Origin of the sequence: Rathayibacter sp. Leaf296, assembly GCF_001423045.1 — a bacterium.
In the GTDB taxonomy this organism is placed as follows: Bacteria; Actinomycetota; Actinomycetes; order Actinomycetales; family Microbacteriaceae; genus Rathayibacter; species Rathayibacter caricis.
In genome coordinates this window covers 860,048-1,063,945 of sequence record NZ_LMNR01000002.1, presented here as the reverse complement: position 1 = coordinate 1,063,945, position 203,898 = coordinate 860,048, and the positions used below count along the sequence as shown (strand labels likewise).

Below are 203,898 nucleotides of genomic sequence, written 5' to 3'. Positions count from 1 at the left end.
GGGCGGCGCCCACCCGGCGCCGCCCGCCTCCCCCCTTCCTCCCGCCGACATCGAAGGAGATGCACCATGGAGCAGCAGACCTCGCCGCGCTCGACCGAGCCGGGGCTCGTCGTCACCGGAGCGACCAAGATCTACCCCGGGACGACCGCCCTGGACGGGGTCGACCTCGAGATCCGGCCGGGAGAGGTCGTCGCGCTCCTGGGCGAGAACGGCGCGGGCAAGTCCACGCTCTCCTCGATCATCGCGGGCGTCACGGCGCCGACGAGCGGATCGATGACCTGGCGCGGCGAGCCGTACTCGCCGTCGAGCCCCGCCGACGCGATCGCCGTCGGCATCGGGCTGATCCACCAGGAGACCCGGCTGCTCGGCGACCTGACCGTCGCCGAGAACGTGGTCATCGGCCGCTGGCCCGGCAGGGCCGGCTTCGTGAACGCGAAGGCCATGCGCGAGCAGGCCGAGGTGCACCTGCGCCGCCTGGGCTTCCAGGGCCGGATGGACCAGCTCGTGCGCGAGCTGAGCGTCGCCGGCGCGCAGCAGGTCGAGATCGCCAAGGCTCTGATGCTGAACGCGCGCCTGCTCATCCTCGACGAGCCGACCGCCGCCCTCGGCCAGGCCGAGACGGACGCGCTGTTCGAGACCGTCCGCTCGCTCCGCGCCGAGGGCGTCTCGTTCGTCTACGTCAGCCACCGCCTCGCCGAGATCGCGCAGATCGCCGACCGCATCGTCGTGCTGCGCGACGGCCGCAAGATCGCCGAGCACGAGGACGGCCGCATCCACCCCGACCAGCTCGTCGAGCAGATGGTCGGCCGCTCGGTCGAGCGCCTGTTCCCCGAGATCGCGGCGCCCCGTCCCCGCGTGGTCCTCGGCATCGACGGCCTCACCGGCAGCAACGGCCGCTTCGAGGACGTCAGCTTCGAGGTCCGCGAGGGCGAGGTGTTCGGCATCGCCGGCATCGTCGGCGCAGGTCGCACCGAGCTGGTCCGCGCGATCGGAGGCGCCGACGGCGTCTCGGCCGGCACCATCACGATCCAGGGCAGGAACCTCCGCCCGCACCGCCCGAGCGACGCGATCCGCGAGGGCATCGTCCTCATCCCGGAGGACCGCAAGCAGCAGGGCCTCGTGCTCGAGCAGAGCATCACCGAGAACATCACCCTCCCCAACCTCGACAAGGTGAAGGACGGCGGCGGCTGGGTCTCCCCGAAGCGGATGCTGGCGATGGCCAGCGCCATCTCGCAGAAGATGGGAGTGAAGGGCCAGCTCGGCCAGGCCGCGTCGTCGATGTCCGGCGGCAACCAGCAGAAGGTCGTCATCGGCAAGTGGCTCGAGCGCAGCCCCAAGGTCGTGATCCTCGACGAGCCGACCCGCGGCATCGACGTCGGAGCGCGCGCCTCGATCTACGAGATCATCCGCGACCTCGCCGAGGGCGGCACGGCCGTCATCGTCGTCAGCTCCGACCTCGACGAGGTCCTCGGCCTCGCCCACCGCGTCATGGTCCTCGCGCGGGGCCGCAACCAGGGCATCCTCGACGGCGACTCCGCCTCGGCCGCCGCGGTCATGTCGCTCGCCACCGTCTGAACCCGTCCACCACCCCGATCAGGAGCATCATGCCCACTCTCTCCTTCCGCCTCGACGGCGACGTCGCCCTCGTCACCGGAGGCGCCAGCGGCATCGGCCGCGCGATCGCGCTCGGGATCGCCGAGAGCGGCGGCGCGGTCGGCCTCGTCGACCTGCCGCGCGCCGACTTCTCGGCGTCTGTCGCCGACATCGAGGCCGCCGGAGGGCGCGCCCTCGCGGTCCCGGCCGACGTCACCGATCCGGAGTCGATGGCCGCCGCGGTCGCGACGATCCAGTCCGAGCTGGGCCCGCTCACCCTCGCGGTCAACGCCGCGGGCATCGCCAACGCGGCTCCCGCCGAGGAGATGGAGCTGGACGTCTGGAAGCGGCTCTACGACGTCGACGTCACCGGCGTCTTCGTCTCGAGCCAGGCCGAGGCGCGCGCCATGCTCGAGAACGGGCGCGGCTCCATCGTCAACATCGCCTCGATGTCGGGCAGCATCGCGAACCGCGGACTGATGCAGGCGCACTACAACAGCGCGAAGGCCGCGGTCATCCACCTCTCGAAGTCGCTCGCCGCCGAGTGGGCGACCCGCGGCGTGCGGGTCAACTCGCTCAGCCCCGGCTACACGATGACGCCGATGAACTCCCGCCCCGAGGTGGCCGACCAGGTCGCCGTCTTCGCCACGGAGACGCCGATGCAGCGCACCGCGGAGCCGTACGAGATGGCCGGGCCCGCGGTGTTCCTCCTGTCGCCGGCCGCGTCGTTCGTGACCGGCCACGACCTGCTCGCCGACGGCGGCTTCACGATCTGGTGATCGGCGCGCCGCCGGGTCCCGACGGCGTCCGAGCAGCGCTCAGACCTCGGGCTCGGCGGCGAGCCTCCGCGCCGTGTCGACGTCCGTGATCATCACGTCGATCCAGCGGCCGCGCAGCGCCGCGCGCACCGCCTCGTACTTGCGGGCGCCGCCGGCGATGCCGACCCGCCGCGGCACCGCGCGCATCGCGGCGGCGTCGATCCCGACCGTCCGCTTCGAGAAGCCCGTCTCGATCAGGCGGCCCTGCGCGTCGAAGAAGTGCAGGCAGATGTCGCCCACGGCGCCCGCCTCGCTGAGCGCGTCGATCTCGGTCGCCGAGATCGCGTTGCCCGAGTCCTTCAGCATGGGGGAGGGGGCGACGCTGCCGATGCCGGCGATCAGCACCGTCAGCCGCGACCACTCGTCCAGCACCTCGCGGGCGAACTGGTCCTCGAGGATCGCGTCGCGCGCGCCTCGGCTCGCGACGATGCCGGGCGCCGAGAAGAAGACCGGGGAGGCGCCGGTGACGGCCGCCATCCGCTCGACCAGGTGCGTGGCCTTCATCTGCACCGACGCCGTGCCCAGCCCGCCGAGCACCTGCACGATCACGTCGGCCGTGCTGACCGTGCGCGGCGCCATCTTGTCGACCGTCGCGAGCAGGGTCGAGGACCACGACGAGATCCCGACCCGGTCGTGCCCGGTCAGCGTCGTCTCGAAGTAGGCCGCGCCCGCTCCGCTGAGCGCGGCGAGGATCGAGTACTCGTCGTCGCTGCTCGTGTCGGCGACGACCACGTCGGCGAGGCCGAAGCGGTCGCGCACCGTGTCCTCCAGCTCAGAGTGCACGCCCGCGGGCGGCACCACGATCGTGCGCACGATGCCGAGGGCGACCGCCTCCTTCAGCAGCCGCGAGACGCGCGACTGCGAGACGTGCAGGCGCGTCGCGATCTCGGGCTGGCGCAGCCCGTCCTCGTGGTACAGCCGGGCCACCTTGGTCACCAGCGAGAGCCGGTCGATCGAGAGCCGGCTCGGCGACACCGGCCCGGGCCTACTCATCGGCGCCGTCCGCGTCGAGCGCGTCCCTGCTCCCGCCGCGCTCGCGGAGGAACGCCTGCAGCAGCTCGATCGAGGTGACGAGGACGTCCTCGCGCTGGCCGATCTCGAGCAGCCGCGGCAGTCGCGCCATCTCGCCGTCGTCGTCCACGATCTCGGCGATGCCGGCGACGGGGTGCAGCCCCGCGAGCAGGAGCAGGTCGACGGCCGCCTCGGTGTGCCCGTCGCGCTCGAGCACCCCTCCGTCGACGGCGCGCAGCGGCAGGATGTGGCCGGGCCGGGTGAGGGCGGTGGGAGCGGCATCGGGGTCAGCGAGGACCCGGAGGGTGTGCGCGCGGTCGGCCGCGCTGATCCCGGTGCTCAGCCGGTCGGCCGCGTCGACCGTGACGGTGTACGCGGTGCCGCGCGGATCCTGGTTGACGGCGATCATCGGCGGGAGGTCGAGGCGGTCGGCGATCGCGTTCGTCAGCGGCGCGCAGAGGAACCCGGAGCTGTTGCGCACCGTCCACGCGATCGTCGCGGCGCTCGCGGTCTGCGCGGCCAGGACCACGTCGCCCTCGTTCTCGCGGTCCTCGTCGTCGACGACGATGACGGGGCGGCCCTTCCGGAGGGCGGCGACGGTGTCGGGGATGCTGGCGAGGGCCATGCCGTGCTCCAATGATCGAGTCAGGGCACAGCCTAGGGACTAGGCATTCACCCGTGCACGTCCATTCCCGGAGATGACGCCCCGAGCGCCGGTGCCATACTTCCGGGACCGCCGCCCGCCGCGCGGCCCGACCCCAGGAGGCGCCGTGCCGTCCGTGAGCGTCCGCGACGTCGCCGCCCGAGCGGGCGTCTCCGTCGGCACCGTCTCGAACGTGCTCAACCGGCCCGAGCGGGTCGGCGCCGAGTCGGTCCGCCGCGTGCAGGAGGCGATCGCCGAGCTGGGCTTCGTCCGCAACGACGCCGCGCGGCAGCTGCGCGCCGGTCGCAGCCGGAGCATCGGGCTCGTCGTCCTCGACGCCGGCAACCCCTTCTTCTCGGACCTCGCTCGCGGCGCCGAGGCGCGCGCGGCGGAGTCCGGACTGGCCGTCCTGCTCGGCAACACGGGCGACGACGCGCGCCGCGAGGCCGCCTACCTCGACCTCTTCGAGGAGCAGCGCGTGGGCGGCGTCCTCATCTCGCCGCTGGGGGAGGACTCGACGCGCCTCGACCGCCTCCGCTCGCACGGGATCCCCTGCGTGCTCGTCGACCGCCACTCGCTCGACCCCGCGCTCTCCTCGGTCGCCGTCGACGACGTGGCGGGCGGGCGCCTGGCCGTGGAGCACCTCCTGAGCCTCGGGCGCCGGCGCCTGGCCGTGGTGGGCGGTCCGGAGTCGATCCGCCAGGTCGCCGATCGGCTCGCGGGAGCGCGCGCGGCGGTGCGCGAGGTCGACGGGGCCTCGCTCGAGGAGATCGCGACCGACTCGCTGTCGGTGCTCGCCGGGCGCGAGGCGGGGCGCGGTCTCGCCGCGCGCGACCCCTCCGACCGCCCCGACGCCGTGTTCTGCGCGAACGACCTGCTCGCGGTCGGGGTGCTGCAGGCCCTGATGCTGCTGGGTGACGTCCGCGTGCCCGAGGACATCGCCCTCATCGGCTACGACGACATCGCGTTCGCGTCGGCGACCGTCGTGCCGCTATCGAGCATCCGCCAGCCGAGCGCCCTGATCGGCGCGACGGCGGTCGACCTGCTGCTCGACGCCGAGCCGCGCCAGGTGCTCTTCCAGCCCGAGCTGGTCGTGCGCGCGTCGACGGCCGGCTGAGCCTCGCGGAGCGGATCCGGGCGACCCGGCCCGCGGGCCTGCGCGTCCTGCTAGCGTTTCCTGGGCCGCGTCCAAGAAACCCGGCACTCCCGACCCCTCCACGAAAGACGTCATGCGCCGCTCTCTGATCCTCCCCGCCGCGCTCGCCGCCGGCGCCCTCCTGCTCAGCGGCTGCACCGCCGAGTCCGACGCGGGAGGCGACTCCGCGACCCCCGTCGCCGACGGAGTCCTCACCTACGCGTCCGGCGACGCCGAGCCCACCTGCCTCGACCCGCACGTCGGAGGCAACTACCCGCAGGCCCTGCTCGCGACGCAGGTGCTCGAGTCGCTCGTCTCGCGCGAGGCCGACGGCACGATCACGCCGTGGCTCGCGGAGTCGTGGACCGTCTCGGACGACGCGCTCAGCTACGACTTCACGCTGCGCGAGGGCGTCGAGTTCACCGACGGCACCCCGCTGGACGCGGAGGCGGTCGCCGCGAACATCGCGCACCTCCAGGACCCGGCCACCAAGTCCTCGACCGGCTACCTCGCCGTCGCCAAGGTCGAGTCGGTCACCGCCGTCTCGCCGACCGTCGCGCGCTTCACGCTCAGCGCCCCCGACAGCGCGCTGCTCGAGTCGCTCGCCCAGCCGTGGACGGCGATCCAGTCGCCCGCCGGCATCGCGCGCGGCGAGGCCGCCAACTGCGAGGCGCCCGTCGGCACCGGTCCGTTCACCGTGACGGAGTGGGTCAAGCAGGACCACGTGACCCTCACCCGCAACGACGCCTACGACGCCTCGTCCGGCCCGACCGGCGACGGCCACGAGGGCCCCGCGTACCTCTCGAGCATCGAGTGGCGCTTCCTGCCCGACTCGGCGACCCGCTACGCGGCGCTGCAGGCGGGCGAGGTCGACGTGATCGACAACGCGCAGCCCGACACGCTGCAGGCCGCCACCGACGCCTCCGACCTCGTCGAGCTCGACGCCCCGCGCCCCGGCTCGGTCAACCGCCTCGAGCTCAACAGCGGCCAGTCGCCGTTCGACGACGCCGGTGTGCGCGAGGCGTTCCTCCGCGCCGTCGGCGTGAACGACGCCATCGACTCCCTCTTCTTCGGCACCGCCGAGCGCTCCTACTCGCCGCTGTCGAGCAGCGAGGCGACCGCCTACTCCGACCCCTCGCTCTTCGAGGACGCCGGCTCCGACGACGAGATCGCCGCGGCGGAGGAGCTCCTCGAGACCGCGGGGTGGACCGACTCCGACGGCGACGGCATCCGCGAGAAGGACGGGCAGCCGCTCACGCTCCGCTTCCCGGTCAGCACGAACCAGTCGATCCCGGCCGAGCAGTCGCTCTTCGAGCAGATCCAGGCCTCGGCGAAGGCCGTCGGCTTCGACGTCGAGATCAGCCTGCTGGACCTCTCGAGCTGGTACGCGGCCCTCGCGGCGAACGAGTACGAGCTGGTCAGCGCGCCCTACACGAAGGTCGGGCCGGACGTCCTGCGGATCCTCTACTCCTCCTCGGGCATCACTCCGGCGCCCAGCGGCTACTTCGCCAACCACGCGCAGATCGCCGACCCGGCGCTCGACGCGCTGCTCGAGCAGGCGAGCGCGACGACGGATGCGGACGAGCGCGCCGAGCTGTACCGCCAGGCGCAGGAGATCGTGCTGTCCGGCTACTGGATCCTGCCGCTCTACGACCAGCAGAACCACTACCTGCTCCGCTCGTCGGTGCAGGGCGTGGAGGCGCTCGCCACGGTCTCGACGCCGTGGTTCGCCGACGCCTCGGTTTGACGCCGCCGCTGATCGAGTAGCTCGCGCAGCGGGCTCTCGCTGATCGAGTAGCCCGCGCAGAGGGCCGCCGCCCTGCTGATCGAGTAGCCCCGCAGGGGCGTATCGAGATCCACGTCCTCCCGAACGCCGGGTGATCGCGGATCTCGATACGTCGGCTGCGCCGACTACTCGATCAACAGGGTGCGCTCCGTGTCCGGTCAGCACGAGGCATCCTGGTCCTGTGACCCCCTTCGGAAGGAGCACCCCGCATGATCCGCCGCGTCCTCCTCCGCCTGGGCGGCGCCGTCGTCGTGCTCTGGGCCGTCGCGACGGCCGTCTTCTTCCTCATCCGCCTGATCCCCGGCGACCCGGCGCAGGCGATCCTCGGCGGACCCGGCTCGCAGGCGTCGGCCGAGGCGCTCGCCGCGGTCCGCGAGGAGTACGGACTCGACCAGCCGCTCCTCCTGCAGTACCTCACCCAGCTCGGCCGGCTCGCGCAGGGCGACCTCGGCACCTCCTACTCCCTGCGCGTCCCGGTCGTCGAGCTGCTCGGGCAGCAGCTGCCGGGCACGCTGCTGCTGGCCGTCCTCGCGCTCGCCCTCGCGTGGATCCTCGCCCTCGCGACCGCGCTCTGGTCGACCCGCGGCGGCCGGATCGCCGCCGCGCTCGGCGCCGGACTCGAGCTGACCGCCGCCGCCCTCCCGCACTTCTGGCTGGCCACCGTCCTCATCGCCGTCTTCGCGACGACCCTGCGCTGGCTGCCCCCGGTCAGCACCGGAGCGCCGAACGGACTCGTGCTGCCCGCGCTCACCCTCGCGATCCCGCTGGCCGGCTTCCTCGGCCAGGTGATGCGCCGCTCCCTCCTCGACGCCCTCGAGTCGCCCTTCGTGCTCGCCGCTCGCGCCCGAGGGGAGAGCGAGCTGGGGCTGCGTCTGCGCCATGCGCTGCGCCACGCCGTGCTCCCGGGCATCGCGCTCTCGGGCTGGGCGTTCGGCTACCTGATCGGCGGAGCGGTCGTCGTCGAGACGATCTTCGCGCGGCCGGGCCTGGGCCGGACCCTGCTCTCGGCGGTGACCGTGCGCGACGTGCCGGTCGTGACCGGCGTCGTCCTGGTCGCCGCCCTCGCCTACATCCTCGTGACGTTCGCGACGGATCTCGTGGCGCGCCTCGTCGATCCGCGGCTCGCACCCGCCCGCGTCGTTCGCGCCGTCGCGGAGCCGGCCGCATGAGCGAGCTCGAGCTGCGCACCTCCGCGGCCCCCGCGCGCCGACGAGACCGGCGCCGGCGCCTGCGCCTCGGCGAGATCGTCGCGCTCGCCTTCGTCCTGCTGCTGCTCCTCGCCGCGCTCGCCCCGGGGCTCCTCGCCCCCTCCGACCCCCTCGCGATCGCGCCGACCGAGGCGTTCTCGCCCCCGAGCGCGGCCCACCTGCTCGGCACCGACGAGTCCGGCCGCGACGTCCTCAGCCGCGTCATCGCGGGTGCCGGGGCGTCGCTCCTGATCGGGGTGAGTGCGACCGCGATCGGCCTGGCGCTCGGCGCCGTGCTCGGCGTGATCGCCGCGTTCGGCGGGCGGGTGGTGGACGGCGTGATCGGCCGCGTGCTCGAGGTGCTGTTCGCGTTCCCCGCCCTGCTCCTGGCGCTGCTCGTCATCGTCGTGACGGGCCCCGGAGTGGTCCCGGCCACCGTCGCGGTCGGCCTCTCGACCGCGCCCGGCTACGCCCGCATCCTGCGCACGCAGCTGCTCGGCATCCGCGACTCCGACTACGTCGAGGCCGCGCGCGTCCTGGGTCACGGCCCGATCCGCATCCTGCTCCGGCACGTGCTGCCCAACACCTTCGCGCCCCTGGCGGTGCTCGCGACGCTGGGCGTGGGCCAGGCGATCGTCTGGGCGTCGGCGCTCAGCTACCTCGGCCTCGGCGCCGAGCCGCCGGCTCCGGAGTGGGGCGCGATGCTGTCGGCGGGCCGCACGTACCTCGCGAGCGCGTGGTGGCTCACGGTGTTCCCGGGACTCGTCATCGTGCTGACGACGATCGCCACCACGGTGCTCGGCGGCCGGCTGCGGGGAGCGCGATGAGCGCCGTCGTGGTCGAGGATCTGCGTGTCGCGTTCGACGGTGTCGAGGTCGTGCACGGAGTGTCGTTCCGCGTCGAGCCGGGCGAGTGCGTGGCGATCGTGGGCGAGTCGGGCTCGGGCAAGAGCGTCACGGCGCGGGCGCTGCTGGGGCTGAGCGGAGGCGCGGTGACCGGCGGCATCCGCGCCGGCGGAGTCGAGGTGGTCGGTGCGCCCGAGCGGACGCTGAGGGGTCTCCGCGGCGCGGGTGTCGGCTTCGTGCCGCAGGACGCGCTGCTCTCGCTCGACCCTCTGCGCCCCATCGGTCGCGAGATCGGCGACGCGTGGCGCCTGCACGGCCGCCTCTCCGCGGCGGAGCGGTCGCGTCGGGCGGCCGCGGCGCTGACCAGCGTCGGCATGCCCGAGGCGGCCGAGCGGATGCGCGACCGCGCGGGCGAACTCTCGGGCGGACTTCGTCAGCGGGCGCTGCTGGCCTCCGCGATCGCCCTCGATCCTCCGCTGCTCGTCGCCGACGAGCCCACCACCGCGCTCGATGTGACGGTGCAGGCGCGCGTGCTCGAGCTGTTCGCCGAGCAGAAGGCGCGCGGACGCGCCCTGCTGCTGGTCTCGCACGACCTCGCCGTGGTCGCGGGCCTCGCGGACCGCATCCTGGTGCTCGCCGACGGCCGCGTGGTCGAGGACGGACCGGCCGCCGACGTGCTGCGCGCCCCGTCGAGCCCCGAGGCGCGCGCCCTGGTCGCCGCCGTGCCCGCCGGGCGGCCCCGCGGCACCCGTCTGTCGTCCGCCGAGATCCTGCCCCCGCCGATCCCGGGCGACGTGGTACTGCGGGCGTCGGGGCTGCGCACCACCTTCGCGCGCCCGGGTGGAGGCGTGCGGGTCGCCGTCGACGGCGTCGACCTCGAGCTGCGGCGCGGCGAGACCCTCGGGGTCGTCGGAGAATCCGGCTCGGGCAAGAGCACGGTGGCGCGGCTGCTGCTGGCGCTGCGGCGACCGGAGGAGGGGAGCGTCGAGTTCCTCGGCCGCCCGTGGTCGTCGGCGAGCGAGCGCGAGCGCCGCCCGCTCCGCCCGCGGATCGGAGCGGTCTACCAGGACAGCCTGTCGTCGTTCGACCCGCGCTGGAGCGTCGGCCGCCTGCTGCGCGACGCGGGCGCCGGCGACGTCGGCGAGCTCCTCGGGCGCGTGGGCCTCGCTCCGGCGCTGGCCCAGCGCTCGCCGCGGACCCTCTCGGGCGGGCAGCGTCAGCGGGTGTCGATCGCGCGCGCCCTGGCCACGCGCCCCGACGTGCTGATCTGCGACGAGCCGGTGTCGGCGCTCGACGTCTCGGTGCAGGCGCAGATCCTCGACCTGCTCGACGACCTGCAGCGGAGGCACGGGCTGGCGCTGCTGCTGATCTCGCACGATCTCGGGGTGATCGCGCACATGAGCGACCGCATCGCGGTGATGCGCGACGGACGCGTGGTGGAGTCGGGCGACGCCGCGGCGGTGCTGCGGGCGCCGGAGTCGGAGTACACGCGGCGGCTGCTGGCCGACGCTCCGCGGCTCGACCGGCGCTGAATCCGCGGGCCGCTGCGTCGGGCGTCCTCGAGTGGGCGCGAACCGGGCTGTGCGGGTCGGTCAGGCCCCGTCCCGGGTCCACTCGCGGGCATACGCGTCGACGACCGGGCGCTGACCGGGGTGAGCTGCCTGTCCAGGCCCCGTTCCGGCTCCACTCGCCGGCGCGATGTCCGCCCGGCAACGCCTCTCACTCCGCCAGGGCCCGCGTGCGCTGCACCGCCCACACCGTCAGCCCGAAGCCCAGCACCGTCGCGGCGACCAGCATCAGCGCCGTCCAGCCGCCCGCCTGCCACAGCACGCCCGCGAGCGCCGATCCAATGGCCCCTCCCGTGAAGTTGCCCACGATGTACACCGTGTTCAAGCGGCTGCGCGCCGACGGATCGATCGAGAGCATGCGCGTCTGCGCCAGCACCTGGACACCCTGCAGCCCGATCGAGAACACCGCCACCGCGATCAGCACGACCACGATCGAGGTCGCTCCCAGGCCCGCGATCACCACGCCGATCAGCGCCACGACGAGCCCCGCTCCGATCGCCGGCAGCGACAGGCCGCGGTCGTAGAGGCGCCCGACCCGCTGCGCCGAGATCGCGCCGGCGATGCCGACGAGGCTCACCAGTCCGATCGCGGTGGCCGAGTACGAGAACGGCTCGGCGCCCAGGAGGAAGGTCAGGCCCGTCCAGAAAAGCGTGAACGCGCACATGGCCGACGCTCCGATCAGCACGGTCACGCGCACGGCCCGACTGCCCGCGACCGTGCTCAGCACCGAGGCGAGCAGCGTCCCGTAGCGCACCTTCGCGCGCGGAGGCAGGCGCGGGAGACGGCGCGCCATCACGATCGCGAGGACCAGGACGAGCGCGGCGGCGAGGCCGAACACCGAGCGCCAGCCGAGCAGATCGGCCAGGATCCCGCTGATCGCGCGCGAGACCAGCAGCCCGAGCAGCAGCCCGGAGGCGACCGTGCCGAGCACGCGGCCCCGCTGCTCGTCCGTCGCCAGGTCGCCGGCGAGCGGAGTGAGCAGCTGTCCCGCCACCGTCGTCACGCCGATCAGGGCGAGCGTCACGAGCAGCACCGGGAACGCCGGTGCGAGCGCGGTCGTCGCCAGGAACACGGCCGCCAGCACCATCAGCGCGGGGATCAGCCGCCGGCGGTCGAGGGTGTCGCCCAGCGGCACCAGGAGGAACACCCCGATCGCGTAGCCGACCTGCGTCACCGTCACCAGCAGTCCCGCGGAGCCGGGGGAGACGTCGAAGGTCGCACCGATCACTCCGAGCAGCGGCTGCGCCCAGTAGAGGTTGCCGACCGCCGCGCCTCCAGCGATCGCGAAGAGCAGGGTGAGCCCGCGGGTCATGCCGGCGGGGCGATCGACGGTGCTCACGGGGCGGTGGGGGTCGTGGTGACGCGCATGGAGCGATCCTCTCGCGGCGCGGGATGCGGCGCACGTGACCAGACAACTCCTCCCCAGGGGGAGGGCGAGAGGTTCTGTCCAGAGGTGTTCCCGCAGGGCACCCCGCAGAGCGGAGGCGCGACGTAGCGTGAACCCATGCCCCACGATCCCGAGGTGAAGGACTTCCTCGTCTCCCGCCGCGCCCGCCTGTCGCCCGACCGCGTCGGGCTGCCCTCCGGAGGCGTCCGCCGGGTCCCGGGCCTGCGCCGCAGCGAGGTCGCGCAGCTGGCGGGCGTCAGCATCGAGTACTACTCGCGCCTCGAGCGCGGCGACCTCCGCGGAGCCTCCGAGTCGGTGCTCGAGGCGCTCGCCGCGGCGCTCCGGCTCGATGACGCCGAACGCGCCCACCTGTTCGATCTGGCCCGCGCGTCCGGAGGCACGCCGGTGCGCCGGCGCCCGAGGCGCGCGGTCGGAGTCCGGCCCTCGCTCCGCCTCGCGGTCGAGTCGATCACCACCGCGCCGGCCTTCGTCCGCAACGGCCGCCTCGACGTCCTCGCCGAGAACGAGCTGTTCCGCGCGCTCTACGCCGACGAGTACGGCGCCCGCGAGCAGCCCGAGCGCCCGGTCAACCTCGCCCGCTACACCTTCCTCCGCCGCGATCTCTCCGAGCGCTTCCACCCCGACTGGGCGACGGCAGCCGACATCAGCGTCGGCATCCTGCGCACCGAGGCCGGCCGCACGCCCGACGATGCCGGTCTGCAGGCCCTCGTCGGCGAGCTCTCGACCCGGAGCGACGAGTTCCGCCGGCGCTGGGGTGCCCACGACGTCCGCCACCACGCGAGCGGCGCCAAGTTCTTCCACCACCCGGTCGTCGGCGACCTGCACCTCAGCTACGAGGCGTTCGAGCCGATGGGCGATCCGGGCCTGAACTTCTTGATCTACAGCGCTGAGCCCGGCTCGCCGAGTGCCGACGCGCTGACGCTGCTGGCCTCCTGGTGGGCGACGAGGCAGCAGGAGGAGCCGTCTGCCGGTCGCGACCTCGCCGCGCCGCGCCTCGTCCCGCCCCCGACACCGAGGAGCTCCGAATGACCTGGAACCCGACGACCCTCGCGGCGATCGCCGCCTCCGACGATCTGCACGTCTCGCCCTTCCGCGCCGACGGAGCGACGTACGGCACCCCCACCTGGATCTGGTCGGTCGTCGTCGGAGACGATCTCGTCGTCCGCGCCTGGAACGGGCAGCGCTCGCGCTGGTACCGCGCCGCTGTCGAGCAGGGCGCCGGGCGCATCCGGGCGGCCGGCGCCGAGCACGAGGTCGCCTTCGAGCAGGCGGACCCCACGATGCGCGACGCGGTCGACGCCGCCTACCGCGAGAAGTACGCGGGCAGCCCCTACCTCGCGCCCATGCTCGAGCAGGGTCCGGCCTCGGCGACCGTGCGCCTGCTCCCGCTCCGATCACCGCACTGACCGCGCCACTGCCGAGAGGACCTCGTGAACATCGAACCCGCTGCACCCACCGTCAAGAACCCGCCCGAGCAGTTCGTCGGCGACGTCTGGCTCGACCTCCTCGCCGTACCGCACGATCCCGACCAGCGAGCGACGCTCGGACGCGTCCGCTTCGCTCCCGGCGCCCGCACGGCCTGGCACTCGCACGCCCGCGGCCAGTACCTGCACGTGACGCAGGGAGTCGCGCGCTTCGGCGCTCGCGACGGCACGATCGTCGAGGTCCACGCCGGGCAGACCCTCTACACCCCGCCCGGCGAAGAGCACTGGCACGCGAGCGCTCCCGGCGTCTTCATGGAGCACCTCGCCCTGTTCGAAAGCGCGGACGATCCGGCCGAGAGCACGGTCTGGGCCGAGCACATCACCGACGACGAGTACGAGGGGCGGTGACGCCTCCTCCGGCGCGCCGCGACCGTCGAGGGGCGGCGAGGTGGTCGGCTTCACCGGGGACGACGCGCAGGAGGACACCGTGACCGACAGCAGCACCGCCGAGGGCAGTACCGAGGGCCTGATCGCTGTGATCGCCGAGCTCGAGCAGCAGGAGCGCGATCTCGTGCTCGACTCCTTCGACCACGACACGGCGTGGCGGCTCGGCTCCCGCATCGCCGAACTCGCCCGGGAGGCCGGAGCGGCGGTCGCCGTCGACATCCGCCGCCCCGGGCTCGTCCTCTTCCGCGCCGCGCTGACCGGCAGCACTCCCGATCAGGAGTCGTGGATCGCCCGCAAGTCGGCGGTCGTCCTCCGCCTCGAGACCAGCAGCGCCCTCGCCGACGCCCGCTTCACCGCGGCGGGCGCCGATCCGTCGGCCCGCGGCTGGCTCGGTGCGGAGTACGCCGTCACCGGAGGCTCGGTCCCGATCCGCGTGCGCGGCGTCGGAGTGGTGGCTGCGGCCACCGTCTCGGGCCTCGCCTCCCTCGACGACCACGCCCTCGTCGTGCAGGCCCTCCGCGAACTGGTCGCCGCCCAGGGCTGAGCCCGCCCGCCGCGGATCGGCTCAACTCGGAACGGATCAGCTCGGATCAGATCAGCTCGAGGTTCGGCCCGCGGTGGACGGCCAGGTAAGCCCGGTTCCGCAGGATGTTCGCCTCCTCGTCCGTGAGCGTCCGGTCCAGCGGCCGGAGGATGATGCGGACGAGCGCGTTGACCTGCCCCTCTCGGATCCCGAGCCGCTCCCGAGCACGGTCGGGCAGGAGCTCACCGGCCGTCGTGGCGAGGACGTGCACGCTCTCGATCGCCGCGGCGTCGACCCCGAGAGCGGCGCGGATCCGATCGCCGAGGGTCTCCTCGTCGTCGTCGCGGTCCACGACGACCGAGATGTCCCGGCGCACCGCGGGCAGGGACGAGACCGGACGCCAGGGCTCGAGGTCGGCCATCTGCTCGAGGATGCGCGGATCGCTCGCGCGCAGGACCCGGATGTCGTCGATCCTCTTCCGCAGCATGAGCGCGCGGTCCAGACCCATCCCGAGGGCGAGCCCGGACCAGACGGCCGGGTCGAGCCCCGATCGCAGGAGGAGTCCGGGATCGATCAGCCCGCACTCGGCCAGCTCGAGCCAGTCGCCCCCGACCTGCACGTCGAGCTGGCAGCCGTCGGTCGTGTACGGGTGCTCGGCGGGAACCGCTCGCCATCGTGCGCCCGGAAGCACCGCGTCGACCACGGCGCCGAGCATGCCCTCGAGATCGGCCGTCGTCATCCGCGCCGTGTTCGTCACACGCCACAGGTCGACCTGGTGCGGTTCGCCGACGTGCGTGCGGTCGATGGAGTCGCGGCGGTACACGAGACCGGGCAGCACGTGGAGGCGGTCGTGATCGCCGCCCGACCCCGTGCCGGCGAGAGCCCGGAGCAGCGGCGGGATCATCGCGGACGTGTGGGTGCGGAGCATCACGGTGTCGCTGACGTACCGCGAGTACCGCTGGTCGCGGGTGACCGCGGAAACGTCGAAGCCGAGACGGTCGTAGTTGTCCTCGACGGCGACCAGGGGACTCGCGCGCACCGTCGTGGCGGGCACGCCCCACGTCTCGGCGAGCGCCTCCGTGACGGCGGCGAGGAGGAGTTGCAGGGCGTGCTCGCCCTGCGCGGGATCGCTCAGGTCCCGGAGAGCGAGCGAGGAGCCGAGATCATCGGCGGAGAGGTAGGAGGGCATGACAGTCCATTTCGAGTCGGAGTGAAGGGGGAGACCCCTCGACCGACCCGGCGCGCGGACTGATCTACGCGCGCACGCTCAGCCCTGCACGACCGGTGACCGGTCGAGGGCGGAGAAATAGCAGCGTCGCATGCATGTCCCCACTTTACGTCCGGCGCCCGCGGGGAGGCGAACGTCCTCCCCAGGCGCCGGCGGCACCCCGCCTGTCCTATCCGGGCGGCGGAGGTGAGGGAATGTCGGAGGTGTCTGATGGAATACGTGTATGACAGAACCAGACGAGGCCGCGCCGGTCGGGACCGACCCGGTTCGGGCCCTCTCCGATCTCGCCGCGCGCCTCGCGCGGTCGACCGCGCCGGTGCTCCTCGCGAGGGCGGTGGCGCTGCACGCGGCGCACCGAGCGGCGCTCGCGGTTCCGGAGTCGTACGCCCGCGGCGACCGCCTGTCCCGGAGCGAGGCGAGCGATCTCGTCGAGCGGTCCGTCCGGGCCGAGATCGCGGTCGCGCTCGGAGTCTCGGAGCGGGCGGCCTCCCGCCTGCTCGAGCAGGCCCAGCTCCTCGTCGAGGACCTCCCGCGCACCCGCGCCGCGCTGGCGGAGGCCCGGATCCTCTGGGAGTCGGGCGAGGTGATCTGCGCGGTCGCGAGCACGCTGCCCGCCGACTCCCGAGCCGAGTTCGACGAGCGCGCGGTCGAGTCGGCGCTCCTCTCGACGCCGACGCAGCTGCGGAGGGTCGTGGCCCGGCTGCGGGACGAGCTGCACGAGCAGCCGCTCGCCCAGCGGCACGCCCGCGCCCGCGAGGACCGCAGCGTCTGGATCAGCCCGGAGATCGACGGCATGGCGACCCTCTGCGCGCTGCTGCCCGCGACCGTGGCGTTCGGCGCCTACCACCGCCTCGACCGCATCGCCCGCTCCCTCCGCGGCGGTGCTGCCGGCGGTGCTCCCGACGGTGCTCCCGACGAGGCGGGCACCCGTATCGGCGACGAGCGGACCCTCGCGCAGCTCCGTGCGGACGCGTGCGCCGACCTGCTGTGCGACGGCGAGGTCACCGGTGCGGGCCCGCGCTCCGCGTCCGAGGGCGTCAGTCCGACGTTCGTTCCGGGAGTGCGCGCGGAGGTGCGCTTGACCCTCGCCGCGAGCACCGCGGCCGGGCACGACGACACGCCCGCGGAGCTCGACGGCTACGGTCTCGTCCCCGCCGAGCTCGCGGGGGAGCTGATGGTGGAGTCGGCCACCCTGACGCGCGTCCTGACCGATCCGGAGTCCGGCACCGTCCTCTCGGTCGGCCGCACGCACCGAGTGCCCCCGCCGCGGATGCGGCTCGCGCTCCAGCTGCGCGACCGGACCTGCCGGTTCCCCGGCTGCACCCGCTCGGCGGCGACCGCCGACGCCGACCACACCATCGAGTGGCGCAACGGAGGCGAGACGGCGCTCGACAACCTCGCCTCGCTCTGCGTGAGCCACCACCACGTCCGCCACGGCGATCGCTGGACCTACGTGCTCCAGCCCGACGGCCGAGCGGACTGGACCACTCCCACCGGCCGCCGCGTCACGACCCGACCACCCGCCCTCGTCGAGCCTCGAGGCTCCGCCGTCGACCGAGCGGGCCCCCGGTTCGGGGAGCCAGCCCCGTTCCGACGGGCGCCCGCCCGAGTCAGGGCCGAATGAGCACCTTCAGCGCCTCCCGCGAGTCCATCAGCCGGTAGGCCTCGGCGATCTCGGACAGCGGCAGCTCGCGGTCGAACACCCGCCCGGGGTCGATCGTGCCGTCGAGCACCTGCGGGATCGCGGCCTCGAGATACGCGCGGACCGTCGCCGGTCCTCCGGTGAGCGTCGCGTTCTTGCCGAACAGCGACGCGAATCCGATCGGAGCCTCCTCGTACTGCGGCACGCCCACCCGCGAGAGGACGCCACCGGGGCGGAGGACGCCGTACGCCTGCTCGTAGGCGGGCAGGTGCCCGACGGCCTCGAGGACCACGTGCGACCCCTCGCCCCCGGTGATCTCCAGCACCGCCGCCACACCCTCCTCGCCGCGCTCGGCGACGACGTGCGTCGCTCCGAACGACCGGCCCAGGTCGGTGCGGTCGGTGTGCCGGCCCATCAGGATGATCGTCTCGGCGCCCAGCTGCTTCGACGCGAGGACGGCCGACAGCCCGACCGCGCCGTCCCCGATGACCGTGACGGTCCTCCCCGGACCGACGCCCCCGCGCACCGCGGCGTGGTGGCCGGTCAGGTAGACGTCCGAGAGGGTCAGCAGCGAGGGCATGAGCGCCTCGTCCGTCCCCCCGGGGATCACCACGGCCGTGCCGTCGGCGAACGGGACGCGCAGCTTCTCGGCCTGGGTGGCCGACGCGGCGCCGTCGAAGAAGCCGCCGTGCACGCACGAGGTGGTCAGGCCGTCGCGGCAGAACGCGCACGTGCCGTCGGACCAGGCGAAGGGGACGATCACCGTGTCGCCCACCTTCAGGGAGGCGACGTCCGAGCCGATCCGCTCGACGACCCCGATGGCCTCGTGGCCCATGCGCCGTCCCTCGGGAGTGTCTTCGAGGTCGTGGTACGGGTGCAGATCGGATCCGCAGACGCACGCGTACGTGACGCGCAGGATCGCGTCGGTCGGCTCCAGGATCTCGGGGTCGGGGACCTCGACGACGCGGACGTCGCCGGATCCGTACATCAGGGTGGCGCGCATGGTGCTCCTCTTTCTCGGCGGTCCTCCGATCCGCGCGGCGGTCGGAGGGGGATGCTCCCAGTGAAGACGCGCGTCCGCAGCCGTGCCAGGGCTCTCCCGAGACGGGTTCCAGCAGACACTCCCACCCTCGCCCGGCACCCCCGTAGCGTTCCCGGCATGGACAACCGAGCCGAGATCCGCGAGTTCCTCGCCTCCCGCCGCGGGCGCATCAGCCCCGAGCAGGCCGGCGTGGAGCCGATCGGCGGCCGCCGCCGGGTGCCCGGGCTGCGTCGCGAGGAGGTCGCCCGCCTCGCCGGGGTGAGCGTCGACTACTACACCCGCCTCGAGCGCGGGAACCTGGAGGGCGTCTCCGACAGCGTTCTCGACGCGATCTCGAGGGCGCTGGCCCTCGACCCCGCCGAGCGCGACCACCTGTACGACCTCGCCCGCGCCGCCGCTCCGACCACCCGCCGCGCCCGCCCGGCGGTGGTCGCCGCGACCGTCCGCCCCGAGCTGCAGTACCTCCTCGACGCGATCACCGGCGCCCCCGCGTTCATCACGAACAACCGGATGGACATGCTGGCCGCCAACGCGCTCGGCTTCGCCCTCTACTCCGAGATGTACCGCGGGCCGCAGCGCCCTGCGAACCACTCGCGCTTCATCTTCCTCGACCCCCGCGCGCACGACTTCTACCCCGACTGGGAGCGCGCGGCGAACGTGAACGTCGCGATCCTGCGGCGTGATGCAGGCCGCAGCCCGCACGACAGGCAGCTCGCCGAGCTCGTGGGCGAGCTGTCGATGCGGAGCGAGGAGTTCCGGACCCGCTGGGCCGCGCACGACGTGCGGCGCCACTACGCCGGCCGCAAGCAGTTCCGGCACCCGGTCGTCGGGCTCCTCGAGCTGACCTTCCAGGCCATCGAGCTCGACCAGGATCCCGGGCACTCGATCACCGTCTACCCCGCCGTCCCCGGCAGCCCCTCCGACGAGGGGCTGCGCCTGCTCGCCAGCTGGGCCGCGACCGAGGGCGTCGTCGAGCGCGCCCGCGCGACCGCCGAGTGAGGACCCCGAGATGACCGCCACCGCCCCGACCGCCACCGTGCCCCGCGCCTCCGCCGAGCGCATGCCCTGGGCCGCCTTGATGATCCTCGCCGCGATGGGCTTCGTCCTCGTCGCCGCCGAGACGATGCCTGCAGGACTGCTCCCGGTGATCGCCGACGGCATGGGCACGAGCGAGGGGGTCGTCGGCCAGTTCGTCAGCGTGTGGGCGCTCGGCACCGTGATCGTCACCGTGCCGGCGATCAGCCTGACCCGCGGGTTCCGGAGGAAACCGCTGATCCTCGCCGCGATCGCCGGTCTCGTGCTCGCCAACACGGTCACCGCCCTGTCGAGCGACGTGACCCTGTCGCTCGTCTCGCGCTTCGTCGCCGGCGCCTTCACCGGCGTGATCTGGGGCATGCTCGCCGCCTACGGCCGCCGGATCAGCCCCGAGAGCCGCGGCGGCCTGTCCCTCGCCGTCGTCTCGACCGGCGCACCGCTCGGCTTCGCCCTCGGCACGCCGCTCGGCGCGTGGCTGGGCACCGCGTTCGACTGGCGCTGGTCGTTCGGCGGTCTCTCGCTCGTGGCCGTCCTGGTGCTCGTGCTGATCGTCCTGGTCGTCCCCGACGCGCCGGGCCAGGAGGCGTCCTCGCGCCTGCCGCTCGCCCGCGTCGTCGCGAAGCCGGGCATCGTGATCGTCCTCGCGGTCATCGCCGTCTGGATGCTCGCCCACAACACCATCTACACCTACATCGCGCCGTACCTGCGCGAGACCGGCTCGGGCCTCGGCGCCGACGTGACGCTCCTCGTCTACGGCATCGCCTCGGTCGTCGGAGTCGCGCTCACGGCGCTCCTGATCGACCGCTGGTCGCGCCCGCTGCTACACGGCAGCGTCGCCGTGTTCGTGCTCGCCGCCGTGCTCCTGCTGCTCGCCGGGGACTCGGGTGCCGCGATCGTCGCGGGCGCCGTGCTCTGGGGCGTCGGCTTCGGCGGCGCGTCCGCTCAGCTGCAGGCCGCGCTGACGAAGGCGGGCGGAGCCGACTCCGACGTCGCGAACGCGTTCCTGCCGGTCGCGTTCAACCTCGCGATCTTCGCCGCGGGGATCCTCGGCGCGGTGCTCCTGGGCGCGTTCGACGCGCTGGTGCTGCCGATGCTGATGGCGGTGCTCGGAGTGCTCGCCCTGCTGCTGACGGTCATCGGCCGCCGCACCGCCTTCACCGGGCGGGTGTGACGCCCGCCGCGCTCAGGCGGCCCGGGAGACCAGCAGGGCGTGCTCGTCGCCGAGGGCGGCGCGCACCTGCGCACCGAGGTGCGCCGCGAACCCGGGGTTCAGGGCGCCGGGCGTCTCGAGCGCGCCGAGCAGGTCGCGGAGGATGGTCAGGGTCTCGGTGGCAGCGTTTTCGGGCACGGCTGCGCCTCTTCTCGGGGTGTGGGGGCGGGTCCGACCGAAGATCCAGGGAGGCCGGTTGAGAGTTCGTGCGCCCTCCACGGCGCTTCGGATGCGCGGGGAGGGTGGGATGCGGACGAGGTCGGGTGACCCGTCGCGCGCGATCTAGTTTGATCATCAAGGAACCTACTCCGGCGCGGCCCGCTGAGCAAGTGCCCCGGACGAGGGCCGCGAGCCGTGGACCACGGCCCCGGCCCGGCCGACTTCCGCACACCTCCGCCACGCGCCACCGCCCGGGCGTAGCGTTGCCGACGTGATGCGCCCGACGATCCAGACCCTCGGCCAGCTCCGCGCCTCCGGGCACGTGCAGAAGAGCCTCCGCACCGAGATCCGCGACAACCTGCTCGACGCCCTGCGCGAGGGCCGCGATCCGTGGCCCGGGCTGCACGGATTCGCCGACACGGTGATCCCGCAGGTCGAGCGCGCGGTGATCGCCGGCCACGACATCGTGCTGCTGGGCGAGCGCGGCCAGGGCAAGACCCGGCTCCTGCGCACCCTCAACGGCCTCCTCGACGAGTGGTCGCCGGTCATCGCCGGCTCCGAGCTCGGCGAGCACCCCTTCGAGCCGATCACCACGGTGAGCATCCGCCGCGCCGAGGAGCTCGGCGACGACCTGCCCGTCGCCTGGCGCTCGCGCGAGGAGCGCTACGTCGAGAAGCTCGCCACCCCCGACACCAGCGTCGCCGACCTGATCGGCGACGTGGACCCCATGAAGGTGGCCGAGGGACGCAGCCTCGGCGACCCCGAGACCATCCACTTCGGCCTCATCCCGCGCAGCCACCGCGGGATCGTCGCGATCAACGAACTGCCCGACCTGGCCGAGCGCATCCAGGTCGCGATGCTCAACGTGATGGAGGAGCGCGACATCCAGATCCGCGGCTACGTCCTCCGCCTCCCGCTCGACGTGCTCGTCGTCGCCAGCGCGAACCCCGAGGACTACACGAACCGCGGCCGCATCATCACTCCGCTGAAGGACCGCTTCGGCGCCGAGATCCGCACGCACTACCCGACCGAGCTCGACGACGAGATCGCCGTGATCCGGCAGGAGGCGGACCTCGTCGCGACCGTGCCCGACGCGCTCATCGAGATCCTCGCCCGCTTCACCCGGGCCCTGCGCGAGTCGAGCTCCGTCGACCAGCGCAGCGGAGTGAGCGCCCGCTTCGCCATCGCCGGCGCCGAGACGATCGCCGCGGCCGCGCTGCACCGCGCCACCCGGCGGGGCGAGGCCGAGGCCGTCGCGCGGCCGATCGACCTCGAGACCGCGGTCGACGTGCTCGGCGGCAAGATCGAGTTCGAGTCGGGGGAGGAGGGGCGCGAGGAGGAGATCCTCGAGCACCTCCTGCGCCAGGCCACCGCCGAGACGGTGCGCGCGCACCTGCGCGGCATCGACCTCGGCCCGCTCGTCACCGCCGTCGAGGACGGCGCCATGATCACGACCGGCGAGCAGGTGACCGCGCGCGAGTTCCTCGCCGGCCTCCCGCTGCTGGGCGAGGCCACCGTCTACGAGGACCTGGCCGAGCGCCTGGGCGCGACGAACGAGGGGCAGCGGGCCGGAGCGGTCGAGCTGGCCCTCGAGGGCCTGTACCTCTCGCGCCGCCTGAGCAAGGAGACCGGCGGCGGCGAGGCCGTGTATGGCTGAGCCGGCGCGCCGGACGAACCGCCGCCTGCACCGCGACGCGCGCTACTCCGAGTACCGCGGCGGACCGGATCCGCTGGCCCCGCCCGTCGACCTCGCCGAGGCCCTCGAGGCGATCGGCCAGGACGTCATGGCCGGCACCTCGCCCGAGCGCGCCCTCCGCGAGTTCCTCCGTCGCGGTGGCCGCGACACCTTCGGTCTCGACGACCTGGGGCAGCGGGTCGCCGAGCGCCGGCGCGACCTCGCGCAGAAGCACAACCTCGACGGCACGCTCCGCGAGGTCCGCGAGCTGCTCGACAAGGCGGTCCTCGCCGAGCGCAAGCAGCTGGCCCGCGACACGCAGATGGACGACGGCGACCGGGCGCTCGCCGAGATCCAGCTCGACAGCCTGCCGCCGTCGGCCGCCGCGGCCGTCTCCGAGCTCGGCGACTACGCGTGGCGGAGCCCCGAGGCGCGGGCCGACTTCGAGCGGATCAAGCAGCTCCTCGGCGCCGAGATGCTCGAGCAGCGCTTCGCCGGCATGAAGCAGGCCCTCCAGAACGCGAGTGACGAGGACCGCGCCGCGATCGACGCCATGCTCCGCGACCTCAACGACCTGCTCGAGGCGCACGCCCGCGGCGAGGACACTCCGGAGCAGTTCGACGCGTTCCTGGCGCAGCACGGCGAGTACTTCCCCGAGAACCCCCGCACCGTCGACGAGCTGATCGACGCCCTCGCCGCCCGGGCGGCCGCGGCGCAGCGGATGCGCAACTCCATGACCCAGGAGCAGCGCGACGAGCTCGACGCCCTCGCGCAGCAGGCCTTCGGCACCCCCGAGCTGATGCGGTCGCTCGGCAAGCTCGACGAGACCCTGCGGGGCCTGCGCCCCGGCGAGGACTGGGGCGGTTCCGAGCGGATGGACGGCGAGCAGGGACTCGGCCTCGGCGACGGCACCGGGGTGTTCCAGGAGCTCGCCGACCTCGACGCGCTCGCCGAGCAGCTCGCGCAGTCGCAGAACGGCTCGCAGCTCGACGATCTCGACCTCGACCTGCTCGCCCGGCGCCTCGGCGACGACGCGGCGGTCGACGCGCAGACGCTGAAGCAGCTCGAGCGGGCGCTGCGCGACTCCGGCACCCTGCGCCGCGGCTCCGACGGCTCCCTCGCTCTCAGCCCGAAGGCGATGCGGCAGCTGGGCAAGTCCCTCCTGCGCGACATCGCCGACACGATGTCGGGCCGCCAGGGCGCGCGCGACGTGCGCCGGGCGGGCGCCGCGGGCGAGCGCTCCGGAGCGACGCGCGCCTGGGAGTTCGGCGACACCGAGGCCTGGGACCTCCCGCGCACGATCACCAACGCGCTCACCCGCACGGCCGGCGAGGGCCGCTCGACAGCATCCGGCGTGCGCATCGAGATCGGCGACGTCGAGGTGCAGGAGACGGAGGCGCGCACGCAGGCCTGCGTCGCGCTGCTCGTCGACACCTCCTTCTCGATGGCGATGGACGGCCGCTGGGTGCCGATGAAGCGCACCGCTCTCGCCCTGCACACGCTCATCACGAGCCGGTTCCGCGGCGACGAGCTGCAGATGATCGCGTTCGGACGCCAGGCCGAGGTGATGGGCATCGAGCAGCTCGTCGGCCTCGACGCGGAGTGGGAGAAGGGCACGAACCTGCACCACGCCCTGCTGCTGGCCAACCGGCACTTCCGCAAGCACCCGAACGCGCAGCCGGTGCTGCTGATCGTCACCGACGGCGAGCCGACCGCGCACCTCGAGCCCGCCGGCGACGTCTTCTTCGACTACCCGCCCGACGCGATGACCATCGCCGTCTCGGTGCGCGAGCTCGACGCCTCCGTGCGGCTCGGCGCGCACACCACGTTCTTCCGCCTCGGCGACGACCCCGGGCTCGCGCGGTTCCTCGACTCGCTTGCGCGGCGGGCCGGCGGCACGGTCGTGAACCCCGAGGCCGACGACCTGGGGGCGGCGGTGGTGAGCTCCTACCTCGGCTCGCGCGATCGCTCCGACGGCGGGCGCGCCACGGGCGACGAGATGTTCGGCCGCGGCTGGGCCTTCTAGGCGGGCGTCGCCGTCCGCCTCAGAACAGCGGCCACGGCACCGCGGGCATCCCGCCCCGCGGCGCAGGGAACCGACCGGAGGAGCGCAGCCGGTCGCAGCGCCGCCCCAGCACCTCGATCTCCTCGTCCAGCAGCAGCTCCGACAGCGCCGCGCCGAGCGGCCCGTCCACCGCGCTCCGGAGGCGTCCCACTGCGTCGATCTCGTCGGCCGTCAGCGGCTCGCCGATCCAGCCCCACAGCACCGTGCGCAGCTTGTGCTCGACGTGGAACGTCAGGCCGTGGTCGACGCCGTAGCGGTGCCCGTCGGGCATGGCGAGCACGTGCCCGCCCTTGCGGTCGGCGTTGTTGACGACCACGTCGAAGACCGCCATCCGCCGCAGCGCCGCCGAGTCCTCGTGCACGAGCGAGACGTCGCGGTCCTGCTCGTCGCTGCCGTCGAGCACGTGCCGCCAGCCCTCGGCGACCTCCTTCGACGGCACCAGGTCCACCGCGTCCTGCTCGGGGTCGATGTCCTGCCAGAGCTGCACCATGCCGGGGCCGAGCGGTCCGTCGCGGAGCCACGTGCGCGGCACCACGTTCCAGCCCAGCGCCTCGGAGGCGAGGTACGCGGCCGCCTCCCGGCCCGCGAGGTCGCCGTCGGGGAAGTCCCAGAGCGGCTTCTCGCCGGACACGGGCTTGTAGACCACCGACGTGTCGCCGATCCGCGCGAGGAACGTCGCGTTGGAGGCCGTGGTGATCCGCCCGGTGAGCTCGAGCGCGCCGTCCATGAGCCCGCCGTCGGTCGGCTCCGCGCCGTCGCTCATGCGAGCGGGCAGTCGTGCCCGTCGGGGTCCATCGGATCGCCGCAGCGCGGGCACAGCGCACGCCCGGCGCCCACGACCTCGAGGGTGCGCTTGGCGAAGGCGCGCGCGGTTCCCACGGGGATCCGCAGCACGACCATCTCCTCGGGCTCCGCCTCCTCGGCCGACTCGTCGGCCTCGGTCAGCGGGAACGCCTCGATCACGATCTGCGCGGTCGTCGGGTCCCAGCCGAGACTGAGCCCGCCGACCCGGAACTCCGGCTCCACCGGCTGGTCGAGCGGCTCGTTGTCGACGAGCTCGGCGGGGGTGCCGGCCGGGACGCTCGCCGGGTTGCCCTCGGCGGCCATCAGCTGGTCGAGGATCTCGTCGATCTTCTCGGCCAGGAGCGCCGACTGCTGCTTCTCGAGTCCGACGCTCACCACGCGGGGCCCGGTGCGGGCCTGGAGGTAGAAGGAGCGCGAACCGGGCGAGCCGACGGTGCCGACGACGATCCGGTCGGGCCAGTCGAACGCGTGGACGAGAGGCATGTCCCCAGTCTAGGAGCCGCTTCCCGCGCCTTGGCTGATCGGGATCCGAGGTCCCGGCCTACTCGTGGCCCGCCCCGCCGCCCACCGGCGCATCGGCCGCGGGGGCCGCCGCCGCCCGCAGCCAGCCGAGGTCGCCCGCCTCCGTGTTCATCGCGACGACCTCGGGCCGTCCCGCGCCGTAGCGGATGATCGACACCGACGCCGGTCCGACCGACAGCCGCTGGAAGAGGTCGAGGTGCATGCCCAGCGCGTCGGCCAGGATCGCCTTGATCGTGTCGCCGTGGCTGACCGCCGCCCACACCGCACCCGGTCCGTGCCGCTCCGCGACCGCCGCGTCGTGCCTCCGGATCGCGGCGACCGCGCGCGCCTGCATCGCCGCGAGCCCCTCTCCGCCCGGGAACACGACCGCGGACGGCTGGTTCTGCACCGTCGCCCACAGCGGCTCCTTCGCCAGGTCGCGCAGGTGCCGCCCCGACCACTGCCCGTAGTCGGCCTCGGTGACGCCCTTCTCGACGACGGGCTCCGGAGGCGCCTCCTGGCGATCGAGGATCGCGCGCGAGGTCTGCCGGCAGCGCTCGAGCGGGCTCGTCACGAGGGCCTTGAGCGGCACCGCCGCGAGGCGCTCGCCGGTGCGGACGGCCTGCGCGCGCCCCACGTCGTCGAGCCGGACCCCGGCGGTGCGGCCGGCCAGGATCCCGGAGGTGTTCGCGGTGGTGCGCCCGTGCCGGACGAGGAGGAGGGTGGGCATGGAGTCAGCGTAGGCGCGGCGGATCCCTCCGGCGCTGGATCCCTCCGGCGGCGGATGCCCCGCGCCGCTCTGCGTGGCTACCGTGGAGGGAGCGGCCGCCCACCGCGGCCCGCGGTCATGCACCGAAGGGACTCTCATGGACGGGACGAACGGGATCACGCCCGACGACCACGCGACCGACAGGCCCGCCGCCGCCCCCTCCTGGGCCGCCCCGGACGCGTCGGGCCGCTCCGGCGAGATCGCCCTGCGGATCCGCGGCCTCCGCAAGCGCTTCGGCGACAAGGAGGCGGTCAAGGGCATCGACCTCGACGTGCCCGCCGGCTCCTTCTTCGGCCTGGTCGGCCCCAACGGCGCCGGCAAGACGACGACGCTCTCGATGGCGACCGCGCTGCTCCGTCCCGACGAGGGCGTGGTCACGATCCACGACGTCGACGTCTGGACGCGGACGCTCGAGGCCAAGCGCCTCATCGGCGTGCTGGCCGACGGAGTGAAGCTGTTCGACCGCCTCACCGGACTCCAGCTCATCACCTACTACGGCCTGCTCTGCGGCATCGACCGCCCCACGGTCCTGCAGCGCGCCGACGACCTGCTCGAGCTGCTCGGCCTCGATCCGGCCGATCGCACCCTCGTCGTCGACTACTCCGCGGGCATGACCAAGAAGATCGCGCTCGCCTGCGCGCTCGTGCGCGCCCCGCGACTCCTGGTGCTCGACGAGCCGTTCGAGTCGGTCGACCCGGTGTCGGCGGCGAACATCCGCGACATCCTCACCGGCTTCGTCGCCTCCGGAGGCACCGTCATCGTCTCGAGCCACTCGATGGACCTGGTCGAGCGGATGTGCGACCGCGTCGCCGTCATCGCCGACGGCCGCGTCCTCGCCGCGGGCACTCTCGCCGAGGTGCGCGCGGGCTCGAGCCTCGAGGAGCGCTTCGTCGAGCTCGTCGGCGGCCGCACCCACCAGGAGGGACCGGCATGGTTGCGCATCTCCTGAGGCTGCGTCTGCTCCTGCTGCGCAACGCGCTCACGCGCAACGTGTGGCAGCTGATCGGGGTGATCTTCGGCGGCCTGTACGCGGTCTTCATCCTCGGCCTGGTCGTCGTCGCCCTCCTCGCGCTCGGCGGCACCGATCCCGCGCTCGTGAACGCCGCGATCGTGCTCGGCGGCTCCGCACTGCTGCTGGGCTGGGTGCTGGGCCCGATCTTCGTGTCGGGCTCGGATCAGAGCCTCGACCTCTCGACGCTCGCCACCTTCCCGATCCCGCTGAAGACCCTGATGCTGGGCCTCGCCGCGGCGGGCCTCGCGGGCATCCCCGGCATCGTCACCACCCTCGGCGCCCTCGCGACCGCTGCCGCCTGGTGGAGCGCGCCGATCGGCGTCCTGCCCGCGCTCGTCTGCGCCGCGATCGGAGTCGCCACCTGCGTCGTGGCGTCCCGCCTGATCGGCGCGCTCACCACCGGCCTCGGCTCGAGCCGCCGCTACCGCGAGGTGATCGGCGGCGTGGTGCTCGTCGTCATGATCCTGCTCGGACCCCTGCTCATCGGAGTGATGAACGTGGTCCGCGACGGCATCGACGTGCTGCCCGTGGTCGCCTCGGCCCTGGGCTGGTCGCCGCTCGGCGCGATCTGGGCGGTCCCCGGCTCGATCGTCGCGGGGGAGTGGCTCGCCGCGCTCGCCCGCTTCGCGATCGGGGTCGCCACCCTCGCCGTCGTCGTGTGGGCCTGGTCGCGGGCGCTGCGCCGCGCCCTGCGCGAGCCCGCCGCCTCCGCGTCCGGCACCGCCTCCGGATCGGCCGGCATCGGCCTGTTCGGCCGCTTCCCCGGCACCCCGACCGGCGCGATCGCCGCCCGCGCCCTCGGCTACTGGTGGCGCGACCCGCGCTACAGCCGCGGTCTGCTCGTCGTGCCGGCGATCGTCGTCCTCACGGTCTTCTACGGCGCGATCGGAGGCGGAGGGAGCACCATCGCGATCTTCTCGGCCGTCTTCATCGGCCTGATCTTCGGAGTGACCCTCTGCGCCGACGTCTCCTACGACGGCACCGCGTGGGCCGCGCACGTCAGCGCCGGAGTGACGGGGGCGGCCGACCGCGCCGGCCGCGTCATCGCCGCCGCGATCGTGGGCGTCCCCGCCGTGGTGATCGTCGCCGTCGGCACCTGCGTCTACGCGGGGCGTCCGGAGGCGATCCCCGCGATCCTGGGACTCTCGCTCGCCCTCGTGCTGAGCGGCTTCGGAGTGTCGAGCATCGCCTCCGCGCTGGTCGTCTACCCCGTGCCCGCGCCGGGCGACAGCCCGCTCAAGACGCCGCCGGGCTCGGGCATGATCTCGAGCGTCGTGATGCTCGCCAGCATGGGCGCGACCGCGCTGCTGTCTCTCCCGTCGATCGTCGTCGGCGCGATCGCGCTGGTCGGCGACGATGTCGCGCTCGGACTGGTGTCGCTGGCGCTCGCCGTCGTCGTCGGCGGCCTGCTCGCCGTGCTCGGCATCCGCCTCGGTGGCCGCATCGTCGACCGCCGCGCCCCGGAGCTCTTCGCCACCCTGGTGACGGTCGGCTGACGCGCCGCCCGGCCGCCGACTCCTCGAAAGTCGTCGTACTCGGACTCCACTACGACGACTCCTGCGCACTCGACGTCGTCGTCTGTCCTCGGGCCCGTCGATCCTCCAGAAGTTGCGGGAAGCGCGCGCCGTCACCGCAACTTCTGCGGAAGCAGGGCGGCGCAGAGGCGCCCGCCCCTCCCATCCCGCCGACTCCTCGAAATTCGTCGTACTCGAGCTCCACTACGACGACTCCTGCCGACTCGACGTCGTCGTCCGTCCTCGGGCCCGTCGATCCTCCAGAAGTTGCGGGAAGCGCGCGCCGTTACCGCAACTTCTGCGGAACGGCGAGCCCGAGCCCGCCTCCGCCCGCCGCGGCAGGATGGACGCATGCGCAGCGTCGAACTCCTGCTCGACCCCGAGTCCGAGTCGCGCGTCCGCGGTCAGTGGGAGGCGCTCGAGGCCGCCGAGATCCCGAGCCTCGCCCTGCACCGCTCCGACAGCAACCGCCCCCACATCACGCTCGTCGCCGGCCCCGAGCTGCCCTGCCCGGCCGCCGGCGCCCTCGGCGTGCTCCCCGCGGCCGTCGACCTCGGCGCCGTCCTCCTCTTCCCGCACGCGGGCCGCTTCGTGCTCGCCTGGGGCGTCGTCCGCTCGCCCGCCCTCGACGCGCTGCACCGGCGCACGGTCGCCGCGGTCCCGGGAGGCGTCCCCACCTCGCTCCCGGAGTCGTGGACACCGCACGTGAGCGTCTCGCGCCGCCTCCGCGCCGAGCAGCTCGCCGAGGCCGTCCCGCTGCTGGGCGAGCCGTTCACGGTCGGCCTCGCGGGCGTGCGCTTCTGGGACGGCGACACGAAGACCGTCACCGAGCTCTGAGTCCTCCCCCTCCGCGCGTTCCGCCCACTCTCCCCAGCCTCCGCCGGACCCGGAGTCGCGTCGGAGGCGGCGGGTAGAGTTCCCCGGGTGACAGAGCCCACCGCGACCGCCCTCCCGCTCGCCGAGCAGCCCGGTACTCAGACCCCCGCGCAGGCGATCCTCGAGCGCGTCTTCGGCTACTCCTCCTTCCGCGGCGAGCAGGAGCAGATCGTCGAGCAGGTCATCGGAGGCGGCGACGCGGTCGTCCTGATGCCCACAGGCGGCGGCAAGTCGCTGTGCTACCAGATCCCGTCGATCGTCCGCGAGGGCACCGGAGTGGTCGTCTCGCCCCTCATCGCCCTCATGCAGGACCAGGTCGACGCCCTGCGCGCCAACGGCGTCCGGGCCGAGTTCCTCAACTCCACCCAGGACCCGGGTGAGCGCGCCCGCGTCGAGCGCGCGTACCTCGACAGCGAGCTCGACCTGCTCTACGTGGCCCCCGAGCGCCTCGGCAACGAGGGCATGAAGCAGTTCCTCGCCCGCGGCCGCATCGCCCTCTTCGCGATCGACGAGGCGCACTGCGTGAGCCAGTGGGGCCACGACTTCCGGCCCGACTACCTCGCACTCGGCGAGCTGGCCGAGCGCTGGCCCGACGTCCCGCGCATCGCGCTCACCGCCACGGCCACCGAGGCGACGCACCGCGAGATCACCACGCGGCTGCACATGGGCGAGGCCCGGCACTTCGTCTCGAGCTTCGACCGGCCCAACATCCAGTACCGGATCGTCAACAAGGTCGAGCCGCGCAAGCAGCTGATCGACTTCCTCCGCCGCGAGCACGCCGACGACGCCGGCATCGTCTACGCGTTGTCGCGCAAGAGCGTCGAGGCCACGGCAGAGGCCCTGCGCACCGCCGGCTTCGACGCGGTCGCGTACCACGCCGGTCTCGACTCCCGCGTCCGCGCCGCCGCGCAGTCGCGCTTCCTCCGCGAGGAGGGAGTGATCGTCTGCGCCACCATCGCGTTCGGCATGGGCATCGATAAGCCCGACGTCCGCTTCGTCGCGCACATCGACCTGCCCAAGTCGGTCGAGGGCTACTACCAGGAGACGGGCCGCGCCGGCCGCGACGGCCTCCCGTCCACCGCGTGGCTCGCCTACGGCCTGCAGGACGTCGTGCAGCAGCGCCGCATGATCGACGAGTCGCCGGGCGATCTCGCCCACCGCCGACGGATGTCCGCCCACCTCGACGCGATGCTCGCGCTGTCCGAGACCGTGCAGTGCCGCCGTGTGAACCTGCTCGCCTACTTCGGCCAGGAGAGCACGGCCTGCGGCAACTGCGACACCTGCCTCGAGCCGCCCGCCTCGTGGGACGGCACGGTCGCCGCGCAGAAGTTCCTCTCGACCGTCGTGCGGCTCAAGCGCGAGCGCAACCAGCAGTTCGGCGCCGGCCACGTCATCGACATCCTCCGCGGCAAGACCACCCCGCGCACCACCCAGCACGGCCACGACGCGCTGTCGACCTGGGGCATCGGCGCCGACCTCAGCGACACCCAGTGGCGCGGAGTCGCGCGCCAGCTGCTCGCGCAGGGTCTGCTCGGCGTGAACGACGACGGCTTCGGCACGCTCGTCATCACTCCGGCGTCCGGCTCCGTCCTCAGCGGCGAGCGGAAGGTCGAGCTGCGGCAGGAGCCCGAGAAGCCCGCCCGCTCGAGCGGTTCCTCGCGCTCCGGGCGCTCGACCGTGTCCGATCTCCCGACCGAGGCGCAGCCGCTGTTCGAGCGCCTCCGCGAGTGGCGGGCGGCGCAGGCCCGTGCCCAGTCGGTGCCCGCCTACATCGTCTTCAACGACGCCACCCTCCGCGAGATCGCGACCGCCGAGCCCGCCACGATCGACGCGCTCAGCATCATCGGCGGCGTCGGCCAGAAGAAGCTCCTGACCTACGGAGCCGCGGTGCTCGCCGTCGTCGCCGGCGAGACCCCCGAGATCGCCGAGCCCGACGCGAACCAGGAGGAGCCCGCTCCCCGGCGACCCGCGCGCTCGGGTGCCGCCCGCTCCGGCGGTGCCGCGTCGAAGGGCGCGCGCCCCGCGTTCGGCGGCGCCTCCTCCGAGCGCACCTCGGGCCCGCCCGTCTCCTCCGCCCCGCCCGAGGATGACTGGGTGCCGCCGGACGAGCCCGACTGGGAGCCGGGCTGGGACAGCTACTGAGCGCCGGTCAGTCCGTGCTGACCGTCACCATCCAGATCCCTATCACGGTGGCGGCGAACGACAGCACCGTCCCGGCGATCGGCACCCAGAACGCGATCCGCCGCCGCAGCAGCAGCACGATCGACGCGACGACGGCGGCGAGCATCCCGATCCACACTCCGCCCGCCGCGATCAGGACGCCCCAGTTGAGCAGGGTGAAGTCGCAGTCGTCGCGCCCCATGCAGCCGTCGCTCGCCATGCCCGAGAACAGGCCGACGTAGGTCAGCAGCAGCGTCACGCAGACCTCTGCCAGGAGCAGCACGATCGTGAGGACGAGGTCCCACACCCGCACCGGGCGCCGAGAACCCCGAGCCGGCGGAGCCGTCACGCCGCTCACGTGCCCGTCCCGGCCATCGCCATCCCCGCGCCGGCGAACGTGGCGACGAACGAGAGCACCGTGCCGGCGATCGGCACCCAGAACGTGATCCTCCGCTGGATCAGCAGCACGATCGACACGACCAGTGCCACGAGCATCCCGATCCACACGCCGCCCGCGGCGACGAGCACTCCGCCGCCGATCAGCCCGGAGTCGCAGTCGTTCCCGCCCATGCACGCGTCGCTCGCCATCGCGAGGAACAGCCCGAAGTACGACAGCAGCGCGGTCAGCACGAACTCGCCCGCCAGCAGCACGATCGTGAGCACCAGGTCCCAGACCCGCACCGGCCGCCGGGCGCGCGCAGCGGTCCACGGCGTGCCCGGTCCCGCCGGGCGCTGATCGACCACTGCGGCGGGCACAGGGCGCTCCGGCTCGCGGCGCGGCGGCGGGGGCGGAGGAAGCGGCGGCTCGCTCATACCGCGAGCCTACTCACGGGCCCGCAGCACTCGTCGGCGCCCCGCCTGGCCGCTTCCGACAACGCGCCGCCGCCTCCGCCCGCCCCCTTTTGTCGCCCCGCGACGGAACCTTTCCGCCTTCCGCGAGAGCGACCTACCGTGCAGTGACCGCCTCCTGATCCACGACGCTTCGGGGGAGCGACCGGGCCCACCGCTCCGGTCGCACGCGGCCGGTCGAAGGGATCCTCCACTCATGGTCACCACTGCTCCCCGCCCCCGCTCCGCTGCGGACGCCGCCGAGAAGGCCGCGACCGGCACCTCCCGCAAGCGCCGCTCCCGCGCCGGCGCCATCGCGCCCACTCCTCCGATCGACGCACTCGGGACCGAGGTCGACGCCCGCCTCGACGAGGACGGCTCGCCCTCCGTCGACGTCGCCGCCCTCGGCGAGCTGCTGCTGGGCGAGTGGAAGGAGCAGCGACTCGCGTCCCGCGCGCTGACCGCCCGGCCCGAGCTCCACGGCGAGACCGGCCTCCCCATGGCCGAGCACCGCGCGCGGGTGACGCGGCAGATGCGCCTCCTCGCCGCCGAGAAGGGCGTGCTGCGCGCGTTCCCGGCCGACCTCGGCGGAGGCGCCGATCACGGCGGCAACATCGCCGGCTTCGAGGAGCTGGTCACCGCCGACCCCTCGCTGCAGATCAAGTCCGGCGTGCAGTGGGGCCTCTTCGGCGCGGCCGTCCTGCACCTGGGCACCCGCGAGCACCACGAGAAGTGGCTGCCCGGCATCATGAACCTCGAGATCCCGGGTGCGTTCGCGATGACCGAGACGGGTCACGGCTCCGACGTCGCCTCGATCGCGACCAGCGCCACCTTCGACGAGCAGACCGGCGACTTCGTGCTGACCACCCCGTTCCGCGCGGCGTGGAAGGACTACCTCGGCAACGCCGCGATCGACGGCCGTGCCGCCGTCGTCTTCGCCCAGCTCGTCACCCGCGGAGTCGGCCACGGCGTCCACGCGTTCTTCGTGCCCCTGCGCGACGAGACCGGCGCGTTCCTCCCCGGGATCGGCGGAGAGGACGACGGCCTGAAGGGCGGTCTGAACGGCATCGACAACGGCCGCCTGCACTTCGACCACGTCCGCGTGCCCCGCGAGAACCTGCTCAACCGCTACGGCTCCGTCGCGGCCGACGGCACCTACTCCTCGCCGATCGCGAGCCCCGGCCGCCGCTTCTTCACCATGCTCGGCACCCTGGTGCAGGGCCGCGTCTCGCTCGACGGAGCCGCGGTCGCCGCCTCCCGCATCGCCCTGGCGATCGCCGTGGCCTACGGCGACCAGCGCCGCCAGTTCACCGGGGGAGGGGAGCGCGAGGAGGTGCTCCTCGACTACCAGCGCCACCAGCGCCGGCTGCTCCCGCGCCTCGCCACGACCTACGCGGCCGGCTTCGCGCACGACAAGCTCCTGCGCGCCTTCGACGACGTCTTCTCGGGCGCGAACGACACCGACGAGTCGCGCCAGGACCTCGAGACCCTCGCCGCCGGGCTGAAGGCGCTCTCGACGTGGCACGCCCTCGACACCCTGCAGGAGGCGCGCGAGGCGTGCGGAGGAGCGGGCTTCCTCGCCGAGAACCGGCTCACGCAGCTGCGCGCCGACCTCGACGTCTACGTCACCTTCGAGGGCGACAACACGGTGCTCCTGCAGCTCGTCGCGAAGCGGCTGCTGACCGACGTCGGACGCCGCTTCAAGGACGCCCAGCCCACCGAGCTGGCGCGCTACGCCGTCGGGCAGGTGGCGGAGGCGACCGTCGACACCTCGGGGCTCCGCCGTCTCGCGCAGGTCGTCTCGGACCGCGGCTCCACCGCCCGTTCCGTCGGCCAGCTCCGCGAGGACCAGCGCGAGCTGCTCACCGGCCGCGTCGAGACCATGGTCTCGGGCATCGCGTCGCGGCTCCGATCGGCGTCGAAGCTCCCGGCCGACGAGGCGGCCCGCCTGTTCAACGCGCACCAGGACCAGCTGATCGAGGCGGCTCGCGCACACGCCCAGCTGCTCCAGTGGGAGGCGTTCACCGACGCGCTGTCCCGGATCGAGGACGAGGGCACTCGCACCGTCCTGACGTGGCTCCGCGACCTGTTCGGCCTCGGCCTGATCGAGGAGCACCTCGACTGGTACCTGCTGCACGGCCGGCTCTCGTCGCAGCGCGCCGTCGCGGTGACCTCCTACATCGACCGTCTGCTGGCCCGCCTCCGCCCGCACGCCGGCGCCCTCGTCGCGGCGTTCGGGTACGGCCCCGAGCACCTCCGTGCGGCGATCGCGACCGGCGCCGAGCAGACGCGGCAGGAGGAGGCGCGCGCCTGGTACGAGGCGGCCCGCGCCGACGGCACGCTCCCGCGTCCCGAGAAGGCGCCGCGACACTGAGCGCGCGGGCTCAGCGCTGCAGGTACGCCCGCGCCGCGTCGCGCTCGGCCCGCAGCTCCAGCACCGATTCGTCGATCTTGCGCCGCGAGTACTCGTCGATCTCGAGCCCCTCGACGATCCGCCACTCGCCGTCGACCGAGCGGACCGGGAACGACGAGATCAGCCCCTCCTCCACTCCGTAGGACCCGTCCGACTCGACGGCGGCCGACGTCCAGTCGGTCCCCGTCACCCAGTCGTGCACGTGGTCGATCGCGGCGGCCGCGGCCGACGCCGCCGAGGACGCGCCGCGCACCTCGATGATCTCGGCGCCGCGCTTCGCGACGCGCGGCTCGAACTCGTCGTGCAGCCACGCGGAGTCGACCAGCTCGGTCACAGGACGCCCGTCGACGCTCGCGTGCGTCGCGTCCGGGTACTGCGAGGCGGAGTGGTTGCCCCAGATCGCGACGCCGGCGACCGAGGCGACCGGCGCATCCAGCTTCGCGGCCAGCTGTGCGACGGCGCGGTTGTGGTCGAGCCGCGTCATCGCGGTGAAGCGGCCGTGCGGGATGTCCGGGGCGCTCGCGCGGGCGATCCAGGCGTTCGTGTTGGCCGGGTTGCCGACCACCAGCACCCGGATGTCGTCGGCGGCGTGCGCATTCAGCGCGGCGCCCTGCGGTCCGAAGATCCCCGCGTTCGCCGCGAGCAGGTCGGCGCGCTCCATCCCCGCCGAGCGCGGGCGGGCGCCGACCAGCAGCGCGACGTTCGCACCGTCGAAGGCCGCGGCGGCGTCGTCCGTCACCTCGATCCCGTCCAGGAGCGGGAAGGCTCCGTCCTGCAGCTCGAGGGCCGTCCCGGCGGCGGCGCGCAGCCCCGCCGGGATCTCGAGGAGGTTCAGCCGCACGGGGACGTCAGGCCCGAGCAGCTGACCCGAGGCGATGCGGAACAGCAGGGCGTAGCCGATGGCGCCCCCCGCTCCCGTGACCGTGACCTTCACCGGCGTGCGCTGCGTGCTCATGCCGCCGAGCGTAGGCGCGGGTCCTGCGTGCGCGGTAGGAGTCAGCGGGCGGACACGTCCTGCAGCACCTTCAGCACCCGCCGCACCGGGGCGTGCGCGAGCGCGTCGGGCCGGGCGAGCACGTCCACGTGCCGCGCGAGCGCGACCCCCTCGACCGGCCGCAGCACCATGCCGTCGACGGCGAGAGCCGCCGCCGTGACCCGGGGCATGACCGCGATCGCGGCGCCGGTGCGGACCACCTCGGCGGCGACGAAGAACTCGTTGATCCGGTGCTCGATGCGCGGGGCCCGTCCTGCCAGCGCGCCGAGGTGGTCGAGCACTCCCGCGAGGGGGAAGCCCTCGTGCGTCGAGATCCAGCGCTCGTCGCGCAGCTGCTCGGGGCGGATGCTCGATTGCGCGGCGAGCGGATGCGCGGCGTGCAGCGCGATGTCGAGCGGTTCGACGAGCAGCGGAGCGACGACGAGGCGCGCCGTCGGCCACTCCGGGTCGTGCGCGAGGCGGTGCGCGATCACGAGGTCGTGGTCGGCGGTCAGGCCGGCGAAGCGGTCCTGGGCGACGTCGGCGTCGGCGAGCGCGACCCGCTGGCCCTCGCCCAGGGCGCGCAGGAGCGGGCCGAAGAGGGTGAGCCCGGCGCTGTGGAACGCCGAGACGCGCACCGGCCGGTCGTCCTGCTCGAGGAACGAGCCGACGGCCGCGCGGGCATCGGCGAGCGCCTCCTCCACCCGCGCACCCGCGACGGCGAGCGCCTCGCCCGCCTCGGTGAGTACGAGACGGCGGCCGCTGCGCACGGTCAGCGGCACCGGGATCCCGGCCTGCAGGGCGCCGAGCTGCTGCGACACGGCCGAGGCGCTGACGTGCAGCGCCGCGGCGACGGCCGCGACGCTCCCGCGGTCGCCGAGCTCGCGGAGGAGTCGGAGTCGCGCCGGATCCATGAGCGTTCCCTTCATCGTCGATCAAGACGATGCCCGTTGCTCTTCATCGTCCAGCCCTCGACAGTAGCCCCATGCCTCTCCGCCGCTCCGCCGACACCGCCGCCGATCTGCTCCTGCTCGGCGTCGCCGCGGTCTGGGGCGCCAGCTTCCTCGCCGCCAAGGACCTGGCCGCCGAGACCGGCGTCCCCTCGGCCGTCGCCCTCCGCTTCCTCGTCGCCGCGGCGGCGACCGCTCTGCTCTGCGTCGCGCGCCGCGAGCGGCTCCCTCGCGGCCGGGGACTCGCGATCGCCGCGCTGCTGGGCTGCTCGCAGGCCGCGGTGATCGGCCTCGAGACCTGGGGTGTGCACCTCACCTCCGCCACCAACGCGGGCCTGCTGATCAGCCTCGCGCTGGTGATGACCCCGGTGCTCGAGGGCCTCGCGTCGCGCTCGTGGCTCCCGCGCTCGTTCTTCGTCGCCGCGGTCGCGGCCGTAGTCGGAGTCGCGCTGCTCGTCTCGGACGGCGGCCTCCGCGCGCCCGCCCCGGGCGACGCGCTGGTGATCGCCGCGGCGGTGGTCCGCGCCGTCCACGTCACGGCGAGCGGGCACCTGACCAGGGGGCGCTCCGACGGCACGCTCGGCGTGGTGCTCGTGCAGATGCTCGTCTGCGCCGTCGCGTTCTCGCTCATCGCCGGCCCCTCCCTCCCGGCCGCGGCAGCCGCTCTCGACGCGGCGGACTGGGGGAACGTGCTCTTCCTGGGTCTGCTCTGCTCGGTCTTCGCCTTCGTCGTGCAGCTCTGGGCGGTGCGGCGCACCTCCGCGTCGCGGGCGAGCATCCTGATGGGGACCGAGCCGGTCTGGGCGCTGCTGGTCGGCACGGTGCTCGCGGGCGAGGCGATCGGGCCTCTCGGTGCCCTCGGCGCCGCCCTGATCGTGGCCGCCGCCTACGCCGGTCAGGGGATCGAGCGGAGGCACCGCCGCGCCCGGTCGATCCCGCACCGCGCCGCCGAGATCGCCGAACGCGCCACTGCGACTCCGTAGAGTGCCGAGCATGCGCACCCTCTACCCCGAGATCGAGCCCTACGAATCGGGCATGCTCGACGTCGGCGACGGCCACTCCGTCTACTGGGAGGTCTCGGGCAACCCCGACGGCAAGCCCGTCGTGTTCCTGCACGGCGGCCCCGGCGCCGGCACCTCGCCCGCCCACCGCCGCCTCTTCGATCCCGCGAAGTACCGCATCGTCCTCTTCGACCAGCGGATGTGCGGACGCTCGACCCCGCACGCCAGCGAGCCCGGTGCGGACCTCTCGACGAACACCACCTGGTACCTCGTCGGCGACATCGAGCGCCTGCGCGAGCACCTCGGCATCGAGACCTGGCTCGTCCTCGGCGGCTCCTGGGGCTCGACCCTCGCCCTCGCGTACGCCGAGACGCACCCGGATCGGGTCAGCGAGATCGTGCTCCGCGGGATCTTCACCCTGCGCCGCGCCGAGCTCGAGTGGTTCTACGAGGGCGGCGCGGCGGCCGTCTACCCCGACCTCTGGGAGTCCTACACCGCGGTCGTCCCCGCCTCCGAGCGCGGCAGCTTCATCGAGGCGTACTACCGCCTCCTGCACGACGAGGACCCGGCCGTGCACGGCCCGGCCGGCGTCGCCTGGACCACCTGGGAGGCGTCGACCATCTCGCTCCTGCAGAAGCCCGAGATGATCGAGGCGTGGTCCGATCCCGCCTTCGCGCTCGCCTTCGCGCGGATCGAGAACCACTTCTTCGTGCACAAGGGCTGGTTCGAGGAGGGGCAGCTGATCCGCGACGCGGAGGTGCTGCGCCGCATCCCCGCGGTCATCGTCCAGGGCCGCTACGACATGTGCACCCCCGCGTTCACCGCCTGGGACCTGCACCGCGCGTGGCCCGAGGCCGACTTCCACCTCATCGCCGACGCAGGCCACGCGTTCGACGAGCCGGGCATCCTGGACGCGCTCATCGGGGCGACCGACCGTTTCGCGGAGTGAGCCGAGGGGGCCGGCGGCCGGGTCTATCCTGAGCGGATGCGCCCGGACGCCGCCTCGGAGATGGACAGCTGGCCCACGGGCCGGCTGCTGTCGACGGCGTCCCGGATGATCGAGCACGCCTGGCACGGCGCGCTCGCCGAGATCGGCCTGACCCACGCGGGCCTCATCGTCCTCCACCTGCTGCAGGGGGGTCCCGTGGCGCAGAAGGCGCTCGCCGCGTCGGCCCACGTCGAGGTGCAGACCATGTCGCGCACCATCGAGCGGCTGGAGCGCGAGGGCCACGTGGAGCGCAGGAGCGACCCCGCCGACCGCCGTCGCCAGCTCGTCTCGCTGACAGCCAAGGGCACCGAGGCGTGGCAGCGCGCGCACCGGCTCGAGGTCGACATGTTCCCGGGCAGCCTCGAGCACGGGCCTCTGCGCGACGCGCTCCTCGAGATCATCCGGGCCACGAGCGAGTCGCGCTGGGGCTGAGCCGCCCCTCCGCAAGCCCCGGCGGCGGTCGGCGCCGGAGCACTACCGTGACCGCATGACCTTCAACGACGACTCCCAGCTCAGCGGCGGCAAGGTCCGCCGGCGCGGACGCACCACGGGCATCGCCGTCGGTGGCGGCGCGGGCGTCGTCGTCGTGCTCGCGCTGCTGTCGCAGCTGCTGGGCGTGAACCTGAGCGGTCTCGGCGAGGTCCTCGGCGGCGGAGGCGGCACCTCGCCCGAGCAGATCACCAGCACCGCGGTCGCCTGCGACAGCGGCGCCGACGCCAACGCCGAGGTCGACTGCCGCCTCGAGGGCGCCGCCGAGTCGCTCGACCGCTACTGGGGCACCGCGACCGGCACGATCGGCGCGACCTACACGACTCCGGCCGGCGTGGAGCTCTTCGACACCCAGACGAGCACCGGATGCGGCGGCGCGACGGCCGCCGTCGGACCGTTCTACTGCCCGCCGGACCAGACCATCTACCTCGACACCGAGTTCTTCGACGAGCTGCGGACCCGGTTCGACACCTCGGGCGGATCGCTCGCGCAGATGTACATCCTCGCCCACGAGTGGGGCCACCACATCCAGAACCTGACCGGCGCGATGGAGTCGGCCGACCGCTCCGGCTCCGGCCCCGACTCCGACTCGGTCCGCCTCGAACTGCAGGCCGACTGCTTCGCCGGCGCGTGGGTCGGCGATGCGTCGACGGTCCCGGACGAGACCGGCACGCCCTACCTCAAGCCGGTCACTGCGCAGGAGTACCAGGACGCCCTGGGCGCGGCCGCGGCGGTCGGCGACGACCGGATCCAGGAGCAGGCGACCGGCACGGTCGACCCCGAGGGCTGGACCCACGGCTCGGCCGAACAGCGCCAGCGCTGGTTCGAGGCCGGCTTCGAGGGCGACGCCGTCGACTGCGACACCTTCGCCGTCCCGGGCGCCCAGCTCTGACGCCGCCTCTGCTGGTCGAGTAGCCGCGCAGCGGCGTATCGAGACCCCGCGCACCCGCGCCCCTACGACACCGAGTCCGCCGGCTCCTCCATGAACCACTCCGTGAACGAGCACGCCCGCCCGTCCGGGGCGAAGCGGATGATCCACAGGTTCAGATACGTCTCCGCTCCCGGGTACACGGTCCGCCCCTGCACCACCGCCGTCCCGTCCGTCAGCGCCACGAGGCCCCACGCGAAGGTCGGCTCGGCCGGCTCCGACTCCGCTCGCCACCACTCCACGATCGCGTCGCGCGGAGTGATCGCGTCGCGGTGCGGGGCCGTGAAGTACTCGGCGTCCTCGGTGAAGAGCGCGGCGATGTCGGCGGGGTCGTCGCTTGCCCACGCCGTCTCGTAGCCGGCGATCCAGTTCTCGATGTCGATCATGCGCACATCCTCGTCCCGCCCGCCGCGCACGGGAAGGGAGCCGATCGGGAAGGTTCCGAGCCCGCCCGCGGTTCGATGACGGAGCCGGCCGATGCAAAGCTGAGCAATACGTTTCCGCCGACCCGAAGGACCTGCGTGCCCGACTCCGACAGACGCTCCCTCACCCGTTCGCCCGATCCGCGTCTGATCACCGCCGTCCTCGCCTTCGCGGGCATGAGCGCCTCGTTCATGCAGACGCTGGTCGTGCCGATCCAGTCCGAGCTGCCGACGCTGCTCGACGCCGACCGCGGCGAGACCGCGTGGGTGATCACCGCGACGCTCCTCAGCGCGTGCATCCTCACTCCGGTGTCGGGCCGCCTCGGCGACCTCTACGGCAAGCGGAGGATGGCCGTCGCGGCGCTCGTGGTGCTCGTGCTCGGCTCCGTCGTCTGCGCGTTCGCCGGCGACGTGTGGACACTGGTCGTCGGTCGCGCGCTGCAGGGCGCGGTGATGGGCGTGATCCCGCTGGGCATCTCGATCCTGCGCGACACCCTGCACCGCGACCGCCTGCCCGGAGCCATCGCCCTGGTCAGCGCCACGCTGGGCATCGGCGGCGCGCTCGGACTCCCGCTCAGCGCCCTCATCGCGCAGAGCACCGACTGGCACGTCCTGTTCTGGATGTCCGCCGGTCTGGGCGTCCTCGACATCGTGCTGATCCTGCTCGTCGTCCCGGTGTCGACGCTGCGGTCGCCCGGCCGCTTCGACGTGGTCGGCGCGATCGGCCTCGCGATCGGCCTGAGCGGGGTGCTCATCGCGGTCTCGCGCGGCAACGACGCGGGCTGGACGAGCCCCGCGATCGTCGCGTCCGGTCTCGGCGGACTCGCGGTGCTCGTGCTCTGGGGCCGGTTCGAGCTCCGGCAGCAGAGCCCGCTCGTCGACCTCCGCGTCGCCGTCCGCCCGGCGGTCCTCTTCACCAACCTCGCGTCGGTGGCGGTCGGCTTCGCGTTCTTCGGCGCGCAGATCACCCTGCCGCAGATGCTCGAGCTGCCGACCGCCTCCGGAGCCGGCTTCGGCCTCAGCCTGATCGTCGCGAGCCTGGTGCTCGCCCCCTCCGGCCTCGCGATGATGGCGACGTCACCGGTCGCCGCGTCGCTCTCCTCGCGCTCCGGGCCGCGGGTCGTGCTGATCTCGGGTGCGGCGCTGATCGCGGTCTCGTATGTGCTGATCCTGCCGTTCGGCAGCGAGGTGTGGCAGATCCTCGTGGTCAACGCCCTGATCGGGGTCGGTCTCGGACTCGCCTACGCCGCGATGCCGACGCTGATCATGCACGCCGTCCCCGCCTCCGAGACCGCGGCGGCGAACGGATTGAACTCGCTGATGCGCACCCTCGGCACGACGCTGTCCTCGGCCGTCACCGCGGCCGTGCTGGCGCAGCTGACCGTATCGGTCGGCGCCGTCGAGGTGCCGAGCTCGGAGGGGTTCCGGCTGACCTTCGTGATCGGCGCGATCGGAGCCGTGATCGCGGTCGTGCTCGGCCTGCTGATCCCGCGGGCTCCGAAGCCGGACCCGCACCCCGCGCTGCCCTAGTCGAGCTTCTGCGGCGGAACCCCGTCGTCCTCCTCCTCGAGCAGCCGCACGATCTGCAGCTCGCGGAGTCGCGTCGTGGTCTGCAGGGTCTCGCGCGCGGCGATCGCCAGGCGGCACAGCAGCACCACCAGGACCACGGCGAGCACCGCGCCCACCACCACGAGGACGATGTACAGCGAGAAGAAGACGGTGGTCGGCAGAGTGGTCATCACTCCACGCTAGGCGGGCCGGCGCCCGGATCCCTCCCCCTCCCGACGGAGTGCTGCCGGACCGGCCTCAGGCGAACGCCCCCCGGTAGGCCCGCGCCGGATGGGTCGACGGCAGCTCGTCGGTGCCGAACAGCTTCCGCCGCAGCGTCCCCTCCGCGTACTCCGTCTGCGCGAGACCGCGCTCCTGCAGCACCGGCATCACCCGGTCGACGAACTCCTCGTAGCTGCCCGGCAGGATCCAGTTCACGACGTTGATCCCGTCGATCCCGGAGTGTCGCCACTCGGCCAGGTGGTCGGCGATCTGCTCCGGAGTGCCGATCACGCGACCGCGGAGCTTCGCCGAGAGCCGCGCGAGGTCGCGCACCGTGGGCTCGCGGTCGGGAGAGGCGTCGCGGATCCACTGCAGGTGGCTCTGGCCGGCGTACGTCTCGATCTTCGACAGCGGCAGGTCCGGGTCGAGCTTCTCACCCGTCTTCGGGTCGAACCCGAGGTTCGAGTGCAGGAGGAACGCGTCCGAGGACAGGTACTCGTCGATCTCGCGCTCGGCCCGGCGTGCCTCCTCCTCCGTGTCGCCCGTGATGAACGACAGGCCGAGGTAGAACGCCGGCACGTCGGCCTCGCGCCCCGCCTCCGCGGCCAGACGGCGGGTGTCGGCGATCAGCTCGCGGGTCTTCTCGGGCGACCCCGAGAAGACGAACTGCGCCTCCGCGTTGCGCGCCGCGAAGCGCCGACCGGCGGGGGAGGAGCCGGCCTGGAACAGCACCGGCGTGCGCTGCGGCGACGGAGCCGACAGGTGCGGACCCTGAACCCGGTAGCGCTTCCCGACGTGGTCGATGCGGTGGATGCGGGACGCGTCGGCGAACGCGCCCGACTTGTCGCGGAGCAGCGCGCCGTCGTCCCACGACCCCTCCCACAGCTTGTAGACGACGTCGAGGTACTCCTGCGCCCACGCGTAGCGCTCGTCGTGCTCCTCGAGCCGGTCGTAGCCGAAGTTGCGCGCGGCGCCGTCGAGCGCGCTCGTGACGATGTTCCAGCCGATCCGCCCCCTCGAGAGGTGGTCGAGGGTCGAGACCTTCCGCGCGAAGTCGAACGGATGCGACTGCAGCACCGAGCTGGTGAACGCGAAGCCCAGGTGCTCGGTGCTCACGGCGAGCGCCGAGAGCAGCACCGACGGATCGTTGCTCGGCAGCTGCAGCCCTTCGCGGGCGTTGACCTCCCAGTCGCCGTCCGCCGGACCGTAGAGCCCGGCGACGTCGGCGAAGAACATCGCGTCGAACCGGCCCCGCTCCAGCGTCCGGGCGAGGTCGATCCACAGCTGCACGTCGTCGAACTCGTGCTGCCGCGCGTCCGGATGCCGCCATAGCCCGTGCTGGATGTGGGAGGCGGTGTTCATGACGAACGCGCAGTAGCGCAGCGGACGCGGCTCGGAGCTCATCGCTCCAGGCTAGGACGCCTCACCGGCATCCCGCGGCGACCGCGATCGCGTCCTCGCCCGGGTCGCCGTACGGCTCGACGCCGGACCCGTCGGTGTACCCCAGCGAGAGCGCCCACGCCGTCGCCCACTTCTCGTCGTCGCCGTCGAACGGAGCCGCGCGGTACAGGTCGTAGCAGCTCTCCTTCGACGTGATGGAGTGGCCGACCTCGTGCGCGACCAGGCCCACCGTCCAGCTCGCGTCCCAGTAGCGCTGGATGCTCTCGGTGAGCTGGATCTGCGACGGCGCCCCCTCCTGCAGACTCCAGGTGGCGAGCCCCGCACCGGAGTCGCGGTCGCCGTAGGCCGTGCCGGCGATCTCGATGCTCTCGCGCCACTCGATGTCGATCGGGACGCCGCCCGAGATCGAGTCGGCGAAGTCGAGCACCTGCTGCTTCCGCGGCCAGTCCGGGGCGGCGCGCTCGACGAGTCCCTCCTCCTGCGACACCCGCATCACCTCGGCCTGCGCGAGGTAGGCCCGCAGAGCGGTGGGCTCCGAGAGGCGCACCGCCGCCCGCTCGGAGCCGTAGCCGTAGAGCGCCCGCTCGACGAGCCAGCGCGACTGGTGCGACGCTGCGGTGCTGCTCGCCACCAGCGCGTCGGCCTTCGCCGCGGTGCTCTCCGTGAACGCGGTGGCGGCGTCCGTCACAGCAGCGAGCAGGGGGCGGATGCGCTCCCGCTGCTCGTCCTGGCCGGCGGCCTCGGAGGCGAGCGCGTGGGAGTCGGCGTCGAGAGCGTCGGCCGCGGCGAAGCGCTCGTCCGCGCCCTCCGGGGCCTCCGGGGCATCCGCCGCAGCGGTCTCGGCGACCGGCACGTCGTCCGCCGCGTCGACAACGGCGTCGATGGCCGCTCGGTACGCGTCCCGGGCCGCGGGATCGACGGCCGCGTCGCCCGCTTCCTCGAGCGCCGGCCGGATCTCGGCCGTCTCGCCCTCCACCGAGTCCTCGAGCGCCTGCCACGAGGCCGCCGCCCGATCGTGCTCGGCGGCGGTCCGCTCGAACCGCTCCGCCGCCTCCTCGTACCTCTGCTCCGACAGTGCGTCGCGGACGAGCACCGCGGTCGTGCCCCCGCCGGCCAGCAGGAGGAGGGCCGCACCGCCCGCGACCACCCGGCGTCCCGTGCGGGAGAGCCGGCGCCGCGGCGGCCGCCCGGGCACCAGGGTGTCCGGGTCGGGCGGGGGATAGGCGGCAGCAGGCGCGGCGGCGGAGTCGGCGGTGCTCACGGCATTCAGTATCGCGGCCGCGGCCGTGAGGGGATCCATGCCGACCTCACACCGGCCCGGCGGGCGGGTCCGCGTAGGGTGTCCGACTGTGGATCCGCGCTCGCCCGACCCCTCGCCCGTCCCTCCGCTCTCGGACGCCGGGGCGCAGGCGCTCGACGCGGGCACCGTCGCCGAGATCCGGGCGCTGCGCGACGACTTCGCGCGGTTCATGCTCCAGTACAAGTTCGGCATGGACGAGATCGTCACCAAGGTGTCGATCCTGCAGGAGGAGTTCCGCGAGCTGCAGGAGTACAACCCGATCGAGCACGTCTCGAGCCGGCTGAAGTCGGCAGACAGCCTCATCGAGAAGATCGAGCGCAAGGGCTGCGACACCACCTTCGAGGGCATCGCGGGGGCGATCACCGACATCGCGGGTGTGCGGATCACCTGCAGCTTCGTCTCGGACGTCTACCGCGTCTTCGAGCTGCTCACCTCGCAGTCCGATGTGACCGTCCTCGAGGTGAAGGACTACATCGCATCGCCGAAGGAGAACGGCTACAAGAGCCTGCACGCGATCGTCGAGGTGCCGGTGTTCCTCTCCGGAGGCTCCGTCGACGTCTGCGTCGAGGTCCAGTTCCGCACCATCGCCATGGACTTCTGGGCCAGCCTCGAGCACAAGATCTACTACAAGTACGACCGCCAGGTGCCCTCCGAGCTGCTCGACGGCCTGGCCGACGCCGCCCGCACCGCCGCCGCCCTCGACGCCGACATGGAGCGCCTGCACAAGCAGGTCCGCGGCGAGCTCCCGATCGAGCGCCCGCCCCTGCGCGCCCTCGACGTCTGAGGTCGAGCAGCTCGCGCAGCGGCGCTCCCGCTCAGCCGAGCGCCGTCACCAGCACCAGCAGCAGCACCGCGCTGCCGTTGAGCGTCGCGTGCGAGATGATCGCCGCGCCCAGCCGCCCGGTCGCCGTCGCGATCCAGCCGTGGGCGAGACCGGCGACGACGGTCGTCACTCCGAGCGTCACGATGGTCGCCGGGTTCACCATCTGGTGCCCGTGCAGCAGCGCGAAGACGAGCGTCGACGCGACGATGCTGAAGACCGCCGCCCAGACGCGCCGTCCCCGTGTCGGAGGAGCGGCCTCGGCCTTCGTCCGCAGCATCCGGTTGCGCACCGCCCGCATCACGACGCCGCGGCACAGGATCTCCTCGACGATCGGCGCGACGACGACGGGGATCACCACCGAGCTCAGCACGAACCACACCGGGTCGGGCTCGAGTGCGAGGTTGCCCTGCGCCTCCTGGAGGAACGGCGAGAACCCGATCAGCACGAGGACGATCACGATCCGCACGGCGATCCCGAGTCCGATGCCGATCGGCACGTCGATCCAGCGGAACGTGAGCCCGTAGTCGCGGGCGAGCGACTTCAGCCCGCGCAGCCGCGAGGCGAGCACCGGTACGACGAGCCCGATGAGGTAGCTGCCGAACGCGCCGGCGAAGGCCAGCGCGGGGGAGTAGGGGAGCACGCCGAGCCCGAACAGCACGATCAGCACCGCGAGCGGCAGCACGATCCCGGCGATCGTCAGCACGGCCGTGGGCAGCCCCCAGCGCACCCGCGGATCGGGGAGGTAGAGGAGCGACGAGTACGGCGCCTCGACCGACGGCTGCAGATCGAGGGCCTGCTGCGGGGCCGGCCATCCGCCGGTCGAGACGACCGCGGGCTCCTCGGGAGCGACGGTCGAGGGATCGGGCGGCGGGAAGGCGGCGGGATTCATGGCCTCACCAGGCTACGCAGCGCCCCTGGGCGAACGGCGCGGCGGGCGAGCCCCGCGGACGTCCCGGGGGAACGAGAGAAACCCCCGCCATGTAGAAGCTAGGCGAGGGTTTCCGTGGCTCCGACGGGCGTCGATCCCGTGACCTCACGATTTTCAGTCGTGCGCTCTACCAACTGAGCTACAGAGCCGTTGCGACGAGGACGCCGCTGAAAAAGGCCCTTCCTCTCGGAAGGGCCCCTTTGCGACCCTGACGGGACTTGAACCCGCGACCTCCGCCGTGACAGGGCGGCACGCTAACCAGCTGCGCTACAGGGCCTCGTTGCGAAGACAAGCATACTGCCTTCGAGGCTATTCGATTTTCACCCCGGTCGTCACCGACCGGATCTTCTCGGTGTCGTCTTCGTGACCCCAACGGGATTCGAACCCGTGCTACCGCCGTGAAAGGGCGGCGTCCTAGGCCACTAAACGATGGGGCCGGAAGCTGCAGAGCTGACCCTGCGGCCGACCCCACCATGACTACCGACACGCAAGCATACGGATGATCGCCCCGGATGCAAAATCCGAACGTTCCGCACACGCCACGAACCCCGTCCGGGGTTGCCCGGTCCCTAGGCATACCGGTAGGGGCTTGGTTAGGGTTGGTCGGAATTGCCCTTCCCCCGGTGGCGGTCCCCTCCGCCTGTCCGGACTCCGGCTCCCCCTGCAACCCCGAGGTCCCATGCTCTCTCTCCCGCGCCGCCGCAGCCCCGCACCGTCGTCGGCCGCGCCACGGCTCGGGCGACTGCGCACCACGGCCCTCGCCTCGGCGACGCTCGCTCTCGTCGCCGGGCTCCTGGTCGCCACTCCGGCTCAGGCCGTCGAGTACCCGACGTGGGCCGATGTGGAGGCCGCCAAGGGCGACACCGCGGCCGCGGCCGCCCAGGTCGACAGCATCACCTCGCTGATCGCCGACCTCCAGGACGAGGTCGCCGCCGCTCAGCAGCTCGCCGAGGAGCGCGGTGCCGAGTACTTCGCCGCGCAGGAGAAGTTCGACGAGGCCGCCGACAAGGCCGCCGGACTCGACGCCCGCGCGACCGAGAGCGCCGACGAGGCCGACGCCGCCTCGCAGCAGGCCGGCCTCCTCGCCGCGCAGCTCTACCGCACGACCGGCACGGATCTGTCGGTCAACATCTTCCTCAACGGCGAGAGCGGCGGGTCGGAAGACCTGCTCGGCCGCATCGGCAACATGACCAAGCTCGTCGAGCGCTCGAACGCGATCTACGAGCAGGCGAGCACGGCCCGCAACACGGCGTCCTCGCTGGCCGACCAGGCCGAGGTCGCCCGCACCGAGCGCGAGCGCCTCCGGCAGTCGGCCGAGGCCGCGCTGGCCGAGGCCACTGCGGCCCAGCAGGCGTCGGAGTCGGTCCTCGCCGAGCAGCAGCAGCAGGGCATCGTGCTCGAGCAGCAGCTCGCCGCCCTCCGCGACACCGAGTCGCGCACCGTCGCCGAGTACCAGGCCGGAGTCGCGGCGCGGGAGGCCGAGCGCCAGCGCAAGCTCGCCGAGGAGGCCGCCGCTCGTCAGGCCGCCGCCGAGGCCCAGCGGATCGCCGCCGCAGCGGCCCGCGCAGCAGCCGCAGCAGCACCGCGCCCGAGCACGGGCGGCTCGAACTACACCGCACCGGCGCCCTCCGCGGGCGGCGGATCGACCGCGGTCAGCGACTCCGGCTGGGTGGAGCCCGTCAACGGACGGATCACCGGCACCTTCGGCCCGCGCGGCACGATCTCGACGGGCGGCGGCTCGACCAGCTCGTCCCACCGCGGCACCGATCTCGCGGCCCCGTGCGGCACCCCGATCTTCGCCGCGCACAGCGGCACGGTCACCTACGCCGGCGTCTTCGGCACGTACGGCAACTGGATCGAGATCAACCACGGCGAGGGCATCAGCACCGGCTACGCCCACATCATCGCGGGCGGCATCTACGTGCGCGTCGGCGAGCGGGTCGAGGCGGGTCAGCAGATCGCGTCCGTCGGCTCCACCGGCGCGTCGACGGGCTGCCACCTGCACTACGAGACCCGCGTGAACGGCACCGCCGTCAACGCCCAGCCCTTCATGGCCGCACGAGGAGTGACCCTTGGTTGACCCCCGCACCACCGCTCGGAGCTTCACCCCGGCACCGCGAGAGCGGGCCTGGAAGGGACGCCTCCCCATCGCGGTGTCGGCCGCCTTCGCCGTGACCGCGATCACGGCGTCCTTCGGGCTCACGCCCGCGACCGCCGACGATCCGAAGTACCCCTCGTGGGACGACGTGCAGAACGCCAAGCTCGACGAGGCCGCGAAGCAGGCCGAGATCGACTCGATCACCGGGCTCGTCGCTGGGCTCCAGACCGCGGTCGACGAGGCCTCCGTCGAGGCGATGCGCAAGGCCGAGACCTGGCGCCAGGCGACGGATGCGCTGGCCGCCGCCGCGCAGACCGTCACCGATCTCGAGGACCGCGCCGTCGAGGCGTCCACGAAGGCGCAGACGTCGCGGATGCGCGCGGGCCTGCTCGCCGCTCACCTCTCCCGCGCCGCAGGCGGGGACCTCTCGATGAGCCTCGTCGCGCGCGGCGAGGACGCCGGGGATCTGCTCTACCAGCTCGGCGCCATGTCGCAGCTGTCGGAGCAGTCGCAGAAGGTCTACGCCGACGCGCTCGCCGACAAGCAGCTCGCCGAGTCGCTCGCCGAGCAGGCCGACGTGGCGGTCGACGAGCACCGGAAGCTCTCGGACGAGGCGGACCGCGCCCGCGCGACGGCAGACTCCGCCGCCGAGTCCGCCCGGTCGGCGCTGGCCGTGCAGGAGGCGAAGTCCTCCGAGCTCATCGCGCAGCTCGCCCTGCTCAAGGACTCCACCGTCGAGGTCGAGACCGCGTTCCTCGCGGGCGAGCAGCAGAAGCGCGCCGAGGCCGCCGCAGCCGCCGCCGCGGCGCGCGCGCAGGCCGATGCCGAGGCCGCGGCGACGGAGGAGGACTCGCGTCCCGCTCCCCTCGTGACCGCTCCGGCGGGCACCACGCCGTCCCGTCCGGCGGCACCCCCGCAGCAGCCTCCGGTGCAGCAGCCCGTCCAGCCGGCGCCGCCCGTGCAGCCGGCGCCGCCCGTCCAGCCTCCGACGCCCGTGCAGCCGCCTGCGCCTTCTCAGCCCGCGCCGCCTCCGGTCGAGGCTCCCGCGCCGCCGCCCGTCCAGGCCCCGGCTCCCGTCCAGCCCGCTCCGGCGCCCGCACCCGCTCCGGCTCCCGCCCCCGTCGGGCCGCCGCAGACGAACGCCGTCGAGACCGCCATCTCGTACGCGTCCGCGCAGCTCGGCGAGCGCTACGTGCTCGGCGGCATGGGCCCCGACGTCTGGGACTGCTCGGGCCTGACCAAGCAGTCGTACGCCACCGCCGGCCAGTACATCGGCACGCACTCCGCGACCAACCAGTACAACACCATGGCCGGCGACGGGAAGCTGGTGCCCTACGGCGACCGTCAGCGCGGCGACCTGATCTTCTGGGGCTCGGCGGGCGACTACTACCACGTCGCCATCTACCTCGGGAACGGCCAGATCATCGAGGCGCCGAACCCGAACGCACCGGTGCGCATCCACTCCATCTGGGGAGTGCCGACCGGCATGGTAGGCCGCCCGACCGCCTAGCGCTCCCCGCGAACGACGGAACCCGCCCCCACCGGCGATCCAGCAGCGCTGGACTCGTGTGGGAGCGGGTTCTCGTCGTTCGAGAGGCGGCCCGAGGGGTCAGTGACCCTCTTCGGCCAGCTTCTTGATGCCGTCCTGGACGATCTGCTCGGCCTCGGCCGCGTCGCCCCACGCCTCGACCTTGACCCACTTGCCGGGCTCGAGGTCCTTGTAGCGCTCGAAGAAGTGCTTGATCTCGTTCTTGGTCTGCTCCGGCACGTCGCCGATGTCCTGGATGTGCTGCCAGCGCGGGTCCTTCGCGGGGACCACGACCACCTTGGCGTCGGAGCCGGCCTCGTCGCTCATGTTGAGCACGCCCACGGGGCGCACCGAGACGCCCACGCCCGGGAAGACCGGGTACTCGAGCAGCACGAGCGCGTCGACGGGGTCGCCGTCCAGGCCCAGCGTGTTCTCGAAGTAGCCGTAGTCCGTCGGGTAGACGAAGGAGGTGAAGAGCACCCGGTCGAGGTACACGCGACCGGTCTCGTGGTCGACCTCGTACTTGTTGCGGCTGCCCTTGGGGATCTCTACGACGACGTCGTATGCGGCCATGTTCGCTCCTTGAGTCGGTGGCGCCGCGGGCGGCGCATCGGCGGATCGGATCCGCCTCCCGAGCGCGTGCACACGGCAGCGCTCGCAGGCCGGATCGCTGGCCTAACGTTACTTGATGTGCCCGATCGCCCCCGTCTGACTCCCGCCGTCGCCGACCTGCGCCGAGCCGTCCGCGCAGGCCTCGACGGCCTCGAGCGCGGCTCCCTCGTCCTCGTCGCGCTCAGCGGAGGAGCCGACTCCCTCGCCCTCGCCGCAGCCGTCGCCTTCGAGGCGCCGCGTGCCGAGCTGCGCGCGGGCGTCGTGATCGTCGACCACGGCCTGCAGGAGGGGTCGGACGGAGTCGCCCGTCGCGCCGCCGAGCAGGCGCACGGACTCGGTCTCGCGCCCGTCCTCGTCGAGGTCGTCACGGTGCAGGAGGGGGAGGACGGCCCGGAGGCGGCGGCCCGCACCGCGCGGTACCGCGCCCTCGCCGATGCGCTCGAGGCGACCGGGGCGGCCGCGGTCCTCCTCGGGCACACGCTTGACGATCAGGCCGAGACGGTCCTCCTGGGTCTCGCCCGCGGAGCCGGCGCCGCGAGCCTGCACGGCATGGCGCCGGTGAGCGGACCGCTGCGGCGGCCGCTGCTCGGTCTCCGCCGAGCGACGACGCGGGCCGCGTGCGCCGACGCCGGCCTCGAACCGTGGGACGACCCGCACAACGTCGACGTCCGCTACTCCCGGGTGCGCGTGCGCCGTTCGGTGCTGCCCGTTCTCGAGGACGAGCTCGGACCCGGCGTGGCCGAGGCGCTGGCCCGCACGGCCGAGCAGCTGCGCGAGGACGGCGACGCGCTCGACGCGATGGCGCTCGACTGGGCGCTCGAGCTCGTCGGCCAGAACGACGACGGCCACGTGACGGTCGACGCCCGCGGTCTCGCGGCGGATCCGCCCGCGCTGCGGCAGCGCATCATCCGCCTCGTCGTGTCGAACGAGTTCGGAGTCTCGCTCTCGCGCGCGCAGACGCTCGCCGTCGCCGCGCTCGTCACCGACTGGCACGGCCAGAAGGGCGTCGACCTCCCCGGCGTCCTCGCGACCCGCTCCGGCCCCGACCTCGTCTTCGCCCCGGCCCGCCCGCGCTGACCGATCGCGGACCGGCCGTAGAGTGATCGGGTGGAAGCAGCCGACATCGCCGACGACATCACCGAGGTCCTCTACACCGAGGCCGAGATCCACGCGCGGATCCGCGACCTGGCCCGCGCGATCGAGCGCGACTACGCCGGGGAGAACCTGCTCATCGTGGGCGTCCTGCGCGGCGCCGTGATGGTCATGGCCGACCTCGCCCGCGAGCTCAAGATCGACATCGTCATGGACTGGATGGCCGTCTCCTCCTACGGCAGCAGCACCAAGTCCTCGGGCGTCGTGCGGATCCTGAAGGACCTCGACACCGACATCACCGACCGCAAAGTGCTGATCGTCGAGGACATCATCGACTCCGGTCTCACCCTCTCGTGGCTGCAGGGCAACCTGCGGAGCCGGGGCGCGGAGTCGGTCGAGATCTGCGCGCTGTTCCGCAAGCCCCGCGCCGCGAAGGTCGAGGTCGACGTCGCGTACGTCGGGTTCGACATCCCCAACGACTTCGTCATCGGCTACGGCCTCGACTACGCCGAGCGCTACCGCAACCTCCGCGATGTCGCGATCCTCGCACCTCACGTCTACGCCTGATCCGACTCCGCCCGCCGAGCGGGCCGACGTCGCGCAGCGCAGCCTCGACCGGCTGTTCCGGGCGCCCCTGATCGGGTACCACGCGAGCTATCCGACCTCGGTCGCCGCCGACGCGCCGTTCCACTACTGGTGGCTCGCGCACGCGATCGACGCCGCGGTCGACGCGTTCGAGCGCACCGGAGACGCGGCGCACCTCGACCGGGCGCGACGCGTGCACCGGGCGATCCGGCTCCGCAACGGCGGGCGCCTGGTCAACGGCTACTTCGACGACATGATGTGGCTCGGAGGCGCGCTCGCGCGTCTCGGAGCGGCGTCGGGCGAGCCGCGCTGGCTGGACCGCGCGGACCGGCTCTGGCGCTTCTCCGCCCGGACGGGCTGGAACCTCCGCCACGGAGCGAGCCTCGCCTGGCGCCGGAGTCAGCTCGACTACAAGAACGCCCCGGCGAACGGGCCGTTCGCGATCCTCGGCGCGCGGCTCGAGCTGCTGCGTCCCGACGGGCGCGAGGTGCTCGCCCGCGCGGCGTTCGACTGGATGCACGTGCGGCTGCGCGACGACGAGTCGGGCTTCGTCGCCGACGGCATCGGCCGCGAGGGCGGCTCGGTGCGCGACGACTGGGCCTTCAGCTACAACCACGGCGTCTACATCGGCTCGGCGCTCGCCCTGCACCGACTGCAGCCGGATGCGCGCCTCGTCGCCCACGCGTCCCGCACGGCCGAGGACCTGATCGACCGCCTCGCTCCCGACGGCGTCCTCGTGGACCAGGGCGCGGGCGACGGCGCCCTCTTCGGCGGCATCGCTTACCGCCACCTCGTCGATCTCGCGCTGACGGAGGGGGTCGCCCCCGCGACCGCCGAGCGCCTCCGCTCCTTCGTCCTCGGCAGCGTCGACGCGCTCTGGCGGTCCGGGGAGAGGAACGGCGTCCTGCTCGCCGGACCGCGCTGGGACGCCCCGCCGACCCTGCCCGCCACCCTCTCGGCCCAGCTCGGAGCGGTCCTCGCCACCGAGGCCGCCGCGCGCCTCCTCCCAACCCGCTGACGAGTCGGACCGCGCGACGCACGCCCACGGCGAACGCGCGGGGCGCGTTCAGAGTGCGGGAGGTAGCCTGACACTCACATTTCTCCGTCAGAAAGGTGCCGGGTCTCCACCCGCAACATTCATGAACGTCAAGCGCATCTTCCGGGGTCCCATTCTCTACGTCGTCCTCGCGATCGTCGCGGTGTGGATCGGGTCCTCTCTGATCACGATGTCCGGGTTCCGGCAGATCAGCACGCAGGAGGGCCTCCAGCTGCTGCAGGACGGCCGGGTCGAGTCGGCGAAGATCGTCGACGGGGAGCAGCGGGTCGACCTGACGCTCTCGCAGGCCGACGGCGACAACGGCACGCAGGTGCAGTTCTACTACGTGGCTCCGCGCGGCACCGAGGTCATCGACGCCGTGACCGCGGCCGACCCGTCGGACGGCTACGACGACGAGGTCCCGCAGACCAACTGGTTCCTGTCCGCGCTCGGCTTCCTGCTCCCGATCCTCCTGATCGGCGCGTTCTTCTGGCTGATGCTCTCGGGCATGCAGGGCGGCGGCAACCGCGTCATGCAGTTCGGCAAGTCGAAGGCGAAGCTGGTCTCGAAGGAGTCGCCGAAGGTCACGTTCCAGGACGTCGCCGGTGCCGACGAGGCCATCGAGGAGCTGCACGAGATCAAGGAGTTCCTGAAGGAGCCCGCGAAGTTCCAGGCGGTCGGTGCGCGGATCCCGAAGGGCGTGCTGCTGTACGGCCCTCCCGGAACCGGGAAGACCCTGCTCGCCCGCGCCGTCGCGGGAGAGGCGGGCGTGCCGTTCTACTCCATCTCGGGCTCCGACTTCGTCGAGATGTTCGTCGGAGTCGGCGCGAGCCGCGTGCGCGACCTGTTCCAGCAGGCGAAGGAGAACTCGCCGGCCATCATCTTCGTCGACGAGATCGACGCCGTCGGCCGTCACCGCGGTGCCGGCATGGGCGGTGGCCACGACGAGCGCGAGCAGACCCTGAACCAGCTCCTCGTCGAGATGGACGGCTTCGACGTCAAGACGAACGTCATCCTGATCGCGGCGACCAACCGCCCCGACATCCTCGACCCGGCGCTCCTGCGCCCCGGCCGCTTCGACCGCCAGATCGGCGTCGACGCTCCGGACCTGCTCGGCCGCAAGCGCATCCTCGAGGTGCACGGCCGCGGCAAGCCGCTCGCGGAGGGAGTCGACCTCGAGGTCGTCGCCCGCAAGACCCCCGGATTCACCGGTGCCGACCTCGCGAACGTCCTCAACGAGGCCGCGCTGCTCACCGCCCGCTCCAACGCTCAGCTGATCGACAACCGTGCGCTCGACGAGGCGATCGACCGCGTCATCGCCGGTCCGCAGCGCCGCACGCGCGTGATGCGCGACAAGGAGAAGCTGATCACGGCGTACCACGAGGGCGGGCACGCTCTCGCCGCCGCCGCGATGCGCCACACCGATCCCGTCACCAAGGTGACGATCCTGCCGCGCGGCCGCGCCCTCGGCTACACGATGGTGCTGCCGCTCGAGGACAAGTACTCGACCACCCGCAACGAGCTCCTCGACCAGCTGACCTACGCCATGGGCGGCCGCGTCGCCGAGGAGATCGTCTTCCACGACCCCACCACGGGAGCGTCGAACGACATCGAGAAGGCGACCGCGATCGCCCGCAAGATGGTCACCGAGTACGGCATGTCCTCGAACGTCGGAGCCGTCAAGCTGGGCCAGTCCTCGGGCGAGATGTTCCTCGGCCGCGACATGGGCCACCAGCGCGACTACTCCGAGCAGATCGCCGAGCGGGTCGACGCCGAGACCCGGCAGCTCATCGAGCAGGCGCACGACGAGGCGTGGCAGGTCATCAACGCCAACCGCGACATCCTCGACCGGCTCGCCGCCGACCTCCTCGAGAAGGAGACGCTCGACCACGACCAGCTGGCCGACATCTTCAAGGACGTCCGCCGCATCGACGAGCGCCCGCAGTGGCTCTCGAGCGACAAGCGCCCGCTGTCCGACCTCCCGCCCATCGCGATCCCGGCCGCCAAGGCCCCGATCGACGCGGGCGCGACCGACGGAGGAGTCGTCTCCGAGAGCACGGAGCAGACCGCGCCGCAGCGTCCGCCGCTGATCAACCCGCGTCCCGCGACGGCCTAGGCTCCCGTGGCCGTCGACAGGGCGCGCATCGAGGCCGCCGTCGTCGAGCTCCTCGCGGCCATCGGGGACGACCCCGGCCGTGAGGGGCTCGCCTCCACGCCGCGGCGCTTCGCCGAGGCGTACGAGGAGTTCTTCGGCGAGAGCGACGTCGATCCCGCCTCCCACCTCGACGAGACCTTCGCGGTCGTCGAGGGCGAGGCGACCGCGCACCCCGACGGGCAGACCGTGATCGTCCGCGATCTCGCGTTCCGCTCCGTCTGCGAGCACCACCTCCTGCCGTTCGTCGGCGTCGCGCACATCGCCTACCGCGCGGGGGAGCGGGTCGTCGGCCTCGGCCGCCTGCCGCGCGTCGTCGAGACCGTCGCCTCGCGCCTCCAGCTCCAGGAGCGGCTGACGGAGCAGATCGCGGACGTGATCCAGACGGGCCTCGCGCCCGAGGGCGTCGTGGTCGTGGTCGACGCCGAGCACGGCTGCGTCCGGATGCGCGGGCCGCGCCAGACCCGCAGCTCGACCGTCACGGTCGCCGCCCGCGGCACCCTCGCCGAGCCCGCCGCCCGCGCCGAGATCATCGCGCTGATCGGCGCCGCCCGGGGGGAGTGACGTGCCCCCCTCCGCCGCCGACCTCGCGCCGACCGGGCGCGCCGCCCTGCTCGGGATCCTCAACGTCACCCCCGACTCCTTCAGCGACGGCGGTCGCTGGTTCTCCGTCGACGACGCCGTGCGGCACGGCATCGGCATGACGCGCTCGAGCGGCGACGGGCCAGCGGCGTTCGGCGCCGACCTGATCGACGTCGGCGGCGAGTCCACCCGTCCCGGCGCCGCACGCGTCGACGCCGACGCGGAGCAGGCGCGCGTGCTCCCCGTGGTCCGCGCGCTCGCGACGGAGGGCGTGCAGGTCAGCATCGACACCATGAGCGCGGCGACGGCGGAGGCCGCCCTGGACGCGGGAGCGCTGGTCGTCAACGACGTCTCGGGCGGTCTCGCCGACCCCGCGATGCTGCCGCTCGTCGCCGAGCGCGGCGCCGTCTACATCGCCATGCACTGGCGCGGCCACAGCGCCGACATGAACGCGCTCGCCTCCTACGCCGACGTCGTGGGCGAGGTGCGGGGCGAGCTGGAGCGCCGGATCGACGCGGCGCGCGAGGCGGGCATCCGCGACGACCGCCTGATCCTGGACCCGGGACTCGGCTTCGCGAAGAACGGCGGCCACGACTGGGCCCTCCTCGCGCACCTCGACTCGATCGTGTCGCTCGGCTTCCCGGTGCTCGTCGGGCACTCGCGCAAGCGCTTCCTCGCTCCGTTCGCCGCCGAGGCCGCCGCTTCCGAGCGCGACGACGTGACCGCCATGCTCAGCCTCCTCGCCGCCGACCGTGGCGCCTGGGGGGTCCGGGTGCATGACGTCCGCTCGAGCGCGCGCGCCCTGGCGCTCTCCGCCCGCCTGCACGAGGAGCTCCCGTGACCGAGTCCGTCCCGTCCGCCGTCGACCCCGCCGCCCTCGCCCTGCGCGACTCGATCACCCTCACGGGGCTGCGCGTGCGGGCGCACCACGGCGTCTTCGACTTCGAGCGCGAGAACGGTCAGGACTTCGTGATCGACGCGACCGTCTGGCTCGACGTCGCGCCGGCCGCCGGCGCCGACGCCCTCGCCGAGACGGTCCACTACGGCGAGCTCGCCCTCGCGCTGGCGGACGCGGTGACCCGCGACCCGGTCGACCTCATCGAGACGGTCGCCGAGCGCCTCGCCGCCGTCGCGCTCGGCTTCGCGGCGGCCGACGTGGTGCGCATCACCGTCCACAAGCCCGACGCGCCCATCCCGCTGCCGTTCGACGACGTCGCCGTGCAGATCACCCGGATCCGCTCGTGAGGCCCCGGCAGGAGCGGATCCTCCCGGAGCGCCGGGTCGTCCTCGCGCTCGGCAGCAATCTCGGCGACCGCCTCGCGCACCTGGAGGAGGCGGTCCGCGCGCTCGCCACCACTCCGGGTCTGCGCGTGCACGCCGTCTCGAAGGTCGTCGAGACCCCCGCGTGGAAGCTCGACGGGGTCGACCACGACGCACCCGGCTACCTCAACGCGGTGGTCATCGGATCCACGACGCTGGATCCCGAGGACCTCCTCGCGGCGACCTCCGCGATCGAGCGCGCCGGTGGGCGACTCCGGGGCGAGGGCGAGGAGCGCTGGGGCGACCGCACGCTCGACATCGACCTGATCACGGTCGGAGCCGTCGTCCGCGACGACCCGCACCTCACCCTCCCGCACCCCCGCGCCGCCGAGCGCGCCTTCGTCCTCGAGCCGTGGCTCGACGTCGAGCCCGACGCGGTGCTGCCGGGGCACGGCTCCGTCGCGCGGCTGCGGGCCCTGGCGAGCGACCCGGTGCATCCGTGGCCCGGAGCGATAGCGTGGAGGGGCGCCCGCGCCGCGAGCGCACCGACGAGCACCGCCCCCGGAACACCCGACCCCGAGAGCAGCACTCCGTGACGCGCACCCGCCTCAGCACTCTGCTCGGCCTCGCCCTCGCGGGCGCCGTGGCGGGGTTCCTCCTCGACCTGGCGATCGCCTCCTCCGGTCGCCCCGTGCTGCTGCCGCCGTTGACGGTGCCGCTCACCCTGGTCGTGGTCGCGGTCGTGGTCCTCGCCTTCGCGATCCCGATCCACCGGGCCACCACGGGAACGCTGCGCCGACGGATCGATCCGTTCCGCGCGATGCGCGTCGTGGTGCTCGCGAAGGCCTCGAGCCTGGTCGGAGCGCTGCTGCTGGGAGCCTCGGGCGGGATCCTGGTCTACCTGCTGAGCCGCGCGGTGCCTTCGCTAGGCTCCGTGTGGCAGGACGTCGCCACGATCGCGGGATCGATCGTCCTGCTGGTGGCCGGACTGGTCGCCGAGCACCTCTGCACCATCCCGCCGAGCGATGACGACGACGACGCCGTGGTCGGCGAGGCGAACCGCGCCTGACGCCGGCCGCTGGAGGGTCGCCGACAGGAGTACGTGATCATGACGGACGAGCCGCAGCAGCCGCAGTCCCGCCGCGAGGCGCGGCTCGAGGAGGAGGCGCGCCGGGAGCGCGCGGAGCCGCAGCCGCTCCCGCAGGACGAGCCGCTCGCGACGCGGGCCGAGCCGCCGGCGGCGCAGGCCGCGCCGAGCGCCCTCGGGACCCGCCTCGAGCTCACCGGTGACTGGCGCCGCGTCTCGCCCCGCTACATCGCGGTCGAGATCGTGTCGGCCGTCGTCTCGAGTGTGGTGCTGCTCGCCGTGCCCGTCGTGCTGTGGCTCGTCGGAGTGGGCTGGGCGTGGATCGCCCTCCTCGCCGCCGCCGCGCTCGCGCTGACCCTCCTCATCGTGGCGCCGCGTCGCGCCCGGGCGTACGGCTACCTCCTCCGCGAGGACGACCTGCTCTTCCGCCGCGGCATCATGTTCCAGCGCTTCGTGTCCGTGCCCTACGGCAGGATGCAGCTCATCGACGTCAACCGCGGACCGCTCGCCCGGGCACTCGGCCTCGCCGACCTGCGCTTCGTGACCGCGGCCGCGGCGACCGGAGTGAGCATCCCCGGCCTGGCCGAGGCCGACGCGGAGCAGCTGCGCGACAGCCTCGTCGCGCTCGCCGAGTCGCGCCGGGCCGGGCTGTGAGCGACGCTCCCGAGCGAGCGGTCCGCGGCATCGAGACCGACCTCGCCGACGGGGAGTGGCACCGCCTCCACCCGGCGACGCCCGTCCTCAAGGGCGGCATCGGCCTGATCGTCGTGCTGGGCATCCTGATCACGAACCTGCGCGAGCGCCTCGTCGAGCTGTTCCTGCCCGGTGCCGGCGAGTACGAGAGCGGCGACCCCGTCGACCAGCTCGTGAACCGGGGACTGATCGGCTGGGCGCTCCTCGCGGTGGCGGTCGGACTCGGCGTCGCGGTCTTCGCCTTCTGGCTGTCGTGGCGGATGCACACCTTCCGCATCACCGAGGAGGTCGTGGAGGTGCGCTCGGGCGTGCTGTTCCGCACGAACCGCCGCGCGCGCCTGGACCGCATCCAGGGGATCGCCGTGCAGCGCCCGCTCGTCGCCCGGATCCTGGGCGCCGCGAAGCTCGAGGTCGGCGTCGCGGGTCAGGACGCCAACGTGCAGCTCTCGTACCTCGGCTCGCGCCTGGTGGATGCGCTCCGCCGCGACATCCTGCGGCTCGCCTCCGGTGTCCGCGAACGCGAGGCGGGCGCCCCGGGGGAGGCGCCGGCCGGCGGGTTCCTCGCGCGCCGTCTGGAGGAGTTCGGCGGGACGGACGACGACGGCACGCCCCCGGAGTCGATCGTGTCGATCCCGCCCGGCCGACTGCTGGGATCGCTCGTCTTCAGCGGGTTCACCCTGTTCCTGGCGGCGTCGATCGTGGCGGTGGTGCTCGTCGCGGTCTACGGCTCGCCCTACGTGCTGATCGCGATCCTGCCGGGCCTGCTCGGCTCCGGCAGCTACTACGTGCGCCAGTTCGTGCGCTCGCTGCGCTACTCGATCGCTGCCACCCCCGACGGCGTGCGCGTCGGCTACGGAGTCTTCTCGACCAGCAGTGACACCCTGCCGCCCGGCCGCGTCCACGCGGTCGAGATCACCCAGCCGCTGCTCTGGCGGCCCTTCGGCTGGTGGCAGGTGAAGATCGACCGCGCCGGCCACGCCGCGTCCCAGGGGGCGAACGGACAGCCGAACACGACGATCCTCCCGGTCGGTGCGCTGAGCGACGTCGAGAAGGTGCTCGGCCTGCTGCTGCCGGGCGCCGCGGAGGGCGCCGAGGCCACTCCCGTCGGCGACGCCCTGAGGCACCGCGACGCCGCCGGGTTCACCCGGGCGCCCCGCGCCGCGGCGTGGCTCCGCCCGTTCTCGTGGCGCCGCACCGGCTACCGGCTGACCGACGACGTGGTGATCCTGCGCAGCGGAGCCGTCTGGCGGCGCGTCGCCGTCGTGCCGCTCGCGCGCATGCAGAGCATCGGCGTCCAGCAGGGACCGGTCCAGCGCCTGCTGGGGCTCGCCTCGGCCCGCGTGCACACGGTCACCGGCCCCGTCACTCCGATGGTGCCCGTGATGGGAGCGGCCGACGGGCTCGCGTTCTTCGACGCTCTGGCTCACGCGGGAGTGCGCGCGGCCGACCGCGACGCCAGCCACCTGTGGGGGAGGCGCGCGGCCGCCGCGCCCGCCCCGTCGTGGCCCGCCCCCGAAGGAGACCCGTATGCCTGAGCCCCGCCGCGACGGACGCCTCGGCGTCGGGATCATCGGAGCCGGCCGCGTCGGCCCCGTGCTGGGCGCCGCCCTCGCCGGAGCCGGCCACGCGATCGTCGGAGTCGCGACCACGAGCGAGGCCGGCCGCGAGCGCGCCGACGCTCTGCTGCCCGGGGCGCCGATCCTCGCGATCCCCGAGCTCGTCGAGCGCAGCGAGCTCGTCGTGCTGGCGGTTCCGGGCGCCGAGCTCGGGCCGCTGGTCGCCGGGCTCGCCGCGGCGGGGGTCTGGCAGCCGGGCCAGCTCGTGCTGCACACGGCCCCCGAGCACGGGTTCGGGATCCTCGCCCCCGCTCTCGCGGCCGGAGTGATCCCGCTCGCCGTGCATCCCGCGATGGCCTTCAGCGGCACGAGCCTCGACCTCGCGCGACTCGTCGAGACCTACTTCGCGGTCACCGCACCGGGTCCCGTCCTCCCGATCGCGCAGGCCCTCGTCGTCGAGATGGGCGGCGAGCCGGTGACCGTGGCGGAGGCGGACCGCGCCGCCTACGCCGAGGCCGTCTCGACCGCCACCACGTTCTCGAGCGCCATCGTCGACCAGGCCGCCGGCCTGCTGGCGGGCATCGGCGTCGAGAAGCCGGGCTTCTTCCTCTCGAGCCTCGTCCGCTCCTCCGTCGACGACGCCCTCCGCCGCGCGGCCGGCTGACCGCCCCCCACCTCAGCGATGGTGGATCTCGATACGCCCGCTGCGCGGGCCACTCGATCAGCAGGAGGAGGCGGGGTGCCGAGAGCTTGCTGGTCGAGTAGCCCCGCAGGGGCGTATCGAGACCCACGTCCTCCGATGGTGATGTCCGGCTGTGGTGGATCTCGATACGCCCGCTGCGCGGGCTACTCGATCAGCAGGAGGAGGCGGGGTGCCGAGAGCTTGCTGGTCGAGTAGCCCCGTAGGGGCGTATCGAGACCCCCGTCCTCCGAGCGTGATGTCCGGGCGCGGGTGGATCTCGATACGCCCGCTGCGCGGGCTGCTCGATCAGCAAGCGGTCGCGGGCACCGCCGGTAGCATCGTCGGGTGATCAGCACCATCGAACGCATCGACGCGCTCCGGGAGCGGGTGGCGGAGGCGCGTCGCGCCGGATCCCGCGTCGCCCTCGTCCCCACGATGGGCGCCCTGCACGACGGCCATCTCGCGCTCGTCGACGCGGCGCGCGCGAGCGCCGACCTCGTCATCGTGTCCGTGTTCGTGAATCCGCTGCAGTTCGGCCCCACGGAGGACCTCGACCGCTACCCGCGCGACCTCGCCGCCGACACCGCGCTGCTCGAGGCCGAGGGCGTCGACGTCGTCTTCGCCCCGTCGGTCGCGGAGATGTACCCGGACGGACCCACGTCGACCCGCGTCGTCGCCGGGCACGTCGGCACCCTCTACGAGGGGCGCTCCCGCCCGGGCCACTTCGACGGCATGCTCACCGTGGTCGCGAAGCTGCTGCACATCGTGCAGCCCGACGTCGCGTTCTTCGGTCAGAAGGACGCGCAGCAGCTGTTCCTCGTGCGGCGCATGGTGCGCGACCTCGACGTGCCCGTCGCGATCGAGGCCGTCGAGACGGTCCGCGAGGACGACGGCCTCGCCCTCTCGAGCCGCAACCGCTACCTCGACGCCCGCGAGCGCCGCGCCGCGCGCACCGTCCCGCACGTGCTCGAGGCCGCCGCCTCCGCGGCCGACGGCGGGATCGACGCCGTGATCGCGGCCGCCCAGTCGGCGGCGATGGGCGAGGCGCTGGTTAAACTGGACTACCTCGTCGTCGTGAACCCGGCGACGCTCCTCCCGGTCGACGACGACCATCGCGGCCCGGCCCTCGTGCTCGTCGCCGCGATCGTCGGATCCACCCGGCTCCTCGACAACGGCCCGATCCTGCTCGCCTGATCGCGCCCCTCCGCCCCCGACCGAAAGCACCTGCGCCCCGACATGGCCGACACCCTCGTGAACCCCGATGAGCTCTCCCCCGAGGAGGCGTCCGAGCAGAAGGCCGTGCGCCTCGCCAAGCGCGAGCGACTGATCGAGCGCGCGGGCGACGACCTCGGCGGCGGCGCCTACCCGGTCGCGGTCGGAGTGACCGACACCATCGCCGCGGTCCGCGCGCGGCACGAGGGCATCGAGCCCGACGTCCGCACGGGCGAGCGGGTCGGCCTCGCCGGCCGCGTGGTCTTCCAGCGCAACACGGGCAAGCTCTGCTTCGCGACGCTGCAGTCCGGCGACGGTGCGCGCATCCAGGCCATGGTCTCGCTCGGCGACGTGGGCGAGGAGTCGCTGGCCGCGTGGAAGGAGCTCGTCGACCTGGGCGACCACCTGTTCGTCGAGGGCGAGGTGCTCTCGAGCAAGCGCGGCGAGCTGAGCGTCTGGGTGTCGAGCTGGACCATCGCCGCGAAGGCGATCCTCCCGCTGCCGAACCTGCACAACGAGCTCGGCGACGAGACCCGGATGCGCCAGCGCTACCTCGACCTGATCGTGCGTCCGCAGGCCCGCGAGACAGTCGTCACCCGCGCGGCGGTCAACGCCTCCCTCCGCAGCACCTTCTCGTCGCACGGCTTCCTCGAGGTCGAGACGCCGATGCTGCAGGTCATGCACGGCGGAGCGTCGGCCCGCCCGTTCGCGACGCACTCGAACGCGTTCGACACCGAGCTCTACCTGCGCATCGCCCCGGAGCTGTACCTCAAGCGGGCCGTCGTCGGAGGCATCGACCGCGTCTACGAGATCAACCGCAACTTCCGCAACGAGGGCGCCGACTCCACGCATTCGCCCGAGTTCGCGATGCTCGAGGCCTACCAGGCCTACGGCGACTACACCTCGATCGCCGATCTCACGCAGGAGCTGATCCAGAACGCGGCGCTCGCCGTGGCGGGATCGCACGTGGTCACCTGGGCCGACGGCACCGAGTTCGACCTCGGCGGCGAGTGGGACCGCATCTCGATGTACGAGAGCCTCTCGCAGGCCGCCGGCATCGCGATCACCCCCGAGACCCCGCTCGTCGAGCTCGAGACCCTCGCCGAGCGCGAGGGCGTCGAGGTGCACGTGCCCACGCACGGCAAGTACGTCGAGGAGCTGTGGGAGCACTTCGTGAAGGGCGGGCTGACCCGTCCCACCTTCGTGCTCGACTTCCCCGTCGACACCTCGCCGCTCGTGCGCGCGCACCGCACCGTCCCGGGCGTCGTCGAGAAGTGGGACCTCTACGTCCGCGGCTTCGAGCTCGCCACCGGCTACTCCGAGCTCGTCGACCCGGTCGTGCAGCGCGAGCGCTTCGTCGAGCAGGCGCGCCAGGCGGCCGCGGGCGACGACGAGGCGATGCGCCTGGACGAGGACTTCCTGCGCGCCCTCGAGCACGGCATGCCGCCGACGGGCGGCATGGGCATGGGCATCGACCGGCTCCTGATGGCGATCACCGGCCTCGGGATCCGCGAGACGATCCTGTTCCCGCTCGTCAAGTAGCCTGGACGAACGGCGGGTCCGCCCCCGCCGAGCACGACGGCGGCCCTCGCGGCCGGACGGGGGAGACGTGGTCCGGGCATCCAGCATCGTCGCGATCGCGGTCGCGAGCGTGCTCACCGTCGCGCAGTTCGGGGTGGGCACGGTGGTCGCCGCGTCCGTCCTCGCCGACTCCCGCGACCTCGGAGCGGCCGTCGCCGATCGCCAGGCGGCCGAGGCGTTCGAGCCCGACGCCGTGATCGCCGGATTCGCGGAGCGGACCGCCATGTCCACGCGCGGCCGAGCCCTCTACTACGCCTCGCACCCCTCGGTCGAGCCGACCACCGGCTTCAACGAGCTGTGCGGCTACGGCGCCTCGGACGAGATCGTGCTCGGCTGCTACACCGGCAGCGACATCTACATCTCGGACGTCGACAACCCCGATCTCGACGGCGTCCGCGACGTCACCGCGGCCCACGAGATGCTGCACGCGGCGTGGGACCGTCTGGACGACGACGAGAGGAGCGAGCTGGGCGCTCAGCTCGAGGCCGCCTACGAGACCCTGCCCGAGGGCGGCACCGTCGCCGAGCGGCTCGAGCTGTACCGCACCGGCGGGCTGGGCGAGCGCGTCAACGAGCTGCACTCCATCCTGGGCACCGAGGCGGCCGACCTGCCGCCGACGCTCGAGGCGCACTACGCCCAGTACTTCACGGACCGCTCGGTGGTCGTCGGGCTGAACGCGCGCTACGAGGCCGTCTTCACCGATCTCGAGAACCGCATCACCGACCTGGTCGCCCGGATCGAGGCGTCCTACGTCGACCTGACGGCGCGGGTCGAGGCGAACAACGCCGAGTACGACGCCCTGAACGCCGAGATCGACTCCTTCAACTCCCGCGCCGACAGCGGCGACTTCGCCTCGCAGTCCGCGTTCGACGCCGTCCGGGCCGATCTGCTGGCCCGCGGAGAGGCCATCGACGCCCGGCGCGACGCGATCGACGCGGACATCGCGGCGTACGACGCGCTCCGCACCGAGCTCGAGGGCCTGAACGCCGACGCGGCCGCCCTCAACAAGTCCGTCGAGAGCGGCTGACACTCGCGTCACGGCCATCCCCAGGCCCGCTCCGGTGCGCCCGGGTAGGATCGCCGCATGGACTGGGAGATCTGGAATCAGGGGCTGTGGGCTCTTCTGCCGACCGTCAGCATCGGTCTCCTCTTCTGGTTCATCATGCGCGCGCTCATCCGCTCCGACCGCAACGAGCGCCGGGCCTACGACCGCATCGAGGCGAAGGAGCGCGCCCGCCGCGGCCTGCCTCCGCGCGACGCCTCCTGACCGACCCGTCCTGACCGACCCCGGATCGGGGAGCGGCGCTCAGCCCGCGCCGTCGCCGACCCCCTGCACGCGAACGGCGAGGAGACGCGGTGCCGCAACCGGACTGGTCGCTCGTCCTCGCGATCGGCGCGATCGTCGTGGAGCTCGTGGTGCGCGTCGTCGCCGTCATCGTCGTGCCGCGCAACCGCCGCCCGACCACCGGCCTCGCCTGGCTGATGGCGATCTTCCTGATCCCCTACGTCGGCATCCTGCTCTTCCTCTTCATCGGGAGCTACCGTCTGCCGCGCAAGCGCCGGCGAAAGCAGGAGGAGATCAACCGGTTCATCCTCGAGTCGACGGAGGGAATCGACCGGGTCGCCCGCAACCACCCGTGGCCGCAGTGGCTCGAGTCGGTCGTGACCCTCAACCGCAACCTCGGCGCCATGCCGCTGGTCGGCGGCAACGACGCTCGGCTGCAAGGCGACTACGAGCAGACGATCCGGGCGATGGCCGCCGAGATCGACCGGGCGCGCCGCTACGTGCACTGCGAGTTCTACATCCTCGCCGCCGACGCGACCACCGAGCCCTTCTTCGACGCGCTCGACCGGGCCGTCGCCCGCGGCGTGCGGGTGCGGATCCTGCTCGACCACATCGCGTCGATCCGGGTGCCCGGCTACGCGGGGGGCACCTACCGCCGCCTGCGCCGCCTGCGCGACGCCGGCGCGCACTGGTCCTACATGCTCCCCGTGCGCCCGTGGCGCGGGCAGTACCAGCGCCCCGACCTCCGCAACCACCGCAAGCTCCTGATCGTCGACGGCAACGCGGCCTTCATGGGCTCGCAGAACGTCGTCGACTCCAGCTACAACAAGCGCGGCAACATCCGCCGCGGCCTGCACTGGCACGATCTGATGGTGCGGCTCGAGGGTCCGGTGGTGCAGGGCCTCAACGCCATCTTCATCACCGACTGGTACAGCGAGACCGACGAGCTGCTGCTGCGCGAGTCCGAGCCGATGGAGGCGCTCCAGCAGCGCGACACCATCGACTGCCAGGTCGTGCCGAGCGGGCCGGGGTTCGACGGAGAGAACAACCTGCGGCTGTTCCTCACCCTGCTCTACTCGGCGCAGAAGTCGATCATCATCACGAGCCCGTACTTCGTGCCGGACGAGGCCATGCTCTACGCCATCACGACGGCCACGCGCCGGGGGATCCACGTCGAGCTGTTCGTGTCCGAGATCGGGGACCAGGCGGTCGTCTACCACGCGCAGCGCTCGTACTACGAGACGCTGCTGACCGCCGGCGTGCGGATCTGGATGTACCGCGCTCCGACCATCCTGCACGCGAAGCACTTCACCATCGACGACGACGTCGCCGTGATCGGCTCGAGCAACATGGACATGCGCTCGTTCACGCTGAACCTCGAGGTGTCGCTGATGGTGCGCGGAGCCGAGTTCGTCGAGGACCTGCGCCAGGTCCAGCAGGACTACCGCGAGCACTCGCGCGAGCTGACCCTCCGCGAGTGGCGCCGGCAGCCGCTGCGCTCGACGATCCTCGACAACCTCGCGAGGCTGACCTCCGCGCTGCAGTGACACCCAGTGCCCCTTTCTGGGCGGAGACGAGCAAGTCTCACCTCTTCTAAGCTCCGAGAGACGGCGCCTCCGCGGCGGCCGTGCTCACGATCGGAGTCGCCACCGTGGTCCCACGCCCCGTCCTGCAGAATCCCGCCAGCATCCCGATCGGCGCCGGCGCCCGCACCGTCCGGCTGCGCGGCACCGACGGCGTCGCGGCGCTGCGCCGGGCGGCCGACATCGACGTCGACCTGCCCCTGGCCTTCCGGATGGATCTCGCCCTCGCCGGCGTCGACGGCGTGCGGGCGCTGCACATCGTCACCGGCCCGCTCGTGGTCCGCTGGCCGAGCGACCGCATCGTCGAGCCGTCGACCGTCCTGCTCCTGCCGATGGAGGGGGAGCTCGTCGTCGAGTCGTCAGCAGGCACGATCACGGTGTCGGAGGGGGTCCTCGCGCTGTCGTCGGACGTGCCGGTCGTCGTGTCCGCGCGCCGGCCCGTCCGGCTGCTCCTCCTGCGTCTCGCCGTGCCGACCGCCGAGCGCTCCCGGAGGCCGGAGCCGCCGCGGTACGTCCCGGCGTCGCCGCTCACCGACACGGCGCGCTCGCTGCTGCGCGTGTTCCTCGCCGACCTCGACATCGGCCACGGGGTGCAGGCCGAGTTCCTGAAGGACGCCGTGCAGCGCCTCGGCCGGGTCCTCGACTCCGAGCGGTCCGACCCGTCGCTCGAGCGGATGGGGATCCACGACATGGTCGAGGCGGCCGAGCGGGTCGTGCAGGCCGACCACACCGATCCGGGCCTCGATCCCGGCACCGTCGCCCGCCGCTGCCGGGTGAGCCTGCGCACGCTGCAGCGGGCGATCGCCGACGAGCGCGGCACGACGCTCCGGGAGCTCATCTCGACGGTGCGCACCGAGAGCGCGCTCCGCATCGTCGGCGGCCCCGAGGGGGAGGACCTGCCGCTCAGCGACATCGCCCGACGGGCGGGGTTCTCCTCGCCCGAGCGGCTGCGCCGGGCGATCGCCACGCAGACGGGGCTCTCGCCCAGCGAGTACCGCCGGCGCCTGCGCGACGAGGAGCGCGCGGTCGGCTGACCGGCGGCACTCTTGCCGCTCAGCCGCGCGGGCGCAAGGCCCTGTCCGCCGGAAGACCCTCGGCGTAGCGTCGGACACTCCTCCGCACCGCTGCACCCGGCCGCTCGTCGCGCCGGGTCCGAGAAGGGACCGACATGACGGCATCCGGAACCACGCGCATCCTCATCCTCGGCGGCGGCTACGTCGGCCTCTACACGGCGTGGGGGCTCGAGAAGCGCCGGGGTCTCGCTCCGATCGACGTCACGGTCGTCGAGCCCAACCCCTACATGACCTACCAGCCGCTGCTGCCCGAGGTGGCCGGCGGGCACGTGCAGCCGCGGCACGTGACCGTCCCGCTGATCTCCGCCCTCAAGCGCACCCGCGTGATCCGCGGATCGATCACCGGAGTGAGCCTCGAGGAGCGCAGCGCCGAGGTCGCCGCTCTCGACGGCTCGACGCGCACGATCGCCTTCGACCAGGTGGTGTTCGCCCTGGGCGCCGTCACGCGCACCTTCCCGACGCCCGGGCTCGCCGAGCACGGCATCGGCTTCAAGACCCTCGAGGAGGCCGCCCACCTGCGCGACCGCGTCATCGAGAACATCGCGCGGGCGGCGCTCACGACCGATGCGGCGGAGCGCCGGCGGCTGCTCACCTTCGTCTTCGTCGGCGGCGGCTACACGGGCGTCGAGGCGCTGAGCGAGCTGCTGGACCTCAGCCGCCGCACGCTCGCCGCGCAGCCCTCGCTCTCGATGGGCGACGTGACCTGGCACCTCGTCGAGGCGCTCGACCGGGTCGCCCCCGAGGTCGGCCCCGAGCTCTCGAAGTGGACGCTCGAGCACCTGCGCGCCCGCGGCGTGCACGTGCACCTGAAGACCACGATGCCCTCCTGCGAGGACGGCGTCGTCGAGCTCTCGAGCGGCGAGCGGATCCCGTCGGCGACCATCGTCTGGACCGCCGGGGTGAAGCCGAACCCGGTCCTCGACGCCACCGACGCGCCCCGGGGCCCCCGCGGCCACGTGATGGCGGATGCGCGGCTGCGCGTGATCCGCGAGGACGGCACTCCGGTGCCCGGCGCGTGGGCGGCCGGAGACGGAGCGCAGATCCCGGATCTCACCTCCGAGAAGCAGCCGGCGTACTACCCGCCGAACGCGCAGAACGCGGTCCGCCAGGCCAAGCTGCTCGCGGCGAACATCGTCGCCGACCTCACCGGCGGCACCGTCGAGGAGTACCGGCACGCGTCCGTCGGCACCGTCGCCGAGTACGGCATCGGCAAGGGCGCGGGAGTGATCAAGGGCGTCAAGCTGCGGGGTCCGCTCGCCTGGCTCGCCCACCGGGCGTACCACGGAGCGGCGATGCCGACCCTCGACCGCAAGTGGCGCGTCATCTCGGGCTGGGTGGTCGACGCGATCGGCTCGCGCGACCTCTCGCCGATGAGCGCGACGCAGGATCCGCGCCGTGCCTTCCGCGAGTCGGCGGAGGCGACCGACCGGGCGGCGGCCGAGAAGGCGGCGCAGAAGGAAGCGGAGAGCGCCGGCCGGGAGAGCGGCGAGCAGCGGAGCGGTGCCGACAAGGCGAGCGCTGCGACGGAGTCCTGAGCGTCCGGATCCTGAGCGTCCGGGTCCTGAGCGTCCGGCCCGGCGAGATCAGACCCGGCGGCGCGGCTTGAGCCGCACCGTCGGGAGGGTCGGCGCCGGGAGGGCGCGGCCGTCGTAGCCGGTGACGGTGCCGAACGGACCCGCGGGGTCTCCTCCGTCGATCACGTCGGCCTGCCAGCGCTCGCGCGCCGTCGCGATGTCGTCGTGACGGCGGCCGACGAAGTTCCACCACATCACGAGGTCCTCCTCGAAGGGCTCGCCGCCGATCAGGACCACTCGGCCGCCTGCGTCGCCCACTGACAGGCGCAGGGTCGCGGGTCCCGGCGCGACGTAGGCCAGATCCGCGCGAGCGACCTCGACCCTCTCGACGACGACCGGGCCGGAGTCGACCAGCACGCCGTGCTCCCAGCCGGAGTCGACGGGCAGGTCGACCGACGCCCCCGGCTCCAGGTCGATCTGCGCGGCGACGAGCGGAGTGAAGGTGCTCGCGGGCACGGACGCGCCCAGCATCCCTCCGACGAACACGCGGACCACCGCGCCCGGCAGGTCGACGCGGACACCGCGGTGGTGCTCGAAGAACGGATCGACGGCCCGGGCGCTCTCGGGGAGGGCGACCCACAGCTGCACGCCGTGCAGCACGGGAGCGCCTCCGGTCGAGACCTCGGAGTGCGAGATGCCGCTGCCGGCGGTCATCAGGTTGAGCTCGCCCGGCCGCACGAGCTGGTGGCTCCCGACGCTGTCGCGGTGGTCGATCTCGCCCTCGAACAGCCAGCTGACCGTCTGGAGTCCCGTGTGCGGGTGCGGGGGCACGTCCATCCCGGCCTCCTCGCCCAGCATCACCGGTCCGTAGTGGTCGGCGAAGCACCAGGCGCCGATGGTCGACCGCGAGCGCTGGGGGAGGGTGCGGCGCACCTCGATGGCGCGGGGGCCGCCGAGGGGCACGAGCCGCGCCTCCAGGACCTCGATGCCGGGGGAGCCGACCGCCGCGCCGCGGGCGGAGGACACCGGGTGCTCGTCCGGGTGCTTCTCCAGGTTGCTCATGCGGGAAGTGTATGCCTGCGCATGGACCGCGGCCCCGGGCGTGATCGGCTGCACGCCCAGGGCGAACAGGGGGTCCGACCCGGGGGAGCGCTGGTTACAGTCGTCCTATCGGAGCCCACCCCTGCGGGTTCCGTAGGGAGTGACAGCATGTTCGAGAGATTCACCGATCGCGCACGGCGCGTCGTCGTCCTGGCCCAGGAAGAGGCCAAGATGCTCAATCACAACTACATCGGCACCGAGCACATCCTGCTCGGGCTGATCCACGAGGGCGAGGGAGTGGCCGCCAAGGCGCTCGAGTCCCTCGGCATCTCGCTCGACGCGGTGCGCGAGCAGGTCCAGGACATCATCGGCCAGGGGCAGCAGCAGCCGACGGGCCACATCCCGTTCACGCCGCGCGCCAAGAAGGTGCTCGAGCTCTCGCTGCGCGAGGCTCTGCAGCTCGGCCACAACTACATCGGCACCGAGCACATCCTGCTCGGGCTCATCCGCGAGGGCGAGGGCGTCGCCGCGCAGGTGCTCGTCAAGCTCGGCGCCGACCTCAACCGCGTGCGCCAGCAGGTCATCCAGCTTCTGTCCGGCTACCAGGGCAAGGAGCAGGTCGCGGTCGGAGGAGAGCAGCAGCAGCCCCAGGGCGGCTCGCAGATCCTCGACCAGTTCGGCCGCAACCTGACCCAGGCCGCGCGCGACAACAAGCTCGACCCGGTCATCGGGCGCGAGAAGGAGATCGAGCGCGTGATGCAGATCCTCTCGCGCCGCTCCAAGAACAACCCCGTGCTGATCGGCGAGCCCGGCGTCGGCAAGACCGCCGTCGTCGAGGGTCTGGCCCAGGCGATCGTGCGCGGCGACGTGCCCGAGACGCTGAAGGACAAGCAGCTCTACACGCTCGACCTCGGCTCGCTCATCGCCGGTTCCCGCTACCGCGGTGACTTCGAGGAGCGCCTGAAGAAGGTGACGAAGGAGATCCGCACCCGCGGCGACATCATCACCTTCATCGACGAGATCCACACCCTCGTCGGCGCAGGGGCCGCGGAGGGCGCGATCGACGCCGCCTCGATCCTCAAGCCGCTGCTCGCCCGCGGTGAGCTGCAGACGATCGGCGCGACCACGCTCGACGAGTACCGCAAGCACTTCGAGAAGGACGCCGCTCTCGAGCGCCGCTTCCAGCCGATCCAGGTGGCGGAGCCGTCGCTCCCTCACACGATCAACATCCTCAAGGGCCTGCGCGACCGCTACGAGGCGCACCACAAGGTGTCCATCACCGACGGCGCGATCGTCTCGGCCGCCAACCTCGCCGACCGCTACATCAGCGACCGCTTCCTGCCCGACAAGGCCATCGACCTGATCGACGAGGCCGGCGCACGCCTGCGCCTGTCGATCCTGTCGGCCCCGCCGGAGCTGCGCGACTTCGACGACCGCATCGCCGTCGTCCGCGCCGCGAAGGAGGCCGCGATCGAGGACCAGGACTTCGAGAAGGCCGCGTCGCTCCGCGACGAGGAGAAGCAGCTGCTCGGTGAGCGCCTGCGCCTGGAGAAGAAGTGGAAGTCGGGCGACGTCAAGGCGACCGGTGTCGTCGACGAGGGCCTGATCGCCGAGGTCCTCGCCCAGGCGACCGGCATCCCGGTGTTCAAGCTGACCGAGGAGGAGTCCTCGCGGCTCGTCTTCATGGAGAAGGCGCTGCACCAGCGCGTCATCGGTCAGGAGGAGGCCATCGCGGCCCTCTCGCGCACCATCCGCCGCACCCGTGCCGGCCTCAAGGACCCCAAGCGCCCCTCCGGATCGTTCATCTTCGCCGGCCCCACGGGCGTCGGCAAGACGGAGCTCGCGAAGGCCCTCGCCGAGTTCCTGTTCGACGACGAGGACGCGATGATCTCGCTCGACATGTCGGAGTACGGCGAGAAGCACACCGTCTCGCGGCTCTTCGGCGCCCCTCCCGGGTTCGTCGGCTTCGAGGAGGGCGGCCAGCTCACCGAGAAGGTCCGCCGGAAGCCGTTCAGCGTGGTCCTGTTCGACGAGATCGAGAAGGCGCACCCCGACATCTTCAACTCGCTCCTCCAGATCCTGGAGGAGGGACGCCTGACCGACGGTCAGGGCCGGGTGGTCGACTTCAAGAACACCGTCATCATCATGACCACCAACCTCGGTGCGCGCGACATCGCGGGCGGCCCGGTCGGCTTCCAGATCGAGGGCGACAACGCCACCGGCTACGACCGCATGAAGGGCAAGGTCAACGAGGAGCTCAAGAAGCACTTCAAGCCCGAGTTCCTCAACCGCGTGGACGACGTCATCGTCTTCCCGCAGCTGTCCAAGCCCGAGCTGCTCCAGATCGTGGACCTGTTCATCAAGCGCCTGAGCGACCGCCTGCTCGACCGCGACATGACGGTCGAGCTGACGCAGCCGGCGAAGGAGCGCCTCATCGAGGTCGGGTTCGACCCGGCTCTCGGTGCCCGCCCCCTCCGCCGCGCGATCCAGCGCGAGATCGAGGACCAGCTGTCCGAGCAGATCCTGCACGGCCAGCTCGGCTCCGGAGACCACATCCACGTGGACTTCGCCGAGGGCAAGTTCGTCTTCACGACGACTCCGCGCCTCATCTCGATCAGCGCCGGTGCGACGACCGGAGCGGCGACCGCCGGCCCGGCGACGCCCGACCTGATGGCGTAACCCGCACCACCTCGACGAGCCCGTTCCTCCCTCCGGAGGGGCGGGCTCGTCGTCGTTCGGCCCTGCGCTCACCGGGCCCTGCTCCCGCCAGGCCCTACGCTGGTCCGATGGCCGATTGGAAGTACCCGGTGCGCCGGGCGCGCACGAGCGACGTCCCCTTCATCCAGGAGCTGAGCGAGCCCCTCGTCAACGAGCGGATCCTCCTGGGCAAGGACCGAGTGGTGCTCTACGGAGCCGTGCAGGAGTTCCGCATCGCGGAGGACGGCGAGGGCAACGCCATCGGCTGCGGCGCCCTGCACGTGATGTGGGACGACATCGCGGAGGTGCGCACTCTCGCCGTGACGCAGGACTGGCTGGGCCGCGGAGTCGGCCACCACATTCTCGAGCGGCTCGAGAACGACGCCCGCGAACTGGGGCTCAAGCGCTTGTTCTGCCTGACCTTCGAGGTCGACTTCTTCCAGCGCCACGGCTACTCGCCGATCGGCGAGAAGGTCGTCGACCCCGAGGTGTACGCCGAGCTGCTCCGCTCTCCCGACGAGGGTGTCGCGGAGTTCCTCGACCTCGCCCGGGTGAAGCCGAACACGCTCGGCAACACCCGGATGCTGAAGACGCTCTGACGGCTGCGGCGTCGTAGCCTGTTCCGGTGACTCCGCCGCCCCGCCGCCTGCCCTCCCGGGTCTACCGCAGGCGCCGGGCCGGTGTGCTGCTGGCGCTCCTCGTGATCGTGGCGGGCCTGGTCGCGCTGCTGTCCCTCCAGCCGTGGGCGGGATCGCGGGAGGCGGCCGACGGCGCGGGTCCGTCGAGCACTCCGCTGCCCACGCTCTACCCCTCCACCATGCCGTCGGCCTCGGGAGCCGTGCCGGACTGCACCGCCGACATGGTCGCTGTCACGGCGGTGACGGACTCGACCAGCTACTCCTCGGACGAGAATCCGCAGCTCTCGCTCTCGCTCGCCAACATCTCGAACTCGGACTGCGTGATCAACGCGGGGACGTCGCAGCAGGTCTTCACGATCACGAGCGGCTCCGACCCGATCTGGTCCTCGACCGACTGCCAGACCGGCGCCTCCGACCTGGACGTGCTGCTGCAGTCGGGCCGCACGGTGACCGGGAGCCCGATCACCTGGGATCGCACCCGCTCCTCGCCGGACACCTGCGACGGCGGACGCGAGGCGGTCGCCGGCGAGGGTGCCGCCTACGCGCTGTCGGTGTCGATCGCGGGCATCCCGTCCGGGTCGACCACCCAGTTCCTGCTGCGGTAACGTCTCGCCCGCTCGGCGGACGCGGCGCGCCACGTTCCGCGCCTACGCTCGGGGACATGAGGGCCACTCTCTCCGCTGTCCTGTCCGCGGCCACGGCCGGTGGGCTGCTCCTCGCGGCGCTCCTCGCAGCTCCGGCCGCTGACGCGGGTGCGCTGAAAGCGGGAGTGGACGACTTCCGCTTCTCGGAGTACTCGGCCGACTTCGTGCTCGACCGCGACGCCGACGGCCGATCGATTTTGACGACGGAGGAGACGTTCGTCGCCGAGTTCCCGCCGAACCAGAACCGCGGGATGCAGCGGGCGATCCCGCTCGAGTTCGAGGGGCGGCCGACCGACGTCGATCTCGTCTCGGTGACGGACGGCGACGGCGCGCCCCGGCCCGTCGACACGGAGTCGGAGGACGGCTTCCTGATCGTCACGAGCGCCGCGGACGACTACGTCAGCGGCAGCCAGACCTACGTGTTCACCTACACGCAGCGGAACGTGACACTGCCCGCCTCGGGGACGTCGAGTGGAGAGGACGAGTTCTACTGGGACGCGAACGGCACCGCCTGGCGCCAGCCGTTCGACGACTACCGGATCCGGGTGGAGCTGGGCCCGGGGCTCGCGGAGGCCGCGACCGGGACCGCGTCCTGCTACCGGGGCGTCGCCGGCTCGACGGACGGCTGCGTGCTCGACGAGGGCGACGGAGTGGTCACCGCCTCCGGCAGCGATCTCGCGGCGGGGGAGAACGTCACGATCGCGGTCGGGTTCGCGCCGGGCACGTTCACCCCGCGCGACGACAGCTACTTCGCGGCCGCCTGGGGGTGGGTGCAGCTGATCGGACTGGCTGCGTCGCTGGTGCTGCTGGCTGTCACCGCGCGACGGCGTGCCACGGTGCTGAAGGACGCACCGGGCAGGCCGACGATCATCGCCGAGTACGAGCCGCCGGTGCAGGGGCTGTTCCTGTCGGCGCAGCTGCGGTCGAAGACCACGAAGGTCGCCGCGGCGGCGCTGGTCGACTCCGCGGTGCGGCGGTTCGCGCGGATCGAGGAGGTCGAGGGGCGCAAGGGCAAGCCGTCGTTCCTCCTGCGGGTACTGGATCCGGCCGAGGTGTCGCTGCGGCGCGCCGGGCGGCCGCGTCCGCTGGCGGTCGACGAGCAGCGCTTCCGGGACATCGCGTTCGGTCCGTCGCCGGTGCCCGGCACGGTCCGCGATCTGGCCGAGAAGGACAAGGCGTTCGGCAAGGAGGTCACCGCTCTGCTGAGCACGCTGCCCAAGCGGGCCGAGGAGGAGGGGCTGCGGCGGCCGGGCACAGTGCGCGGGTCGGTCTGGCTGATCCTGGCCACGGTCGTGGCGGTGATCGTCGCGGTGGTCGGCGGTGCGGGTCTGCTCGCCGCGTCGCTGGGCGGGGCGCTGCCGTTCGTCCTGGTGCTGGTGGCGATCGCGATCGGCGCGCTGGTGTGCGTGCTGCTGGCGAAGGTGCCCGTGACGGCGGCGGGGGCGGAGCTGCGCGATCATCTGCGCGGGCTGGAGCTGTATCTGAAGCTGGCGGAGGCGGACCGGTTCGCCGTTCTGCAGTCGCCGGAGGGCGCGCAGCGCCGCACGCTCGGGCCGGTGGAGGTCGTGGAGGTGACCGAACGGCTGCTGCCGTGGGCGGTGCTGCTGGGGCTGGAGTCGGAGTGGGCGACGGCGCTGTCGGTGGCGTACGAGCAGGCGGGCGAGGATCCGGTCTGGTACTCGGGATCGCGCGGATTCCAGGCGGCGGCGTTCGCGAGCAGCGTGTCGTCGTTCTCGTCGTCGGCATCGAGCTTCGTGGGCTCGTCGACGAGCTCGTCGAGCGGTGGTGCCGGAGGCGGCGGCAGCTCGGGCGGCGGTGGCGGGGGTGGCGGAGGCGGCGGGGTCTAGGACCTGCCCAGCTCAGGCGCCCTGCATGCTCGATCGCGGGCCGGAGCGGCCCTCGGGGATGCGCGTGGGCACCGGCACGAGGGCGTGCGTGATGGCGCTCGAGAGCGTGAAGGCGCCGGAGTCGAGGTGCGAGGAGTGGCCGAGCCGAGTGGCCTCGTTGGCGCGCTGCTTGGCTCCGGAGGCGGGGCGGATGTCTCCGGAGAGGCTGATCTCGCCGAACGCGGCGATGCCGGGCCGGAGCGGCGTGTACGCGTGGGCGGAGGCGATCGCGACGGCGATGGCGAGATCGGCCGCGGGCTCCATCAGCTTCACTCCGCCGACCGTCGACACGTAGACGTCGCACCGGCGCAGCGGGATGCCGGCCTGCCGTTCGAGGACGGCGAGGATCATCGCGACGCGCGAGGCGTCGACTCCGTTGGTGACGCGGCGCGGGTGCTCGCCGTCGTTCGCGATGACGAGCGCCTGGATCTCGACGGGCAGGGCGCGTCGGCCCTCCATCGCCACCGTGACGCAGATGCCCGGGGTGGGGAAGCGGGTGCGCGAGAGGAACAGCCCGCTCGGGTCGGGGATCTCGGCGATGCCCTCGGCGGTCATCTCGAAGCAGCCGACCTCGTCGGTCGGGCCGAACCGGTTCTTGAGCGAGCGGACGAAGCGCAGGGCCGTCTGCCGGTCGCCCTCGAAGTGGCAGACCACGTCGACCAGGTGCTCGAGCAGGCGCGGGCCGGCGATCGAGCCGTCCTTCGTGACGTGGCCGACGAGCACCAGGGGGAGCGCGCGCTCTTTGCAGACCCGGATGAGCGTGGCCGCGACCTCGCGAACCTGGCTCGGACCGCCGGGCAGGCCGTCGACGGTGTCGCTCGCGACGGTCTGCACCGAGTCGACGATGAGGAGGTCGGGCTGCACCTCGTCGATCTGACCGAGGACCGTCGCGAGGTCGGTCTCGGCGGCGAGGTAGAGGCTGTCGTGCATCGCGCCGGTGCGCTCGGCGCGCATGCGGACCTGCGCGGCCGACTCCTCGGCGCTGACGTAGAGGACGCGCTGGCCCTCGGCGGCGGCGCGGGAGGCCACCTCGAGCAGCAGTGTGGACTTGCCGACGCCCGGCTCGCCCGAGAGCAGGACCACGGCACCCGAGACGATGCCGCCGCCGAGCACGCGATCGAGCTCGCCGACGCCGGTGGGTCGGTGGCGGGCGCCGGAAGTGGTCGGGATCTCGGTGATCGGCCGGGCGACGCGGTTCGCCGAGGGTGCGACGGCGGCGACGGCGCGCACGAGCCCGGTGCGCTCGGTGCTCTCGACGACCGTGCCCCACTGCTGGCACTCGCCGCAGCGGCCGACCCACTTCGCGGTCGTCCAACCGCACTCCGAGCAGCGGTAGGCGGCGGTGCGCGTCTTCGAGGCGGCCATGAGGTCCTTCCGGAGCGGGTGGAGGTGGGAGTGGATCGGCGTCTGCGAGGCTACGAGCGGCCTCCGACATCGGAGCGTTCCTTCGAACGTGTCTTCGACGATAGCCGCCACTGCCGACACTCGTCCGCAGCGCGCCCGGCCCGGGGAGAAGTGCGCGGGATCGACGCCTGGGGAGAAGCGCCGCTTCGTGGAGCGGCGAGCCCGCGCTGTCGGAGGTCTGCGCGAGACTGACCCCATGTCGTCGACAGTGCACCACCTCAAGTCCGGCCGCGCGCTCGGCGTCACCTGGACGGGGCCGGAGCACGCCGAGCACGTCGTCGTGCTCGCGCATCCCGCTCCCGGATCGGCCGACTTCGACCCCGATCCCGAGGCGACCGCGCGCCACGGCGCGCGCCTGCTCTCGGTCGACCGTCCCGGCTACGGCGCCTCCGAGCTGCTGAACGACCTCGACCAAGCCGGCGCGGGCGCCCCTGCCACCCCCGAGCAGGCCGCAGCCGACATCGCCGAGTACCTCGCCACGATCGGCATCGCCTCCATCACCGCGGCGGGCTGGTCGGCCGGCGGCCGCGTCGCGCTCGCCCTCTCGGCCAACTACCCCGGCCTCGTGGAGCGCCTGGCCGTCCTCGCGACTCCGGCGCCCGACGACGCCGTGCCGTGGGTCGGCGACGACAACCGGGCGATGCTCGAGTCGCTCCGCGCCCTCGCTCCTGCCGACGCCGTCCGCGCCCTCGGCACGATGCTCGGCGAGGCCTTCGGCCCGGATCCCGACCCGGCCGCCCTCCTCGGGATGCTCGGCACGGCCGGCGCCGACGCCCCGCTCCTCGAGGCACCCGGCGTCCGCGACCGCCTCCTCCGCATGCTCGAGCGCGCCGCAGCGCAGGGCACCACCGGCATGGCCGCCGACATCGTCGGCTACACCCTCCTCGACTGGGGCTTCGCGGTCGACCAGGTCGCGTCGCCCGCGCTCCTCCTCTACGGCGCCGAGGATCCCGAGGTCGGCCGCGTGCACGGCGAGTGGTACGCGGCGCGCCTCGCCGACTCCCGCCTCGAGGTCGTCCCGGGCCGCGGCCACCTGCTGGCCGTCTCGGAGTGGGACCGCGTGCTGTCGTTCCTCCTGCCCGCGGCGGTCTGAGCCGCCCCTGCTCGCGGCCACCGTCCGGCGCCTCGCCTCCGCGCCGATTGGCGCGACTTGGGAGCGTCGCGTACAATCGACCCCGGTACCGTGTCCGAGCGGCCGAAGGAGCATGTCTCGAAAACATGTGTGGGCTTGCGTCCACCGTGGGTTCAAATCCCACCGGTACCGCCACGAGAAGGCCCCCCGCTTCCACGGAAGCTGGGGGCCTTTCGTCTTTTCCAGGTGCGAGGTTCATATCGAGAGGTTGAGGCGCTTCCGAGTGAGCCCGTGAGCTGCGATGGAGTACACGTACGGTCCCGGTTTGGTGCCGAGCTCGTGGATCCTGTCGGCGAACTCGAGGCAGAGATCGCCCATCCGCACCGCTGTCAGGTCACCGCGAGCGAACACCACGACTTGGGCGGAGACCCGCGCGATGGACTGCGCTTCCAGGGGCCGACTGGCTATGCGGTGATCCTTTGCAAGAAGGACGAACCCCGCGTCGGTCCCTTCACTGATCCACTCCTCATCCCGCATCCCCTGCGCCCGGTGGTCGCCGAATTCCTCGGCCAGCGTGCGCGCGTCCCATCCGGCGGTGCGCAACCTCGCAATAAGCGCTCTCTGGCCGAGCGATCTGTCGAGGAGGAAGCGAGCCACCGGCACGTCACGCCGCCTTGAGGATCAGAGACTTCACTTCCGCACGCCGGAGTCCGAAATCGTCGGCGACATCCTCCATCGGCTCGCCACCTCGAACTCGACTGACGATGTCCTCCACGCGCACGCCGATTCGATCGACTGTCGGCTGGCCGGCGTTCCGATGCGGGTCGACGACCACCTCCACCGCTTCGAAGGCGGGGAGGCGAACGGCCTCAGCGAATCCCCCTCGGTAGGTGATGTGCTGCAGGAACTCGGCGACCACCTCGTTGAACACGCCTTGGTGATTGCGAACGACGACCAGCTCGTTCTCCCCGTTCCGGTAGAGGATCTCGGCGCCGTCGGTTTGGAGGCGCTCGCTGAGAAGAGCGTGCTCGAGGCCGATCTCCTTCCGAAGTACTTCGATCGCCGGTCGAATCCTGGCCATCGGAAGCCCGACCCGACGGAAGGACTCGATGATGAAACCTTCGGCGAGGGCCGCGAACGGCACCGTCAGCCCGCGCCCGTCGGTCACTCCCGTGAGAAGAGGGGCGCTCCACCCCCACTCACCTGCAGTGCGCTGGGGGAAGCGATGCCCGTGCGCCCATCGTGCGAACGATGAAGCAGGAGCCTGAATGATGCCTGCCGCTTCGCTCTGGCCGTAGATCGGCGTCAGAAACGCCGGATCAGTGAGCTGTGTTTGCATGCAAACAGATTAGACGCGCACGAGTGCGGATGACGGTCTGGCGCGTGAAGTCGCCGCGCTCATCGTCGTGGAACGCGGTTCTACGGGCGGCGGCCCGCGCAGAACCTCGGCCAGGAGTGGTGCTCAGCCACGATCGTGGCTGACGGGTGGTTCTGGCTGACGTTCGGGCGAGGGGCGGCGTCAGCGGCGGCGGGAGGACGCCGCGTGCGTGAGCAGGGTGGCGACGACGCCGACGGCGACGCCGATGGCGGTCTCGAGGGCGCGGTCGCGGAGGAGGACGAGTTCGTCGGTGCGGTGGGCGAGTTCGACCATCAGGATCGCGAGCGGGGTGACGAAGGCGAGTGTCAGGCCGTAGTTGCGGCCGACGAAGAGCTCGGCGAGGACCTGGAGGAGGACGACGACGGCGATCGTGGCCAGCGGCGACAGGGGGAGGGCGAGCAGGGCGGCGGCGATCGCGACTCCGACGACGGTGCCGAGCATCCGGTGGCCCGCGCGGACGAGGCGGGCGGCGGTGTCGGCGCCCGAGACGGCGGCGACGGCGGCGACCATCGCCCAGTAGGGGTGGCCGAGGCCGGTGGCGGTGGGGATCGCTCCGGAGACCAGGACGACGGCGCCGAAGCGGAGCATCGCGGCGCGGGTCGAGGGGCGGGCGGCGGCCGCCCGGAACGAGGTGCGCCACGGGGTGGGCGGCAGGCGACGGGCCCGGGGTGAGGCCACTCCGGCCACTCCGATGAGGAGCGCGAAGGCGGCGGACGCGGCCGAGAGGAGGAACGCCTCCGGGATGCGGGCGGGATCGGTGGGGACCGAGGCGCACGCTGTCACGGCGAAGACCGGGAAGAGGGGGCCGGGCGGGTGCCAGTGCAGGGCGTCGCTCAGGTACGCGGCGGCGACGGCGACCGCGACCACCACGGGGATGATCAGCCAGTCGCGGGCGGGCGACAGAGCGACGGCGGTGCCGACGGTCACCACGGTGACGAGGTAGGCGGCGGCCGAGAGCTGCATCCGCAGGCGCGGGCGGTGGGTGTGCTGGCGGCCGTAGAGGGCGGTGAAGGCGCCGAAGGTCGCGTAGAGCGCGAGGTCGGTGCGCCCGAAGGCCCAGAGCACGAGGAGGGGGACGGCCATCGAGACGCCGGCGCGGATCGCGACGCGGTGGGCGCCGGCGTGCGGGCCGAGGGTGACGAGCTCCTTGGGGTGGGGGAGCGGTGGCAGCAGGGTGGTGGGCATGGCGTCCTCGGGTCGGCGGGCGGATCCGAGCGGCACCGGCCGGAAGTGGTTCACGGGTGAACCAGATATACTTTACTCGTGAATCACTTCGAGAGTCCAGCGCGCGACGCGGTCGACGAGATCCGCGACGGCTGGGCGGCGCTGCGGCCCGAGCTCGACACCGAGGCGGTCGACGTGATCGGCCGGCTGATCCGCGCCTCCGCGCTCGTCGTGCGGGCGACGGAGGAGCGGCTCGCCGCCCACGGGCTCACCCGCGGCGAGTTCGACGTGCTGACGACGCTGCGGCGGGCGGGGGAGCCGCGGTCGCCGAGCGCACTGCGGACCATCGGGCTCGCCTCCGCTCCCGCGATCACGAAGCGGCTGCACGCGCTCGAGAAGCGCGGGCTCGTCGCGCGGTCGGCGAATCCGGCCGACGGGCGGGGGGCGCTGATCGCGCTCACCGAGGACGGCGTCGAGCTGATCGACCGGGCGTTCCCCGAGGTGCTCGCGGTCGAGCGCGAGCTGCTGGCGCGAGTGCCCGCGGCGCAGCGGGCCGAGGCGGCGCGCTCGCTCCGCGCGGTCCTCGCGAGCGTGGAGTCGGCGCACGAGCGCTGAGCGGGCACGGCGTCCGCTCCGCCGCGCTCGCTACCGTGGGGGCATGCGCCTGACCTCCAGCTTCACCGTGGCCACCCGGCCGCCGCTGCTGCAGCTGGTCAAGACGGCCGTCGCGACCGTCGTCACCTGGGGCATCGCGGCCGCGGTCTTCCCCGGCACGCTGCCCGTGTTCGGCGCGATCGCGGCGCTGCTCGTCGTCGCGCCGAGCGTGAACCAGTCGTTCGCGAAGGCGCTCGAGCGCAGCGTCGGGGTGATCCTGGGCGTCGTCCTGGGCTCGGTGATCGGGACGCTGTTCGGCGGCGAGAGCGTGATCGTGCTGATCGCGATCGTGGCCGCGATCGCGGTGGGCTGGGCGGTGCGGCTGACGCCGGCCTCGGCGGTGCAGATCCCGATCAGCGCGATGCTCGTGCTCTCGGTCGGCGCGGTCACTCCGAACTACGCGTTCGACCGCATCGTCGAGACGCTGATCGGCGCGGCGGTCGGAGTCGTCGTCAACGGGCTCCTCGTGCCGCCGGTCGCGCTCGGGCCTGCCGAGAGGGCGGTCGGCGACCTCACGGCGCAGCTCGCCGCGGCGCTCGACGACCTGGCCGACGCCCTCCAGGCGCCGGTGCGGCGGCGGCGCCTCGACGAGCTGCTGATCAACGCGCGGCTGCTGCAGACGATGCAGCTGAAGGCGGAGGCGGCGATCGTCACGGGCGAGGAGTCGCTCCGTCTCAATCCGCGCCGCTCCGCCCACCGCGATCGGCTCGAGGCGCTCGACTCCGTCACTCCGCGGCTCGGCCGCATCGTCACGCGCGTGCGCGGCATGACCCGCACCGTGCACGACCTCTACGACGTGGAGCTGGTGCGCGAGCCCACCATCGCCGACATCGCGGTGCAGCTGCACCGGGCGGCGCACGACCTGCGGCTGCTCGTGCAGTCGGCGGTCGACGTGCCGGAGCCGGAGGTCATCACCGACGAGCTGCCCGCGCTGACGGCACCGCTGGTGATCGCGACGCCGCACCCCGAGCACTGGATCCTCGTGGGGGCGCTCGCCGAGGACCTGCGCCGGATCCGCGAGGAGATCGTGGGCGAGGAGTCCTGAGCGGCCCTACGCGTCGTCGCGCAGGGCGGCCGGATCGGTCGCCTCGGCGTGCTGGGTCTTGCCCTCGGCGATGAGCGAGTCGTCGTCGGTGAGGATGCCGACGAGCTCGGTCACGCGGCCGCGGGCGGCGCCGAGCGGATCCGCGATCGGAGCGTCCTCCTCGGAGCGGTCGATCTCGGCGTCGGGGTAGCGCTTCAGCTCGGCCTCGTCGCGATCGGGCTGCGGAGCGCGGGCGTGCTCGACGCAGAGCCTCGCCACCTCTTCGGCGTGCGCGTGCATGACGGAGTGGGCGGCACCGGGGATCTCCCACGCGCGGGCGTGCGGCATCGACTCCGCCAGCTCCTCGATCCACTCCGGCGGCACGAGGCGGTCGTGCTCGCCGCGGATGAGGAGGGCGGACGCGCGGATCCGCGGCACCGTGTCCTCGATCGGGTAGTGCATCATCTCGGGCAGCACGCGCGAGAACCAGCGCGGGCCGCAGAGCAGGTAGGCGCCGACGGCGAGCAGGGCCACCCGGCGGGGCTCGCGCAGGCTCGACTGGGCGAAGCGGAGGCCGGCGATCGGGACGCGGCGCTCGTGCCGGTTCATCACGGGGCCCAGCAGCACGATCGTGGTGAGCTCGGGGCGCTGGGCGGCCAGCTCGGCGACGACCTGCGTGCCCATGGAGTGGCCGAGGACGACCGGGTCCACGAGGCCCAGCTCGTCGATCACCCGACCGACGAGCGCGGCGTAGTCGGGGATGCTCATGTGCCGCGCGTGCGGCGGGTGCGGGACGCCGCCGAAGCCCGGCAGATCGAGGGCGTGCACGGGGCCGAACTCGTTGAGCGCGGGCGCGAGGCGCTCGAAGTACGTGGCCGCGACTCCGATGCCCGGGACCAGGACGAAGGTGCGCTCGCCGGTGCGGCCGACGGTGCTGACCCGGGCCCAGACGTCCTCGTGGCGGATGCGCTGCACCGAGACGTCGGTGCGCTTGTAGCGGCGGCGCGGGTCGCGGCGGCGGGACCGGGCGGTGGCGAACGAGTCGCGCAGACGGGAGCGGACGCCGAGGGCGAGCGAGCGGAGGCCTCGGGGCACGGAGCGCCTCCTTCGATCAGGGGTGAGTGGTCGGAGCGAGCCTAGAGGCTCGCCCGAGCGCTCAGATCAGCATGTCCTCCGAACGGTGGAGGATCAGCCGTGCCGGTCCGAGGTGGAGGACGCCGTTGCCCAGCGGTGCTGTCCGCACGCCGCCTCGCCGTCGCAGCGCCTTGTGAGCGCCGGGGGCGAGCGCGACGTCGAGCCACGCGCAGGGGTTCGCCGGACGGCCGCCCTGGAACTCGATCCGCTGGTCGTCCTGCTCGAGCGCGAAGGTGCGGCCGGCGAGCGCGTCGACGTCGGCTCCGCGCAGGGTGATGTTGCGGCGTGCATCCGCGGGGTCGAACGGCGCCGCCCGCAGCTCGGCGGCCGCGTGCTCGAGCGACTCGATCGCGAACAGGGTGATCGCGGCGGTGCGATGGGCCCGCTGCGCGAAGTAGCGGTCGCCGACGATGCCGAGCCCAGCGCGGATCTCGATCCGATCGGGCTGCTCGTTGCCCTCGAACGGGATCGCCCCATCGGCGGGCCGGCCCTCGTAGCGGTGGAGCGGCGACACGACGAACCGCACGATCTCGATCGAGGCGGCTTCCATGCGCTCCACGCTACGCGGGCTCGACCCGCCGGCGGCTCACGCGATGAACACGCCGTCGACCCGCCGCGGGACGCCCAGCGGATTGCCCTCGCGCAGGGCGAGCGGCAGGAGGCGCTCCGGAGCGTCCTGGAACGCGACCGGGCGCTGGAAGCGGCGGACCGCCGTCGCGCCGACCGAGGTGTGCTGGGAGGTGGTCGCCGGCCACGGCCCTCCGTGCTGCTGCGCCCACGAGACGGCGACGCCCGTCGGCCAGCCGGCGAAGAGCACCCGGCCGCTGCGGTCCACGAGCGCGGCGAGCACGTCGTCGACATCGTCGTCGGCCTCGGAGTGGAGGGTCGCGGTGAGCGAGCCCTCGAGTCCGTCGAGAGCGGCGAGCAGGTCGTCGCGCTCGCCGTAGCGCACGAGCAGCGTGGCCGGGCCGAAGACCTCGGCGCCGAGCACGTCGTGCTGCTCGACGAACACGGCGCTGTCGACGGCGTAGACGCCGGGGCTGCCGGCGCCGGAGGAAGCGAGCAGCGTCTGCACGCCCTCGACCCCGGCCAGCGCGGTCGAGCCCTGCACGAACCCGTCGGCGATCGATCCGGTCAGCATGGTCGCGGCCGGCGCGGTGACGGCCGAGGGCAGGGCCCGCTCGAGAGCGGAGCCCTCCGGTACGAAGACGATGCCCGGCTTGGTGCAGAACTGGCCGGCCCCGAGCGTGAAGGAGCCCGCGAGCCCCGCGGCGAGCTCGCCTCCGCGCGCCGCATCGGCCGCCGCGGTCACGACGACCGGATTCGCGCTGCCCAGCTCGCCGAAGAAGGGGATCGGAGCCGGTCGCGCGGCGGCCCGGTCGGCCAGCGCGCGGCCTCCGCGGACGGAGCCCGTGAACGCCGCGGCGGTGATGCCGGGGTGCTCGACGAGGTCGATCCCCTCCTGGTACCCCTCGACCATGCCGAAGAGCCCGGTGGGAGCGCCCGCGGCGGCGAGCGCCTCCGTGACGATCGCGGCCGTGCGGAGCGACGTGCGCGGGTGGCCCGGGTGCGCCTTCACCACGACGGGGCAGCCGACGGCGAGGGCCGAGGCGGTGTCGCCGCCCGCCACCGAGAAGGCGAACGGGAAGTTCGACGCGGCGTAGACCGCGACCGGGCCCAGCGGCACGAGCACCCGCCGCAGGTCGGGCCGTGGCGGGGTGGTCGTGGCGTCGGCGTGGTCGACGACGGCCTCGAGGTACGAGCCCTCCTGCACGACGGACGCGAACAGCCGCAGCTGCGCGGTGGTGCGGGCGACCTCTCCGGGCAGGCGCGGCGAGCCCAGGTGGGTCTCGGCGTCGGCCAGGGCGACGAGCTCGGCCGAGGCGGCGTCGAGGGCGTCGGCGACGGCGACGAGCCAGCCTGCGCGCTCGGCGTCGGAGGCGCGGCGGGCCGCGGGGGCCGCGGCGACGGCCGCCCGGACGGCGGAGTCCACGGCGCTCACGCGACCATCTCCCGCGCGGTCTCGAGCAGCCCGGAGAGCACCGACAGCTGCGCCGGCGACGGATCCACGAGCGGCGCCCGCACGGAGCCGGCGTCGATCCCGCCGAGCCGGACTCCCGCCTTGATCAGCGAGACCGCGAAGCCCGGGGTGGTGTCGCGCAGCTGGATCAGCGGTGTGTAGAAGCCGTCGAGCAGGCGGCGCTGCGCGGCGACGTCGCCGTCGCGGTAGGCGGCGTAGAAGGCGAGCGCGATGTCCGGCGCCATGGCGAACACGGCGGAGGAGTAGAGCGGCACGCCGATCGCGCGGTACGCGGCCTGGCTGGCCTCGGCCGTGAGCAGTCCGTTGAAGAACTGCACGTCCTCGCGGCCGACGCGGGCGGCCAGGTTCACGAACTGCTGGGCGAGCGCGATGTCGCCGACCCCGTCCTTGATGCCGACGAGGGTCGGCAGGGCGAGCAGGCGCTCTGCCGTGCGGAGGCTGAAGGCCGCGGTGCCGCGGTGGTACGCGATCAGCGGCAGCGAGGTGGATGCGGCGAGCTGCTCGACGTAGCGCGCGATGCCCTCCTGCGGCCCCCGCACCAGGTACGGCGGCAGGATCAGCAGGCCGTCGACGCCGCTCTCCTCGGCCGCGCGGATGCAGGCGCGGGCGTGGCCGAGCGGGCCGCCGACTCCGGCGATCACCGGCACGCGACCCGCGGTGGCCTCGACGCCGGTGCGCACGGTCGTGGCGTACTCGTCGATGCCGAGCGCGTGGAACTCGCCCGTTCCGCAGGCGATGAAGACGCCGCCGGCTCCGGCCGAGACTCCTCCGCCCACGTGCGCGGCGAGCGCCTCGACGTCGACGCGGTCGTGCTCGTCGAACGGGGTGACGGGGAAGAAGAGGACGCCGTCCAGAGCGCGGACGCCCCCGGGTGCCTCGGTGGTCGCGTCGGTCATCGGGGTGCTCCTCGTGAGGGTGGTCATCAGAACCTCGGCAGGGTGGGGTCGTAGGTGGGATCGATGCGGCGCATGTAGCCGGTGTCGTCGCGGCGGCTGCGCCCGGACTCGAGGAAGACGCGGTGCTGGCGCTCGAGCGCCTCCTCGTCGAGCTCGACGCCGAGGCCGGGGCTCCTGGGCACGACGATGTCGCCGTCGACGATCTCGAGGGCGCCGGGCCGCACGATGTCGTCGCCCCGGTTCCACGGGTAGTGGGTGTCGCAGGCGTAGCTGAGCTCGGGGCTCGCCGCGGCGACGTGCGTCATGGCGGCGAGCGAGATGCCGAGGTGCGAGTTCGAGTGCATCGACATGCCGATGCCGAACGTCTCGCAGATCGCGCCGAGCTCGCGGGTGTGCCGCAGACCGCCCCAGTAGTGGTGGTCCGAGAGCACGATCTGCACCGCGCCCTTCGCCACCGCCTCGGGGATGTGCTCGAACGCGACGACGCACATGTTGGTCGCGAGCGGGAGGCCGGCGCCCGGGGCGACTGCGGCCATGCCGTCGATGCCGAGGACCGGGTCCTCGAAGTACTCGAGCACGTCGCGCAGCTCGTCGGCGACGTGGAGGGCGGTCTCGACGGTCCACGCGCCGTTGGGATCGATGCGGAGCGGGTAGCCGGGGAACGCCTCGGCGAGCGCGCGGATCGCGGCGATCTCCTGCTCCGGGGCGAACACGCCCGCCTTGAGCTTGATCGAGCGGAAGCCGTAGCGGTCGATCAGCTGCCGGGCCTGGCGGACGATGCCGTCCGGGTCGAGCGCCTCGCCCCACTCGTCGGCCGGGACGTCCCTCCCGCCGTCGAGATCCGGATGCGCCGCCCACTTGTAGAAGAGGTACGCGCTGTAGGGCACGCGGTCGCGCGCCGCTCCACCCAGGAGGTCGACGACGGGCAGGCCGACGAGGTGCCCCTGCGCGTCGTGGCAGGCCACCTCGACGATCGAGAAGACGGTGCGCTGCTCGCGCCGGGCCAGATCGGGCTCGTCGTGCACCAGCGCGGCGCTGATCGCGCGCTCGATGCCGACGAGGTCGAAGACGCTGCGGCCGATCACGGCGGAGCGCACGCGCTGGAGCCGGTCGAGGACGACCGCTCCGCCCGTGCCCTCGCCGAGGCCGATCACTCCGCCGTCGACGACGAGCTGGAGGATCGTGCGCAGCGCGAGCGGCTCGTGCACGCCGTCGGAGTTGAGCAGCGGAGGATCGCGGAAGGCGATGGGGGTGATGAGGAGATCGCGGATGATCACGGCGGACTAGCCCTTCGTTGCGCCGGAGGTGATGCCACGGATCAGCGACTTCTGCATGAGCAGGTAGATGACCAGGCTGGGGAGGAGTGCGAGGAGCGCGCCGACCAGGAGGACGCCCGTGCCGACCTGCGCATCGACGCGCAGGATGCTCAGGGCGACGGTCAGCGTGTAGTCGTCCGGGGAGTCGGCGGCGATGAGCGGGAGCAGGTACTGGTCCCAGATCATCATGAAGCCGAAGATCGTCACGACGCCGAGCACCGGCGTGCACAGCGGCAGGATGATCTGCCACAGCATCCGGAGCTCGCCGATGCCGTCCAGGCGGGCGGCCTCCTCGATCTCGTCGGGGATCTCCTTCATGAACTCGGTCATGAGCAGGATCGAGAAGCCCCAGACGGCGACCGGGAGGATCACGCCGAACGGAGTGCCGCGGAGGCTGATGCCCAGCAGCGGCACGTCGCCGATGACCTGCGAGAGCGGCACGGCGATGACCTCCTCCGGCAGCATCATCGTGAGCAGGAAGAGCAGCAGCACGAACGACTGACCGCGGAAGCGGTGCCGGGCCAGCGCGTACGCGGCGAGGATCGACACGGCGATCTGCAGCACCAGCCCGCCGCCGACGATGACGAGCGAGTTGAGGAAGTAGCCCCACACGCCCTTCTCGGTCGCGACGCGGAACGGCTCGAGCGAGGGTGCGGCCGGGAACAGGCTGAGGCTCGTGGAGTCGGCGTTGGAGTCGAAGGCGCCCGACAGGATCGTGACGAACGGCACGGCGAAGATCACGACGACCAGCGCGCAGAGCACGAAGCGGACGACGTTCGAGACCGAGAAGCCGGGGCGCCAGCCGATCGCGCTGTCGAACTGGGTGTTCTGCGCGGTGCTGCGGGCACGGCGCGGCGAGAGGGCGGTCATGCGGACGCCTTCCGGTTCGAGAGGGTGCGGACCACGACGGTGAGCACGAGGGTGGCGACGAGGAGGAGGACGGAGGCGGCCGAGGCGACGCCGAGATCGTTCGCCTGGAAGCCGAGCGAGTAGACCCGGGTCATCCAGACCTCGGTGCTGCCGGCCGGACCGCCGCCGGTGAGCACGTACACCTCGGTGAAGGTGCGCAGGCTCCGGATGGCCGCGAGGGTGAGCACCACCGAGACGGCGGGCCGCAGCGCCGGCAGCACGATGAAGCGCAGGCGCTGGCGCACGCTCACCCCGTCGAGGGCGGCGGACTCGTAGAGCGTCCGGTCGATGCCGGTGAGCCCCGCCAGGATGATGACCATGTTGTAGGGGGCGCCGGTCCAGATCCCGACGACCGCGATGTAGCCCAGCGCCGTGGACGGATCGCTGAGGAACTGCTGCGGCGGGACTCCTATGAGCCCGAGAGTCTGGTTGAGGAAGCCCGACTCGGTCGGGAAGTAGAGGATGCGCCAGATCTCGCCGACGACCGCGAGGGCCGTGACGACCGGGAGGAAGACGGCGGTGCGGACGAACCACAGGCGGCGGGCCTGGCCCTCGAGCAGGAGGGCGAGCACCGCGCCGAAGACGAGGGCTCCGAGGGTCTGCACGAGGCCGAGCACCACGGTGTGGCCCAGCGCGTCGCGGAAGCGGCTGTCCGAGAGCACGCGGACGTAGTTGTCCGCGCCGACGAAGATGTCGCCGAGGAACGGCTGCACCTTCACGGTGCTCATCCGGAAGCCCTCGATCATCGGGTAGAACTTGAAGACCAGGCCCAGCAGCAGGCCCGGCGCCAGGAACGCCCAGGGGATCAGCGACCGGGCGGTCCAGGGGCGGCGGCGGGCCGCGGGCCGCCCGGCCCGGGAGCGCTGAGGCTCCCGAGCGGGCGGTCCCGCGACCGCGCCGGTGACGAGGGGGGCTGTCACTTCACGAGGTCCTGGGCCTCGAGCTGCGCCTGGAACTGCTCGTCGATGGTGGCGAGCCCCGCGGGGATGTCGCTGTCGCAGTCCGCGACCATCGCGTTCATGTTGTCGGCGAGGATCTGGCGGAACGCGGTGAAGTCGATGTTCCACGGGAACGTCTTGGAGTCGTTCGCGTAGTCCTCGGCCACGATGCTCCACCGGTCGTCACCCGTCACCGCGGCGACGTCTACCTTGTCGTTGACGGGGAGGCGGACGACCGGCTGGGAGGTGACTCCGGCCGCGTTCGTCTCGATCTTCATCGCGATCTCCTGCGCCTCGGGCGTGATCAGGAACTCGGCCAGCTGCTTCTGCAGGTCGGCCTTCTCGGAGCTGGCGCCGAAGTAGATGTTCTCGCCCTCGGCGAAGGTGGTGCTGCCCTCGGGTCCGGACGGCATCGGGATCACCTCGACGTTCTCGGCGCCCACCGCGGCGTCGAACGAGCTGATGTTGTAGGGGCCGGTGAGGTAGATGCCGGCGGTGCCCTGCGCGAAGAACGGGGTCTCGGCGGTGGTCAGGTTGACGGAGCCGGGGACGATGTTGCCCGGGGTGCAGAACTGGTCGCGGATGAAGGTCATCGCCTCCTCGGCCTCGGGGGAGTCGATGGCCGACGTGTAGGCGCCCTCGCCGTCCTCCTCGAGGATGTCGGCGCCGGCCTGCCAGAGGTACGAGTTGCCCCAGCGGGCGATGTAGCCGTTCTTGGCACTGCCGGGGACGACCATGCCGTAGGTGTCGGCCTGCCCGTTGCCGTCGGGGTCCTGCGTCGCGAAGGCGTTGGCGAGGGCCGAGAGCTCGTCCCACGTGGTGGGGATCTCGAGCCCCAGCTTCTCGCGCCAGTCCTTCCGGATGATCGTGACGTTGGCCTGACGCGACCACGGCACTCCGTAGGTCGCGCCGTCGAGGCCCACGTTCTGCTCCCAGGTCTCGTCGGCGATGTCGCCCTGGCCCTCGATCGAGTCGCGCTCGATCGGGAGGATGAGGCCCTGCGCCACGTAGGTGCCGAGCGAGGACGCGTCGTTGATCAGCACGTCGGGGAGGTCCTTCTGCGAGGCGCGGGCCTGCAGCTGGGTGTCGAACTCGACGACGGGCTGGTAGTCGATCTCGACGCCCGTCTTCTCGGTGAAGGCGTCGAACACCATCTGGTAGGACGCGGCCGACTCCGCTGCGCTGCGGGTCCAGACCTCGAGGCTCTGCTCGCCCTCTGCGGCGTCGTCGGCGGGCTCGCTCGAGCAGCCGGCCACGGAGGCGACCAGGCCGGCCGCGAGGACCGCCCCGACGAGCCGCCGCGTTCGCATGGTGTTCTTCATCGAATCTCCATTCGCATATGCAAACCGTTCACATCCTTGTGAATGCGAGTGGTAGCGTATGTACGCATCGACGAGGTTGTCAATGCGGAGCGGAGAGCCGCTCCCCGATCGAGACCAGGGAGTCAGGCGCATGCCGAACCGCATCCTCCTCACCGGCGCCGCAGGTGCCGCCGCCACGGGAATCCGGCCGCTGCTCGCCGCCCGCGGCCACCGCGTCGTGCTGCTCGACATCGCCCCGATCGCTGCTGCGGCGCCCACCGAGACCGCGGTGCAGGGCAGCATCACCGACGCCGCGGTCCTCGACGCGGCCCTCGACGGCGTCGACCTCGTCGTCCACCTCGGCGGGTTCTCCCGCGAGCGGCCGTGGCCCGACATCGCCGAGGTCAACATCGGCGGCACGCAGCTCCTGCTCGAGCGGGCGCACCTCGCGGGGGTGACGCGGATCGTGCTCGCGAGCTCGACGCACGCCGTCGGCTTCCACCCCGTCGGCACGCCGGTCGACGTGATGCAGCCCCGTCCCGACACGTTCTACGGAGTGTCCAAGGCGGCGATGGAGTCGCTCGGCAGCGTCTACGCCGACCGCTTCGGCACGACCGTGGTCGCCGCGCGGATCGGCACGATCGAGGAGCGGCCCAGCGGGCGGCGCTCGCTCTCGACCTGGCTCTCGTTCGAGGACTTCGTGCGGCTGATCGAGGCGACGGCGACGACCGAGCGGAGCGGCTTCCACGTGGTCTGGGCCGTCTCGGCGAACACCCGCGGCTGGTTCCCGCTCGAAGCGGGCCTCGCGATCGGGTACCGTCCCGAGGACGACGCCGAGCGCTTCGCCCCGGAGATCGAGGCGTCGACGCAGGGGGAGCCGCCCGTGTCCCACGGACTGATCGGCGGCGCGTTCGCGGATGACGAGCATCCGCTGGGAGGAGTCTGGTGAGCGAGCGCGACGAGGCGGGGGCGGCCGCCGTCCGAGCGGTGAAGTCGTCGGAGCGCACGCTCCGCCTGCTCGAGGTGCTCGCCGCGCATCCGGGTCCCCTCGCGATCACCGAGCTGCACCGGCTCACCGGCTATCCCCGCTCGAGCCTCCACCAGCTGCTGCACACCATGGCCGCGAGCGACTGGATCGCGATGACGGCGGACGGCGCGCACGCGGCCATCGGCTCCCGCGCCCTCATCGTCGGCACGTCGTACCTCGACCACGACCCCGCGCTGCCCTGGGCGGTCGCCGCCCTCGAACGGGTGCGCACGCAGGTCGGCTACACCGCGCACTACGCCCGGCTCACCGGCTCCGACGTGCTCTACCTCGCCACCCGCGAGGCCCAGGAGTCGCGTCGCCGGACCTCCCGCGTCGGCCGGTTCCTGCCCGCCCACGCCACCGCGCTCGGCAAGGCGCTGCTCAGCGAGCGCACGAGCGTCGAGCGGGCCGAGGCCCTCGGGCAGGGCGAGCTCGTAGCGCTCACTCCGCACACGATCACCGACCGCGCGGCGCTCGAGGCGCAGCTCGACGAGGTCCACGCCCGCCGCTACGCCGTGGAGCGCGAGGAGAACACGCCGGGCGTCTGCTGCATCGGCGTCCCCGTGCGGTACCGGATCCCCGCGACCGACGCGATCAGCGTCTCGATCCCGCTCGACCGCGCGGGCGACGACGAGATCGCGCACGTCGCCGAGACGGTGCGCGGCATCGCCGACGAGCTGGCGACGACCCTGCAGCGCTCGGGCGTGCGGTGAGTCCGCTCACCCGCTTCTGCGCCTACTCGTGGGACCTCGCCGACGACCCGGCCGCCGCCGACCGGGCGCTCGCCGCGGGGGTCTCGGGCGTCGCGATCGCGGCCGCGTACCACTCCGTCCGCGCCGCGACTCCGCTGCACCCCCGCCACCGCGTCGTCGATGCGGCGACCGCGGCCTTCTACCTGCCGGTGCGGCCCGAGGCGTGGGGGCGGCTCGTGCCCCGATCGGCTGCACCGTGGGCGGGCGAGGACGCGTTCGAGCGCGCCGCCGCGACGGCCCGCCGTGCGGGACTCGACGTCGAGGCGTGGGTGGTGCTGATGCACTCGTCGGTCCTCGGCACCGCGCATCCCGAGCTCTGCGTGCGGAGCGCCGCCGGCGACGTCTACCCGTACGCGCTCTGCCCGTCCCACGAGGACGTGCGCGCCTACGCGGTGTCGGTCGTGACCGAGACGGTGCTGCTCGGCGGCGTCGACACCCTCATGATCGAGGCGTGCGGGCCGCTGGGACTCGGGCACCTCGGCCACCACGAGAAGACCGCGGGCGCCGACTGGACCCGGGTCGACGAGGACCTGCTCTCGCTGTGCTTCTGCGGGGCGTGCCGGGCGTCGATCCGCTCGCACGGGGGCGATCCGGAGGCGCTCGCCGCGACCGTGCTCGCCGCCGTCGGCACCGAGGCGTCCCGGGTCGAGGACGCGCTGGGGGAGGGGGCGACGCTGCTGCTGGAGGTGCGCGACCGCTCCCGCCGACAGCTCACCGCCGAGGTGACGGCCGCGGCACGGGCGGCGGGCGCGCGGCGACTGCTCTTCCACGCGCAGGCGGACCCGTGGGCGACCGGGCCGTTCGCGGCGCTCCTGGACACGCCGGGCGCCGACGGCGTCGTGCTCCCGGCGACCGATCTCGCGCTCGACGGCGGAGTACGTCCGGCGGTGGCACCCGGCGTCCGCGTCGGCGGATACCTGCCCGTGCTCCCGCCCGTGGATCCGGACGCGGTGCCCGGCTGGGCGGACCTGCTGCGCGATCTCGACGACCTGTACCTCTATCACCTGGGGCTCCTGTCGCGGCGGCGGCTCGACGCGGTGGGCGAGCTGGTGACGCGACTGCGCGCGTAGCCTGAACGCGACGCGGGAGGTGCGGGCGGATGCACGACGAGACGGAGCGCGCCCGCGTCCAGCGCCGCACGCTGGTCGTGGTCGTCGTCGGGCAGGTGCTCGGCGGGGCGGGCCTGGCGGCGGGAGCGACCGTCGGCGCGCTGCTCGCGCAGGACCTCTTCGGCGGCGAGGGGCTCGCGGGCCTGTCGACGGCGCTCCTCACGCTCGGATCGGCGCTCGCCGCGTTCCTCGTCGGGCGCACGGCGCAGCGCCGCGGCCGTCGGCTCGGGCTCGGGCTCGGCTTCGCCGCGGGCGGGCTCGGCGCGGTGGGCGTGGTCGTCGCGGCGGCCACCGGCAGCGCCGCCCTGCTGTTCGCCTCGCTCGTCGTCTACGGCGCGGGCAGCGCCACCAACCTCCAGGCCCGCTACGCCGCGACCGACCTCGCCCTGCCCTCGCACCGGGGCCGGGCGATCAGCACCGCGCTGGTCTCGACGACGCTCGGAGCGGTCGCCGCCCCGGCCGTCGTCGAGCCTCTCGGCGTCGTCGCCACCGGACTCGGGCTGCCGGCGCTCGCGGGGCCGTTCCTGCTCGCCGCGGCGGCCTACCTCTCGGCGGGCGCCGCCCTCCTCCTGCTCCTGCGGCCCGACCCGCTCCTGCTCGCCCGCCGCCTCGGCGCGACGGCGCCGCCCGTCGCCGCGACTCCGGTGCGGCGCGGGGCGGCGCCGGTGGGGGCGACGGTGATGGTGCTCACGCAGATCGCGATGGTCGCGATCATGACGATGACCCCGGTGCACATGCTCGCCCACGATCACGACCTCGGCGACGTGGGGCTGGTCATCGGGATCCACATCGGAGCGATGTACCTGCCGTCGCTCGTCACGGGTCCGCTGGTCGACCGCGTCGGCCCCACGGCCGTGGCGGGCGCCCCGGGGATCGTGCTCCTCGGTGCCGGAGCGATCGCAGCGCTCGCGCCCGGCGACTCCCTGGCCCTGCTGATCACCGCGCTCGCGCTGCTGGGGCTGGGCTGGAATCTCGGACTGATCTCGGGCACCGCCCTCGTCGTCGAGGGCACCTCGCCGGCCGACCGCGCCCGGGTGCAGGGGTCGCTGGACGTGCTGGTCGCCCTGTCCGGGGCGGGCGCGGGAGCCGCCTCCGGAGCGGTCGTCGCGAGCTCGGACTTCGCGGTGCTGAGCCTGGGCGGCGGCCTGCTGGCGCTATTGCTGATCCCGGTGCTGATGGTGGCGCGGGTGCGCCGGACCGCGGTGTGACGGAGCCGCTTCCCCTCCGGCGCATCGCGCCCCTACTCTGAGCGGCGAACCCGACCTCCGGAGGCTCCCGTGTCCCTCGTCCGCGTGCACAACTTCTCGATCTCGCTCGACGGCTTCGGCGCGGGGGAGGGCCAGACGCTCGAGGCCCCCTTCGGTCACGCCGGTCACCGGCTGATGGGCTGGGCGATGGGCACCCGCACCTTCCGCGACATGGGGCTGCCCGGTGACGGACCGGGCTCGCGCGGAGTGGACGACGCGTTCGCGAGCGCCTGGGGCGAGGGCATCGGCGCCGAGATCATGGGCCGGCACAAGTTCGGGTCCCAGCGCGGACCGTGGGAGGACGAGCAGTGGCGCGGCTGGTGGGGCGAGGATCCGGTCTTCCGCACGCCGGTCGTCGTCCTGACGCACCACCCGCGGCCGACCCTCGAGATGGCGGGCGGCACGAGCTTCCACTTCGTCGACGCCGATCCGGCGACCGCGCTCGCCATGGCCCGGGAGCTGGCGGGCGGCGGCGACGTGCGGATCGGCGGCGGCGTCGCGACGGTGCGGCAGTTCCTCGAGGCGGATCTGATCGACCACCTGCACGTGGTGGTCGTGCCGATCGTTCTCGGCCGGGGCGAGCGGCTCTGGGACGGACTCGAGGGCCTGGAGGAGCGCTATTCGGTCGAGGCGACGCCGTCGCCGTCCGGAGTCGTGCACCTGGTCCTGACGCGGCGGGCGCGGTAGCGGGACGGGCCGGATCCGACCCGCGCGACTACGCTGGGAAGCCACATGGCATCCGACAGCGAGTACCCCGTCACCCTGACCGACCCCCTCGAGGAGCGCCTGCGCGCCCAGGTCGCCCGCCAGGGCGAGCAGACCGTGGCGCTGCGCTCCGCGTCGCTGCTGACGGGCGGCTACGAGGGCGAGTCGTTCCTCCTCACCGTCGGCGGCGAACACGCCGACGGCGTGCTGAAGGGCGCGCCGTCGCTGTACTGGCCGGAGCTCTGGGGTGCTCGCGCCCTGCTCTACGTGTGGGACGAGCAGGCGGCCGACGCCGTCGTCGCGGGTCTCTCGAACGCGTCGTGGCGGGTCCGCGAGATGTGCGCACGGGTCTGCGCCGAGCGGATCCTCGGCGGGCAGAAGAAGCTGTCGCGCCTCACCACCGACGAGCACGCCCGCGTGCGGAGCGCCGGGGCGCGGGCGCTGGTCGCCGTCGCGATCGCGGGCATCGGCTCCGGCCGGGACGAGAAGGGCGAGTTCGCGGCCAGCGTGGAGCAGACGCTGACCGCGATGCTGCGCGACCCCGACCGCGACGTCCGCCGCGCGGTGCAGCAGTCGCTCGAGGCGCTGCGCGCAGCGCGCGCCTGACCGGCGGAGTCAGCTCACCCGCTCCGGCACCGCCCCGCGGACGACGGCCGCGGAGTCGGCGAGCAGCTGCTCCCCGCCCGCGACCTTCGTGAGGACGAGCGCCTCCGGAGCGACCGCCAGGAACTCCGCGAGGACCCCCGGATCCAGCAGGCTCGCGCCGAAGCCCTCTCGCGCCGCGCGGGCGGTGCGGACGGGGAGGTGCGCGTCGCTGAACGCCGGGCCCAGTCGCGTGGCGACGTCGGACGCCCCGGACACCCCGAGGGCGACGAGGGTCCCGGCGTCCCGCGCGCGTCGTGCGTGCTCGAGCGGTCCGTCGAGGCGGCGGGTCTCGAGCCAGGAGCGGCCCCAGTTGATCGCGGTGCCGAGGCCGTGGCGGGCGGCCTCCTCGAGCTCGGTGCCGAGATCGAGGAAGCCCTTCACCGGGTCGGGGCCCTCGAGGGAGTCGCAGTGCTCGACGACGAGCCGCACCCCGTCGCGGTCCTTCCGGGACACCTCGCCGAGGCTGCGGGCGAAAGCCGCTCGAGCGGCGGACGGGTCGCGAGTGCCGGCGGGCGCGGAGTGGACCAGCACGCAGTCGATCACGAGCCGCCCCTCCTGCTCGTTCACCGCCGCAGCGGCCGCGAGCGCTCGGCGGGTCAGCGCGACGGCCGCGCCCCGCCGCGCCTCGTCCGCGCTCGCCAGGCCGACGCCGCGCTCGAGGACCGCCGGGAGCAGGGTGAGCACGTGCCTCCCCGCGCGGCTCAGCCGCCGCAGCATCGCCTCCTCCTCCGGGACGAAGGCGCTGGCGAACGGGATCTCGAACCCGCAGCACCCGGTGACGAGCGCGATCCGCTCGTGGAACGCGTCGAAGGCCGCCGCGTCGAGCCGGGCCCGCTCCGGCGCCGACGGGTAGGCCCCGACGATCACCTAGCGCGCGCCGTCCACCCGCGCCGACGCGGGCAGCGCGAGGTCGCGGATGTAGGCGGCGAGGTCGAGCAGCGGCTGACCCTCGTGCGGCCCGATCCCCTCCGGCTTCCACCGGCTGATCGGCTCGATCGTCAGGCGCGAGCTGTGGCGGAGGTAGTACTTGGCCGAGGTGGGGTAGCGCGAGTTGATCGTGTGCTCGGCCACCGTCAGGAGGCGCTGCACGGCGACGGCCTCCTCCGGAGGCTGGTCGTCGTAGTGCTCGCAGAGCCACGCCACGTGCTCGGGGTAGATGTTGGCGGCGTAGCCGCTGAGCCCCGCCGCGCCGAGGCGGAGGGACTCGGTCAGCGAGGAGATCTGCGCGTTGTAGAGCTTCATCGGCGTGCCCGCGATCGCCCTCAGCCGCTCCTCCATGGTCGCGAGCGAGTGCGAGGTGTCCTTGTAGAAGACGAAGCGCCCGGTGCCGGCCATCCAGGCCACGTTCTCGGTCGAGGGCAGCCGCTTGAAGGGCACCGGGCACTCGTAGATGCCGAACCTCGCCTCGGGGACGGCGTCGAGGATGTGCTGCACCGTGGCGCGCCACTCCTCCTCGGTGGTGGTGAGCCCGCCGACGAGGGAGGAGATGAGGACGACCGCGTCCACCCCGGTCGCGGCCATCGCCGCCGCCGACGCCGCCTGCTCGTCGGGCGTCCCGGAGGAGACGGAGGAGGCGACGACCGGGACCCGGCCTGCCGACCGGTCGACCACGCGGCGCGCGAGGGCGAGCCGCTCCTCCTCGGTCAGGTCGTACATCTCGCTCGAGAGCGCGACGGTGAAGATGCCGGCGGCGCCGTTGTCGATCAGCCAGTCGGTCAGGGCGTCGACCTGCTCGAAGTCGAGGGAGCGGTCGGGACGGAACGGGGTGAGCATCACGGGCCAGCCGCCGTCGGGCAGGGTCGCTCCGGCGGTCGTCGTGGTCGTCGGGGTGTCGGTGCTGGTCATGTCGGTCCTTGTCTGTCGAAGGGTCGGTGCGGAGGGGCGTCAGCCCTTGAGGGAGCCGCTCACCAGGTCCAGGCGCCAGTAGCGCTGCAGGAAGAGGAAGAGCGCGATGAGGGGGATCGTCGAGATCAGGCAGCCCATGATCACGACGTTGTAGGTGTTGGGCTGGTCGTTCCCCTGGTTCATCAGCGAGTAGAAGCCCACCGTCAGAGGGAACGTCTCGGTGCGCGAGAGCATGATGAACGGCAGGAGGAAGTTGTTCCAGATGCCGACGAAGTGCAGCAGGAACACGGTGATCAGGCCCGGCACCATCGGGTACACGGCGATCCGCGAGAAGATCCGCCACTCGCTCGCGCCGTCGATCCGGCCCGCCTCGAGCATCTCGGTGGGCACGACCGCGGTGGCGTAGATCCGGCAGAGGTAGATGCTGAACGGGCTGATCATGCAGGGCAGCAGCACCGACCAGTACGTCCCGGCGATCCCGATCGAGGAGAGCAGCAGGTACTGCGGGATCGCGAGGATCACCCCGGGGATGAGGACGCCGATCAGCAGGAAGTCGAAGACCAGCTTCTTGCCGCGGAACGAGTACTTCGCGAGGCCGTACCCGGCGAGGGCCGAGACGACGGTGCCGAGCAGCCCGCCGCCTCCGGCGAAGATCAGGCTGTTGAGGCACCACGACCAGAACGCGCCGTCGCCGACTCCGAGCAGCAGGGCGAAGTTCTCCTGGAACCCGCCGGTGAAGCTCGGCGCGAGCGAGAAGGTCGTGAACAGCTCGCCCGAGCGCTTCGTCGCCGCGGTGAAGAGCCAGACGACCGGGAGGAGGCAGTAGCCGGCTCCGACCAGCAGGACGGCGGTGGGCCAGAACGCGGCGCGCGGCCGGGTGACGGTCGGCCCGCGGCGGCGCGAGCGGACGGACTGCGCGGCGTGCCCGGGGTCCTCGACGACGGGAGGCAGCTTCGTGAGGGTGTCGGTCATGATCAGTCTTCTCCGAAGGCGCGCGTCTGCAGGAACCGCAGCAGGCCGAGCGAGGCGATGAGGGTGAGGAGGGTGACCACGACCGACGTCGCGGACGCCGAGAACAGGTCGTTCGTGACGAAGGCGTCGCGGTAGATCAGCATCATCGGCACCCAGTCCGAGCCGATCACCGTGGTGAGCGTCACGAGCGTGTTGGGCTCCGAGAACACCTGCAGCGCGCCGATGATCGAGAACAGGCCGGTCATGATGACGCCGGGGACGATCAGCGGCAGCTTGATGCGCAGGGCGAGCTGCCACTCCGAGCAGCCGTCGATGCGGGCGGCGTCGTAGATCTCGGACGGCAGGCCCCGGAGCGAGGTGTAGAGGATGACCATGTTGAAGCCGACCGAGCCCCAGATCGCGATGTTCGCGACCGAGAGGAAGACGGAGTCGGGGCCGAGGAAGACCGGCGCGGGGAGGCCGAGGGCGCTCGCGGCGTCGACGAAGGGGCTCACTCCCGGCAGGTAGAGGAACCCCCACATCAGCGCGGCGATCACACCCGGCACCGCGTAGGGCACGAAGATCGCGATCCGCGAGAAGCGGCCGAAACGGGTCGAGAGGTTGTCGAGCAGGAGCGCGAACACGAGCGCGAGGATCATCGTGACCGGCACCGAGAGCAGCGCGTAGGTCAGCATCCGACCGAAGCCGGCCCACAGGGCGGGGTCGGAGAGGGTGCGCGCGTAGTTGTCGAAGCCGACGAACGTCTCGCGCTTGACTCCGAGGCCGCTGCCGCTGACCGTGCTGCCGCGGAAGCTGAGCCAGACCGTGTAGAGCAGCGGGAGGGCGAGGAGCCCGACGGCGAGGAGCACCGCGGGGGCCACGAAGAGCCAGGGTGCGGCTCGCGGGGCGAGGGTCGAGGGGCGCCCGGGGGAGGGCGCGGTCGTGGTCGTCATGGGAACCTCACTGTTCGAGACGGACGGACGGGGCCCCGCGGCGCGCGGGGCCCCGGGGCGCTACTCCGCGACGTCGTAGCCGGACTTCTCGAGGTCGGCGACGGTCGCCTCCTGGACGCTCGCGAGCGCCTCCGTGAAGCTGCCGTTGTCGTTGACCGCGGCGCTGAAGGCGTTGGTGAAGGCGTCGTAGGCGACGGAGACGTTGGGTCCCCAGGTCACCGACGCGGTCATCCGGTCGATCTCGTCGGCGGTCGCGTAGAAGTCGGTCTGCTCGGGCAGCAGGGCCGGGGCCTGCTGCAGCTCGGGGAGCTCTCGACCGGCGAGGGAGGCCGGCCAGATGCTGGCGTACTCGATGTACGCCTCGAGGGCCTCGGTCGAGGTGTTGAGCCAGAGCGCGAACTCGCGGGCCTGCTCCGGGTGGTCGGAGCCGGTGGTGACGATCGTGCCGCTGCCGCCCAGGACGCCCGAGCTCGGGTCCGACGGGGTCCACTGCGGGATCGGCACCGCGGCCCACTTGCCGATCGTGTCGGGCGCGTTGTTCTGCAGCAGCGGAGGGGTCCAGACCGCGCCGAGCCAGCTGGCCAGGGTGCCGTCGGCGAGGGCGGCCTGCCACTCCGGGGTGAAGGTCTTGAACGTCGCGAGACTGCCGTCCTCGACGAGGCCCTGCCAGTAGTCGGCGACCTTCTGCGAGGCGGGGTCGTCGATCGCGACGGTCCAGGTGCCGTCCTCCTGGCTCCACCACTCGGCGCCGGCCTGCTGGCTGAGACCGGCGAACAGCTGAGCATCGTTCGCGGGGAACGTCGCGAGGTACTTCGTCGGATCGGCGGTGTGCAGCGCGCGGGCGGCGTCGGCGTACTCGTCCCAGGTGGTCGGGGCGGTGAGGCCGTTCGCCTCGAAGATGTCGGTGCGGTAGTAGAGGAACATCGGTGCGGTGCCCTGCGGGACGGCGTAGTTCACGCCGTCGAAGGTCGTGAGGTCCCAGGCGGGTCCGGCGGTCTCGTCCTCGCGGTCGCCCATGATCGAGGTGACGTCGGAGGCGATCTCGCTGGTGATCAGGTTCGGCAGGTTCTCGTAGGTGGTGTTCGAGAGGTCGGGCAGGGTGCCGGCCTGCTTCGCGGCGCTGAGCTTCGCGACGATCTCGGCGCCTCCGGTGGAGGTGTTGACCTTCACCTGGGTGTCGGGGTTGGCCTGGTTCCAGACGTCGACGATCTTCTCGATGTTGGGTGCCCACGACCAGTACTCGAGGGTGACGGGGCCGTCGGCGGCGGACTCGCTCTCGGCGGCCGAGTCGGACGCGCCGGAGCAGCCGGCGAGGAGGGCGGCGGAGGCGAGGGCGGCCACTGCCGCGAGGGACCTGGGGAACTTCTTCGTTCTCATCGGAGTCTTCATCCTGACGTCGATCCTCTGCGGCTCTGCAGAGGGTGATCGGGTCGCCGTCCCGGGATTCGTTACCGGTAACGAAGTGTGCGACAGCATCACAGTAGGGCGGCCGGGCATCTGCCGCAAGAGATGTTTCGTTACCGCTCACTATTCGAGGACGGGTCGATCCTGTCCTGCGCCGGAACCGACGGCGGGGGACCGCGTCAGGCGGGAGGGGCCGTCGAGGTCCGCACGACGAGCTCCGGCACCGGGTACTCCACCGTCTCGGTCGGAGCCGTCCCCTCGACCATCGCGATCAGCGAGAGGACCGCCGCGCGGCCCATGCCCTCGAAGTCCTGCCGGATCGTGGTGAGGGGCGGATGGAAGAACTCGGACTCCGCGATGTCGTCGAACCCGACGACGCTGACGTCCTCCGGGATGCGCCGCCCGGTTTCGTGCAGGCGGAGGAGGAGCCCGAGCGCCATCCGGTCGTTCGCCGCGACGACCGCCGTGACGTCGGGATCGGCCACGAGAGCGGGCGCCGCGGAGTAGCCGGACCGGGACGACCAGTCGCCGTGCACCAACGGCAGGGCGGGCAGGCCGGCCTCGGCCATCGACTCCTCGTAGGCGCGGGCGCGGTCCTGCGCCGAGATCCACCGCTCGGGGCCGGCGAGATGGGCGATGCGGCGGTGCCCGAGCTCGAGCAGGTGGGACACGGCGAGCCGGGTGCCGACGGCGGAGGCGCCGCTCGCGCGCGGACCGCCGCGGTCGATGTGCACCGGGATCGGCAGGTCGAGCGTGCGGAGGGCCTCGCCCACCTCGTCCGTGGGCGCCGTGGCGAGGATCCCCTCGAGGTCCCGGCTGCCGAGCGCGTCCAGTGCGTCTCGGAGCTCGGCGGGGTCGGAGGTGTCGACGCTGATGATGTCGAGGGAGTAGCCGACGCGGCGGGCGGCCTCGCTCGCTCCCTGCATCGTCTTGCCGGGAGCGGTTCCGGCGAGTTCGTGCACCAGGGCGCCGAGGCGGTGGGTGCGCCGGGTGGCGAGGGAGCGTGCGGTGGTGTTCGTCCGGTAGTTCAGCGCGTGCAGGGCCTCCTCGACCCGGATGCGGTTGGCGGGGCGGATGCCGCCCGTGCCGGTGAGGAACCGCGAGACGGTCTGGTGCGAGACCCCTGCCCTGCGGGCGACGTCGTAGATGGTCGCCGCTCGTGCAGGTCTGTCGGACATCCCCGCCTCCGTCCTCGTCGATCCGTCTGCGGCAACGATAGGGGAGCGTCGCGATCGGGGCGGCGCGGCCCGGTGTCGCCCCTCCGCGAGCCGCCTGAAAAACAGAACTGTATGGTACAGTTCTGTTCGTGCAGCCTCCCGTGTCCGCCTACTCGCTCCGCCGTGCGGACGCGGTGCTCGAGGCGACGCTGGACGTGCTGGCCGAGGTCGGCTTCGCCCGCCTGACCGTCGACATGATCGCGACGAGGGCGCACGCGTCCAAGGCCACCATCTACCGCCGCTGGGCGACGAAGACCGAGCTGGTGCGCGCCGCCGCCGCGCTCGTCGAGGTCGAGACGATCCCGGCCGCGGTCGGGTCCGACACGGCCGAGGCCCTCCGTGCCGTCCTCGAGAGCCTGCGGTCGATGACCGTCGGCCGGCTGGGCCGCCTCGTCACCGCGCTGACCACCGCGGCGGTCGACGACCCCGACATCCGCGCGACGGTCCACGAGGAGCTCGTGATGCCGCTGCACCGCGCCACCGCGGCCGCCCTCGACGAGCTGCGCGACGCCGGAGTGATCGACGCGCACGCCGACACCGCGCTGGCGGCGCAGGCGCTGATCGCGCTGACGATCGACCGCGCCGTCGCCACGGGTACCGCGGCGACCCCGGCCGAGCTCGAGGCGCTGCTCGCGGCCTGGGTGCTGCCGGTGCTGGCGCCGGCCGCCACAGGGCGGCGGACGAAGGGGCCGACGGCCGGACCCGGATAGCAGGAGCACCCGCTCCCGCATCCCCGTCACCTCTGCAGTCAGGAACACCCGTGCCCACGTCCTCCCGCGCGCCCGAAAGCGCGCGCCGCACTCCTCGTCGGGGCCGCCCCGGCCTCACCCTCGCCGCCGTCTCGTTCGGCCTCTTCATGGTCGGCCTCGACGGCACCGTCGTCTCGATCGCCAACCCCGCCATCGCCGCCTCGCTCGGCACCTCGTTCGCCGAGCTGCAGTGGATCACCAACGCGTACCTGCTCGGTCTGGCGGTGTTCCTCATCCTGGGCGGCACGCTCGGCGACCGCTTCGGCCGCCGCCGCATGTACCTGATCGGCGTCGCCGCCTTCGCCGTCACCTCGGTCGGGATCGGCCTGGTCGGGTCGGCGGAGGGGGTCATCGCCTTCCGCGCCCTCCAGGGGCTGAGCGCCGCGCTGCTCATGCCGCAGACGCTCGCCCTGCTGCGCTCGACCTTCCCGAAGGAGAAGTTCGGCATGGCCGTGGGCATCTGGGGCGGCGTCTCCTCGGTCGCCATCGCGGCGGGCCCGATCGTCGGAGGAGCGCTCGTCGCCCTCTTCGGCTGGGAGTCGGTCTTCTTCATCAACGCCCCGATCGCGGTCATCGGCCTGATCCTCGGCGGCAGCGTGCTGGCGGAGTCCACCGCTCCGACCCGCGGCCGCTTCGACGTCGCCGGCGTGGCCCTGCTCGCCCTGGGACTCTTCGGCCTCGTGCTGGGCGTCGTCCAGTCGGAGTCGTGGGGCTGGACGAGTCCGCTGACGCTCGGCGCGATCGCGCTCGGGCTGGTGCTGCTCGCCGCCTTCGTCGTGGTCGAGAACCGCGTCGGGACGCCCCTGGTGCCGATGGCGCTGTTCCGGAACCCGACGCTCTCGGTCGGGGCCGTCGCCATCGCCGTCAACTTCTTCGCGCTGTTCGGAGCGACGTTCTTCCTGTCGCTGTTCCTGCTCAACCTGCGCGGCGTCCCGGGCGTGCAGGCCGGCGTGATGCTCCTCCCGCTCAGCGGGGTGTCGATCATCGCGTCGCCGCTCGGAGCGATGCTGGTCGCGAAGTGGGGCATCCGGCCCACGATGACGACGGGGCTCGGCCTGATCGCCGTGTCGATGCTCGGACTGACCCTCCTCACGACCGACTCGGCCTACCTCGCGATGGCCGTGCCGTTCGTGCTGCTCGCCCTCGGGGTCGGCCTGGTCATGACCTCCGGAGCCGACGCGATCGTCGGCAGCGCACCCGTCCGCCTGGCCGGCGTCGCGGGCGGGCTCCAGGCCACGTCGCTGCAGCTCGGCGGTGCGCTCGGCACCTCCGTCTTCGCCGCGGTCGTCGCGGCGGCGGCGAGTGCGGGCACCAGCGGGCTCGGGCTCTCGGAGTCGGCCCGCGAGGGCGTGGCGCAGGGGCTCGTCCCCGCCGGCGCCGCACCCGACGTCGCGGCCGCGGCCGCCGACGCGTTCCTGGGCGGACTGCACACCGCGTTCCTCGCGGCAGCGGTGGTCGCGGCGATCGCCGCGGTGCTCGCCCTGGTGTTCGTCCGCTCGAGCACCCCGCACCACGACGGGACGACGGTGCTCGAGGAGGTCGCCGCGGGCACGGCGGCCTGACGACGGCGGGGGCTCCCGTCCCGGGAGCCCCCGCTCTCAGCCGCCGACGCTCGAGCCGAAGCCCGACTTGCCCGTGCTGCCGAAGCCGCCCGAGAGGGTCTGCTTGGAGCCGACCGTCGCTCCGGTCGGCGCCTTCTGCACGACGTCGGGCTGCGTCGCTCCGCGCGCCGCGAATCCGCCGCTCGTGACGGGCGCCCAGCTGGTCGCCCGGGTCGAGTTCCACCGCGACGACGCGAAGATGAGGGGCCCGAGCCAGAAGCCGCCGGAGTAGTGGCCGCGGTACTCGTCGGTCGCCTCGCAGAGCTGCTCCGGATCGTCGGCCACCGTCTCGCCCTCGGCCTGCAGCTTCGCGATCTGCTCGCGGACGTCGGCCAGGCAGTCCTCGCGGCTGGCGTAGACCGGGCGCTCGGCGTTCTCGGGGATCACGTAGTCCTCGCCGTCGGCTCCGGTGGTCACGACGCCGTCGGACGACGGATCGCCCGCGCTCAGCGCGACGGCCAGGCCGATCGCCCCGACCGCGACGACTCCGCCGATGATGAGGCCGCGGCGCTTCGAGGCGATGCCGCTGATGCCCACGTCGGCGGAGCGGCGGCGGTCGGTGCGGACGGCGCTCTCGTCGTTCTCGGTGCCGGCGTCGCGGGGACGGTTCTCGGGGTCGGTCATCGGGTCTCCTCGTCCTGCGGGCGGTCGTCGCGGGCGTCGTGCGGGCGGGCCGGCTCGGGACTGCCGAAGGCGGGCTCGCTCCGCCCGCCCTCGATGTAGTGCGGGACGAACTCGGCGAGGTCGCCCGTGATCAGGCCGCTCGTCTCGCGCACGTCGATCCCGGCGGGGGTCTCGCCGACGATCCAGCTGCCGATCACGACCGTCTTGCCGTCGAGGCGGGCGAGCTCGGCGCGCGCCTGGTGGATGAAGCCCTCCTCGCCGTAGACGCCGCCGTTCTCGGCGACGACCGCGCCGTCGGCGTCGAGGACCGTGACGTTCGCGCCCTCCCGGCCGAGGCGGGGCTTGCGCACCTGGGCGGTGCCGACGAGCGGCTCGGCGGAGGCGGGGAGCAGGTTCGGGTGCCCGCGGAACATCTCCCAGAGCACGACGAGCAGCTGCTTGTTGCTGAGCAGGAGCTTCCACGCGGGCTCGACCCAGCGCGTGCGCTCGCGCCGGTCGAGCAGGAGCCCGCCGAACTGCTCGCCGAGCATCCACTCCCACGGGTAGAGCTTGAAGATGCGGCGGATCGGCTCGCCGTCGGCGTCGACGAAGCCCGCGCCGTCGAGCTCGTAGCGGATGTCCTCGACGAAGATCAGCTTGGGGTCGAAGCCCGCCTGCGCCGCCGTCTCGGCCATGTACGCGACGGTGTCGGCGTCCTCCACGATCAGCTCGCCGTCGCCGGAGTCGCGGAGCGACGCGAGGTGCAGGCGCGCGCCCTCGTCGAGTGTCCAGCGCTCGAGCCGGAGGTGGCGCCACTGCTCGACGAGCTGCTCGTGCAGGCTGTTGAACTGGTCGGCATCGGGCCCGTGCACGTCGATCAGCCACTGCCACTGGGCGGCGGCCGTCTCGACGAGCGAGGTCGGGGTGTCGGCGTTGAACTCGAGGAGCTTCACCGCGCCGCGGTCGTCGTAGGCGAGGTCGAAGCGGCCGTAGACGGTGGGGTCGTCCTCGTCCCAGGAGGTGCGCACCAGCTCGTGGAACCGCTCCGGGATGCCGAACTCGGCGAAGCGCCCCTCGCGCACGACCTTCTCGCACGCCTCCATGCAGAGGTCGAACAACTCCTTCGTGACGCCCTCGAGCAGGTCGATCTCAGCGGGGGCGAAGCTGTAGGCCGCGAGCTCGTTCCAGTAGGGCCGGCCGCCCTCGGACGGCAGGTCGTAGAAGCTGAAACCGACCTCGTCGAGGCGGGCGCGCCACTCCGGACGCGGGGTCGAGGTGTGTCTGCGCATGGTGTCTCGTCAGTGTACGTCCGGGTCCCGACACCGGGCAGGGGGGTTCCCGTGCGGTGCGGAGGCGCTCCACGGGGCAGACTCGACGGGAGCACGACGCAGGGGTGCGCTGGCCACCGCCCGCGCCCCGACGCCGTCGTCGGATCCGACCGGAAGGCAGTCCATGACCACCGCACCCCGCATCGCTCCGCTCGACGGGCTCCGCGTGCTCGAGCTGGGCAACTTCATCGCCGCGCCGACCGCGGGCCGGCTGCTGGCCGACTTCGGCGCCGAGGTGATCAAGGTCGAGCGGCCCGGCACCGGCGACGAGCTGCGCAAGTGGCGCCTGCACGCGAGCTCGACCACGTCGATGCTGTTCCACACCATCAATCGCAACAAGAAGTCGATCACCCTCGATCTGCGCACGGAGGAGGGCCGCGACGCCGTCCGCCGGCTGGCCGCCGAGTGCGACGTGGTGCTCGAGAACTTCCGGCCCGGCACGCTCGAGCGCTGGGGGATCGGGCCCGACGTGCTGAACGAGGCGAACCCCGAGCTCGTGATCGGCCGGATCTCGGCCTTCGGGCAGACCGGACCGCTGTCGGAGCGGCCCGGGTTCGCCGCGGTCGCGGAGGCGATGGGCGGGTTCCGCGAGCTCGTCGGCGACCCCGACCGGCCGCCCGTGCGCGTCGGCGTCTCGATCGGAGATTCCATCGCCGGTCTCTACGCGGGGTACGGAGTGATGATGGCGCTCTTCCAGCGCGAGACGCGGCGGGCGGCGGGCCTGGGCCCCGCACCGCTCGAGGAGCGGGTGATCGACGTGGCCTTGAACGAGGCGATGTTCTCGATGATGGAGTCGCTCATCCCCGACTACCAGGCCCACGGCGTCGTCCGCGAGCGCGTCGGCGGGCGGATGGAGGGCATCGCGCCCACCAATGCGTACACGTGCTCCGACGGGTCGAGCATCGTGATCGCCGGCAACGGCGACGCGATCTTCCAGCGCCTGATGGAGATCATCGGGCGCGAGGACCTCGCCGCCGACGAGGGGCTGGTCTCGAACGACCTGCGCTGGCGGCGCCGCGACGAGCTCGACGCCGCGATCGGCGCGTGGACGGCGACCCGGACCTCTGCAGAGGCGCTCGCGGTCCTCGACGAGAGCGGCGTCCCCTCCGGCCCGATCTACACCGCGGCCGACATCAGCGCGAGCGAGCAGTACGCCGCGCGCGACATGATCCAGAAGTTCGACGTCGACACGGGCGCCGGCACGATCGAGGACGTCGGCTTCCCCGGCGTCGTCCCCGTGCTCGGCGGCCGGTCCGTCCCGATCCGCACACTCGCCCCCGAGCTGGGGCACGACACCGAGGAGGTCCTGGCGATGCTCCAGGGCGCGACACCCACGACCCGCGCCGCCGAGGCGGACGCCCGATGAGCGCGCGACTGCGCGATGTGACCCTGCGCGACGGACTGCAGCTCACGGGCCGGATGCTGTCGACCGAGCGCAAGGTCGGCCTCGCCCGCGCGCTCCTCGCCGCGGGGGTGCCCGAGCTCGAGATCGGCTCGATGGCCCGCGGCGACGTGGTGCCTCCCATGGCGAACACGCTCGAGGTGATCGCGGCGCTGACCCCCGAGGAGCTCGAGCGGAGCTGGGTGTGGGTCGCCACTCCGCGGCACATCGAGAAGGCCGCGGCCGCCGGGGCGCGCAACTTCCAGTACTGCTTCTCGGCCTCCGACTCGCACAACCGCGCGAACATCGGTCGCCCCACCGAGGCGAGCCTGGAGGCGATGCCGGAGGCGCTCGCGCTCGCCCAGGGCGTCGGCGGGCGCATCCAGCTCTGCATCGCCACGTCCTTCACCTGCCCGTTCGAGGGGGCGGTGCCCCAGGAGCGCGTCCTCGCGATCGCGAACGACCCGCGGGCCGAGGGCGCCGAGGACGTGGTGATCTGCGACACCCTCGGGCAGGCGCATCCGGGGCAGGTCGCATCGCTCGTCGCGCGGGTCGCCGCCGAGACGCCGCGGCGCGAGATCGTGTTCCACGGCCACGACACCTGGGGCTCGGGCGTCGCCAACGCGCTGGCCGCCGTGGGGGCGGGCGCCTCGGTCGTCGACGGAGCACTCGGCGGGCTCGGCGGCTGCCCCTTCGCGCCGGGCGCGAGCGGCAACACCGCCTCCGAGGACCTCCTGTTCGCGATGCGACCGGAGTGGCTCGACACGGCGGCGTTCGCGGCGCTGGTGCGGGAGTCGGAGAGCCTGCTGGAGGAGCTCGGCGAGCCGAACCGGTCGAAGGCGCGGCAGGGCGCGCGGTCGCCCGCGAAGGCGTTCCCGTGGGTACTGGCGGACTGAGGATCGCGAGCCCCGGTCCCTCGCAGTGAGAAGCGCGCTACTGTAAATAGTCAGCCAGCTGATCGATCGAGGAGCGACATGTCCGCCGCAGAGACCCCCACCCGCGCCGACCGGATCCGGCAGACGGTCGTCGCCGTCAGCGCCGTCCTGGCCCTCGTCGGCTCCTTCATCGGCTCCGGAGCCGCGGGAGGCACGCAGATCGCCGACGCCGCCGGTGGCGCGCTCAGCGCCTCCTCGACCCCGGTCGCTCCCGACGGCCCCGCCTTCGCGATCTGGAGCGTCATCTACACCGGCCTCATCGCCTACGCGATCTGGCAGTTCCTCCCGTCGCAGGCCGCGCGGACCCGCCACCGCCGACTCGGCTACTGGGCCGCAGCGAGCCTCCTGCTGAACGCCGCGTGGATCCTGGTCGTGCAGGCCGGACTGCTCGTGCTCAGCGTCGTCGTGATCGTCCTCCTGCTCGCGGTCCTCGCGCGGATCTTCGTCCTGCTGCGCACGACGCGCACCTCCGGGAAGGTCGACGCGGTCGTCGCCGACGGCACCTTCGGCCTCTACCTCGGCTGGGTCTGCGTCGCGACCGTCGCCAACGTCACGGCGGCGCTCGTGGGCTCCGGCGTCGGAAGTGCGGACGGCCCGGGCGCGGACGTCTGGGCGGTCGTCGTGCTGGCGGTCGCCGGACTGGTCGGGCTGCTGCTCGCCGTCACCGGGCGCGGGCGCATCGCCCCGATGCTCTCGCTGTGCTGGGGCCTCGCCTGGGTCGCCGTCGGGCGCTTCGGCGGCGAGCTGATCTCGATTCCGGCGGGCATCGCTGCGCTGGTCGCGGCGGGAGTGGTGATCGTCGTGACCGTGGCGATCCGTGCGGCCGCGGGACGGCGCGAGCAGCGCGCTCCCAGCGCGGTCTGACGAGGGCCCGTCCTCGACGACCGCGATCCCGGCTGGACCGGAGGCGCCCCTGCCCGTCCGGGTGCTGTGCCGAGGCGCGAGCCCGGGCCCGTGCTCAGGCGCCGCTCAGCGAGGCGAGAACGGCGGAGTAGGTACCGTCGGCCACTGCGTCGCGCAGGGGGCGCGCGTTCTGCACGACCAGCTCCGACGCGGAGGGGTCGGCCTCCAGCAGCCCGAGCAGCTCCGTGAGGAAGTCGTCCAGCGGCAGGGCGTGCTCGTTCGGGCCGAAGAGATCGGTCTGCACCCCCGGCGGCACGATCTCGACCACCTGGACGCCCGACTCCGCGAGCTGCACGCGCAGCGCCTCCGTGAACGAGTGCAGGGCGGCCTTGGTCGCGCTGTAGGTCGGCGTCGTCGGGAACGGCACGAACGCGAGCGCCGAGGTGACGTTCAGGACGGCCGCTCCCTCCTTGCCGAGCAGCGTCGGCAGGAACGCGTAGGTTGCGCGGATGGTGCCGAGGAGGTTGACGGCGATGTGGTCCTCGGCGACGCGGACGTCGGCCGGATCGAGGACGCTCTCCTGGCGCATGATCCCGGCGTTGTTGATGAGAACGTTCAGCTCGGGGTGGTCCGCCTCGATGGTCGCCTTCGCTCGAGCGAGGGAGTCGGTGTCGGAGACGTCCAGCTCGATCCCGTGGATCCCGGGGTGCTCGGCCGTGATCGCGTCCAGGAGCGCGGTGCGGCGTCCGGCGACGATCACCGTGTTGCCGCTGTCGTGCAGTCGGAGGGCGAGGCCGAGGCCGATCCCCGAGGTGCCGCCGGTGATCAGGATGGTGTTGCCGGTGAGGTTCATGTGAGCTCCAGGTGTCGTGTCGGTGGTTCAGTGCGAGCCCGGACGACGCTAGGCGCCGTTCGGCCTCGGAGGCAGAGAGCGCTCGTCCCTGGATCGCCGATCCCGGGATCGGCGTCCAGCCGCCGGTGGGATCAGCGGGGCTGCGTCGAGCGCGGGAGGAACACCGCGAGGACGAGGCCGATGACCGCTGCGCCGGCGGCGATGAGGAACGCGATGCGGAAGCCCTCCAGCGTGGGCACCTCGATGCCTCCGCTGCGCCGGGCCGTGCTCGCGAGGACGACGCCGATCACCGCGCTGGACGTGGCCGTGCCGATGGAGCGCATGAGCGAGTTCAGTCCGTTGGCGGCGCCCGTCTCGGCGGGATCGACGGCGCCGAGGATGAGGGCGGGCATCGCCGCGTACGCGATGCCGACCCCCGCGCCGGCCAGGACGGCGACCAGGACGAGCTGCCAGATTGCGCCCAGGAGCACCGTGCCCGCCAGATACGCGACGACGAGAACCGCAAGACCGAGGATCAGCGCAGTCTTCGGGCCGCGCGCGGTCGACAGCCGTGCCGCGAGCGGAGCGACCACCATCATCGCCAGTCCCATCGACGCGCCGCAGAGTCCGGCGGCGACCAGGGAGAGGCCCATCCCGTATCCGGTGGAGGTGGGCAGCTGCAGGAGCTGGGGGAGCACGAGCGTGATCGCGAAGAACGCGAGGCCCACGGTGATCGCCGAGAGGTTCGTGAGGAGCACTTGTCGACGCGAGGCGGACCTGAGGTCCAGCAGCGGATCGTCGACGCGGAGCTCGTAGAGCCCCCAGAGCAGCAGGACGACGAGGGCCGCGCCGAAGAGCCCGAGCGTGAGGGGGCTCGCCCAGCCCCAGTCGCCGCCCTTGGAGACCGCGAGGAGGAGGGCGACGAGGCCCAGAGTGAGTCCGAGGGCTCCGACGAGGTCGAAGCGGCCGGAGGCGCGGTTCGGGCTCTCGGTCACGACGACGGCCAGTCCGATCATGGCGATCACTCCCAGGGCGGCCGTGCCGAAGAACAGCCAGTGCCAGTCGAGGTACTGGGCCACGAGGGCCGCGGCCGGGATCGCGAGCGCCCCGCCGATGCCGATGGAGCTGCTCATGATCGCCACCGCCGTGTTCCTGCGGTCGGGGTGCACCTGCTCCCAGATGATGCCGATGCCGAGCGGGATCGCTCCGAGCGCGAAGCCCTGGACGGCGCGGCCGATGATCATCGGCACGAGATCCGAGGTCATCCCCGAGAGGAGCGAGCCCAGGACCATCAGGCCGAGCGTGATGAGGATGAGCCTGCGCTTGCCGTAGAGATCGCCGAGTCGCCCGAGGACGGGGGCCGCGACGGTTCCCGAGAGGAGCGTGGCGGTGATCACCCAGGCGGCGTCGGACGCGTCGGCGTCCAGCAGCCGGGGGAGGTCGGCGACGAGGGGCACCGTCAGGGTCTGCATGGTGGCGACCGCGATGCCGCTGAGTGCCAGGATCGGGACGAGCCCGCGGCGAGGGCTCGGCTGGTCGCCGTCGGCGACGAGAGCGGCGGGCGACGGTTCGTGCGAGCGGGCCGCCTCCGTCGAGGTGGAGGTGTCGGGGCCGCCGGGGATGTCGGCGACCCTGTCGTGTGTCTGTGTCATGGAGTTCCTTGGCCGTCGAGCCCGTGGGCGAGGGAGGGGGCGCTGCCGAAGCGGTGCGCGGAGGGGGAGGAGGCGCCCGTGCGGGCGCGCTGAAGGGACCCGGGTCGGGTCGAGCGGGGTGCGGGTCCGAGAGTGTGCCCGGATCCGCTCGGCGGGTCGTGCCGCCCGGTCAGCCGGGGATGCCGGCGACGTCGACCTCGATGGCCTCGATGCGGCCCTCGGCCTGGAAGCCCGCGACGAGTCGTTCGGGGTTGGTGTCGGAGATGAGGAGGTAGAGGGTCCGTAGATCGGGTCCGCCGAGGACCGCGTCGACGGCGAACGTCCCGCCGTCCGGGTAGGCGGTGGTGTCGGGCTCGATCCGGATGACGTCGGTGACCTCGCCGCCCTCCAGGACGCGGCGGAACTCGCCGATCCAGGGGAACCCCGCCCAGACGGCGCCCTCGCTGTCGATGCCGATGCCGTCCACGGACTCGATGTCGGGTGAGCCGAACTCGGCGAACACGCGCTGGTTCGTCAAGCCGCCTCCGTCCTCGATGTCGAAGGCCGTGAGTCGTGCCCGGGGCGCGCTGAAGGACTCCGCCACGACGAGCGTGCGGCCGTCGCCGGAGATCGCGATCCCGTTGGGGAAGATCAGGTCCTCACCGCCGGTCTCGATGCGACCGTCGGGGTGGCGGATGATCAGGCCCACTCCGATCGGCTCGCTCCCGAACACGTAGCCCTGCGGTCCGACGTATGCGCGCCCCTCGCGGTCCACCGCCATGTCGTTGGGGTGGAACGCGACCTCGGAGAGGTCGGCGAGCTCCTCGAGTCCGTCCGGCCCGACGCGCAGCAGCCGACCGTCGAGGATGGAGACGACCATCGGCGATCCGTCGGGGGCGAAGCCCAGTCCCGACGGCCGTCCCGGCACCTCGACGACGCCCTCCGGAGTGAGCCGGCAGATCACTCCGCGGGTCATGTCCGAGAACCACAGCGCTCCGTCGTGCCAGCGGGCGCCCTCGAGGTATCCGAGGCCTCCCTGGGCGACGACGCGGCGGTTCTCGGCGGGCAGGATGCGGGTCGGGCGGGTCATTGACGGGTCCTTGTCGGAAGAGAGGGTGGGAGCGGGGGCAGAGGAGTTCCGTGCGGTCACGGGGTCTCCTCCCGGTAGCCGGAGGCGATCAGGGACCGGAGGCGGACGAGGGACTCCTCGTCGGCGCCGTTGCTCCTGATGAGGGCGAGGGAGCACGCGGCGAGGAACAGGTCGGAGCCTCGGACGGCGGAGCGGACCCGACCCGCGTCCTGTGCGGCGTGGACGAAGTTCTCGGTCGCGAGCACCAGGGCATCGCACGGGATCGTGAGGGGGTTGTCGGGATCGGGGCGCTGCACCGCCGACATGAGCGGGCCCGGGAGCCCCCGGAACGCACTGAAGTACTCCTCCAGTGCCTGCAGCCAGTGCGCGAGGGCCTGCGTCGGATCGTCGATCCTGTCGATCTCGGAGCGACGCTGGGCCAGCTCGGCGGAGTTCTGCTGCAGAACAGCCGCCAGCAGCTCGTCGCGGTGGGGGAAGTGGCGGTACAGCGTCGCGGGGCCGACTCCCGTCTCTCGGGCGATGGCCTCGAGGGAGGTGTCGATGCCGTGCTCACGGAAGTGGCGGTGGGCGGTGTCGAGCAGTGCCGTGCGATTGCGCTGCACGTCTGCACGGGGCTTGCGGGTTCCGGCGGCCGTCATCGGCGTCTGGGTGTCATAGTCGGGATCCTCTCGAATACGGATGCTGACTCCGTATTGCGCCCAGCATAAAACGGAGGGAGCATCCGGTCAAGTGCAAGGAGCGCAACGGGCTCCCTCCTCCTGAGGCGCGCCGCGCACTGATCGGCGCTTGCTAGCCTCGACCTTGACATCGGTGTCACGGTGGGAAGGGGCGGCAGATGAAGATCGGGGAGCTCGCGACTCGGACCGGTGTGCCCGCGCGCATGCTGCGCTACTACGAGGCGCAGGGTCTCATCCAGCCCGTGCGCCTGCACAACGGGTACCGCGACTACGACGACTACCTCATCGACCGGGTCGTGAAGATCCGCGGGCTGCTCGACGCCGGGATCCCCACCCGGGTGATCGGCGAGATCCTGCCCTGTTTCGACAGCCCCGGCTCCAGGGTTCCCGCCGATCCGGACCCGAGACTCCGCGAGACGCTGGTGCGACAGCGGGAGCGCATGGCCGAGAACATCCGCGTCCTGTCCGAGAACCGCGCGGCGATCGATCGGTACATCTCCGCCATCGACGACGTGCTCGGCGCTCGTCCGGTCTGAGCCGTCCGGCTGCTCGTCGTCGCCCACCCGGTCCTCCGGAGGCGCCTCCGAGGTCCGCGACGATTTGACCTTGACACTAGTGACAAGGTTGCAGACTGCGGGGATGACGACGAACGCCCCCTCCACTGCACCCCCGTCCACGTCGGCGCGGCTTCCGCTGGGTGCCCTCCTCGCCCTCGCGACCAGTGGGTTCCTGACCGTGATGCTCGAGACGCTTCCCGCGGGCGTTCTCCCCGCGCTGAGCAGCGACCTGGGCGTGGAGGAGGCGACCGCCGGACAGACCGTCACCTTCTACGCTCTCGGTGCACTGCTGGGTGCCATCCCGATCATCAGCGCGACGATGGGATGGCCCCGTCGCCGCCTGCTCGTGATCGCCCTGGGCGGGTACGTCCTGACCAGCCTGATCGTCGCGGTCTCGCCGTTCTTCGCCGTGACCCTGGCCGCGAGGTTCGTCGCGGGCCTCTTCGCCGGAGTCCTCTGGGGGATCCTGGCGGGGTACGTGGGTCGCATCGTCGATCCGTCGCAGCGAGGGCGCGCCCTGACGATCGGCCTGTCCGGGACCCCGATCGCCCTCGCGTTCGGCACTCCGGCGGCGACCGTACTCGCCACCGCGGTCGGCTGGCGCCTCACGTTCGTGATCATGGCCGTGGTCACTGCCGCCGTGGTGGTCTGGGTCCTGGCCGCGGTCCCCCCTCTGCCGGGACAGGAGCGGCACGAGCGCACGACGGCGCTCCAGGCGCTCCGTCTGCCCGGTGTCCTGCCGATCATCGTGGTCGCCCTGCTCTTCTTCTCCGGCCACGCCCTGCTGTACACGTACATCGCGCCGTTCCTCGCTCTCGCGGGGATGGGCGGCTCGGTCAGCGCGGTGCTCCTGGTGTTCGGCGTGTCGGCTCTCGTCGGTCTCTGGGCGATCGGACTGCTGATCGACCGGCATCTGCGCCTGCTCATGCTGGTCAGCACCGCGGTGTTCGCGCTCGCAGTGTCGGTGCTCGCAGTGGCGATGAGCGCGCCCGTCCTGGTCGTGATCAGCGTCATCGCCTGGGGGGCGGCCTTCGGCGGATCGGGGACTCTGCAGCAGACCGCTCTGACGAACGCGTCCGGCACCGCCGTCGACGCCGCTCAGTCGGTCCTCGTCACCGGCCTGAACCTGGGGATCGCGCTGGGCGGGATCCTCGGCGGACTCGTCCTGACCGGCTTCGGGGCCGGCGCCCTGCCCGTCGCGACGGTGACGCTGCTCCTGCTCGTCCTCGTCATCGTCGCGGCGGGACGACGCCACGCGTTCCCCGCCGCGCACCGGACGGACCGGTCGTGAGCGCGACCGGATCGTCGATGCCGAGAGAACTGCACGCAGAGAAGGAGTCGCACTCGTGACGGAACAGAAGAAGATGCTGATCGGCATGCAGCTGGGCAACGGGTACGGGGCGCCGACGCTGGCCTGGCGTGCGCCCCAGGTCGACCCGCGCAACTACACGAACGCCGACGCGTACGTGCGGTACGCGCAGGCGGCGGAACGCGGGAAGTTCCAGTTCCTCTTCCTGCCCGACTTCCTCGCGCAGAGCCAGCGGTCCGACCAGGACTCGCCCATGCTCACGATGGATCCCTTCATCCTCATGGCCGTGATGGCTCGCGAGACCCGGAGGATCGGGTTCGTGTCGACCGCATCGACGACGTTCCACGAGCCGTACAACCTGGCTCGTCAGCTGAAGACCCTCGACGTGATCAGCGGCGGTCGCATCGGATGGAACGCGATCACCACGTCCGACGAGGCCTCCGCGGCCAACTTCGGCACGTCGATCGCCGGCCGTGACGAGCGCTACGGTCGCGCTCACGAGGTCGTCGAGATCGTCCAGGCCCTCTGGGGCAGCTGGGAGGAGGACGCCTGGGTCGCCGACCAGGAGTCGGGAGTGTTCGCCGACCTGGCGAAGATCCGGCCCATCGACCTCGGCGGCCGGTACGTGGCCTCGCGCGGCCCTCTCGAGATCCCTCCCTCCTCGCAGGGGCAGCCCGTCGTCTTCCACGCCGGCCAGAGCCCCCACAGCCTCGCGCTGGCGGGCCGCTTCGCGAACGGCGTGATCGGGAACACCCACTCCATCGCCGATTCGATCCGTCAGCGCTCGACCATCAGGCGGGCCGCGGAGCAGGCGGGCCGCGACCCCGACGACATCAAGTACTTCGCGGGGATCAGCCCGACCATCGCGCCCACGACGCGCGAGGCGCTCGACCGGCGCGGCCGCTTCGTCGAGCCGCAGATCCCCCAGCAGATCGGCTACCTGGGGATGATGCTCGGCGTCCCGCTGTCCACGGCCGACCTCGACCGGCCCCTCAGTGCGTCGTCGCTCGCAGGCGCTCGAGCCGCGGCGTCGGACCCGCGGTCCGCGACCGCCCTGCGACTGGCTCGGGAGGGATGGAGCATCCGCGACATCCTGTACCACGGCGTGATCGACTACCACCCGGCCCCCGTCGGCCCTCCGCAGCTCACCGCCGACCACATGCAGGAGTGGTTCGAGGCGGGCGCCTGCGACGGGTTCTGGCTCAACCCGGACGTCTACGAGGACGGCATCGACGCGTTCGTCGACGGAGTGGTGCCGCTGCTGCAGGAGCGGGGGCTCTTCCACCGCGACTACGAGGGGGACACCCTCCGGGAGCACCTCGGCGTGCCGTACCAGTACGGCAGGGCCGGGACCGCCTCCGCGTCGTAGCGCGGCGGCGCCGCGTCCGCCGGTCTCGACGGGGTCCGGCTCACTCCACGAGGTCCTTCAGGATCCGGAAGAACGCGCTCTTGCCCTCGAGTCCGATCCCCGGCAGCTCGCCCGGGGCGACCCGGCTGCCCTCGATCACGGCGTCGTCGGTGAAGCCTCCCGTCGGCTGGAACTCGCCCGGGTAGGACTCGTTGCCGCCCAGGTGCAGCGCGGCGGCGATGTGGAGGGAGAACTGGTGCCCGCCGTGCGGCACGCAGCGGCGCGAGGACCAGCCGTGCCGGGCGAGCTCCTCCTGCACGCGGAGGTACTCCACCAGTCCGTACGACAGGGCGGGGTCGACCTGGATGTAGTCGCGGTCGGGGCGCATCCCTCCGTGCCGCAGCAGGTTGCGGGCGTCCTGCATCGAGAACAGGTTCTCGCCGGTGGCGATGGGCTTGGAGTAGTGCTCCGAGAGCGTGGCGTTCAGCGCGTAGTCCAGCGGGTCGCCGACCTCCTCGTACCAGAACAGGTCGTACGGCTCGATCGCCCGGCCGTACTCGAGCGCGGTGGCGAGGTCGAACTTGCCGTTCACGTCGACGGCGAGGCGGGAGCCGTCCCCGCTGAGGACGTCGATGACCGCCTCGATCCGCTCGAGGTCGTCGGCGAGATCGGTGCCGCCGATCTTCATCTTCACGACCTCGTAGCCGGAGTCGAGGAAGCGGCGCATCTCGTCCTGCAGGTCGCGGGTGGTCTTGCCCGGGGCGTAGTAGCCGCCGGCGGCGTAGACGAACACGTCGTCGTCGGGGGAGCCGTCGCCGTAGTGGTCCGAGATCCACCGGTAGAGGGGGACGCCCGCGGCCTTCGCGACGAGGTCGTGCAGCGCCATGTCGACCACGCCGACCGCGACCGAGCGCTCGCCGTGGCCCCCGGGCTTCTCGTTGCCCATCATCGCGGTCCACGCCTTCGCGGGCGAGAACTCGCCGCCCTCGTCGTGGAGCTCGTCGTCCGACGCGGCGAGGAGGCGCGGGAGCATGCGCTCCTTGATGATCGGCGTGGCGTTGTAGCGGCCGTTCGAGCTGAATCCGTAGCCGACGAGCGGCTTCCCGTCGACGACGACGTCGCTCACCAGGGCGATGATCGAGCTGTCCATCTTCGAGAAGTCGATGTACGCGTTGCGCATCGACGAGCTGATGGGGATGGTTCCGACGTGGGCGGCGACGATCTTCACGAGTTCTCCTCCGGTTGGTGAATGCATCTTATAAGATGTGAGCACCACCGTATGCTGAGAGCCCCCGGACCGCAAGACAGGAAGCGAGAACCGTGACCGTCACCGTCTTCTCCAGCAAGGGCGATGTCGCCTACAGCGAGGTGCGCCGTCGCATCCTGATGGGCGATCTCGCCGCCGGATCCCGCGTGCCGCAGTACGAGCTCGCCGAGGACCTGAGCATGAGCATCACCCCCGTGCGCGAGGCGCTCCGACGCCTCGCCAGCGAGGGCCTCGTCGAGCTCGACGCCCACCGCGACGTCCGGGTGGCCGGGCTCAGCGCGGAGGAGGGGCGCGAGCTGTTCGAGGTGCGCCTCGCCCTGGAGCCGGCCGCGACGGCGCTCGCCGCCGAACGCCGCACGGGCGAGGACGTCGAGCGGATGCGCGAGGCCGCCGCCGCCCTCCGCCCCGTCACGCGCGAGGAGGGGGAGGAGGCGATCCTCGCCCACTCCGCGTTCCACCGCGCCGTGTACCGCGCCTCGCACAACGCCGCGCTGGTGCGGCTCCTCGACGACCTGTGGGCGAAGTCCGACCGGTACCGGCGGAGGGGGCTCGAGCTCCCGTCGGGGGACGAGCCGCGCACCGTCGACCACCGCCAGCACGGCGAGCTGCTCGACCTGGTCGTCGCCGGCGACGTCGAGGGTGCCGCGGCCCTGGCGCGAGCGCACATCGAGGAGAGCCTGACCGGAGCGGTCCTCGACGTCCTCGACGCGGACTGACTCCCGCCGCTCAGACCGAGCGCGACTCCACGCTCTCGCGGCTGCCCGAGAACCAGCGCGGCGCCTGGAAGCCGTACTTCAGCACCGGGAGGTCGCGGGTGAGGCGCCAGTAGCCGAGCGCCGCCGCGACGGCGACGCCGCAGACGATCAGGGGCACGGCCGGCCCGATGGCGTCCAGCCAGCGCTGCCCCTCGAAGAGCAGCAGGAGGCTGGTGGTCAGCGAGACGAACAGCACGTGCACCACGTAGACCGGCAGGGTGTTGCGGCCGATGTACGTGATCCAGTCGGCGGCGCGCACTCCCGACAGGAAGCGCGCGAGGACGAGGCCGGCGAGGACCGCGAGCACGCTGACGAGCACGAGGCCCACGGTGAGCAGCGGGAACGGTCCGCGAGCGACCAGGATGCCGGCGGCGGCCACCAGGAAGAGCAGGCCGAAGCCGATCCCGCTGAGCAGTCCGCGGCGCTCGACGAACGCGAGGATCGCCGTGCGCAGGTGCAGACCGATCAGGAAGAACGTCAGGTAGCGGGACATGCCGTCCCAGGCGATATTGCCGGTCCCCTCCGACGTCGTGGAGCGGATCGCGTACCAGGCCACGGCGATCGCGGTCGCGACGCCCACCTGCACGCGCCAGTCGACGCGTCCGTCGGCCAGCTTCGCGAGCACGAAGAAGATGGTGAGGGCGTAGAGGAACCAGAGCCCGTTGTGCGGCATGAGCGGCGACAGCAGCAGGTCGAGCGGGTTCGTCTCGTCGGTTCCTCCGGGGTTCGGGACCACGGTGAAGAAGAGGAAGCGCACGAGCGTCCAGAGCAGGAACGCCCAGACGAGGAGGCTGAGGCGCGAGCGCCAGAGCTCGCGCCACGAGCGCTTGAGCACCGAGCCGGCGAAGAGCCCGGAGGCGAGGAAGAACAGCGGCATGCGGAAGACGATCAGCAGCAGGTTGATGTCGTCCCAGGCCCGCGGGGCGATGCCGGCCGAGATCGTCCACTGCACCGAGTGCGCGAGGGCGACCAGGATGATGGCGATCCCCTTCGCCGTATCCACCCAGGTGATGCGCGTGCGTGCCATGGTCCCTCGTCCGTCGTGATCATCGATGACAGTGGCGTCGGTGCCGAGCAAGTGTTGCACGGCTGTGGGGCCCCTGAAAGTGGTTCAGCGGCTCGGTGCGTTACGGGCATGTGACAGTCGGTCCGGTACAGGGGAGTGCCGAGCACGCGCCCCCCGACGGGGGCGGAGGCGTCACCCGCCGACTCCCGTGCCCGATGATCGTCGTATGACTCGCGCGACGCCTCCGACCGGCGGCGGACGTCGCCGACGTCCCGTCCTCCTCGGCCTGCTCGGCGTCCTGCTGATCGCGGGGGTCGTGGGAGTGGTCGTCGCCGTCACCGGGCCGAGGGACGGGGCCACCTCGTCGCGCTCGACGGTCGACATGGAGGAGCGCGTCGCCGCGATCGCGGAGCGCTTCCCCGACGGCTATCCGCAGCACAGCATCCTGCTCACGGGAAGCTCGTCGTTCGGCCGGTGGACGACGTCGAAGGAGGACCTCCGCCCCCTCGAGACCTACAACCTCGGCATCGGCGGCACCACCGTGGCCGATCACCTGGCCCACCTCGACAGCATGATCGCGCCGTTCGATCCGCGCGCGGTCCTCGTCTACGTCGGCGCGAACGACATCAGCGGCGACGCCGACGGGCTCTCCGGTGCCGAGACCGCCGACGCGGTCATCGAGTACCTCGGCCGGCTGGAGGAGGTCGCGCCGGACGCCGAGGTCTTCTACGTCGAGATCGCCGAGACGCCGGCGCGCGAGGCCGTCCGCGAGGAGGTCGGGACTGCGAACGACCTGATCCGCGCGTACGCCGACACCGACGACCGCGTCGTGTTCGTGCCGACGGCCGAGGCGCTGCTCACCCCCGACGGCGCGATCGACCCGTCGCTCTTCGTCGGGGACGGCCTGCACTTCGACGACGCGGGCTACGACCGCTTCGCGGAGGCGATCCGCTCGGTCGTGCTGCCCGCGCTGGAGTAGTCGGATGCCTCCGCGGTCGTCGAGGGGCTACTCGTCGGCCTTGTAGACCTTCCGGAACGCGTCCTTGCGCGCGATCCTCCCGCCGCGGAACTCGTAGATGTCGCAGCCGCGCGTCACCTGGACCTCGCCGTCGGGCCCGGTCCCGGTGAAGGACCACGTGCCCGCACCGCGGGTGCCCGCGATGAGGGGCTGCGTGTCCTCGTGGCGCTCCTGCCCGGTGTCGAAGGCGAGCATGAGCGCGAAGCCCTCCCGCACCTGCTCCCGGCCGGTCCAGGTGCGGCCGGGCTCGGGTCCGACGGAGGCGCTGTAGACGCAGTCGTCGGTGATGTGGCTCATCAGAGCCTCGAGGTCGTGGCGGGCCCAGGCGTCGCTGAACGCCGCGAGGATCTCGGGCGTCATCTCGTTCGCGCTGGTCTCGGTCGAGGAGGAGTCGTTCATGAGCCGGTCCTTCGAGTCGGGGGACCGTCGTCGGTCGCTCTGCGAACCCTGGCAGGTGCGCGGTCGCGGTGGCAACAGCCGCTAGCGGTCATGTCCGGAAGCGGGCGATCGGGGAGTCTGCAGGTCGGCTCAGTCGGAGCCGAGCGTGCTCTTCGGGTACTCGCCGAAACGGCGCTCGTAGGAGGCCGAGAAGCGCCCGAGGTGCGCGAAGCCCCACCGGTGCGCCACCTCGGCGACGGTGACCGTTCCGGCGTCGCTGGTGCGCAGCTCGGTGTGCACGCGATCGAGGCGGATGCGGCGGAGGTAGTCGAGCGGAGTGACGTCGAGCTCGCGGCGGAACGCGCTCTGGAGGACGCGGACGCTGAGGCCGGCGGCGGCGGCGACGTCCTCGGTGTGCACGGGCAGGTGGGCGTGGGCGTGCAGGTACTCGATCGCCGCGCGGAGCCGGTCGCTCGAGGGCAGGGCGAGCGGAGTGGAGAGGGCGAGGCCGATGTGGGGGAAGGTGTCGAGCAGGGCGATCGCGGCGGAGCGGTTGGCCTCGCTGCGCAGGAGGCCGGGGCTGTCCGGGTCCTGGACGACGCGGGCGACGGTCGCGACGGTGCCGGCCCAGCGCTGCAGCGCCTCGCCGGTGGGGCGGGAACGGGTGTCGAACAGCAGGGGCCCGGTGGAGCCCTCGTGCTCGGCGGCGATCCTCTCGAGGAACGCGGCGTCGAAGTGCATGAGGTTCTGCCGGTGGTCCGCGAAGTCGAACTCCGACGGCCGGTCCGTGACGAACATCGCCGGCTGCCCGTGGTTCAGCCGAACGGCGTCGCCGGTGAGGTCGAGCGCTCCGGAGCCGGCGGTGATCCACGAGACGATGTACTCGCCCTCGGTCCGGATCGTGCCGCGCAGCGATCCGCGGAAGAGGTTGCCGCGGAGGGTGAGCTCGTCGTCTCCGACCGAGGTGTAGCGGTAGGAGAAGTCGTCACCGGTCGGTGCGGCGGCGAATCCGCCGCCGTTGTACTCGCCCTGCAGGAGGGAGAGGGCTTCGTCGACGTCGCTGCCGGCGATCTCGGAGCGCGCGAAGCGGTCGGCGTCCTCGTTCATCACCCGCAAGGATCCCACGGGAGCGGCGTCTCGGCCTGAGAGGATCCGCCGCGCCGCCGCCGGGCGCTCACGCCGCGCGGAGCAGGATGCCTTCGGGTCCGATGGTCCTCGTCATGGCGAGGACGGTCGCCGTGCGGAAGTGCGAGAACAGCTGAGTGCGGTGCGCCGTGTCGCTCTCGACGGTCAGTGCGAACATCCTCCCGCGGGGGGCGGAGGACCAGGTGCGGATGTCGCTCGCGTCGATGCGCAGGATCCCGCTCTCCTCGCCCAGGTAGAGGGCTTCGGCGGTGATGGCGACGCTCCCGCCTCCGTCGCGGGCGGACGTCGAGCACGCGAAGAGCGCGGTGACGTCGGCGGGCACTCCGGGAGCCGCGGGGGAGAGGTCGAGGAAGTCGGCACCCGACCCGTCCGCTGCGCTCATCGCGACCACCCCCACTCCCTCATTATCGACAGGATGTACGCGGCGCCCGGCAGCGGGCGGTGACCCTTGCCATCCCGCCGGACGTCTGAGTGCAGCCGCGGTCGTGCGCCCTCGTGCCGTCGACCCGCGCCGTCCGACCCTCCCGGAGGAGCGTCGGACGGCGGGTATCGACGAGGAGTCCGGTCAGCGCTGGACGAGCGGGATCGCGATGTCGGTGACGTCCGCGCCGAGGGTGCCGAGCGACGTGGCCGTGCCGTCCAGCAGGCCGACCTCGTAGAGCGACCCGTTCACGGCGGCGAGGCCGATCGAGCCGACGGAGGCGCCGCCTCGGAGGACGGAGTAGACGTCGAAGCCGGTCACCCCAGCGGCGTCGAGGCCGAGCTTCCCGGTCGGTGCCAGCGACCCCGCGTTCGCGGGCGACTGGATCGCGATCTGGTCGAGAGCCGTGTCGAGGACGAAGAGGGTGGTCGCCGTGTCCGTGTCGAGGTCGTTGTTCGTGTACGCGGCTCCGGTGACGCCGGTGGCGACCGCCGGTGCGGCGTAGCTGAGGGCGCCGTCGGCGACCGTGGGGGCTCCGGGCGTGGCGAAGGGCTGGCGGAGGTTCTGGCCGGTGTCGCTGATCACGCGGAGGGCGTTCGCGGCGGGGTTGAAGTCGACGCCGAAGGAGGTGCCGCTCAGCGGGACCGTGAGCCGGGTCACCGGGGTGGCCACTCCGGTCTTCGCGTCGAGGAAGTAGACCCCGGCGCTTCCGGCGTTGTCGCCGACTCCGTAGAGGCCGCCGTCCTGGACGCGGTGGTCGATGCCGATGAGCGCCGTGTCGCCGCCGGTCAGACCGGTGACGGCGACCCTGCCGGTGACCTTGCCGGGCTTGGTGGGGTTGAACTGCACGAGCTCCGTGCCGCCGTCGGCGAGACCGACGACGCGCAGCTTCGCGGCGACCGCGCGGGCGGTGTCGACCAGCTTCCGGTCGACGGCGCTCGCCGAAGCGCTGGCGGACCCGCTGGACGCTGCGGCGGGAGCGGCACTGCTCGCGCCGGCGATCGCGGGTGCCACGGCCAGGACGCCCGCCAGGGCGACGGCTGCGACTCCGACTGTGATGGTTCTGCTCATCGTGTACTCCTCGAGATCTCCGGTCGCCGCAGATCGGCGACTCGCAGAGGGGTACCGCCCGGAGGGCGCGAGCGTTCATCCGGATCGGGACTTCTTCGACGGCGCGGTCCGCTACGGCGTGTTCCTCCCGGATACTGCTTGCGGATGCGCCCTCGGGCGGGAATACTGAAAACCACCCGCTGCTAGGTTTCACACGCCCACTCTGCGCAGCGGCAGTACTCGAGGATGAGGGGAGCCTGGCATGACCAGTCGTGAGACCGCTCTCCGTTCGCACGACGAGACCGACGCCCTCCCGCGGATGCGCGCCACGCCGGTCGACGGCGTGCTCGGGTCCCTGAGCGACCGGACCGGCGACGGATCGCGCTCCACCGTCTGCCCGGAGGCGGCGCTCCTCGGCGCCCCCGTCATCCTCCCCTTCAGGAAAGTCCGATAGACCGGGTCGGTCCGCCTGATCCGGACCGGCTGCTCCACCCCACGAACGAAAGCGGTACCGACCATGACCCTTCCTCTGGCCTCCGTCCAGCTGTACACGCTGGCCAAGCAGTTCTCCGACGATCCGAACGCATCGCTCGACAAGCTCGCCGCCATCGGCCTGAAGAACGTCGAGGCGTTCGACTTCGTGGGCCGCCCCGCCGAGATCCGCGCCGCCCTCGACGCGAGCGGCCTCGCCGCTCCGACCGGCCACGCCCCGCTGCTCTCGGACGAGCTGTGGACCCCGGACGGCTCGATCCCGACGCCCGCGCCCGAGGTCGTCTTCGAGGCGGCCGCGCAGATCGGCATCCGGACCGTCATCGACCCCTTCGTCCCGGTCGAGCGCTGGCTGACCGAGGACGGCGTCGCCGACATCGCCGACCGCCTCAACAAGGCCGCCGAGATCGCCGCGACCTTCGGCCTCAAGGTCGGCTACCACAACCACGCGCAGGAGTTCATCGCCTCCTTCGACGGACAGACCGCGTACGAGCGTTTCATCGCGAGCACCGACGAGCGCGTGGAGATCGAGCTCGACCTGTTCTGGGCGCTGACCGGCGGCCAGGACGTCGCCGCGCTCGTCTCCGAGCTGGGCTCGCGCCTGGTGGCCGTGCACGTCAAGGACGGCATCGCTCCGGCCGAGAACCCGTTCGCTCCCGGCGCCGCCGCGTTCGGCTCCGACACGCTCGACCAGCGCCGACCCGGCGAGGGCGATGTGCCTCTCGTCGAGGCGCTCAAGGCCGGCGAGGGCGCCATCAAGTACGCCGTCATCGAGTACGACAACGCCCCCGGCGACGTCTTCGCCGACATCCAGGCCAGCTACGACTTCCTCGTGAAGGGCGGGTACGCGGCATGAGCGGCCCCATCGGCATCGGCGTCATCGGCGTCGGAGTCATCAGCGACACGTACCTCGAGAACCTGGCCTCCTTCCCCGACGTCGAGGTGCTCGTCGTCGGCGACCTGATCCTCGACCGGGCGAAGAGCCAGGCCGAGAAGCACGGCATCCCCGCGTGGGGCTCGGCCGAGGACGTCCTCGCCCACCCCGACGTGCAGGTCGTCGTCAACCTGACGATCCCCGCCGCGCACATCGAGGTCTCGGCCGCCGCGATCGCCGCCGGCAAGCACGTCTGGAGCGAGAAGCCGCTCGGGCTCGACCGCGCCGCCGCCGCGCAGCTGCTGCAGGACGCCGCCGCGAAGGGCCTCCGGGTCGGCTCCGCGCCGGACACCGTCCTCGGCCCGGGCTTCCAGACCGCGAAGCGCGCGGTCGCGGAGGGCGTCATCGGCGAGCCGATGTTCGCCTCCACCACGTTCCAGACCGTCGGACCGGACCTCTGGCACCCGAGCCCGGCGTTCCTCTTCGCGCAGGGCGCGGGCCCGCTGCTCGACATGGGCCCGTACTACTTCACCGGCCTGGTCAGCCTCTTCGGGCCGGTCGAGCGCGTGGCCGCCCTCGGGCGCAAGAAGCTCGAGGAGCGGGTCATCCGCTCCGGACCCGACGCCGGCACCACGTTCCCCGTCGAGGTCCCCACCTCGCTGCAGGTGCTGACCTCGTTCGCCGCGGGCCAGCAGGCGTCGAGCCTCCTGAGCTTCGACTCCGCTCTCGAGCGCCACGGCGTCTTCGAGATCCACGGCACGGAGGGGTCCCTCGTGATCCCGGACCCGAACCAGTTCGAGGGCCGCACGGCGTTCGTGAAGGCCCCGACCTCCATCGCCGACGGCGCGTGGGGCGAGCAGGAGTGGACCGAGATCGAGCAGAAGGGCACGGTCGTCGGCCGCGGTCTCGGGCTGCTCGACATGGTCCGCGCCATCGCCGAGGACCGCCCGCACGTGGCCACCGGCGAGCTCGGCTTCCACGTGCTGGACGTCATGCTCTCGGCTCAGGAGTCGGCCGAGAACGGCGGATTCGTCACGGTCGACAGCACCCTGTCGGCCCCGGTTCCGGCGGTGCCGGTCGAGTTCGACCCGTTCGCGCAGACGGTCTGACACTCCGGTACGAGACGGACGGCCCGCGACTCCCCTTCAGAAGAGGAGTCGCGGGCCGTTCGTGCGTCAGCCGATCGGAATGACATCGCCCGACAGTGAGCGGTCGATGAGCAGAGCCTGCTCGGCGGAGGGAGAACGCGATGCCGTCCCTGCGAGCGCGACCGCCGTACGACGACGCGGCCTCTTCGCGGGCGCCGACGGGAACACCGTCGAGTGCCGCCACCGGGCAGCGGTGCTCGATGCCCGGGCACTCGTCCACGGTCGAGCCGGGGATGGCGCGACGGGGGCTGGCCGGTGCCGTGCGTGCTGCGGGTCAGGACCCTGATCCGGACTCCTCCGGGATCTCGATCTGATCGGGGAGGAGCCACTCGACGAAGACCGCCGAGCCCACCGAGAACGCGGTCGACTCGGCGGTCGGGACGAGGACGTCGCCTTCAGAGCCGCTCGCGTAGCGCACCGTCGCTCGGGAGGTCCCTCCGCCGAACGCCACTCTCATCAGCGTGGCCTGAAGCACGTTGCGCGAGTCGGACGACGTGTTCTCGCGACGGAGTCGCATGTTCTCCGGGCGCACGATCACATGGAGAGGTCGAGACGGCGCGAGACCGCGAGAGGCGAGCCCGATCGGCCCCTCCGCCGTCTCGACCATGCCGCTGCCCGATTCCACCGTGCCGGTGAACACCGTCGATTCCCCGATGAACTCCGCGACGAAGAGGTTCTCCGGCCGCTGGTAGAGGTCCGCCGCGGTTCCCACTTGCTGGATCCTCCCCTCGTTGAACACCGCGATGCGGTCGCTGAGAGCGAGTGCCTCGTCCTGGTCGTGGGTGACGAACACGAAAGTCATGCCGAGCTCCTCGTGCATCCGCGAGATCTCCCGCTGCAGAACGGCTCGCAGACTCTTGTCGAGCGCGCCCAGTGGTTCGTCCATCAGGAGCGCCCGCGGTTCGTAGACGACCGCTCGGGCCAACGCGACCCGCTGCTGCTGACCACCCGAGAGCTGTGCCGGGTACCGGTCGGCGTACGAACGGAGGTGGACCGTGTCGAGCACTCGCCCGACGGCATCCGCCGTCTCGGCCTTCGATCTCCGGCGTTGCTTCAGCGGATAGGCGATGTTCTCCGCCACAGTCATGTGCGGGAAGAGCGCGTAGTGCTGGAAGACGACCCCGAGGTCCCGCCGGTGCGGCTTCAGACCGCTGACGTCGACATCGTCGATCAGGATGCTCCCGCTCTGCAACGGGGTGAAGCCGGCGATCGCCGACAGGGTCGTGGTCTTGCCCGACCCGCTCGGGCCCAGGAAGGTCATGAACTCTCCCGGCGCGATGTCGACGGAGACGTCGTCGAGCGCCGGACCGGTCGCGTGGGGGTAGCGCTTCGTGGCGTTGCGGACCGAGATGCCGTGTCGGGCGCCTGGCGGGTGGAGCGTACTCATGTGTTCCTCCGACGGGACGGGACGAGCTGGACGAGAAGGATGACCGCCGTCGTGAAGACGACGATGACCGACGAGGCGGCCGAGATGGTCGGGTCGATCTGGAAGGTGATGCTGTTGTACATCTGGACCGGCAGGGTCGAGATCCGCGGCGACTGCAGGAAGAGCGAGACCACCACCTCGTCGAAGGAGGTGACGAACGCGAAGACCAGGCCGGAGAGGACCCCCGGAGCGATGAGCGGCATCGTGACCGAGAAGAACACACGGCCCGGGGAGGCGCCGAGGCTCGAGGCGGCCACCGGCAGCCGGTCGTCGAAGCCGGCGAGGCTCGCCGAGACCGAGATGACGACGAACGGGATCGCCAGCACCGTGTGAGCGAGCACGAAGCCCCGGACATCACCGACCAGCCCGACCTGGAGGAAGACGACGTAGGTCGCGATGGCGATGACCACTCCGGGCACGATGACCGGCGCCAGGATGAGGCTTCTCGCCGCCCCCGCTCTGCGCCTGGACAGCCGTGCGATCCCGAGCGCGGCAGGAATGCCGAGGATCGTGGCCGCCACCGCTGAGATCACTCCGATCAGAACGGAGTTGCCCAGGGCGCTCATCCAGCGCGGCGAGGTGAAGAAGTTCTGGTACCAGCGGAGTGACCAGTCCGCGGGTGGGAAGGCGAACGTGGTGCCGGCGCTGAAGCTCATCGGGACGATCACGAGCGTCGGCAGGACGAGGAGGACGGCGACGATCGCGACCGCGGTTCGGAGTCCGACACCGACGCGCTCCTCGGAAGCTCGATCAGACACGGACCGCTCCTTTCAGCGCATCGGCGGGGCGGCCGAGACGACCGGACACGAGCACCACGACCAGTGTGAGGACGAGGAGGACCGCGCCCAGGGCGCCGCCGCCTGCGAAGTCGAGAGTGTTCTGGACGCGGGAGGCGATCACCTGCGAGACGAGCGCCTGCTGAGGCGAGCCGAGGAGAGCCGGAGTGATGTAGAACCCCAGGCACATGATGAAGACGAGCGTGAACCCCGACACGATTCCCGGAGCTGTCAGCGGCAGATAGATGCCTGTGAAGGCCTGCACTCGGGTGGCACCGAGACTGCGACCGGCCCTCATGAGCCGCCGGTCGATCCCGCTCATCGTGCTGTAGAGCGGCAGCACCATGTAGGGCAGGAGGACCTGCACCATCGCCACCACCACTCCGGACAGGGTGCCGAGCAGGACCACCCCGGGGATGCCGAGCGCCCGCAGGACGGATTCGATGAGTCCTCCCCGCTGCTCCAGCACGTACCAGGCGTAGTTGCGGGCGAGCAGGCTCGTCCAGAACGGGAGCAGCACGAGGATGGTCAGGATGCGGCGCGTGCGGGCTCCGACGAGGGTCATGGCGTAGGCGTACGGGAAGGCGAGGACGAGTGTCAGGCCGGTCACGAGGAGTGCGACGAGGAAGGTCCGCCCGAGGACAGGGAGCGAGACACCGTCGGTCGCGATCGCGACGTAGTTCTGCAGCCCGATCTGCGGATCGCTGACGCTCCGCCACACGATGACGACCAGTGGGACGAAGAACGCGAGCAGGAGCACGACTCCGGCGGGAAGCAGCTGCGGAAGCGTCCGTCTCATCGTTCGTCCTCTCCGTTGACGACTCCGGCGGCGATCAGCCGACCTGCCAGTTCGTGTAGCGGGTTGTCAGATCGTTCAGGTTCTCCGCCCACCACTGCGCATCGCTCCACACGAGGGCATCGGCCCTCTCGGGCGCGAACGCGTTCGCCGCCTGCTGCATCGCGGTGTAATCGACGACCACGTCCGGGTTCGCCGGCTGGACCGACATCTTCTCCGCCAGGGCCGCCGTCTGCTCGTCCTGGGTGGTCCACGCGATGAACTTCTGCGCCTCTGCGGCGTTCGGAGCGCCGACGGGGACGGTCAGCACGTCCCAGGTCACGATCGCCTGGTCCCACACGATCGAGAAAGGAGCGCCGTCCGCGAGCGAGAGCGACGCGCGGACGGTGGGAGCCAGGGTCATGGCGACCTGCTGGTCGGTCATGGCCTGCTGCATCTCGCCGTACGAGGTGGCGAAGACCAGGTCGCCCTTGATGGTGTCGAGCTTCGCGAACGCCCGGTCGAGGTCGAGAGGGTAGAGCTCGGCGGTGGGGACGCCGTCCGCGAGGAGAGCGAGCTCGATGAGCCCCTGATTGATCTCGGGAGGAACCATGCGCTTGCCGGGGTACTGGTCCGTGTCGAAGAACGCTTCGATCGAGTCGGGTTCCTCGGGGTAGGCGGTGTCATCGACCATGAAGAGCAGCGCGGTGAAGAAGGCGGGCACGCCGCAGTCCGTGACCGTCCCCTCAGGGAAGCGGCTGGTGTCGATGAGGTCGAAGTCCAGAGGCTGGATGTACACACCGCAGTACTGCCCAGCGGACTGTCCCGCCATCTCGACGACATCCCACGAGACCTGCTCCGACTCGACCATCGCCCGCAGCTTGGCTTCGTCGACGGTGTCGTTGAGGAAGGAGACGCCCGCCTCCTCGGAGTAGGGCTCCTGCCAGACCTCGATCTGCGAATCCTGGAACGCGCTCCCGTACGACACGAACGTCACCTCGTCTCCTGCGGACGCGGCGGTGCAGCTGCTGAGCACGGCGGCCGCAGCTATGCAGGCCGCCAGAGCGGGAATCGTCGATCTCTTCACAGTGTGATCCTTCTTCTCGTGGCCGGCGGGTATCGACGACCGATCTGCGGGTGGAGCTCTGGGACGTGCTGTCGGAGCGTCAGGCGTGGATCTCGGGCGCGTCGGCCTCTTCGCGCTCCGTGATCTCGAGACCGCAGTCGCGGAGCTCCTGCATGATCCGGTCCGCGGGGAAGGCCTCGGGGGAGTTGACTCCGGGGAGGCGGAGGATCCCGCTGCCGACGAGGAAGGCCCCGATGGCGGCAGTGCCGTGCGTCGCTGTCCACCGGTCGCTGCTCAGATAGGTCGCGCTGAGAATGCAGTGCGCGCCGCCTCTGATCCCGGACGCCACGACGCGCAGTCCGTCGACAGGACCGAGGTCGTCCTCCGCAGCGAGCACGCGCCGCCAGACATCGCTCGTGGTGAACGCGTCCGAGGTGAGGAACTCCCCGATGAAGATCTCCGGCGCGATCGCGCGACCGCCGACGACGAGCGGTGCCTCGCTGCCGAGCCCGGCATTGCCCAGCGTCGCCAGCAGCCGCGGGAAGGACTCCTCGGTGTAGCAGGCGCGGATGACGGCGCGTCGGATGCCGGGGAAGTACCGGTGGGCCAGCATCGGCTCGGGATGAGTGCACGTCGTGGCACTGGTGCGCCCGTACCGGCCCCAGTCGATCTCGATCTCCTGGGAGCCACCCGGGACGCTCACGATGTCCCCGTCGCGGATCATCTTGGCGTCCGGGCCGAACAGCTGGACGCGATGGCCCATCAGGTGAGGGGCGACTGTTCGGGTCGCGTTCACGAGATAGGTCCAGTGCAGCTCCTCGACCACGTCGAGCTGGTCGGCGAGGTGGCGACCCAGGATGTTGCTCATGCCGGGGGTGAACCCGAATCCCGTGACGGCCGTGATCCCGGCGGCTGCGGCGTCGTCCGACATCGCGAGGAAGTCGTCGACGACCTGCTCGTCGTCCAGCAGATCCACGTAGTTCACCCGGCTGCGGATCGCTGCCCGCAGTGCTGCCGGACCGGTGTAGCGGAACGGTCCCGCACAGTTGAGCACGACGTCGGGAGCGTGCTCCGCGAACGAGGCGGCGAGAGCGTCGGAGTCGAGCGCATCGACGCGGATCCCGATCGCCTTCTCACCCAGGCGAGCGGCCGCGGTCTCCGCGGCCTCCCGGGAGAGGTCGCCGAGCACGACCGCGTTGACCTCCGGTCGGCTCGCGAGCAGTCGCGCTGCTCGCGATCCCTGGAATCCAGCTCCGCCGAGGATGAGTACCTTCACGGTCGTGACCGCCTTTCCCTGTCGCTTGATGCTCTGAATCGAGCGCATCTAGAACACCATCGGGATGTATCCAGCGTGTTTCGTTCTCCATCTGGCTGAAGAGAATGCGGAATCGCGCTGCTATCGTGGCGATCGCTTCATTCCGGTGCAGGCCGGGACCCTGATTCTCGAACGGACGATCGATGCCGCAGAACCCGCAGAACGCCCTCGACCGCATCGACGAGCAGATCCTGTGGGAGCTGGTGCAGGACGCGCGCATCCAGAACAAGGACCTCGCGCAGCGATGCGGGATCGCCCCGTCCACCGTCGTGAACCGCATGCGGCGACTGCACGAGCTGGGCGCCCTCCGCGCCACCCACGCGCGCATCGACCTCGCCCAGGTGGGACTGCCGGTGCAGGCGATGATCTCGGTCAAGCTCCGGGCTCAAGCCCAGACCGAGGTGCGGCGCTACACCGACAAGGTCGTCGCGCTGCCGCACGTCGTCAACGTGTTCCACCTCGGGGGCGTCACGGACTTCCTCATCCACGTCGCCTGCGCGGACACCTCGCAGCTGCGCGACCTCGTCGCGATCAAGATCAGTGCCGACCCCGCTGTCGTCTCCACCCAGACGCACGTGCTGTTCGAGCACATCGCGGGGGCCGACCACATGGGTCGACTCGCGGGCTACGAGCAGATCAGAGAACCGATCGTCGCCGGGTAGGGCGCCTCCACCGATGCCGATGGGGGATCGGAGGAACGGCCTCGGACGGAGCGGAGGCGGCGGTCGGCGGACGCTCGGAACCGGGGGTCGATCGCTCCGGGTCGACCCGCGGTTCGGCGAGGACCGAGCTACACCGCTTCGAGGATGAGCGCGGATCCCTGGCCGCCGCCGCCGCAGATGGCCGCGGCGCCCAGCGCGCCGGAGCCGAGAACCTCGAGTCGACGCGCGAGGTGGCCGACGATCCGCGTCCCCGACGCTCCGATGGGATGGCCGAGGGCGATGGCTCCTCCGTGCGCGTTGACGACGGCGGTGTCGAAACCCGCGATGCGGGTCGAGTGCACGGCGACCGCCGCGAACGCCTCGTTGATCTCGATGGCCCGCAGCTCGCGGTGCGAGAAGGGGGTCCTCGCGAGGGCTGCGGTGATCGCGTTGATCGGCTGCGCGTGCAGCGACACGTCCGGGCCGGCCACCATCGCGTGGCCGCACACGCGGACGAGACCCCGGAGACCGCGAGCGAGAGCGGCGGCTTCGCTCATGAGGATCACGGCGGCAGCACCGTCGGTGATCTGAGAGGAGTTGCCGGCGGTGATCGTCCCCGATCCGCCGAACGCGGCTCGGAGGGAACCGAGGGACTCGACGGTCGTTCCCTCTCGCAGGCCGTCGTCCGCTGTCACGAGGCGATCGCCTCGCCTGTCCGGAACGGTGACGGGGACGATCTCGCCCGCCTGGAAGTCGAGGGAGGCCGCGAGGCGGGAGTGGGAGGCTGCGGCCCAGGCGTCCTGCTCGATCCTGTTCACCCGGAGTCGGCTGTTCCCCTCCTCCGTCGACGCTCCCATCGAGCGGTTCTCGAACGCGTCGGTCAGTCCGTCGAGCTCGAGTGTGTCGACCAGCTTCATCGCTCCGTAGCGCGCACCCGCTCGGGACCCCTGCAGGGCGTGGGGGGCCCGGGACATCGACTCCTGGCCGACGGCCACCACGACGTCGGCCTCGCCCGCGGTGATCAGCCGGGCGCCGGCGGCGACGGCCTCCATCCCCGAGAGGCAGACGGCGTTGAGGGTGATCGCGGGTGTGCGCAGAGGGATCCCCGCGCCGACGGCGGACTGGCGAGCGGGGTTCTGGCCCGCTGCCGCCTGCAGCACCTGGCCGGCGATCACCCTGTCGACCTCCTCGGCCCCGACTCCGGCGGCCTTCAGCGCGCCGGTGATCGCTGCCGAGCCGAGGGCGGTGGCGGGAAGGCCGGCGAACTGCCCGTTGTACTTGACGAAGGGAGTCCTCGCGTACCCGACGATGACGACGCTCATGCGCGAGCCTCCTCGAGCACGGCGGCCGGTACCGCGGTGGGGTCGAGATCGACGGTGAAGCCCGCTCCTGTCGCGGCGCGGAGCGCGTCGATGTCCTCCCCGGGGCACACGGCCCGCAGGACCAGCTCTCCCGCTACGACATCGAAGACCGCGCGGTCGCTGATGATGCGCTGAACGACGCCCACGCCGGTGAGGGGAAGATCGCAGCGCTGCACGATCTTCGGCGAGCCGTCCTTCGCCGAGTGCTCGGTCACGACGACCACACGCGGTGTGCCCGCGACGAGGTCCATCGCGCCGCCCATCCCCTTGACGAGCTTTCCGGGGATCATCCAGTTGGCCAGGTCTCCGCTGCCGGAGACCTGGAGCGCCCCGAGGATCGCCACCTGCACGTGTCCACCGCGGATCATGCCGAAGGACGTGGCGGAGTCGAAGCAGCTGCCCCCTGCCAGGAGGGTGACCGTCTGCTTGCCCGCGTTGATCAGGTCGGCGTCCTCCTCTCCTGCAATCGGGAAGGGGCCCATCCCGAGAAGGCCGTTCTCGCTCTGGAGCGTGACCCGCACGCCCTCGGGGAGGTGGTTCGCGACCAGGGTCGGGATCCCGATGCCCAGGTTCACGTACTCACCGTCGCGCAGCTCGGAGGCGGCGATCGCGGCCATCTCATCGCGTGTCCAGGTCATGCGTCTGCTCTCTCGTGGGTGTGCGGCTGGTCCTCGGGGTGGCGGACCGTCCGCTGCTCGATGTCCTTCTCCCGGGCCTGTGCGCGCACGAGACGCTGCACGTAGATGCCCGGGGTGACGACGACGTCGGGATCGAGGAATCCGTCCTCGAGGATCGTCTCCGCCTCGGCGATCGTGGTGACGCCAGCCGTGGCCACGAGCGGATTGAAGTTGCGCGCGGTGTAGCGGTAGACGAGGTTGCCTTCGGCGTCCGCGCAGTGGGCGTGGACGAGGGCGATGTCGGCCACGATCCCGCGTTCGAGGATGTGGGTGCGTCCGTCGAAGTCCGCGTGCGGCTTCCCTTCCGCCACGGGGGTGCCGACTCCGGTCCGGGTGTAGAACCCGGCGATGCCCGCGCCGCCGGCCCGCAGGCGTTCGGCGAGCGTGCCCTGCGGGACGAACTCGACCTCGAGGACGCCGTCGAGGAACTGGCGGGCGAACAGCTTGTTCTCGCCGACGTAGGAGGCCACGACCTTGCGGACCTGCCTGTTCTCGAGGAGCAGTCCGAGGCCCTTCCCGTCGATCCCCATGTTGTTGGAGACGATGGTCAGGTCGCTCGCTCCGGAATCGCGCAGAGCCTCGATGAGATCCGTCGGATTCCCGCTGAGGCCGAAGCCCCCGACCGCGATGGTGGCGCCGTCTCGGACGACGTCGTGCAGGGCCGACGCCGCATCGGATCGGATCTTCGCCATGGTTCCTCCTGGGGTGCTGGATCGGTGCTGTCAGTCGACGCGCAGATCGGTGCGCGCCGTTTCCGTGAAACGCCATGCGGCGAGGAGGACCACGGCACCGCACACCGCGAAGAACCCGGCGGGCGCGAGCTCGATCCCGGTGAGCTGGATCAGACCGGCGCAGATGAACGGCGCCGTTCCTCCCAGAAGAAGCTGCGCGATGTTCATCCCGAGGGCGATGCCGCTGTAGCGCACTTGAGCGGTGAGCATCTCGGCGAAAGAGGCGAACGCCGGCCCGATCGAGAGCGACACCGGAATCGCGAGGAGGATCTGCGCGGCGATGACGACGAGGAGGGACTCGCTGGCCATCATCACGAACGCGGGGACGGCGAACACGATCGCTGCCACTGCCGCTGCGAGGAAGAGCGGCCGACGCCCGTAGCGATCCGACAGACGGCCGGCGACGGGATTGAGGGCGCCGCCGACGACCAGGACGAGGCACGTCGAGGTGAAGGCCATCTGCGCGTCCTGCTGACCGACGGTCTGCATGTAGATCGGCGCGTAGACGTAGGCGACGTAGTAGCCGCCGGTGAGCAGGCCGGAGAGACCGGCGATGCGGAGGATGCTGCCCTTGAAGCTGCGGAAGAGCTCGCGCACGGGCACCTTCGCCACGGCACCGTCCTTCTTGAGCTCCGTGAACTGCGGGGTGTCCTCCATCTGCGAGCGGATCCAGATGCCGACGAACGCGAGGGGGAGGCTGACCAGGAACGGCAGGCGCCACGCCCCCTCCGCGACCTGCTCCGGAGTGAAGACCGTGTTCATGAGGAGGACGAGGAGCGCGGCCGTGAGCGAGCCGATGTTGACCCCGACGTTGACCAGGGACGTGAGGCCGGCGCGCTTCGCACTGGGCGCGGACTCCGCGACGAAGGCCGTCGCGCCACCGAGCTCGCCGCCCGCGGCCAGCCCCTGGAGGCAGCGCAGGAGGACCAGCAGGGTCGTCGCCCAGATGCCGAGCGTCGCGTAGGTGGGAAGCAGTCCGATGCCCAGCGTCGCGAGGCACATCAGCAGGATCGTCCACGTCAGGGCGCGCTTGCGGCCGAACCTGTCCCCGATGTGGCCGAAGAGGAGACCTCCGGGGATGCGGAGGAAGAACGCGACGGCGAAGGTCGCCAGTGTGCTGAGCAGCGCGGTCGCCGGGTCCTCCGAGGTGAAGAACAGCGCCGCGAGCACTGTGGCCATGTAGCCGTAGATGCCGAAGTCGTAGTACTCGACGACGGTTCCGACGATGCTCCCGCCGAGGACCTTCCGAAGAGGCTTGACGGTGCCGTCCGGAAGTCGGACGCCCTCGGTCGCGATCGTGATCGCCGGTGGCTTGCTCGATCGGGAAGTCATGAATCCTCCTTGATTCTGGCTTGCGACTGGGTTTCAGCCTGCTCGGCACCTGAGCGGGAACAGCGGGCCCGGCGTGAGCGATAAACGCACCTAACGTGCGAATATCGAAAGGCTAGGGCCACGTCCGAGGATCGTCAAGCGCGCGGCGAAGCGGTCCGTGCGAGCAGGCCGGCCGCGAAGCGGTCCTCCTCGACCGCGTCGCGGCACCGCGACGCCCGCAGCCGGACCGCAGAGGCGGGGCTGCTGGAGTGGCCGCTAGAGGGAGTGGAGGGCGAGGGTGTCGCCGACCGCCTGGGCCGCCCGGATCACGTGGCGGGCGATCTCCTCCTCGGCCCCGATTCCGAGCGCGACGACGCCGACCGAGGCGAACGCGAGACCGGAGGGGTGGGGGACGGGCGCCGCCACGCCCCACGCGCCGGACTGGATCTCGCCGTGACTGGCGACGTAGCCCTGCTGTCGACCGAGGGCGATCTCGGCGCGCTCGTCGGGGTGCAGCGGTCGGCCGGCGAGGATCGCCATGCCGGCGGCCCCGACGGTCGCCCGGTGGCGACGGCCGATGCGATAGGCGACGTGCATCTCGGCGTCCTGCGGCTCGACGATCGCGATGCTCACTGCATCGTCACCGTCGAGGATCGTCAGATGCGCGGTCGCCCCCGTGCTCTCGGCGAGCGATCGGAGGTGAGGTTGCGCGGCGGACTGCAGATCGGTGCGCAGGGATGCGGAGAGCTCCAGCACGCCCACGCCGACCCGGAACCGCCCGTCCTCGGACTGCCGGACCAGGGAGTGCTGCCCGAGGGTGAGGAGCAGGCGGTAGGCGACCGTGCGGTGCACGCCCGCTGCTCTCGAGATCTCGGTCATCGTGAGGCCGTCCGGATGCGCGGCCACGACCTTGAGGACGCGGATGCCGTTGTCGAGGGTCTTCGCGCCCTCGATCGCGCGGGTCGTTGAGGGTCCGACCTCGTCCGCCACGACTCACCTCCCGCTCCTACGCCGCTCTCGCCGCACCCGTCGAGTATTCCATCGCAAGAGGCGCCCCTCTTGACGGAGGAGCGGTAGTCGCTAGAGTAGAGCGATATCAGCACTTAGCGTGCGTTATCTGCTCTCCGACATCGAGGTTGCTGCACCATGGTCCGACCTGAGACGCGTCCCTCGCCCGCTCCCGACTCCTCGACCGTCGCCGCGGGCCTCTTCGATGCACTCGTCGACGACGCCGGCCTCTTCCCGCCCGAAGAACTCGACATGGGCGCGGCCGTCGCCCGGCACCGGCTCGACCAGCTGCAGGAGTCCCCGGTGCTGAGCCAGCGCTTCGTCCTGCCCTCCCGTCGCCTCCAGGAACTCCGCGACTCGCTCCACGAGGACGATCGGTTCGCCGTGTCGGTGATCGTCCCTCCGGATGCGAGCGCCGTCGCGGACGTGCTCTCCGTCACGGGGTCGGATCCTCGGCTCGCGCTCGTGGGCGTCGAGGTCGCCCTCCCGACGACGTGGCGATCCGATCCGGACGCGCTGACGCGGGCTCTGACGCCGGTCGGCGCGGACGTCCCTGTCTACGTCGAGATCCCCACCGGTCCGGACGCGGACGCCGCACTCGACCTCCTCGCTCGCCACGGCTGGTCCGCCAAGGTGCGGTGCGGCGGCGTCCGGGCGGAGCTGTTCCCGACGGCCGAGCAGCTGGCCTCCGCCCTCCTCGGCTGCGTGTCCCGAGGCGTCCCGCTCAAGGCGACCGCCGGCCTCCATCACGCCGTCCGATACCTCGATGGGGCCACGGGGTTCACCCACTTCGGCTTCCTCAACATCCTGCTCGCGGTCGGCCGAGCAGCGGCGGGTGCCGGGCAGGCAGCCGTCGTCGACGCCCTCGAGACCTCCGACCCGACCGAGCTGGTCGCTGCCCTGACGGGGCCCGTGCCCACCTCCCGGGCTCGGGACTTCTTCGTCTCCTACGGGAGCTGCAGCACCAGCGAGCCGCTCGAGGACCTCTCGGCCCTGAACCTGCTGACCCGGCCCTCCAGAAGCTGAGCGCCGCCCCGTGACCACGCCGTCCACGATTCCTACGAAGAAGTGAGAACCATGATCGAGTACATGACCGGCTTCGGCAACGGCTTCGAGACCGAAGCCCTCCCCGGTGCGCTGCCCATCGGGCACAACTCGCCCCAGAAGGTCGCCTACGGGCTCTACGCGGAGCAGTTGAGCGGATCCCCGTTCACCGCACCCCGGACGAACAACGAGCGCTCCTGGCTCTACCGCATCCGCCCCACGGTGCAGCACTGGGGCCGCTTCCGCAAGGTCGACGCCGGCCTCTGGAAGAGCGCTCCCGACACCGACGTCGAGGTGCCGATCGGTCCGATGCGGTGGGATCCGGTCGCGATCCCCGAGACACCCCTCTCCCTCATCGACGGAGGAGTCCACACCGTCACCACCGCCGGAGACGTCCTCACCCAGGCGGGGATGGCCAACCACCTCTACTTCTTCACCCGGTCGATGCGGGACGAGTACTTCTACAACGGCGACGGAGAGATGCTGTTCGTGCCCGAGTTCGGGCAGCTGCGTTTCTGGACCGAGTTCGGCATCATCGAGGTCGAGCCGGGGGAGATCGTCGTCATCCCGCGCGGCGTCAAGATGAGGATCGAGCTGATCGACGGGCCCGCGCGCGGCTACATCTGCGAGAACTACGGCGGCACTTTCACCCTGCCGGAGCGCGGCCCCATCGGCGCGAACTGCCTGGCCAACCCTCGCGATTTCCTCACCCCGGTCGCCGCCTACGAGGAGGTGGATGCTCCGTCGACGATGTACGTCAAGTGGGGAGGATCGATGTGGGTGACCGAGCTCGAGCACTCGCCGCTCGACGTGGTGGCCTGGCACGGGAACTACGCACCGTACAAGTACGACCTGCGCCGGTACTCGCCCGTCGGTCCGCTGCTCTTCGATCACGCCGACCCGTCGATCTTCACGGTCCTGACGGCGCCGTCCGAGACTCCCGGGACGGCCAACGTGGACTTCGTCGTCTTCCCGGATCGATGGATGGTGACCGAGAACACCTTCCGGCCGCCCTGGTACCACATGAACATCATGTCCGAGTTCATGGGACTGATCTACGGGGTCTACGACGCCAAGCCGCAGGGCTTCACTCCGGGCGGATTCAGTCTTCACAACTGCATGCAGCCGCACGGTCCCGACTCGGAGGCCTTCGAGGAGGCGAGCACCGTCGAACTGAAGCCGGTCAAACTCGAGGGCACGATGGCTTTCATGTTCGAGACGAGGTTCCCGCAGCGGGTGACGGCGTACGCGGCAGGCCTTCCCGGTCTGCAGCAGGAGTACGCCGACGTGTGGCGCGGACTGACCAAGCGCTTCACCGGTCGACTCCTCGACGATCCGACGAACGGACCCCGATGATCGCGGTGGGGGAGGCGGACCGCATCGCGGACGCCACCAACGACCCGCGGACGAGGAGCTGGGTGGCCGGAGCCGACGGGCATCCGGACTTCCCGCTGCAGAACCTGCCCTTCGGCGTGTTCAGTCCGAACGAGCCGGGAGCGGACACCGACCCTCGCGGCGGCATCCGCATCGGCGACCGCATCCTCGACCTGCGGGCCCTCGTCGGGACCGATCTGCTGACGGGACCCGCGCTCACCGGCGCGGACGCTGCGGCGGAAGGGACGCTGAACAGCTTCTTCGCGCTCGGTGCCGGTCCTCGCCGTGCATTGCGGGCGCGGGTGCACGACCTCCTCCGCGAAGGCGCTCCCGAGCGCGCCGCTGTCGAGCCGCTGCTCCGTGAGGCGGCGACCGTGACGATGCACCTGCCGGCGACCGTCGGCGACTACACCGACTTCTACGTGGGCATCCACCACGCCGAGACGGTCGGCTCGCTCTACCGGCCCGACAACCCTCTGCTCCCCAATTACAAGTGGGTCCCCATCGGCTATCACGGTCGAGCCAGCTCTATCCGGGTCAGTGGTGCGCCGTTCGTGCGGCCCCGGGGGCAGACGAAGCCGGCGACGGACTCCGCGCCCCGGTTCGCTCCCGCCGCGAAGCTCGACTTCGAGCTCGAGCTGGGCGTGTGGATCGGATCGGGGAACGCTCCGGGCGATCCCGTTCCGATCGGAGGCGCCGCGGAGCACGTCGCCGGTTTCTGCCTGCTCAACGACTGGTCCGCCCGTGACGTCCAGTCGTGGGAGTACCAGCCGCTGGGGCCGTTCCTCGCGAAGAACTTCGCGAGCACGGTCTCGGCGTGGGTCGTCACTCCCGAAGCGCTGGCTCCGTACCGGACGCCTGCACCGGCACGAGGTCCCGGCGATCCCGCGCCGCTGGCGTACCTCGCGGACCCGGCCGATCAACGCGAGGGCGGCCTCGACATCGAGCTCGAGGTGCTGATCAGCACGGCGTCGATGCGAGAGCAGGGCCTGCCTCCGCATTCCCTCTCGACGAGTTCGACGCGGCACATGTACTGGACGGTGGCGCAGATGATCGCGCATCACACCAGCGGAGGGTGCGACTTGCGCCCGGGCGACCTGCTGGGCACCGGAACCCTGTCCGCTCCCGATCCGTCCGGCGCGGGTAGCCTGCTCGAGCTCACGCACGACGGCGCGCGCGCCGTCGTGCTCCCGACCGGCGAGACCCGGACGTTCCTGCAGGACGGTGACGAGATCCTGCTGCAAGCAAGGGCGCACCGCGACGGCGCTCCCTCCATCGGGTTCGGCGAATGCCGCGCCGTCGTCCTACCCGCTCGCGCGGAGCCCACCTCCGGGACCTGACCCGCCGCCTGCATCGGCGAGCGGCCCCTGCACCGACGAAGACACCAGAACACCCACCGGTGATCACGACGCAGTCGTCCTCGATCACCCGATCCACCAGGAGAACACCATGACCGGCAAAGCCTTCGCCTCATCGGCGGATCTCGGCGAGAAGAAGCAGACCCTCGAAGTCCTCGCGGAGGGCGTGTACGCGCGGACCGCCGAGGGCGATCCGAACGTCGGAGCCATCGAGGGCGAGGACTTCGTCGTCGCCTTCGAGGCGCTCGCAACCCCGGCCGCCGCCTCCGAGTGGCTGGCGCAGCTGCGCGAGCACACGGACAAGCCCGTGAAGTACCTCGTGCTGTCGCACTACCACGCGGTCCGAGTGCTCGGAGCAGCAGCCTTCGACGCCGACGTGGTGATCGCCCACGACACGACCCGCGCGCTGATCCAGGAGCGCGGTCAGCAGGACTGGGAGAGCGAGTACGGTCGCATGCCGCGGCTCTTCAAGGAGCCCGAGACGATCCCCGGACTCACGTGGCCTGCGGCGACCTTCTCCGATTCTCTGACGATCCCCCTGGGCGGCTCCCGCGGGGACCTCGTCCTGCAGTTCTGCGGACGCGGCCACACGGCCGGCGACATCGTCGCCTGGCTGCCCGAGCAGAAGATCCTGTTCGCCGGAGATCTCGTTGAAGCGCAGGCGGCTCTGTACACGGGTGACGCCTTCCACAGCGACTGGGCGTCCGACACGCTCGACCGGGTGAAGGCGTTCGGTGCCGAGCAGCTGATCGGAGGTCGCGGGGCGATCGCGCGGGGTCGGGACGCCGTGGACGCGGCGGTCGAGCAGACCCGCGGATTCCTCGCGACGATGCTCGCCGAGGTAGGCACCGTGCACCGCCGCGGCGGCACGCTGCGTGAGGCGTTCGAAGCGACCCACGCGGCGCTCGCGCCGGAGTACGGGCAGTGGCCGATCTTCGAGCACTGCCTCCCCTTCGACGTCCAGCGGGTGTGGGACGAGTTCGACGGCATCGACTGGCCGCGGGTCTGGACCGCCGAACGCGACCGGGAGGTCTGGGACCGGCTCCAGCAGGTCTGATGGCGGAGCAGAGGGGCGTCGCCGCAGACCGCCGCACTCGTCGTGCGGCGGGTTCCCGCGGTCGTCGGCGGGGAGACGGAGGGGCGGGCGGCCCCGCATCGAGCGCCGTGCGTCCAGGGGAGCAATCCAAGCGATCCGTAGCGGCGTTCTGGTTCTCGGTGCTGCTCCTGCTCGTCAGTGTCGGCTCCTCGGCCGTGCCCTCTCCGCTGTACCCCATCTACGCGGCGATGTGGCGGCTCACTCCGATCCAGCTCACCGCAGCGTTCGCCGTCTACGTCGTCGCGCTCCTGCTCTCCCTCCTCGCGGCGGGGTCGCTCTCCGACTTCGTCGGCCGGAAGCCGGTGCTGATCGTGGGCGCTCTCGGAGCGGGCCTCTCGATGACGGTTCTCGCGTTCGCGGACGCGTACTCGATGCTGATGATCGGCCGGGCGCTCCAGGGCCTGTCCATCGGTGTGCTGATCGGCACTCTCGGTGCGACAATGCTGGACCACTCGCTCGCGAGTCGGCCGGCACTCGCGGCGGTGCTCAACGGAGTGACTCCGCCCGTGGCACTCGGCATCGGCGCGCTTTCGAGCGGGATCCTCGTCGAGTGGGGACCGGCGCCCGAACGGCTGATCTACCTGGTCTTCGGCTCCCTGCTGCTCGTCTTCGCGGCCCTGCTCTGCCTCATCCCGGAGACGGTCGAGCGCAAGCCCGGAGCGCTCCGGTCGCTCGTGCCGTCGATGCGAGTGCCCGCGACCTCGAGGCGGCTCCTCCGAGACGTCTCCGGCACGCTCGTCGCCAGCTGGGCACTCGCGGGGCTGTATCTCTCGCTGGTGCCGTCCCTTCTCTCAGAGGTGTTCCACCTCGACAGCCACTTCGCACCCGGGGCGACCATCGCGGTCTTCGCAGCGTGCGGCGGACTCACCGGATATCTCCTGAAGGAAGTGGACCCCCGCCGAGAGCAGATCCTCGGCCTCATCGCCCTCCTCATCGGTCCGATCGTCTCTGTGCTGTTCGTGATCACGGAGGGGCTGCCGGGGATGATCGTCGGCACCGTCATCGCGGGAATCGGCTTCGGCGCGGGTTTCCAATCGGGACTGCGGATGCTCCTGGCGACGGCGGCGCCCGAGCACCGTGCCGGACTGCTGGCGACCGTCTACGTCATCAGCTACCTCGCCTTCGGTCTCCCCAGCGTCATCGCCGGCATCGTCGAAGCTCGGACCGGGCTGGTCGTCGCGTTCACCGGCTACGGAGTCCTCGTCGTCGCGGCAGCAGCCGTCGCGCTGATCCTGCAGCTGGTCTCCCGGCACCCGGCCGAGTCCGCCGCTGCGGCGGCGGCTCGGGCTCACAAGTCCCGTGCCCGTTGATCGGCGCGCTGCGGGATCGCCTCCTGTGGCGCGCGCTGACAGGAGGGTCTACACTCGGCGACGAGGGCTCAGGCCCGAGAGGATTGTTACTGCTCCGCAGGCGAGACCTCTGTCACGACGATTGTCGTGACAGAGGTCTTTTTTGTTTGCGGGCGAGCGTGACCTCATTCCAAGGACGGAGAGGACAGACATGACCAGACAGACCGCCGACGACCAACTCGCTGGCTCCATCGGACGCCTCGTGGGCGGGCCGGACAATGTGAAATGGGTCGGATCCTGCACCACACGCCTCCGATTCGAGGTCCGCGACGAGAAGCGGGTCGACTTCGATGCCCTGAACACCACGACCGGCGTCCTCACCGCCGTGAGTGCCGGGGGACAGGTGCAGGTCGTCATCGGAACCCACGTCGACGACGTGCGTCGGGACCTGCTCCGAGAGCCCGAGTGGAGCCGCTTCGACGGCGAGACCGCCCCCGCTGCCGACGCGGCGTCCGGCGCACGGCGCACGCCGCTGGACGTCGCCTTCGATTTCCTCGGTGCGACGTTCCAGCCGATCATCCCCGTGATCACCGGCGCGGCACTGGTGCAGGTCATCTCCTTGCTGCTCACCCAGGCCGGCGTCCTCGAGGCCGGCAGCCCGACTGCAGCCGTGCTCTCCGCGACGGGGAACGCGGTCTTCTACTTCCTGCCGATCTTCGTGGCGTTCACCGCCACCCGACGGCTCGGAGCGAACCCGTTCGTCGGAGCGGCGATCGCGGCAGCGCTGCTCCACCCCGACTTCACCGCGATCGGGCAGACCGGTGACGTGGCGTCGGCCTTCGGCATCCCGCTGTTCATGTACAGCTACGCCAGCTCGATGTTCCCGGCTCTCTTGCTCTCGCTCGCCCTCGCCGGCCTCGATCGCCTGCTGAAGCGGGGGATCCCGAACGCACTGCAGCAGGTCGTCGTTCCGACGCTCGAGCTGCTGCTGCTGGTGCCGCTCACGGCACTGGTCTTCGGACCGGTCGGTGTGCTGATCGGCAACGGGATCGGTGCGGGGACCCAGTGGCTCTCAGCTGAGGCGCCGTTCCTGTTCTACCTGATCCTTCCGGTGCTGTGGATCCTCCTGGTGTCCTTCGGCATCCACTGGGCTCTCATCTCGATCGGACTGGCCGAGATCGCCGCGGGCGGCGGATCGCCGATCTTCGGTGCCGCGGTCGGCTACCAGTACGTCATCCTCGGTGTCGCGCTCGGGGTGCTCATCCGAGCGTTGCGCGACCGAGGCTCGGAGCGGAGCCTGCGCGACACAGCGGCGACCGCCGCTCTCGCGGTCGGGATCGGCGGCATCACTGAGCCCGCTGTGTACGGCATCGTGCTCCGGTACCGCCGCGTGCTCGTGATCGAGCTGGTCTCAGCGGCGGCCGTGGGCGTCGTGCTTGGCCTCTTCCAGTCGCAGATGGTCGGCTTCGCGCCCGCGCCCATCCTGGGACTGCCGCTGAACCAGCCCTTCGCCGGTGCGATCATCGCCTTCGCTGCGGGAGTCCTGCTGCCGATCGTGCTGCTGCAGGTGTTCGGGTACGAGAAGGCGCCGAGCCGAACGGCTGACGTCGCGTCCTCCACCGCTTCCGAGGTGAGGCCGGCCGTCGACACCGCAGGCTTCCAGGGAGTGGTCGATGCCGAGGCGTCTCCCGCCGAGGTCACGGTGTACTCGCCGGCACGGGGCACTGTCCTCCCGCTGGCGCAGACGGGCGACCCGATCTTCGCCGAGGGCCTCATCGGGCCCGGCGTCGGCCTGGTCCCCGCGGGTTCGCGCGTCGTCGCTCCGCTCGACGGCACCGTGATCGCCGCCCCGCCCAGCGGTCACGCGATCGGCCTGCGCACCGACGCCGGCCTCGAGCTCTTGGTCCACGTCGGCATCGACACGGTCAGGATGAACGGCGTGCCGTTCACGCTGCGCGTGGCAGCGGGTGACGTCGTCACGGCGGGGCAGGTGCTCGTGGAGTTCGACCGCGCCGCCATCGAGGCGGCGGGCTACTCGTTGACCACCCCGATCGTCGTCGCGAACGCCGCTTCCGATCAGAGGGTCGACGTCGTCGCCGACGGGACGGTCGAGGAGGGCCAGCCGCTCTACGTCGTGCGGACGGCCGCGCACTAGCGTGAGATCAGGATGGTCAGGGGTGCCGACCGTCGTCGGCGCCCCACGGAGAACCGCATGCGCACGATAAAGAAGATCCACAACAACAACATCGTCAGTGCCGTCGACGCCGACGGCAACGATGTCGTGCTCGTGGGCGCCGGAGTCGGGTATCTCGCGAGCAAGGGGACGGAGGTCGACGAGACGCGCGTGGAACGCGAATTCCACGGAACGGGACTCGCCATGAGCGGCTCGTTCAGGGTGCTGCTCGAAGTCCCGTTCCCGGTGCTCCGCGCCACGGCTCGAGTCAGCGAGATGCTTCGCACCCAGCACGGCATCCACGTCCCGCCGACCGTCGAGTTCGGTCTCGCCGATCACGTCTCCGCGGCGATCTCGCGGCTGCGGCTCGGCGTTCCCATCGCCAACCCGATGCTCTGGGAGACCAAGGCGACCTACCCGCAGGAGTTCGCGATGTCGCTGCAGGCGCTCGGGATCATCCAGGACGAACTCGGGCAGCGTCTGCCGCTCGACGAGGCGGGCTTCATCACGCTGCATCTCGCCAATGCCGGTCTCATCGGCGATCCCCACCGGGCGCTGACCCTCAGCGCCGCGATCCGAGAGATCGTCCTGATCCTCGAGGCCGACCTCGGCATCCGGATCGACGGGACGAGTCCGGGGAGCATCCGCTTCGTGAGCCACCTGAAGTTCCTGGTGCAGCGCGTCACGCGCACCACCACGTACGATCGCCCCCTCTCCGAGCACTTCGCTCAGCTCGGCCGTGATCATCCGCTCGTCCGCGCCTGCGCCGATCGCATCGCCGACTTCCTCGACCGCGCGCTCGGCGAACCGCTCAGCCGTGAAGAGCGGCTGTACCTCCTCGTGCACCTCCTCCGTCTGGTGGAGGAGAGCACTGCACCCACCTCTGACGGAAGGACCGGCGCATGAGCACTCTCCTCGTCCTCGCTGACGACATCGCCCTGAGTCGGGGGGTGACCCTCGGCGTTCTCGACGCACTGGATCGTGGCATCGTCCGGGCGACGGGACTCTTCGCCAATCGGCCCGACGCCGGTTTCGCCGCTGACCGTCTGCGTGAGCGCGACGGGATCGACGTCGGGATCGATCTCAACTTCGTCACCGGTCGCCCCCTGCTCCCGGCGTCCGAGGTGCCCGCGCTGGTCGACGCTCGGGGGATGTTCCGCTCGTCGGGCCGCCTCCGGCGGGAGTACCCGATCCGGTCCCAGGACGGGGTGTACCTGGAGTTCGAGACCGAGCCGTTCGATCTCGACCAGCTCCACGCCGAGGCCGTGGCGCAGGTGGAGCGGTTCCTCGCGCTCATGGGGCGGCCACCGGCCTACGTGCACCACCACTCGCTCGTGTCGCTCGGCAGCGATGCCGTGCTGCACGACGTCGCGAAGGCCTACGACCTCTTCGTGATCGACGACGCGTACCGGTACGACGTGCCTCAGGTGCCCAACACCTGGTACTCCAGCGACTTCCCGCTGTCCGTGCAGGCCGCCGCTGACCCCGTCGCAGCGTTCCTCGAGCTGGTGCCGCAGATCGCGGAGCAGGACGTCAGCGTCCTGATCACCCACCCGGGCTTCGTCGATGCGGAGCTGCTGGAGAGCAGCTCCTACTCGGTCATCCGGGCCAAGGACCACGAACTCGTCACCTCGCCCGTGGTCGTGTCGGCGCTCGTCGAAGCGGGGGTGGAGATCGGCGGGCTGTCCGCGCTCCTCGGGTGAGTCGAGCCGGGGCCGGTCACGACGGTCTCTTCCGCAGCTGGCCGCGATCTCCTCTCCTTCGCTCACCGTGCGCATGTTCGAGCTCCTCGGCGCGAGAAGACGGGGCTGCTTCCCCGAGGCCCGGGGAACGTGGGTTCTCCCGGAACCCGCGAAGCGACGTCGTCAGGCTCTGCCACTGCAGCAGTGCAGGCAGGAAGGGCAGCAGGACCGCATCAGCGGGTGACTCGAGGTCCGGGAGATCCGGCACGAACGCCACCGCGGCGCCGAGGGGGAGCAGCAGCACCGGGGGCGGGATGCGGCTCCGCTTCGACGCTGCAGTGGCGGTCGCGAGGGCGCGTCCGACGGCGACGACGAGTTCGGGTGCGAGCATCCGGCCGTTACCGTCGCTGGGCTGATCGAGCGATACCGTCGGCATCGCTCAGGGCCGGGTAGTCCAGATAGCCCTCCTCGCCGCCTCCGTAGAACGTGGCGCGGACAGGCTCGTTCAGGGGTGCGTCGGCGAGGAGGCGATCCGGAAGATCGGGGTTGGCGAGGAAGAGGCGTCCGAAGGCGACAGCATCCGCCGATCCGGAGCGGAGCGCCTCGTCGGCGCTGGCCCGGGTGTGCCCACCGGCGCTGATGATGCCACCCGCGTAGCGGGCCCGGAACCACTGCGTGCTGAGGACGTCCGTCGACTCCGCTCGCAGCGCGCCGTCGCCGACGACGCCCGGCTCGAGGATGTGCAGGTACGCGAGTCCGAGCGGTGCGAGCTGCTCGAGCAGTCTGGTGAAGACGGCGGGACGCTCGTCATCCGCCATGTCGTTGAAGGAGCTCGACGGCGACAGGCGCAGTCCGGTCCGATCGGCGCCGACCTCGGCGAGGACGGCGCGGACGACCTCGACGGCGAAACGGGTTCGTGCTGAGGGGGAGCCGCCCCACTGGTCGCTGCGAGCGTTCGAGGAGGCGTGCAGGAACTGGTCGATCAGGTATCCGTTGGCCCCGTGGAGCTCGACGCCGTCGAATCCGGCCTGGAGGGCGAGGCGGGCAGACGTGACGTACTCGCTGATGAGGTGGTGGATCTCGTCCTCGTCGAGCGCTCGCGGAACGGCGTGGTCGGAACGACGCTCGGCGGCGAAGATCTTGAAGCTGCTGGCGATCGCGGACGGCCCGACGGGCTGTCTGCCGTCAGGGACGAGCGACGGGTGCGAGGCGCGTCCGACGTGCCAGAGCTGTGCGACGATCTGACCGCCCTCCTCATGGACTGCGTCGGTGACTGCGCGCCACGCGTCGACCTGGGCGCCGTTCCAGAGGCCGGGGATCCCGGGCCCGCCGACACCGTACGGATTGATGGCGACGCCTTCGGAGACGATCAGCCCGGCCCCGGCGCGCTGGCGGTAGTAGGCAGGCGCGGACGGCTGGATGACCGCGTCGACCGACGCGCGACTCCGGGTCATCGGGGCCATCACGAAGCGGTTGGACAAGGTCAACGCGCCGAGCGCGACGGATGAGTTCAGGGGTGCCATGACGATCTCTCTCGGGGGCTGTGGACGTTCGGGAGGGGGTGCTGCGGAGACACGGCGCGGATCCGTCCGCGGGTGTCAGCGGGCAGCGGCTTCCTGCCGTTCGACGGTCTCCGCCGCTTCGGCCTCCACCGGGTCGGAGGAGCGGAGCTGCAGGATCAGCGCGACGAGCGCGGCGGCGACGACGAGGACGCCGTACCCGGTGAAGGCGGCGACGAGGCCGGTGTACGGGTCGACGATGCCGGCGACGACACTCGGCAGTCCGAAGGCGAGGTAGCTGATGACGTAGATCGTCGAGAGCAGGCCGGCGCGGTGCTCGGACGCCGCGGTCGCGAGGAGCATCCGCAACCCCGATTGGAAGCCGGCCCCGAATCCGATGCCGGCGATCGCCGTGCCGACGATCACCCCGGGAAGACCGCCCGAGAGGACGGAGATCACGGAGACGACGGGACCGACGATGAGGGCGACGAGACCGATGATCAGCTCTCGGCGCGGGTCCATCCGCTGCAGCGCGAAGCCGGTGACCGCTCCGCAGCCGGCGAAGACCGCGATCACTCCGCCGGCCGCGAAGTGGCTGTGGACGTCGAACACCCCGGTCAGCAGGGACGGGACCAGGGAGAGGTACAGCCCGGCGAGCGCCCAGCTGGCGATCAGTGCGCCGGACACGTCGCGGAGCAGCCGCTGGGAATCCGCGGGCACAGCCATCGTCGGCACGAGCGAGCGGACGGCTCCGGGCTGCCGTTCGACGGTCTCGGGGATGAGGAGCAGCAGAACGGCGACGACGAGCAGCGACGCGCCGAACACGATGTAGATCAGCTGCTCCGGAGCAGGCGCCCACTCGACGAGGACGCCGCTGGAGAGCGCCCCCGCACCGAGCGCGGTCGGCGGTGTCACCCCGTTGAGCACCCCGGCCAGAGCCGGTCGACGCTCGAGGGAGTGATCCAGCAGGGTCGCGCCGAGGGTGCCGAGGAGCAACCCGACCGAGAGCCCCTGAACGGCGCGACCGATCATGAGGGCCGCGTACCCGTCGGCGAGGACGAAGATCACCATCGAGAGGACCGCGCCCAGCGTGCCGACGATCAGTACCGGCTTCCGCCCGACGAAGTCGGAGAGCGATCCGGCGCACAGCAGCGCCAGCAGCAGCCCGACGACGTAGACGGCGAACGCGCCGGTGAGCAAGAGCGGCGAGAGGTTCCAGGTTGCGGCGTACACCGGGTACAGCGGCGACGGCAGTGCGGAGGATCCGACGCTGAGCAGGAGCAGCACCACCGTGAACCAGAACGCAGCGACGGACCGAGTGGACTGGGTCATCAGCGGTTCGGGATCTGCTCGAGCACAGTGCGCAGGTCGGTCTCACCGTCGACGACGTTGAGGACTCGTCGCGTCGCGAGGGTGCTGGTCGCGAGAGTCGAGAGGAGCGCCGCGACGTTCCCGCGGCTGGTGGTGCCGCTCTGGATGCCGTCGCCGACCGCGACGCGGCCCGTCGCGTCGTCGTCGTTCAGGACGCCGGGACGGAGGATCGTCCACAGCAGCTCCGAGCTGCGGAGCGCGGTGTCGGCGGCGTGCTTGGCCTGCTGGTACGGCTTCATGCCCGGGTCGTCGTTCACGCTGTCCGGGTCGTCCGCGTGCAGGTAGGACACGAGGAGGAGCCGCGCGACACCGGCGCGCTCGGCGGCGGCGATGGTCGTCATCGCGCCGTCGCGGTCCACCGCGAAGGTCGCCTCGGGGCCCTGCTTCCCACCGGCGCCCGCGGCGAAGACGACGGCGTCCGAACCGGAGACGACGTCGACGAGCTCGTCCGTGCTCGCAGACGCGATGTCGAGGACGACCGGTTCGGCGCCCGCGGCGCGGATGTCGTCGGCCTGATCAGGGTTCCGGATGACGGAGCGGACGGTGTGACCGCCGGCCGTGAGGTCCTTGCTGGCGAGGAGGGCGATCTTGCCGTGCCCTCCGACGATGACGATGGTGCTCATGATGTCCTTCTCTGCGCTCGGGGTCCGATGGAGGTGCCGGCTCGCCGTTGCGCCGAAGAAAGGGGTCGTTCAGAGGACGTCGATCTCGTGGAGGTTCGCGATCGCCATGCCCCCGAAGAAGCTCGAGCCGTCGACACGGGTGCTGATGCCGGCCTCGGAGGCCCACGCGGCTTCGGCGTCGCCCCTGGTGTCGAACCAGAGCTCGGCGATCCCGTCGACCGGGGAATCCGGGTAGACGCGCCTGTCGATCGGGTTGATGACGTAGCGCCGGAGACCCGGCAGCTGCTTGGCGAGATCGGCGTGGGTGCCGCGCCAGTACGCGACGAATTCGTCGTACGAGAGCTCCGGACGCTTGGTCACGAGGCCGACGTGCTTGTACATCGTGGGCACGGCTTCCCTTTCTGACAGGTGTCAGATATCGACTGTACACGGGATCCTGATTTTCTGACATCTGTCCGATTGAGTAGACTCCGGCGATGGCCCAGACGCAGTCCCGGTCGGCAACGGCGCTCCAGGAGGCAGTGGTGCAGCTCGCGCGGCAGAAGCGCGCGGACCAGATCACCGTCTCCGAACTCTGCCGGGCGGCCGGCATCACCCGCGACACCTTCTACCGGTACGCCGACAGCCCGATCCGGCTCCTCGCAGGGGTGCTCCACCACGACCTCGAGGCCTACGCGGCGGTGACGCGGCACCTTCCCGAGGCTCCCCCCGGGGGAACGGTCATGGACGCGCCGACGCGCGCCTGGCTCGAGCACGTGTGCCGCTTCGAGGCCGTGTACCGGCGAGCACTCCAGCCTCATCTTCCGATGGAGATGCGCGAGGTGCTGCTCACCCGGATCCAGACCTTCATGCTCGCCCACGCCGCCTCCCATCCCGAGATCCGACCCCTCGTCGACGGCCGGGTGATGGACGACCGGGCGATCCGGCTCGCGTCGGCCTACGCCGCGTCCGGTGCGGTAGGGGCGATCGAGGCCTGGCTCACGAGCGGGCCGATCGGTGCGCTCTCGGTTCCCACGGCCCTGATCCACGCCTCGGCGGCGTCGTGGTGGTTCTCGCCGGTCGACCCGCCCCGTCGCTGACCCCGCGCCCGCTCCGGTTCGACGAGATCGACGCCTCCGCTACGGCGACGGGACGGCGTCGAGTGACGGGAGGTCGAAGCGGGAGCGAGTCGGGCGCACCGTGGTGAGGTCCAGCGCCGACTCCGATGCCGGCGCCAGCCTGCCCCACTCCGCGATGCTCTCGGCGACGCTCAGAGCTCTGACGGACTCGGCGGCGACGGCGCTGTGCCGGCCGGCGATCGTGCGGACCGCCTGGGCCGCCAGAGGCATCGCCGCGTCGTACACCGCTTCGAAGAGGCGCCGGCTGCCGGCTCGCGGCCAGTCCGCGGGGAGCGCCGCTGAGGGCAGGTCGGGGTCGACGGTCGGGAATCCGCGCCATCGCCCGAGGAGTCGGAGGGACAGGCCGAGAGCCTCGATGGGCGAGACGGATCCTGCTCGCAGCGAGTAGACGGCGGGACGGAACTCGGCATCGAAGGCCTCGTAGATCGACTTCAGCTGCCGCAGCGGCCAGATCGCCTCGGGGTCGACGGTACCGAGCACCTCGGCCGACCTCAGGACGAGGCCGTCCGGGGGGAGGAATCGGCGGATGCTCGTCTCGACGAGGTCCAGGGGGGCGCGGGGCGAGATCCAGACTCCGTCTCGGAGCGGCCCGAAGCCGAGCCACCGGAGCCACTCCCGCAGCTCGTCCCGCTGCTCCCGACGCGACTCCGGCAGCGAGTACGCCACCAGCGTCCACTGCCCGTCCCAGGGTTCGGGGGTGACGCCGAACGTCATGGTGAGCCGCTCGCTCGCGGGGATCGAGCTCCGCACCGCGTCCGACAGGCGGTAGAAAGTGGTGCGCCCGACCTTCTCCGTGCCGAGTGTCCCGCGCTTCGCCAGCCGACTGAGGCTCGTCCGAACGGCCGCCTCTGAGATGTCGAGCCTCCCGAGGAGCTCCACGATCACGGCGGAGGGCACGTCGACGCGGTGGTCCGGCGGCCAGAATTCCCCCATCAGAGTGGTGATCGCGCTCTGGGCGGAGTCGCCGGCGACATCGCGGGGCAGGTGGGGCGAGTCGACGACCGAGTGATAGAAGTAGGTCACGATCGAGATCCTCTCCTGGTGGTCCTGCGAGCTTAGCGAGCAGCGTGCTGCAGCAAAAGCATGACAGGTTCGTTGTCAGGTGCCGCGGAGTGTGTCACACTCGGTCGAACGGGCCGTCTTCGAGCCGTGATTCCGATCTCTTGCAAAGGTGCAAAATGAAACCCACGATCCGACCGGGGAGGTGGGCGGCCGTCGCGGTCGCTCTGGCCTCGGCCCTTGTTCTCAGCGCGTGCGTGGGAGGAGGTACCGGCCAGAGTTCGGCAGGCGGAGGGACGCTCACACTCGCGTCCGGCACCGCGCCCAACTCGTTGAGCCCCGGCGACGCGTCCAACGGCGGACCGCAGACCTGGTTCCAGCTGCTCGCGTACGAGCCCCTCATCGCCAGTGGTCCGGACGGGGAACCCGCTCCTGGTCTCGCGACCGACTGGGGCTACGTCGACGGCTCCGGCGGCACGCAGTTCCGGCTCAACCTCCGCGATGACGCGGAGTTCGCGGACGGCACGCCGGTGACCGCGGAGGCGGTCGCCGCGTCCATCACCTGGTTCGTGGCGAACGCGACCGGCCCGACGTCCGGATCGTTCACGGGGTGGACGGTCGAGGCCACGGGTGACCTCGAGGTCACGATCACGACTCCGGCACCGACGCCGATCGTGGCGGACCTCCTCAACCCGTACAACCTGGGCGGCAACATCATCAGCCCCGAGGGTCTGAAGAACGCCGACACGCTCGCCAACGCGACCTACGGCGCGGGACCGTACGTCTACGACTCGGCGGACTCGGTGACGGGCGACCACTACACGTACGTGCCGAACGAGAACTACTACGACCAGAGCCGCATCCGCTTCGACAAGATCGTGATCCGCGTGATCGCCAACATGTCCTCCGCGCTGTCGGCCGTGCGCAGCGGCCAGGTCGACGCCATCCAGGGCGACACCACCGTCGTCGAGTCGGCCGAGTCCGCGGGCCTGGATGTCGTGGGCGCGCCGAACGGGTTCTACGGCTTCTTCATCTGGGACTGGGCCGGCCTCAAGTCGCCGGCGCTCGCGGACCAGAGGGTCCGACAGGCCCTCAACTACGCCATCGACCGCGAGTCGATCGCGTCGGCGGTCTTCGGCGACCTCGGCACGGCGACATCGCAGCCCACCACCCCGGGGTGGGACGGCTACGACGACTCGCTCACGGACGCCTACCCGTACGACCCCGACAAGGCCGAAGCGCTGCTCGCCGAGGCGGGATACGCCGACGGCTTCTCCTTCGATCTGCCGTACGCGTCTTACGACCCCAACGGGTCGAAGCTCATCCAGGCCGCCGTCGAGCAGCTGAAGCAGGTCGGGGTGACGGTGAACCTCACCCCGTGCGCCTCGCTCGCCGAGCTGGTCGACGCTCTGAACGCCGGCACCTTCTCCGGGACGAGCCTCTTCTGGGGCGGCCAGACCCAGTACGCGAACACGAATCAGCTGTGGCTGCCGCAGAGTCCGGTGAACCCCTACAAGAACCTGCCGGTTCCGGGCCTGGAGGACGCCTTCGCCGCGTACTCCGCAGCGGACGAGACGGACCGGGGCGAGCTCGCCCAGGCGGTGGAGGAGATCGTCGTCGATCAGGCTCTCAGCGTCCCGATCGCGCAGGTCGACTCGGTCTACATCCACAACGCCGAACTGCAGGGCGTCCAGGTCGACCCCAGGGGCAACCTGAACAACCCGGCGGACTGGTCCAAGTAACCGGGAGAGGGGCCGGTCCCGCAGGGGACCGGCCCCCGTCTGGAGGCAACCGTGCTCAGCGTCATTCTCAAACGAGTCCTCATCTCGATCCCTCTTCTGCTCATCACCTCGCTCATCACCTTCCTCCTGCTGGCTCTGCTCCCGGGAGACCCGGCCCGCGCCATCGTGGGCGTCCAGGGCACGCCCGAGGACTACGAGCGGGTCCGGGAGCAACTGCACTTGAACGAGCCGCTCTGGCAGCAGTTCTCCTCCTACGTGGGAGGCCTGCTCCGCGGCGACCTCGGCTCATCGCTCTACACGGGGGAGTCCGTGTCGCAGATGCTCGGCAGCCGCCTCCCGGTGACTCTCAGCATCATCATCGGCGCGACTCTCGTGGGCGCCGTCGTCGGCATCGTCCTCGGGGTGCTCAGCGCGCGCTACGGCGGAGCGCTCGGACGGACGGTGGACGTGGTCTCCCTGATGGGTCTGGCGCTCCCCAACTTCTGGCTCGCGCTGCTGCTCGTCACTCTGTTCGCCGTCACCGTCCCGCTCTTCCCCGCCACCGGGTACGTGCCTCTCGACGTGAGTCCCGATCTGTGGCTGGCGTCGATCACGCTGCCCGTGATCGCCCTCGCGGTCGGCAGTGTCGCGTCGATCTCCAAGATCACGCGCGACGGGGTCGCCGATGCTCTCGAGCAGGACTACATCCGCACACTGCGCTCCGCCGGCGTCTCCGAGACGTCGCTCCTGTGGAAGCACGCGCTGAAGAACGCCGGCGTCCCGGTCGTCACCGTGGTCGGTCTGAGCTTCCTCGGAGCGCTCGCCGGAAGCCTCTTCGTCGAGGCGGTGTTCGTCCTCCCCGGCCTGGGCGCACTGGTCAACGATGCGACGACACGGCAGGACATCCCGGTCATCCAGGGCATCGCACTCGCGTACGCCGTGATCGTGGTGATCGTCAACCTCCTCGTCGACATCTCCTACGCCTACCTGAACCCGAAAGTGAGGACCGCATGACCGCCACGGTCGTTCCGGAGTCGCGCGTCGCGATCGCGTCCGCGAGCAGGACCTCCCTCCGCGGCTTCCTGCGGCGACCCCTCGCGGTCACTGCGATCGCGGTCCTCCTGCTGATCGTCGTCGGCAGCGCCGGCGCGGGGCTCCTCGCGCCCTACGACCCCTTCGCGCAGGAGCTCCTGAACGCCACGCAGCCGCCCTCCGCGGCCCACCTGCTCGGGACGGACACTCTCGGACGCGACGTCCTCTCCCGACTCCTGTGGGGTGGTCAGCCGGCACTCGCGGCCGCCGCCGTCGCCTCCGCGACCTTCGGTCTGCTGGGGATCGCGATGGGACTGCTCGCCGGGTACTCCCGCGGGGCCGTCGACCGCCTGATCTCGCTCGTCATCGACATCCTGATGTCGCTGCCGGGGCTCGTCCTCATGTTCGCGGTGCTCGCGGTGTTCCGGAACAACCTCTTCGCCGCGATGACCGCACTCGGACTCCTGTCGTCAGGAGGTCTCGCGCGGGTGGTCAGAGCCTCGACGAAGTCGACACGGGAAGAGCTCTACGTGAAAGCCGCCCAGGTGTCGGGCCTGTCCTCGGGGCGGATCATGCTGCGCCACGTCCTCCCTCGACTGACCGGGCCGATCATCGTCCAGATCTCTCTCTTCGTCGGCATCGCTCTCGTCGTCCAGGCCGGCCTCGGCTTCCTCAACCTCGGAGTCCAGGCACCCGCTCCGACGTGGGGCGGCATGGTCGCCGAAGCTGCGCAGGTCATCACCCAGTTCCCGTGGCTGCTCGTCCCGTCGGGTGGGATCGTCGCCGTCACCGTCGTCGCGTGCGGTCTGATCGGCGACGCCGTCCGCGACGTGAACGCGGAGACCAAGTCGAGGAGCGGTGGCATCAGGGCGCGTCGTCGCCGGTCTCGCGCCGTGCCGGGGGGAGTCGACGAGTCCTCGCCCCTGATCTCCGTCAAGGGCCTGACGATCTCGTTCGCGACCTCCGGCGGTGCGCGCGAAGTCGTGCACGGCATCGACTTCGACGTCGCAGGCGGCGAGTTCGTCGCCCTCGTCGGAGAGTCCGGCAGCGGCAAGACGATCACCGCCCTCTCCCTGCTCGGGCTGCTCCCGGACAACGCGATCGTGGACGCCGAGCGCGTGCGGATCGCAGGCCGGGACTTCACCGGGCAGCCTTCGGCGTCGTTCCGCCCGCTCCGCGGGAGCGTCATCGGGCTGGTCTCCCAGGAGCCGCAGGTGGCACTCGATCCGGCCTTCACGGTGGGAGCGCAGCTCCGGGAGGTCATCAGAGCCCAGGGCGGCCTGAAGGGACGCGCCATCCGCTCCCGGGCTCTGGAGCTCCTGGCCGCGGTCCGGCTCCCCGATCCTGAGGAGATCGAACGCCGCTTCCCCCACCAGCTCTCGGGCGGTATCGCGCAGCGCGTCGTGATCGCGATCGCACTCGCCGGCAACCCCGACCTGCTGATCGCGGACGAGCCCACCACTGCTCTCGACGTCACCGTCCAGTCTGAGATCCTCGACCTCCTGCTCCAGCTGCGGGAGGAGTTCGGGATGGCGATCCTGCTCGTCACCCACGATCTCGGCGTCGTCGCCGACTGCTGCGAACGCGCGCTGGTGATGGAGCACGGGCTCATCGTCGAGCGCAGCGACGTCGTCTCGCTGTTCGCCAGGCCCGAGCACCCCTACACGCAATCGCTCATCGCGGCCACACCACGGTTGCTCGACAGCGAGCCGACCGCGATCGACGGAGAGGCCACGGCATGACGCAACCGATTCTCGAGGTCACCGGGCTGAGTGTCACCTACCCGGTCGCTCGGAGGAGCCTCCTCGCGGCGAAGCCGGACCCGTTCGCGGCGGTGAAGGACGTCAGCTTCGAGATCGCACCGGGGGAGACCCTGGCACTCGTCGGAGAGTCCGGATCCGGGAAGTCCACGATCGGCAACGCGGTGCTCGGGCTGGCGCCGATCGCCGCCGGCCACGTCCGGTTCGAAGGCCGCGATCTCGCGACGGTGTCGGTCCGGGAACGACAGCGCCTCGCCCGGGAACTGCAGGTCGTGTTCCAGAACCCGTTCGGCTCCCTCAACCCCTCGCTCACGATCGGCCAGATCCTCACCGAGCCTCTGCAGGCTCTCGGCGGGCAGTCGCGGTCGTCGAGCAGGGAGCGGATCGCGGAGCTGCTCGAGCGCGTCGGCATGCCGGAGGACGCCGCGCATCGCTACCCGGGGAACTTCTCCGGCGGTCAGCGCCAGCGGATCGCGATCGCCCGCGCGCTCGCGGTCTCTCCGAAGCTCATCGTGTGCGACGAGCCGACGAGCGCCCTGGACGTGTCGACCCAGCTCGTCGTGCTGGAGCTCCTGACCGAGCTGCGCGAGCAGAACCACCTCTCCTACCTCTTCATCACCCACGACCTCGCGGTCGTGAGGCACTTCGCGCACCGGGTCGCCGTCCTGCGACGCGGAGAGATCGTCGAGGTCGGCTCCGCTGCGGACGTGTGCGAGAACCCGCAGCATCCCTACACCCAGCGACTCGTCGCTGCGGCACCGGTGCCCGACCCGGTGCTGCAGTCGAAGCGTCGAGCGGCGCGCCTCGCGGCAGGGTCGGTGCGCTGATGAGTGCGGCCACGACCAGCACCGGATCCACCGCTCCGGGCTTCGAGAAGGTCCGCGATCGCCTGGACGCCTACCTGCTGGAGGATCCCTTCTTCAGCGCCCAGCTCTACGCCTCGGTCGAGGGCGAGCCGGTCGTCGATCTGGTCGGCGGTCCCGACGGGCGCGCCGACGGAGTCACGGGCGTGTTCTCCGCATCGAAGGGAGTCGCGGGGATCGTCCTCGGCACGCTGCTGCGAAGCGGGAGTCTGTCGCTCGACGAGACGGTGGCTCACTACTGGCCCGAGTTCGCGGCGAAGGGGAAGGGAGACATCCTCGTCCGCGACGCGCTGTCGCACCGCGCGGGCCTGCTGGGCCCGCAGGAGAACATTCCGACCAGCGCGATCCTCGACTCGCGGACGGCGGCCGAGATGGTCGCTGCAGCCGGACCCGCATGGCGGCCCGGCACATCTCTGGGGTACCACGCCCTCACCATGGGCACGCTCATGGAGGAGCTGGTCCGGAGGGTGACGGGGACGACTCTTCAGAGGCTCTACGAGGAACTCGTCCGCGAGCCCCGCGGGATCGACTTCTGGCTCGGCCTGCCGCGCGAGCTCGATGACCGCTACGTCCCCCTCCGGGCGTTGCGGCTCTCGGCGCAGCAGGAGGCCGAGATGGCGAGTCGGCCGCTAGGTCCCGACGGGATCACTGCGCTGGGGTTCAACGCCGTCAACCCGCGCGCGCAGCTCCCTCCGGAGGAGGGGGCGCTGTCGCCGAACCATCGTCACGTGCGCGAGGCGGGCTGGTCCGCAGGAGGTGGTGTCGGCTCCGCGAGAGGTCTCGCGCAGGTGTACGAGGCCGCCCTCGGCTACAACGGCGAGCCTCTGCTGGACGAGCGGACCATCGAGGCGATGTCGCAGCAGCAGGCCTGGGGGATGGACGAGATCCTCACCGTCCCCATGTGCTTCGGAGTCGTCTTCATGAAGCCGCTTCCACGGATGGAGTTCGGGAGCTACCGCGCCTTCGGTCACGATGGCGCGGGAGGCGCCATCGGATTCGCCGACCCGCTCCACCGGCTCGCGTTCGGCTACGTCCCCCTCCCCATGCAGTACCCCGGCGGCGCGGATCCGCGCGCCGTCGTCCTGTCCCAGATCATCCGCCACTGCCTGAGCACCCGACCCGATGAGGAACAACCATGAACGACGCCGCCGATGTGAACCGCAGAAGCTCCCGAGGACTGGTCGCGCAGGGCTACGAACCGGTCCGCAATCAACTGGACGCGTACCTGCTGTCCGACCCCGCTTTCAGCGCCCAGCTGAGCGTGTACCACCGGGGCGAGCACGTCGTCGACCTCGTCGGTGGACCGGATCTGGACGAGGATTCGATCACCGGCGTCCACTCCGTGTCGAAGGGGGTCGCAGGAGTGACCTTCGCGACCCTCGTGAAGGCCGGAGTGATCGACGTCGATGCGCCGGTCGCGGAGTACTGGCCGGAGTTCGGCGCGGCGGGCAAGGACCGCATCCTGGTCCGCGAGCTGCTCTCCCACCAGGCGGGTCTCGTGAACGCCCCGGGCGGGTTGACCCGCGACGAGATCATCGACTCCGCGCGCGGAGCAGAGCGCCTCGCCGCCACCTCACCCCTCTGGGCACCGGGGTCGGCGTCCGGCTACCACGCGGTCACCATCGGGATCCTCCTCGAAGAACTCGTCCGTCGCGTCACGGGCGACACCCTCCAGAACCTCTACGAGACGCGGATCCGCGCGCCCCGCTCGATCGACTTCTGGCTAGGACTCCCGGAGGACGAGGAGCACCGGTTCCGCACCGTCCTCCCCATGGTGCCGACGCCTCAGCAGCACGCCGAGATGCAGGCTCGTCAGTTCGGCCCCGACAGCATCACCGCCCACGCCTTCAATCTCGTGCGCGAGGGCGGCGAAGGCTCGATCGAGGACGTGTCGCCGAATCATCGCGACCTCCGGGCGGCCGGCTTCGCTTCCGGCGGCGGCATCGGATCCGCCGACGGGCTCGCTCGCGTGTACGCCGCCGCGCTCGAGAGCGGCGGCGACGCGCTGCTGGACGAGGCCACGATCGAGACGATGTCCCGTCAGCAGACGTGGGGCGAGGATCGCGTCCTCGGCGTCACGATGTCGTTCGGGGTGGTCTTCATGCGGCCCCAGCCCCGCATGGAGTTCGGGAGCTACCGAGCGTTCGGTCACGACGGGGCCGGTGGAGCCCTCGGCTTCGCCGACCCGCTCTACGACCTCGCGTTCGGGTACATCCCGCTGCCGATGCAGTACCCGGGCGGAGCGGACCCGAAGGCCGTCGTGCTCTCGCAGCTGGTGCGCCAGTGCGTCCGCCAAGCCGACCTGAGCTGACCGGTGACCGGCGACCGACGACCGCTCGCTCCGAGCGCTCCGGAAAGGACAGGACAGTGACTGATCGATACGTGGATCTGGCCACCCGTGACGGTGTCCTCCGCGGCGTCGAGTTCGACGGGATCGCGAGCTTCCTCGGCGTCCGGTACGGCGACGACACCGGAGGTCCCAATCGGTTCGCCGCCCCCCAGCCGGTGCGGCCGTGGGAGGGCGTTCGCGACGTGCTCGAGTACGGCCCGTCCGCGCCGCAGGTCGACATCCGGCTGACCGCATCCGGTCGGCTGCCCGAGGCCCTGTCGCTGCTGTACCCCCGCACCGGCGGTCCGCTCGAGGGCGGCGCGGCGAGTGAGGACTGTCTGCGGCTCAACGTGTGGGCGCCGTCCCGGGCCGCTCCGGGGACGCTGCCCGTCATCGTCTGGCTGCACGGTGGCGGTTTCACCCACGGGTCGGGCAACGAGAGCGTCTTCACGGGGCGATCGCTCGCCGCTCGCGGCAACGTGGTGGTCTCCGTCACCCACCGGCTCGGGCTCCTGGGCTTCCTCGACCTCCGAGGTCTCGGGCTCCCGGCCTCGGCGAACGCCGGGATGCTGGACATCGTCGCTGCGCTCGACTGGGTCGCCGCCCACATCGCCGAGGTGGGGGGCGACAGCTCGCGTGTCACCGTCGTCGGCCAATCGGGCGGGAGCGCGAAAGTCGCTGCGCTGAACGCCATGCCGGCGGCTCGAGGTCTGTTCCAGCGATCGGTGATGATGAGCTTCCCCTGCAGGGAGGTCGGCACGCCGGCGGGCTCGGCCGCCCTGGCCGCTCAGGTCCTGGCGGACCTGGAGGTCACCGACCCGTCGCGCCTGCGATCTCTCCCTCTCGAGACCCTGCTCGCGGCTCAGGCCACCGTGCTCGGCGCGGCGAGCGGTCGCTTCGGATCGGGCCGTCCCGGCGTCCTCGGAGGTTTCGGGCCGTCGCTGGATCCCGCCGACCTCCCGGACCATCCTTTCTCGCCGACACCGGCCCCGGGCTGGCGGGGTACGGACCTGCTCATCGGCTGGAACAGCCACGACGCGTCCCTGCTCCTCGCAGAGTCGCCGCAGTACTCGTCCGAGCTGACGGCGGAGGACGTCGTCCGCCTGATCGACGAGGACGAACCGGGACAGGGCTCCACGCGCTATCACCGGATACGGGCGGAGCATCCGGGCGAGCCGGACCACCTGATCTGGGCCCGCGCGATCACGGACCGCATGTTCGCCGACCCCTCGCGACAGCTGGCACAGGATGCGGCGCACAGCTGCCGCTCGGTGTGGGTGTACGAGTTCGCGCGCGAGACGGACGTACTCGACCGGCTGCTCGGTGCGTCCCACAGCCTGGAGCTCGCCTACGTCTTCGGCACGACCGCGAGTACTCCGTTCACGGGCACCGGCAGCGGTCGCACGCTCCTGTCCCAGGAGATGATGCACGCCTGGTCGGCCTTCGCCGCCGACGGTGCTCCGCGGGTCCCGGGCCGGGAGTGGCTCCCCGTGTCGCAGGGGACCGTGGCACCGCACCGATTCGGCTCCGACTCGTAGAACGTCCCGTCCCCGCGGAGTGCGACTCCGCGGGGACCACTCGCCGGCGACGGCAGTGCCGACTGCGCCCTGGATGCGTCCGAGGGGCGTTCTGGAAGACCCGACATGTACCCCGGAATCATGCAAGACCCGCCGAAGCGGGCCACGGAACCACGAAAGGCCCGCCGAAGCGGGCCTTCCATCACTCTCGCGAGTGGCACTTGCGTGCGATGCACTGTCTCAACCAGTACTCGGTGGCTCCGAACCACCGAGTGGTCTGGATTCCGAGTGCGCCCGGAGGGATTCGAACCCCCAACCTTCTGATCCGTAGTCAGATGCTCTATCCGTTGAGCTACGGGCGCAGTCCATCGCGTGACCCCGGGGGGCGCACGCAACGAGGTACGACTATACACGCCGGCGGGCCCCTCCGCGAATCGGCGTGCGGGCGGAGGAGGGTGCTGCTCCTCCGCCCGCACGGTGCTCAGTCGACCGCGGTCATGCGCGCGCCCAGGCCCTTCAGTCTCGCGACGGTCAGGGTGCCGACCGCCTGCGGAGCGCCCTCCGGCGAGAGCACGAAGGCGTTGCGGGCGACGTACAGGGCGCCGTCGCGCAGCTCGATCGCGGCCGGCGACGTCACGGCGAGACCCGTGACCGGCGTCGACGTGCGCGGCAGGATCAGGGCGACGCGGCCGGTGCCCTGCGGTCCTCCGAACAGCTCGGTCACCGCGATGGTGCCCGTGAAGCGGTCGACGGCAAGGCCGGTCGCGCTGATCAGGCCCTTCGCCACCGTGCGGATCTCGCCGGTGCCGGGGTGGATCTTCAGGACCGAGCCGCGGGCGCCGAGGCTCGCGTCCTCGGGACCGCCGGGCAGCGAGGTGACGTACAGCCAGCCTCCGGGGCCGACCTCGATGTCGGTCGGGACCGGCTCGAAGGAGTAGCCGTAGCCGGCGCTGCAGGCGGGGAAGCCGAAGGCGGCGGCGATCTCGGCGGTGATCGTGACGGGGGCGGTCGGAGGCAGGACGGCCACGGTCGACACGTCCCCGTTCGGGGCGACCTTCACGATCGCATTGCCGGCGGCGTCGGCGACGTACACGCCCGTGCTCGTCGCGGTGGAGGCGTACGGATGCACGTCCACGACTCCGGAGTAGGAGGCGGGGCCGGCTGTCGACGGATCGACCTGGGCGGCGCAGTCGGCCGGCAGATCCACGAATCCGTAGGTGTTGCCGGCGTCCGGATTCGCGGTGGCCTCGTACTCGCCGAGGTCGGCGAGGGTCGTCGGCGAGCCGCCTCCGGTCGGCACGGAGCGCAGGAGCGCCGTCCCCTCCTCCTGGACCCCCTCGGTGTAGTAGACGGTGGAGCCCCTGACCGAGACGGCGCCGATCTCGGAGCCCGGGGCGGATGCGGCGACCGAGGTGGTGCCGTCGGGGGCGACGCGGGTGAGGAGGCCGGCGAAGTTCTGCGCGACGAAGGCGGTGCCGCGGGTGTCGACGGCGAAGCTCAGCGGGGAGAACAGACCGGTGGCCCGGTCGGTCACGGAGACGAAGGAGAGGGGGGAGGGGGCGGCCTGCGCGGCGGGGGCGAGGCCGAGGGTGGTCACGGCGACGGCTGCGGTCGCTGCGACGAGGAGGCGTTTGTTCACGAGGTGCTCCTTTGCACTCGGGGTGCGGGCGGAGCGAGGGGCGGATCATGCGGTCCGCTACTCCGACCGCGACGGCGGGGATTCGCCGACGGGGGCAGAGTAGGACGACCCCGGGCCGGTGTCCAGGTTCCGGGTGTGCCGCACCTCCCGGCTCTCATCCGTCGCTGACGGTCGTGTCGGAGCGGTCGGGGCGGCCGTTCGTGACGGATCGGCCGCCGCGGAGTGCTCAGGCCTGAGCGCGGTGGTCCGCCCGGTACTGCGACGGGCTCGTGCCGTTCACGGCGCGGAACTGGCGCGAGAAGTAGAAGGCGTCGGAGTAGCCGACCGCCTGCGCGATCTCGGCGACGGTGTCGTCGGTGGTGATCAGCAGCTCGCGGGCGCGGGCGCTGCGCAGCCGCTTCACGTACTCCACGGCTCCGAGGCCCGTCGCGCGGGTGAACAGGGCCGAGAAGTGCGAGGGGCTGAGGCCGGCGAGGGCGGCGAGCTCGGTGATGCTGGTCGGCGACGCGAAGTGCTCGCGGAGGTGCTCCTGCGCCAGGCGGATGCGGTCGCCGGACTCGACGGGGCCGCGGGAGCGGTCGGCGGCGAGCTGCGCGAGGAGGTGGAACGCCGCTCCGCTCGCCGAGTAGAGGCTCGCGGCGGTCTCGTCGCGCTCGAGTGCGAGGACGGCCTGCTCGATCAGGGCCTTGGCGGCGAAGGCGTCGCCGACCGGCACGACCGGTCCGAAGGAGTCGCCGAGAGCGGCCGAGACCAGCGCGGGCACGTCGGCGCCGCGCACGTGCAGCCACCAGACCGACCACGGCTCGGCGGGGTCGGCGCCGTAGCGGTGCGGGGTGCCGGCGGGCAGCACGACGGCCCGCCCGGACGACACCACCGTCGTCGCTCCGCCCGCGTGGACCGCGCCGCGGCCGGCCGTGCACAGGATCACGATCGCCTCGTCCGCGCCGTGGGGGCGACTCCGGCTGTGGGACGCCGCATGCGGGAAGTGTCCAGCATCGGTCACGAGGAGCCGGTCGGTGATCGGCTCGGCGAGGGCCCGCTGCACCAGCGGAGCCGGGAGTACTCGCAGTCTCTGCCCGAGGAAGCCGTCCGTCATCGCCACGGCTCCGAGTGTACGAGGGGCGGAGGATCGTCCAGCCGGTCCGTCGGATCCGCCATGGGAACGGCGCAGGGCGCTGCCTAGGCTGGCGCGATGACGGCCCAGAACTCCGCAGCCCAGCATCCCGCAGTCCAGAACCGCGCACCCCTCTACCCCGACTCCCGCTACATCCCCGTCCCGCTGCCCGCCCACTTGCCCGAGACGCTGACGATCACCCTCTGGGACTTCTCCTGGTACGTCCGCACCGGCCCCGGCGAGCCGTTCGAGGACCTCGAGGCGGCCTTCACGGGCGCCGTCGAGCGCGGCTACAACACGATCCGCATCTGCGCGATGCCGTTCCTCCTCTTCGGCTCCGGCCTCGACACGCGCGAGCTCCGGCTCGGTCCGCTCGGCGGCGCCTACGGGCAGCGCGTCCGCTGGTACGACGTGAAGGAGGAGACGGTGATCGACGGCCGCGCCCACCTGCTCGCCCTGTTCGAGGCTGCCCGGCGGCACGGCGTGTTCGTGATCGCCTCGTCGTGGGAGTACCAGCAGTCCTCCGCCTTCGCCCTCGAGCGCGACTGGTTCGACGCCCTGACGGCCGTGGCGCCGGAGGAGCGGGCCGAGCGGCTCGCCGAGGCGCAGGCCGCGCTGGTCGCGTTCGTCGCCGAGCACGGTCTCGACGACCGGATCGCCTACGTCGAGCTGCACAACGAGGTGCAGGCGGGGCACCTCACCGAGGGGCTGGACGTCGACCTGACCGACATCGACGCGGCGACCGTCGCCCTCACTCCGCGCCTGACCCGGGGGATCGACCGGTTCCACGAGCTCGCCCCCGGCGTGCCGTGCGCTGTGAACTACGCGCACGTGCCGGTAGGCGGGATGCGCGGGATCCCGTGGAACTCGGACGTGCTGGCCCTCCATCCCTACATCTACGGCGTGCTGAATGAGATGATCAGCGAATTCGGTCTGCGCGGACCCCTCGAGGGGTTCGAGCAGGAGCGCGCCGAGCGGGCCTTCCTGCTCGAGGGCGCTCCTGGGATCGCCGAGTGGACGCTGACGCCCGAGTCGCAGTGGAAGCTGACGGCCACGATCGTGGGCCGCGGCGAGATCTACGCGCACGACTGGGGCGACGCCTCCGCCATCGACCGCTGGCTCGAGGACCACTACGACCGGCACCACCTCGGGATGCGCTCGACTCTCACGCAGTGGATCGCGGTCGCGGCCGATCACGCCGCGCTGCGGGGCGTCCCGCTCGTCTTCGGTGAGGGCTGGGTCGGCTACACCCCGCTCGAGGGCCGCTTCGAGGAGGGCGCGATCGGCGCCGAGTACTGCCGTCTCGCGATGGCGGAGTCGCGGCGCGTGGGCGCGTGGGGCTCGATCGTCTGCTCGAACGCCGCTCCGCAGCACCCGATGTGGGACGACGTCGCGCTGCAGCTCGAGTGCAACGCGCTCTTCACGGGGGAGTGAGCGGGCTCGCACCGCGAGCGGCCGTCCCTCACTCCCGGTGGAACAGCAGCAGCTCGGGCAGGCTCGTCGCGAAGTAGTCGGTCGATCCGTCCTCGCGCACGGCCGCCGGTGCGGTGAACGCGGGGCGCGCCTCGCCGAGTGAGGCGGGAGGGGTGCCGATCGGCAGTCCGAGGGCCGTGCGTGCCGCGTCCCAGGCTGCGAGCGCGCGTCCCTCGCCTCCCTCCCAGGGCTGGAACGGGCGCGATTCGAGCAGGTCGAGCGCCTCCGAGGCCCGTCCTGCGGCGGTGAGCAGTTCGGCGTAGCCGACGGTGAGGTCGTCGCGCGAGAGCACGAGGGGCAGCTCGCTCTCGAGGCGGGCGAGCCGGTCGTCGTGGCCGAGGCGTGCCGCGAGCTGGTCGAGCTCGTAGAGGATCCGGGCGTCGTCGGGAGCGAGCTCGCGGGCGCGCAGGTAGGCCGACCACGCCGCGTCGTCGTCACCGGAGTCGTTGTAGGCGGCGAGGCCGGCGTTGCGGTGCGTGACGGCGTCGGTGCTGCCGCCGGCGATCGCGCGCCGCCAGTGCTCGGCCGCCTCCCCGCGGCGTCCGGCGTCGTAGAGCAGCATGCCGAGGAGCGCGTGCGCGCGGGTGTCGGCGGGATCGGCCGCGACGGCCGCGACGAGCGCGTCGTGCGCATCGAGGCCCGCCGGGAACGCGCGGACGGCGTCGACCGAGGCGGCGTCGCGGCGGACGGCGGCGGCGTCGCGATGCCGGCCCTGCCGCTCGAGGAGCTGGGCGAGCAGGTAGCCGGCGGGCGAGGCCGCGCTGCCGGCCCCCTCCGGAGCGGGCGCCCCGTGCAGGACCGACGCGAGCAGTCGCTCCGCCTCGGCCGTCTCGCCGAACGAGGCGAGATCGAGGGCCGCGTCGATCCGCGCGAACGGATCGGCGGGGTCGCGTCCGTCGAGGGTCCGGGCGAGCTGGTCGAGCGGATCGAGCGCCAGGGTCTCGCCGAGCAGGCCCGCCGCCTCCGTTTCGCGTCCGAGGGCGCGGAGGCAGACGACGGCGAGGGCGCGGGCGCGCAGGTCGTCGGTGTCCAGGCGCAGGGCGGTCCGCACGTCGTCGAGGGCCGCGGAGTGGTCGCCGTCGGCCGCGAGGAGGCACGCGCTCTCGACGAGCGCGGCGTGCGCCCACTTGCCGTCCCAGGCGGCTTTGCCGAAGGCGGCGGCGGCCTCGCGTCGGCGTCCCAGGCGCAGGAGGATCACCCCGCACAGGTGCAGCGCCTCGGTGTCGGCGGGGTTGCCGTTGTGCGCGGTGAGGCGGCGGAGCGACGCGTCGCAGTGCTCGAGCGCCTCGTCGTACTCGCCGCGGCCGTACGCGTGCTCCGCGAGGGCGAGGTGGACGCGCGCGTCCCCGGGATCGCGCCGCAGGGCCTCGCGCCAGTAGGGCAGCGGCGAGCGGGTCGGGTGCCGGTACTGCGCGAGGTGCACGCCCGTGAGGTACAGCTCGTCGACGGAGGCGGTCTCCCGCGGCGACGGCGGCTCGGTGGCCGTCTCCGGCTCCTCCTGCTGCACCCGCGCGGGCACCTCGTAGGCGAGCAGGGTCGCTCCGTCGGAGCGGACGACGACCGCCAGCCCCGCCGGATCGGTTCGGGAAGAAGGGAGATCCGCGACCAGCGGAGCGCCCGGTCCGAGGTCCACGGTCCACTCGCGCAGGACGGCGCCGTCGTCGAGGAGCTGGACGGTCGCGGCCGGGTGCCGTCGCGTCGTCGCGACTCCGATCCGGATGCGGCCGCCCTCGACGTCGAGGTGCACCGCCGTCTCGCGGGTCGCCTGGTGCGCGACGCCGATGCCGCTGATCGGGTACCAGTACTGCGTGAACGTCTTCGTCTCGCCCGGCATCAGCCACGAGAAGTCGGGCTGGTTGTCGGTGAAGACTCCGGCCATGAGTTCGACGTAGGGGCCGTCGGAGTCGGTCAGCTGCGCGTCCCAGGCGTGCCCGAACGGCGCGTCCCCCCAGGTCCACTGCTTCTTGCCGGGCGCGACGCGGCGGTCGGCCCAGTGCACGAAGCCCGCGCCGGCGCGGTGGTCGTAGCCGCCGAAGAAGGAGTCCTCGGTGCGGACGACCATGTAGGAGGTGGGGACCGGGATGCTGCGGTAGAAGTCGAGGCGGTCCGCGCCCGGATCCTGCGCGGCCCGGGCGGGGTAGTCGACTCCGTAGTACGGACGGTCGGCCGCGGGGAACGCGGTGATGGCGCGCCGCGCGTGATCGGCGACGTGCTGCACGTCGCGCGGGAAGAAGGACTGGTAGTCGTCGTGGACCCGGGCGGCGACGTTCGCCCACCAGAGGAAGGTGCGGCGCTCGCGGGTGCGGTTGTGCAGCCGCACGTCGAGCTCGACGAGGCTCGAGCCGGGTCGCAGGCGCACGCCGTGCAGCCCCTTCATGCGGCTGAGCGGGTCGTGGTCGCCGCACCGGACGACGACGGAGCCGTCCTTGTCGCGCGCGATCTCGTGGTCGGTGGGCAGGAAGGTGCCGGGCCGGTGGTGCTGCGGCCAGTTGAACTCGACGCCGCCGCTGACCCAGGGTCCGGCGAGGCCCACGAGGGCCGGCTTGATGACGGAGTTGCGGTAGAAGAAGTCGTAGCCCGTGGTCTTGTCGTGGCCCGAATGGATGCGTCCGCCGAGGTCCGGGAGGACCACGACCTGCACGAACTCGTTCTCGAGCACGACGGCCCGCCACTCGCGGTCGACCGGCTCGGGCGCGATCCGGTCGATGAACGGCAGCGGGTACACCCGGCCGCTGGAGCCCTGGTAGACGCGGCGGTCGAGGAACATCGGCAGGCGGCTGGGCTCCTCCGGCGCGTAGGTGGGCAGGATCAGCACGGTCTCCCAGACCGCGGCACCGCCCTCGGAGAGCACGGCGGCGGCCTCGGCGGGCGCGGCGAGGAGGGCGGAGGAGGCGGCGGTGGATCCCATGCCCCGAGGGTAGGGAGGTGGGTTGCGCGGGGGAATGGCGCGGTGACCTGGACGATCCTCCGACGGCCACCCCTCCTCCCCACGACCTCGTCCGGTGAGTTCTCCACAGTGCACCGCGCCTGCCCGCCGCCCACATGCAGATGGTCACTACTCTCCTCGCACGGGGCTGAAGCGGACCGTCGCCGGCGCGGATGCGCACGAGCGGCTGAGGAGAGGACTACGGATGAGTCGAACGGAACGATCGGGGCCGGCTGATCGTCGGAGGGGCGGCCTCCGGGCGGCGGTCACCGCGGCGACGGGCTGCGTGCTCGTCGGCGGACTGCTCGGCGGGGGAGCCCTGGCGCTGCCCGCGGCGGCGGCAGGCGAGCCTCCACGGACGACGCTCGACAACACCCTGCTGCACGGCGGAGCGACCAACGGGGGTGTCACGACCGTCTCGGCCTGGCTGCGCGCGGGCGAGGTGCTGCAGGTCGACCTCCATCCGCTGAAGGGCGGCTCGGGGTCGGGCGAAGGGGAGAGCGGAGGAGGGACCGCGGCGGTCACCGCGCCCGACGGCACCGTGCTCGATGCGCAGGTGTTCCCGCGCGGGGCGCCGCCGAGCACCGCCGCGGGCGGAGCCTTCGTCGCCGACGCGACCGGCGTCTTCCGGGTGAGCGTCACCGACGACGACGTTGCCTCGCCGGTCAACCTCGTCTGGAGCATCGGCGTCTCCTCGGCCGAGGGGGAGGCGATCGCGGGTCGGGTCTGGTCGACGTCCTACGGGATCCAGTCCGGGGCGCGGGAGAGCTATCCCCGCGCCGAGGACCGGCGCTCGACCTTCACCCTGCACGCCGTCACCGAGACGGGCGCCCGCTACGACATGACGCTGCGCGACTACGACGGAGTCGCGTCCACGCTCCAGGCGACGAACAAGGGCAACGTGCGGGTCGGCTCCTCCGATCCCTCCTACCTCTCGGTGCCGATGCCGCAGTCGACCGAGGCGGGGGGTATCGGAGCGCAGTTCCTCCAGCCGTCGGGCCGCACGGGAGTCGACGGACTGCAGACGTACAAGCTGTTCCTCGATCCTCCCGCGGCCGACCTGCCCGCCTCGATCGCGCCCGCCTACGCCGCGCCCACCATCGCCGACCTCGCCTACCGGCGCTCAGGCTCGGGATCGAACGCCGGCTCGCTGACCGGAGTGCTCGGCACCCAGCCGGGCACGGTCGGAGTCGACATCGACGCCGACGGCGACGGCAGCTGGGACGGCGAGCGCGACGTCCACCTGACCGAGATCGTCTCCGCGCCCGGGCCCTTCGCCGTCGCATGGGACGGCCTGGACGGCCGCGGCGACGCCGTCGACACGACCGACCCGGACGTCCGATTCCGGGCCGCGATCGGCCGCACCAACGAGTTCCACTTCACCCGGGTCGACGCCGAGACCTCGGTCGGCGGCGTCTCGATCGTGCGCTCCACCGGCGGCGGCGGCGATCCCGCGGCGATCCACTGGGACGACTCCCTGCTCGAGGACTCGAACTCCGAGCGCTACTCCGTCACCTCGCACGTCTCCTCCGGCGCCGAGGGGGTCGACTCGAGCAGGGGAGTGCACCGCTGGCGCAGCGACGACACCGACCAGGACCGGACGCCCAACGCGAACGACTCCGTGCACGGGTCCTACGGCGACCTGCGCGCCATCGACGACTGGGCCTACGGAGCCGACGGGGCGTCGGCCGAGGCCGCCCTCGGTGCGCTGACCCCGCACGTCACGATCGGCAAGACCTCGTCGGTCGCGTCCGATGTGCCGCTGACGCCCGGAGCCCGGGTGCCCTACCGGGTGACCCTGGCCTCCGACGGCACCGGCGACGCCGTGGACGCCTCGGCCGTCGACTTCCTCGACGAGGGGGTGCTCGACGACGCCGACCTGGACGAGGCCTCGATCCGCACCTCGCACGGCTCGGCGGCGGTCGATCCCGCGACCGGGCGGATCACCTGGGCGGCGGGGACCCTGCCGGTGGGCACGGTCGCGGAGCTCCTCTTCGACGTCGTCCTGCACGTCGGCGGCGACGGGGACCGCTCGCTGGTCAACACGGCCTGCCTCGCGTCGGCGCCGTTCCAGCCCTCCGAGTCGACCGTCGGCACCGATGCGAACCCCTGCGCGACGGTGCCGCACACCGTCGGCGAGGCGCGGCTGTGGCTCCGCAAGACGGCTTCGCAGCCGTCGGCCGAGCACAGCGGCGCGGCGGGCTTCGACGTCGTCGTGGGCAACTCCGGCACCGTCGACGCGTCCGGAGTGACGGTCACCGACGTGCCCGCTCTCGAGCACCTCTCCGACGCGACGATCGAGGACGGCGCCGGAGGAGTGCAGCCCGCGACCGAGCCGGTCACGGGACTCAGCATCCCGGCGGGCGGGCAGATCGCCCTGCACGTCAGCGGCCGGGTGGCCGACGGCTACGACGCGCTCACGGTGCGTAACCGTGCATCGATCACCGAGCAGCCGACCGGCTTCGAGCCGCCGCTCGTCGAGAACGCCTGCGCCGACGAGCCCACCGCCTCCTGCGCCGAGATCCCGGTGCCGCCCCTCGAGGGCCGGCTCGAGATCGTGAAGACCGCCCTGACCGGGACGGTCGCGCACGGCGGTCGGGCCGGCTTCGAGATCGCGGTCCGCAACACAGGCGCTCGACCGGCCGAGGGGTTCACCCTCGTCGACCTGCCGACGCTCGCGCACCTCTCCGACGTGACGATCTCGCGCGACGGCGGCCCGGAGTCGAGTGACTTGTCGGTCGAGGGTCTGAGCCTCGCTCCGGGAGCATCGACCGTGTTCCGCGTCACCGGCACCGTCGCGGACGGCGTCGACGCGTGGACGATCCCGAACCGCGCCGCGATCGACGATCTGCCCGAGGGCTTCGCGCCGACCGTCGTGGGCAACCCCTGCGCCGATGACGCCGCGGCGTCCTGCGCCGAGGTGGTCGTGCCGCCGGTCGGAGTGGTCCCCACGGTGATCGCGACCACCGCGACCCTCGCGTCGACCGGAGTCGCCGGTGGAGCGGGCGTGCTCGGCGCGGGGACGCTGCTGCTGGCCGGCGGCGGCATGCTGCTCGCGCGACGCGTCCGTCCGAGGTCCGGCCGCGCCTGATGCGACCGCGGGTCCCCGCTGCCGACCGGCTCCGGGGGCCCGCCCCTCAGTTCTCCCGAACGGCCCCGGCTCCAGGGGCCCCCGACTCAGAAAGCGCTCGTCCATGACGTCCCCCTCCGATCTCCCGCTCCACGTCACGGAGCGCTTCGCCCTGCCCGGCGGATTCACCGGTGTCAGCACCTGGTCTGCTCCGGACCCCGAGCGCTTGGAGCAGCTGCTGCGCACCCGCGCCGGCCACCCGCACCCCGACCGCGAGCCTCCCCGGCGCCTCCACCTCGTCCCCGCCTCCCTCGTCCTGATCGAGGAGTCGCGCGACGGCGTGCTCCACCGCCTCGACCCGAGGCAGGAGGCGCGCACCGACGTCCGCTGGGCGCGAGCGCTGCGCCGCTCGCGCCGACCCGCGTGGGTCCGCCGTCTCGTCGGGCCCGCAGATCTGCCGGACCCGGGATCACCCCGGTCCCTCGGCCGTCGGACGGAGCGGGCGGAGGGGATCGGACCGTGACGACCCGCACCCTCGCCGCTGTCGCGGAGCGCGACGGGCGCACGTGGCTCGTGAGCATCCCCGAGCTCGGCACCGCGCTGCGGGCGTCCACCGTCAGCGAGGTGGACACCGTGGCCCGCGCGGCGGCCGCCCAGCTCCTCGACCTCCCGGAGTCGGAGATCGAGCTGATGACGTCCGTGCGCGTCACCCCGCAGGCCGGCCCACGCGAGCCGGCCGTCCGAAGGGGGGCGCAGCGCCCGTGACGGGGCGCTCAGGAGGAAGGGGCCGTCCCGGGATCAGCCCTTCACAGCTCCGGAGGTCATGCCGGCCACGATCTGGCGGTTGAAGAAGATGTACATCACCAGCGGCGGGATCGTGATGAGCAGCACGTCCATGAAGAGCAGGTTCCACGACGACACCGACTGCGACGAGAAGTTGTACAGCGTCAGCTGCACGGTGGCGTTCTCGTCGCCCGGCAGGAAGTACAGGGCGTAGGTGAAGTCGTTGAACACGGTCACCGCCTGCACCACGATCACGGTCACGATCACGGGCTTCAGCAGCGGCAGCACCACCGTGAAGAACAGGCGGAACGGTCCGGCTCCGTCGATCGTCGCGGCCTCGTCGAGCTCGCGAGGGATCGTCGAGACGAAGGCGCGGAACAGGAGGATGCAGAACGAGAGGCCGAAGGCCACGTGCACGGCGATCAGACCGGGCAGTGTCTTGAAGAGCTCCAGGCCCTGCAGCACCCAGATCGTCGGCACGACCGCCGGAGGAATGATCAGGCCGGCGAGCACGAACCCGTTGACGAGCGGGTTCCACCTCGACCGGCGGCGCTGGAGGACGTAGCCGACCATCGCGGCCAGGACCACCATGATCGCGACCGACACGATCGTCAGGACCGCGCTGTTCACGAACGCCCGCAGCAGCACGAAGTTCCGCGCCGAGACGACCTCCTGCAGGTTCTCGACGAAGTTCCACTGCGTCGGCAGCGTGAAGCCGAGCAGCGACGCCTCCTGCTGCGTCTTGGACGCGGTCAGCACGATGAAGAGGAAGGGCACGATGAAGACGATCACGGCGAGGACGATCGCGGTGATGCCGCCGCCCCAGCGCCAGAGGCGCGAGCCGCGGCCGACCCCGCGCTGCCGCACCTTCGCGGCCGGAGGATCGAGGGGGGTCGTCGAGAGCGGAGTGGGGGTGATCGGTGTCGCGGTCACAGCTCCTTGTCCTTCCGGTTGAGCCAGGCCGAGAGCGGGAAGATCAGCGCCGCCACGACGAGGAAGAGGATCACGTTGCCGGCGGTCGAGAGACCGTAGAAGCCCGCCTGGTACTGCTTGTAGATGACCGAGGCGACCACGTCGCTCGTGAAGCCCGGCCCGCCCTTCGTCATCGCCCAGATGAGATCGAACGAGCGCAGCCCGCCGATGAGCGAGAGGAGGATCACGGTGACGGTGGCGGGACGCAGCAGCGGCAGGGTGATGTGCCGGAAGTTGTGCCAGGCGTCGGCGCCGTCGACGCGGGCCGCCTCGAAGTAGTCCTGCGGTATCGCGACGATGCCCGCGATGTAGATGAGCGTCGCGAGTCCGACGCCCTTCCAGACGTCGACCAGCGCGACCGAGAACAGGGCCCACTGCGGGTCCGTCAGCCAGCCGGGGCCGGCGACTCCGATCGCCGCCAGGCCCTGGTTCACGACGCCGTCGAAGGGGTCCAGGAGCACCTTGAAGGTGATGCCGATGCCGATCGTGGACACCAGCACAGGGAAGAAGACGACGCTGCGGAGGAACCCGCGGCCGATGATCTGCGAGCTGAGCAGCAGGCCCAGCAGCATCCCGAGGACGATCTTCAGGCCCGAGGTGATCGCGGCGTAGATGAACGTGTTGACGAACCCGGTCGTGAGCGCTGGGTCCTGAAAGAACGCGATGAAGTTGTCGAAGCCGATGAAGGTCGAGTCGAACAGCGTCCAGCGAGTGAGCGAGAAGTACAGGGAGGCCGCGGTCGGCACGAGGAACAGCACCACGTAGAAGACGCCGGCGGGCAGGTAGAACCAGGTCGGGTACGGGCTCTTCATCGCCCGGCGCCGCGCGGGCTTCTCGGGGGCGGGGGCGCTCGCCGGAGTGGGGCGCTCCTGCGTCAGTGCGGTCATCGGATCTCCGTCGATCGGGCGGGAAGGGGGAGGGGGCGGCGCGAGGTGCGCCGCCCCGGGGATGCGGGGCGGGTGCCCCGTCGGTCACCAGCCCTCGAGGCCGAGCTGCTGCGCCTGCTTGGTCACGTCGTCGTCGTACTGCTGGGCGCCCTCGGCGGCCGAGGTGATCCCGGAGCCGACGGCCACCGTGATCTGCTCGAGCGCCGGTCCCTTGATGGGGGAGAGGAACTCCAGCGCGGGCGCCGTGTCCCCGCTGTCGAAGTAGGGCTGCATGTCCGAGATCATCGCGGGGACGTCCTCGGGCAGCTCGCAGCCGTCGATGACGTACGGGCCCTGCACGACGGTCTGCTCGCTCTGGATGTCGCAGCTCTCGGGCGAGACGAGGAACGCGAGGAAGTCCTTCGCGGCCTCGAGCTTCTCGCCCTCGACGGTCTTCGAGACGTAGACGGCTCCGGGCTGCCAGACGGTGAGCGGGTTCGAGTCCGCCGACTCTCCGGGGAGCGGGAAGGTGCCGACCGTCTGCGCCGCGTCGGGGTAGTTGGCCACGAGCGGCTGCGACGCGAAGGTCAGCATCGGGTACTGCGCTCCCTCGCCGGTGGCGACCATCCGCACGCCGTCGTCGTAGGTCGCCGAGGCGAAGTCCTCGTTGAACAGCCCGGCCTCGCCGGCCTCCTGCAGGTGCTCGAAGCCGGCCAGAGCGGGCTGGTCGACGTACTTCGCGTCGCCTGCGGTGTACTCGTCGGCCCAGTCCGGGTTCTCGGCGAGCACGTTGGCGAAGTCGCCGAGGACCATGAGCTGAGAGGTCCAGGTGTCGCCGTACGTCTGCACGATCGGTGCGACGTCGCCCGCGGCCTTGATCGCCTCGCTGTTCGCGAGGAACTCGTCCCACGTCGTGGGGACCGAGAGGCCGAGTTCCGCGTACACGTCCTTGTTGTAGAGCACCGCGCCGCCGAAGGACTGGCCCAGCGGAGCGCCGTAGAAGCCGGACTCGGTCGAGACGACGCGCTGGAAGTCCTCGGTCAGCGAGTCCTTCCACTCGACGTCCGAGAGGTCGGCGAGGTTCTGGTCAGGGTTCAGCGCCTGGAACAGCGATCCGGAGTTGTAGCCGAACAGGTCGGCCATCTCGCCCGTAGCCAGACGGGTCTTGACGACGTTGTCGCCCTCGCTGCCGGCGGGGCGGGTCTCGACCTCGATCGTGACGTCGGGGTTCACCTCCTTGTAGGCGGTGACCAGGGCGTCCATCTGGGCGCCGGCGAGCTCCGTGTTGTCGATGAGGATCGACAGCGTCGATCCGTCGGCGGAATCGCCGCCGCCGGTGCTGCAGCCGGTGAGCGCGAGAGCGAGCGCCGCTCCTCCTGCGCCGAGGGCGAGCACTGCTCGCCGGTTCTGTCGGGTCGACATCCTTTACCTCCATGTAAAGACAACTTCGTTGTTGCGGGGTGCCCTGGGGCGGTCGGCCGCCGGGGCCGGAGGGCCGTCCGGCGGGCCGCGCAGGGAGAACATACGTCGGCGCCGTGAAACGTGTCAATCGATCTACACGAATTCGTGGACCGATCTACAGAATCGTGCTCCGCGCGTTACAGTGGCGTTCGCGGCGTCGCTTCAGGGGCCGTCCGGCGGAGGACCGCCGAGCATCACGACGAGGGGACCGCGATGAGCGCGACCGACGGACGACCCCGCGGACCGGCCACGATCCAGGACGTCGCCCTGCGTGCCGGAGTCTCGCGGGCAGCGGTCTCGAAGGTCATCCGCAACGCCTACGGCGTCTCTCCGTCGATGCGCGAGCGCGTCGCTGCGGCGATCGACGAGCTCGGCTACCGGCCCAGCGTCGCCGCCAGGGCGATGCGCGGCGCCAGCTTCACCATCGGCGTCGAGGTGCCCCAGCTCGACAACTCCTTCTTCAACCGCATCGTCACGGGTGCCGCGGCGGCGCTCGACGGCAGCCGCTACCAGCTGATCGTCGCCCCGGCCCAGAGCGACTCCCGCGAGGGATTCCGGGCGATCGAGGCGCTCGTCGACCGCCAGGTCGACGGCCTGATCGCCGTCTCGCCGATGGTCGAGCCGTCGTGGCTCGAGAAGCTCGCCCTGCACACCCCGATCGTCATGCTCGGCCGGCACGACGACTCCGTCGGCTACGACACCGTCACCAACGACGACGTCTCCGGCACCGATCAGCTGATGGACCACCTGCTCGGACTCGGCCACCGGCGCATCGCGCACCTGACCGTGAGCGAGGACATCGTCCGCCGCGTCCTCGGCGCCCCGCACGCCGTCCGTCTCGCCCGGTACGAGGAGCGGATGCAGGAAGCGGGACTCGCGTCCGAGGTCCTCCACCTGGGCCCCGGCCAGGACGACGCCTACGCCCGCTCGCTCGAGCTGTTCCGCTCTCCCGATCGTCCGACCGCGCTGTTCGCGGGCAACGACGCTCTCGCGCTCGACGCCCTCTGGGCCCGCGCCGACGCCGGCCTGTCGGCCGAGCAGCTCTCGATCGTCGGCTACGACGACATCGAGGTCGCCGCCCATCCGGGCATCTCCCTGACCACGATCGACCAGTCCGGCGAGGACCTCGGCGAGCGGGCCGTCCGGCTGCTCCTCGAGCGTCTGGCCGGACGGACGGAGCCGACGCACTTCGAGGTCGAGCCGGTGCTGCGCGCCCGCTCCTCCTCCGCCCCTCTCGCCGGCGCGACCGGCGACCCCACCACCACAGAAGGACGACGATGACCGACTGGACCGCCCGCTTCGCAGCCCCCGATGACGCCCTCGACGGCGCGCCCCTCCTCCGCCGTGAGACGGCCCTCGAGACCGGCCACGGCGCCGTCGTCTCGGCCGTCCTCCGGCTGTCGGCGCTCGGGATCGTCGAGGCCTGGATCGACGGCGTCCCCGTCTCGGACGAGCTCTTCACGCCCGGCTGGACCAGCTACGAGTGGCGCCTGCGCTACTCCGAGCACGACGTCACCGCCCTGATCGGCACCGACTCCGTGACCCTCGGCCTCGCCCTGGGCGACGGCTGGTACCGGGGTCGCCTGACCTGGGGCGAGGGGGCTGCGCCCTACGGCGACGAGATCGCGGGCTTCGCCGAGCTGCGCCTCCGCTTCGCCGACGGGTTCGAGCAGATCGTCGCCACAGGCGAGGGCTGGAGGGCCGGCGCGAGCGCGACCACCGCCGACAGCATCTACGACGGCCAGGACATCGACGCCCGTCGCGAGCCGCACGGCTGGAACCGCCCGGGCTTCGACGACTCCGACTGGTCGGGCGTGCACGAGCTCGACGTCGACCTCGGCCTCCTCGAGCCGTACCTCGCCCCGCCGGTCCGGCGCCTCCGCGAGGTCGCGCCGCAGCGGATCTGGACCAGCCCGTCCGGCCGCACCCTCGTCGACTTCGGCGAGAACCTCGTCGGCTGGCTGCGCGTCCGGGTGCAGGGTCCGGAGGGGACCGTCGTCACGGTCCGCCACGCGGAGGTCCTCGAGGACGACGAGCTGGGCGTGCGCCCGTTGCGCGAGGCGAAGGCGACCGACCGCTTCACGCTCTCGGGCGGCGAAGACGTGTTCGAGCCGACGCTGACGTTCCACGGCTTCCGCTACGCCGAGATCGACGGCTGGCCCGGCGCCCTCGAGCCCGGCGCCCTCGACTCCGGCGCCCTCGCCGCGGTCGTCGTGAGCAGCGACCTGCGCCGCATCGGCACGTTCCGCAGCTCCGACGAGCTCGTGAATCAGCTGCACGACAACGTCTACCGCGGCATGGTCGGCAACTTCCTCGACGTCCCCACCGACTGCCCGCAGCGCGACGAGCGCCTGGGCTGGACCGGCGACATCGCCGCGTTCGCGCCGACCGCCGTGTACCTCGCCGACGCGCAGGACTTCCTCCGCGACTGGCTGCGCGACCTCGCCCTCGAGCAGACCCACCACGACGGCGCCGTGCCGTTCGTCGTGCCGGACGTGCTCAAGCGCCGCGCCGCCGGCACCGACTTCCCGCCGATGGACTCCACCGCGCTCTGGAGCGACGCCGCCGCCTGGGTGCCGTGGGCCGTCTGGGAGGCGTACGGCGACCCGACGGTGCTCGTGGAGTCGTTCCCGTCGATGGCCTCGCACGCCCGCCGCGTCCGCTCGAAGCTGTCCGCCACCGACGTCTGGGACACCGGCTTCCAGTTCGGCGACTGGCTCGACCCCGACGCCGCGCCCGACGATCCCGCCGACGCGAAGGCCGACACCGGAGTCGTCGCCACGGCGTGCGCGTACCGCACCGCCCGGATCGTCGCCGAGAGCGCCGCGGTGCTCGGCCTCGAGGAGGAGCGTGCCGAGTTCGCCGAGCTGGCCGAGCGCCTGCGCACGGGTCTCCGCTCGCAGTACGTCGCCGACCGCCGGATCCTCAGCGACTGCACCACCGTCTACTCCCTCGCGATCGTCTTCGGCCTCCTCGACGACGACGAGCTCGGCTGGGCGGGCGACCGGCTCGCGGAGCTCGTGGCCGAGAGCGGCTACACGATCTCGACGGGCTTCGCGGGCACCCCGTTCATCACCGACGCCCTGTCGTCGACCGGTCACATCGACGCCGCCTACCGCCTCCTCCTGCAGCGCGAGTGCCCGTCCTGGCTCTACCCCGTGACCATGGGCGCGACCACGATCTGGGAGCGCTGGGACTCGATGCTCCCCGACGGCACCATCAACCCCGGCGAGATGACGAGCTTCAACCACTACGCCCTGGGCGCCGTCGCCGACTGGCTGCACCGCGTCGTCGGCGGCCTCGCCCCGCTCGAGCCCGGCTACTCCCGCATCCTCGTCGCCCCCCAGCCCGGCGACCGGCTGCAGTGGGCGGAGTCGACCCTCGAGACCCCGCACGGCCTCGCGCGGGTGCGCTGGGACCGCACCGCCGAGGGCGTCCAGCTCGCGGTCACGGTCCCGGAGGGGGCGACCGCGGTCGTCCGCTCGCCCGGCGCCGAGGACCGCGAGCTGGCGGCGGGGGAGCACGCGCTGGTGCTGTAGCCGCACCACGCACCGACCTCCGCGGACGGGATCACTGCTTCGGCAGCGGGCCCGTCCGCGCTGTCGTTCCCTGCGCGGGGAAGGAACAGCCACCTGAAGTGCAGACTGTGCAAGAATGCACTCCATGACTGAGAGTGCAACGACCACGCGCGCCCACCAGGTCGCCGAACGGCGCGCCCAGCTCGCCCGCCGGGCGCGCGAGCTCGCGGTCGAGCGCGGGCTGCACGGCTTCACCGTCGACGAGCTCTGCGACGATGTCGGGCTCTCGCGGCGCACCTTCTTCAACCACTTCCCCTCGAAGGAGCAGGCCGTCCTCGGCCGCCCCGAGGACGGCCTCGAGGGCGAGGCCGCCCAGCGCTTCCTCGCGGGCGGCGGCGAGCCCGGACGCCTGTCCGACGACCTGCTCGACGCGCTCGCCGACCTCGCGATCGAGCACTTCGAGGCGATCGGGCTCACTCCCGAGCGCGCGCACGAGCTCTTCGCGTTGCTCGAGCGCGAGCCCAGGCTGCTCGCCGCGCTCCTGCAGGTCGGGAGCGAGCGCGATCGCCTGCTCGAGAGCCTGTCGGTCGAGCGCGAGGGCCTCGAGCCGGGCGATCCGCGACTCCGCCTGGCCGTCCAGCTCGTCGGCACCGTCGCACGCCTGGCCGTGGAGGAGGCGCTCACGTCCGAGTCCCCGGCCCCGTTCCCCGAGATCCTCCGCGCCCGCCTCGCCGAGGCCCGCGCCCTGTTCGCTCCCGCCGCCCCCATCACCCCCGAAGAGGACCGATGACCACCGCCACCGCCAAGCCGCTCCTGCTCACGCAGCGCAGGATCTGGATCATCTTCTCGGCGCTCATCGCCGGCATGCTGCTCTCGAGCCTCGACCAGACCATCGTCTCGACCGCGATGCCCACCATCGTGGGGCAGCTCGGCGGAGTCGAGCACCAGGCCTGGATCACCACCGCCTACCTCCTCGCCACCACGATCGTCATGCCGATCTACGGCAAGTTCGGCGACGTCCTCGGCCGGCGCACCCTGTTCCTGATCGCGATCGCGCTCTTCACGATCGCCTCCGTCGGCTGCGCCTTCGCGGGCGACTTCTGGAGCTTCGTCGTCTTCCGCGCCCTGCAGGGCCTCGGCGGCGGCGGGCTGATGATCCTGTCGCAGGCGATCATCGCCGACATCGTGCCGGCGAACGAGCGCGGCAAGTACCTCGGTCCGATCGGCGCCGTGTTCGGCCTCTCGGCCATCGCCGGACCCCTGCTCGGCGGCCTGTTCGTCGACCACCTCACCTGGCAGTGGGCGTTCTACATCAACATCCCGGTCGGCATCGCCGCGTTCGCGATCGCGTGGTTCGCGCTCACCCTGCCCAGCAGGAAGGCGCAGAAGCGGATCGACATCCCCGGAGTCGTGCTGCTCTCGGCAGCGACCACGTTCCTCATCTTCTTCAGCGACTTCGGCGGCGACGCGCAGCACGGCTGGGGCGCTCCCGAGACCTGGCTCTTCGGCGCCGGCCTCGTGCTCTCGGTCGCCGGCTTCGTCTGGGTCGAGTCCCGCGCCGAGGACCCGATCATCCCGCTGAGCCTCTTCCGCAACCCGATCTTCCTCAACGCCACCGCCATCGGCCTGACCCTGGGCCTGGGCATGTTCGCGGCGATCGGATTCATCCCCACGTTCCTGCAGATGGCGTCCGGCACCTCCGCGGCCGCGTCGGGCCTGCTGATGCTGCCGATGATGGCGGGCTTGATGGGCACGTCGATCCTGTCCGGCATCGCGATCACGAAGACCGGCACGTACAAGGTGTTCCCGATCGTCGGCACGATCCTCACCGCGATCGCGATGACCGCCATGACCACGCTCGCCGCCGAGACCCCGATCTGGCTGATCTGCGTCTACCTGTTCGTCTTCGGCGCCGGGCTCGGCCTGATCATGCAGGTCGTGGTCCTGGTCGTGCAGAACGCCGTCCCGGCCGAGCAGATCGGCACGGCGACCAGCACGAACAACTACTTCCGCGAGGTCGGCGCCGCGCTGGGTGTCGCGATCTTCGGCACGATCTTCACGAACTCGCTCACCGAGAAGCTGACCGCGGTCTTCGCGGGAGCCGGCGACTCCGCCGCGGGCGCCTCGGCCGCCACCCTCGACCCGCAGACACTGAGCACCCTGCCCGACGAGGTCCGCGACGGAGTGGTGACCGCCTACGCCGACTCGCTCGCGCCGGTCTTCTGGTACTTGATCCCGTTCATCCTGCTGGCCCTCGTGCTCGCGATCTTCCTCAAGCAGATCCCGCTGTCGGACCAGGCCGGCATGGTCGCCCGCGGCGAGGCCGTCGGCGGCGAGGAGGCGGAGCGCCTGTTCCGCGAGGAGAGCGGAACGCCCTCGGACGCGACCCCGACGGGCAGCGTCTCGACCCGCTAGCTCAGGCGGCGATCCCGTCCTCGTCGGGCGGTGTCGCCGCGTCCTCGAGGATCTCGCGCACGCTCACCGGGGCGACGGGTCCGGCGAGTTCCGCCTCCAGCGCGAGCCGCGCCCGCTCGATGCCCGCGAGCAGCACCGCGAACGCCTCCTCGAGCGACTCGGTGTCGCGCAGCAGCACGCGCTCGCCGCTCGGATCGAGCCGGACGGTGCGGTGGACCGGGCGCCCCGGGTCGGTGTCGAGCGTGATGACGCCGACGACGGTGCCCGCGCGGCGGGCGCGCGCGATCCAGCGGTTGGAGTGGGTGCGGAGCAGGATCATGGCCGGTGCCGTCCTCGGGTGACAGTGGTGCGCGGCAGGGGGAGTGGGTGGATCCTCTCCGAGCATCCTGCACGACGCCCCGCCGTGTCCTGTACTTGACATCAGAGCGTCAGCGCCGGGCACGGATTGTGCCTCGCCGGTGCCGTGGAGCGAGGCGGCCGCGGAGCTCGGCCTGGGGTGAGCCTCCGATCCGACGGCGCGAAGGGGCACCTCATCCCACGACCCGCCCGCGCGCTCCCGCCGCGACCCGCAGCGCCCGCACGAACTCGGGCACCACCGGGTTGCCGGTGTCCGCCACCAGCACCCCGATCTCGCGCATCGCCCTCGGATCGTCGATCGGGATCTCGCGCACCCCGTCGTCGATCGAGGACGGGCTCGCGGGCAGGATCGTCATCCCCAGCCCTGCTGCTGCCAGCCCGCGTGCGGCCCGGTAGTCGCCCACCTCGAACACCGGCTCCGGGTCGCGGCCGTCGTGGCGCAGGAGCCGCCGCGCCGACTCGTGCAGTCCGTAGCCCGCCGACAGCATGATCAGGTCGAGCCCGCGCAGATCCTCCACCGTCACCGAGCGGCGCGAGGCGAGCGGATGGCGGTGGTGCACCACCGCGAGCAGCGGCTCCGTGTAGAGCGTGGTCGTGGTGGTGCCGGGGAGGGTCGGCGGATCGGCGACGATCGCGAGCTCCGCCTCGCCGTCGGCCACGGCGCGAAGGCACAGCGCCCGCGACCCGTGCCGGAGGCCGAAGCCCACTCGCGGCCAGCGCCGCCGGAAGCGGCGGATCACGTCGGGCACGTAGCTCTCGCCGAGCAGCGTCTGGAAGGCGATCGAGATGCGCCCGTCCTCGAGCTCGCCGGCCTGGCGCACCTCGGCGAGCCCCGTGCGGATGACCGCCATGCCGTCCTGCGCCGCCTCGGCCAGCCGGCGCCCCGCCTCCGTCAGCACCACTCCGCGGCCCTCGCGGCGGACCATCGGAGTGCGCACGAGCTCGGCCAGCCGCGCGAGCGAGCGGCTCGCCGTCGGCTGCGGCACCCCCAGCTCCTCGGCGGCGGCGGTGACGCTGCCGGTCTGGGCGACGGCCACGAGCACGGGCAGCAGCTTCAGGATCGCGGGCCAGTCGGCGTCGTCGCTCATGTCGGAATCGTATAGGTCGGGCCGCGATCGCCATTGGTCATCCGTTCTGAGCCGATCTAGCCTCGCAGTCATGAGCACCGTCGAGCGTCCGCGAACGGCGGAGCGCACCGACCGCCGCATGACCCTCGCGCTCCTGGCCGCCGGAGTCGCCACCTTCGCCGAGCTCTACGCCGTGCAGAGCGTGCTCCCGCAGCTCGCCCGCGAGTTCGCACTCACCCCCGCCGAGGCCGCGCTCACCGTCTCGGCCGCCACGCTCGGCCTCGCGCTGATGGTGCTGCCGTGGGCGTCGATCGCCGAGCGGATCGGCCGGCTCGAGTCGATGCGCATCGCCGTGCTCTCGTCGGTGGTCCTCGCGCTGCTCGCCTGCGTCGCGCCGTCCTTCGAGGTGCTGCTCGTGCTCCGCTTCCTCGGCGGAGCGGTCCTCGGGGCGGTGCCGGCCCTCGCCGTCGCCGCGATCCACGACCGGGTCGGCGGAGCGGTCGCCACGGCCGCCGCGGCGGCCTACGTCTCGGGGACCACGATCGGGGGAGCCGCGGGCCGCCTGATCGCCGGGCCCCTCGCTCCGCTGCTCGGCTGGCGCCCCGCGCTGCTCGTCGTGACGCTGGTCTGCGCCGCCGCCGCGCTCGCGTTCGCGCTCCTCGCCCCGCGCGGCCCCTCGGCCCGCGCCGTCGCTCCGGAGCGGGGGAGCGGCTGGTCCAAGACCGTGCGCGTCCTGCGCGATCCGGTGCTGCTGGCGCTCGCCGTGCAGACCGTGCTCGTCGTCGGGGTGTTCGTCGCGGTCTACAACTACCTCGCCTTCCGCCTCGAGGCGCCGCCGTTCGCGCTCCCGCCCGCGCTGGTCTCGCTGCTGTTCGCGACGTACCTCTCGGGCACGGTCTCGTCGCGCCTCGCCGGCCGCTGGGCTCCGCGCATCGGACCGCGCACGCTCATGCGCGTCGGCATCGCCGCCATGGTCGTCGGCCTCGCGGTGATGCTCTCGGACGTCGTCGCCGTCGTGATCGCCGGCCTCGTCGTGCTCACCGCCGGCTTCTTCGCCGTGCACGCGACCGGAGCGGCGTGGACCGGCGCGCGGGCGGCTCCGGCCCTGCGCGGTCACGCCGGCGCGGTCTACACGATCGCCTTCTACGTCGGCTCCGGAGTGGGCGGCTGGCTCCTCGGCCTCGTCGTCGAGGCGGGCGGGTGGCCGCTCTTCACCGCGGTGACGATCGCGCTGCTCCTCGTCGGCGCGGCCGTCGCGAGCCTCCCGTCGCGCGCGGCGGTCGCCCGCTGACGCTCGCTCCTCCGCCGCCCGTGGGGAAGGATGGGCGCGAACGCACCAGCCCGGGGGGACCTGTGACCGACGCACGCCAGACGCACGACACCGACGCGGGGACCGACCCGCGCTACCACGCCGCGTTCCAGCGCGGCTACGACGGGCCTGCTCCTGAGCGGGGCGCGAAGGCGGAGGAGCGGTTCCGCCGCCCGAGGCGCCGCGACGCCGCAGCGACCCGGCTGCGCACCACCGCGCTCCCGACGTCGGAGCCGGTCCTCGACCCGATCCGCGCGCTCGGCTTCGAGCCGCCGGCGGAGCGCACTGCGACGGCGCCGGAACCCCTCCCGTCCCTGCCGCAGGACGACCTCGACGAGCGGCCGACCGAGCCGGAGGAGAAGCCGTGGTCGGCCCTCGACAAGCGTGTCCCCTTGGCTCTCGCCGTCCTCGGGGCGGTCCTCGTGCTCCTGGGTTCCTTCGCGATGGTCGCCAACGTGGGCTACGGAGTCACGGGCGTCCAGACGCAGGCCGATCAATTCCGCTCCTACGTCTTCCAGCTCCTGTCGGCACCGGCGGTGACGGTGGGACTGGTCACGGTCGGTGCGGCGATCGCGGTGAAAGCGGTCCGGTCGTGAGCCGCCGAGTGTGGTGGACCGTGCTGATCGCGTACACCGCGCTGCTCTGGGCCGTCGTCCTCGGTTTCAGTGCCGCGCTGACGGCGATGCCGGAGGCGTGGAGCTACAGCGGAGGTGAGCCGCCGATCGAGATGATCGTGTCCACCCTGGGGTACAACCTGGGCCCTGCCGCTGCGACAGCCGCCCTGGCCCTCACTGTCACGTCGATCGCAGCGGCCCTCGCTCGAACGAGGCGCCGGGCCCTGAAGTCCGACGACTCCGTCGACCCCGGGTCCGACGAGGCCGTCGCCATCGACCGGCTTCCGGCTTCGTAGCGCGAGGGAACCCCGACCCGTCGAGGGAGCCCGCAGCAGCGGGACGTCTCGACGGTCCGGGGTTCCCTCGGTAGAAGCGCGCCCCTACTTCCCCAGCGCCGAGAACCGGAACAGGTACGTCGCGTCCAGCGTGTCCTCCAGACCCGTCACTCCCGCCGCCGCCACGACCGTCTCGCGGCCCTGCAGCAGCGGGACGATCGGCGCGTCGGCCGCCGTCACGCGCTGCAGCTCCTGGATCGCGGCCGTGCGCGCCCCGAGGTCCGTGGCCGTCGCCTCCGTGTCGATCAGCGCGTCGACCTCGGCGCTCGCGTAGCCGTTCGCGACCGAGGAGCCGGTCGACGAGTACGCCGCGCGGAGGAAGTTGTCGGGGTCCGGGTAGTCCGGGAAGAAGCCGAGCTGGTAGGCGGGGTAGCCCGACTCGGGCACCAGCTCGGTGACGTAGCTGGTCCACTCCGTCGACTGCAGGTCGACCGTGAACAGCCCGGATTCCTCGAGCTGCGACTTGATCAGCGCGTACTCCTGGGCCGAGTCGGGCCCGTAGTGGTCGCTCGTGTACTGGATCGGCAGTGCGACGGGCACCGGCACCCCGGCGGCGGCGAGCAGCGCGGCGGCCGCGTCCGGGTCGGGAGCCGCTCCGTAGGCGTCGGCGAACGCCTCCGTCGCGCCGGTCTGCCCGTCGAGCACGACCGAGTAGGCGGGCGCATAGGTGCCGCGGTAGACCTGCTCCGCCAGCTCCTCGCGGTCGACGAGCGACGCGACGGCCTGGCGGATCGCGAGCTTCTGCTCCGGAGTGCCGCCCGGCTGCGTGTTCACGTTGAAGGTGAGGAAGCGCACCGAGCCGCCCGGGCCGTCGACGACCTGGAGATCGGAGTCGTCGCGCAGGTCCTCGACGTCGGTCGCGGTGAGCGAGCGGTAGGCCACGTCGACCCCGCCGTTCTCGACGTCCAGGCGCAGGTTCGTCGACGAGGTGTACGGCTTCAGCACGACCTGCGAGGTCACGGGTGCGTCGCCGGAGTAGGCATCGTTCGCCGAGAGCAGCAGCAGTCCGCCGTCCTCGTAGCTCTCGACCGCGTACGGGCCCGAGCCGATCACGTCGGCGTCCTCCAGCAGCTCGTCGGCCGGGTACACCTCCTCGTCCACGATCGGACCGGCCATGCTCGAGAGCACGTACGGCCAGGTCTGGTCGTCCGGCACCGCGAGCGTGAACACCACGTCCTCGCCGTCCTGCGCCACCGACTCCATGTTCGCGAGCAGCGGGGAGGGGCCGTTGTCGGCCGCGATGTCGACCACGCGCTGGAACGAGAAGACGACGTCCGACGCGGTCAGCTCGTCGCCGTTCGAGAAGGTCAGCCCGGGCGCGATCGAGCAGCGGTACGTCGTCGGGTCGTCGAACCCGCACTCCTCCGCGGCCTCCGGGACCGGCGTGGTGTCGCCGTCCTCGTAGCTCAGCAGGTGCTGGTAGATCTGGTTCTGCGGAGTGAAGCTGCCGCGGTCCCAGGCGCCGGCCGGATCGAGCGAGACGATCGAGTCGGTCGTGCCGATCACGAGGCGGTCGGAGGAGCCGCCGCCGTCGCTCGCGCCGGTGCAGGCGGCGAGGAGGACGGTCGTGCCGAGCAGGGCGAGTGCGCCGAGTGCGCGGGAGGAGTGCATGCTGCTGCTTTCGTCGGAGGGAAGAGGGAGGGGCGGGGTCAGCCGAGCCGGAAGCGGGCCTGCGGCTCGCCCCCGTCGACCAGATCGGCGAGCAGGTCGCCGAGGACCGGCCCGAACTTGAAGCCGTGGCCCGAGAAGCCGGTGGCGAGCGCCACCCGGCCGACGCGGTCGATCACGAAGTCCTCGGTGGGGGTGATGTCGTAGAGGCAGCTGATGGCCTCGGCGCTCGCCGCGTCGGCGCCGGGCAGCCACTCCTCGAGGTAGGCGACGAGGCGCGCGTGCCGCTCGGGCTCGGGGCGGAAGTCGCGGTGGTCGGGGTCGACGACGCGTCCGGTGCCGTGCTCGCCGACCTTGACGCCGATTCCGGGGGTCGCGAGTCCGTAGATCACGGGCCGGTCGCCGCGGTGGTGCACGAAGCTCGGCCACGCGTCCAGCGGCAGCTCCGTCGTGACGTGCACGGGCTGCTCCTGGGTCACGCGCAGCGGAGGCAGGAGCCGGCCCGCCGCCTCGACCAGGCCGCCCACGAGCGCCGGGGTCCACGATCCGCCCGCCACGACGACGGCGTCGGCGGTGAGCGGGCCCTCGTCGGTGACCACGCGGACGCCTCCGTCGCGCTCCTCGATGCTCTGCACACCGGCGCACTCCCGGACGATCGCTCCGCGCGCCTCGGCCGACGCCAGCAGCGCCTCTATCGCGGAGGCCGCGTCGAGCCGCCCGCCCTCGGGGTGCAGCAGCACGTCGGTCTCGAAGCGCAGCCCCGGCCAGCGGCGCGAGGCCTCGGCGGCGTCGAGGCGCTCCACGGCGATGTCGTCGCGCGCGAAGGCGTCCTCGATCTCGCGCAGAGCGTCGGCGTCGCCGTGGTCGATCGCTCCGGTCGCGGTGAAGAGGCTCCGACCGCTCTCGCGCTCGAGCCGGGCCCATTCGCGGGCGGCGCGGCCGGTGAGGGCCCGGTAGTCGTCCTGCGGGTAGCCGCGGCGGAAGATGCGCGTCTCGCCGTGGGAGGAGCCGCGGTCGTGGCCGCGCTCGAAGCGCTCGAACACGATCACGCGGTCACCGCGCTCGGCGAGGGAGCGGGCGGCGGCGGCTCCGACCAGCCCCGCGCCGACGACGACGACGTCGCGGCCGCTCATCGCGCCGCCTCCGCGTCGACCTCGCGCCGGGGCGGCATCGCGGCGAGCACGGCGGCCTCGTCGGCGAAGGGCTGCGGAGCGAAGCGGCCGGGCGCGTACCGACTCGCGTCGCCCAGGCTGCTGCGGCCCTCGAGCACGAGCTCGGCGACGAGACGGCCGAGGCCGGGCCCGTGCGTCACTCCGCTCTCGTTGTCGCCCGCGGCGACGAACAGCCCGGGCAGCTCGGGGATCGGGCCCGCGAGGAAGCGCCGGTCGGCGGTGTACGAGACGACGCCCTGGGTCCACTCGGTGTCGTGCACCGCGTCGGCGGAGGAGGGGAGCAGCCGGGCGAGGATCGGCGCCAGGTGCGCGTCCATCCGCTCGATCAGGTCGGTGCGCTGCGGGCGGCGGTCGGCCGCGGCCTCGCCGAGCGCCTCGTAGCCGACGCCGTTGCCGTAGGTGAGGCCGCCGAGGTGCTCGCGCACCCAGAGGCCGTCGAGCTCGGGCAGCATCAGCGTGGGCAGCGGAGGGAGTCCGAAGGGCCGCGTGGTCAGCCGGCTCGCGACGACCCGGGCCAGCGGCAGCCGTCGCCCGAGCGGGGCGAGCAGCGCGTTCGTCCACGACCCCGCGGCGAGCACGACCGCGTCGGCGTCGAGGACGCGGCCGTCGGCCGTGCGCACCCCGCTCGCGCGCCCGTCCGTCGCGACGACCTCGGTGACGGCGGTGTGCTCGACGACCTCGACCCCCGCGGCGCGGGCGGCGGCGACGAGCGCGAGCCCCGCATCCGGAGCGCTGATCTGGATGCCGCCGGGGTGCACGAAGCCGCCGGCTACGGCCGCGGGTTCGAGCCCGGGGACGAGCTCGGCCGCCTCGTCGGGCGAGAGCGACCGGGCTCCCTCGGGGCGCAGCGGATGCGCGGCGAGGGGTCCGAGGTGGTCGCGGACGCCCTCCTCCGTCACGGCGAGCCAGGCGCTGCCGGTCTCGCGCAGGTGGATCGGCCCGGCGAGCCCGCGGTAGAAGTCGATGCCGTACTGCTCGAGGTCGCGCTCGGACTCGTTCCAGTACCAGGCGTAGCCCGCGGCCCAGAGGCCGACGAAGCCGGCTCCCGCTGCGGTCGTGCCCTGCGCGGCGGCCCCGGAGTCGATCAACACGACCCGCGCCCCCGCTCGCGCGAGGTGCAGCGCGGTGGCGGTCCCGAAGAGACCGGCCCCGACGACGACGACATCCCTACTCATGCTAGGTAGTGAAGCAGCCCGTCCGGCCGGGGTCGAATCGATGTGACTCCGGGAGTCAGCCCTGCCGCGCCTTCAGCCGCGGGTTCTGCTTGTTGATCACGAACACCCGGCCGCGGCGCCGCACGATCTGCGAGCCGGGCTGGTCCTTGAGGTTCTTGAGCGAATTGCGGACCTTCATGCGTTCCTCCGTGCTGTCGATGTTAATGAGAACAGTTCTCGATAGTAGGGTATGCCCGTCCGGTGCCGACCGGGCCAGGAGGAGGACCCACGCCAGCCGAGCGCTCCGTCGTCTCGATCGTCAGCGACGGCGATCCGGAGCGGCGCCGCCGCATCGCCGCGCTGCTCGCCCTGCGTCTCGAGGGCCACGTCGTCGAGAACGACCGGCAGCTCGAGCCCGTAGAGGCGGCCGCGTTCGTGCACTTCTGCGGACCGGGCACCACCTCCGATCACGCGCCGCTCGATCAGCTCGCCGCCCTCGTCGAGGACGGCTGCGCGCCACTCTGCCTCGGGCACGTGGTGACGGTGGTCGAGCCGGCCGCCCTCTGGGTCGCGGTGCGGACCGCGGACGACTTCTCGGGCCCCGAGCCCGGCGTGACCGCCGTCGAGCGGCTCGTCGAGCAGCTCGAGTGGAGCACGCTCGTCGTCGTCGCGGGTCCGGCGGAGGGGCGGCGGGCCGCCCACGAGGCCGGTCTCGCTCTGATCGCCCTCCTCGCCCCCTCCGCGTCGGCCGTCTCGTTCGCCGCGCTCACCGCCGGCCGCGTCGTGCCGCCTCCGGTGCCGGTCGAGGCGCTCCGGCGCGTGCGGCGCGCGCCCGGCTGGATCGGCGAGCTCGGCGGGCGCCGGGCACTGCGCCTCTCGTCGGAGGTGCCTCTCGGCACCGTCGTCTTCCGCGATCCGCGGCCGTTCCACCCGGGCCGCCTCGGCGCACTCGTCGAGCAGTTCCCGCAGCGGGTCGGCGACGTCGTGCGCTCGCGCGGCTTCGTCACCCTCGCCACCCGCGCCGAGCGCGCCCTGTCGTGGTCGAGCGTGGGGGAGGTGCTCGGCCTCTCGCCGACCCCCGCCGACCTCGACCTCTCGGAGGTCGTCACCGGGCAGGAGCTGGTGCTCTACGGCCTCTCGCTCGAGACGCGGCGGGTCACGTCGGCGCTCGCGGAGTGCCTGCTGACCCCGTCCGAGCTGCTTGCGGGGCCGCGGGCCTGGGCCCGCTACTCCGACCCGTTCCCGACGGGGGACTGATCACTGCGTCTGGGTAGAGTCGAGCGCGCATCCGCTGTTCGAGGAAGGAGCCACCCGTGACCGACCTCGTGGTCGCCGACCTCGCCGCAGTCGTGTACTCGTCGGGCAAGGTCTTCGACGGCCTGTCCGCCGGACGTCTCGACACCGAGAACTTCCTGCGGTCGGGCGATCTGACGGGCGTCACCTCGCGCTCGGACCTCGCGCTGCTGGAGGATCTCCGCGACGCGTCGCAGTTCATCATCGACACCCGCGACCGATCGATCGATGCGGCGTACGTCCGCGACGTGAACGCGCAGCTCACCCGCAGCGCCGCGCTGCATCCCGGGCGGTTCCGCCGCGACGACGACAGGATCGGTGTCAGCACGCCGTTCGGCAGGCACGAGCCCGCGGCCCCCGACGTCGTCGGAGTGCAGCGGATCGTCGATCGGGCCATGGAGGAGCCCGACACGTCCGAGCAGGCGCTGGACCTGTTCGTGCACCTGGCGAAGGCCCAGCCGCTCATGGACGGGAACAAGAGGACCGCGATCCTCGTGGCGAACGCTCTGGTGATCCGGGAGCAACCGCCCCGCACGCTCACGGTTCCCGTGGACGAGCAGGACCCGACGGCGGCGCGGCGCTTCACCGAGTTGCTCGCGCGGGCCTACGTCTTCGACGAGCACGACGGCATCAAGCACCTGCTTCGCGAGCAGGGCTTCGCGCCCGTCGCTCCACACGGGTCGGACCGCTCCTCGTCCTGACGGGCGGCTACGCCGATCGCACCAGGAAGTCGACCAGCCGCCGCACGGCCGCCGGCACGCTCTGCCGTCGGCCGACCGTCGGCAGGACGATCGCGCCGAGGATCGCGTAGCCGATCTCCTCGACCGGGGTGTCCTCGGGCAGCTGGCCGGCGCGCACCGCGCTCGCGAACCGCTCCGACAGCGTCTGGTCGACCCCGAACGCGTCGATGAGCCGCTCGCCGACCGCGGCGTCCTCGGAGCCGGCGGCGACGAGCGAGCGGATGAGGGTGGTGCCCTGCTCGGTCGCGGCGAGCTCCAGGATCGGCGTGAGCCACTCCTCCAGGTCGCGCCGCAGGTCGCCGGTGTCGGCGATCTCGATCTCGATCGCGACGAGGCGGCCGTCGATCATGCAGTCGGCGATCAGCGCCCCGCGCGAGGGCCACCAACGGTAGACCGTCTGCTTCGAGACGCCCGCCTCCTTGGCGATGCCCTCCATCGTGAGGTGGTCCCAGCCCTGCTGGGCGAACAGCCGCGCCGTCGCCTCGAGGACCGATTCGCGCGCCGCGACGCTGCGGACCGGGCCGCTCCGATGCTCCGTCATGTTCCCAGGCTACTCCCACTGCCTAGACGAGACGTCCCGTATGATCTAGCGCGTCCCCCTTCCCCCGCGCGTCAGGAGACCTCCGTGGCCACCCTGCTCTTCCGTCTCGGCTCGTTCGCCGCTCGTCGCGCGTGGGCGGTGATCGTCGCCTGGGTCGTGATCCTCGGAGTCTCGGTGGGCGCGTTCCTCGCGGCCGGCGGCACGCTGACCAACAGCTTCGACATCCCGGGCACGGCCTCGGGCGCGGTCACCGATCAGCTCGCCGAGAAGCTGCCCGACACGGCCGGCGGCACCGGCACGGTCGTCTACCGCACCGACGACGGCTCGGCCCTGACCACCGAGCAGGAGTCCGCGATCTCGGCGCTCGCCGCCTCCGCCGCCGACCTCGACGGGGTGGCCGCGGTCGTCGATCCGTTCCAGGCGCGGGAGTCGCAGCTCGACGGAGCCGCGCAGCTGGCCGACGGCCGGGCGCAGCTCGAGGCGGGGGAGGCGCAGCTGGAGGCCGGGCAGGCGCAGCTCGACGCCGGACGCGCGCAGCTCGACGCCGCGCAGCAGCAGCTCACCGCCGCCCGCGAGCAGGCCGTCGCGGCCGGTGCGCCGGCCCAGCAGCTCGCGGCGATCGACGCGCAGCAGGCTGCGGCGATCGACCCGCAGAAGGCGCTCCTCGACGAGCAGCAGGCGACCCTCGACGCCTCGCGCCAGGAGCTCGAGGCCGGGGTCGAGCCCCTCGATCTCGGCGAGGAGCTGCTCGACTACGCCGACGGCATCGGAGTCGTGTCCGACGACGACTCCACCGCCATCGTGAACATCTCGTTCACCGATCCGCGCCTCGAGCTGTCCGAGGAGGTCAAGCAGGGCGTCATCGACCACTTCGACGAGTCCCCGGTGGCCGGCGCCGACGTCAGCTTCGCGACCGACCTCGCGCAGGGCGTGCCGCAGATCTTCGGAGTCGGCGAGGTCGTCGGCCTCGTGTTCGCGGCGGTCGTCCTCATCGTGATGCTCGGATCCCTCGCCGCCGCGGCCCTCCCGATCGTGACCGCGATCGTCGGAGTCGGAGTGGGCGTCACCGCCTCGCTCGCCTTCTCGGGCGTCATCGACATGGCGTCGGTCACCCCCGTCCTCGGTCTCATGCTCGGCCTCGCGGTCGGCATCGACTACTCCCTCTTCATCGTGAACCGGCACCGGAGGCAGCTGCTCGCGGGCGTCGAGGTCCGCGAGTCGATCGGACTGGCGAACGGCACCTCCGGCACCGCGGTCGTCTTCGCCGGCTCGACCGTCGTCGTCGCACTGCTCGCTCTGAACATCACCGGCATCCCGTTCCTCGCGCTCATGGGCACGGTCGGCGCGATCTGCGTCGCCGTGGCCGTGCTCATCGCGATCACCCTCGCGCCCGCGATCCTCGGCCTCCTCGGCACGCGCCTCCTGCGCCGCAAGGCCCGCGCCGCGATCGGCACGCAGAAGGTGCTCCCGCCCGCCCGGCCCATGTCGACCGTCCGCGCCGTCGTCACGGTCGTCGGCACGATCGTCGCCCTGCTGATCATCGCGATCCCGTCGCTCTCGATGCGCCTCGGCCTGCCCGACGGCTCCAGCGAGCCCGAGGGCTCGACCAGCGCCCGCGCCTTCGAGATCGTGGGCGACGAGTTCGGCGCCGGCGCGAACGGCCCGCTGCTGGTCAGTGCCTCCGTGCCGAGCGGAGTCGCCGACGACGACCTCCTGCGCACGCAGGTCGACATCGCCCGCACGATCTCCGAGCAGGACGACGTGGTCGCCGTCGCGCCCGTCGCGACCTCCGACGACGGCACGCTCCTGGCCTTCCAGGTGCTGCCCGCAGAGGGCCCCAACAGCGCCTCCACCGAGCAGCTCGTGCAGGACCTCCGCGACCTCCCTCCGGTGGGCGACGGCATCGTGCTCGGCGTCGCCGGCCAGGCCGCGACCAACATCGACATCTCGGAGGGGCTGAACGCGGTCCTGCCGACCTACCTCGCGGTCGTCGTCGGGCTCTCGCTGCTCATCATGATCATGGTGTTCCGCTCGCTGCTCGTCCCGGTCATCGCCACGGGAGGCTTCATCCTGTCGCTGTTCGCGACCTACGGCCTGATCACCGCGGTGTTCCAGTTCGGCTGGGGCGCCGACCTGATCGGCCTGCACGCCACCGGCCCGATCCTGAGCTTCCTGCCCGTGATCCTCGTCGGCATCCTCTTCGGGCTCGCGATGGACTACCAGCTCTTCCTCGCGTCGGGGATGCGGGAGGCTTACGTGCACGGCGCGAACGCCCGCCTCGCCGTGGCGCAGGGCTTCCAGGCCGGCAAGTCCGTCGTGATCGCCGCCGCGCTGATCATGGTGGCGGTGTTCGGCGGCTTCATCTTCTCGGAGTCGACCATCATCCGCTCGATGGGCTTCGGCCTCGCGTTCGGCGTGCTCCTCGACGCCTTCGTCGTCCGGATGCTGCTGATGCCCGCCCTGATGCACCTGCTCGGCCGCTCCGCCTGGTGGCTGCCCCGTTGGCTCGACCGGCTGCTGCCCGACGTCGACATCGAGGGCGCGTCGCTCGAGCGGACGCACCCGCACCCGCACGCCTGACAACGAGACCAGGCGCGAAAGTGGGCCGAGTTGCATCGAGGCTTAGACCCAGCCCCTCTCGGCCCGTCCAAGCTAATGGCAACAACCTGTGGCTTGCACTCGCAGTGCTAGCTATCCGTTGGAGGCGTGATTGGCCAAGTGCCTACTGCGAGACGACCCAGTCGCTCCTGCCGGACTCGGATCGCATCAGCAGTCCAATCGGCAGTTTCACCTACCTCTGAGGTCAGAATGAGGCTCGACGCCGCTAGCACTGGAGCCTTGATTGCGAAAGCCTCGTTACCGATGGTTTCGTTCTCGTCTCTCGCGAGGATGACTTGGTTGCCCAGGCTTAGATGCCAGGCGGCGTGGCTTTCTGCCGAGAATTGCGGCCACTTATCGGCGTTGTAACTTTTTGGAAGGACGTGCTCGAGGTTTGCTTCCTCCCAGTCCTGGCTTGGAGTGAGCTCTGGGCTAGAGGATCCGCTGCGTTGCTTCTTCTCCAAAGCATGAAGGTAGTACCGGGCAAGCCAGCCGCGACGTACGGTTACCACCGAGAAGGCCCTCTCGAAATCGGTATCGGAGGGAACGCGGCTCTGAAACTCAAGCACTATCTGACCAGCCGACGTAATTGAGCCGTCGGTAACTTTCTTGCCCGCCTCCGCGTAAAGACGCTCTGTAACGCCCGCGCTGCCGCCGCCCGCAACAAACCAACGAACGGTCCAATTTAAAATGCAGCCGACGAGAATGTCGATTTCGGCCGGCGGTAGCCGTCGCATGGCGGCAAGAAGCAAAGGGCGGCACTGCTCCACTTTCAGGGAGTTCAGAACTCGAAGTCGTTCTTTGGTAGCAGGCTTAAGCTTCTTCCAAAAATCAGAATCGACATCAAACATGCCAGCCCAAAGCGGCGCCGACTCGGAAAGTGACGTCGCGAGTGTGACGGCTTCGGAGGGGCTCGTAACAGTGTCTCGAATCTCGGAGAATAGCGCTTTCACGCGACCGGCTCCTGTTGTGGAGCTCCAATAGTGTCGTAAGAAATCGTCGTGGACGTCTCCTGCATCCGTGCTCCCGAGGGCACCGATCATTTCGGACCACCGCCGCTTTGTTTCTTCGATTCGACTACTACCTGCTGTGCCAAAGAGATGGTTTTTTAGAAGGTCCGCAGTATTCAGATTTAGCCCTCGGTCGTTAAGCGTCTCGAAAATTACAAATGACCGATTTTCGTCGGGCACGTGAACGTCGATGACCATTGCGTTCTCGAGCACAAACTGATGCAACTCCATCAAGGGCTTTTGCCACGTGTCCGCATCGAGACCTCTACTCAGATCAGTCATCTTCTCGCGCAAGAAGTTATAGGCAGCCTGCAATCTTTTATGCGACTCTCGAGTCGCAGAGATCGGCTTCGAATCAATAAGGGACAAGTAGTAGTCGTTGTCGTCCGCATTGAGCGTAAGCTTTGGAAGGCGTTGTCGAGTAATCATGTCCTTGCGCCCGAGGAAGTCGCGCTCAATGTCATCCGCGCGCTCGTCTGTGCGCTCTTTGAGAGCATCCCGCATTGCTGCGTAGAGCAGGCTAATCGTGGCGAGGCGCTGTTGACCGTCGATGACCAACTGACGACCGACTGAAACGGATTTCGTGGTGACAATCGATCCTAGGAAATACTCGTTTGCACCTGCGGATTTTGCCTTCTGTAGATCGTTCCAGAGTTCCGCCACTTCGATCTCGCCCCACGAGTATGAGCGCTGGTAATCGGGAATCGCCAGAAGACGATCTGAAAGAAGGTGACCGATACCATCCACGTGGGTGATGATCTGGGCTGGGGCAGGTGTCGTAGGCACAATGTGAACCTAGCGTTCAGCCATTGCTAAAGGAAGGGGTGTGGAGGCACGAAATACGAGGTAGTGTCATGTACAGCACTGGAACGACACTGGCCTGGAAGCGGCTAACTCGTTGATGACACGCTCCCTAAGACCGTTTCTAGAACCCGTCCTTCGGTCTGATCAACATTTTCCCACCAAGAATAGTTTCGGTTTTCGATTAAGGGGTCGGCACGCAAAGCCATCGCTGCGGCGATAGCTGTTCGTCTGCGACGGTGGCTGCCGCGCTGGCTCGACCGCCTGCTGCCCGACGTCGACATCGAGGGGGCGTCGCTCGAGCGGACGCACCCGCACCCGCACGCCTGAACGACGGAACCCCGGCCCGTCGAGGGATCACGCAGCTGCGGTCTCTCTCGACGGTCCGGGGTTCCCTGGAACCGGCGCTCCTCCTAGGAGGTGTACCCCGCCTGGATGGACTCCAGGACCTGGTCCGTGCTCGACCCGTCGACCCAGTCGACGATCCCCTTGAAGAAGCTGTCCGAGCCGACCGCCTTGGGCATCAGGTCGGACGCGTCGAAGCGGAACGTGGTGTCCTCGCTCTGCAGGATCGCGATCGAGTCCTTCAGCAGCTCGCTGCTCGCGTTCTCGGGGTCGAGGCCCTTGTTGGCCGAGATGACTCCGCCGAGCGAGACGCGGCTGTTGGCCCAGTCGGCGCTCGCGAGGTACTCCTGCACCTTCGCGGTGTCCTCGTCATCGGCGAACGCGGCGACGAACTCGCCGCCTCCGGTCACGGCCTGGTCGTCGTCGGCGCTGATCGGCGGAGTGAGGAACGCCCACACGTCTCCGTCCTCGGCCACCGTCGCGTCGGCACCGATGATGAAGCCCTCGAAGAACGACGCCTGGTGGGTCAGCGCGCAGGAGCCGTTGGCGATGTTCTGCGCGACGTCGCCGAACGCGGTCGAGTTGATCGACGAGACGTCGCCGTAGCCCGCGTTGACGAGCGTCGGGTCCAGCAGGATCGAGCCGACGGAGTCGAACGCCGCCTTGATCTGGGGGTCGGTGAAGGGCACATCGCCCGAGACCCACTGGTCGTAGACATCGGGGCCGGCTTCGCGCAGCACCGCGTCTTCGATCCAGTCCGTTCCCGGCCAGCCCGACGCGGCATCGGAGGCGAAACCGGCGCACCACGACGGCCCGCCGCTCTTCTCGGCGATGGTCTTCCCGAGCGCCTCCATCTCGTCCCAGGTCGTCGGGACAGAGACGCCCCACTCCGCGAACTTGGCGGGGGAGTACCAGACGTAGCCCTTCACGCTCGCCATCAGCGGCGCGCCGTACTGCGTGCCGTCGACCTGGCCGTACTTCTGCCAGTCCTCCGACCAGTTGTTCTGCACGTTCGTCAGGGCGCCCTCGGGCAGCTCCTTCACCTTCCCGGAGGCCACCGTGTCGGCCAGCAGTCCCGGCTGCGGGAAGATCGCGAGGTCCGGAGTGTCGCCACCCTGCACCTTGATGCCGATCTGCTGCTCGAAGCCCTTGTCGCCGGTGTACTTGATGTCGATGCCCGACTCCTCCTCCCAGTCCGCCCAGGACTGCTCGAGGAGGGTCGCCTCGTCGCCGTTGATGGTGCCGTAGACGTTCACGACGCCGTCGGCGGTCCCGACCGAGCCGCCGCCGGAGCCGCCGCCCGCGTTCGGGTCGTTCGGGTCGCTGCTGCTCGAGCAGCCCGCGAGCGCGAGTCCGGCGGCCGCCAGAACGGCGACCGGAAGGGTGAGACGGCGGTGCAGGGACGATCGCATGGGTACTCCTCAGTGAGTGGGATCGGCGGGCCGGTGATCGGCGAGTGGAGGATCGGCTGGTCGCGGAGGCGGGCCGTCGCGGCGTGCCTGGCCAGGATAGACCGGAAGAGAGCGCTCTCTCGGTAACGATTCGGCCAACTTGCAGCGAGGGTGGCATCAGCGATCACCTCCCCCGGGTGGCCGAAGGTCGCCGCGGACGATTACAGGACCGCCAGTGCGTCAGCCCTCACTAAGAAGTTCCTCCAGGAAGTGCGAATGCCCGCATCGGGCCTGGTATCCGTCACCGTGCGCTGCATGCGTCTGGCCGTGCTCGGTCGACCCTGAGAACGATGCGGGCGACAGATGTCGGAGGCGCAGGTCAGAATGGCGGAGCTGAGAGGGGGCCCCGATGGCCACGAGCCCATACGAGGATTTTTCCTTCGAGTCGGATCTGCCGAGCGCCTGGAGCAGCGCGTTCCCCTGGCTGGAGGGGCACGCCACCGCCGACAGGGCGGAGCTCCGAGCGGCCCTCACCGGCCGGGAGGTGGGCGACCCGAGCGCGCGAGCCGCGATCGTCGAGCACATCCTCGAGTACCGCACCTCGTCGACCATGCGCGAGCTCTTCCCGGCTGTGCGAAGCCGCGACGTGCCGCATCGAGTGGAGAGCGTCCGCCTGCGCAACGTCCTCCTCCGGGAGGACATCGCCGATTTCGAGACTCTCGCCCCCATGCGGGTGCGGGGCGTGATGGTGATCCGCGGCATGGGGGCTCGCAGCGTGACCGATCTGCTGAGCTGGGCGGTCGACGAGGCGATCCGCACCAACACCACGTCGCCGGCTGATCCCACCGCTTCCGCCCCGCTCACGCGGCGTTCGAGGCAGGCGGCGGAGGCCACGCCGAGGACGAGGCTCCTGGATGCGGTGCAGGTTGCGGCGTCGTGGCGTCAGGCTCTCGGACAGGGAGACGTTCCGTTGCTCTCTGCATCGCGGAACCCCCGTGCGGCTCCCTCCGTTGTCGTCGAGGCATGGGCTGTGCTCGATGCGCTGACCCCCGACCAGTGGATCGGTGCAGGCTCGGGTATCGCCTCCCTGCCCGAGCAACTCGGTGTCCACCTCGCCGAGCTCGACGACCGTCAGCGGATGATCTTCCTCGAGCGCCACGTGCATGATCGCCGGGCGACGCTGGACCAGCTGGGCGAGCGCCTGGGCGTCACGCGAGAGCGCGTCCGTCAGCTCGAAGTCCGGGTGGGGGACGCGACGTCGGGTTGGCTGGAACGGGACGAGGGCCTGGCTTTCCGCGCCGCGGCCGTGAGATCGCGGATCGGAGTCCTCTCGCACGTGGAGCTGCTCGCCTCCGTTCCGGGACTTCTGGACGCCGTCGACGACGTCGGGACAACGGCCCTGGCGGTTCTCGACGCTGTCGACGACGGTTTCGAGGGAGACGGTGCCTGGTTCGCGGTCCCCTCTCTCGGTGGCGCCCGATCAGAGACGGAGGTCCGTTTCGCCGACCTCGCCGACCAGCACGGTGGAGCTTCCCACCTGGACGTGCTCGCATCCTTCGCGGAGTGGACGGCACTCTCCGAGAAGCGCGTCGTCGAGTGGATGACTGCGCTCGGTCACGTGAGGATCGGCGACGTGTGGGCGCGGACGCGCCGGGCGTCCATCGGAGATCTGGCGGTGGCGCTCCTGAGTGTCGAGGGCGCTCCGCGGTCGATCGAGTGGATCGAGGCGGCGTTCGAGGGGGAGCGGGAGGCGCGGTCCATCCGGAACGCGCTCGCGAACGACGAGCGGCTCATCCGCGTCGGCCGTGGTGACTGGGGCCTCGTGGAGTGGGGCGGGGAGGTCTACACGAGCATCAAGGACGCCATCGCAGCCGAGGTCGAGCGGAGCGACGGCGCCGTCGCGCTCGATGCACTTCTCGAGGACCTCCCGGATCGGCTCTCGGTGGCCGCGAGCAGCGTGCGAGGCTACGCGTCGGGCTGGCCCTTCGTCACCCGCGCCGGAGTGGTCCGCTTCGCTGAACGGCGTGCCGCCGTCCGCAAGAAGCCCGGCCTCTCTAAGAATCTCTACTTTCTCGACGACGGCAGGGTCGCCTTCCGGCTCGAGGTGACCGCCGAGCACCTCCGCGGGAGCGGCACGGTGCTCTCCTCGGGTGTGGCGCTCGCGCTCGGGCTCGCGCCCGGCGAGCGGAAGCGCTGGCACGGCGACGACTCGGGCATCACGGTGACGTGGGAGGGCACCCAGCCGCAGATGGGCACCATCCGAGCCGCTCTCGCCACGATCGACAGCGCCAGGGGCGACGTCGTGCGGCTGGACTTCGCGGAAGATCGGGTCACCGTGTCGGCAGTGGAGGACTCGGGCGATGTCACGGCGCTGACCGGTGTCGTGGCGGACGATGATGGCGCTCTGGCCGTTGCAGTGGGCCTCGACCGGAGCGCATCCGCATCAGACGTTCTGATC

Annotated in this window: 185 protein-coding genes, 5 tRNA genes and 1 pseudogene (1 of these 191 running past the window's edge); 107 read left to right on the top strand and 84 right to left on the bottom strand. The window is 71.9% G+C overall.

Features of this window, described 5'->3' with window-relative positions; all coding sequences use genetic code 11:
• The first annotated feature begins 66 nt into the window (after positions 1–66).
• Both ASF46_RS19465 and ASF46_RS15185 read left to right on the top strand, forming a co-directional pair.
• Positions 67–1,575, top strand: coding sequence for a sugar ABC transporter ATP-binding protein (locus ASF46_RS19465; protein ID WP_056868633.1), 1,509 nt, complete (start codon positions 67–69; stop codon positions 1,573–1,575).
• A 29-nt stretch (positions 1,576–1,604) separates the two neighbouring features.
• The gene (locus tag ASF46_RS15185; protein WP_056868314.1) at positions 1,605–2,372 is read left to right on the top strand and encodes an SDR family oxidoreductase; all 768 of its coding nucleotides are present in this window, start codon (positions 1,605–1,607) and stop codon (positions 2,370–2,372) included.
• Positions 2,373–2,411: 39 nt separating this feature from the next.
• Here the strand turns inward: ASF46_RS15185 and ASF46_RS15180 are convergent, their stop codons facing one another.
• Positions 2,412–3,404, bottom strand: coding sequence for a sugar-binding transcriptional regulator (locus ASF46_RS15180; RefSeq protein ID WP_056868313.1), 993 nt, complete (start codon positions 3,402–3,404; stop codon positions 2,412–2,414).
• A gap of 40 nt (positions 3,405–3,444) precedes the next feature.
• Positions 3,445–4,047 (bottom strand): annotated as a pseudogene (gene ribB, locus ASF46_RS15175) (3,4-dihydroxy-2-butanone-4-phosphate synthase); the annotation flags it as partial.
• Positions 4,048–4,192: 145 nt separating this feature from the next.
• On the opposite strand from ribB, the gene ASF46_RS15170 reads away from it, so the two are divergent.
• The 5 genes from ASF46_RS15170 (at position 4,193) to ASF46_RS15150 (ending at position 10,550) form a co-directional block, all read left to right on the top strand.
• The gene (locus tag ASF46_RS15170) at positions 4,193–5,182 is read left to right on the top strand and encodes a LacI family DNA-binding transcriptional regulator (RefSeq protein ID WP_056868312.1); all 990 of its coding nucleotides are present in this window, start codon (positions 4,193–4,195) and stop codon (positions 5,180–5,182) included.
• A gap of 112 nt (positions 5,183–5,294) precedes the next feature.
• Positions 5,295–6,947, top strand: coding sequence for an ABC transporter substrate-binding protein (locus ASF46_RS15165; RefSeq protein WP_056868311.1), 1,653 nt, complete (start codon positions 5,295–5,297; stop codon positions 6,945–6,947).
• A 248-nt stretch (positions 6,948–7,195) separates the two neighbouring features.
• Positions 7,196–8,155, top strand: a complete 960-nt coding sequence (locus ASF46_RS15160) for an ABC transporter permease (protein WP_056868310.1) — start codon at positions 7,196–7,198, stop codon at positions 8,153–8,155.
• Positions 8,152–9,000: an ABC transporter permease gene (locus ASF46_RS15155; RefSeq protein ID WP_056868309.1), complete on the top strand. Its 849-nt coding sequence runs from the start codon at positions 8,152–8,154 to the stop codon at positions 8,998–9,000. The genes ASF46_RS15160 and ASF46_RS15155 overlap by 4 nt, the downstream gene beginning before the upstream one ends.
• A complete protein-coding gene (locus ASF46_RS15150) occupies positions 8,997–10,550 on the top strand; it encodes an ATP-binding cassette domain-containing protein (RefSeq protein WP_056868308.1) in 1,554 nt (517 codons plus the stop codon). The genes ASF46_RS15155 and ASF46_RS15150 overlap by 4 nt, the downstream gene beginning before the upstream one ends.
• 187 nt (positions 10,551–10,737) lie before the next feature.
• Here the strand turns inward: ASF46_RS15150 and ASF46_RS15145 are convergent, their stop codons facing one another.
• The gene (locus ASF46_RS15145) at positions 10,738–11,925 is read right to left on the bottom strand and encodes an MFS transporter (protein ID WP_235576961.1); all 1,188 of its coding nucleotides are present in this window, start codon (positions 11,923–11,925) and stop codon (positions 10,738–10,740) included.
• 165 nt (positions 11,926–12,090) lie between these two features.
• Here ASF46_RS15145 and ASF46_RS15140 point away from each other — a divergent pair, with 165 nt between their 5' ends.
• The 4 genes from ASF46_RS15140 (at position 12,091) to ASF46_RS15125 (ending at position 14,409) form a co-directional block, all read left to right on the top strand.
• Complete coding sequence (locus ASF46_RS15140) at positions 12,091–13,023, top strand: helix-turn-helix domain-containing protein (RefSeq protein WP_056868307.1); 933 nt, start codon at positions 12,091–12,093, stop codon at positions 13,021–13,023.
• The gene (locus tag ASF46_RS15135) at positions 13,020–13,400 is read left to right on the top strand and encodes a DUF2255 family protein (RefSeq protein ID WP_056868306.1); all 381 of its coding nucleotides are present in this window, start codon (positions 13,020–13,022) and stop codon (positions 13,398–13,400) included. Before ASF46_RS15140 ends, ASF46_RS15135 begins: the two co-directional genes overlap by 4 nt.
• 24 nt (positions 13,401–13,424) lie before the next feature.
• Positions 13,425–13,826: a cupin domain-containing protein gene (locus ASF46_RS15130; RefSeq protein WP_056868305.1), complete on the top strand. Its 402-nt coding sequence runs from the start codon at positions 13,425–13,427 to the stop codon at positions 13,824–13,826.
• Between the two features lie 79 nt (positions 13,827–13,905).
• Positions 13,906–14,409 carry a heme-degrading domain-containing protein gene (locus ASF46_RS15125; RefSeq protein ID WP_235576960.1) on the top strand — a complete coding sequence of 168 codons (504 nt, stop codon included), beginning with the start codon at positions 13,906–13,908 and terminating at the stop codon, positions 14,407–14,409.
• 46 nt (positions 14,410–14,455) lie between these two features.
• Here the strand turns inward: ASF46_RS15125 and ASF46_RS15120 are convergent, their stop codons facing one another.
• Entirely contained in the window at positions 14,456–15,577 is a 1,122-nt protein-coding gene (locus ASF46_RS15120) for a hypothetical protein (protein WP_056868304.1), read from the bottom strand.
• A 262-nt stretch (positions 15,578–15,839) separates the two neighbouring features.
• Between ASF46_RS15120 and ASF46_RS15115 the strand changes: the two genes are divergently transcribed.
• Entirely contained in the window at positions 15,840–17,240 is a 1,401-nt protein-coding gene (locus ASF46_RS15115) for an HNH endonuclease signature motif containing protein (protein ID WP_056868303.1), read from the top strand.
• Here ASF46_RS15115 and ASF46_RS15110 read toward each other — a convergent pair.
• Positions 17,227–18,261 carry a zinc-binding dehydrogenase gene (locus tag ASF46_RS15110; protein WP_082485539.1) on the bottom strand — a complete coding sequence of 345 codons (1,035 nt, stop codon included), beginning with the start codon at positions 18,259–18,261 and terminating at the stop codon, positions 17,227–17,229. The two genes, ASF46_RS15115 and ASF46_RS15110, sit on opposite strands and share 14 nt — an antisense overlap.
• A 156-nt stretch (positions 18,262–18,417) precedes the next feature.
• Here ASF46_RS15110 and ASF46_RS15105 point away from each other — a divergent pair, with 156 nt between their 5' ends.
• Positions 18,418–19,299: a helix-turn-helix transcriptional regulator gene (locus ASF46_RS15105; RefSeq protein ID WP_056868302.1), complete on the top strand. Its 882-nt coding sequence runs from the start codon at positions 18,418–18,420 to the stop codon at positions 19,297–19,299.
• A 10-nt stretch (positions 19,300–19,309) separates the two neighbouring features.
• Positions 19,310–20,506, top strand: coding sequence for an MFS transporter (locus tag ASF46_RS15100; protein WP_056868301.1), 1,197 nt, complete (start codon positions 19,310–19,312; stop codon positions 20,504–20,506).
• 12 nt (positions 20,507–20,518) lie between these two features.
• Here ASF46_RS15100 and ASF46_RS19200 read toward each other — a convergent pair whose 3' ends face one another.
• Positions 20,519–20,683, bottom strand: coding sequence for a hypothetical protein (locus ASF46_RS19200; RefSeq protein WP_157602582.1), 165 nt, complete (start codon positions 20,681–20,683; stop codon positions 20,519–20,521).
• 295 nt (positions 20,684–20,978) lie between these two features.
• On the opposite strand from ASF46_RS19200, the gene ASF46_RS15095 reads away from it, so the two are divergent.
• Together ASF46_RS15095 and ASF46_RS15090 are read left to right on the top strand one after the other, a co-directional pair.
• Complete coding sequence (locus ASF46_RS15095) at positions 20,979–22,361, top strand: hypothetical protein (protein WP_056868300.1); 1,383 nt, start codon at positions 20,979–20,981, stop codon at positions 22,359–22,361.
• A complete protein-coding gene (locus tag ASF46_RS15090; RefSeq protein WP_056868299.1) occupies positions 22,354–24,405 on the top strand; it encodes a vWA domain-containing protein in 2,052 nt (683 codons plus the stop codon). The genes ASF46_RS15095 and ASF46_RS15090 overlap by 8 nt, the downstream gene beginning before the upstream one ends.
• A 19-nt stretch (positions 24,406–24,424) precedes the next feature.
• Here ASF46_RS15090 and ASF46_RS15085 read toward each other — a convergent pair whose 3' ends face one another.
• The 3 genes from ASF46_RS15085 to ASF46_RS15075 are packed head-to-tail and all read right to left on the bottom strand — an operon-like array spanning position 24,425 to position 26,479.
• On the bottom strand, positions 24,425–25,207 hold the full coding sequence (locus ASF46_RS15085; protein ID WP_056868298.1) for an SCO1664 family protein: 783 nt from the start codon (positions 25,205–25,207) through the stop codon (positions 24,425–24,427).
• A complete protein-coding gene (locus ASF46_RS15080; protein ID WP_056868297.1) occupies positions 25,204–25,731 on the bottom strand; it encodes a DUF3090 domain-containing protein in 528 nt (175 codons plus the stop codon). Before ASF46_RS15080 ends, ASF46_RS15085 begins: the two co-directional genes overlap by 4 nt.
• Before the next feature lie 58 nt (positions 25,732–25,789).
• Positions 25,790–26,479 (bottom strand): MSMEG_4193 family putative phosphomutase, encoded by a 690-nt coding sequence (locus ASF46_RS15075; RefSeq protein ID WP_056868296.1) that lies wholly within the window; start codon positions 26,477–26,479, stop codon positions 25,790–25,792.
• 136 nt (positions 26,480–26,615) lie between these two features.
• Between ASF46_RS15075 and ASF46_RS15070 the strand changes: the two genes are divergently transcribed.
• The 4 genes from ASF46_RS15070 to recQ all read left to right on the top strand — a co-directional run bounded on the left by ASF46_RS15070 (position 26,616) and on the right by recQ (position 32,062).
• Positions 26,616–27,467 carry an ABC transporter ATP-binding protein gene (locus tag ASF46_RS15070; protein WP_082485538.1) on the top strand — a complete coding sequence of 284 codons (852 nt, stop codon included), beginning with the start codon at positions 26,616–26,618 and terminating at the stop codon, positions 27,465–27,467.
• Positions 27,449–29,026 carry a hypothetical protein gene (locus ASF46_RS15065; protein ID WP_056868295.1) on the top strand — a complete coding sequence of 526 codons (1,578 nt, stop codon included), beginning with the start codon at positions 27,449–27,451 and terminating at the stop codon, positions 29,024–29,026. The genes ASF46_RS15070 and ASF46_RS15065 overlap by 19 nt, the downstream gene beginning before the upstream one ends.
• 369 nt (positions 29,027–29,395) lie before the next feature.
• A complete protein-coding gene (locus ASF46_RS15060; RefSeq protein WP_056868294.1) occupies positions 29,396–29,881 on the top strand; it encodes a 2'-5' RNA ligase family protein in 486 nt (161 codons plus the stop codon).
• 87 nt (positions 29,882–29,968) lie between these two features.
• A complete protein-coding gene (recQ, locus tag ASF46_RS15055; protein ID WP_056868293.1) occupies positions 29,969–32,062 on the top strand; it encodes a DNA helicase RecQ in 2,094 nt (697 codons plus the stop codon).
• A 7-nt stretch (positions 32,063–32,069) separates the two neighbouring features.
• Here the strand turns inward: recQ and ASF46_RS15050 are convergent, their stop codons facing one another.
• Both ASF46_RS15050 and ASF46_RS15045 read right to left on the bottom strand, forming a co-directional pair.
• Positions 32,070–32,393: a hypothetical protein gene (locus tag ASF46_RS15050; protein ID WP_157602579.1), complete on the bottom strand. Its 324-nt coding sequence runs from the start codon at positions 32,391–32,393 to the stop codon at positions 32,070–32,072.
• Between the two features lie 41 nt (positions 32,394–32,434).
• Positions 32,435–32,893: a DUF6264 family protein gene (locus ASF46_RS15045; RefSeq protein ID WP_157602576.1), complete on the bottom strand. Its 459-nt coding sequence runs from the start codon at positions 32,891–32,893 to the stop codon at positions 32,435–32,437.
• Between the two features lie 232 nt (positions 32,894–33,125).
• On the opposite strand from ASF46_RS15045, the gene ASF46_RS15040 reads away from it, so the two are divergent.
• The gene (locus ASF46_RS15040; RefSeq protein ID WP_082485537.1) at positions 33,126–35,282 is read left to right on the top strand and encodes an acyl-CoA dehydrogenase; all 2,157 of its coding nucleotides are present in this window, start codon (positions 33,126–33,128) and stop codon (positions 35,280–35,282) included.
• A 10-nt stretch (positions 35,283–35,292) separates the two neighbouring features.
• Here the strand turns inward: ASF46_RS15040 and ASF46_RS15035 are convergent, their stop codons facing one another.
• Entirely contained in the window at positions 35,293–36,276 is a 984-nt protein-coding gene (locus tag ASF46_RS15035; protein ID WP_200919722.1) for a malate dehydrogenase, read from the bottom strand.
• Between the two features lie 41 nt (positions 36,277–36,317).
• On the bottom strand, positions 36,318–37,208 hold the full coding sequence (locus ASF46_RS15030; protein WP_056868290.1) for a LysR family transcriptional regulator: 891 nt from the start codon (positions 37,206–37,208) through the stop codon (positions 36,318–36,320).
• Positions 37,209–37,279: 71 nt separating this feature from the next.
• Between ASF46_RS15030 and ASF46_RS15025 the strand changes: the two genes are divergently transcribed.
• The 4 genes from ASF46_RS15025 to ASF46_RS15010 are packed head-to-tail and all read left to right on the top strand — an operon-like array spanning position 37,280 to position 40,614.
• A complete protein-coding gene (locus ASF46_RS15025) occupies positions 37,280–38,227 on the top strand; it encodes a DMT family transporter (RefSeq protein WP_056868289.1) in 948 nt (315 codons plus the stop codon).
• Between the two features lie 10 nt (positions 38,228–38,237).
• On the top strand, positions 38,238–39,194 hold the full coding sequence (gene pip, locus ASF46_RS15020; protein ID WP_056868626.1) for a prolyl aminopeptidase: 957 nt from the start codon (positions 38,238–38,240) through the stop codon (positions 39,192–39,194).
• 36 nt (positions 39,195–39,230) lie between these two features.
• A complete protein-coding gene (locus ASF46_RS15015; RefSeq protein ID WP_056868288.1) occupies positions 39,231–39,665 on the top strand; it encodes a MarR family winged helix-turn-helix transcriptional regulator in 435 nt (144 codons plus the stop codon).
• A 55-nt stretch (positions 39,666–39,720) separates the two neighbouring features.
• Complete coding sequence (locus tag ASF46_RS15010) at positions 39,721–40,614, top strand: neutral zinc metallopeptidase (protein ID WP_056868287.1); 894 nt, start codon at positions 39,721–39,723, stop codon at positions 40,612–40,614.
• Positions 40,615–40,676: 62 nt separating this feature from the next.
• Here ASF46_RS15010 and ASF46_RS15005 read toward each other — a convergent pair whose 3' ends face one another.
• A complete protein-coding gene (locus ASF46_RS15005; RefSeq protein WP_056868286.1) occupies positions 40,677–41,036 on the bottom strand; it encodes a nuclear transport factor 2 family protein in 360 nt (119 codons plus the stop codon).
• Between the two features lie 135 nt (positions 41,037–41,171).
• Here ASF46_RS15005 and ASF46_RS15000 point away from each other — a divergent pair, with 135 nt between their 5' ends.
• The gene (locus ASF46_RS15000; protein ID WP_268788649.1) at positions 41,172–42,602 is read left to right on the top strand and encodes an MFS transporter; all 1,431 of its coding nucleotides are present in this window, start codon (positions 41,172–41,174) and stop codon (positions 42,600–42,602) included.
• Here the strand turns inward: ASF46_RS15000 and ASF46_RS14995 are convergent.
• The 3 genes from ASF46_RS14995 to ASF46_RS14985 form a co-directional block, all read right to left on the bottom strand.
• Entirely contained in the window at positions 42,599–42,811 is a 213-nt protein-coding gene (locus tag ASF46_RS14995) for a hypothetical protein (protein ID WP_056868285.1), read from the bottom strand. The genes ASF46_RS15000 and ASF46_RS14995 overlap by 4 nt on opposite strands.
• A gap of 67 nt (positions 42,812–42,878) precedes the next feature.
• Positions 42,879–44,246: an LLM class flavin-dependent oxidoreductase gene (locus ASF46_RS14990; RefSeq protein WP_056868284.1), complete on the bottom strand. Its 1,368-nt coding sequence runs from the start codon at positions 44,244–44,246 to the stop codon at positions 42,879–42,881.
• A gap of 19 nt (positions 44,247–44,265) precedes the next feature.
• Positions 44,266–45,504 (bottom strand): hypothetical protein, encoded by a 1,239-nt coding sequence (locus ASF46_RS14985; protein ID WP_157602573.1) that lies wholly within the window; start codon positions 45,502–45,504, stop codon positions 44,266–44,268.
• Between the two features lie 208 nt (positions 45,505–45,712).
• Here ASF46_RS14985 and ASF46_RS14980 point away from each other — a divergent pair, with 208 nt between their 5' ends.
• Positions 45,713–46,327, top strand: coding sequence for a GTP pyrophosphokinase (locus tag ASF46_RS14980; RefSeq protein ID WP_235576998.1), 615 nt, complete (start codon positions 45,713–45,715; stop codon positions 46,325–46,327).
• Positions 46,328–46,358: 31 nt separating this feature from the next.
• Here the strand turns inward: ASF46_RS14980 and ASF46_RS14975 are convergent, their stop codons facing one another.
• The 4 genes from ASF46_RS14975 to ASF46_RS14960 form a co-directional block, all read right to left on the bottom strand.
• Positions 46,359–47,255: a CPBP family intramembrane glutamic endopeptidase gene (locus tag ASF46_RS14975; protein ID WP_056868281.1), complete on the bottom strand. Its 897-nt coding sequence runs from the start codon at positions 47,253–47,255 to the stop codon at positions 46,359–46,361.
• A 115-nt stretch (positions 47,256–47,370) separates the two neighbouring features.
• A tRNA-Phe gene (locus tag ASF46_RS14970) sits at positions 47,371–47,443 on the bottom strand.
• A gap of 54 nt (positions 47,444–47,497) precedes the next feature.
• Positions 47,498–47,571, bottom strand: a tRNA-Asp gene (locus ASF46_RS14965).
• An 87-nt stretch (positions 47,572–47,658) separates the two neighbouring features.
• Positions 47,659–47,731, bottom strand: a tRNA-Glu gene (locus ASF46_RS14960).
• A gap of 242 nt (positions 47,732–47,973) precedes the next feature.
• Between ASF46_RS14960 and ASF46_RS14955 the strand changes: the two genes are divergently transcribed.
• On the top strand, positions 47,974–49,374 hold the full coding sequence (locus tag ASF46_RS14955; RefSeq protein WP_056868280.1) for a M23 family metallopeptidase: 1,401 nt from the start codon (positions 47,974–47,976) through the stop codon (positions 49,372–49,374).
• Positions 49,367–50,902 carry an NlpC/P60 family protein gene (locus ASF46_RS14950; protein ID WP_157602570.1) on the top strand — a complete coding sequence of 512 codons (1,536 nt, stop codon included), beginning with the start codon at positions 49,367–49,369 and terminating at the stop codon, positions 50,900–50,902. Before ASF46_RS14955 ends, ASF46_RS14950 begins: the two co-directional genes overlap by 8 nt.
• A gap of 99 nt (positions 50,903–51,001) precedes the next feature.
• Here ASF46_RS14950 and ppa read toward each other — a convergent pair whose 3' ends face one another.
• A complete protein-coding gene (gene ppa / locus ASF46_RS14945) occupies positions 51,002–51,493 on the bottom strand; it encodes an inorganic diphosphatase (RefSeq protein ID WP_056868278.1) in 492 nt (163 codons plus the stop codon).
• Positions 51,494–51,610: 117 nt separating this feature from the next.
• Between ppa and tilS the strand changes: the two genes are divergently transcribed.
• The 19 genes from tilS to ASF46_RS14850 all read left to right on the top strand — a co-directional run bounded on the left by tilS (position 51,611) and on the right by ASF46_RS14850 (position 70,526).
• Positions 51,611–52,609, top strand: a complete 999-nt coding sequence (tilS, locus tag ASF46_RS14940; protein ID WP_056868277.1) for a tRNA lysidine(34) synthetase TilS — start codon at positions 51,611–51,613, stop codon at positions 52,607–52,609.
• Between the two features lie 30 nt (positions 52,610–52,639).
• Positions 52,640–53,191, top strand: a complete 552-nt coding sequence (gene hpt, locus ASF46_RS14935; RefSeq protein WP_056868276.1) for a hypoxanthine phosphoribosyltransferase — start codon at positions 52,640–52,642, stop codon at positions 53,189–53,191.
• Positions 53,157–54,227: a glycoside hydrolase family 76 protein gene (locus tag ASF46_RS14930; RefSeq protein WP_056868275.1), complete on the top strand. Its 1,071-nt coding sequence runs from the start codon at positions 53,157–53,159 to the stop codon at positions 54,225–54,227. Before hpt ends, ASF46_RS14930 begins: the two co-directional genes overlap by 35 nt.
• Before the next feature lie 121 nt (positions 54,228–54,348).
• On the top strand, positions 54,349–56,361 hold the full coding sequence (ftsH, locus tag ASF46_RS14925; protein WP_056868274.1) for an ATP-dependent zinc metalloprotease FtsH: 2,013 nt from the start codon (positions 54,349–54,351) through the stop codon (positions 56,359–56,361).
• Between the two features lie 6 nt (positions 56,362–56,367).
• Complete coding sequence (gene folE / locus ASF46_RS14920; protein WP_055789828.1) at positions 56,368–56,961, top strand: GTP cyclohydrolase I; 594 nt, start codon at positions 56,368–56,370, stop codon at positions 56,959–56,961.
• Position 56,962: 1 nt separating this feature from the next.
• Positions 56,963–57,820, top strand: coding sequence for a dihydropteroate synthase (gene folP, locus ASF46_RS14915; RefSeq protein WP_056868273.1), 858 nt, complete (start codon positions 56,963–56,965; stop codon positions 57,818–57,820).
• Positions 57,817–58,224 carry a dihydroneopterin aldolase gene (gene folB / locus ASF46_RS14910; RefSeq protein WP_235576959.1) on the top strand — a complete coding sequence of 136 codons (408 nt, stop codon included), beginning with the start codon at positions 57,817–57,819 and terminating at the stop codon, positions 58,222–58,224. Before folP ends, folB begins: the two co-directional genes overlap by 4 nt.
• On the top strand, positions 58,221–58,835 hold the full coding sequence (gene folK, locus ASF46_RS14905; RefSeq protein ID WP_082485534.1) for a 2-amino-4-hydroxy-6-hydroxymethyldihydropteridine diphosphokinase: 615 nt from the start codon (positions 58,221–58,223) through the stop codon (positions 58,833–58,835). The genes folB and folK overlap by 4 nt, the downstream gene beginning before the upstream one ends.
• Complete coding sequence (locus tag ASF46_RS14900; protein ID WP_056868623.1) at positions 58,832–59,308, top strand: DUF3180 domain-containing protein; 477 nt, start codon at positions 58,832–58,834, stop codon at positions 59,306–59,308. Before folK ends, ASF46_RS14900 begins: the two co-directional genes overlap by 4 nt.
• A 39-nt stretch (positions 59,309–59,347) precedes the next feature.
• Positions 59,348–59,980 (top strand): PH domain-containing protein, encoded by a 633-nt coding sequence (locus tag ASF46_RS14895; RefSeq protein ID WP_082485613.1) that lies wholly within the window; start codon positions 59,348–59,350, stop codon positions 59,978–59,980.
• On the top strand, positions 59,977–61,554 hold the full coding sequence (locus ASF46_RS14890; protein ID WP_056868272.1) for a PH domain-containing protein: 1,578 nt from the start codon (positions 59,977–59,979) through the stop codon (positions 61,552–61,554). The genes ASF46_RS14895 and ASF46_RS14890 overlap by 4 nt, the downstream gene beginning before the upstream one ends.
• On the top strand, positions 61,547–62,239 hold the full coding sequence (locus tag ASF46_RS14885) for a Rossmann-like and DUF2520 domain-containing protein (RefSeq protein WP_056868271.1): 693 nt from the start codon (positions 61,547–61,549) through the stop codon (positions 62,237–62,239). The genes ASF46_RS14890 and ASF46_RS14885 overlap by 8 nt, the downstream gene beginning before the upstream one ends.
• 363 nt (positions 62,240–62,602) lie before the next feature.
• Positions 62,603–63,451 carry a pantoate--beta-alanine ligase gene (panC, locus tag ASF46_RS14880; RefSeq protein WP_056868270.1) on the top strand — a complete coding sequence of 283 codons (849 nt, stop codon included), beginning with the start codon at positions 62,603–62,605 and terminating at the stop codon, positions 63,449–63,451.
• Positions 63,452–63,493: 42 nt separating this feature from the next.
• Entirely contained in the window at positions 63,494–65,011 is a 1,518-nt protein-coding gene (lysS, locus tag ASF46_RS14875) for a lysine--tRNA ligase (protein WP_056868269.1), read from the top strand.
• Between the two features lie 67 nt (positions 65,012–65,078).
• Positions 65,079–66,077, top strand: coding sequence for a hypothetical protein (locus tag ASF46_RS14870; protein ID WP_056868268.1), 999 nt, complete (start codon positions 65,079–65,081; stop codon positions 66,075–66,077).
• Between the two features lie 57 nt (positions 66,078–66,134).
• Positions 66,135–66,317: a hypothetical protein gene (locus tag ASF46_RS14865; protein ID WP_055789846.1), complete on the top strand. Its 183-nt coding sequence runs from the start codon at positions 66,135–66,137 to the stop codon at positions 66,315–66,317.
• Between the two features lie 89 nt (positions 66,318–66,406).
• On the top strand, positions 66,407–67,882 hold the full coding sequence (cls, locus tag ASF46_RS14860) for a cardiolipin synthase (RefSeq protein WP_056868267.1): 1,476 nt from the start codon (positions 66,407–66,409) through the stop codon (positions 67,880–67,882).
• Positions 67,883–67,986: 104 nt separating this feature from the next.
• Positions 67,987–68,952: an AraC family transcriptional regulator gene (locus ASF46_RS14855; RefSeq protein ID WP_157602567.1), complete on the top strand. Its 966-nt coding sequence runs from the start codon at positions 67,987–67,989 to the stop codon at positions 68,950–68,952.
• Between the two features lie 134 nt (positions 68,953–69,086).
• Positions 69,087–70,526, top strand: coding sequence for an NAD(P)/FAD-dependent oxidoreductase (locus ASF46_RS14850; protein WP_082485533.1), 1,440 nt, complete (start codon positions 69,087–69,089; stop codon positions 70,524–70,526).
• 48 nt (positions 70,527–70,574) lie between these two features.
• Here the strand turns inward: ASF46_RS14850 and ASF46_RS14845 are convergent, their stop codons facing one another.
• A complete protein-coding gene (locus ASF46_RS14845) occupies positions 70,575–71,567 on the bottom strand; it encodes a pirin family protein (protein WP_056868265.1) in 993 nt (330 codons plus the stop codon).
• A gap of 147 nt (positions 71,568–71,714) precedes the next feature.
• Between ASF46_RS14845 and ASF46_RS14840 the strand changes: the two genes are divergently transcribed.
• From ASF46_RS14840 to ASF46_RS14825, 4 genes are all read left to right on the top strand, one after another.
• Entirely contained in the window at positions 71,715–74,225 is a 2,511-nt protein-coding gene (locus ASF46_RS14840) for an ATP-dependent Clp protease ATP-binding subunit (protein WP_055789859.1), read from the top strand.
• 107 nt (positions 74,226–74,332) lie between these two features.
• Complete coding sequence (locus ASF46_RS14835; protein ID WP_056868264.1) at positions 74,333–74,842, top strand: amino-acid N-acetyltransferase; 510 nt, start codon at positions 74,333–74,335, stop codon at positions 74,840–74,842.
• Between the two features lie 26 nt (positions 74,843–74,868).
• The gene (locus ASF46_RS14830; protein WP_056868263.1) at positions 74,869–75,486 is read left to right on the top strand and encodes a hypothetical protein; all 618 of its coding nucleotides are present in this window, start codon (positions 74,869–74,871) and stop codon (positions 75,484–75,486) included.
• A 56-nt stretch (positions 75,487–75,542) separates the two neighbouring features.
• A complete protein-coding gene (locus tag ASF46_RS14825; protein ID WP_082485532.1) occupies positions 75,543–77,372 on the top strand; it encodes a DUF2207 family protein in 1,830 nt (609 codons plus the stop codon).
• Positions 77,373–77,384: 12 nt separating this feature from the next.
• Here the strand turns inward: ASF46_RS14825 and radA are convergent, their stop codons facing one another.
• On the bottom strand, positions 77,385–78,776 hold the full coding sequence (gene radA / locus ASF46_RS14820) for a DNA repair protein RadA (RefSeq protein WP_082481152.1): 1,392 nt from the start codon (positions 78,774–78,776) through the stop codon (positions 77,385–77,387).
• Positions 78,777–79,011: 235 nt separating this feature from the next.
• Between radA and ASF46_RS14815 the strand changes: the two genes are divergently transcribed.
• Positions 79,012–79,908, top strand: a complete 897-nt coding sequence (locus tag ASF46_RS14815) for an alpha/beta fold hydrolase (RefSeq protein ID WP_056868261.1) — start codon at positions 79,012–79,014, stop codon at positions 79,906–79,908.
• A gap of 84 nt (positions 79,909–79,992) precedes the next feature.
• Positions 79,993–80,082, top strand: a tRNA-Ser gene (locus ASF46_RS14810).
• Between the two features lie 60 nt (positions 80,083–80,142).
• Here the strand turns inward: ASF46_RS14810 and ASF46_RS14805 are convergent.
• From ASF46_RS14805 to ASF46_RS14795, 3 genes are all read right to left on the bottom strand, one after another.
• Complete coding sequence (locus ASF46_RS14805; protein WP_056868260.1) at positions 80,143–80,550, bottom strand: hypothetical protein; 408 nt, start codon at positions 80,548–80,550, stop codon at positions 80,143–80,145.
• Between the two features lies 1 nt (position 80,551).
• Positions 80,552–81,226, bottom strand: coding sequence for a DUF433 domain-containing protein (locus ASF46_RS14800; protein ID WP_082485530.1), 675 nt, complete (start codon positions 81,224–81,226; stop codon positions 80,552–80,554).
• A 180-nt stretch (positions 81,227–81,406) separates the two neighbouring features.
• Positions 81,407–82,504, bottom strand: coding sequence for an FUSC family protein (locus tag ASF46_RS14795; protein WP_082485529.1), 1,098 nt, complete (start codon positions 82,502–82,504; stop codon positions 81,407–81,409).
• Positions 82,505–82,528: 24 nt separating this feature from the next.
• Between ASF46_RS14795 and ASF46_RS14790 the strand changes: the two genes are divergently transcribed.
• Both ASF46_RS14790 and ASF46_RS14785 read left to right on the top strand, forming a co-directional pair.
• Positions 82,529–83,044, top strand: coding sequence for a MarR family winged helix-turn-helix transcriptional regulator (locus ASF46_RS14790; protein WP_056868258.1), 516 nt, complete (start codon positions 82,529–82,531; stop codon positions 83,042–83,044).
• 43 nt (positions 83,045–83,087) lie between these two features.
• Positions 83,088–84,128: an FUSC family protein gene (locus ASF46_RS14785; protein WP_056868257.1), complete on the top strand. Its 1,041-nt coding sequence runs from the start codon at positions 83,088–83,090 to the stop codon at positions 84,126–84,128.
• A gap of 6 nt (positions 84,129–84,134) precedes the next feature.
• On the opposite strand, the gene ASF46_RS14780 is transcribed toward ASF46_RS14785, so the two are convergent.
• The 8 genes from ASF46_RS14780 to ASF46_RS14745 form a co-directional block, all read right to left on the bottom strand.
• Positions 84,135–85,202 (bottom strand): alpha/beta fold hydrolase, encoded by a 1,068-nt coding sequence (locus ASF46_RS14780; protein ID WP_157602561.1) that lies wholly within the window; start codon positions 85,200–85,202, stop codon positions 84,135–84,137.
• A 61-nt stretch (positions 85,203–85,263) separates the two neighbouring features.
• Entirely contained in the window at positions 85,264–85,791 is a 528-nt protein-coding gene (locus ASF46_RS14775) for an MOSC domain-containing protein (protein WP_055789888.1), read from the bottom strand.
• A gap of 36 nt (positions 85,792–85,827) precedes the next feature.
• Positions 85,828–87,243 (bottom strand): aldehyde dehydrogenase family protein, encoded by a 1,416-nt coding sequence (locus ASF46_RS14770; RefSeq protein ID WP_056868256.1) that lies wholly within the window; start codon positions 87,241–87,243, stop codon positions 85,828–85,830.
• Positions 87,240–88,178 carry a 5-dehydro-4-deoxyglucarate dehydratase gene (locus ASF46_RS14765; protein ID WP_056868619.1) on the bottom strand — a complete coding sequence of 313 codons (939 nt, stop codon included), beginning with the start codon at positions 88,176–88,178 and terminating at the stop codon, positions 87,240–87,242. The genes ASF46_RS14770 and ASF46_RS14765 overlap by 4 nt, the downstream gene beginning before the upstream one ends.
• A gap of 26 nt (positions 88,179–88,204) precedes the next feature.
• A complete protein-coding gene (locus ASF46_RS14760) occupies positions 88,205–89,455 on the bottom strand; it encodes a glucarate dehydratase family protein (RefSeq protein WP_056868255.1) in 1,251 nt (416 codons plus the stop codon).
• 6 nt (positions 89,456–89,461) lie between these two features.
• Positions 89,462–90,364 carry a carbohydrate ABC transporter permease gene (locus tag ASF46_RS14755; protein WP_055789898.1) on the bottom strand — a complete coding sequence of 301 codons (903 nt, stop codon included), beginning with the start codon at positions 90,362–90,364 and terminating at the stop codon, positions 89,462–89,464.
• A complete protein-coding gene (locus tag ASF46_RS14750; protein WP_082485527.1) occupies positions 90,361–91,323 on the bottom strand; it encodes a carbohydrate ABC transporter permease in 963 nt (320 codons plus the stop codon). Before ASF46_RS14750 ends, ASF46_RS14755 begins: the two co-directional genes overlap by 4 nt.
• Positions 91,320–92,663 carry a sugar ABC transporter substrate-binding protein gene (locus tag ASF46_RS14745; RefSeq protein ID WP_082485526.1) on the bottom strand — a complete coding sequence of 448 codons (1,344 nt, stop codon included), beginning with the start codon at positions 92,661–92,663 and terminating at the stop codon, positions 91,320–91,322. Before ASF46_RS14745 ends, ASF46_RS14750 begins: the two co-directional genes overlap by 4 nt.
• 130 nt (positions 92,664–92,793) lie before the next feature.
• Between ASF46_RS14745 and ASF46_RS14740 the strand changes: the two genes are divergently transcribed.
• The 6 genes from ASF46_RS14740 (at position 92,794) to ASF46_RS14715 (ending at position 98,088) form a co-directional block, all read left to right on the top strand.
• A complete protein-coding gene (locus ASF46_RS14740; RefSeq protein WP_056868254.1) occupies positions 92,794–93,591 on the top strand; it encodes an NAD-dependent epimerase/dehydratase family protein in 798 nt (265 codons plus the stop codon).
• Positions 93,588–94,382, top strand: a complete 795-nt coding sequence (locus ASF46_RS14735; protein WP_200919721.1) for an IclR family transcriptional regulator — start codon at positions 93,588–93,590, stop codon at positions 94,380–94,382. The genes ASF46_RS14740 and ASF46_RS14735 overlap by 4 nt, the downstream gene beginning before the upstream one ends.
• Positions 94,379–95,491 carry a hypothetical protein gene (locus ASF46_RS14730; RefSeq protein ID WP_056868252.1) on the top strand — a complete coding sequence of 371 codons (1,113 nt, stop codon included), beginning with the start codon at positions 94,379–94,381 and terminating at the stop codon, positions 95,489–95,491. The genes ASF46_RS14735 and ASF46_RS14730 overlap by 4 nt, the downstream gene beginning before the upstream one ends.
• Positions 95,492–95,520: 29 nt before the next feature.
• Positions 95,521–96,738 carry an MFS transporter gene (locus ASF46_RS14725; protein ID WP_056868251.1) on the top strand — a complete coding sequence of 406 codons (1,218 nt, stop codon included), beginning with the start codon at positions 95,521–95,523 and terminating at the stop codon, positions 96,736–96,738.
• 69 nt (positions 96,739–96,807) lie between these two features.
• Positions 96,808–97,464: a dihydrofolate reductase family protein gene (locus tag ASF46_RS14720; protein WP_056868250.1), complete on the top strand. Its 657-nt coding sequence runs from the start codon at positions 96,808–96,810 to the stop codon at positions 97,462–97,464.
• A 45-nt stretch (positions 97,465–97,509) separates the two neighbouring features.
• Positions 97,510–98,088 carry a HEAT repeat domain-containing protein gene (locus ASF46_RS14715; protein ID WP_235576958.1) on the top strand — a complete coding sequence of 193 codons (579 nt, stop codon included), beginning with the start codon at positions 97,510–97,512 and terminating at the stop codon, positions 98,086–98,088.
• 9 nt (positions 98,089–98,097) lie between these two features.
• On the opposite strand, the gene ASF46_RS14710 is transcribed toward ASF46_RS14715, so the two are convergent.
• The 6 genes from ASF46_RS14710 to ASF46_RS14685 form a co-directional block, all read right to left on the bottom strand.
• A complete protein-coding gene (locus ASF46_RS14710) occupies positions 98,098–98,994 on the bottom strand; it encodes a DUF4862 family protein (protein WP_056868249.1) in 897 nt (298 codons plus the stop codon).
• Entirely contained in the window at positions 98,995–99,972 is a 978-nt protein-coding gene (locus ASF46_RS14705) for a dihydrodipicolinate synthase family protein (protein WP_056868248.1), read from the bottom strand.
• Positions 99,973–100,011: 39 nt separating this feature from the next.
• On the bottom strand, positions 100,012–100,944 hold the full coding sequence (locus ASF46_RS14700) for a carbohydrate ABC transporter permease (protein WP_056868247.1): 933 nt from the start codon (positions 100,942–100,944) through the stop codon (positions 100,012–100,014).
• Between the two features lie 2 nt (positions 100,945–100,946).
• Positions 100,947–101,876, bottom strand: coding sequence for a carbohydrate ABC transporter permease (locus ASF46_RS14695; RefSeq protein WP_056868246.1), 930 nt, complete (start codon positions 101,874–101,876; stop codon positions 100,947–100,949).
• A 60-nt stretch (positions 101,877–101,936) separates the two neighbouring features.
• On the bottom strand, positions 101,937–103,253 hold the full coding sequence (locus ASF46_RS14690; RefSeq protein ID WP_157602558.1) for an ABC transporter substrate-binding protein: 1,317 nt from the start codon (positions 103,251–103,253) through the stop codon (positions 101,937–101,939).
• A gap of 206 nt (positions 103,254–103,459) precedes the next feature.
• Positions 103,460–104,458 (bottom strand): LacI family DNA-binding transcriptional regulator, encoded by a 999-nt coding sequence (locus tag ASF46_RS14685; protein WP_056868244.1) that lies wholly within the window; start codon positions 104,456–104,458, stop codon positions 103,460–103,462.
• Positions 104,459–104,586: 128 nt separating this feature from the next.
• Here ASF46_RS14685 and ASF46_RS19785 point away from each other — a divergent pair, with 128 nt between their 5' ends.
• Positions 104,587–105,207: a TetR/AcrR family transcriptional regulator gene (locus ASF46_RS19785; protein WP_082485524.1), complete on the top strand. Its 621-nt coding sequence runs from the start codon at positions 104,587–104,589 to the stop codon at positions 105,205–105,207.
• 50 nt (positions 105,208–105,257) lie between these two features.
• Positions 105,258–106,808: an MFS transporter gene (locus ASF46_RS14675; protein WP_200919720.1), complete on the top strand. Its 1,551-nt coding sequence runs from the start codon at positions 105,258–105,260 to the stop codon at positions 106,806–106,808.
• Between the two features lie 36 nt (positions 106,809–106,844).
• On the opposite strand, the gene ASF46_RS14670 is transcribed toward ASF46_RS14675, so the two are convergent.
• Both ASF46_RS14670 and ASF46_RS14665 read right to left on the bottom strand, forming a co-directional pair.
• Positions 106,845–107,471: a hypothetical protein gene (locus tag ASF46_RS14670; RefSeq protein WP_056868242.1), complete on the bottom strand. Its 627-nt coding sequence runs from the start codon at positions 107,469–107,471 to the stop codon at positions 106,845–106,847.
• Positions 107,468–108,739 carry a glutathionylspermidine synthase family protein gene (locus ASF46_RS14665; RefSeq protein WP_082485523.1) on the bottom strand — a complete coding sequence of 424 codons (1,272 nt, stop codon included), beginning with the start codon at positions 108,737–108,739 and terminating at the stop codon, positions 107,468–107,470. Before ASF46_RS14665 ends, ASF46_RS14670 begins: the two co-directional genes overlap by 4 nt.
• A 163-nt stretch (positions 108,740–108,902) precedes the next feature.
• Here ASF46_RS14665 and ASF46_RS14660 point away from each other — a divergent pair, with 163 nt between their 5' ends.
• From ASF46_RS14660 to ASF46_RS14650, 3 genes are all read left to right on the top strand, one after another.
• Positions 108,903–110,144: a CaiB/BaiF CoA transferase family protein gene (locus tag ASF46_RS14660; protein ID WP_056868241.1), complete on the top strand. Its 1,242-nt coding sequence runs from the start codon at positions 108,903–108,905 to the stop codon at positions 110,142–110,144.
• The gene (locus tag ASF46_RS14655) at positions 110,141–111,055 is read left to right on the top strand and encodes a hydroxymethylglutaryl-CoA lyase (protein WP_056868240.1); all 915 of its coding nucleotides are present in this window, start codon (positions 110,141–110,143) and stop codon (positions 111,053–111,055) included. Before ASF46_RS14660 ends, ASF46_RS14655 begins: the two co-directional genes overlap by 4 nt.
• A 78-nt stretch (positions 111,056–111,133) precedes the next feature.
• Positions 111,134–111,958, top strand: a complete 825-nt coding sequence (locus tag ASF46_RS14650; RefSeq protein WP_056868239.1) for a tryptophan-rich sensory protein — start codon at positions 111,134–111,136, stop codon at positions 111,956–111,958.
• Positions 111,959–112,052: 94 nt separating this feature from the next.
• Here the strand turns inward: ASF46_RS14650 and ASF46_RS14645 are convergent, their stop codons facing one another.
• From ASF46_RS14645 to ASF46_RS14630, 4 genes are all read right to left on the bottom strand, one after another.
• Positions 112,053–112,790, bottom strand: coding sequence for an SDR family oxidoreductase (locus ASF46_RS14645; RefSeq protein WP_056868238.1), 738 nt, complete (start codon positions 112,788–112,790; stop codon positions 112,053–112,055).
• A gap of 131 nt (positions 112,791–112,921) precedes the next feature.
• Positions 112,922–114,421 carry an MFS transporter gene (locus tag ASF46_RS14640; protein WP_056868237.1) on the bottom strand — a complete coding sequence of 500 codons (1,500 nt, stop codon included), beginning with the start codon at positions 114,419–114,421 and terminating at the stop codon, positions 112,922–112,924.
• Between the two features lie 169 nt (positions 114,422–114,590).
• Entirely contained in the window at positions 114,591–115,490 is a 900-nt protein-coding gene (locus ASF46_RS14635; protein WP_056868236.1) for an SMP-30/gluconolactonase/LRE family protein, read from the bottom strand.
• A gap of 56 nt (positions 115,491–115,546) precedes the next feature.
• On the bottom strand, positions 115,547–116,128 hold the full coding sequence (locus ASF46_RS14630; RefSeq protein ID WP_056868235.1) for a TetR/AcrR family transcriptional regulator: 582 nt from the start codon (positions 116,126–116,128) through the stop codon (positions 115,547–115,549).
• A 197-nt stretch (positions 116,129–116,325) separates the two neighbouring features.
• Between ASF46_RS14630 and ASF46_RS14625 the strand changes: the two genes are divergently transcribed.
• From ASF46_RS14625 to ASF46_RS14615, 3 genes are all read left to right on the top strand, one after another.
• The gene (locus ASF46_RS14625; protein WP_056868234.1) at positions 116,326–116,703 is read left to right on the top strand and encodes a MerR family transcriptional regulator; all 378 of its coding nucleotides are present in this window, start codon (positions 116,326–116,328) and stop codon (positions 116,701–116,703) included.
• Between the two features lie 103 nt (positions 116,704–116,806).
• On the top strand, positions 116,807–118,015 hold the full coding sequence (locus ASF46_RS14620; RefSeq protein ID WP_056868233.1) for an MFS transporter: 1,209 nt from the start codon (positions 116,807–116,809) through the stop codon (positions 118,013–118,015).
• 55 nt (positions 118,016–118,070) lie between these two features.
• Positions 118,071–119,402 (top strand): NtaA/DmoA family FMN-dependent monooxygenase, encoded by a 1,332-nt coding sequence (locus tag ASF46_RS14615; RefSeq protein ID WP_235576957.1) that lies wholly within the window; start codon positions 118,071–118,073, stop codon positions 119,400–119,402.
• Between the two features lie 40 nt (positions 119,403–119,442).
• Here ASF46_RS14615 and ASF46_RS14610 read toward each other — a convergent pair whose 3' ends face one another.
• Positions 119,443–120,609, bottom strand: a complete 1,167-nt coding sequence (locus ASF46_RS14610) for a mandelate racemase/muconate lactonizing enzyme family protein (protein WP_056868232.1) — start codon at positions 120,607–120,609, stop codon at positions 119,443–119,445.
• A 92-nt stretch (positions 120,610–120,701) separates the two neighbouring features.
• Here ASF46_RS14610 and ASF46_RS14605 point away from each other — a divergent pair, with 92 nt between their 5' ends.
• Positions 120,702–121,364 (top strand): GntR family transcriptional regulator, encoded by a 663-nt coding sequence (locus ASF46_RS14605; protein WP_056868231.1) that lies wholly within the window; start codon positions 120,702–120,704, stop codon positions 121,362–121,364.
• 10 nt (positions 121,365–121,374) lie between these two features.
• Here ASF46_RS14605 and ASF46_RS14600 read toward each other — a convergent pair whose 3' ends face one another.
• A complete protein-coding gene (locus ASF46_RS14600) occupies positions 121,375–122,430 on the bottom strand; it encodes an acyltransferase family protein (protein WP_056868230.1) in 1,056 nt (351 codons plus the stop codon).
• Positions 122,431–122,635: 205 nt separating this feature from the next.
• Between ASF46_RS14600 and ASF46_RS14595 the strand changes: the two genes are divergently transcribed.
• Positions 122,636–123,388, top strand: coding sequence for a GDSL-type esterase/lipase family protein (locus ASF46_RS14595; protein ID WP_056868229.1), 753 nt, complete (start codon positions 122,636–122,638; stop codon positions 123,386–123,388).
• 27 nt (positions 123,389–123,415) lie between these two features.
• Here the strand turns inward: ASF46_RS14595 and ASF46_RS14590 are convergent, their stop codons facing one another.
• The 4 genes from ASF46_RS14590 to ASF46_RS14575 form a co-directional block, all read right to left on the bottom strand.
• Entirely contained in the window at positions 123,416–123,826 is a 411-nt protein-coding gene (locus tag ASF46_RS14590; RefSeq protein WP_056868228.1) for a nuclear transport factor 2 family protein, read from the bottom strand.
• 129 nt (positions 123,827–123,955) lie between these two features.
• Positions 123,956–124,912, bottom strand: a complete 957-nt coding sequence (locus ASF46_RS14585) for a helix-turn-helix transcriptional regulator (protein ID WP_056868227.1) — start codon at positions 124,910–124,912, stop codon at positions 123,956–123,958.
• A gap of 67 nt (positions 124,913–124,979) precedes the next feature.
• On the bottom strand, positions 124,980–125,333 hold the full coding sequence (locus tag ASF46_RS14580) for a hypothetical protein (RefSeq protein ID WP_157602555.1): 354 nt from the start codon (positions 125,331–125,333) through the stop codon (positions 124,980–124,982).
• 183 nt (positions 125,334–125,516) lie between these two features.
• Positions 125,517–126,443: a DUF4394 domain-containing protein gene (locus ASF46_RS14575; protein WP_082485521.1), complete on the bottom strand. Its 927-nt coding sequence runs from the start codon at positions 126,441–126,443 to the stop codon at positions 125,517–125,519.
• Between the two features lie 241 nt (positions 126,444–126,684).
• Here ASF46_RS14575 and ASF46_RS14570 point away from each other — a divergent pair, with 241 nt between their 5' ends.
• The 3 genes from ASF46_RS14570 (at position 126,685) to ASF46_RS14560 (ending at position 128,894) form a co-directional block, all read left to right on the top strand.
• A complete protein-coding gene (locus ASF46_RS14570; protein ID WP_056868225.1) occupies positions 126,685–126,876 on the top strand; it encodes a hypothetical protein in 192 nt (63 codons plus the stop codon).
• 63 nt (positions 126,877–126,939) lie between these two features.
• Positions 126,940–127,767, top strand: coding sequence for a sugar phosphate isomerase/epimerase family protein (locus tag ASF46_RS14565; RefSeq protein WP_056868224.1), 828 nt, complete (start codon positions 126,940–126,942; stop codon positions 127,765–127,767).
• Positions 127,764–128,894 (top strand): Gfo/Idh/MocA family protein, encoded by a 1,131-nt coding sequence (locus ASF46_RS14560; RefSeq protein ID WP_056868223.1) that lies wholly within the window; start codon positions 127,764–127,766, stop codon positions 128,892–128,894. Before ASF46_RS14565 ends, ASF46_RS14560 begins: the two co-directional genes overlap by 4 nt.
• Before the next feature lie 313 nt (positions 128,895–129,207).
• Here the strand turns inward: ASF46_RS14560 and ASF46_RS14555 are convergent, their stop codons facing one another.
• The 5 genes from ASF46_RS14555 to ASF46_RS14535 all read right to left on the bottom strand — a co-directional run bounded on the left by ASF46_RS14555 (position 129,208) and on the right by ASF46_RS14535 (position 134,252).
• On the bottom strand, positions 129,208–130,320 hold the full coding sequence (locus tag ASF46_RS14555; protein ID WP_056868222.1) for an ABC transporter ATP-binding protein: 1,113 nt from the start codon (positions 130,318–130,320) through the stop codon (positions 129,208–129,210).
• Entirely contained in the window at positions 130,317–131,117 is an 801-nt protein-coding gene (locus ASF46_RS14550) for an ABC transporter permease (protein ID WP_056868221.1), read from the bottom strand. Before ASF46_RS14550 ends, ASF46_RS14555 begins: the two co-directional genes overlap by 4 nt.
• The gene (locus ASF46_RS14545; RefSeq protein ID WP_056868220.1) at positions 131,110–131,934 is read right to left on the bottom strand and encodes an ABC transporter permease; all 825 of its coding nucleotides are present in this window, start codon (positions 131,932–131,934) and stop codon (positions 131,110–131,112) included. The genes ASF46_RS14550 and ASF46_RS14545 overlap by 8 nt, the downstream gene beginning before the upstream one ends.
• A gap of 34 nt (positions 131,935–131,968) precedes the next feature.
• Entirely contained in the window at positions 131,969–132,997 is a 1,029-nt protein-coding gene (locus ASF46_RS14540; protein WP_157602552.1) for an extracellular solute-binding protein, read from the bottom strand.
• Positions 132,998–133,076: 79 nt separating this feature from the next.
• Entirely contained in the window at positions 133,077–134,252 is a 1,176-nt protein-coding gene (locus ASF46_RS14535) for a saccharopine dehydrogenase NADP-binding domain-containing protein (RefSeq protein ID WP_162240187.1), read from the bottom strand.
• 182 nt (positions 134,253–134,434) lie between these two features.
• On the opposite strand from ASF46_RS14535, the gene ASF46_RS14530 reads away from it, so the two are divergent.
• Complete coding sequence (locus ASF46_RS14530) at positions 134,435–134,953, top strand: Lrp/AsnC family transcriptional regulator (protein ID WP_056868217.1); 519 nt, start codon at positions 134,435–134,437, stop codon at positions 134,951–134,953.
• Positions 134,954–135,081: 128 nt separating this feature from the next.
• On the opposite strand, the gene ASF46_RS14525 is transcribed toward ASF46_RS14530, so the two are convergent.
• From ASF46_RS14525 to ASF46_RS14505, 5 genes are all read right to left on the bottom strand, one after another.
• Entirely contained in the window at positions 135,082–136,254 is a 1,173-nt protein-coding gene (locus tag ASF46_RS14525; RefSeq protein WP_056868216.1) for an acetyl-CoA C-acyltransferase, read from the bottom strand.
• On the bottom strand, positions 136,251–136,931 hold the full coding sequence (locus tag ASF46_RS14520; RefSeq protein ID WP_056868215.1) for a 3-oxoacid CoA-transferase subunit B: 681 nt from the start codon (positions 136,929–136,931) through the stop codon (positions 136,251–136,253). The genes ASF46_RS14525 and ASF46_RS14520 overlap by 4 nt, the downstream gene beginning before the upstream one ends.
• Positions 136,928–137,662 (bottom strand): CoA transferase subunit A, encoded by a 735-nt coding sequence (locus ASF46_RS14515; protein WP_056868214.1) that lies wholly within the window; start codon positions 137,660–137,662, stop codon positions 136,928–136,930. The genes ASF46_RS14520 and ASF46_RS14515 overlap by 4 nt, the downstream gene beginning before the upstream one ends.
• A gap of 30 nt (positions 137,663–137,692) precedes the next feature.
• On the bottom strand, positions 137,693–139,033 hold the full coding sequence (locus ASF46_RS14510) for an MFS transporter (protein ID WP_082485520.1): 1,341 nt from the start codon (positions 139,031–139,033) through the stop codon (positions 137,693–137,695).
• Positions 139,034–139,288: 255 nt separating this feature from the next.
• On the bottom strand, positions 139,289–140,002 hold the full coding sequence (locus ASF46_RS14505) for an IclR family transcriptional regulator (protein ID WP_200919718.1): 714 nt from the start codon (positions 140,000–140,002) through the stop codon (positions 139,289–139,291).
• A gap of 156 nt (positions 140,003–140,158) precedes the next feature.
• On the opposite strand from ASF46_RS14505, the gene ASF46_RS14500 reads away from it, so the two are divergent.
• From ASF46_RS14500 to ASF46_RS14465, 8 genes are all read left to right on the top strand, one after another.
• Positions 140,159–141,046, top strand: coding sequence for a hypothetical protein (locus ASF46_RS14500; RefSeq protein ID WP_056868213.1), 888 nt, complete (start codon positions 140,159–140,161; stop codon positions 141,044–141,046).
• 51 nt (positions 141,047–141,097) lie between these two features.
• Entirely contained in the window at positions 141,098–142,420 is a 1,323-nt protein-coding gene (gene hmgA, locus ASF46_RS14495) for a homogentisate 1,2-dioxygenase (RefSeq protein ID WP_056868212.1), read from the top strand.
• Positions 142,417–143,778 (top strand): fumarylacetoacetase, encoded by a 1,362-nt coding sequence (gene fahA, locus ASF46_RS14490; protein WP_056868211.1) that lies wholly within the window; start codon positions 142,417–142,419, stop codon positions 143,776–143,778. Before hmgA ends, fahA begins: the two co-directional genes overlap by 4 nt.
• A 109-nt stretch (positions 143,779–143,887) precedes the next feature.
• Positions 143,888–144,853, top strand: a complete 966-nt coding sequence (locus ASF46_RS14485) for an MBL fold metallo-hydrolase (protein WP_056868210.1) — start codon at positions 143,888–143,890, stop codon at positions 144,851–144,853.
• Positions 144,854–144,960: 107 nt separating this feature from the next.
• Positions 144,961–146,202 (top strand): MFS transporter, encoded by a 1,242-nt coding sequence (locus tag ASF46_RS14480; protein WP_056868209.1) that lies wholly within the window; start codon positions 144,961–144,963, stop codon positions 146,200–146,202.
• Between the two features lie 190 nt (positions 146,203–146,392).
• Positions 146,393–148,336 carry a glucose PTS transporter subunit IIA gene (locus ASF46_RS14475; RefSeq protein ID WP_056868208.1) on the top strand — a complete coding sequence of 648 codons (1,944 nt, stop codon included), beginning with the start codon at positions 146,393–146,395 and terminating at the stop codon, positions 148,334–148,336.
• A gap of 57 nt (positions 148,337–148,393) precedes the next feature.
• Positions 148,394–149,260, top strand: coding sequence for a PRD domain-containing protein (locus tag ASF46_RS14470; RefSeq protein ID WP_056868207.1), 867 nt, complete (start codon positions 148,394–148,396; stop codon positions 149,258–149,260).
• The gene (locus ASF46_RS14465) at positions 149,257–150,057 is read left to right on the top strand and encodes a ChbG/HpnK family deacetylase (RefSeq protein WP_056868206.1); all 801 of its coding nucleotides are present in this window, start codon (positions 149,257–149,259) and stop codon (positions 150,055–150,057) included. Before ASF46_RS14470 ends, ASF46_RS14465 begins: the two co-directional genes overlap by 4 nt.
• Positions 150,058–150,434: 377 nt before the next feature.
• Here ASF46_RS14465 and ASF46_RS14460 read toward each other — a convergent pair whose 3' ends face one another.
• From ASF46_RS14460 to ASF46_RS14445, 4 genes are all read right to left on the bottom strand, one after another.
• Positions 150,435–151,559: an alkene reductase gene (locus tag ASF46_RS14460; protein WP_056868205.1), complete on the bottom strand. Its 1,125-nt coding sequence runs from the start codon at positions 151,557–151,559 to the stop codon at positions 150,435–150,437.
• A 75-nt stretch (positions 151,560–151,634) separates the two neighbouring features.
• Positions 151,635–152,867 carry an MFS transporter gene (locus tag ASF46_RS14455; RefSeq protein ID WP_056868204.1) on the bottom strand — a complete coding sequence of 411 codons (1,233 nt, stop codon included), beginning with the start codon at positions 152,865–152,867 and terminating at the stop codon, positions 151,635–151,637.
• The gene (locus ASF46_RS14450) at positions 152,867–153,529 is read right to left on the bottom strand and encodes an SDR family oxidoreductase (protein WP_056868203.1); all 663 of its coding nucleotides are present in this window, start codon (positions 153,527–153,529) and stop codon (positions 152,867–152,869) included. Before ASF46_RS14450 ends, ASF46_RS14455 begins: the two co-directional genes overlap by 1 nt.
• 69 nt (positions 153,530–153,598) lie before the next feature.
• The gene (locus ASF46_RS14445) at positions 153,599–153,910 is read right to left on the bottom strand and encodes an EthD family reductase (RefSeq protein WP_056868202.1); all 312 of its coding nucleotides are present in this window, start codon (positions 153,908–153,910) and stop codon (positions 153,599–153,601) included.
• A 95-nt stretch (positions 153,911–154,005) separates the two neighbouring features.
• Between ASF46_RS14445 and ASF46_RS14440 the strand changes: the two genes are divergently transcribed.
• Positions 154,006–154,608 (top strand): TetR/AcrR family transcriptional regulator, encoded by a 603-nt coding sequence (locus ASF46_RS14440; protein WP_157602546.1) that lies wholly within the window; start codon positions 154,006–154,008, stop codon positions 154,606–154,608.
• 39 nt (positions 154,609–154,647) lie between these two features.
• Here the strand turns inward: ASF46_RS14440 and ASF46_RS14435 are convergent, their stop codons facing one another.
• Positions 154,648–155,670 carry a PaaX family transcriptional regulator C-terminal domain-containing protein gene (locus tag ASF46_RS14435; protein ID WP_056868200.1) on the bottom strand — a complete coding sequence of 341 codons (1,023 nt, stop codon included), beginning with the start codon at positions 155,668–155,670 and terminating at the stop codon, positions 154,648–154,650.
• Positions 155,671–155,825: 155 nt separating this feature from the next.
• Here ASF46_RS14435 and ASF46_RS14430 point away from each other — a divergent pair, with 155 nt between their 5' ends.
• Genes ASF46_RS14430 through ASF46_RS14400 form a run of 7 tightly spaced genes read left to right on the top strand, consistent with a single transcriptional unit; the run spans position 155,826 to position 164,889 of the window.
• Positions 155,826–157,388 carry an ABC transporter substrate-binding protein gene (locus ASF46_RS14430; protein ID WP_082485517.1) on the top strand — a complete coding sequence of 521 codons (1,563 nt, stop codon included), beginning with the start codon at positions 155,826–155,828 and terminating at the stop codon, positions 157,386–157,388.
• Between the two features lie 51 nt (positions 157,389–157,439).
• Entirely contained in the window at positions 157,440–158,381 is a 942-nt protein-coding gene (locus ASF46_RS14425) for an ABC transporter permease (RefSeq protein ID WP_056868198.1), read from the top strand.
• Positions 158,378–160,141, top strand: coding sequence for a dipeptide/oligopeptide/nickel ABC transporter permease/ATP-binding protein (locus ASF46_RS14420; protein ID WP_056868197.1), 1,764 nt, complete (start codon positions 158,378–158,380; stop codon positions 160,139–160,141). The genes ASF46_RS14425 and ASF46_RS14420 overlap by 4 nt, the downstream gene beginning before the upstream one ends.
• Complete coding sequence (locus ASF46_RS14415) at positions 160,138–160,986, top strand: ATP-binding cassette domain-containing protein (protein WP_056868196.1); 849 nt, start codon at positions 160,138–160,140, stop codon at positions 160,984–160,986. Before ASF46_RS14420 ends, ASF46_RS14415 begins: the two co-directional genes overlap by 4 nt.
• Positions 160,986–162,161 carry a serine hydrolase domain-containing protein gene (locus ASF46_RS14410; RefSeq protein ID WP_056868195.1) on the top strand — a complete coding sequence of 392 codons (1,176 nt, stop codon included), beginning with the start codon at positions 160,986–160,988 and terminating at the stop codon, positions 162,159–162,161. The genes ASF46_RS14415 and ASF46_RS14410 overlap by 1 nt, the downstream gene beginning before the upstream one ends.
• A complete protein-coding gene (locus tag ASF46_RS14405; RefSeq protein WP_082485516.1) occupies positions 162,158–163,333 on the top strand; it encodes a serine hydrolase domain-containing protein in 1,176 nt (391 codons plus the stop codon). Before ASF46_RS14410 ends, ASF46_RS14405 begins: the two co-directional genes overlap by 4 nt.
• A gap of 56 nt (positions 163,334–163,389) precedes the next feature.
• Positions 163,390–164,889 carry a carboxylesterase/lipase family protein gene (locus ASF46_RS14400; RefSeq protein WP_162240186.1) on the top strand — a complete coding sequence of 500 codons (1,500 nt, stop codon included), beginning with the start codon at positions 163,390–163,392 and terminating at the stop codon, positions 164,887–164,889.
• Between the two features lie 268 nt (positions 164,890–165,157).
• On the opposite strand, the gene ASF46_RS14395 is transcribed toward ASF46_RS14400, so the two are convergent.
• The 3 genes from ASF46_RS14395 to ASF46_RS14385 form a co-directional block, all read right to left on the bottom strand.
• Positions 165,158–165,230 (bottom strand) — tRNA-Arg (locus ASF46_RS14395).
• Between the two features lie 119 nt (positions 165,231–165,349).
• Positions 165,350–166,507: a ScyD/ScyE family protein gene (locus ASF46_RS14390; protein WP_056868193.1), complete on the bottom strand. Its 1,158-nt coding sequence runs from the start codon at positions 166,505–166,507 to the stop codon at positions 165,350–165,352.
• A 226-nt stretch (positions 166,508–166,733) separates the two neighbouring features.
• Positions 166,734–167,603 carry an AraC family transcriptional regulator gene (locus tag ASF46_RS14385; RefSeq protein WP_056868192.1) on the bottom strand — a complete coding sequence of 290 codons (870 nt, stop codon included), beginning with the start codon at positions 167,601–167,603 and terminating at the stop codon, positions 166,734–166,736.
• 96 nt (positions 167,604–167,699) lie between these two features.
• Between ASF46_RS14385 and ASF46_RS14380 the strand changes: the two genes are divergently transcribed.
• Entirely contained in the window at positions 167,700–169,055 is a 1,356-nt protein-coding gene (locus ASF46_RS14380) for a cellulase-like family protein (RefSeq protein ID WP_082485514.1), read from the top strand.
• A gap of 28 nt (positions 169,056–169,083) precedes the next feature.
• Here ASF46_RS14380 and ASF46_RS14375 read toward each other — a convergent pair whose 3' ends face one another.
• Complete coding sequence (locus ASF46_RS14375) at positions 169,084–172,002, bottom strand: DUF5107 domain-containing protein (RefSeq protein WP_056868191.1); 2,919 nt, start codon at positions 172,000–172,002, stop codon at positions 169,084–169,086.
• Positions 172,003–172,225: 223 nt separating this feature from the next.
• Here ASF46_RS14375 and ASF46_RS14370 point away from each other — a divergent pair, with 223 nt between their 5' ends.
• The 3 genes from ASF46_RS14370 to ASF46_RS14360 all read left to right on the top strand — a co-directional run bounded on the left by ASF46_RS14370 (position 172,226) and on the right by ASF46_RS14360 (position 175,855).
• Positions 172,226–175,111, top strand: a complete 2,886-nt coding sequence (locus ASF46_RS14370) for a DUF11 domain-containing protein (protein WP_157602543.1) — start codon at positions 172,226–172,228, stop codon at positions 175,109–175,111.
• 103 nt (positions 175,112–175,214) lie between these two features.
• Positions 175,215–175,613, top strand: coding sequence for a hypothetical protein (locus tag ASF46_RS14365; RefSeq protein ID WP_056868189.1), 399 nt, complete (start codon positions 175,215–175,217; stop codon positions 175,611–175,613).
• Positions 175,610–175,855, top strand: coding sequence for a hypothetical protein (locus ASF46_RS14360; protein WP_056868188.1), 246 nt, complete (start codon positions 175,610–175,612; stop codon positions 175,853–175,855). Before ASF46_RS14365 ends, ASF46_RS14360 begins: the two co-directional genes overlap by 4 nt.
• Positions 175,856–175,888: 33 nt before the next feature.
• Here the strand turns inward: ASF46_RS14360 and ASF46_RS14355 are convergent, their stop codons facing one another.
• The 3 genes from ASF46_RS14355 to ASF46_RS14345 all read right to left on the bottom strand — a co-directional run bounded on the left by ASF46_RS14355 (position 175,889) and on the right by ASF46_RS14345 (position 179,133).
• Positions 175,889–176,686, bottom strand: coding sequence for a carbohydrate ABC transporter permease (locus ASF46_RS14355; protein ID WP_235576995.1), 798 nt, complete (start codon positions 176,684–176,686; stop codon positions 175,889–175,891).
• 116 nt (positions 176,687–176,802) lie between these two features.
• On the bottom strand, positions 176,803–177,732 hold the full coding sequence (locus tag ASF46_RS14350) for a carbohydrate ABC transporter permease (protein ID WP_056868187.1): 930 nt from the start codon (positions 177,730–177,732) through the stop codon (positions 176,803–176,805).
• Positions 177,733–177,816: 84 nt separating this feature from the next.
• Positions 177,817–179,133 carry an ABC transporter substrate-binding protein gene (locus ASF46_RS14345; RefSeq protein ID WP_056868186.1) on the bottom strand — a complete coding sequence of 439 codons (1,317 nt, stop codon included), beginning with the start codon at positions 179,131–179,133 and terminating at the stop codon, positions 177,817–177,819.
• A 252-nt stretch (positions 179,134–179,385) separates the two neighbouring features.
• Between ASF46_RS14345 and ASF46_RS14340 the strand changes: the two genes are divergently transcribed.
• From ASF46_RS14340 to ASF46_RS14325, 4 genes are all read left to right on the top strand, one after another.
• On the top strand, positions 179,386–180,453 hold the full coding sequence (locus ASF46_RS14340; RefSeq protein WP_056868185.1) for a LacI family DNA-binding transcriptional regulator: 1,068 nt from the start codon (positions 179,386–179,388) through the stop codon (positions 180,451–180,453).
• A complete protein-coding gene (locus ASF46_RS14335) occupies positions 180,450–182,711 on the top strand; it encodes an alpha-L-rhamnosidase (protein ID WP_056868184.1) in 2,262 nt (753 codons plus the stop codon). Before ASF46_RS14340 ends, ASF46_RS14335 begins: the two co-directional genes overlap by 4 nt.
• 124 nt (positions 182,712–182,835) lie before the next feature.
• Entirely contained in the window at positions 182,836–183,480 is a 645-nt protein-coding gene (locus tag ASF46_RS14330) for a TetR/AcrR family transcriptional regulator (RefSeq protein ID WP_162240185.1), read from the top strand.
• Positions 183,477–185,105 carry an MDR family MFS transporter gene (locus tag ASF46_RS14325; protein ID WP_056868182.1) on the top strand — a complete coding sequence of 543 codons (1,629 nt, stop codon included), beginning with the start codon at positions 183,477–183,479 and terminating at the stop codon, positions 185,103–185,105. Before ASF46_RS14330 ends, ASF46_RS14325 begins: the two co-directional genes overlap by 4 nt.
• A gap of 1 nt (position 185,106) precedes the next feature.
• Here ASF46_RS14325 and ASF46_RS14320 read toward each other — a convergent pair whose 3' ends face one another.
• Positions 185,107–185,424 (bottom strand): hypothetical protein, encoded by a 318-nt coding sequence (locus ASF46_RS14320; RefSeq protein ID WP_056868181.1) that lies wholly within the window; start codon positions 185,422–185,424, stop codon positions 185,107–185,109.
• A gap of 211 nt (positions 185,425–185,635) precedes the next feature.
• The gene (locus ASF46_RS14315) at positions 185,636–186,550 is read right to left on the bottom strand and encodes a LysR family transcriptional regulator (protein WP_056868180.1); all 915 of its coding nucleotides are present in this window, start codon (positions 186,548–186,550) and stop codon (positions 185,636–185,638) included.
• 70 nt (positions 186,551–186,620) lie between these two features.
• On the opposite strand from ASF46_RS14315, the gene ASF46_RS14310 reads away from it, so the two are divergent.
• From ASF46_RS14310 to ASF46_RS14300, 3 genes are all read left to right on the top strand, one after another.
• On the top strand, positions 186,621–187,820 hold the full coding sequence (locus ASF46_RS14310) for an MFS transporter (RefSeq protein WP_056868179.1): 1,200 nt from the start codon (positions 186,621–186,623) through the stop codon (positions 187,818–187,820).
• Between the two features lie 62 nt (positions 187,821–187,882).
• Positions 187,883–188,434 (top strand): hypothetical protein, encoded by a 552-nt coding sequence (locus ASF46_RS14305; protein WP_056868178.1) that lies wholly within the window; start codon positions 187,883–187,885, stop codon positions 188,432–188,434.
• Positions 188,431–188,748 (top strand): hypothetical protein, encoded by a 318-nt coding sequence (locus tag ASF46_RS14300; protein ID WP_157602534.1) that lies wholly within the window; start codon positions 188,431–188,433, stop codon positions 188,746–188,748. The genes ASF46_RS14305 and ASF46_RS14300 overlap by 4 nt, the downstream gene beginning before the upstream one ends.
• 84 nt (positions 188,749–188,832) lie before the next feature.
• Here the strand turns inward: ASF46_RS14300 and ASF46_RS14295 are convergent, their stop codons facing one another.
• The 4 genes from ASF46_RS14295 to ykgO are packed head-to-tail and all read right to left on the bottom strand — an operon-like array spanning position 188,833 to position 192,920.
• On the bottom strand, positions 188,833–190,398 hold the full coding sequence (locus tag ASF46_RS14295; RefSeq protein WP_056868176.1) for an ABC transporter substrate-binding protein: 1,566 nt from the start codon (positions 190,396–190,398) through the stop codon (positions 188,833–188,835).
• A gap of 38 nt (positions 190,399–190,436) precedes the next feature.
• On the bottom strand, positions 190,437–191,528 hold the full coding sequence (locus ASF46_RS14290) for an FAD-dependent oxidoreductase (RefSeq protein WP_056868175.1): 1,092 nt from the start codon (positions 191,526–191,528) through the stop codon (positions 190,437–190,439).
• A complete protein-coding gene (locus tag ASF46_RS14285; RefSeq protein WP_056868174.1) occupies positions 191,525–192,742 on the bottom strand; it encodes an NAD(P)/FAD-dependent oxidoreductase in 1,218 nt (405 codons plus the stop codon). Before ASF46_RS14285 ends, ASF46_RS14290 begins: the two co-directional genes overlap by 4 nt.
• Before the next feature lie 55 nt (positions 192,743–192,797).
• On the bottom strand, positions 192,798–192,920 hold the full coding sequence (gene ykgO / locus ASF46_RS14280; RefSeq protein ID WP_055790224.1) for a type B 50S ribosomal protein L36: 123 nt from the start codon (positions 192,918–192,920) through the stop codon (positions 192,798–192,800).
• Positions 192,921–192,982: 62 nt separating this feature from the next.
• Here ykgO and ASF46_RS14275 point away from each other — a divergent pair, with 62 nt between their 5' ends.
• A complete protein-coding gene (locus ASF46_RS14275) occupies positions 192,983–193,978 on the top strand; it encodes a GTP-binding protein (RefSeq protein WP_056868173.1) in 996 nt (331 codons plus the stop codon).
• A 56-nt stretch (positions 193,979–194,034) separates the two neighbouring features.
• Positions 194,035–194,715: a Fic family protein gene (locus tag ASF46_RS14270; RefSeq protein ID WP_056868172.1), complete on the top strand. Its 681-nt coding sequence runs from the start codon at positions 194,035–194,037 to the stop codon at positions 194,713–194,715.
• Positions 194,716–194,722: 7 nt separating this feature from the next.
• Here ASF46_RS14270 and ASF46_RS14265 read toward each other — a convergent pair whose 3' ends face one another.
• Complete coding sequence (locus ASF46_RS14265; protein ID WP_056868171.1) at positions 194,723–195,295, bottom strand: TetR/AcrR family transcriptional regulator; 573 nt, start codon at positions 195,293–195,295, stop codon at positions 194,723–194,725.
• An 84-nt stretch (positions 195,296–195,379) separates the two neighbouring features.
• On the opposite strand from ASF46_RS14265, the gene ASF46_RS14260 reads away from it, so the two are divergent.
• Positions 195,380–197,875 carry an MMPL family transporter gene (locus ASF46_RS14260; protein ID WP_056868170.1) on the top strand — a complete coding sequence of 832 codons (2,496 nt, stop codon included), beginning with the start codon at positions 195,380–195,382 and terminating at the stop codon, positions 197,873–197,875.
• Between the two features lie 107 nt (positions 197,876–197,982).
• On the opposite strand, the gene ASF46_RS18895 is transcribed toward ASF46_RS14260, so the two are convergent.
• Together ASF46_RS18895 and ASF46_RS14255 are read right to left on the bottom strand one after the other, a co-directional pair.
• The gene (locus tag ASF46_RS18895) at positions 197,983–199,689 is read right to left on the bottom strand and encodes a DUF262 domain-containing protein (protein WP_082485510.1); all 1,707 of its coding nucleotides are present in this window, start codon (positions 199,687–199,689) and stop codon (positions 197,983–197,985) included.
• Positions 199,690–200,117: 428 nt separating this feature from the next.
• Complete coding sequence (locus ASF46_RS14255; RefSeq protein WP_056868169.1) at positions 200,118–201,461, bottom strand: ABC transporter substrate-binding protein; 1,344 nt, start codon at positions 201,459–201,461, stop codon at positions 200,118–200,120.
• Positions 201,462–201,849: 388 nt separating this feature from the next.
• On the opposite strand from ASF46_RS14255, the gene ASF46_RS14250 reads away from it, so the two are divergent.
• A protein-coding gene (locus ASF46_RS14250; protein WP_056868168.1) for a sigma factor-like helix-turn-helix DNA-binding protein crosses the window boundary here: on the top strand, positions 201,850–203,898 show its 5' portion. It continues 63 nt past the right edge of the window; 2,049 of the gene's 2,112 nt are visible here — the first part of the coding sequence; the start codon lies at positions 201,850–201,852; the stop codon falls past the right edge of the window.

Coding starts and splice junctions, on each gene's coding strand:
- ASF46_RS19465 (WP_056868633.1), top strand. CDS start 67: ATGGAGCAGCAGACCTCGCCGCGCTCGACCGAGCCGGGGCTCGTCGTC.
- ASF46_RS15185 (WP_056868314.1), top strand. CDS start 1,605: ATGCCCACTCTCTCCTTCCGCCTCGACGGCGACGTCGCCCTCGTCACC.
- ASF46_RS15180 (WP_056868313.1), bottom strand. CDS start 3,404: ATGAGTAGGCCCGGGCCGGTGTCGCCGAGCCGGCTCTCGATCGACCGG.
- ASF46_RS15165 (WP_056868311.1), top strand. CDS start 5,295: ATGCGCCGCTCTCTGATCCTCCCCGCCGCGCTCGCCGCCGGCGCCCTC.
- ASF46_RS15160 (WP_056868310.1), top strand. CDS start 7,196: ATGATCCGCCGCGTCCTCCTCCGCCTGGGCGGCGCCGTCGTCGTGCTC.
- ASF46_RS15155 (WP_056868309.1), top strand. CDS start 8,152: ATGAGCGAGCTCGAGCTGCGCACCTCCGCGGCCCCCGCGCGCCGACGA.
- ASF46_RS15150 (WP_056868308.1), top strand. CDS start 8,997: ATGAGCGCCGTCGTGGTCGAGGATCTGCGTGTCGCGTTCGACGGTGTC.
- ASF46_RS15140 (WP_056868307.1), top strand. CDS start 12,091: ATGCCCCACGATCCCGAGGTGAAGGACTTCCTCGTCTCCCGCCGCGCC.
- ASF46_RS15135 (WP_056868306.1), top strand. CDS start 13,020: ATGACCTGGAACCCGACGACCCTCGCGGCGATCGCCGCCTCCGACGAT.
- ASF46_RS15120 (WP_056868304.1), bottom strand. CDS start 15,577: ATGCCCTCCTACCTCTCCGCCGATGATCTCGGCTCCTCGCTCGCTCTC.
- ASF46_RS15115 (WP_056868303.1), top strand. CDS start 15,840: ATGACAGAACCAGACGAGGCCGCGCCGGTCGGGACCGACCCGGTTCGG.
- ASF46_RS15110 (WP_082485539.1), bottom strand. CDS start 18,261: ATGCGCGCCACCCTGATGTACGGATCCGGCGACGTCCGCGTCGTCGAG.
- ASF46_RS15105 (WP_056868302.1), top strand. CDS start 18,418: ATGGACAACCGAGCCGAGATCCGCGAGTTCCTCGCCTCCCGCCGCGGG.
- ASF46_RS15100 (WP_056868301.1), top strand. CDS start 19,310: ATGACCGCCACCGCCCCGACCGCCACCGTGCCCCGCGCCTCCGCCGAG.
- ASF46_RS15095 (WP_056868300.1), top strand. CDS start 20,979: ATGCGCCCGACGATCCAGACCCTCGGCCAGCTCCGCGCCTCCGGGCAC.
- ASF46_RS15090 (WP_056868299.1), top strand. CDS start 22,354: ATGGCTGAGCCGGCGCGCCGGACGAACCGCCGCCTGCACCGCGACGCG.
- ASF46_RS15085 (WP_056868298.1), bottom strand. CDS start 25,207: ATGAGCGACGGCGCGGAGCCGACCGACGGCGGGCTCATGGACGGCGCG.
- ASF46_RS15080 (WP_056868297.1), bottom strand. CDS start 25,731: ATGCCTCTCGTCCACGCGTTCGACTGGCCCGACCGGATCGTCGTCGGC.
- ASF46_RS15075 (WP_056868296.1), bottom strand. CDS start 26,479: ATGCCCACCCTCCTCCTCGTCCGGCACGGGCGCACCACCGCGAACACC.
- ASF46_RS15070 (WP_082485538.1), top strand. CDS start 26,616: ATGGACGGGACGAACGGGATCACGCCCGACGACCACGCGACCGACAGG.
- ASF46_RS15065 (WP_056868295.1), top strand. CDS start 27,449: ATGGTTGCGCATCTCCTGAGGCTGCGTCTGCTCCTGCTGCGCAACGCG.
- ASF46_RS15060 (WP_056868294.1), top strand. CDS start 29,396: ATGCGCAGCGTCGAACTCCTGCTCGACCCCGAGTCCGAGTCGCGCGTC.
- ASF46_RS15045 (WP_157602576.1), bottom strand. CDS start 32,893: ATGAGCGAGCCGCCGCTTCCTCCGCCCCCGCCGCCGCGCCGCGAGCCG.
- ASF46_RS15040 (WP_082485537.1), top strand. CDS start 33,126: ATGGTCACCACTGCTCCCCGCCCCCGCTCCGCTGCGGACGCCGCCGAG.
- ASF46_RS15035 (WP_200919722.1), bottom strand. CDS start 36,276: ATGAGCACGCAGCGCACGCCGGTGAAGGTCACGGTCACGGGAGCGGGG.
- ASF46_RS15030 (WP_056868290.1), bottom strand. CDS start 37,208: ATGGATCCGGCGCGACTCCGACTCCTCCGCGAGCTCGGCGACCGCGGG.
- ASF46_RS15025 (WP_056868289.1), top strand. CDS start 37,280: ATGCCTCTCCGCCGCTCCGCCGACACCGCCGCCGATCTGCTCCTGCTC.
- pip (WP_056868626.1), top strand. CDS start 38,238: ATGCGCACCCTCTACCCCGAGATCGAGCCCTACGAATCGGGCATGCTC.
- ASF46_RS15015 (WP_056868288.1), top strand. CDS start 39,231: ATGCGCCCGGACGCCGCCTCGGAGATGGACAGCTGGCCCACGGGCCGG.
- ASF46_RS15010 (WP_056868287.1), top strand. CDS start 39,721: ATGACCTTCAACGACGACTCCCAGCTCAGCGGCGGCAAGGTCCGCCGG.
- ASF46_RS15005 (WP_056868286.1), bottom strand. CDS start 41,036: ATGATCGACATCGAGAACTGGATCGCCGGCTACGAGACGGCGTGGGCA.
- ASF46_RS14995 (WP_056868285.1), bottom strand. CDS start 42,811: ATGACCACTCTGCCGACCACCGTCTTCTTCTCGCTGTACATCGTCCTC.
- ASF46_RS14990 (WP_056868284.1), bottom strand. CDS start 44,246: ATGAGCTCCGAGCCGCGTCCGCTGCGCTACTGCGCGTTCGTCATGAAC.
- ASF46_RS14980 (WP_235576998.1), top strand. CDS start 45,713: ATGCTCCAGTACAAGTTCGGCATGGACGAGATCGTCACCAAGGTGTCG.
- ASF46_RS14975 (WP_056868281.1), bottom strand. CDS start 47,255: ATGAATCCCGCCGCCTTCCCGCCGCCCGATCCCTCGACCGTCGCTCCC.
- ASF46_RS14955 (WP_056868280.1), top strand. CDS start 47,974: ATGCTCTCTCTCCCGCGCCGCCGCAGCCCCGCACCGTCGTCGGCCGCG.
- ppa (WP_056868278.1), bottom strand. CDS start 51,493: ATGGCCGCATACGACGTCGTCGTAGAGATCCCCAAGGGCAGCCGCAAC.
- ASF46_RS14930 (WP_056868275.1), top strand. CDS start 53,157: ATGTCGCGATCCTCGCACCTCACGTCTACGCCTGATCCGACTCCGCCC.
- ftsH (WP_056868274.1), top strand. CDS start 54,349: ATGAACGTCAAGCGCATCTTCCGGGGTCCCATTCTCTACGTCGTCCTC.
- ASF46_RS14895 (WP_082485613.1), top strand. CDS start 59,348: ATGACGGACGAGCCGCAGCAGCCGCAGTCCCGCCGCGAGGCGCGGCTC.
- ASF46_RS14885 (WP_056868271.1), top strand. CDS start 61,547: ATGCCTGAGCCCCGCCGCGACGGACGCCTCGGCGTCGGGATCATCGGA.
- lysS (WP_056868269.1), top strand. CDS start 63,494: ATGGCCGACACCCTCGTGAACCCCGATGAGCTCTCCCCCGAGGAGGCG.
- ASF46_RS14865 (WP_055789846.1), top strand. CDS start 66,135: ATGGACTGGGAGATCTGGAATCAGGGGCTGTGGGCTCTTCTGCCGACC.
- ASF46_RS14850 (WP_082485533.1), top strand. CDS start 69,087: ATGACGGCATCCGGAACCACGCGCATCCTCATCCTCGGCGGCGGCTAC.
- ASF46_RS14845 (WP_056868265.1), bottom strand. CDS start 71,567: ATGAGCAACCTGGAGAAGCACCCGGACGAGCACCCGGTGTCCTCCGCC.
- ASF46_RS14840 (WP_055789859.1), top strand. CDS start 71,715: ATGTTCGAGAGATTCACCGATCGCGCACGGCGCGTCGTCGTCCTGGCC.
- ASF46_RS14835 (WP_056868264.1), top strand. CDS start 74,333: ATGGCCGATTGGAAGTACCCGGTGCGCCGGGCGCGCACGAGCGACGTC.
- ASF46_RS14825 (WP_082485532.1), top strand. CDS start 75,543: ATGAGGGCCACTCTCTCCGCTGTCCTGTCCGCGGCCACGGCCGGTGGG.
- radA (WP_082481152.1), bottom strand. CDS start 78,776: ATGGCCGCCTCGAAGACGCGCACCGCCGCCTACCGCTGCTCGGAGTGC.
- ASF46_RS14815 (WP_056868261.1), top strand. CDS start 79,012: ATGTCGTCGACAGTGCACCACCTCAAGTCCGGCCGCGCGCTCGGCGTC.
- ASF46_RS14800 (WP_082485530.1), bottom strand. CDS start 81,226: ATGCAAACACAGCTCACTGATCCGGCGTTTCTGACGCCGATCTACGGC.
- ASF46_RS14785 (WP_056868257.1), top strand. CDS start 83,088: ATGCGCCTGACCTCCAGCTTCACCGTGGCCACCCGGCCGCCGCTGCTG.
- ASF46_RS14775 (WP_055789888.1), bottom strand. CDS start 85,791: ATGGAAGCCGCCTCGATCGAGATCGTGCGGTTCGTCGTGTCGCCGCTC.
- ASF46_RS14765 (WP_056868619.1), bottom strand. CDS start 88,178: ATGACCGACGCGACCACCGAGGCACCCGGGGGCGTCCGCGCTCTGGAC.
- ASF46_RS14755 (WP_055789898.1), bottom strand. CDS start 90,364: ATGACCGCCCTCTCGCCGCGCCGTGCCCGCAGCACCGCGCAGAACACC.
- ASF46_RS14745 (WP_082485526.1), bottom strand. CDS start 92,663: ATGAAGAACACCATGCGAACGCGGCGGCTCGTCGGGGCGGTCCTCGCG.
- ASF46_RS14740 (WP_056868254.1), top strand. CDS start 92,794: ATGCCGAACCGCATCCTCCTCACCGGCGCCGCAGGTGCCGCCGCCACG.
- ASF46_RS14725 (WP_056868251.1), top strand. CDS start 95,521: ATGCACGACGAGACGGAGCGCGCCCGCGTCCAGCGCCGCACGCTGGTC.
- ASF46_RS14715 (WP_235576958.1), top strand. CDS start 97,510: ATGGCATCCGACAGCGAGTACCCCGTCACCCTGACCGACCCCCTCGAG.
- ASF46_RS14705 (WP_056868248.1), bottom strand. CDS start 99,972: ATGACCAGCACCGACACCCCGACGACCACGACGACCGCCGGAGCGACC.
- ASF46_RS14700 (WP_056868247.1), bottom strand. CDS start 100,944: ATGACCGACACCCTCACGAAGCTGCCTCCCGTCGTCGAGGACCCCGGG.
- ASF46_RS14695 (WP_056868246.1), bottom strand. CDS start 101,876: ATGACGACCACGACCGCGCCCTCCCCCGGGCGCCCCTCGACCCTCGCC.
- ASF46_RS14690 (WP_157602558.1), bottom strand. CDS start 103,253: ATGAGAACGAAGAAGTTCCCCAGGTCCCTCGCGGCAGTGGCCGCCCTC.
- ASF46_RS14685 (WP_056868244.1), bottom strand. CDS start 104,458: ATGTCCGACAGACCTGCACGAGCGGCGACCATCTACGACGTCGCCCGC.
- ASF46_RS14670 (WP_056868242.1), bottom strand. CDS start 107,471: ATGACCGACCCCGAGAACCGTCCCCGCGACGCCGGCACCGAGAACGAC.
- ASF46_RS14665 (WP_082485523.1), bottom strand. CDS start 108,739: ATGCGCAGACACACCTCGACCCCGCGTCCGGAGTGGCGCGCCCGCCTC.
- ASF46_RS14660 (WP_056868241.1), top strand. CDS start 108,903: ATGACCACCGCACCCCGCATCGCTCCGCTCGACGGGCTCCGCGTGCTC.
- ASF46_RS14655 (WP_056868240.1), top strand. CDS start 110,141: ATGAGCGCGCGACTGCGCGATGTGACCCTGCGCGACGGACTGCAGCTC.
- ASF46_RS14650 (WP_056868239.1), top strand. CDS start 111,134: ATGTCCGCCGCAGAGACCCCCACCCGCGCCGACCGGATCCGGCAGACG.
- ASF46_RS14645 (WP_056868238.1), bottom strand. CDS start 112,790: ATGAACCTCACCGGCAACACCATCCTGATCACCGGCGGCACCTCGGGG.
- ASF46_RS14640 (WP_056868237.1), bottom strand. CDS start 114,421: ATGACACAGACACACGACAGGGTCGCCGACATCCCCGGCGGCCCCGAC.
- ASF46_RS14635 (WP_056868236.1), bottom strand. CDS start 115,490: ATGACCCGCCCGACCCGCATCCTGCCCGCCGAGAACCGCCGCGTCGTC.
- ASF46_RS14630 (WP_056868235.1), bottom strand. CDS start 116,128: ATGACGGCCGCCGGAACCCGCAAGCCCCGTGCAGACGTGCAGCGCAAT.
- ASF46_RS14625 (WP_056868234.1), top strand. CDS start 116,326: ATGAAGATCGGGGAGCTCGCGACTCGGACCGGTGTGCCCGCGCGCATG.
- ASF46_RS14620 (WP_056868233.1), top strand. CDS start 116,807: ATGACGACGAACGCCCCCTCCACTGCACCCCCGTCCACGTCGGCGCGG.
- ASF46_RS14600 (WP_056868230.1), bottom strand. CDS start 122,430: ATGGCACGCACGCGCATCACCTGGGTGGATACGGCGAAGGGGATCGCC.
- ASF46_RS14595 (WP_056868229.1), top strand. CDS start 122,636: ATGACTCGCGCGACGCCTCCGACCGGCGGCGGACGTCGCCGACGTCCC.
- ASF46_RS14590 (WP_056868228.1), bottom strand. CDS start 123,826: ATGAACGACTCCTCCTCGACCGAGACCAGCGCGAACGAGATGACGCCC.
- ASF46_RS14585 (WP_056868227.1), bottom strand. CDS start 124,912: ATGAACGAGGACGCCGACCGCTTCGCGCGCTCCGAGATCGCCGGCAGC.
- ASF46_RS14580 (WP_157602555.1), bottom strand. CDS start 125,333: ATGAGCGCAGCGGACGGGTCGGGTGCCGACTTCCTCGACCTCTCCCCC.
- ASF46_RS14575 (WP_082485521.1), bottom strand. CDS start 126,443: ATGAGCAGAACCATCACAGTCGGAGTCGCAGCCGTCGCCCTGGCGGGC.
- ASF46_RS14570 (WP_056868225.1), top strand. CDS start 126,685: ATGACCAGTCGTGAGACCGCTCTCCGTTCGCACGACGAGACCGACGCC.
- ASF46_RS14565 (WP_056868224.1), top strand. CDS start 126,940: ATGACCCTTCCTCTGGCCTCCGTCCAGCTGTACACGCTGGCCAAGCAG.
- ASF46_RS14560 (WP_056868223.1), top strand. CDS start 127,764: ATGAGCGGCCCCATCGGCATCGGCGTCATCGGCGTCGGAGTCATCAGC.
- ASF46_RS14555 (WP_056868222.1), bottom strand. CDS start 130,320: ATGAGTACGCTCCACCCGCCAGGCGCCCGACACGGCATCTCGGTCCGC.
- ASF46_RS14545 (WP_056868220.1), bottom strand. CDS start 131,934: ATGAGACGGACGCTTCCGCAGCTGCTTCCCGCCGGAGTCGTGCTCCTG.
- ASF46_RS14530 (WP_056868217.1), top strand. CDS start 134,435: ATGCCGCAGAACCCGCAGAACGCCCTCGACCGCATCGACGAGCAGATC.
- ASF46_RS14525 (WP_056868216.1), bottom strand. CDS start 136,254: ATGAGCGTCGTCATCGTCGGGTACGCGAGGACTCCCTTCGTCAAGTAC.
- ASF46_RS14520 (WP_056868215.1), bottom strand. CDS start 136,931: ATGACCTGGACACGCGATGAGATGGCCGCGATCGCCGCCTCCGAGCTG.
- ASF46_RS14515 (WP_056868214.1), bottom strand. CDS start 137,662: ATGGCGAAGATCCGATCCGATGCGGCGTCGGCCCTGCACGACGTCGTC.
- ASF46_RS14510 (WP_082485520.1), bottom strand. CDS start 139,033: ATGACTTCCCGATCGAGCAAGCCACCGGCGATCACGATCGCGACCGAG.
- ASF46_RS14500 (WP_056868213.1), top strand. CDS start 140,159: ATGGTCCGACCTGAGACGCGTCCCTCGCCCGCTCCCGACTCCTCGACC.
- hmgA (WP_056868212.1), top strand. CDS start 141,098: ATGATCGAGTACATGACCGGCTTCGGCAACGGCTTCGAGACCGAAGCC.
- fahA (WP_056868211.1), top strand. CDS start 142,417: ATGATCGCGGTGGGGGAGGCGGACCGCATCGCGGACGCCACCAACGAC.
- ASF46_RS14485 (WP_056868210.1), top strand. CDS start 143,888: ATGACCGGCAAAGCCTTCGCCTCATCGGCGGATCTCGGCGAGAAGAAG.
- ASF46_RS14475 (WP_056868208.1), top strand. CDS start 146,393: ATGACCAGACAGACCGCCGACGACCAACTCGCTGGCTCCATCGGACGC.
- ASF46_RS14470 (WP_056868207.1), top strand. CDS start 148,394: ATGCGCACGATAAAGAAGATCCACAACAACAACATCGTCAGTGCCGTC.
- ASF46_RS14465 (WP_056868206.1), top strand. CDS start 149,257: ATGAGCACTCTCCTCGTCCTCGCTGACGACATCGCCCTGAGTCGGGGG.
- ASF46_RS14460 (WP_056868205.1), bottom strand. CDS start 151,559: ATGGCACCCCTGAACTCATCCGTCGCGCTCGGCGCGTTGACCTTGTCC.
- ASF46_RS14455 (WP_056868204.1), bottom strand. CDS start 152,867: ATGACCCAGTCCACTCGGTCCGTCGCTGCGTTCTGGTTCACGGTGGTG.
- ASF46_RS14450 (WP_056868203.1), bottom strand. CDS start 153,529: ATGAGCACCATCGTCATCGTCGGAGGGCACGGCAAGATCGCCCTCCTC.
- ASF46_RS14445 (WP_056868202.1), bottom strand. CDS start 153,910: ATGTACAAGCACGTCGGCCTCGTGACCAAGCGTCCGGAGCTCTCGTAC.
- ASF46_RS14440 (WP_157602546.1), top strand. CDS start 154,006: ATGGCCCAGACGCAGTCCCGGTCGGCAACGGCGCTCCAGGAGGCAGTG.
- ASF46_RS14430 (WP_082485517.1), top strand. CDS start 155,826: ATGAAACCCACGATCCGACCGGGGAGGTGGGCGGCCGTCGCGGTCGCT.
- ASF46_RS14420 (WP_056868197.1), top strand. CDS start 158,378: ATGACCGCCACGGTCGTTCCGGAGTCGCGCGTCGCGATCGCGTCCGCG.
- ASF46_RS14415 (WP_056868196.1), top strand. CDS start 160,138: ATGACGCAACCGATTCTCGAGGTCACCGGGCTGAGTGTCACCTACCCG.
- ASF46_RS14410 (WP_056868195.1), top strand. CDS start 160,986: ATGAGTGCGGCCACGACCAGCACCGGATCCACCGCTCCGGGCTTCGAG.
- ASF46_RS14405 (WP_082485516.1), top strand. CDS start 162,158: ATGAACGACGCCGCCGATGTGAACCGCAGAAGCTCCCGAGGACTGGTC.
- ASF46_RS14385 (WP_056868192.1), bottom strand. CDS start 167,603: ATGACGGACGGCTTCCTCGGGCAGAGACTGCGAGTACTCCCGGCTCCG.
- ASF46_RS14380 (WP_082485514.1), top strand. CDS start 167,700: ATGACGGCCCAGAACTCCGCAGCCCAGCATCCCGCAGTCCAGAACCGC.
- ASF46_RS14375 (WP_056868191.1), bottom strand. CDS start 172,002: ATGGGATCCACCGCCGCCTCCTCCGCCCTCCTCGCCGCGCCCGCCGAG.
- ASF46_RS14370 (WP_157602543.1), top strand. CDS start 172,226: ATGAGTCGAACGGAACGATCGGGGCCGGCTGATCGTCGGAGGGGCGGC.
- ASF46_RS14365 (WP_056868189.1), top strand. CDS start 175,215: ATGACGTCCCCCTCCGATCTCCCGCTCCACGTCACGGAGCGCTTCGCC.
- ASF46_RS14350 (WP_056868187.1), bottom strand. CDS start 177,732: ATGACCGCACTGACGCAGGAGCGCCCCACTCCGGCGAGCGCCCCCGCC.
- ASF46_RS14345 (WP_056868186.1), bottom strand. CDS start 179,133: ATGTCGACCCGACAGAACCGGCGAGCAGTGCTCGCCCTCGGCGCAGGA.
- ASF46_RS14340 (WP_056868185.1), top strand. CDS start 179,386: ATGAGCGCGACCGACGGACGACCCCGCGGACCGGCCACGATCCAGGAC.
- ASF46_RS14335 (WP_056868184.1), top strand. CDS start 180,450: ATGACCGACTGGACCGCCCGCTTCGCAGCCCCCGATGACGCCCTCGAC.
- ASF46_RS14330 (WP_162240185.1), top strand. CDS start 182,836: ATGACTGAGAGTGCAACGACCACGCGCGCCCACCAGGTCGCCGAACGG.
- ASF46_RS14325 (WP_056868182.1), top strand. CDS start 183,477: ATGACCACCGCCACCGCCAAGCCGCTCCTGCTCACGCAGCGCAGGATC.
- ASF46_RS14320 (WP_056868181.1), bottom strand. CDS start 185,424: ATGATCCTGCTCCGCACCCACTCCAACCGCTGGATCGCGCGCGCCCGC.
- ASF46_RS14315 (WP_056868180.1), bottom strand. CDS start 186,550: ATGAGCGACGACGCCGACTGGCCCGCGATCCTGAAGCTGCTGCCCGTG.
- ASF46_RS14310 (WP_056868179.1), top strand. CDS start 186,621: ATGAGCACCGTCGAGCGTCCGCGAACGGCGGAGCGCACCGACCGCCGC.
- ASF46_RS14295 (WP_056868176.1), bottom strand. CDS start 190,398: ATGCACTCCTCCCGCGCACTCGGCGCACTCGCCCTGCTCGGCACGACC.
- ASF46_RS14290 (WP_056868175.1), bottom strand. CDS start 191,528: ATGAGCGGCCGCGACGTCGTCGTCGTCGGCGCGGGGCTGGTCGGAGCC.
- ASF46_RS14285 (WP_056868174.1), bottom strand. CDS start 192,742: ATGAGTAGGGATGTCGTCGTCGTCGGGGCCGGTCTCTTCGGGACCGCC.
- ykgO (WP_055790224.1), bottom strand. CDS start 192,920: ATGAAGGTCCGCAATTCGCTCAAGAACCTCAAGGACCAGCCCGGCTCG.
- ASF46_RS14265 (WP_056868171.1), bottom strand. CDS start 195,295: ATGACGGAGCATCGGAGCGGCCCGGTCCGCAGCGTCGCGGCGCGCGAA.
- ASF46_RS14255 (WP_056868169.1), bottom strand. CDS start 201,461: ATGCGATCGTCCCTGCACCGCCGTCTCACCCTTCCGGTCGCCGTTCTG.